196 protein-coding genes and 7 tRNA genes (2 of these 203 running past the window's edge) are annotated in these 230,686 nt (G+C 65.2%); 45 read left to right on the forward strand and 158 right to left on the reverse strand.

All coding sequences use genetic code 11. The features are described from left to right. Together uvrB and coaE are read right to left on the reverse strand one after the other, a co-directional pair. Positions 1 to 725: the 5' end (the start) of an excinuclease ABC subunit UvrB gene (gene uvrB, locus ACTODO_RS06235; RefSeq protein WP_034512201.1), read on the reverse strand. 1,360 nt of this gene lie to the left of the window's left edge; the window shows 725 of its 2,085 coding nt (coding positions 1–725); its start codon is at positions 723 to 725; its stop codon lies beyond the left edge, outside the window. An 81-nt stretch (positions 726 to 806) separates the two neighbouring features. Then, positions 807 to 1,448 (reverse strand): dephospho-CoA kinase, encoded by a 642-nt coding sequence (gene coaE, locus ACTODO_RS06240; RefSeq protein ID WP_050749184.1) that lies wholly within the window; start codon positions 1,446 to 1,448, stop codon positions 807 to 809. Positions 1,449 to 1,590: 142 nt separating this feature from the next. On the opposite strand from coaE, the gene brnQ reads away from it, so the two are divergent. Continuing rightward, complete coding sequence (brnQ, locus tag ACTODO_RS06245) at positions 1,591 to 2,943, forward strand: branched-chain amino acid transport system II carrier protein (protein ID WP_081445778.1); 1,353 nt, start codon at positions 1,591 to 1,593, stop codon at positions 2,941 to 2,943. Between the two features lie 366 nt (positions 2,944 to 3,309). On the opposite strand, the gene rpsA is transcribed toward brnQ, so the two are convergent. Further along, on the reverse strand, positions 3,310 to 4,746 hold the full coding sequence (gene rpsA, locus ACTODO_RS06250; RefSeq protein ID WP_003792472.1) for a 30S ribosomal protein S1: 1,437 nt from the start codon (positions 4,744 to 4,746) through the stop codon (positions 3,310 to 3,312). A gap of 171 nt (positions 4,747 to 4,917) precedes the next feature. Then, positions 4,918 to 7,644, reverse strand: a complete 2,727-nt coding sequence (polA, locus tag ACTODO_RS06255; RefSeq protein ID WP_208853692.1) for a DNA polymerase I — start codon at positions 7,642 to 7,644, stop codon at positions 4,918 to 4,920. On the opposite strand from polA, the gene ACTODO_RS06260 reads away from it, so the two are divergent. Then, positions 7,643 to 8,119: a PaaI family thioesterase gene (locus ACTODO_RS06260; RefSeq protein WP_034512206.1), complete on the forward strand. Its 477-nt coding sequence runs from the start codon at positions 7,643 to 7,645 to the stop codon at positions 8,117 to 8,119. The genes polA and ACTODO_RS06260 overlap by 2 nt on opposite strands. Positions 8,120 to 8,179: 60 nt before the next feature. Here ACTODO_RS06260 and ACTODO_RS06265 read toward each other — a convergent pair whose 3' ends face one another. After that, a complete protein-coding gene (locus tag ACTODO_RS06265) occupies positions 8,180 to 8,770 on the reverse strand; it encodes an ANTAR domain-containing response regulator (RefSeq protein WP_007588074.1) in 591 nt (196 codons plus the stop codon). A gap of 63 nt (positions 8,771 to 8,833) precedes the next feature. Between ACTODO_RS06265 and ACTODO_RS06270 the strand changes: the two genes are divergently transcribed. Continuing rightward, positions 8,834 to 8,907: transfer RNA gene (locus ACTODO_RS06270), tRNA-Leu, on the forward strand. 136 nt (positions 8,908 to 9,043) lie between these two features. Here the strand turns inward: ACTODO_RS06270 and ACTODO_RS06275 are convergent. The 23 genes from ACTODO_RS06275 to aspS all read right to left on the reverse strand — a co-directional run bounded on the left by ACTODO_RS06275 (position 9,044) and on the right by aspS (position 35,691). Next, on the reverse strand, positions 9,044 to 9,259 hold the full coding sequence (locus tag ACTODO_RS06275; RefSeq protein ID WP_003792476.1) for a hypothetical protein: 216 nt from the start codon (positions 9,257 to 9,259) through the stop codon (positions 9,044 to 9,046). Positions 9,260 to 9,493: 234 nt separating this feature from the next. Beyond that, a complete protein-coding gene (gene pyk, locus ACTODO_RS06280) occupies positions 9,494 to 10,939 on the reverse strand; it encodes a pyruvate kinase (RefSeq protein ID WP_003792477.1) in 1,446 nt (481 codons plus the stop codon). Between the two features lie 131 nt (positions 10,940 to 11,070). Next, positions 11,071 to 12,024 (reverse strand): prolipoprotein diacylglyceryl transferase, encoded by a 954-nt coding sequence (gene lgt, locus ACTODO_RS06285; RefSeq protein ID WP_003792479.1) that lies wholly within the window; start codon positions 12,022 to 12,024, stop codon positions 11,071 to 11,073. Beyond that, positions 12,021 to 12,830 (reverse strand): tryptophan synthase subunit alpha, encoded by an 810-nt coding sequence (gene trpA, locus ACTODO_RS06290; RefSeq protein WP_003792480.1) that lies wholly within the window; start codon positions 12,828 to 12,830, stop codon positions 12,021 to 12,023. Before trpA ends, lgt begins: the two co-directional genes overlap by 4 nt. A 1-nt stretch (position 12,831) precedes the next feature. Then, a complete protein-coding gene (gene trpB / locus ACTODO_RS06295; RefSeq protein WP_003792482.1) occupies positions 12,832 to 14,127 on the reverse strand; it encodes a tryptophan synthase subunit beta in 1,296 nt (431 codons plus the stop codon). Further along, the gene (trpC, locus tag ACTODO_RS06300; RefSeq protein ID WP_003792484.1) at positions 14,127 to 14,975 is read right to left on the reverse strand and encodes an indole-3-glycerol phosphate synthase TrpC; all 849 of its coding nucleotides are present in this window, start codon (positions 14,973 to 14,975) and stop codon (positions 14,127 to 14,129) included. Before trpC ends, trpB begins: the two co-directional genes overlap by 1 nt. Positions 14,976 to 15,063: 88 nt before the next feature. Further along, positions 15,064 to 16,593, reverse strand: coding sequence for a chorismate-binding protein (locus ACTODO_RS06305; protein WP_003792485.1), 1,530 nt, complete (start codon positions 16,591 to 16,593; stop codon positions 15,064 to 15,066). 103 nt (positions 16,594 to 16,696) lie between these two features. Continuing rightward, the gene (locus ACTODO_RS06310) at positions 16,697 to 17,389 is read right to left on the reverse strand and encodes a prepilin peptidase (protein WP_003792486.1); all 693 of its coding nucleotides are present in this window, start codon (positions 17,387 to 17,389) and stop codon (positions 16,697 to 16,699) included. Further along, positions 17,386 to 18,255: a shikimate dehydrogenase gene (locus tag ACTODO_RS06315; RefSeq protein WP_003792487.1), complete on the reverse strand. Its 870-nt coding sequence runs from the start codon at positions 18,253 to 18,255 to the stop codon at positions 17,386 to 17,388. The genes ACTODO_RS06310 and ACTODO_RS06315 overlap by 4 nt, the downstream gene beginning before the upstream one ends. Continuing rightward, positions 18,252 to 19,688, reverse strand: a complete 1,437-nt coding sequence (mltG, locus tag ACTODO_RS06320) for an endolytic transglycosylase MltG (protein ID WP_244262530.1) — start codon at positions 19,686 to 19,688, stop codon at positions 18,252 to 18,254. The genes ACTODO_RS06315 and mltG overlap by 4 nt, the downstream gene beginning before the upstream one ends. Beyond that, positions 19,685 to 20,173 (reverse strand): Holliday junction resolvase RuvX, encoded by a 489-nt coding sequence (ruvX, locus tag ACTODO_RS06325; RefSeq protein ID WP_003792489.1) that lies wholly within the window; start codon positions 20,171 to 20,173, stop codon positions 19,685 to 19,687. Before ruvX ends, mltG begins: the two co-directional genes overlap by 4 nt. Further along, a complete protein-coding gene (gene alaS, locus ACTODO_RS06330; RefSeq protein WP_003792490.1) occupies positions 20,170 to 22,878 on the reverse strand; it encodes an alanine--tRNA ligase in 2,709 nt (902 codons plus the stop codon). Before alaS ends, ruvX begins: the two co-directional genes overlap by 4 nt. A 121-nt stretch (positions 22,879 to 22,999) precedes the next feature. Beyond that, entirely contained in the window at positions 23,000 to 23,623 is a 624-nt protein-coding gene (gene rpsD / locus ACTODO_RS06335) for a 30S ribosomal protein S4 (protein WP_003792491.1), read from the reverse strand. A 119-nt stretch (positions 23,624 to 23,742) separates the two neighbouring features. Continuing rightward, positions 23,743 to 25,086 carry a replication-associated recombination protein A gene (locus ACTODO_RS06340; protein WP_003792492.1) on the reverse strand — a complete coding sequence of 448 codons (1,344 nt, stop codon included), beginning with the start codon at positions 25,084 to 25,086 and terminating at the stop codon, positions 23,743 to 23,745. 10 nt (positions 25,087 to 25,096) lie between these two features. Beyond that, entirely contained in the window at positions 25,097 to 26,389 is a 1,293-nt protein-coding gene (locus ACTODO_RS06345; RefSeq protein ID WP_003792493.1) for a hypothetical protein, read from the reverse strand. Between the two features lie 205 nt (positions 26,390 to 26,594). Next, positions 26,595 to 27,680, reverse strand: coding sequence for a hypothetical protein (locus tag ACTODO_RS06350; RefSeq protein ID WP_244262531.1), 1,086 nt, complete (start codon positions 27,678 to 27,680; stop codon positions 26,595 to 26,597). A 330-nt stretch (positions 27,681 to 28,010) separates the two neighbouring features. After that, positions 28,011 to 28,805 carry an ABC transporter ATP-binding protein gene (locus ACTODO_RS06360; RefSeq protein ID WP_003792496.1) on the reverse strand — a complete coding sequence of 265 codons (795 nt, stop codon included), beginning with the start codon at positions 28,803 to 28,805 and terminating at the stop codon, positions 28,011 to 28,013. Then, the gene (locus ACTODO_RS06365; protein ID WP_034512215.1) at positions 28,802 to 29,851 is read right to left on the reverse strand and encodes a FecCD family ABC transporter permease; all 1,050 of its coding nucleotides are present in this window, start codon (positions 29,849 to 29,851) and stop codon (positions 28,802 to 28,804) included. Before ACTODO_RS06365 ends, ACTODO_RS06360 begins: the two co-directional genes overlap by 4 nt. Further along, positions 29,848 to 30,843 carry a FecCD family ABC transporter permease gene (locus ACTODO_RS06370; protein ID WP_003792498.1) on the reverse strand — a complete coding sequence of 332 codons (996 nt, stop codon included), beginning with the start codon at positions 30,841 to 30,843 and terminating at the stop codon, positions 29,848 to 29,850. The genes ACTODO_RS06365 and ACTODO_RS06370 overlap by 4 nt, the downstream gene beginning before the upstream one ends. 36 nt (positions 30,844 to 30,879) lie before the next feature. Beyond that, positions 30,880 to 31,917, reverse strand: a complete 1,038-nt coding sequence (locus ACTODO_RS06375; RefSeq protein ID WP_003792500.1) for an ABC transporter substrate-binding protein — start codon at positions 31,915 to 31,917, stop codon at positions 30,880 to 30,882. Between the two features lie 87 nt (positions 31,918 to 32,004). Then, positions 32,005 to 33,189 (reverse strand): enterochelin esterase domain-containing protein, encoded by a 1,185-nt coding sequence (locus ACTODO_RS06380; RefSeq protein ID WP_003792501.1) that lies wholly within the window; start codon positions 33,187 to 33,189, stop codon positions 32,005 to 32,007. Positions 33,190 to 33,193: 4 nt separating this feature from the next. Further along, on the reverse strand, positions 33,194 to 33,811 hold the full coding sequence (locus ACTODO_RS06385) for an L-threonylcarbamoyladenylate synthase (protein WP_003792502.1): 618 nt from the start codon (positions 33,809 to 33,811) through the stop codon (positions 33,194 to 33,196). 74 nt (positions 33,812 to 33,885) lie between these two features. Next, positions 33,886 to 35,691: an aspartate--tRNA ligase gene (aspS, locus tag ACTODO_RS06390; protein WP_196773338.1), complete on the reverse strand. Its 1,806-nt coding sequence runs from the start codon at positions 35,689 to 35,691 to the stop codon at positions 33,886 to 33,888. Between the two features lie 102 nt (positions 35,692 to 35,793). On the opposite strand from aspS, the gene ACTODO_RS06395 reads away from it, so the two are divergent. Further along, complete coding sequence (locus ACTODO_RS06395) at positions 35,794 to 37,206, forward strand: MFS transporter (RefSeq protein ID WP_208853693.1); 1,413 nt, start codon at positions 35,794 to 35,796, stop codon at positions 37,204 to 37,206. Here the strand turns inward: ACTODO_RS06395 and ACTODO_RS06400 are convergent. The 18 genes from ACTODO_RS06400 to ACTODO_RS06485 form a co-directional block, all read right to left on the reverse strand. Then, positions 37,194 to 39,362: a DEAD/DEAH box helicase gene (locus ACTODO_RS06400; RefSeq protein WP_003792506.1), complete on the reverse strand. Its 2,169-nt coding sequence runs from the start codon at positions 39,360 to 39,362 to the stop codon at positions 37,194 to 37,196. The genes ACTODO_RS06395 and ACTODO_RS06400 overlap by 13 nt on opposite strands. 230 nt (positions 39,363 to 39,592) lie before the next feature. Then, positions 39,593 to 41,182 carry a P-loop NTPase family protein gene (locus ACTODO_RS06405; protein ID WP_244262532.1) on the reverse strand — a complete coding sequence of 530 codons (1,590 nt, stop codon included), beginning with the start codon at positions 41,180 to 41,182 and terminating at the stop codon, positions 39,593 to 39,595. Continuing rightward, positions 41,179 to 42,831 (reverse strand): dynamin family protein, encoded by a 1,653-nt coding sequence (locus ACTODO_RS06410; RefSeq protein ID WP_003792508.1) that lies wholly within the window; start codon positions 42,829 to 42,831, stop codon positions 41,179 to 41,181. The genes ACTODO_RS06405 and ACTODO_RS06410 overlap by 4 nt, the downstream gene beginning before the upstream one ends. Next, the gene (hisS, locus tag ACTODO_RS06415; RefSeq protein WP_003792509.1) at positions 42,832 to 44,184 is read right to left on the reverse strand and encodes a histidine--tRNA ligase; all 1,353 of its coding nucleotides are present in this window, start codon (positions 44,182 to 44,184) and stop codon (positions 42,832 to 42,834) included. Between the two features lie 27 nt (positions 44,185 to 44,211). After that, positions 44,212 to 44,931: an MBL fold metallo-hydrolase gene (locus ACTODO_RS06420; protein WP_003792511.1), complete on the reverse strand. Its 720-nt coding sequence runs from the start codon at positions 44,929 to 44,931 to the stop codon at positions 44,212 to 44,214. Between the two features lies 1 nt (position 44,932). After that, positions 44,933 to 46,267, reverse strand: coding sequence for a DUF349 domain-containing protein (locus ACTODO_RS06425; protein ID WP_003792512.1), 1,335 nt, complete (start codon positions 46,265 to 46,267; stop codon positions 44,933 to 44,935). 165 nt (positions 46,268 to 46,432) lie between these two features. Further along, entirely contained in the window at positions 46,433 to 48,733 is a 2,301-nt protein-coding gene (locus tag ACTODO_RS06430; protein ID WP_208853694.1) for a RelA/SpoT family protein, read from the reverse strand. A 78-nt stretch (positions 48,734 to 48,811) separates the two neighbouring features. After that, entirely contained in the window at positions 48,812 to 49,351 is a 540-nt protein-coding gene (locus ACTODO_RS06435) for an adenine phosphoribosyltransferase (RefSeq protein WP_003792514.1), read from the reverse strand. Beyond that, the gene (gene secF, locus ACTODO_RS06440; protein ID WP_003792515.1) at positions 49,348 to 50,436 is read right to left on the reverse strand and encodes a protein translocase subunit SecF; all 1,089 of its coding nucleotides are present in this window, start codon (positions 50,434 to 50,436) and stop codon (positions 49,348 to 49,350) included. Before secF ends, ACTODO_RS06435 begins: the two co-directional genes overlap by 4 nt. Position 50,437: 1 nt before the next feature. Continuing rightward, positions 50,438 to 52,417, reverse strand: a complete 1,980-nt coding sequence (gene secD, locus ACTODO_RS06445) for a protein translocase subunit SecD (RefSeq protein WP_034512219.1) — start codon at positions 52,415 to 52,417, stop codon at positions 50,438 to 50,440. 26 nt (positions 52,418 to 52,443) lie between these two features. Beyond that, on the reverse strand, positions 52,444 to 52,851 hold the full coding sequence (locus ACTODO_RS06450) for a preprotein translocase subunit YajC (protein ID WP_003792518.1): 408 nt from the start codon (positions 52,849 to 52,851) through the stop codon (positions 52,444 to 52,446). A 179-nt stretch (positions 52,852 to 53,030) separates the two neighbouring features. Next, a complete protein-coding gene (ruvB, locus tag ACTODO_RS06455) occupies positions 53,031 to 54,071 on the reverse strand; it encodes a Holliday junction branch migration DNA helicase RuvB (RefSeq protein ID WP_003796528.1) in 1,041 nt (346 codons plus the stop codon). Positions 54,072 to 54,075: 4 nt separating this feature from the next. After that, positions 54,076 to 54,681, reverse strand: coding sequence for a Holliday junction branch migration protein RuvA (gene ruvA / locus ACTODO_RS06460; RefSeq protein WP_034512225.1), 606 nt, complete (start codon positions 54,679 to 54,681; stop codon positions 54,076 to 54,078). A gap of 55 nt (positions 54,682 to 54,736) precedes the next feature. Further along, a complete protein-coding gene (gene ruvC / locus ACTODO_RS06465; RefSeq protein WP_003792522.1) occupies positions 54,737 to 55,366 on the reverse strand; it encodes a crossover junction endodeoxyribonuclease RuvC in 630 nt (209 codons plus the stop codon). Next, entirely contained in the window at positions 55,366 to 55,959 is a 594-nt protein-coding gene (gene pdxT, locus ACTODO_RS06470; RefSeq protein WP_003792523.1) for a pyridoxal 5'-phosphate synthase glutaminase subunit PdxT, read from the reverse strand. Before pdxT ends, ruvC begins: the two co-directional genes overlap by 1 nt. Continuing rightward, on the reverse strand, positions 55,953 to 56,855 hold the full coding sequence (pdxS, locus tag ACTODO_RS06475; RefSeq protein WP_003792524.1) for a pyridoxal 5'-phosphate synthase lyase subunit PdxS: 903 nt from the start codon (positions 56,853 to 56,855) through the stop codon (positions 55,953 to 55,955). The genes pdxT and pdxS overlap by 7 nt, the downstream gene beginning before the upstream one ends. A 2-nt stretch (positions 56,856 to 56,857) precedes the next feature. Beyond that, entirely contained in the window at positions 56,858 to 57,619 is a 762-nt protein-coding gene (locus tag ACTODO_RS06480) for a YebC/PmpR family DNA-binding transcriptional regulator (RefSeq protein ID WP_003792525.1), read from the reverse strand. Between the two features lie 148 nt (positions 57,620 to 57,767). Continuing rightward, positions 57,768 to 58,250, reverse strand: a complete 483-nt coding sequence (locus ACTODO_RS06485) for a SixA phosphatase family protein (RefSeq protein ID WP_034512227.1) — start codon at positions 58,248 to 58,250, stop codon at positions 57,768 to 57,770. A gap of 32 nt (positions 58,251 to 58,282) precedes the next feature. On the opposite strand from ACTODO_RS06485, the gene ACTODO_RS06490 reads away from it, so the two are divergent. Continuing rightward, a complete protein-coding gene (locus ACTODO_RS06490) occupies positions 58,283 to 58,516 on the forward strand; it encodes a hypothetical protein (protein ID WP_003792528.1) in 234 nt (77 codons plus the stop codon). Here the strand turns inward: ACTODO_RS06490 and ACTODO_RS06495 are convergent. From ACTODO_RS06495 to glgA, 7 genes are all read right to left on the reverse strand, one after another. Beyond that, positions 58,504 to 59,175, reverse strand: coding sequence for a histidine phosphatase family protein (locus ACTODO_RS06495; protein ID WP_003792529.1), 672 nt, complete (start codon positions 59,173 to 59,175; stop codon positions 58,504 to 58,506). The two genes, ACTODO_RS06490 and ACTODO_RS06495, sit on opposite strands and share 13 nt — an antisense overlap. After that, positions 59,172 to 62,108, reverse strand: a complete 2,937-nt coding sequence (locus ACTODO_RS06500) for a bifunctional [glutamine synthetase] adenylyltransferase/[glutamine synthetase]-adenylyl-L-tyrosine phosphorylase (RefSeq protein WP_003792530.1) — start codon at positions 62,106 to 62,108, stop codon at positions 59,172 to 59,174. Before ACTODO_RS06500 ends, ACTODO_RS06495 begins: the two co-directional genes overlap by 4 nt. Then, a complete protein-coding gene (locus ACTODO_RS06505; RefSeq protein WP_003792532.1) occupies positions 62,105 to 63,445 on the reverse strand; it encodes a glutamine synthetase family protein in 1,341 nt (446 codons plus the stop codon). Before ACTODO_RS06505 ends, ACTODO_RS06500 begins: the two co-directional genes overlap by 4 nt. A 69-nt stretch (positions 63,446 to 63,514) precedes the next feature. Continuing rightward, positions 63,515 to 64,474 carry an SPFH domain-containing protein gene (locus tag ACTODO_RS06510; RefSeq protein WP_003792533.1) on the reverse strand — a complete coding sequence of 320 codons (960 nt, stop codon included), beginning with the start codon at positions 64,472 to 64,474 and terminating at the stop codon, positions 63,515 to 63,517. 46 nt (positions 64,475 to 64,520) lie between these two features. After that, entirely contained in the window at positions 64,521 to 64,988 is a 468-nt protein-coding gene (locus ACTODO_RS06515) for an NfeD family protein (RefSeq protein WP_003792534.1), read from the reverse strand. A gap of 19 nt (positions 64,989 to 65,007) precedes the next feature. Further along, positions 65,008 to 65,796, reverse strand: a complete 789-nt coding sequence (locus ACTODO_RS06520; protein WP_003792535.1) for an ABC transporter ATP-binding protein — start codon at positions 65,794 to 65,796, stop codon at positions 65,008 to 65,010. Positions 65,797 to 65,832: 36 nt separating this feature from the next. Beyond that, a complete protein-coding gene (gene glgA, locus ACTODO_RS06525) occupies positions 65,833 to 67,056 on the reverse strand; it encodes a glycogen synthase (protein WP_003792536.1) in 1,224 nt (407 codons plus the stop codon). A gap of 171 nt (positions 67,057 to 67,227) precedes the next feature. On the opposite strand from glgA, the gene ACTODO_RS06530 reads away from it, so the two are divergent. Both ACTODO_RS06530 and serB read left to right on the forward strand, forming a co-directional pair. Further along, entirely contained in the window at positions 67,228 to 68,463 is a 1,236-nt protein-coding gene (locus ACTODO_RS06530) for a glucose-1-phosphate adenylyltransferase (protein ID WP_003792538.1), read from the forward strand. 2 nt (positions 68,464 to 68,465) lie between these two features. Beyond that, a complete protein-coding gene (serB, locus tag ACTODO_RS06535; RefSeq protein ID WP_003792539.1) occupies positions 68,466 to 69,149 on the forward strand; it encodes a phosphoserine phosphatase SerB in 684 nt (227 codons plus the stop codon). A gap of 9 nt (positions 69,150 to 69,158) precedes the next feature. On the opposite strand, the gene ACTODO_RS06540 is transcribed toward serB, so the two are convergent. From ACTODO_RS06540 to ACTODO_RS06590, 11 genes are all read right to left on the reverse strand, one after another. After that, positions 69,159 to 69,686, reverse strand: a complete 528-nt coding sequence (locus ACTODO_RS06540; RefSeq protein ID WP_003792540.1) for an NUDIX hydrolase — start codon at positions 69,684 to 69,686, stop codon at positions 69,159 to 69,161. Continuing rightward, a complete protein-coding gene (locus tag ACTODO_RS06545; protein WP_034512231.1) occupies positions 69,683 to 70,531 on the reverse strand; it encodes a PrsW family intramembrane metalloprotease in 849 nt (282 codons plus the stop codon). The genes ACTODO_RS06540 and ACTODO_RS06545 overlap by 4 nt, the downstream gene beginning before the upstream one ends. 179 nt (positions 70,532 to 70,710) lie before the next feature. Further along, positions 70,711 to 72,045: a PrsW family intramembrane metalloprotease gene (locus ACTODO_RS06550; protein ID WP_003792542.1), complete on the reverse strand. Its 1,335-nt coding sequence runs from the start codon at positions 72,043 to 72,045 to the stop codon at positions 70,711 to 70,713. Then, a complete protein-coding gene (locus tag ACTODO_RS06555; RefSeq protein WP_003792543.1) occupies positions 72,014 to 72,628 on the reverse strand; it encodes a hypothetical protein in 615 nt (204 codons plus the stop codon). Before ACTODO_RS06555 ends, ACTODO_RS06550 begins: the two co-directional genes overlap by 32 nt. Further along, positions 72,625 to 73,806 (reverse strand): glycosyltransferase family 4 protein, encoded by a 1,182-nt coding sequence (locus ACTODO_RS06560; RefSeq protein WP_003792544.1) that lies wholly within the window; start codon positions 73,804 to 73,806, stop codon positions 72,625 to 72,627. The genes ACTODO_RS06555 and ACTODO_RS06560 overlap by 4 nt, the downstream gene beginning before the upstream one ends. Continuing rightward, positions 73,803 to 74,729, reverse strand: coding sequence for a phosphatidylinositol mannoside acyltransferase (locus ACTODO_RS06565; protein ID WP_003792545.1), 927 nt, complete (start codon positions 74,727 to 74,729; stop codon positions 73,803 to 73,805). Before ACTODO_RS06565 ends, ACTODO_RS06560 begins: the two co-directional genes overlap by 4 nt. After that, complete coding sequence (gene pgsA / locus ACTODO_RS06570; RefSeq protein ID WP_003792547.1) at positions 74,726 to 75,352, reverse strand: phosphatidylinositol phosphate synthase; 627 nt, start codon at positions 75,350 to 75,352, stop codon at positions 74,726 to 74,728. Before pgsA ends, ACTODO_RS06565 begins: the two co-directional genes overlap by 4 nt. Next, a complete protein-coding gene (locus tag ACTODO_RS06575) occupies positions 75,352 to 75,945 on the reverse strand; it encodes an HIT family protein (protein ID WP_003792548.1) in 594 nt (197 codons plus the stop codon). The genes pgsA and ACTODO_RS06575 overlap by 1 nt, the downstream gene beginning before the upstream one ends. A gap of 5 nt (positions 75,946 to 75,950) precedes the next feature. Then, positions 75,951 to 77,984, reverse strand: coding sequence for a threonine--tRNA ligase (thrS, locus tag ACTODO_RS06580; protein ID WP_003792549.1), 2,034 nt, complete (start codon positions 77,982 to 77,984; stop codon positions 75,951 to 75,953). Between the two features lie 72 nt (positions 77,985 to 78,056). After that, the gene (locus ACTODO_RS06585; protein WP_003792550.1) at positions 78,057 to 79,082 is read right to left on the reverse strand and encodes a lipid II:glycine glycyltransferase FemX; all 1,026 of its coding nucleotides are present in this window, start codon (positions 79,080 to 79,082) and stop codon (positions 78,057 to 78,059) included. Positions 79,083 to 79,181: 99 nt separating this feature from the next. Then, a complete protein-coding gene (locus tag ACTODO_RS06590; protein WP_003792551.1) occupies positions 79,182 to 80,459 on the reverse strand; it encodes a carboxylate--amine ligase in 1,278 nt (425 codons plus the stop codon). 71 nt (positions 80,460 to 80,530) lie between these two features. Between ACTODO_RS06590 and ACTODO_RS06595 the strand changes: the two genes are divergently transcribed. The 4 genes from ACTODO_RS06595 to ACTODO_RS06610 all read left to right on the forward strand — a co-directional run bounded on the left by ACTODO_RS06595 (position 80,531) and on the right by ACTODO_RS06610 (position 84,740). Beyond that, the gene (locus ACTODO_RS06595; RefSeq protein WP_003792552.1) at positions 80,531 to 81,346 is read left to right on the forward strand and encodes a hypothetical protein; all 816 of its coding nucleotides are present in this window, start codon (positions 80,531 to 80,533) and stop codon (positions 81,344 to 81,346) included. Between the two features lie 50 nt (positions 81,347 to 81,396). After that, a complete protein-coding gene (locus tag ACTODO_RS06600; RefSeq protein WP_003792553.1) occupies positions 81,397 to 82,134 on the forward strand; it encodes a hypothetical protein in 738 nt (245 codons plus the stop codon). An 83-nt stretch (positions 82,135 to 82,217) separates the two neighbouring features. Beyond that, positions 82,218 to 82,952: a flagellar basal body-associated FliL family protein gene (locus ACTODO_RS06605; RefSeq protein WP_003792555.1), complete on the forward strand. Its 735-nt coding sequence runs from the start codon at positions 82,218 to 82,220 to the stop codon at positions 82,950 to 82,952. 21 nt (positions 82,953 to 82,973) lie between these two features. Continuing rightward, entirely contained in the window at positions 82,974 to 84,740 is a 1,767-nt protein-coding gene (locus ACTODO_RS06610; RefSeq protein ID WP_003792556.1) for an alpha-glucosidase, read from the forward strand. A 138-nt stretch (positions 84,741 to 84,878) separates the two neighbouring features. Here ACTODO_RS06610 and ACTODO_RS06615 read toward each other — a convergent pair whose 3' ends face one another. The 9 genes from ACTODO_RS06615 to ACTODO_RS06650 all read right to left on the reverse strand — a co-directional run bounded on the left by ACTODO_RS06615 (position 84,879) and on the right by ACTODO_RS06650 (position 90,210). After that, complete coding sequence (locus tag ACTODO_RS06615; RefSeq protein WP_003792557.1) at positions 84,879 to 85,571, reverse strand: DUF5979 domain-containing protein; 693 nt, start codon at positions 85,569 to 85,571, stop codon at positions 84,879 to 84,881. Positions 85,572 to 85,589: 18 nt separating this feature from the next. Beyond that, positions 85,590 to 85,745: a hypothetical protein gene (locus ACTODO_RS10880; protein WP_003792558.1), complete on the reverse strand. Its 156-nt coding sequence runs from the start codon at positions 85,743 to 85,745 to the stop codon at positions 85,590 to 85,592. A gap of 3 nt (positions 85,746 to 85,748) precedes the next feature. Further along, on the reverse strand, positions 85,749 to 86,117 hold the full coding sequence (locus ACTODO_RS06620; RefSeq protein WP_131332787.1) for a hypothetical protein: 369 nt from the start codon (positions 86,115 to 86,117) through the stop codon (positions 85,749 to 85,751). Positions 86,118 to 86,792: 675 nt separating this feature from the next. After that, positions 86,793 to 88,421, reverse strand: a complete 1,629-nt coding sequence (locus tag ACTODO_RS06625; protein WP_003792561.1) for a DUF5979 domain-containing protein — start codon at positions 88,419 to 88,421, stop codon at positions 86,793 to 86,795. Positions 88,422 to 89,754: 1,333 nt separating this feature from the next. After that, positions 89,755 to 89,829: transfer RNA gene (locus ACTODO_RS06630), tRNA-Val, on the reverse strand. A 1-nt stretch (position 89,830) separates the two neighbouring features. Beyond that, a tRNA-Cys gene (locus ACTODO_RS06635) sits at positions 89,831 to 89,901 on the reverse strand. Between the two features lie 34 nt (positions 89,902 to 89,935). Beyond that, positions 89,936 to 90,008: transfer RNA gene (locus ACTODO_RS06640), tRNA-Gly, on the reverse strand. A gap of 56 nt (positions 90,009 to 90,064) precedes the next feature. Next, positions 90,065 to 90,136, reverse strand: a tRNA-Val gene (locus tag ACTODO_RS06645). A gap of 1 nt (position 90,137) precedes the next feature. Next, positions 90,138 to 90,210 (reverse strand) — tRNA-Gly (locus ACTODO_RS06650). 153 nt (positions 90,211 to 90,363) lie between these two features. Here ACTODO_RS06650 and glgX point away from each other — a divergent pair. The 3 genes from glgX to ACTODO_RS06665 all read left to right on the forward strand — a co-directional run bounded on the left by glgX (position 90,364) and on the right by ACTODO_RS06665 (position 94,387). After that, positions 90,364 to 92,499, forward strand: coding sequence for a glycogen debranching protein GlgX (glgX, locus tag ACTODO_RS06655; RefSeq protein ID WP_003792563.1), 2,136 nt, complete (start codon positions 90,364 to 90,366; stop codon positions 92,497 to 92,499). Between the two features lie 118 nt (positions 92,500 to 92,617). Further along, on the forward strand, positions 92,618 to 93,142 hold the full coding sequence (locus tag ACTODO_RS06660) for a DUF3000 family protein (protein WP_003792565.1): 525 nt from the start codon (positions 92,618 to 92,620) through the stop codon (positions 93,140 to 93,142). Then, positions 93,143 to 94,387: an HRDC domain-containing protein gene (locus ACTODO_RS06665; protein ID WP_003792566.1), complete on the forward strand. Its 1,245-nt coding sequence runs from the start codon at positions 93,143 to 93,145 to the stop codon at positions 94,385 to 94,387. A 10-nt stretch (positions 94,388 to 94,397) separates the two neighbouring features. On the opposite strand, the gene dxs is transcribed toward ACTODO_RS06665, so the two are convergent. Further along, the gene (dxs, locus tag ACTODO_RS06670) at positions 94,398 to 96,299 is read right to left on the reverse strand and encodes a 1-deoxy-D-xylulose-5-phosphate synthase (protein WP_003792567.1); all 1,902 of its coding nucleotides are present in this window, start codon (positions 96,297 to 96,299) and stop codon (positions 94,398 to 94,400) included. Positions 96,300 to 96,433: 134 nt separating this feature from the next. On the opposite strand from dxs, the gene ACTODO_RS06675 reads away from it, so the two are divergent. Both ACTODO_RS06675 and ACTODO_RS06680 read left to right on the forward strand, forming a co-directional pair. Further along, entirely contained in the window at positions 96,434 to 98,434 is a 2,001-nt protein-coding gene (locus ACTODO_RS06675; protein WP_003792568.1) for an alpha/beta hydrolase family protein, read from the forward strand. 50 nt (positions 98,435 to 98,484) lie between these two features. Next, positions 98,485 to 100,272: a chloride channel protein gene (locus tag ACTODO_RS06680; RefSeq protein ID WP_003792569.1), complete on the forward strand. Its 1,788-nt coding sequence runs from the start codon at positions 98,485 to 98,487 to the stop codon at positions 100,270 to 100,272. Here ACTODO_RS06680 and ACTODO_RS06685 read toward each other — a convergent pair. Further along, positions 100,269 to 101,618 carry a class I SAM-dependent RNA methyltransferase gene (locus ACTODO_RS06685; protein ID WP_034512239.1) on the reverse strand — a complete coding sequence of 450 codons (1,350 nt, stop codon included), beginning with the start codon at positions 101,616 to 101,618 and terminating at the stop codon, positions 100,269 to 100,271. The two genes, ACTODO_RS06680 and ACTODO_RS06685, sit on opposite strands and share 4 nt — an antisense overlap. After that, positions 101,615 to 103,690 (reverse strand): APC family permease, encoded by a 2,076-nt coding sequence (locus ACTODO_RS06690; protein WP_003792571.1) that lies wholly within the window; start codon positions 103,688 to 103,690, stop codon positions 101,615 to 101,617. Before ACTODO_RS06690 ends, ACTODO_RS06685 begins: the two co-directional genes overlap by 4 nt. 108 nt (positions 103,691 to 103,798) lie before the next feature. On the opposite strand from ACTODO_RS06690, the gene ACTODO_RS06695 reads away from it, so the two are divergent. Beyond that, positions 103,799 to 104,449: a potassium channel family protein gene (locus ACTODO_RS06695; RefSeq protein WP_131332847.1), complete on the forward strand. Its 651-nt coding sequence runs from the start codon at positions 103,799 to 103,801 to the stop codon at positions 104,447 to 104,449. A 2-nt stretch (positions 104,450 to 104,451) separates the two neighbouring features. Further along, positions 104,452 to 105,156: a potassium channel family protein gene (locus tag ACTODO_RS06700; protein WP_003792573.1), complete on the forward strand. Its 705-nt coding sequence runs from the start codon at positions 104,452 to 104,454 to the stop codon at positions 105,154 to 105,156. Here the strand turns inward: ACTODO_RS06700 and ACTODO_RS06705 are convergent. From ACTODO_RS06705 to ACTODO_RS06720, 4 genes are read right to left on the reverse strand one after another with little or no spacing between them, the layout of a single operon-like run. Further along, entirely contained in the window at positions 105,099 to 105,773 is a 675-nt protein-coding gene (locus tag ACTODO_RS06705; protein ID WP_034512244.1) for a DUF3159 domain-containing protein, read from the reverse strand. The genes ACTODO_RS06700 and ACTODO_RS06705 overlap by 58 nt on opposite strands. Then, positions 105,773 to 106,153, reverse strand: coding sequence for an OB-fold nucleic acid binding domain-containing protein (locus tag ACTODO_RS06710; protein WP_003792575.1), 381 nt, complete (start codon positions 106,151 to 106,153; stop codon positions 105,773 to 105,775). The genes ACTODO_RS06705 and ACTODO_RS06710 overlap by 1 nt, the downstream gene beginning before the upstream one ends. Position 106,154: 1 nt before the next feature. Then, on the reverse strand, positions 106,155 to 106,787 hold the full coding sequence (locus ACTODO_RS06715) for a DUF3710 domain-containing protein (protein WP_003792576.1): 633 nt from the start codon (positions 106,785 to 106,787) through the stop codon (positions 106,155 to 106,157). Between the two features lie 9 nt (positions 106,788 to 106,796). Then, positions 106,797 to 107,099 (reverse strand): DUF4193 domain-containing protein, encoded by a 303-nt coding sequence (locus ACTODO_RS06720; RefSeq protein ID WP_003792577.1) that lies wholly within the window; start codon positions 107,097 to 107,099, stop codon positions 106,797 to 106,799. 166 nt (positions 107,100 to 107,265) lie between these two features. Here ACTODO_RS06720 and sepH point away from each other — a divergent pair, with 166 nt between their 5' ends. Then, positions 107,266 to 108,516 (forward strand): septation protein SepH, encoded by a 1,251-nt coding sequence (gene sepH / locus ACTODO_RS06725; RefSeq protein WP_003792578.1) that lies wholly within the window; start codon positions 107,266 to 107,268, stop codon positions 108,514 to 108,516. Positions 108,517 to 108,581: 65 nt separating this feature from the next. Here sepH and ACTODO_RS06730 read toward each other — a convergent pair whose 3' ends face one another. Continuing rightward, entirely contained in the window at positions 108,582 to 109,730 is a 1,149-nt protein-coding gene (locus ACTODO_RS06730) for an alkaline phosphatase family protein (RefSeq protein WP_003792579.1), read from the reverse strand. Then, positions 109,723 to 110,259, reverse strand: coding sequence for a DUF5998 family protein (locus ACTODO_RS06735; RefSeq protein WP_003792581.1), 537 nt, complete (start codon positions 110,257 to 110,259; stop codon positions 109,723 to 109,725). Before ACTODO_RS06735 ends, ACTODO_RS06730 begins: the two co-directional genes overlap by 8 nt. Positions 110,260 to 110,326: 67 nt before the next feature. Here ACTODO_RS06735 and ACTODO_RS06740 point away from each other — a divergent pair, with 67 nt between their 5' ends. Beyond that, positions 110,327 to 112,798: a DNA gyrase/topoisomerase IV subunit A gene (locus ACTODO_RS06740; protein WP_003792582.1), complete on the forward strand. Its 2,472-nt coding sequence runs from the start codon at positions 110,327 to 110,329 to the stop codon at positions 112,796 to 112,798. A gap of 80 nt (positions 112,799 to 112,878) precedes the next feature. Here ACTODO_RS06740 and ACTODO_RS06745 read toward each other — a convergent pair whose 3' ends face one another. From ACTODO_RS06745 to ACTODO_RS06770, 6 genes are all read right to left on the reverse strand, one after another. After that, positions 112,879 to 114,096 carry a S8 family peptidase gene (locus ACTODO_RS06745; RefSeq protein ID WP_034512247.1) on the reverse strand — a complete coding sequence of 406 codons (1,218 nt, stop codon included), beginning with the start codon at positions 114,094 to 114,096 and terminating at the stop codon, positions 112,879 to 112,881. Positions 114,097 to 114,366: 270 nt separating this feature from the next. Continuing rightward, positions 114,367 to 115,317, reverse strand: a complete 951-nt coding sequence (locus tag ACTODO_RS06750; protein ID WP_003792584.1) for a PfkB family carbohydrate kinase — start codon at positions 115,315 to 115,317, stop codon at positions 114,367 to 114,369. Beyond that, the gene (locus tag ACTODO_RS06755) at positions 115,310 to 116,776 is read right to left on the reverse strand and encodes a sugar porter family MFS transporter (protein WP_003792585.1); all 1,467 of its coding nucleotides are present in this window, start codon (positions 116,774 to 116,776) and stop codon (positions 115,310 to 115,312) included. The genes ACTODO_RS06750 and ACTODO_RS06755 overlap by 8 nt, the downstream gene beginning before the upstream one ends. Positions 116,777 to 116,995: 219 nt before the next feature. Beyond that, positions 116,996 to 118,018, reverse strand: a complete 1,023-nt coding sequence (locus tag ACTODO_RS06760) for an N-acetyltransferase (RefSeq protein WP_003792586.1) — start codon at positions 118,016 to 118,018, stop codon at positions 116,996 to 116,998. 18 nt (positions 118,019 to 118,036) lie between these two features. Beyond that, positions 118,037 to 118,975: a GNAT family N-acetyltransferase gene (locus ACTODO_RS06765; protein ID WP_003792587.1), complete on the reverse strand. Its 939-nt coding sequence runs from the start codon at positions 118,973 to 118,975 to the stop codon at positions 118,037 to 118,039. A gap of 185 nt (positions 118,976 to 119,160) precedes the next feature. Then, entirely contained in the window at positions 119,161 to 121,281 is a 2,121-nt protein-coding gene (locus ACTODO_RS06770; RefSeq protein ID WP_003792589.1) for a DNA gyrase/topoisomerase IV subunit B, read from the reverse strand. Positions 121,282 to 121,518: 237 nt separating this feature from the next. On the opposite strand from ACTODO_RS06770, the gene ACTODO_RS06775 reads away from it, so the two are divergent. From ACTODO_RS06775 to ACTODO_RS06785, 3 genes are all read left to right on the forward strand, one after another. Continuing rightward, positions 121,519 to 121,734 (forward strand): DUF7455 domain-containing protein, encoded by a 216-nt coding sequence (locus ACTODO_RS06775; RefSeq protein WP_003796397.1) that lies wholly within the window; start codon positions 121,519 to 121,521, stop codon positions 121,732 to 121,734. Positions 121,735 to 121,989: 255 nt separating this feature from the next. Further along, positions 121,990 to 123,090 (forward strand): ABC transporter permease, encoded by a 1,101-nt coding sequence (locus ACTODO_RS06780; protein WP_003792591.1) that lies wholly within the window; start codon positions 121,990 to 121,992, stop codon positions 123,088 to 123,090. Position 123,091: 1 nt separating this feature from the next. Beyond that, positions 123,092 to 123,775, forward strand: coding sequence for an ABC transporter ATP-binding protein (locus ACTODO_RS06785; protein ID WP_003792592.1), 684 nt, complete (start codon positions 123,092 to 123,094; stop codon positions 123,773 to 123,775). 94 nt (positions 123,776 to 123,869) lie between these two features. Here the strand turns inward: ACTODO_RS06785 and ACTODO_RS11065 are convergent, their stop codons facing one another. The 8 genes from ACTODO_RS11065 to ACTODO_RS06815 all read right to left on the reverse strand — a co-directional run bounded on the left by ACTODO_RS11065 (position 123,870) and on the right by ACTODO_RS06815 (position 132,529). Continuing rightward, complete coding sequence (locus tag ACTODO_RS11065) at positions 123,870 to 123,983, reverse strand: ribbon-helix-helix protein, CopG family (protein WP_279625075.1); 114 nt, start codon at positions 123,981 to 123,983, stop codon at positions 123,870 to 123,872. 18 nt (positions 123,984 to 124,001) lie between these two features. Then, positions 124,002 to 124,157 carry a hypothetical protein gene (locus tag ACTODO_RS10990; RefSeq protein ID WP_003792593.1) on the reverse strand — a complete coding sequence of 52 codons (156 nt, stop codon included), beginning with the start codon at positions 124,155 to 124,157 and terminating at the stop codon, positions 124,002 to 124,004. 101 nt (positions 124,158 to 124,258) lie between these two features. Beyond that, positions 124,259 to 127,834, reverse strand: a complete 3,576-nt coding sequence (smc, locus tag ACTODO_RS06790; protein ID WP_003792594.1) for a chromosome segregation protein SMC — start codon at positions 127,832 to 127,834, stop codon at positions 124,259 to 124,261. 20 nt (positions 127,835 to 127,854) lie between these two features. Further along, positions 127,855 to 128,325 carry a nucleoside-diphosphate kinase gene (gene ndk, locus ACTODO_RS06795; RefSeq protein WP_003792595.1) on the reverse strand — a complete coding sequence of 157 codons (471 nt, stop codon included), beginning with the start codon at positions 128,323 to 128,325 and terminating at the stop codon, positions 127,855 to 127,857. Beyond that, the gene (gene dhaM, locus ACTODO_RS06800) at positions 128,322 to 129,080 is read right to left on the reverse strand and encodes a dihydroxyacetone kinase phosphoryl donor subunit DhaM (protein ID WP_003792596.1); all 759 of its coding nucleotides are present in this window, start codon (positions 129,078 to 129,080) and stop codon (positions 128,322 to 128,324) included. Before dhaM ends, ndk begins: the two co-directional genes overlap by 4 nt. Then, positions 129,077 to 129,718: a dihydroxyacetone kinase subunit DhaL gene (dhaL, locus tag ACTODO_RS06805; RefSeq protein WP_003792597.1), complete on the reverse strand. Its 642-nt coding sequence runs from the start codon at positions 129,716 to 129,718 to the stop codon at positions 129,077 to 129,079. The genes dhaM and dhaL overlap by 4 nt, the downstream gene beginning before the upstream one ends. Positions 129,719 to 129,746: 28 nt before the next feature. Continuing rightward, complete coding sequence (gene dhaK, locus ACTODO_RS06810) at positions 129,747 to 130,739, reverse strand: dihydroxyacetone kinase subunit DhaK (protein ID WP_003792598.1); 993 nt, start codon at positions 130,737 to 130,739, stop codon at positions 129,747 to 129,749. Between the two features lie 119 nt (positions 130,740 to 130,858). After that, positions 130,859 to 132,529, reverse strand: a complete 1,671-nt coding sequence (locus ACTODO_RS06815) for a bifunctional folylpolyglutamate synthase/dihydrofolate synthase (protein WP_003792599.1) — start codon at positions 132,527 to 132,529, stop codon at positions 130,859 to 130,861. Between the two features lie 232 nt (positions 132,530 to 132,761). On the opposite strand from ACTODO_RS06815, the gene ACTODO_RS06820 reads away from it, so the two are divergent. The 5 genes from ACTODO_RS06820 to ACTODO_RS06840 all read left to right on the forward strand — a co-directional run bounded on the left by ACTODO_RS06820 (position 132,762) and on the right by ACTODO_RS06840 (position 135,525). After that, positions 132,762 to 133,118, forward strand: coding sequence for a 50S ribosomal protein L7/L12 (locus ACTODO_RS06820; protein WP_432263822.1), 357 nt, complete (start codon positions 132,762 to 132,764; stop codon positions 133,116 to 133,118). Positions 133,119 to 133,201: 83 nt separating this feature from the next. Next, positions 133,202 to 133,612: a hypothetical protein gene (locus tag ACTODO_RS06825; protein WP_003792602.1), complete on the forward strand. Its 411-nt coding sequence runs from the start codon at positions 133,202 to 133,204 to the stop codon at positions 133,610 to 133,612. Between the two features lie 38 nt (positions 133,613 to 133,650). Continuing rightward, positions 133,651 to 134,292, forward strand: coding sequence for a hypothetical protein (locus tag ACTODO_RS06830; RefSeq protein WP_003792603.1), 642 nt, complete (start codon positions 133,651 to 133,653; stop codon positions 134,290 to 134,292). Positions 134,293 to 134,450: 158 nt separating this feature from the next. Beyond that, positions 134,451 to 134,993, forward strand: a complete 543-nt coding sequence (locus tag ACTODO_RS06835; RefSeq protein WP_244262534.1) for a hypothetical protein — start codon at positions 134,451 to 134,453, stop codon at positions 134,991 to 134,993. Beyond that, a complete protein-coding gene (locus ACTODO_RS06840) occupies positions 134,935 to 135,525 on the forward strand; it encodes a hypothetical protein (protein WP_244262535.1) in 591 nt (196 codons plus the stop codon). Before ACTODO_RS06835 ends, ACTODO_RS06840 begins: the two co-directional genes overlap by 59 nt. Before the next feature lie 82 nt (positions 135,526 to 135,607). Here the strand turns inward: ACTODO_RS06840 and ileS are convergent, their stop codons facing one another. After that, on the reverse strand, positions 135,608 to 138,883 hold the full coding sequence (ileS, locus tag ACTODO_RS06845; RefSeq protein WP_003792606.1) for an isoleucine--tRNA ligase: 3,276 nt from the start codon (positions 138,881 to 138,883) through the stop codon (positions 135,608 to 135,610). 403 nt (positions 138,884 to 139,286) lie between these two features. Between ileS and ACTODO_RS06850 the strand changes: the two genes are divergently transcribed. The 7 genes from ACTODO_RS06850 (at position 139,287) to ACTODO_RS06880 (ending at position 147,726) form a co-directional block, all read left to right on the forward strand. Beyond that, entirely contained in the window at positions 139,287 to 140,288 is a 1,002-nt protein-coding gene (locus ACTODO_RS06850; protein WP_003792608.1) for a permease, read from the forward strand. Next, entirely contained in the window at positions 140,285 to 141,148 is an 864-nt protein-coding gene (locus ACTODO_RS06855; protein ID WP_003792609.1) for a TIGR03943 family putative permease subunit, read from the forward strand. The genes ACTODO_RS06850 and ACTODO_RS06855 overlap by 4 nt, the downstream gene beginning before the upstream one ends. A gap of 134 nt (positions 141,149 to 141,282) precedes the next feature. After that, positions 141,283 to 142,731, forward strand: coding sequence for a sugar porter family MFS transporter (locus ACTODO_RS06860; protein WP_208853695.1), 1,449 nt, complete (start codon positions 141,283 to 141,285; stop codon positions 142,729 to 142,731). A gap of 40 nt (positions 142,732 to 142,771) precedes the next feature. After that, positions 142,772 to 144,292 carry a sulfatase family protein gene (locus ACTODO_RS06865; RefSeq protein ID WP_003792613.1) on the forward strand — a complete coding sequence of 507 codons (1,521 nt, stop codon included), beginning with the start codon at positions 142,772 to 142,774 and terminating at the stop codon, positions 144,290 to 144,292. 156 nt (positions 144,293 to 144,448) lie between these two features. Further along, on the forward strand, positions 144,449 to 145,666 hold the full coding sequence (locus tag ACTODO_RS06870; protein ID WP_003792614.1) for an ROK family transcriptional regulator: 1,218 nt from the start codon (positions 144,449 to 144,451) through the stop codon (positions 145,664 to 145,666). Beyond that, complete coding sequence (locus ACTODO_RS06875) at positions 145,663 to 146,922, forward strand: anaerobic sulfatase maturase (protein ID WP_081445780.1); 1,260 nt, start codon at positions 145,663 to 145,665, stop codon at positions 146,920 to 146,922. The genes ACTODO_RS06870 and ACTODO_RS06875 overlap by 4 nt, the downstream gene beginning before the upstream one ends. 3 nt (positions 146,923 to 146,925) lie before the next feature. Continuing rightward, complete coding sequence (locus ACTODO_RS06880; protein ID WP_003792616.1) at positions 146,926 to 147,726, forward strand: sulfite exporter TauE/SafE family protein; 801 nt, start codon at positions 146,926 to 146,928, stop codon at positions 147,724 to 147,726. Positions 147,727 to 147,767: 41 nt separating this feature from the next. On the opposite strand, the gene ACTODO_RS06885 is transcribed toward ACTODO_RS06880, so the two are convergent. After that, entirely contained in the window at positions 147,768 to 148,445 is a 678-nt protein-coding gene (locus ACTODO_RS06885; protein ID WP_165478146.1) for a hypothetical protein, read from the reverse strand. A 199-nt stretch (positions 148,446 to 148,644) separates the two neighbouring features. Between ACTODO_RS06885 and ACTODO_RS06890 the strand changes: the two genes are divergently transcribed. Beyond that, on the forward strand, positions 148,645 to 149,130 hold the full coding sequence (locus ACTODO_RS06890) for a hypothetical protein (protein WP_003792618.1): 486 nt from the start codon (positions 148,645 to 148,647) through the stop codon (positions 149,128 to 149,130). Positions 149,131 to 149,211: 81 nt separating this feature from the next. Here the strand turns inward: ACTODO_RS06890 and ACTODO_RS06895 are convergent, their stop codons facing one another. The 4 genes from ACTODO_RS06895 to glpA form a co-directional block, all read right to left on the reverse strand. Continuing rightward, the gene (locus tag ACTODO_RS06895) at positions 149,212 to 149,967 is read right to left on the reverse strand and encodes an SDR family oxidoreductase (RefSeq protein WP_003792619.1); all 756 of its coding nucleotides are present in this window, start codon (positions 149,965 to 149,967) and stop codon (positions 149,212 to 149,214) included. A 63-nt stretch (positions 149,968 to 150,030) separates the two neighbouring features. Beyond that, the gene (locus ACTODO_RS06900) at positions 150,031 to 151,314 is read right to left on the reverse strand and encodes an anaerobic glycerol-3-phosphate dehydrogenase subunit C (protein WP_003792620.1); all 1,284 of its coding nucleotides are present in this window, start codon (positions 151,312 to 151,314) and stop codon (positions 150,031 to 150,033) included. Next, positions 151,311 to 152,561, reverse strand: coding sequence for a glycerol-3-phosphate dehydrogenase subunit GlpB (gene glpB, locus ACTODO_RS06905; RefSeq protein ID WP_003792621.1), 1,251 nt, complete (start codon positions 152,559 to 152,561; stop codon positions 151,311 to 151,313). Before glpB ends, ACTODO_RS06900 begins: the two co-directional genes overlap by 4 nt. Next, complete coding sequence (gene glpA / locus ACTODO_RS06910; protein WP_034512259.1) at positions 152,558 to 154,144, reverse strand: anaerobic glycerol-3-phosphate dehydrogenase subunit GlpA; 1,587 nt, start codon at positions 154,142 to 154,144, stop codon at positions 152,558 to 152,560. Before glpA ends, glpB begins: the two co-directional genes overlap by 4 nt. A gap of 266 nt (positions 154,145 to 154,410) precedes the next feature. Here glpA and ACTODO_RS06915 point away from each other — a divergent pair, with 266 nt between their 5' ends. Together ACTODO_RS06915 and pepN are read left to right on the forward strand one after the other, a co-directional pair. Continuing rightward, entirely contained in the window at positions 154,411 to 156,432 is a 2,022-nt protein-coding gene (locus ACTODO_RS06915) for a M13 family metallopeptidase (protein ID WP_003792624.1), read from the forward strand. A 115-nt stretch (positions 156,433 to 156,547) separates the two neighbouring features. Then, positions 156,548 to 159,115 (forward strand): aminopeptidase N, encoded by a 2,568-nt coding sequence (gene pepN / locus ACTODO_RS06920; protein WP_003792625.1) that lies wholly within the window; start codon positions 156,548 to 156,550, stop codon positions 159,113 to 159,115. A gap of 193 nt (positions 159,116 to 159,308) precedes the next feature. On the opposite strand, the gene ACTODO_RS06925 is transcribed toward pepN, so the two are convergent. From ACTODO_RS06925 to ACTODO_RS06985, 13 genes are all read right to left on the reverse strand, one after another. Then, the gene (locus tag ACTODO_RS06925; RefSeq protein ID WP_244262536.1) at positions 159,309 to 160,070 is read right to left on the reverse strand and encodes a cell wall-binding repeat-containing protein; all 762 of its coding nucleotides are present in this window, start codon (positions 160,068 to 160,070) and stop codon (positions 159,309 to 159,311) included. Between the two features lie 644 nt (positions 160,071 to 160,714). Beyond that, complete coding sequence (locus ACTODO_RS06930; RefSeq protein WP_034512261.1) at positions 160,715 to 161,902, reverse strand: cell wall-binding repeat-containing protein; 1,188 nt, start codon at positions 161,900 to 161,902, stop codon at positions 160,715 to 160,717. Between the two features lie 238 nt (positions 161,903 to 162,140). Then, positions 162,141 to 164,108: a CAP domain-containing protein gene (locus ACTODO_RS06935; RefSeq protein WP_003792629.1), complete on the reverse strand. Its 1,968-nt coding sequence runs from the start codon at positions 164,106 to 164,108 to the stop codon at positions 162,141 to 162,143. Positions 164,109 to 164,375: 267 nt separating this feature from the next. Beyond that, a tRNA-Ala gene (locus ACTODO_RS06940) sits at positions 164,376 to 164,448 on the reverse strand. A gap of 136 nt (positions 164,449 to 164,584) precedes the next feature. Further along, positions 164,585 to 165,319, reverse strand: a complete 735-nt coding sequence (locus tag ACTODO_RS06945; RefSeq protein ID WP_003792630.1) for a histidine phosphatase family protein — start codon at positions 165,317 to 165,319, stop codon at positions 164,585 to 164,587. Further along, positions 165,316 to 165,741: a ribosome silencing factor gene (gene rsfS / locus ACTODO_RS06950; protein WP_003792631.1), complete on the reverse strand. Its 426-nt coding sequence runs from the start codon at positions 165,739 to 165,741 to the stop codon at positions 165,316 to 165,318. The genes ACTODO_RS06945 and rsfS overlap by 4 nt, the downstream gene beginning before the upstream one ends. Positions 165,742 to 165,754: 13 nt before the next feature. Continuing rightward, complete coding sequence (gene nadD, locus ACTODO_RS06955) at positions 165,755 to 166,465, reverse strand: nicotinate-nucleotide adenylyltransferase (protein WP_003792632.1); 711 nt, start codon at positions 166,463 to 166,465, stop codon at positions 165,755 to 165,757. Then, positions 166,462 to 167,742 carry a glutamate-5-semialdehyde dehydrogenase gene (locus ACTODO_RS06960; protein WP_034512265.1) on the reverse strand — a complete coding sequence of 427 codons (1,281 nt, stop codon included), beginning with the start codon at positions 167,740 to 167,742 and terminating at the stop codon, positions 166,462 to 166,464. Before ACTODO_RS06960 ends, nadD begins: the two co-directional genes overlap by 4 nt. A gap of 37 nt (positions 167,743 to 167,779) precedes the next feature. Beyond that, positions 167,780 to 168,907, reverse strand: coding sequence for a glutamate 5-kinase (proB, locus tag ACTODO_RS06965; RefSeq protein WP_003792634.1), 1,128 nt, complete (start codon positions 168,905 to 168,907; stop codon positions 167,780 to 167,782). Then, positions 168,904 to 170,427 (reverse strand): GTPase ObgE, encoded by a 1,524-nt coding sequence (gene obgE / locus ACTODO_RS06970; protein WP_034512268.1) that lies wholly within the window; start codon positions 170,425 to 170,427, stop codon positions 168,904 to 168,906. Before obgE ends, proB begins: the two co-directional genes overlap by 4 nt. 75 nt (positions 170,428 to 170,502) lie before the next feature. After that, entirely contained in the window at positions 170,503 to 170,760 is a 258-nt protein-coding gene (rpmA, locus tag ACTODO_RS06975; protein ID WP_003792637.1) for a 50S ribosomal protein L27, read from the reverse strand. Between the two features lie 34 nt (positions 170,761 to 170,794). Further along, positions 170,795 to 171,115, reverse strand: coding sequence for a 50S ribosomal protein L21 (rplU, locus tag ACTODO_RS06980; RefSeq protein ID WP_003796298.1), 321 nt, complete (start codon positions 171,113 to 171,115; stop codon positions 170,795 to 170,797). A gap of 219 nt (positions 171,116 to 171,334) precedes the next feature. Beyond that, positions 171,335 to 174,145, reverse strand: coding sequence for an Rne/Rng family ribonuclease (locus ACTODO_RS06985; RefSeq protein ID WP_003792639.1), 2,811 nt, complete (start codon positions 174,143 to 174,145; stop codon positions 171,335 to 171,337). A gap of 362 nt (positions 174,146 to 174,507) precedes the next feature. Between ACTODO_RS06985 and ACTODO_RS06990 the strand changes: the two genes are divergently transcribed. From ACTODO_RS06990 to ACTODO_RS07010, 5 genes are all read left to right on the forward strand, one after another. Next, entirely contained in the window at positions 174,508 to 176,055 is a 1,548-nt protein-coding gene (locus ACTODO_RS06990; protein WP_003792640.1) for a cytochrome ubiquinol oxidase subunit I, read from the forward strand. Between the two features lie 14 nt (positions 176,056 to 176,069). Continuing rightward, positions 176,070 to 177,191, forward strand: a complete 1,122-nt coding sequence (gene cydB / locus ACTODO_RS06995) for a cytochrome d ubiquinol oxidase subunit II (protein ID WP_003792641.1) — start codon at positions 176,070 to 176,072, stop codon at positions 177,189 to 177,191. 117 nt (positions 177,192 to 177,308) lie between these two features. Beyond that, complete coding sequence (gene cydD / locus ACTODO_RS07000; RefSeq protein WP_034512271.1) at positions 177,309 to 178,985, forward strand: thiol reductant ABC exporter subunit CydD; 1,677 nt, start codon at positions 177,309 to 177,311, stop codon at positions 178,983 to 178,985. After that, entirely contained in the window at positions 178,982 to 180,736 is a 1,755-nt protein-coding gene (gene cydC / locus ACTODO_RS07005) for a thiol reductant ABC exporter subunit CydC (RefSeq protein ID WP_003792644.1), read from the forward strand. The genes cydD and cydC overlap by 4 nt, the downstream gene beginning before the upstream one ends. After that, positions 180,733 to 182,379, forward strand: coding sequence for a sensor histidine kinase (locus ACTODO_RS07010; RefSeq protein WP_003792645.1), 1,647 nt, complete (start codon positions 180,733 to 180,735; stop codon positions 182,377 to 182,379). The genes cydC and ACTODO_RS07010 overlap by 4 nt, the downstream gene beginning before the upstream one ends. A 105-nt stretch (positions 182,380 to 182,484) precedes the next feature. Here ACTODO_RS07010 and ACTODO_RS07015 read toward each other — a convergent pair whose 3' ends face one another. The 9 genes from ACTODO_RS07015 to ACTODO_RS07055 all read right to left on the reverse strand — a co-directional run bounded on the left by ACTODO_RS07015 (position 182,485) and on the right by ACTODO_RS07055 (position 193,851). Then, positions 182,485 to 186,003, reverse strand: a complete 3,519-nt coding sequence (locus ACTODO_RS07015) for an alpha-L-fucosidase (RefSeq protein WP_034512274.1) — start codon at positions 186,001 to 186,003, stop codon at positions 182,485 to 182,487. 255 nt (positions 186,004 to 186,258) lie between these two features. Continuing rightward, a complete protein-coding gene (locus tag ACTODO_RS07020) occupies positions 186,259 to 186,873 on the reverse strand; it encodes a response regulator (RefSeq protein WP_003792647.1) in 615 nt (204 codons plus the stop codon). A 78-nt stretch (positions 186,874 to 186,951) separates the two neighbouring features. Beyond that, complete coding sequence (gene rnc, locus ACTODO_RS07025) at positions 186,952 to 187,674, reverse strand: ribonuclease III (RefSeq protein ID WP_003792648.1); 723 nt, start codon at positions 187,672 to 187,674, stop codon at positions 186,952 to 186,954. Beyond that, positions 187,674 to 188,240: a YceD family protein gene (locus ACTODO_RS07030; RefSeq protein WP_003792649.1), complete on the reverse strand. Its 567-nt coding sequence runs from the start codon at positions 188,238 to 188,240 to the stop codon at positions 187,674 to 187,676. The genes rnc and ACTODO_RS07030 overlap by 1 nt, the downstream gene beginning before the upstream one ends. Then, positions 188,233 to 188,943 (reverse strand): F0F1 ATP synthase subunit B family protein, encoded by a 711-nt coding sequence (locus ACTODO_RS07035; protein WP_034512278.1) that lies wholly within the window; start codon positions 188,941 to 188,943, stop codon positions 188,233 to 188,235. Before ACTODO_RS07035 ends, ACTODO_RS07030 begins: the two co-directional genes overlap by 8 nt. A 30-nt stretch (positions 188,944 to 188,973) precedes the next feature. Beyond that, complete coding sequence (coaD, locus tag ACTODO_RS07040) at positions 188,974 to 189,444, reverse strand: pantetheine-phosphate adenylyltransferase (protein ID WP_003792651.1); 471 nt, start codon at positions 189,442 to 189,444, stop codon at positions 188,974 to 188,976. After that, entirely contained in the window at positions 189,441 to 190,079 is a 639-nt protein-coding gene (locus tag ACTODO_RS07045; protein ID WP_003792652.1) for an RsmD family RNA methyltransferase, read from the reverse strand. Before ACTODO_RS07045 ends, coaD begins: the two co-directional genes overlap by 4 nt. 23 nt (positions 190,080 to 190,102) lie before the next feature. Next, positions 190,103 to 192,250, reverse strand: coding sequence for an ATP-dependent DNA helicase RecG (locus ACTODO_RS07050; RefSeq protein ID WP_003792654.1), 2,148 nt, complete (start codon positions 192,248 to 192,250; stop codon positions 190,103 to 190,105). Then, positions 192,238 to 193,851 carry a DAK2 domain-containing protein gene (locus tag ACTODO_RS07055; protein WP_003792655.1) on the reverse strand — a complete coding sequence of 538 codons (1,614 nt, stop codon included), beginning with the start codon at positions 193,849 to 193,851 and terminating at the stop codon, positions 192,238 to 192,240. Before ACTODO_RS07055 ends, ACTODO_RS07050 begins: the two co-directional genes overlap by 13 nt. Before the next feature lie 201 nt (positions 193,852 to 194,052). On the opposite strand from ACTODO_RS07055, the gene rpmB reads away from it, so the two are divergent. Then, complete coding sequence (gene rpmB / locus ACTODO_RS07060; RefSeq protein ID WP_003792657.1) at positions 194,053 to 194,244, forward strand: 50S ribosomal protein L28; 192 nt, start codon at positions 194,053 to 194,055, stop codon at positions 194,242 to 194,244. A 183-nt stretch (positions 194,245 to 194,427) separates the two neighbouring features. Here the strand turns inward: rpmB and ACTODO_RS07065 are convergent, their stop codons facing one another. From ACTODO_RS07065 to ACTODO_RS07125, 13 genes are all read right to left on the reverse strand, one after another. After that, entirely contained in the window at positions 194,428 to 197,991 is a 3,564-nt protein-coding gene (locus ACTODO_RS07065) for a bifunctional proline dehydrogenase/L-glutamate gamma-semialdehyde dehydrogenase (protein ID WP_003792658.1), read from the reverse strand. A gap of 268 nt (positions 197,992 to 198,259) precedes the next feature. After that, positions 198,260 to 198,907 (reverse strand): TetR/AcrR family transcriptional regulator, encoded by a 648-nt coding sequence (locus ACTODO_RS07070; protein WP_003792659.1) that lies wholly within the window; start codon positions 198,905 to 198,907, stop codon positions 198,260 to 198,262. A gap of 136 nt (positions 198,908 to 199,043) precedes the next feature. Further along, positions 199,044 to 200,201, reverse strand: coding sequence for a hypothetical protein (locus ACTODO_RS07075; protein WP_244262537.1), 1,158 nt, complete (start codon positions 200,199 to 200,201; stop codon positions 199,044 to 199,046). A 169-nt stretch (positions 200,202 to 200,370) separates the two neighbouring features. Continuing rightward, positions 200,371 to 201,024, reverse strand: a complete 654-nt coding sequence (locus tag ACTODO_RS07080) for a hypothetical protein (protein ID WP_003792661.1) — start codon at positions 201,022 to 201,024, stop codon at positions 200,371 to 200,373. A 102-nt stretch (positions 201,025 to 201,126) separates the two neighbouring features. Next, positions 201,127 to 201,318: a hypothetical protein gene (locus ACTODO_RS07085; RefSeq protein WP_196773367.1), complete on the reverse strand. Its 192-nt coding sequence runs from the start codon at positions 201,316 to 201,318 to the stop codon at positions 201,127 to 201,129. Between the two features lie 80 nt (positions 201,319 to 201,398). Next, the gene (gene thiL / locus ACTODO_RS07090; RefSeq protein ID WP_003792663.1) at positions 201,399 to 202,394 is read right to left on the reverse strand and encodes a thiamine-phosphate kinase; all 996 of its coding nucleotides are present in this window, start codon (positions 202,392 to 202,394) and stop codon (positions 201,399 to 201,401) included. Positions 202,395 to 202,440: 46 nt separating this feature from the next. Continuing rightward, positions 202,441 to 203,289, reverse strand: a complete 849-nt coding sequence (locus tag ACTODO_RS07095; protein WP_034512281.1) for a TrmH family RNA methyltransferase — start codon at positions 203,287 to 203,289, stop codon at positions 202,441 to 202,443. Between the two features lie 3 nt (positions 203,290 to 203,292). Further along, positions 203,293 to 203,673, reverse strand: a complete 381-nt coding sequence (gene rplT / locus ACTODO_RS07100; protein ID WP_003792666.1) for a 50S ribosomal protein L20 — start codon at positions 203,671 to 203,673, stop codon at positions 203,293 to 203,295. Positions 203,674 to 203,700: 27 nt separating this feature from the next. Further along, positions 203,701 to 203,895: a 50S ribosomal protein L35 gene (gene rpmI / locus ACTODO_RS07105; RefSeq protein WP_003792667.1), complete on the reverse strand. Its 195-nt coding sequence runs from the start codon at positions 203,893 to 203,895 to the stop codon at positions 203,701 to 203,703. A 36-nt stretch (positions 203,896 to 203,931) separates the two neighbouring features. Continuing rightward, positions 203,932 to 204,597, reverse strand: coding sequence for a translation initiation factor IF-3 (infC, locus tag ACTODO_RS07110; RefSeq protein ID WP_081445781.1), 666 nt, complete (start codon positions 204,595 to 204,597; stop codon positions 203,932 to 203,934). Between the two features lie 273 nt (positions 204,598 to 204,870). Further along, positions 204,871 to 205,638 carry an SseB family protein gene (locus tag ACTODO_RS07115; RefSeq protein ID WP_003792669.1) on the reverse strand — a complete coding sequence of 256 codons (768 nt, stop codon included), beginning with the start codon at positions 205,636 to 205,638 and terminating at the stop codon, positions 204,871 to 204,873. Continuing rightward, a complete protein-coding gene (locus tag ACTODO_RS07120; RefSeq protein WP_003792670.1) occupies positions 205,635 to 206,360 on the reverse strand; it encodes a HisA/HisF-related TIM barrel protein in 726 nt (241 codons plus the stop codon). Before ACTODO_RS07120 ends, ACTODO_RS07115 begins: the two co-directional genes overlap by 4 nt. Beyond that, a complete protein-coding gene (locus ACTODO_RS07125) occupies positions 206,357 to 207,004 on the reverse strand; it encodes a hypothetical protein (protein ID WP_003792672.1) in 648 nt (215 codons plus the stop codon). The genes ACTODO_RS07120 and ACTODO_RS07125 overlap by 4 nt, the downstream gene beginning before the upstream one ends. 92 nt (positions 207,005 to 207,096) lie before the next feature. Here ACTODO_RS07125 and ACTODO_RS07130 point away from each other — a divergent pair, with 92 nt between their 5' ends. Then, positions 207,097 to 207,327: an RNA-binding S4 domain-containing protein gene (locus ACTODO_RS07130; protein ID WP_003792673.1), complete on the forward strand. Its 231-nt coding sequence runs from the start codon at positions 207,097 to 207,099 to the stop codon at positions 207,325 to 207,327. A gap of 54 nt (positions 207,328 to 207,381) precedes the next feature. On the opposite strand, the gene dnaE is transcribed toward ACTODO_RS07130, so the two are convergent. The 21 genes from dnaE to dinB all read right to left on the reverse strand — a co-directional run. Beyond that, entirely contained in the window at positions 207,382 to 210,924 is a 3,543-nt protein-coding gene (dnaE, locus tag ACTODO_RS07135; protein ID WP_003792674.1) for a DNA polymerase III subunit alpha, read from the reverse strand. A gap of 129 nt (positions 210,925 to 211,053) precedes the next feature. Continuing rightward, the gene (locus ACTODO_RS07140; RefSeq protein ID WP_003792676.1) at positions 211,054 to 211,959 is read right to left on the reverse strand and encodes an RluA family pseudouridine synthase; all 906 of its coding nucleotides are present in this window, start codon (positions 211,957 to 211,959) and stop codon (positions 211,054 to 211,056) included. 8 nt (positions 211,960 to 211,967) lie between these two features. Continuing rightward, entirely contained in the window at positions 211,968 to 212,471 is a 504-nt protein-coding gene (gene lspA / locus ACTODO_RS07145) for a signal peptidase II (RefSeq protein ID WP_034512285.1), read from the reverse strand. A gap of 70 nt (positions 212,472 to 212,541) precedes the next feature. Further along, on the reverse strand, positions 212,542 to 213,123 hold the full coding sequence (locus tag ACTODO_RS07150) for a DivIVA domain-containing protein (RefSeq protein WP_003792678.1): 582 nt from the start codon (positions 213,121 to 213,123) through the stop codon (positions 212,542 to 212,544). 172 nt (positions 213,124 to 213,295) lie between these two features. Next, on the reverse strand, positions 213,296 to 213,607 hold the full coding sequence (locus ACTODO_RS07155) for a YggT family protein (protein ID WP_003792680.1): 312 nt from the start codon (positions 213,605 to 213,607) through the stop codon (positions 213,296 to 213,298). 8 nt (positions 213,608 to 213,615) lie between these two features. Next, positions 213,616 to 214,068 carry a cell division protein SepF gene (locus ACTODO_RS07160; protein ID WP_003792681.1) on the reverse strand — a complete coding sequence of 151 codons (453 nt, stop codon included), beginning with the start codon at positions 214,066 to 214,068 and terminating at the stop codon, positions 213,616 to 213,618. A 180-nt stretch (positions 214,069 to 214,248) separates the two neighbouring features. Continuing rightward, positions 214,249 to 215,007, reverse strand: a complete 759-nt coding sequence (locus ACTODO_RS07170) for a purine nucleoside phosphorylase YfiH/LACC1 family protein (RefSeq protein ID WP_003792684.1) — start codon at positions 215,005 to 215,007, stop codon at positions 214,249 to 214,251. After that, the gene (gene ftsZ, locus ACTODO_RS07175; RefSeq protein ID WP_003792685.1) at positions 215,007 to 216,254 is read right to left on the reverse strand and encodes a cell division protein FtsZ; all 1,248 of its coding nucleotides are present in this window, start codon (positions 216,252 to 216,254) and stop codon (positions 215,007 to 215,009) included. The genes ACTODO_RS07170 and ftsZ overlap by 1 nt, the downstream gene beginning before the upstream one ends. Positions 216,255 to 216,381: 127 nt before the next feature. Continuing rightward, entirely contained in the window at positions 216,382 to 217,269 is an 888-nt protein-coding gene (locus tag ACTODO_RS07180; protein WP_003792686.1) for a cell division protein FtsQ/DivIB, read from the reverse strand. Positions 217,270 to 217,328: 59 nt separating this feature from the next. Next, entirely contained in the window at positions 217,329 to 218,720 is a 1,392-nt protein-coding gene (gene murC, locus ACTODO_RS07185) for a UDP-N-acetylmuramate--L-alanine ligase (RefSeq protein ID WP_003792687.1), read from the reverse strand. Then, the gene (gene murG, locus ACTODO_RS07190; protein ID WP_003792688.1) at positions 218,713 to 219,837 is read right to left on the reverse strand and encodes an undecaprenyldiphospho-muramoylpentapeptide beta-N-acetylglucosaminyltransferase; all 1,125 of its coding nucleotides are present in this window, start codon (positions 219,835 to 219,837) and stop codon (positions 218,713 to 218,715) included. The genes murC and murG overlap by 8 nt, the downstream gene beginning before the upstream one ends. 72 nt (positions 219,838 to 219,909) lie before the next feature. Beyond that, positions 219,910 to 221,205: an FtsW/RodA/SpoVE family cell cycle protein gene (locus ACTODO_RS07195; RefSeq protein ID WP_003792689.1), complete on the reverse strand. Its 1,296-nt coding sequence runs from the start codon at positions 221,203 to 221,205 to the stop codon at positions 219,910 to 219,912. Next, complete coding sequence (murD, locus tag ACTODO_RS07200; protein ID WP_003792690.1) at positions 221,153 to 222,598, reverse strand: UDP-N-acetylmuramoyl-L-alanine--D-glutamate ligase; 1,446 nt, start codon at positions 222,596 to 222,598, stop codon at positions 221,153 to 221,155. Before murD ends, ACTODO_RS07195 begins: the two co-directional genes overlap by 53 nt. Beyond that, positions 222,595 to 223,680 carry a phospho-N-acetylmuramoyl-pentapeptide-transferase gene (mraY, locus tag ACTODO_RS07205; protein WP_003792691.1) on the reverse strand — a complete coding sequence of 362 codons (1,086 nt, stop codon included), beginning with the start codon at positions 223,678 to 223,680 and terminating at the stop codon, positions 222,595 to 222,597. The genes murD and mraY overlap by 4 nt, the downstream gene beginning before the upstream one ends. Continuing rightward, positions 223,677 to 225,074 (reverse strand): UDP-N-acetylmuramoyl-tripeptide--D-alanyl-D-alanine ligase, encoded by a 1,398-nt coding sequence (locus ACTODO_RS07210; protein ID WP_003792692.1) that lies wholly within the window; start codon positions 225,072 to 225,074, stop codon positions 223,677 to 223,679. The genes mraY and ACTODO_RS07210 overlap by 4 nt, the downstream gene beginning before the upstream one ends. 17 nt (positions 225,075 to 225,091) lie before the next feature. Then, positions 225,092 to 226,825, reverse strand: a complete 1,734-nt coding sequence (locus tag ACTODO_RS07215) for a peptidoglycan D,D-transpeptidase FtsI family protein (RefSeq protein WP_003792693.1) — start codon at positions 226,823 to 226,825, stop codon at positions 225,092 to 225,094. 17 nt (positions 226,826 to 226,842) lie between these two features. Then, positions 226,843 to 227,235 carry a cell division protein FtsL gene (gene ftsL / locus ACTODO_RS07220; protein ID WP_003792694.1) on the reverse strand — a complete coding sequence of 131 codons (393 nt, stop codon included), beginning with the start codon at positions 227,233 to 227,235 and terminating at the stop codon, positions 226,843 to 226,845. Next, the gene (rsmH, locus tag ACTODO_RS07225) at positions 227,232 to 228,239 is read right to left on the reverse strand and encodes a 16S rRNA (cytosine(1402)-N(4))-methyltransferase RsmH (protein ID WP_003792695.1); all 1,008 of its coding nucleotides are present in this window, start codon (positions 228,237 to 228,239) and stop codon (positions 227,232 to 227,234) included. Before rsmH ends, ftsL begins: the two co-directional genes overlap by 4 nt. Positions 228,240 to 228,350: 111 nt before the next feature. Beyond that, on the reverse strand, positions 228,351 to 228,782 hold the full coding sequence (mraZ, locus tag ACTODO_RS07230; RefSeq protein WP_003792696.1) for a division/cell wall cluster transcriptional repressor MraZ: 432 nt from the start codon (positions 228,780 to 228,782) through the stop codon (positions 228,351 to 228,353). A gap of 416 nt (positions 228,783 to 229,198) precedes the next feature. Next, positions 229,199 to 229,615 (reverse strand): DUF3040 domain-containing protein, encoded by a 417-nt coding sequence (locus ACTODO_RS07235; protein ID WP_003792697.1) that lies wholly within the window; start codon positions 229,613 to 229,615, stop codon positions 229,199 to 229,201. A 67-nt stretch (positions 229,616 to 229,682) separates the two neighbouring features. Continuing rightward, a protein-coding gene (dinB, locus tag ACTODO_RS07240; protein WP_003792698.1) for a DNA polymerase IV crosses the window boundary here: on the reverse strand, positions 229,683 to 230,686 show its 3' portion. The gene runs 340 nt beyond the window's last position; only the last 1,004 of its 1,344 coding nucleotides appear in the window; its start codon lies off the right edge, out of view — the gene reads right to left on this strand; it ends in the stop codon at positions 229,683 to 229,685.

A 230,686-nucleotide genomic window follows, 5' to 3' on the forward strand; every position in this document is an offset into this window, starting at 1 on the left:
ATGACGTCGCCGGTGAGCGGATGGAGAACGGCAAGAGACTCGATCTCGTCGCCGAACATCTCGATGCGGATCGCAAGCTCCTCATACACGGGAATGATCTCGATCGTATCGCCGCGCACGCGGAACGTGCCGCGTGTAAAAGCCAAGTCGTTGCGCACGTACTGCATGGCGACGAAGCGCCGCAGGAGAGAGTCGCGGTCGATGATCATACCCCGCTCGAGCTCAATCATGCGGGCTACGTATTCCTCGGGAGTACCGAGGCCGTAGATGCAAGACACCGAGGAGACGACGACCGTGTCGCGCCTCGTGAGCAGCGAGTTCGTAGCGCTGTGGCGCAGCCGCTCGACCTCGTCGTTGATCGAGGAGTCCTTCTCGATGAAGGTATCCGTCTGGGGAACGTAGGCCTCGGGTTGGTAGTAATCGTAGTAGGAGACAAAGTACTCGACGGCGTTGTTCGGAAGCAGCTCGCGGAACTCGGCCGCGAGCTGGGCTGCAAGCGTCTTGTTCGGCTCAAGTACCAGAGCGGGACGCTGCAGCTCCTCAATCAGCCAGGCCGTGGTCGCGCTCTTACCCGTGCCCGTCGCGCCCATGAGAACGACGTCCTGTTCACCGTCTCGAATGCGCGCAGCCAGCTCCCGGATCGCCTTGGGCTGGTCGCCCGACGGCGTATAGGGAGAGATGACCTCGAAAGGCTTGTTCTGGCGGGTCACGACATTATTGCTCACGCTCCTACGCTACCGCCCAGGCAAGTCTCCTGCGCGCACAAAGCGCACGGGTTCGCGACGAGCGTGGTCGCCCCGGCCTCGTCACACGGTGACGGGAGCGTCCGGGGTCAGCCAACGCTCATAGACGAGGCGCGCGACTTCCTCGAGGTCGTCGGAGCTGCCCTCGTTGTCAATCCAGATCGTTGCGATCGCGCGGCGCTCCTGCGACGAGGCCTGGGCGCGGATACGTGCACGCGCATCCTTGGGCGCAACTCCCCTGCCCTCCAGGCGCTTAACGCGTTCCTCGATGGGTGCGGCCACGATGACGACCGCATCGAAGCGATCCACATGGTCCCCTTCGATGAGAAGCGGAATATCGTAGACCGCGAGGCTCCCCTCCGGGGCTCCACGCAGGATCGACCACGCGCGCGCCTCAATGAGGGGGTGGGTGATGGCATTGAGCCGAGCGACGCGTTCGTCAGCTCCTTCACCTCCGAAGACCCGGGAGGCCAAGAGCGCGCGGTCCAAGCTCCCATCCTGCCTCAGCAGGTCGCCTCCAAAAGCACGTGCGACCTCGCTCAGCGCCGGCTCGCCCGGTTCGAGGATCTCCCGCGCAATCGCGTCGGCGTCCGCCGTCACCGCACCCCGAGTTGCGAAGACGCGCGTCACCGAGGACTTACCTGAACCGATGCCTCCGCTGACCGCAACAATGCGGCGCGGTCCCTGCGGGTGAGGCGCACCCATCGGACGAATGAGGGTCGCCGTGCAAGCCCCGCAACTCAGAGTCGTGTTCACACCCACAGGGTAGCCCGCCAATTGTTGCTTTATGTGGTCGTCATGCAAGAATTGGGGCTGTTATAGAACCCACACCATCAAGTGAGTAGCAGTGACGCAGACAGTCAATGACGATTCCGCTGGACGCTCAAGCAGCACCGCTGTCCTCATCGCGACCTCTCTGACGCTTTTCTCTATGTTTTTCGGCGCAGGTAACCTGATTTTTCCGCCGATCATGGGTGCATCGGCGGGCACCAATTTCGCGCCTGCGATGATCGGCTTCCTGATCGGCGGCGTGGCGCTGCCCGTCATCTCCATCATCACGATCGCGCTGTCGGGCACAGACATGCGCGACCTCGTGAGCCGCGCCGGCAAGTCTTTCGGGATCGTCTTTTCGATCATGGTGTACCTGTCGATCGGTGCCTTCTACGCGCTCCCACGTACAGGCGCAGTGTCTTTCTCGACGGCCGTCGCACCTCTCATCGGCACGAAGTCGCTGACCGCGTCGGTCATCTTCAGCTTCGTTTTCTTCGGCATCGCGTTCTACTTGTGTTGGAATCCCGGCACAATCATCGACAACCTCGGAAAGATCCTCACCCCAATCCTGCTCGGGCTTCTCGTCCTCCTCGTCTTCCTGTGCCTGGCGTCGCTGCCCGCTTCGCATGATGCTCCAACCGGCGAGTACGCTGCCACTCCCCTGGCGGCGGGCCTACTCGAGGGTTACATGACGATGGACTCTATCGCCGCTCTGTCTTTCGGCATCATCGTTGTCACGTCGCTTGGACACACCGGCGGTGGCATCGGGGCGAAGGTCGTGCGCCGTACGTCGACGGCGGCCATTATCGCGGGTTCACTGCTTGCCGTCGTCTACGTGGGCCTGGGACTCATCGGTCACGTGATCCCGAATGCTCAGAGCTACAGTGACGGCGCGTCGCTGCTCGCGGACGCCGCCCAGATGACGATGGGTTGGCCCGGACAAATCGTTTTCGGCCTCATCGTGCTGACGGCCTGCATGACAACGGCGGTCGGCCTGATCGCAGCGACCTCTGAGTTTTTCCACCGCCTGGTCCCGGCCATTTCGTACCGCGCGTGGATGATCGTCTTCACAATCATCTCCTTCGTGCTGGCTTCTGCGGGACTAAGCTCGGTGCTTGCCATCGCGGTACCGATCATCACGTTCCTCTACCCCATCGCGATCACCATCGTGTTCCTGACGATCGCGACCCACCCGCTGCGCCTGGCCACCCCGGCGCTGTGGGCGTTCCGCCTGGGCACCTGGATGGCGGCAGCGTGGTCGGCAGCGACAACGCTGGCTCATGTGGGGGTCAAGCCTGACGTGATTAACTCGTTCCTCATGTGGAGCCCGCTCCAGGCGAACCAGCTTGGCTGGATTCTCCCCACGGTCATCGCAGCGGTGATCGGCGCGAGCATCGACGTGGCAGTGATGAAGCGTTCAGCCACCTGATCACCGTCAACACCAGACCCCGCACAGCATCGTTGTTGAGCGGGGTCTCGTTGTCAATGCGACGAGGCCACGACGTCAGTCAGAACAAAAGTCTCACATAGTTTCCAGAGGTCAGTTTTCGAGACCCTATCAAAACGTTACAATTCCAACGATACGTCTTCAGTATGTGAAACAGATCCAACGGAATTACGTGCGACATTGCTGAGCAACTAGGCCGCCCGATTGGAGGCCGCCGCGAGGCGGCCGGAAATCTGGCGGCGCAGCAACCACACAATAAAGTGGTGGCCCCCAGGAAAACCTGGGGACCACCACTCATGCGTTCACTGTCGTGAACTGACGAGTCGAAGCTCAGTCAGAAAGACTGGTTCAGTTGTTCGTCAGCTTCTCACGCAGCGCGGCCAGGGCCTCGTCGGAAGCAAGGGTGCCCTCGTTGTCGACCGGGGTCGAATAGGAGGCCTGCTCCTCGATGGAGGGAGCCGCTTCGGCGTCCTCTTCGAGGGCCTTGCGGACCTGAGCCTTGTGGGCCTCCCAGCGGGCCTGAGCCTCGGCGTACTGGGCTTCCCAAGCCTCGCGCTGAGCGTCGAAGCCTTCCATCCACTCCTGGGTCTCCGGATCGAAGCCCTCGGGGTACTTGTAGTTGCCGTTCTCGTCGTACTCGGCGGCCATGCCGTAGAGCGAAGGATCGAACTCTTCGGAGGTCGGATCCACGCCCTCGTTGGCCTGCTTGAGGGACAGGGAGATGCGGCGACGCTCGAGGTCGATGTCGATGACCTTGACGAAGACCTCTTCGCCAACCTTGACGACCTGGTCCGGCAGCTCGACGTGACGCTGAGCCAGCTCGGAGATGTGGACGAGGCCCTCGATGCCGTCCTCGACGCGGACGAACGCGCCGAAGGGGACCAGCTTGGTGACCTTGCCGGGCACAACCTGGCCGATGGCGTGGGTGCGGGCGAATGCCTGCCACGGATCTTCCTGGGTGGCCTTGAGCGACAGGGAGACGCGCTCGCGATCCATGTCGACGTCGAGAACCTCGACGGTGACTTCCTGGCCAACCTCGACGACCTCGGACGGGTGGTCGATGTGCTTCCAGGACAGCTCGGAGACGTGAACCAGGCCGTCGACACCACCGAGATCGACGAACGCGCCGAAGTTGACGATGGAGGAAACGACGCCGGAGCGCACCTGGCCCTTCTGCAGGGTGTGCAGGAAGTTCGTGCGGACCTCGGACTGGGTCTGCTCGAGCCATGCGCGGCGGGACAGGACCACGTTGTTGCGGTTCTTGTCGAGCTCGATGATCTTCGCTTCGATCTCGCGACCGATGTAGGGGGCGAGGTCGCGAACGCGACGCATCTCGACGAGGGAGGCGGGCAGGAAGCCACGCAGGCCGATGTCGAGGATCAGGCCGCCCTTGACGACCTCGATGACGGTACCGGTAACGACGCCGTCCTCTTCCTTGACCTTCTCGATCTGGCCCCACGCGCGCTCGTACTGCGCACGCTTCTTCGACAGGAGGAGGCGGCCTTCCTTGTCTTCCTTCTGGAGGACGAGCGCCTCGATCTGGTCGCCCACGGCGACAACGTCGTCGGGGTTCACGTCGTGCTTGATGGACAGCTCGCGAGAGAGGATGACACCCTCGGTCTTGTAGCCGATGTCAAGGAGGACCTCGTCGTGGTCGACCTTGACGACAGTGCCCTCGACGATGTCACCATCGTTGAAGTACTTGATGGTCTCGTCGATGGCTGCGATCAGGTCTGCTTCCGAACCAATGTCGTTGATAGCGACCTGCGGCGTGTTGGTGGTCATGTAGTAGTTTCTCCGAAACGGACTGGATAGTAGATGGACAGTTCCGGCGTCCCGAGACGAATGCGGATGCACTTATCCCCAGACACCGTGAACTAGTTTAGCAGCCTTTAACTGGCAAATGTGACGAATTTGGCGACACTTTCCGTGGTGTGCGTCGCGTCGCCACGCCGGTCAGTGAGCCGCAAGCTGCCACGACCGCCCGACTCCGACAGCAACATCGAGCGGAACGGAGAGCTCCACGGGCGTCGCCATCTTGTCGCGGACGATCGCTTCGACGGCGGCCGCCTCGCCCGGCGCGACCTCGACGAGCAATTCGTCGTGGATCTGCACGAGGAGGCGCGACTTCAGGCCGGCCTCGGACAGGGCGTCGACGACATTGATCATGGCGATCTTGACGATGTCTGCGGCGCTGCCTTGGATGGGCGCGTTGAGTGCGGCGCGCTCGGCCATCTCGCGCCGCTGACGGTTCGACGAGCGCAGGTCGGGCAGGTAGCGGCGGCGCCCGAACATCGTCTGGGTGTACCCGTCTGCTCGCGCCTGGGCGACCAGGCCCTCAAGGTAGTCGCGCACCTTCCCGAAGCGTTCGAAGTAGCGGTCGCGCAGGGCGGCGGCCTCGGGCACGGGAATGCCGAGCTGGGCGGCGAGTCCGTAGGAGGACAGGCCGTACGCGAGGCCGTAGGACGTTGCCTTGATGCGCGAGCGCTCCTCGGCGCTGACCTCGGCGACCGGCGTTCCGAACACCATCGATGCCATCGTGCGGTGCAGGTCCTCGCCGGAGTTGAACGCTTCGATGAGTGCCTCGTCCCCCGACAGGTGCGCCATGAGGCGCATCTCGATCTGCGAGTAGTCGGCGCTCATGAGCGACTCGAATCCCTCACCTGCGACGAAGGCCCCGCGGATACGCATACCATCGGCGCTGCGCGCGGGAATGTTCTGCAGGTTCGGATCGGAGGACGCGAGGCGCCCCGTGGCTGCGGCGACCTGGGAGAAGGTCGTGTGGATGCGCCCGTCAGAGGCGACGGTCGCGGACAGGGAGTCGACCATCTGCTTGAGCTTGATGCGGTCGCGGTGGGTGAGCAGGAACCCGAGGAAGTCGTGCCCCGCTCCCCCCTCGTCGGAGGTCTTCGCGTGCAGGTCCGCCAGGGCCTCGGCGTTCGTCGTGTACCCGGTCTTCGTCTTCTTCGTCTTAGGCAGGCCGAAGTGGTCGAAGAGGAGCTCCTGGAGCTGCTTGGGGCTCGACAGGTTGACCTCGCGGCCGGCGGCAGCCCACGCGCCCTCGCGCGCGGCGTCGACGGCCTTGCCGAGTTCGTCGGATAGACCGTCCAGCACGGACGTGTCCGCGGCGATGCCGATGTCTTCCATCTGACCGAGCAGGACCGACAGCGGCATCTCCATGTCGGTGAGCAGCGCGGCCTCGGAGCTTTCCTCCAGGCGCGAGCGCAGAGTCGAGGCGAGCGGGTGAAGGTGGGCGGCCAACTTCCCGGCGCGCACCTGGGCGGCGCTCGGGCCAGCTCCCATGTCACCGAGATCAAAGAGAGCCTCAGAGTCACCCTCCTCTTCCTCGATCACGACGCCAAGCACACGCGAGAGCACATCCTCCAGCTTGTGGGAGCGCTGATCGGGATGCGCAAGGTACGCCGCCAGCATCGTGTCGAACTCGACGCCGCCCAGAGTCCAGCCGCGCGAGGAGAGAGCATGACGCGCACCCTTCGCGTCGTGCACGATGAGGGACAAGGCCGTGGCGAGCACCTCGCCGAGTGCTTCCTCCTGCTGGGGGCTCAGTTCGACGGGGTCGATCACAAGTGCCTCGTTGTCAGAGGCGAGGACAAGGCGGGTGACATCGCCGCGAGTCGGCCGCAGGTCGCCTTCAACGAGCACGGCGAGCGTCGAGTGAGCGCGAGCCCACTGGGCAATGTCGCAGGAAGCATCCGCGAGGGCCACCGAGATCTCCACCTCGGTCACAGCCTCGGGAGCCTCATCGGCGTGCCCCTCCCCCATGCCGATGCCAGCGACCTCGCGCACCTTCTGGCGCAGACGACCAAATTCGAGAGAATCAAAGAGCCGATCGATGGCGGCGACATCCGTGGGGCGGCGCGCCAGATCACTGGGCGACACCTCAAGGTCCATGTCGGTGAGCAAGCGATTGAGGCGGCGGTTGCGCACGACGTCGTCCATGTGTTCACGCAGGGCCGCTCCGCGCTTTCCACCGATCTCGTCGGCCCGCGCCAAAAGGTTGTCCAGGCCGTCGTACTTGTTAATCCACTGCGCGGCAGTCTTCGGGCCGACACCCGGAACGCCGGGCAGGTTATCCGAGGTCTCACCCACGATTGCGGCAATCTCGGGATAGCGGTGCGGCGGCACCCCGTACTTCTCCTCCACCGCCTGCGGAGTCATGCGGCGCAGATCGCCGGGACCCGTGCCCGGGTACAGCACCGTGACGTTGTCAGTCACCGTCTGGAAGGAGTCGCGGTCGCCGGATACGACAAGGACCGTCGCACCATCGTTGCCGGCGCGGTACGCGAGCGTCGCGAGAATGTCGTCCGCTTCGAAGCCCTCGCGTGAGAGCGACACGATGCCCATCGCATCGAGCACCTCGCGAATGAGCTCGACCTGGCCCTTGAACTCCTCGGGCGTGGCGTCGCGCGTCCCCTTGTACTCCGGGTACTCCTCGGTACGGAATGAGTGTCTGGACACATCGAAAGCGACAGCAACGTGTGTCGGCTGCTCGGTTTCCAACAGCCTCGTCAGCATTGAAACGAAGCCGTAAACCGCATTCGTGTGCTGGCCGGTAGCCGTCACGAAGCTATCCGGCGGCAGGGCATAAAACGCGCGAAAAGCCATCGAATGGCCGTCAATAATCAGCACAGTGTCACTCACACATGCCACCCTAGATGCCATGACACACGATCACCAGACGAAACACACGCATTCTTGCTCACCCGATCCGCTCGCACGGGGCGGCTGGGTCGGCGCCCACTGGCCCGGCACCCTCATGGAAGCGACCGGCATGGAAGTGCTGGAGCACAGCGCGTCACGCACCGTGATCTCCATGCCCATCGACGGAAACCGCCAGAGCGCCGGAATCCTCCACGGTGGCGCATCCGCTGCCCTCGCGGAGACTGCGGCGTCGTTTGCAGCACAAATTCATGCGCGTGAAGCTAACCCAGGCAAGCAGGCCTACGCCGTCGGGACTGAACTCAACGCCTCCCATATCAGTGCAGGACGCGAGGGAATTATCACTGCGACCGCGACCGCCGTTCACCTCGGCCGCAGCTCGACCGTCCACACCGTGGAGATTCGCGACGAGGCCGACCGATTGATCTCCATCGCCCGCGTGGCGAACCGCATCCTGGTGCGTTCGAGCCACGACTGAGTTGCTAGAACACAGCAATGGGGAGGGGCAATTGCCCCTCCCCATTCGCTCGTCTATGACTCAGTCGTCGACCTGGTTGATCACCGCGTCAGCAACCTCACGCATGGACAGACGACGATCCATCGATGTCTTCTGAATCCAGCGGAAGGCCTCAGGCTCGCTCATGCCCATATTCTTCATGAGCAGACCCTTCGCGCGGTCAACGCGCTTTCGGGTCTCGAAGCGATCCGACAGATCGGCGATCTGATCCTCGAGCGACTCGATCTCAGCGTGACGCGACAGAGCGATCTCAACGGCAGGGATCAGGTCAGCAGGGCTGAAGGGCTTCACGACGTATGCCATCGCGCCGGCGTCACGCGCACGCTCAACGAGCTCCGTCTGGGAGAAAGCCGTCAACATGACAACAGCGCAGGACAGTTCCTGCAGGATCTTCTCTGCTGCGGTGATGCCGTCCATCTTCGGCATCTTGACATCCATCACGCACAGATCGGGTTCGAGCTCGAGTGCAAGCTCGACAGCTTCCTCACCGTCGGCAGCCTCGCCAACGACCTCGAACCCCGCCTGCGTCAGCGTCTCTACGATATCGAGACGAATCAACCCCTCGTCTTCTGCGACGAGGACGCGACGCGGTTCAGCCTGCTCTTCACTCATTGTCATATTCCTCAGTTTGATCGGTTTGCTCAGCTGCTCTATTGTGGGACACGCACACGCGAAGCCCCGATAGCCCAACTGGCAGAGGCGGTCGGCTCAAACCCGGCTTGTTGTGGGTTCGAATCCCACTCGGGGTACCGCCAGTGGAGTACGTGCTCCTAATGGTACCGGCAATTCAGCACGTATGCGACGTGCGTAGCACAAATTGATACAGCAAAATCGCAGACGAACAAGGGGCCGACAAGCAAAGCTTGTCGGCCCCTTTGTCACGGCTCAGGCCACGACGCTCAGTTCGAGACCGAGGTACTCGGCAGCCGCGCCCCGGCGGGCCGGCTCGTCAAGGTCGGCGATTGCCTGCTTGACCTTCGAGTCATGGAAGTCAGCGAACCACGGCTCAACGGCGCGTGACAGTTGGCCGACCTCCAGGTTGTTGGCCACGCGGCCAAACAGGGTGTCGTGGACCGACACGGTACGGATCTTCGTATTCATTTCTCTTTCTCCTCTTCAATTCGGGCGCGCCAGAAAACGTGCTTTGTTCGCACAGGCATTCCTGATCACGCCGGGCAGCGATCTGCTGCACTGCCGCGCCGTCGTTGGTGCGGCGTCCACGTGTCTCAACGTGTATCCGAGTACTTTATTCCAGGGATTCAATTTTGTCCACGTGAACAGACAAAAAGTGCGGGGGCGCCGGCCTGGTGCCGGCGCCCCCGCTACTCACGCATCTCACGAGTGGCGGGCTCCGCCAATCGCGTAGTCGGCCTCATCTCCGACTTCATGGATACGCAGCATGTTCGAGGAGCCGGCGATGCCCGGGGGCATACCAGCAACGATGACCAGCTGATCGCCGATGTCCGCCAGGTGCGCAGACTGAACCACCTGATCGAGCTGCCACACCATGTCGTCCGTGTGCTGCACCTCGGGCACTCGATAGGCCTGGATACCCCACGACAGGGCGAGGCGGCGACGCGTCGATTCGAGCGGCGTGAAGGCCAGCATCGGGATCGGGCGGCGCATGCGCGACAGCAGACGAGCGGAGGTACCGGACTGGCTGAAGGTCACGAGGTAGCGGGCATCCATGTGCTCGGCGATACGCGCCGCGGCCTCACAGATGACGCCCGCGCGGTCGGCGTAGAAGCCGGGGATCGAGGCGATACGCTCGCCGCCATTCTCTTCCGTCGACTCGATGATCGCGGCCATCGTTCGCACCGTCTCGATGGGGAACGCGCCGACCGAGGTCTCGCCGGAGAGCATGACCGCATCGGCACCGTCGAGAATCGCGTTGGCACAGTCGGAGGCCTCGGCTCGCGTCGGGCGCGGGTTCTTGATCATGGAATCCATGACCTGTGTCGCGACAATGACGGGCTTGGCGGCAATGCGGGCGAGTTCGATGGCGCGCTTCTGCACCAGCGGGACGGCCTCAAGGGGCATCTCGACACCGAGGTCACCGCGGGCGACCATGATGCCGTCGAAGGCCTCGATGATGTCTTCCAGCGCCTCGACAGCCTGCGGCTTCTCGATCTTGGCGATAACCGGGATGCGCTTGCCCATCTCGTCCATGATCTCGTGGACATCGTTGATGTCCTCGGCGGAACGCACGAAGGACAGGGCAATGAAGTCGGCATCCTGCTCGATGGCCCAGCGCAGATCCTCCTTGTCCTTCTCGGACAGGGCAGGAACGGAGACGGCGACGCCTGGCAAGTTAAGGCCCTTGTGGTCCGACACCATGCCGGGAACCTCGACGCGGGTAACGACGTCGGTCTCGGTGACCTCGACGACGCGGACCGCGACGTTACCGTCGTCGATCAGCAGGCGGTCGCCAGGAGCGCAGTCACCGGGCAGGCCCTTAAAAGTCGTACCGACGAGTTCCTTGGTGCCGGGAACGTCGCGGGTCGTGATGGTGAAGGTGTCACCGATCTTCAGTTCCTGGGGGCCATCCTGGAACGTCTCAAGACGGATCTTGGGGCCCTGGAGGTCGACGAGAACCGCGATCGCGCGGCCGGACGTCGCAGACGCCTTCCTCACGCGCGAAATGACGGCCGCGTGTTCCTCAGGCTTTCCATGCGACCGGTTGATACGCGCGACATCCATGCCGGCGTCCACCAGTGCCTGGAGCTGCTCAGGGGTTTCAGTGGCAGGTCCAATAGTGCAGACAATCTTAGCTCGACGCATAGGTATGAGTTTACCGTCCAATCACGGTTGAAACGAGGAGGATGCACACCGGGTTAACGTGATCATTCCCATGAATCCGCATGTGGTGGGAGCGCTGGCACACGGATTGCCCGCACAGAGGAAGACGAAAACTACTCGAGAGTGCTCTCTTCAGCAGTTTCATCCTCACTCACGCTGGTCCCCGAAACATCGTCAGCATCGGATTCACCGGCGTCAGTCTGCAGGTCTTGGGCTTCTTCGTCCGCGTGTTCCGCAGTCGTCTCAGCGACAACGCGCGTCGGGCGCCCAAGCCGGCCGGCGACGACGAACACGAGTACGCCCAGTGCGAACACGAGCAGGGACGTCCATACATTGAGGCGCAGGCCCAAGACTCTGTGCGCATCGTCGATGCGCAGCATCTCAATCCAGCACCGGCCGGCGGTGTAGGCCATCAGGTACAGACCGAACACCTGTCCCCCGGCGAAGCGGTGACGCCGGTCGAGCCACACGATGAGCGCGGCGGCGGCAAGGTTCCACAGGCACTCGTAGAGGAACGTCGGATGGAACAGCGTCCCCGCGGGGTAGCCGGCGGGCATGTGGGCCGTGTCGATCTGGAGGCCCCACGGCATGGTCGTCGGAGCGCCGAAGAGCTCCTGGTTGAACCAGTTTCCCCAACGGCCGATCGCTTGGGCGATCAGCAGAGCCGGGGCCAGGGAGTCGGCGATTGGGCCGAGGCGGACACCCGCACGTTTGACCGCGATATACACGCCGAGCGCGCCGAAGGCGACGCCGCCCCAAATGCCGAGGCCTCCACGCCAAATCTGGAAAGCGAGCATCGGGTCACCACCCGGACCGAAGTAAGCATCCGGGGACGTGATGACATGGTAGATACGCGCGCCGACGACGCCAAGCGGGATCGCCCAGAGTGCGGCGTCGTACAGCGTGTCCGGGTTTCCACCGCGGTCGCGGTAACGGCGTGCCGTCCACCAGACGCCGATGATCATGCCTGCGGCGATGATGATGCCGTAGGCCCGCAGCGGAATCGGCCCTAGGTACCAGACGCCCTGCGAGGGCGACGGGATACCGGCCGCGATGAGGGCGCTCACGAGCGCACCCCGGTGACGCCGAACTTCAGCTCGGTGGCGAGCTCGCCCAGGGCCTTCAGGCCACGGTCGATGTTCTCGTCGAACAGAGTCTTGACGAGCGCGGATCCGACGATGACACCGTCCGCGTAGGCGCCGATCTCGCGGGCCTGAGCGCCGTTGGAGACGCCGAGGCCCACGCACACGCGCTCGGCTCCGGCGACACGGGTACGCTCCACGACGTCGGCGACGTGAGCGCCGACCGCTGCGCGCGCACCCGTCACACCCATCGACGAGGCCGCGTAGACCCAGCCGCGCGAGTGCTCGGCGATGAGCTTGAGGCGATGCTCGGGGGATGAAGGAGCGCTCAGATAAATTCGTTCGAGGTCGTACTTGTCCGACGCCGCCTCCCACTGCGCGCCCTCCTCGGGCGGCAGGTCCGGCGTGATGAGGCCGGAGCCGCCGACGGCGGCGAAGTCCTTGGCGAAGCGCTCGACGCCCCACCACTCGACGGGATTCCAGTAGGTCATCGAGCAGGTCGAAATACCGTACGAGGTTAGCTCGTCCACCGCGTGGAAGAGATCCTCGAGGTGCGTGCCTCGATCGAGAGCTGCGACGGTCGCACGCTGGATGGTCGGGCCGTCCATGCCCGGATCCGAGTACGGGAAGCCGAGCTCGATAACGTCGACGCCGCAGTCCGCCAGGACCTTACCCGCGCGGATCGAATCCTCGACCGACGGGAATCCCACGGGCAGGTATGCGATGAGCGCAGCGTCGCCGCGCTGGAGGGCGGCGTCAATCGCGATAGCTGAATGGGGTGCACGCGTCATGTCACTTCTCCTCGTTCTCGTCCAGGACGGCAACGCCCGACGGGCCGGCGCTGGGGTCGATGACCTGCAGCTTCGCCTGTCCGTAGCCGAACCACCGCGAAGCCGTATCCACGTCCTTGTCGCCACGACCCGACACGGTCACGATCACGATGGGCTCCTCACCGGGTGCGAACGGGCCCTCGGCCTCTGACTTCGCGCGGGCCCAGGCGCGCACGCCGGCGAGGGCGTGCGAGGACTCGATCGCGGGAATGATGCCCTCCGTACGCGACAGATGTAGGAAAGCATCCATGGCCTCGGCGTCAGAAACGGGGATGTACGAGGCTCGGCCGGAGCGCGCCAACCACGCGTGCTGCGGGCCGACACCCGGGTAATCAAGGCCGGCGGAAATCGAGTGGGAGGCCTTCGTCTGGCCGTCGCGTTCCTGCAGCACGAACGTGCGTGCACCGTGCAGCACACCCACCTCGTCGGCGGCAATAGAGGCTGCGTGTCGCCCGGTGTCGAAGCCATCGCCGGCTGCCTCGCAACCGAGCAGCTCGACACTGGGATCATCGATGAACGCGGTGAAGGATCCGATGGCGTTGGAACCGCCACCCACGCAGGCCACGACGAGGTCGGGCAGGCGTCCCTCGGCGGCGAGCAGCTGTGCGCGCGCCTCGTCGCCGATAACACGCTGAAGGTCGCGCACCAGCTCCGGGAACGGGTGCGGGCCGGCGGCCGTACCAAAGATGTAGTTGGTCGTCTCCACGTTGGTCACCCAGTCGCGGAAGGCCTCGTTGATCGCGTCCTTGAGGGTCGCCGATCCAGCCGTCACGGCGATAACCTCGGCGCCGAGCATCTGCATACGCGCGACGTTCAGCGCCTGTCGCTCGGTGTCCTCACGTCCCATGTAGATCGTGCAGTCGAGGCCGAGGAGAGCAGCGGCGGTCGCGGTGGCCACGCCGTGCTGGCCGGCGCCGGTCTCGGCGATGACACGCGTCTTGCCCAGCTCCTTGGTGAGCAAGGCCTGACCGAGCACGTTGTTGATCTTGTGCGAGCCCGTGTGGTTCAGGTCCTCGCGCTTCAGGAACACGCGCACACCGCCCAGGTCGGCTGCGAAACGCGGTGCCTCAGTCAGCAGCGAGGGACGTCCGGCGTAGTTCAGGAACAGATCGCGCAGGCGGCGCTGGAACGACTTATCGCGCCACAGGTGCTGCCACGCGGCCTCAACCTCTTCGAGGGGGCCCATGAGGGACTCGGCGACGAAGCGTCCACCGAAATCACCGAAGTACGGTCCTTGCGCAAAGTTCTCGGCAACCATCACTGTCCTTCCTGACGCGCCGCGGCGACGCGAGCCTTACGATCCGTTCGCAGAGCGGGATGCTGCCCAGCACTCACCATGTCCTGGATGCTCGCGCGGGGGTCGCCCGACGTCACGAGCGCTTCGCCGACGAGAACAGCGTCCGCGCCCCACTTGGCGTATTCAAAAACATCATGAGCATTCGCGACGCCGGACTCGGCGACGGCGACAACATCCTGGGGAATCACGTCGATGACCTGCTCAACTGTCGAGCGGTCCACTTCCAACGTCTTCAGATTGCGAGCGTTGACGCCAATGATCGAGGCACCAGCCTCCATCGCGCGCAGGGCTTCGAGTCGCGAGTGCGTCTCCACCAATGCCTCCATGCCGAGCGAACGAGTGCGTTCCAGCAGGGACACCAGCACATTCTGCTCGAGCGCGGCGACGATCAGCAGCACGAGATCAGCGCCGTGAGCACGCGCCTCGTGGATCTGATACGGAGTGACGATAAAATCCTTGCGCAGAGTCGGAATGTCGACGGCCGCGCGCACAGCGTCAAGATCCGCGAGCGAACCATTGAAGCGACGCTGCTCGGTGAGCACCGAGATGACCGACGCTCCCCCGGCCTCGTACGTCGACGCGAGAGCTGCCGGATCCGGGATCGCTGCGAGCGCACCCTTAGACGGCGAGGATCGCTTGACCTCGGAGATGATCTTGACGGCACCGTCGCGGTTACGCAGAGCACCGAGAGCATCCTTCGCCTCCGGGACCTGGGTCTCCATCTCCTTGATCCGAGCCAGAGGGACGCGGTCTTCACGCTCTTTCAGGTCCTGACGGACCCCAGCGATAATGTCATCGAGAACGCTCACGACGCTCCCCTTTCAGGCAGAAATGATCAATCCTCACCTAGGCTAGCGAAAAATAGCCGCCAACGAGTCAGCCATCCCGCACTACGGGTCAGGACAAGGGGATGAGAGTCGACGCTCGCACGACGGACTCAACCGCCGCGGCGGCCTTATTACGCGACTCCTCGTATTCCAGGGCAGGAACCGAGTCCGCAACGAGACCCGCACCCGCCTGCACCGAGGCTACGCCGTCCTTCAAGGAAGCAGTGCGAATAGCGATCGCTAGATCCGCGTCCCCCGACAGGTCGAAGTAGCCGACCACACCGCCGTACACGCCGCGCGCTGCGGGCTCGAAATCATCGATCAGCTGGATGGAACGAGGCTTGGGCGCCCCCGACAGGGTTCCTGCGGGGAACGTCGCAACCAGGGCATCGAGCGCGTCAGCGTCCTCGCGCAGCACCCCCGTCACCGTGGAGGAGATGTGCTGAATGTGAGAGAAACGCTTGAGCTCCATGAGCGTGGAGACCTCGACCGACGCAGGATCGCAGACCTTCGACAGGTCGTTACGAGCCAGGTCCACGAGCATCACGTGCTCCGACAGCTCCTTCGGGTCCTCGAGAAGCTCGGCAGCGAGACGATGGTCCTCGGCAGAATCCGCTCCGCGCGGGCGCGAGCCCGCGATCGGGTACGTCCAGACGCGGCGTCGTTCAGTCTTCACGAGGGTCTCGGGAGACGAGCCGACGATCACGAAGTGACCGCCCCGCTCATCGGGCAGATCCAGAAAGTACATGTAGGGCGAGGGGTTGACCGTGCGCAGCACCCGGTAGACGTCGATGCCGCTGGCCGACGTCGACACGTCAAGGCGCTGGGAAACGACAATCTGGAAGGCGTCGCCGTCTTCAATCGCCCGCTTGGCCGCGTTGACGGAAGACTCAAAATCTGCTCGTGCCGTGCGCTCGCGCACCTCCGGCGGCGTGGCAGCGCTGGCGCCCAAAACCGCGGGCGCGATCGGGGTCGCAAGCTGCGTGGTCATCGCGTCGAGACGCTCAATCGCTCGGTCGTACGCCCCATCCGCACCGACAGCCGAGCCGTTCAGGTTCCAGGCGATAGCCATGAGGTAAACCGAACCAGTCGCATGGTCGAGCGCGGCGACCTCGGTGGCGAGCACGAGCGTCGCATCCGGGATGTCGGATTCCTTCGGCGCGGTCGCTGCGAGCGTCGGCTCCCACTCGGGGATGATGCCCCAGCCCAGAGAACCGACGAGAGCACCCGTCAGTGGGGGCATTCCTTCAATCGCAGGTGCGGCGAGCTCCTCCAGTGCAGAGTGCACGACCTCGAGGAAGGTTCCCTCCGCCAGGGCACCCTCAGGATGCGAACCGATCCACTGCGCGCGTCCGTCACGCGCGACGATCGCACCGGCGCTCGATGCTCCGACGAACGACCAGCGTCCCCACGAACCACCATGCTCAGCGGATTCCAGAATAAAGCTGCCATAGTTGCCGTGCGCAAGCTGCCGGTAGACACCCACCGCGCTCAGCTCGTCGGCAAGCACGCGGCGCACCACGGGGATCACGCGGCGCTTCGCAGCGAGATCAACAAAGACATCGCGCGGGGGCCACGTCTGGCCCCATTCAAGGCTCACAGACTCAGACTGATACGAAGGCGTCGAAATACTCACCGCTCTATTGTCCCATCCGGACGCGCACTCGTCCCGGCGTGGTCCACGATAAGACCTGCGCTTATCCCTACAGCCAGTCGGGGACAACGCCCCATGCGATGGTGCCAACGAGCGCTGCCCCGATCATCCAGGGACCCATCGGAACGCGTGTTTTCGTGCCAGCGGATCCGACGACGATCTTCCACAGTGCCGCGACGCCCGCAGACACGAAGGAGAGCGCGAGGGCAAAAAACGCAGCGTGCAGTCCCACGGAACCGACCAATGCTCCCAACACCGGAGCCAGCTTGACGTCACCACCGCCCATCCCGCCGGGCAAGCGATTCAACAATGCAATCGGCACGAACCAAATAAGCGCACCGATGAGCGCGCCGAGGAGGCGTTCCTGCCACAGCGGTGAAATCACGCCGCCGACGATCACACCGAGGACGACACCGATGCCCATTGCGACCGTGTACGCGTTGGGCAACCGATGGGTACGAGCATCGACGTAAGCGCTCAGCGCGCCGATCATCGCAACCGTCATCACACCGGGCATACCGGGACGCATCTGCGCCGCGACAAAGAAGACTGCTCCGACGATACCCGCGCTCCACACGATCGCATTGCGTGTGAGGGGCTTTTGCGTCGCTTCGATGAAGTAGCGGCGCTGAATCTTCCATCCCGACCGCCACAGCCAGGAAAGAACGACGATCCAGGTGAGAAAACCTGAGATCAAAGACAGATCGGTGCTCAGCCACGACGGCAGCCACGTCACGATCACGAGGCAGCTCCTCCCCCACTCGGCCGCGCACGCCGAGTAAGTTCCGCCTCCAGAGCGCCACGCATGACATCGGTCTTCGGGCTGCGCCCCGTCATGAGCTGTACCTGCGCTGCCGCCTGGAAGATGAGCATGTCGGTACCTTCGGCAACGATGCCGCCGTTCCTTTCGAAGGCGCTGCGCAGCGCCGTCTCGCGGGGAGAGTAGACAACGTCGAGGAGAACCTGGCCCTCGCGAACTGTCATCTCCTCGGCAAGCGAGTCAGCAACGCCAGCGGGCAGCGTCGAAATCACGAGGTCAGCACCGCTGACGGCACGAAGAACCGCACCGCGATCCGACCAGAGCACCTGTTCGATACTGATGCCCAGTCGAGAGGATGCAGCGACGACGGAACCGGGTCCCCCGAAACGGCGCGCGGCGACGGTGGAGGTCACGATGTCAAGCTCACCGAGGGCGGCGAGCGCAGACGAGGCCGTGGCTCGCGCCCCGAGCACGACGGCACTTGTGGGGAGCGCTCGTTCCGCCTGCGAGCACGCGCGCCGAATCGCCGACGCGATCCCCGTGACATCCGTGTTGAAGCCGGCAAGCACGCCGGAGGAAGGAACCACCGTGTTGACGGCACCAACTGCAGTGGCAAGCGGATCGATCGCGTCCAGGAGCGGAATGATCGCCTGCTTGCAGGGCATCGTGACCGACAGACCGCGGAAGGACTCGTCCAACCCTGAGATGAACTCGGGCACGCTCGCCTCATCGTGCTCGATGCGGCGGTACTCCCATCCCACAATCCCGAGGTCTTCCCATGCCGCCCGGTGGATCACCGGGGACAGGGAGTGCTCAATCGGGGAACCGATGACACCGGCCCACATCATGACGCGGTGCAGACCTTCGGGTTTGCGGTGCAGTACGCCTTGAGCTGTTCGCGGTTCTTCTCCTGTTCCTCGAGAGTCGAGGCAAACAGGGTCTCACCCGTATCCAGGTTGACGGTCACAAAGTACAGCCAGTTGCCCTCAGCAGGGTTCAGGACTGCCTTGATCGCCTTCTCGCTCGGCTGTCCAATCGGGGTCGGAGGCAGACCTGCGTGCAGGCGCGTGTTGTAGGGATTGTCGTTGTCCAGGTCCGCCTGGTCCGGAACGCCGCTGGTCTTTCCGACGCCGTACAGGACGGTCGAGTCCATGCCGAGGTACCCCTTCGTCTCACCGTTCGTGTCGGCGAGGCGATTCTCGATGACGCGAGCGACCATCGGCATGTACTTGTCGATGTTCATTTCACCATCCACGATCGACGCCTTAATCAGGACGGTCTGCCGATCCGCGGGGGCAACGCCGAGACGATCAAGCTCATCGACGGTTCCCTTCACCATCCGCGCGATGACGGTCGTCGGGGTGTCATCCTCGGAGACCTCGTAGGAACCGGGCAGCAGCCATCCTTCGGCGTTTCCGCCAGCCTCAGACGGCAGGCCGATCGCTTCCGTGTCGGCGAAAGCAGCGTCCACCTGTTCCTCGGTGACGCCCATGATGTCGACGATCCGCTTCTTGACCTCGGACATCTTCTGACCCGACGTGATCGTAATCGTCGAATCGACGCGGTTCGTCTCGTCCAGCAGGCCTGCGAGCGCACCGGCGGCGCTCATCTGTTGCTTCAGGCGGTACGTACCGGGACGAATCGACATCGATGCCGGCGTCTTCTCGAACTGACGCACGAAAGCTCCGACGGACTTTACGACGCCGGCATCCACGAGCGTCTGGCCGATATCACGACCGGAGGAATTCTCTGCAATCGTCACCTCGACCGAGCCGGTGCCCGGCCCGGGGAAGTCATCCGATGCAGTCGTCGACGAGTTGAAGAGCTGATCGTAGGCGACGTAGCTGGCACCGACCAGCAGGCCGAGCACCAGAACGATGATGAAGAAGGAACGCACCCGACGGCGGCGCTTGCGCTTGCGCGCCGCTCGTCGTTCACTGGCGAGGCGGCGAGAACGCATGCCCGTGGTCTCAGAAGGCGATTCTGCTCGCAGCGCTGCACTGCGCTGACGCAGCGCCGCACCGGACACGCGAGGCGTCACGCCCGTATCCGTCACCTCGTCGAAAGAGGGAAGTGTGCGCTCACCCCGCGCCGTTGCCGCAACGGGCGCCACGGCCTCGTCACGAGAGGAACCTCCACGCAAGTCGGTTCCCTGAGCGGGCGTCGCGGTCGCGTCCTGCCATGCATGCTGCTCGTGTAGCTCGGCATCCGAATAGACCTTTCGCTCGCCGGAATGAATCTCTCGACGAGAACGGAAGGGGTAAGGGGGAGGCGTACTCATGCGTGCGCTCCTTCACTTGGTTCGAGGATGATTTCCTCACCGGGAGCTCGACCGCCCATGCGCTCGAGCTCAAGTGCCTGTTCCAAAATAATCTGCGCCGCGACCTGGTCGATGACGCTGCGATGCTCGATCTCAGGAATCCCGGATGCGCGAAGACGCGCGTGCGCCTGGTTGGACGTCATACGTTCGTCGACCATCGCCACACGAACATCGGGAACAAGCTTCTTAAGGCGGCGCGCATACTTACGCGCCCCCTTCGCTGAGATCCCCTCTCCCCCACGCAAGTGCCGAGGAAGTCCAACGATCACTTCGATCGCGTCGTAGCTACGTACAATGTCGGCAAGGCGATCAAGATCGGACAGATCGGGAGCCCTGTGAAGGGTTTCGACGGGCATCGTGAGAATGCCGTCGGGGTCGCACCGGCTGACGCCGACACGCACGGTGCCGACGTCCACGCCGATACGAATCCCCCGACGAATGCTCACAGAGCCTCGATTTCCTTGCGGATCGCGTCAATCGCATCGGCAATACCCTCAGGCTTGGTGCCGCCGCCCTGGGCGATGTCGTCACGGCCACCACCGCCACCGCCCATGTGCTTGCCGACGGCGCGAACCAGCGCACCGGCTTTCGCCGATGCCTCGCGCGCTGCCTCGTTTGTCGCGACGACCAGCGACGGCTTGCCGCCGATGACGCCACCGAGGGCAACGACAGTCCCGCGATCATTGCCGAGGCGGTCGCGCACGTCGAGCGCGAGGGTACGCAGAGCGTCCGCGGACGGCATCTCACCAACTGCGGAGGCGACGACGGTCACGGGACCGATAGCCTTCGCGGAAGCTGCCAGATCGGCGCCCTGGCTCAGAGCCTGTGCCGTACGGATCTTCTCGAGCTCCTTCTCGGACTCGCGCAGCTTGGCCAGCAGTGACTCAATGCGCTCGGGCAGTTCATCTGCGCGGCCGCCCACGAGCTGGGAGAGCTGGTTGACGAGCGCATGTTCCTTGGCCTGGAACTCGTATGCGCCGTCGCCCACCAGGGCGTCGATACGACGCACGCCCGAGCCGACGGATCCCTCGGAGAGCACCGTGATGCGGCCGATGTGACCGGTCGCGGGCACGTGGGTGCCACCGCACAGCTCACGGTCGAACCCATCACCGATGGTGACGACGCGAACCTCGGAACCGTACTTCTCACCAAACAGTGCGATCGCGCCGGCTTCACGCGCGGCATCGATACTCATGACCTCGGTGGTCACGGCCAGATCCTCGGCGAGCTTCTCGTTGACGAGAGCCTCAATGTCGCTCAGCTGCGAGCCCTCAAGAGCGGACCCATGGCGGAAGTCGAAACGCAGACGCGACGGCGAGTTCTCCGAACCCGCCTGGGTGAGGTCCTCCGACACGACGTTACGCAGGCCCGCGTACACCATGTGGGTCGCGGTGTGAGCACGCGCAATGGCGAGACGACGCTCGCCGTCGATCTCGGCGTACGCCTTCTCGCCCACCGTCATGCCGCCCTCGGTGAGGGTGCCACGGTGTACGCTCAGGCCACGAATCGGTGCCTGAACGTCGTGGACCTCGACAACACCGCCACCTGCAAGGCGAATGGTGCCGTGGTCGGCGAGCTGGCCACCCATCTCAGCATAGAACGGAGTGCGATCGAGGATAACCTCAACTTCGGCGGGAGCACTGGCAGCCGGAGCCGCCACACCATCGACAAGCAAAGCCTCAACGGTGGCCTCAGCAGCCTGCTCCGTGTAGCCCAGGAACGTCGAGCCGCCGCCCATCGCCTTCTCAATGTCATGGAATACGCGAACGTCGGTGTGCCCGGTCTTCTTCGAGCGAGCGTCGGCGCGTGCACGCTCCTTCTGCTCGGCCATCAGAGTGCGGAAGCCCTCCTCGTCGACCGACACGCCCTGTTCGGCGGCCATCTCGAGGGTCAGATCGATCGGGAAACCGTAGGTGTCGTGCAGCGAGAATGCCGACGCACCAGAAATCACGGGGGCGCCCTTCGATTCCTTCGCCGTTGCAACCGCCGCATCCAGGATCGTCGTGCCGGCGCTGAGGGTGCGACGGAACGCATCTTCCTCCGCGTAAGCGACTTCGGAGATCGTCTTCCAGTTGATCTCCAGCTCGGGATACGACGCCTTCATCGCGTCCTTCGACGCCGTCAGCAGCGTCGGCATGGTTGCCTCGTCGACGCCGAGCAGACGCATCGAGCGAACGGCGCGGCGGATCAGGCGGCGCAGCACGTAGCCGCGGCCATCGTTGCCGGGACGCACTCCGTCGCCAATCAGCATGAGAGAGGACCGCACGTGGTCAGCGACGACACGCATGCGCACGTCGTCGTCATAGGCGGCGCCGGCCTCAGGGCCCGCGGCGCCCAGACCGTAGCGCTTACCGCTCATCTGCATGGCGGCCTCGATGACGGGGAAGACCTCGTCGATCTCGTACATGTTGGGCTTGTCCTGCATGACGAAAGCCAGACGCTCCAGGCCGGCGCCCGTATCGATCGCCTTCTTGTCCAGCTCACCCAGCAGCGGGTAGTCCTTGCCGGAACCCTCACCGCGCATGTACTGGTCGAAGACCAGGTTCCACACCTCGAGGTAGCGGTCACCACCCGGGTCGACGGTACCGCCCACGGCCTCGGGGCCGTATTCGGGACCGCGGTCGTAGTGCCACTCGGCACACGGACCCGCGGGGCCGGGCTGGCCCGTGTCCCAGAAGTTCTCCTCGCGCGGCAGGCGCACGATGTGCTTTGGATCCATGCCGATCTGCTTCGTCAGCACACCGAAAGCCTCGTCGTCCTGATCCCACAGGGTCACCCAGAAGCGATCACCATCGAGGCCGTATTTGCCCTCGTCGCGCGAGCCGGTCAGCAGCTCCCACGCGTAGTTAATCGCACCTTCCTTAAAGTAATCGCCGAAGGAGAAGTTGCCGTTCATCTGGAAGAACGTGCCGTGACGGGTCGTCTTACCGACGTTGTCGATGTCGTTCGTGCGAATGCACTTCTGCACCGACGCAGCTCGCGGCCACGGCGCGGGCTCAACGCCCGTAATGTAGGGGATGAACGGAACCATGCCCGCGATCGTGAACAGAATCGAAGGCTCCGGAGAGACGAGAGAAACGGAAGGACGAATCTCATGACCCTGCTTCTCGAAGTAGTCGAGCCAGCGGGTGCGGATTTCAGACGTACGCATAGTGCCCCATGTTAGTCGGTATACACCCGTTGCGGCACATCGGCACGCGAAAGCGGACAGTGGGATACATGAAATAACTGCGCCCCCAAGCCGAAGCTCGGGGGCGCAGGAAAGACGAGCGTCAGCGCGAGTAGTGCTCGACGACCATCTGGACGTCGACGGTCACGGGGACCTCAGCGCGCTTGGGGCGACGCACCAGGGTCGCCTTGAGACGGGACAGCTCGACATCCAGGTACTCGGGGACGGCGGGCAGCACGTCCCGGTGAATACCCTCAGCGGCGATCTCGAAGGGAACCGTAGTCTGCGACTTCGGCTTGACCTGCAGGGTCTGGCCGGGCTTCACGCGGAACGAGGGGCGGTCGACGATCTTGCCGTCAACGAGGATGTGACGGTGCACGACGAACTGGCGGGCCTGCTGGATGGTGCGGGCGAAGCCAGCGCGCAGGACGAGGGAGTCGAGGCGCATCTCGAGCAGCTCGACCAGGTTCTCACCGGTCAGGCCGGCGGTGCGACGGGCCTCTTCGAAGGCGCGGCGCAGCTGCGACTCACGGATACCGTACTGCGCGCGCAGACGCTGCTTTTCCTTCAGACGAACGGCGTAGTCGGAGTCCTGGCGGCGACGGGTGCGGCCGTGCTCACCGGGACCGTAGGGGCGCTTCTCGAAGTAGCGGACGGCCTTGGGGGTCAGAGCCAGACCGAGGGCGCGGGACTCGCGCACCTGCTTGCGGGAACGATTCGTTGCCATGTTTCTTCTTCCTGTTTCTCATGTCATGCCGGGATTCCCGGCATGGGGCCAACTCCAGGATCACGTCGGTCCGTCGGCTAAGGCCCCAGGTGCCCGCTGGTGCGGACAACTGTTCTATCCTAGCGTCTTTTCAGCAGATTGCGAATCACACCGAGCCGCTTCGTGAGCATCGCCTCATGTCCGTTTTCGGTTGGCTCATAGTAAAGGGTGCCTTCCAGGTCGTCGGGCAGGTACTGCTGCGCGGCGACATGGTGCGGCTGATCGTGCGCGTAGAGGTATCCGTCGCCATGGCCCAGAGTTTTCGCACCGGCATAGTGCGCGTCGCGCAACTGTTCGGGCACCGCTCCCCCACGTCCGGCGCGCACGTCAGCGATCGCGCGATCAATCGCCAGGTACGTCGCATTCGACTTCGGGGCTGTCGCCACGGCGACAACCGCCTGGGCGAGCAGGAGACGCGCCTCGGGCATACCGATGAGCGCGACGCCCTGCGCGACACTCACACACGTCGTGAGAACCTCGGGAGACGCCATCCCAATTTCCTCAGATGCCGCGATCATGATGCGCCGCGCGATAAAGCGCGGATCCTCCCCGGCCTCGATCATGCGGGCGAGATAGTGCAGTGAGGCGTCCACGTCGGACCCGCGCATCGACTTAATGAACGCGCTCGCGACATCGTAGTGTTGGTCCTTGCTCCATCGAACGAGCGCCTGATTCGCCGCAGCCTCGACGCTCGCGACAGTGATCTCGCCAGAGCCGTCATCACTGGCAACGCCTGCCGCCGCCTCGAGGAGAGTCAACGACTTGCGTGCATCCGAACCCGCCAGGCGCACGAGGCCGGCCACGGCCTCGTCCGTGATGGAGAAACGCCCCGCGAGACCCCGTTCATCGGCCAGCGCACGGCGGATCAGCCCCTCGATTGCATCAGAATCCAGGGGGCGCAACGTCAAGAGGAGGGAGCGCGAGAGCAGCGGCGAAATAACCGAGAAGGACGGATTCTCCGTCGTTGCCGCGACGAGCACAACCCAGCGATTCTCAACCGCCGGAAGTAGCGAATCCTGCTGTGACTTAGAAAAGCGATGCACCTCGTCGACGAACAGAATCGTCTCTTCTCCCCCGCTCGCGAGGGTTCGGCGCGCATCATCCACCACGCGCCGGACGTCGCTCACCCCGGAGGAAACTGCGGACAGCTCAACGAAACGTCGCCCAGACGCGCGCGCAATCAGATAAGCGAGGGTCGTCTTACCCGTGCCCGGCGGGCCCCACAGCACCACTGAGGAAACGGCGACGCCGTCACTCGAACCAGGCGACAGGAGGCGGCGCAGCGGCGCCCCCTCGCCGAGCAAGTGAGACTGTCCAACAACCTCGTCGAGGGTCGTCGGGCGCATACGAACGGCGAGGGGCGCGCCCGCGTTGAAAGCAGGCACGCCCGACTCGTCGACAGATTCAGAATCAAACAGATCCATGAAACCTAGCTTAGGACAGAGTGACTCCACTCGAGGAAGAGCCGATCTTAGGACCGGAGAGAACCTGGACGACCACGAGGCCGCCGAGGATCAGCATGCAGGCACCGGCACCGAGCAGGTATCCGTTGAGTCCCTCGGACTCATCTCCAGCGAGCGAGGAGGACAACATCTCCGCGTGAAGCTTCACGGCGCCCGATGCGTCAACCGACGAACCGTTCGCTGCTGCACCGACAGCGGAAGCAACCTTAAACTCGGCCCATCCAACGAGCTCGTGCGAGCGGTTTGCAACAACGACCTTGTACTCACCGGTCGGCAGACCCGTGAGATCCATGGTGACCTTGTTGGAATCCTCGACCTGCAGCCAGCGTGCCTCGCCGGTCTGCATGATGTTGGCGCTCACCCAGTCGCCGACGGCAGCCTTCTCCGACGGCACGTTGATCGTCAGCAGGCCGGCCGTGAAGGCTGCGCTGACACCACCCTTATTCGAGTCGTTGAGCTGGGACACGTCGCTAATCGGCGAGACGGGGGTCTCAGACGGCTGCGAATCGGTCGCAGAAGCGGACGGGGTGGGCGTGGGGGACGCGCTCTCGGAGGGAGTCGGGCTCGGGCGCACGGCCGGCAGCTGCGGATCGTCGGGCAGCGGAGCGGGAGCGACGGAAGGCTCCGTCGTGGGTTCAATGACCGGGTCCGGTGCGGGCGCCGGAGCAGGATCAGCGCTCGGCTCGCTCGTCGGAGCGGGCTCGGGGTCCGTCGTGGGGGCAGGCTCGGCCGTCGGTTCGTCCGTGCGGGCGGGCGAAGCCGCCGGATCTACGGTGGGAGCGGGTGTCGGATGGTCGATGTTATCCGTGTACGGCGTGTAGATGCTCACTGTGCCGTAGATAGGGTTGGGCTCGACGCCCGAAGAATCACTGCGGTAGAACACGACGGTAATCGTGTGGGTCTCCCCGGGCAGCCACTTCACGCCCTCAACGTTGTTCGTGCCGTCTGGCACAGGCGCATGGATATACGAATCCTTCAACGACTGAGCGGCCCACAGATCAGGGGCCGAAGGCGTCGCCGTCTCGCCGTCCCGCTTGAAAGTCGGACGAGTGAGTGGAGTGACACCCCCATGATCGAGGATGAGTCCCCAGTACCCGGTTTCGGCGAACTTCGCCGCGAAATCAGCATTGTTCGCGATATTGACCTTGATATCATCCCCCGCCCGAAGGGCGTAGTGCGGTACTGCGTCATCCGCACGCGCAGCAAAACCGGGGATCGCGAGACCGATGCCCGCAAACAGGAATAGTGCCATGAGCAGGCTCATGATTCGACTGCGACCGACGAAGCTCCGAGCGGCTATGGCAGACGATGCTCGTCCGTGCTGCATACCGTTCTCCTTAGTGACTTAATCCGCAGAAACTATTGTATCGGATCAAGAGTAACAGGCGTAACGCGCAAATGTTAAATCCCAACACACACCATGTGGTTAATGCACATACTCCCAGTGCGTCGCCGCAGGTGTGGGAGCTTTAGCGCACCAGTCCGTGCGAGCGGCGGACAATGCTGACCGTCACGATCGCTCCGAGAAGGGCAAGGAGACCGCCACCAGCGAGGATCCAGCCATTCAGGCGAGACTCCTGTTCGCGAACAGCCTGGTTCATGGCCTGCTGCTCCGAATGAGCCTTGGGGCCGATCTGCGAAGCAGACACGCTCTCCTGCTCCGTGGACGGGGAGGGGGATGGGGCGTCAGCGTTCGAACCAGCGCCACCGCTACCACTCGAAGAAGATCCGTTGCCGCCGGAGGAAAGCGCAGACGAGGCCGAGGCGGAGGGGGTCGGCGTCACCGACGAGCGCGAGGTATCCGATGCATCTGCTGAGGGGGTTGTGCGAGGGGACGGCGACGCAGCCATAGTCGAGGGGACACTGACTGCCGCATCGCTTGCCACATCTGCAGAAGCATCATCGGTCAGATCAAAATCGGGCTTGGCAGCATTATCAGCCGCGTTGTCCGCGGGAGACTCCGTCGGCCCATCGGTAACCACGTCAGAAGTCACACGGGCATCAGGATCTGTCGACGGCTCATCCGCAGGTTCACGAGAAGGCTCGCCCGTCGGCGTCAGAGAGCACACATGCGCCTGCACGTTGGCCTCTACGACGGTCACAGACACCTGCACGTAGGTGCCGGTCACGCCATCGCCAATCATGATCGAGTGCTCAGAACCAACCGCCCACGTCGCCGGCAGCTCAAAATCAGCGCTAAATTCGCCGGCAGTCGACACTTCGGCAACGCTCCACGCAGTTCTATTACGAACAACAGACGCGGGAACCCAGGCGGGAAGAGTGACACCGTCAGGGCGAACTTCCTGCCCATCGTCGAGCGTGACGATGACAAAGCCGCGTGACGTCTCAGAACTAGCGCCCCAGCCAGACCCCTCCACATGAAGCGGAGATCCGACTGGGACGACCGACGAAACGACGATGGATGCACCCTCATCAACAGCGGTGAGACACTGTCCGCCCACGCCGACAACTCCGTCAACACTGTATGCGGGCTGCGCAGCGACAAACACTCCACCAACGATGGAAGCAGACGCGGTCAGAGCCAGTAGAGGCATGCGCAGCCCCCTACCGTGCGATCGCATCTGTGTTGTCATCTGTGTCCTTCTCCATCTCGACGGGATGTCGTGCGCTCATTGGCTTCACCAGGCCCAGAATCAATATGTCAGTGTCCGAGTAACCACTAGCTATGAACACCATCCTATTGCCTGACACCTATTCTACAATTGCGAACAACAAGCAAATTACCGGAACATGCAGTCAAAACACGTTTTTATCGGGAAATATCAGCCTTCTACCAACTTGTTGTGACTTATATTATCCAACAATCATAGGACTGCATGACCCACCGGTCAACATTTGAGATATTGGGGATCACAACACACGGGTCATCGAGTCGGAATCACCAGCGGTGATCCAGTCTCAGGGTCGTCGATGATCCTGCACGGCACACTGAAAACGCGTTCGACAAGGTCTGCCGTCACAACGTCGTGCGGCGCCCCCTGAGCCACGATCTCACCGTTCTTCATGAACACGAGGTGCGTCGCGTAGCGGAATGCCAGATGCAGGTCGTGCAACACGGCGACGACCGTCGTGCCTGCACGCTGCAGGCGCTCCACCAGGCGCAACACCTCGAGTTGATGATTCAGATCCAGGTAGGTCGTTGGCTCATCCAACAGCAGAATCTCAGTAGACTGAGCCAGCGCCATCGCTATCCATACGCGCTGGCGCTGCCCACCAGAAAGCTCCCCAACGCGACGCCCCGCCAAAGGCGCGACCCCTGCGTCTTCCATCGCTCGCGCCACGGCCTCGTCATCCTCACGACTCCACTGACGCAGGAGTGACTGGTAGGGGTACCGCCCACGTGCTACTAAGTCCTCAACGAGCATGTCGCCCGGAGCGACGGACGACTGGGCGAGTAGGCCAAGTCGGCGCGCAAGCGCCTTCTGGTTGATGTTCGCGACGCTACGCCCATCGAGTTCCACCACACCAGAGCGCACATCAAGGACACGCGCCAGCGAACGCAGAAGCGTCGATTTCCCGCACGCATTGGGGCCGACAATGACCGTGAGCTCCCCAGCGAGCACGTCCAGGGATAATCCTTCCAGAATCGGATCGTTTTTCCCATAGCCAACGACGATGTCCCGAGCACTAAGCCCCTGCCTCGTAACGATCTCAGTCACGATCTCACCTCACGAATCAACAACCACAGAAGGTACAGGCCTCCGACGACGCCGGTCACGACGCCGACAGGGAGCTCAGCGGGAGCCACAAGCCTTTGAGCGCAGATATCAGAGACCAGCACGAGCACAGCGCCAACGAGGGCGGAGGAGGCAAATCCGACTCCCCCAGCCGCGCACAGCCGATGCGCGACGTGCGGAGCCGCCAGAGCAACGAAGGCGACTGGCCCAGCGACCGCAGTCGCGGACGCAACAAGCAAAATGGCGACGACAATGAGGAGCATGCGGGTCTGACGCACTCTGACGCCAAGCCCTGTCGCGATGTCATCGCCCATCGCGAGGAGGCCGAGGGGAACCGCACAGACGGCACACACCGCAACGACACCGGCGATCACGATCAGCAGAGGCGTCAGACGCGCGATGGTGACGCCCGAGAATGAGCCAGCGCTCCACAGCTGCGCACGCTGGGCCGCCTCCAGAGGCGCCTTGACGATGAGCAGCGAGTTGACCGCCCGCAAGGCCGCCGAACATCCGATTCCCACGAGGACGACGCGGATTCCCGTCACTCGCATACCACCCGCGCACGCGAGGATGAACGCGCCCGAGGCGAGTCCACCGAGCAAGGCGCCGATTCCTGTGACGGCGGGGCTCGAGCCCATAATAATGATGGCAATCAGAGCGCCGGTCGCGCACCCCGTGGACAGGCCGACGATGTCGGGGCTACCGAGCGGATTGCCCGAGATCGTCTGGAAGATACGCCCGGCGATTCCAAGCGCTGCACCAACAGCCACCGCCGCGAGCATACGCGGCAGGCGCACCGACTGGACGAAGTAGACGCCCAAAAAGTCATCCCGAGGCCCACCGTCTCCGAGGAGACGACGGAATGAATCGGCGGCGCTGAGCCCGTAGTCACCGAGAGTGAGCGAATAGACCGCCAATGCACACAGAAGAGCGAATCCGATGAGCACGACGGCGGCGCTGCGCCGGTGCACGCGCACCGACACGCAACGCAGCGAGACAATTGTGTAGCGCGACGGAGCTGGCCTCATGACATGCCCTTTCCGCGCGACCCTATGATAAAGAACGGCGCACCGATCAAAGCGACGATGACACCCACGGGGACCTCGGCCGGGGCGAGCACGAGGCGTGAGGTGACATCGGCAGCGCACACCCACGCGGCACCGACGATCAGCGACCACAGCGCAATCGCCCCCTGCCGAGCACCCACAACGCGTCGCACCAAGAGCGGAACCGCGAGACCCACAAAGGTTAGCGGCCCACCAAGCGCCGTCGCCCCGCCAGCCAGAGCCGTGACGGCCACGACGCCGAGACTGCGAATGAGGCGCACACGCACACCGAGGCTCACCGCGGTGTCCTCACCGATAGCGAGGACCCCAAGAGCCGAGGAGATCAGGGCAGCAACCACGCCGCCGCATGCGATGACTGCCCCGGCGGCAGCCACGGAGCCCATATCAACGCCTTCCAATGATCCCGATGCCCAGTATCGGAATTCATTGAAGGCGTACTGGTTCGCAGCGAGAGCAGCCTGAGTGAGTGAGGCGAGAGCGGCCGAGACGGCAATGCCCGCCAGGGCAAGGCGTGATCGAGAGCCTCCCCCGCTCCCCGACATAGCGAAGACGAGACCTGCCGCGACCCCCGCACCGATGAGAGAAGCGCCCAGCGTCGACGTGCGAGTGGCGACGCCACTCGCGGCCGTCACCGTCACAACAAGGAAGGCGGCACCAGCGTTGATGCCGAGGACGCCAGGATCGGCAAGAGGATTTCGTGTCATCGCCTGCATGATGGAACCTGCAAGCCCCAGCGCTCCGCCAATGACGAGCGCGGCGACGGTGCGCGGAACACGCAGTTGCGTGACCACCTGGGCGTCCTGGCTAGCTCCGCCGTTCACGAGCGCATCCCACACGACGTCGGGAGCAATCTGGCGCGAACCCAGGGCGAGGGACGCGAGGGTGACGGCGGCAAGCACCAGCGTCGCCACTGCGCAGGCAATGGCGACGCTGGTGATGCGACGAGTAGTCATGTCAGGTCATCGACCCGGTGTGTTCGGCCATCGACCTCAGGAGGCCGGAACGAACTGGGCCTCAATGCTCGAGATGATGCCGTCCATGAGGAGGTAACCACCGGTGGAGGTCCACAGGGAGCCGTCGACGGGAATGACGTGGTTCGCCTGGACGGCGCCGAGGGAGTCGAAGCCGACGGTGGTCTTCGCCTCTTCGAGGGCTGCAGCCGATGCCTCGACGCCTGTGTTACCACCGGCGGAGGGGTTGTTCACCGAGGCCTTGCCCAGTGTACCGAAGAAGATCCAGTCGGCGTCAATCTGATCGATGTTTTCCAGCGAGACGGGTTCGGAGTGGCCCTCGCCGTTACGGTCCTGGTTTGCGGGACGCTTCATGCCGAGCGCGGTGAGAGCCTGGCCGGCGGGCAGCTCCTTGAGGATGAGGCCAGCGCTATCGCCCTGCCAACGCACGACCGAGTAGGTCTGATCGAGGTAGCCGGCATCCTTCAGGCGGGCGCTGACGGAGGCAACGTGCTGGTCGAATTCCGCGAGCTTGGCCTCAGCCTGGTCGGCAACGCCGAGCGCGTCGGCCGTCAGGGTGAAGGTCTCGCGCCAGTCGCCGCCCTTTTGCGTGGTGAAGAAGACGGGGGCGATCTGACTCAGTGCATTGAGCGTCTCGGTGTCATTGTTCTTCACAGAGGTGCCATCAACAAGGATAAGGTCCGGGTGCGCCGCACCGATAGCTTCGAGGTTGGGGGTGCCGATCGAACCCAGGATCGGGATGTCGCCCGCGCGATCGACGAGGTAGTTAGCAACGGTCTGCTGGCCGCGGCCCGAGACGACACCGATTGGAGTCACGCCCAGGGCGAGCGCATTGTCGGTCGTCGGCTCAGAAAGCGTGACAACACGGCTGGGGTGCGACGGCAGGGTAACCTCCTGGCCGGACGCGTCGGTGACGGTGCGCGTCGCGGAGGTCTCGGACGTCGTGGAAGCCTCGGGGGACGAGGCCGGGGCGGGCTGGTTGGACGAGCATGCTCCCAGAGCGAGAACGGTCAGAGCGACGCCGACAATGGCGCGAACTCGGGTCGACAGATGCACAGGTGTCTCAATTCAGTCGATCTTGTTAGGTACATAGGTAAGCCTAACCTATAGATGAGCTAGTGACTCACTCTGTCTCGCTGCTGGTCAGCATGTGAGAGCATCCCATTCATCAAGGGCGCGGACAAGGCCTTCGCGCCACCATGCCACGTCATGCCCACTGCAATAATGGTCGAGCTCCACGGCTGCGCCCTGGCTCCGCAGGAGCTCGACACAGTCGTCCACAACCGGACGCATCGTCTCTTCCAGCGTGCCCACCTGAAGTCGCAGCCGCATATCCCGGCGCGGCCTCACCGACCCTGCACGCAGGTCACCCATCAGTGTTCCTTCACCAATGCCTCGTCGCGCGCCTCCCCACCACAGTGACGGGGATTGAGCGACAATCACGTCGACAGGCACATCCAATCGCAGAGCGACCTCAAGTGCCGCAAGGCCACCGTAGGATTGGCCGGCAACCATTACGGGCGCCGCACCCGCCTCATCACACACTGCCTGCAGCAGAGCACCGACGCGATCCGCATCGGTCAACTCCGCCTCGCGCTCGTCCAGATCTCCCGCGTCGATTGTCACGACGCGCAGGCCGGGATAGCGCCGAGGCAACCAGCCAACGCCGTTACCCCGCCAGATCTCGCCATCGAAGAGGATCAGCGTGCACGTCGGATCCGCCTCGCCGTCATACATCACGATCCGGCGCTGCCGTGTTTGCCCCAGCCGGGCATCGATACGCGCGCCAATCTCATGTTCTCGCGGCGCACGCATCCAAGGCGCTGACAGGTCCTCCGACGGCCACACCACCCGCGCATCGGGGCCAACGAAGAGTGAAGCAGGGGCGCCTCGCCCATTCACGACTCTCCGGGGATTCGATTCATCAGGACGTGCCTCCTCAAGGAAGCGAATCCACTCCCCCATGTCCGTACGCACCCCGGGTTCAAGACCCCATGGCCCGACGATCCCCATTTGATAGCTGAGAATCACATCGGCGGGAAGCGCGCACACGAGCGCCCGCGCGTCCGAGTGTCCCGGCCCTATCGACATGCAAAAGTCGTCGAGGTGCTCGCGCGCCCGATCCGTAATCGTGTTGAGGATGACGTAGCAATCAGCCGCAGCCTGGGCGCCCCACTGGAAGGTCACGCGAACGGCGTCGACCCCATTGACGACAAGCCGAGGCCCGACGATTGGAAGCCCGTCGGCGTAACGATAGACGCCGTCCGACGCCTCCCAGCGCAGCCGGCAAAAACCGGTGCGCGAAAAAGCCGTCTGCTCGAATGCCACGCGATCAGTCGAAGAGCGAAATATCGCCCGCACCGACGCGGGCGACGACAGCGTCCCCACCAGCAAAGTCAATGACCGTGGTCGGCTCGGCGACGCCCACGGGCCCCACAACCACCAGATCAACCTGGTGACCGATGCGATCATCCACGTCAAAACCGTCGGTCAGCGGCTCTTCCTCGCCCGGCATGATGAGCGTCGAACAGGCCAGGGGCTCACCCAGCGCCTCGACGATCGCCTGCGTAATGACATGATCGGGGATGCGCACACCCACCGTGTGCTTCTTCTTGTTCAGCATGATGCGCGGGACCTCCTTGGTCCCCCGCAGGATGAACGTGTAGGGTCCGGGGGTGAGCGCCTTCATGGTGCGGAACTCGTGATTATCGATGATCACGAGCTCGCCCAGCTGCGCAAACGAGTGACACAGCAACGAGAAGTTGTGCTTGTCATCGAGCTTACGGATGGCACGGATTGTGTCCATACCCGCCTTGTTGCCCGCCCTCGTGGCGACCGCGTAGCCGGAGTCGGTAGGCAGCGCGATCGTGCCGCCGCGTTCCAGCAGGTCAACGACCGTATTGACCAAACGTGCCTGCGGATTCTCAGGGTGCATCTCGACGTACGACATGTACCCATTGTGCACGAAACCCCCACCGGTCGGTAACCGATGGGGGTTCCGTGGACAAAGTCACGGACGGGAGATCACTTGTCCGATTCTTCGGATGCTTCCTCGCCGCGCTTCTTCGGCTTCGCGTCGACGCCGGCTTCCTTACGCTGCGCAGGCGTAATCGGGGCCGGGGCCTCGGTCAGCGGGTCGAAACCGCCGCCGGACTTCGGGAAGGCGATGACGTCGCGGATCGAGTCGGACTTCGTCAGCAGGGAGACGATGCGGTCCCAACCGAAAGCGACACCACCGTGCGGCGGGGCGCCGTACTTGAAGGCGTCGAGCAGGAAGCCGAACTGCGTCTGGGCTTCCTCCTCGCCAATGCCCATCACGTTGAACACGCGGTTCTGGATGTCGCGGCGGTGGATACGGATGGAGCCGCCGCCGATCTCGTTGCCGTTACAGACGATGTCGTAGGCGTAGGCCAGAGCGTTGCCCGGGTCCTTGTCGAAGGAGTCAACCCACTCGGGCTTGGGCGAGGTGAACGCGTGGTGGACGGCGGTCCAGGCGCTGTGGCCCAGCGCGACGTCACCCTCGGCCTCGGCGTCGCCGGTGGGCTTGAAGAGCGGAGCATCGACGACCCAGGTGAAGGCCCAGGCGTCGGGGTCGATGAGGTCGCAGCGCTTGCCGATCTCGAGGCGAGCCGCGCCGAGCAGCTCACGCGACGGCGTCGGCTTGCCGGCGGCGAAGAAGATGCAGTCACCAGGGTTGGCGCCGGTGGCGGCAGCCAAGCCCTCACGCTCGGCCTCGGTAATGTTCTTCGCGACGGGGCCGCCCAGCGTGCCGTCCTCGGCGATCGTGACGTAAGCAAGGCCCTTGGCACCGCGCGCCTTGGCCCACTCCTGCCACTTGTCGAAGGTACGACGCGGCTGCGACCCGCCACCGGGCATGACAACGGCGCCCACGTAGGGGGCCTGGAACACGCGGAAGGTCGTGTCCTTGAAGTACTCGGTGAGCTCGGTGAGCTCGAGGCCGAAGCGCAGGTCGGGCTTATCCGAGCCGTAGCGCTCCATCGCGTCCTTGTAGGTCATGCGCGGGATCGGCGTGGACAGGTCGTAGCCGATGAGCGCCCACACGTTCTTCAGGACGTCCTCAGCGACCTCAATGACGTCGTCCTGGTCCACGAAGCTCATCTCGATGTCGAGCTGGGTGAACTCGGGCTGACGGTCAGCGCGGAAGTCCTCGTCGCGGTAGCATCGCGCAATCTGGAAGTAGCGCTCCATGCCGGCCACCATGAGCAGCTGCTTGAAGAGCTGGGGCGACTGAGGCAGGGCGTACCAGGAACCGGGCGATAGACGCGCGGGGACGATGAAGTCGCGGGCGCCCTCGGGGGTCGACCGGGTCAAAGTCGGGGTCTCGATCTCGACGAAGTCGCGGGCGTAGAGCGCCTCGCGGGCAGCGCGGGAGACCTTCGAGCGCAGGCGGATCGCGTACTGCTCGGGCTCGCGACGCAGGTCGAGGTAGCGGTACTTCAGGCGGGTTTCCTCGCCCACGTTGCCGGAATCTTCAGCATTGGAGGACACCTGGAACGGCAGAGGCGCGCTGGTGTTCAGAATTTCGATGTCGTCACCCATCACCTCAATGGCGCCGGTGGCCAGGTGCGGATTTTCGTTGCCCTCGGGGCGAGCGCAGACCTCGCCGGTGACCTTCAGGACGAACTCGGAGCGCAGCTCGTGGGCGACACGCTCGTCGCGGACGACAACCTGGGCGATGCCGGACGCGTCGCGCAGGTCGATGAACGCCACGCCACCGTGGTCACGACGACGATCCACCCAACCGGTGAGCGTCACGGTCTGGCCGACCAGATCGGTGCCGAGGGTTCCAATGTTGTGAGTGCGAAGCACTGTGATTCCTTTCGTAGTTACCATCCGCGAGACAGGCGGCGGCAGTGTCATTGTACGCCTGCCTTCCGAAGAGTCGCGCGTGCCGCAAGTACGATAGTGAACATGCCAACCGCCGATTCCTCCTCCCCCGCCCGATCGTCCTGGACACCGTCCGAAATTGGCTTGGCCATCGGCTCGGTTCTCCTCATTACCCTCGTGGCCTTCGAGGAGCTCGCCGCCACGACAATCATGCCTGCGGTCGTCGAATCTTTCGATGCAGCCGCGTGGTATCCGATCGCCTCGGGCGCGGCGTTGGCGACGCAGCTGAGCGCCACCGTGGTCGCGGGCGCGCTGGCGGATTGGAAGGGCCCCCGTTTTGTCCTACTCGCGGGATTGGTTCTTTTCGCCATTGGTTTGGTGGTGTGCGCCGCAGGCACAAACGTGGTCGTGTTCGTTATCGGCCGCGCGCTTCAGGGGCTCAGCGGAGGCCTCCTCATTGTCCCGCTCTACGTCCTCGTCGGAGCAGTTGCTTCCCCCCGTCACCGTCCCTCGTTCTTTGCGTCTTTCTCGTTGGCGTGGGTTCTCCCCTCGCTGGTCGGCCCCGCGATCGCAGGCCACGTGACCCAGGAGTGGGGCTGGCGCTACGTCTTCGGCGTCGTTCCGCTCTTCGTTGCGGTCGCGGCGCTCCCCATCGCCTACGTCCTGCGCTCGATCCCGACTGCACACGGCCAGCGCTCCCCCGTGCTCGCGTCCCTCTCGCGAGACGCCGGGCTTGTCGGAATTGGCGTCATGCTGCTCCAGCTTGCGGGCGCCCTGTCCTCACCCTTCGCGCAGTTCTCGGTCTTCGCCCTCGGCGCGTGCATCACTGCCTGGGCGCTGCCCCGACTCCTGCCGAGCGGAACGTTCATGTCCCGCCGCGGCATGCCCTCGGCGATCCTTGCGAGGTTGAGCGCACTGGCCTCACAGGTCGGTCTCGCCGTCATGATCCCGCTCATCCTCCAGCGCGTGCACGGCTGGTCCGAGGCATCCTCCGCCTGGTGGGTCACCCTCGGGTCGATCACATGGTCGATTGGCGCGGTCGGCCAGGCACGCGTTCACCATGCACACCTGCGCCGCCGGCTCCCGGTCATCGGCGGAACACTCATGGCGATCGGAGCGATCCCCGTCGGAGCGATCCTGTTCCCCTCGATCCCCGTGTGGGTGGCCCTCATCGGCTGGCTGCTCGTCGGCCTCGGAGTCGGTCTCGTTCACGCTCCCCTGTCCGTCATGGCACTCGAGGTCACCCCCGAGGCCAAGCACGGGCGCGTGGCCTCTTGGCTGCAGGTCGCCGATTCGGCGGGCCCTGCCCTCGAACTCGCCCTCGTGTCCGTCGCCATGAGCGCGTGGGCCGCCACCGCCACGGTGGGCGGGGCGGCCTACGCTCCCTATTGGGTGATTGCTGCTGTGCTTGCGATCCTCACCGTGGTCGCGGTGACGCGGCTGCGTCCCTCATCGGAACGCGCCACGGGTGAGGCAGCTAGCGCTCAGTCGTCGTAACGGCGCTTGCCGAAGTGGCGGCGTCCGCCGTCGCGGCTTCCGTCGCGGTCCCAACCGCCATCGCGGCCGCCCTCGCGTTCGCGGCGGGCGCGCTTGATGTCCTTCTCCCAGCGCTCGGTGCGAACGCTGCGGCGCGGACGCGATCCGTCGACCTTTTCGAAGCGGTGCGGACGCTTCTCATCACGGTCCCCGAAGCGGTCCTCGCGATCACCGTAGCCACCGCGTCCTCGGTTATTTCGGTCGAAGTCGCGGCGCTCACGGCGCTCGAAACCGTCGCGGTCGCCGTGAGAGCGGCCGCCGGGGCCCTCGTCTACGCGGATGCGCAGCTGACGGCCCGACACGTATCCCTTGGAGATACGGGACAGCTGCTCGCTGGACAGGTCCGCGGTGATGTCGACCAGTGAGAAGGTTGGGTAGATCTCGATGTTGCCGATGTCGCGGCCGTCGATGCCGCCCTCGCCAGCAATGGCGCCAACGATAGAGCCGGGCTTGACGCGGTCCTTCTTGCCCACCTCAATGCGGTAGCGGGTACCGGAGCCGGGTGCCGGGCGGCCGCCCGCGCGACGACGAGCACCGTTCGCGCCGCCCTTGAGCGGGCGGTCCTTATCACGCCCAGCCTCGAAAGTGGCGCCGACGAACTCGCCGGACTCGTCCAGCTGTTCCTCGCGGCGGATTTTGCCGTTGCCACGGCGGTCTTTCTCGACGCGCGGGGCCGGGCCTTCGTCGCCGACGGCCGTCGCCATGAGGGCGGCGGCGATGTCCTCGACGGAGATCTCATCGCCGAGGTCGGCGAGCAGACGCTTGTACATGTCGAGACGGCCACGCTCGATACGAGCGGACAGGCCCTCGAGCAGGCGGCTCGCGCGGAATTCGGAGACGGCTGCAGGCGAGGGAATCTCGACCTCTTCCATCTCGGTGCCCGTCAGCTTCTCGATGCGGCGCAGACGGCCGTGCTCACGCGGGGTGAAGAACGTCAGCGCGCGGCCCTCACGGCCCGCACGGCCGGTGCGACCGATGCGGTGGACGTAGGCCTCGGGCTCACGCGGAACGTCGAAGTTAACGACGAGGGAGATGCGTTCGACGTCGAGGCCTCGGGCGGCCACGTCGGTCGCGACCAGCACGTCGAGCGAGCCGTTCTTTAGGCGCTCGACCATGCGCTCGCGCTCGGTCTGAGCGACGTCGCCGGAAATGCCGGCTGCACGGAATCCACGGCTCGAGAGCTCCAACGACACCTCTTCGACATCGGCGCGCGTGCGCACGAAGACGATCGCGGCGTCAGCCTCTTCCTGGCCTTCCTTGATGTGCTGGGCGCGGGTAGCCAGTACGCGCGAAAGCGCACCGATCTTGTGTTTGTAGGGCACCACCGCGTAGGTCTGGTGGATGGTGTCGACCGTCGAGGACTCGGTGGAAACCGCGACCTTCACCGGATCCTTCAGGTGCTCGCGGGCAACCTTCTCAATGGCCGCGGGCATCGTCGCGCTGAACAGCGCGGTCAGTCGATCATCCGGGGCGCTCGACGCAATCGTCTCGACGTCCTCAGCGAAGCCCATACGCAGCATTTCGTCGGCCTCGTCGAGGACCAGCATGCGCACGTGCGACAGATCGAGGGCGCCCTTCTCAATGAGGTCAATGACGCGACCCGGGGTACCGACGACGACCTGTGCTCCTCGCTTGAGCGCGCCGATCTGCGGGCCGTAGGGCGAGCCACCATAGACGGGGACGACGTCGAGGCGGGCCGTACGTGCGGCGAAATCCTCGATCGCTTGGGCACTCTGCATCGCGAGCTCGCGGGTGGGGGCCAGAACGAGAGCCTGCACGTTGCGCTCGTCCGCGTCAACAATCGCTAGGAGCGGCAGACCGAATGCAGCGGTCTTTCCGGTACCCGTCTGGGCGATGCCGACGACGTCGCGCAACTCCAGCAGCGGAGGGATGGCGGCGGCCTGAATCGGGGTGGGGACGCGGAATCCCATATCGGTGACAGCCGCGAGGATCTCCTCGGGCAGGCCGAGGCTCGCGAACGTCACGGTGTCCGTGTCCTCCTCGTCCGCGTGGTCATCACCGAACTCACGAGCGTCGTCGAGGTCGTCAATATCGTCGGCAATCGCCGTCATCTCGCGCTCGTCGTCAGCGCGTTCCATGAAATCGTCAGAGGGCATAATTCATCCTTGCGTGGTGCAATCGGTGTCAGCAAAACCATCGGGGCGGGCCTACTCGGCTCCTCGGCGCGGCCTCACCCATAACAACAAATCCCGCATCCCGCGGGCACCATAACAAGGGGCAGCGCCTCATCGCTACAACCAGCATACCCTCGCAAACAGCTGACAGAGGCGCGTGGTCGGCGAACTCACTGTCAGCGAATCGTCCGCCCATTGCGGCGGGACGACACTCAGACGGGCAGGCGAGCGAGGAACGAGGCGATCGTCACCTGCCGATTGTCCTCGGAACGCAGGGGAGCAACGACGAGTCGATCGACCGCATCGCGGCACAATCCCCGCAGGTCACGCATCACGACACGTCGACGGCGCGATGCAGCCCACCGGGCGAGTGCTCGGCTCGCACACGCGCAGAGCACCGTGATCAACAGGCACAGCGCGACCAGGGCCGTCGGAAGCGGAATCGGCCCGATCGCGGGGACCCGAACATCGATGAGGACAGCCCTGCCCAGGTGCACGAGGACGATCCACGCGACACCCACGACAACGCCGAGCCACGCGAGCAGCTGCGCACCACCCAGCGCACGACACAGCGCCGGGGCTCCGGTCGAGACGCGAATGTGCTCCGCAACCTTACGGTGCGCTGCGTCAGGGACCTCTCGCGCCCCGCAGAGCGCACGCTCGACCAGCGCCGCACGCCAACGGGCGGGACGCGCCTGCGCGCGCTCCCCAATCGCCCCCCGAACGGCGTTGACGAAAGCAGCTTCATCGGAGGCGGACCGAGTCGGCAACGTCGGAGTCGTCGCCCCCTCGGCACGCGACTCATCATCCAGATGCAGGCGGCGCAGCGGGTCCACACCCGTACGCGCCAGCCAGCGCAACGGTAGCCAGCCGCCCGCCCGGCGTCCGGCTCGCAGCGTCGAGTCAGCCACGGCCTCGGCGATAATCGGAGCACCCGCGAGGTCGGCGGCCGTGCCAGCCAATTCGGCGGCCAGGCCATCGGTCTCGAGGCCTCGGACCGTTCCGGTCAGCTCCAAGGACTCGCGCAGTATCCGGGAGGCCTCACGCAGCGCAGCACGCGCGCGTGACGCCTGGCGTGAGACCCGCTCGGCCTCGCGCGTCAGGTGCTTGATGAGCGTGCGCATTCCTTCACCCGTCGTCGCCGATACCGCGAAGACCTCGGCATCAGCCATGCCACGATCACTCAGCAGACGATGCAGATCCTGCTCGATCGCATCACGCTCGGGCAAGGAAATGGTATCGATGTGCGTCAGGACGACCGTCACCGAGGCATGCGACGAGCGCAGGCGCACCAGCCACTCGTCGTGCAGACGCGCGTCCGCGTACTTCTGCGGGTTGACGACAACGACGAGCGCGTCGACGCGCGACGCCAGACGATCGGCGATGTCCGCATGACGGGCATCAACCGAATCAATGTCCGGCAAATCAACGACGACAGTGTCGCCAGGCAGCGCTTGCGGCGCCTCCACCCGACGACCGATATCCAGCCACCCCAGCAATTCCTGCGGTTCTCGGCCTCGCGGCAGCACGGCGCATGCCTCGTTCGTCGTGGGGCGCCGAACACCCGCAGTGACGACCTCTCCACCGCTCAGCACGTTGACGAGGGAGGACTTGCCGGCACCCGTACCTCCCAGCATGCCGATAACGCACCAGGACGGGTCGACCTCACTGCGTTCGGCGGTCACATCAATGAGATCGCGAATGTGCGCCAGAGTCTGCTGATCGAGGTCCGGTGCTGCCAGGGTGCATATCTCGTCAAGCTGCTGGGCAGCCGATGCCACGGGGTTCGTTGCTCGCCTCACGCCAGCACCTCCCGAGCTCTCTCCTCAGCCACCGCCAGCTTGTCGATGAGAACCCTGTCGGAAGCCCGATCGAGGCTCGCGCTCACCGGGGCAACGACAGCCGACAGAGACTCTCCGGCGAGGCGTTCGAGCGCCGCACGGGCTTGCTCGGCCAGCGAACGAACTGTGCGTTCACCGAAATAGGCTTCCAGGATTGTCTGGGACAGGGCTGCCGATGCCCCGGCGATACCGACTTCAACACCGGTGAGACCACCGGTCATCGTAAACGCGGCCACCATCAGCGAGACCGTCACGACGTTGATGCCGCCCGCGAGCATGCGCCCGCTGACCCGCGAGGACTCGGCCTGGCCACGAATGATCTGCGTGACCTCACGCGTCCACTCCTGCGCCACTGTGCGTGCGCGCTGCTCTGCCGCATCGACGTCGAGCAGCTCATCGAACGTAGACGTGTCCACGACCGTGCGCGCCCTGCGCAGGGATTCACCCCACGCCCGGTGGTATTGGTCTGCCAAATGCTGCGCAAGGCCTCCGGTCAGATCGCGCTGCACCTGAACGTCCGGGGCTGCCTGTCCACGAAATGCACCCATCACGCGCGAACTCAGACCAGAAAACACACGCGAGACGGTCTTGGACATATCCCACGAGCCCAGTACCTCGGCGATGCGTGCGCTTACTTCGCCGCGCAGTACGTCATCACTCGACGTGGAGGACACTTCCCGGGCATAGGAAGCAACGAGCTGCTCGATATCGCCGGCGGCCGCCTCGAACTCACGGTTGCGTTGCCTCGCAGCCTCCAGTGCGCGCGTCGTCTCCTCCAACGACGAGGCGACGGCACCGGACAGCGATCGACGTACGATAGCGGCACGTTCCTCGGCATCGCGTCCGATTCCCTCCAGGTAGGACCCGATCGGCGCGATTGCTTCGGCGGACAGGCGCCCATCGCTGAGGGGCTGTTCCTCGACCGTATAAATCGCGACCTCACCCAGGCCACGCCGGCGAGCCAACGAGGCCAGATCCTCGCGAATTTCCTGCACCGCCCCAGGGGGGACGCGGTTGAGTACGATGGCGACACGCAATCCGCGGCTCGCGGCTTCCTCCAGGTGTTTCCACGCCACCGCATCCGCGTAGCGGGCCGCGGTCGTGACAAACACCCACAGATCTGCGCCGTCGAGCAGCTCTGCAGCCAGGCGACGGTTTCCGTCCTCGACGGAATCGATGTCTGGCGCGTCCACAATGCCCACGGCAGGCCACAGCGTCTTCTCGACAGCGATCGTGATCGCGTCGAGGCTATCCCCACCCGAGCCCTCGCTCTTCGCCAGTCTCGGCAGCACTCGGTCCGACATGAACCACTCGCGTGCCTTGGGCGCGCAGACCAACACGGGGCGCCGAGTCGTCGGACGCACCGCGCCCGCCCGACTCACGTTTCGGCCAAGCAACGAATTGACGAGCGTCGACTTACCAGACCCCGTCGAGCCACCGACGACCACCAGCACGGGTGCATCCGCATCCTCGAGGCGCGGCAACACGACGTCCTGCAGGCGTCGCAGCGCGCGCTCCGCGTCGCCACGACTCCCTTCCGGAATGGCATGGAGCGTTTCCTCAAGGGCATGCGCCAGCGAGCGAGCTGCTTCAACCGCCGTGAGGGACACTCAGTCGGTCACCTTCTCGATAGTAGGGACCGCGTCGGCCTCGGGCAGGACCCACGTGTGCGGATCGGCGTCCACCTGCTCGCCACTGCGAATGTCCTTCACCGTGTCAGCGCTACCCTCCTCGCCCGGGAACCAGACGAAGGGGATGCCGCGCTTATCGGCGAACTTGATCTGCTTGCCGAACTTTGCGGCGCTGGGAGCAACGTCCGTTGAGATGCCGCGCGAACGCAGCACAGCGGCAATCGCCTCCGAGCGCTCACGTTGCTCCTCCGCGATGACCGCGACGACGACCGCCGTGGGCACCTTGCGAGAGGCCCTCACCATCGGCGCGGAAATCATGCGCGACACGAGGCGCGAGACGCCGATAGACAGGCCGACGCCCGGGTAGGTGCGCTTGCCGTCCTTCGCCAGGGAGTCGTAGCGTCCGCCCGAGCAGATCGAGCCGAGAGCCTCATGACCTTCGATCTCCGACTCGTACACGCTGCCCGTGTAGTAATCGAGACCGCGAGCGATCTTGAGGTCCGCGACGACCGCACCCGGCATCCGCTTGTTCGCGGTATCGAGGAGTTCGGTCAGCTCCTTCAGGCCCTCGTCCAGCAGTTCGCCGCCCACACCGAGGTCGGCCAGACGCGCGCGCACCTCTGAAGACTCGGACGTGCGGATCTGCGCCATCTGGAGCAGAACGGATGCCTGCTCGCCATCAATGCCGGACTGAGCCAGCTCGGCGGCCACACCCTCCGGGCCGATCTTGTCGATCTTGTCGAGGCCGCGCAGGGCAGCCTCAACGTCCGTGACCCCGAGGGACTCACACACGCCCTGAACGACCTTGCGGTTATTCACAAGCACGCGCACGTGCGGGATCGGCAGGTTATTCAGAGCCTCGGCCATCACCAGCGGCAGGTCCACCTCGAAGTGGAACGGGAGTTCACCGTTACCCACGACGTCGATGTCCGCCTGCGTGAATTCACGGAAGCGACCGTCCTGGGGACGCTCACCGCGCCACACCTTCTGGATCTGGTAGCGCTTGAACGGGAAATCCAGCTCGTTCGCGTTCTCGACCACGTAGCGGGCGAAGGGAACCGTGAGGTCGAAGTGCAGACCCATGCCCTTGTCCTTGGGAGCGCGTGCACCGGCCGCCGCGGCCTTCAGGGCCTGCAGGCGTTCAAGCACGTAGATCTCCTTGGAGGTCTCCCCCTTTGCTTCCAACTGCTCGAGGGTCTCGACCGCACGGGTTTCGATGCCCGCGAAGCCGTGCAATTCAAACACGCGACGCAGCTCGTCGAGGACGTGCATCTCAATGATGCGGCCCTCCGGGAGCCATTCGGGGAAACCTGACAGGGACGTGCGAGCCATTAAGCGTTCTTTCTATGACGAAGGTGGTTAGCCGATGCGACGAGCGCGAATCAGATACTGGTTTGAGCGTATCTCATCTGCGAGCGTGGTCGCCGGGCCGTGTCCGGGAACAAGGACGGTGCGAGGATCGAGAGCGTTGGAAATCGTGCGCAAAGAATGTCGCATCTGAGTTTCGTCGCCCCCGGGCAGGTCGGTGCGCCCGACGCTGTCCTTAAACAGCACGTCTGCGCTCATCGCCCACGGAACCGCCTCATCGGAACAGTAGAAGGACTGGTTGTTGACCCGGATATCGAGCGGGCTCTCCCCCAGGAAGACAGCCGATCCCTCGGTATGACCGGGTGCGGGAACCATGCGCAGCCACACGCTGGGGCACACCTCAAACGAATCTGAGGGCACCTCACGCAGGTCGGCTGGCTTGACCCACTCCCCCACAAAGTCGGGCAGCGGCATCGGCAGGAACGAGGCCGGGGCATCCATGCGGTACATGTCAGGTCCCGGCACGTACACGGGAACGGTGCCTCCGTCCACTCCCCAAGTGGACACCGCGGCCGCGTCCCAGACGTGGTCGGGGTGTCCGTGTGTCAGAAGCACCGCGCCCACGCTGACACCCTCAAGCTCGAGGACCTCGCGGATCAGGTGTTGAATTCCCGCTGAAGGGTCGACGACAAGGGCAGTGCCCGCCCCGGAAGGGACGAGCACGAGCCCATTCGCCGCGTAGAAAGGCGATGGAATAACGTGAAGGCGCATGTCACTCCATGGAGGAGGAGATCTGCGCGAGCCAGGCGCGCTTGGTCTCAAGAGCCTCGCGCACGTTCCTGGCGGCCTTCTCGTCGCCCTTGGCCTCGGCCTCGGACAGAGAACGCTCGAGCTGAGCGATCTGCTCCTCAAGCTGACCCACCATGCCGGCCGCGCGTGCGCGCGTCTCGGGGTTGGTGCGGCGCCATTCCTTCTCTTCGGCCTCGCGGACGGCGGCCTCAACGGCACGCAGACGACCCTCGATGCGGTGCAGGTCGGCGGACGGCACGCGGCCCACCTCTTCCCAGCGGTCCTGGATCTGACGCAGCTGAGCCTTCGCGCGATCAATGTCGGTCACTGGCAGGATGGCCTCAGCATCAACGAGGATCGCTTCCTTCGCGACGAGGTTGTCGCGGTACTCCGCGTCGGTGGCCTCGTCCTTGGCGCGGCGAGCGTCGAAGAACACCTGCTGGGCGGCGCGGAAACGTGCCCACAGCGCGTCGTCTTCCTTACGCGACGCGCGAGGGGCGGCCTTCCAGCGGTTCATGAGCTCACGGTAGGCACCGGAGGTACGCGACCAGTCCACGGACGAGGACAGAGCCTCGGCCTCAGCGATCAGGGCTTCCTTCACTCGCTTAGCCTCGGACTGGGCCTGATCGAGCTGCGAGAAGAACTGGCGGCGGTGACGGTCGAACTGGGTGCGCGCGGAGGAGAAACGCTTCCACAGCTCATCCTCGATGGCCTTCTCCAGGCGCGGGCCGCGGCGCTGCAGGTTCTTCCACTCATCAAGGAGGTCGCGCAGGGTCTGACCCGACTGCTTCCAATGGGTCTTGGCGGGATCCTGGGCGACAATAGCCTCGGCGCGCTCAACGACAGAAGTGCGCTCGGCGAGAGCAGCAGCCTTGGCGGCCTTACGCTCCTCACGGGCGATTTCCTTACGCTCCTCGGCGGCCTTCTCAACCGCCGCAACGCGCTCGCGCAGCGCCGGGATGTCGCCGATGACATTCGGGGAGGCGACCTGCTCGCGCAGCGTTGCGAGAGTCTGGTCGATGTCGCGCGGGCTCAGCGTGCCCAGGCGATCCTCAAAAAGCTTGATGGTGGCTTCGAGGTCTGCGTAGCGACGCTCGTACAGAGCGTAGGGAGAAGCAGGAATGCCCTCGGGGAAGCCGCCGATAACGCGCTCCTCGTCTCCATCCTTGACGTAGACAGTGCCGTCCTCGCCGATACGGGCGAAGGGGTGCTCGGGCACCTCGGAAGCAGCAATCGTCGTCGAGACCGCGGCCTCCTCAATCGTCGACGGGGCAGCTTCGGGAGCGGTTTCGTTATTCGGAATCGGCGTCGTGGTCACGATATTCCTTCTGAGACGAGGGCTTACGCCCGGCGCGGGTGCGTGCCGATGTGACACACACATCTAGTGTGTCACATCTAACGAGCAGGGGAAAGCTCATCACCCAAAAGGGGACGGATGTAACACCCTTTTCACGCGAATCGACGCAGGCCGCCCGCGCCTCGTCTATGAATCGGCGCCGATGCGCACCGCCTCGAAGACCCCATCGACCCGACGAAGGGCGGACAGGACCGCGTTCAGGTGCCCGAGGTCGGCCAGTTCGAATGAGAAGTTACCCGAGGCGACCTGATCTCCGTCGGTCTTCAGCGCGGCGGCGAGAATGTTGACGCGATAGTCAGACAGCACGCGCGTCAGATCCGAGAGCAGTCCGCCACGATCGAGAGCACGCACCTCAATCTGCACCCGGAACGGAGCACCCAGCCCCTCCTCGTTCCAGGACACGTCGACGAAGCGTTCGGGCTGCAGCTGTTCTAGACGGACAGCGTTCGCGCACGTACTGCGATGCACCGAGATACCCTGGCCTCGGGTAATAAAGCCGACGATGTCATCTCCGGGCACCGGCGTACAGCACTTGGCGAGCTTGACCCAGATCTCGTTCGGACTCAGACCGGCGACGGTGATCGCCGCATCGCCCGAGGCTTCGGAGCGTGGCTTCTGAGAACCCGGGGTCACGGCCTCGGACAGCGTCTCCTCCGTGCCGTCTCCCCCACCCAGGTTGTCGACCAGCTTGGAGACGACGTTCTGTGCGGAGATATGGCCCTCGCCGACAGCTGCGTACAGGCCGGACACGTCGGGATAGCCGAAGGACGTCGCGACCGACAGGATCGACTCGTGGCTCATGAGGCGCTGGAGCGGCAGGTTCTGCTTGCGCATCGCGCGGGCAAGCGCCTCTTTTCCGGCCTCCACAGCTTCCTCGCGGCGCTCCTTGGAGAACCACGCCTTGATCTTGGAGCGCGCACGCGGAGAGGCGACAAAAGCCAGCCAGTCGCGCGAAGGTCCGGACTTATCTGACTTAGAAGTCACGACCTCGACCGTCTCGCCCGACTCGAGGCGTGTATCCAGGGAGACAAGGCGGCCGTTGACCTTCGCGCCCACCGTGCGGTGGCCGACCTCCGTGTGCACCGCATACGCTAAGTCGACGGGCGTCGAACGCGCCGGCAACACGATGACCTGGCCCTTCGGCGTAAACACGTAGACCTCATCGCCGGCGATCTCGAAGCGCAGCGAATCGAGGAACTCCTCAGGATCGCCCGTCTCGCGCTCCATCTCGACCAAAGCACGCAACCAGTTCGCCTGCTCGTCAGAGCTCATGCGATCCGCGTCGCCACTCGAAGCGTTTGGGTTCTGCTTGTACTTCCAGTGCGCGGCGACGCCATGCTCGGCGCGCTCATGCATGTCGAAGGTACGGATCTGGATCTCCACCGGCTTGCCACCGGGTCCGATAACCGTCGTATGCAGCGACTGGTAGAGATTAAACTTCGGCATCGCGATGTAGTCTTTGAAACGGCCGGGAATCGGGTTCCAGCGCCCGTGCAGCGCCCCCAGCACGCCGTAGCAATCCTTGATCGACTCCACCAGTACACGCACAGCCACCAGATCGTAGACCTCATCGAAGGCCTTGCCGCGCACGATCATCTTCTGGTAGATCGAGTAGTGGCTCTTCGGACGGCCACTCACCGTCCCCTTCGTGCCCGAACGACGCAAATCCTCTTCGATCTGGTCGATGACATCTCGCAGATATTCTTCGCGCTGGGGTGCCCTCTCCGTGACGAGGCGGTCGATCTCCTCGTAGATATCCGGGTACAGCGTCTTGAACGACAGCTCCTCAAGCTCCCACTTCACCATGTTCATGCCGAGGCGATGAGCCAGGGGTGCATAGATCTCCAGCGTCTCCTTCGCCTTCTTTGCCGCCGACTTGGCGGGCACGAACCGCCACGTGCGGGCATTATGCAGTCGGTCGCCGAGCTTGATGAGCAGCACACGGATATCGCGGCTCATCGCGACGAGCATCTTGCGCAGCGTCTCAGACTGGGCAGCGGCGCCGTAGTGCACCTTGTCGAGCTTGGTGACGCCGTCAACGAGGTTGGCAATCGCCTCGCCATATTCGGCAGCGAGCTGCTCAAGCGTGTAGTCCGTGTCCTCGACCGTGTCATGCAGCAGCGCTGCGACAAGCGTCGGGGTCTTCATGCCCATCTCCGCGAGGATGGTCGCAACGGCGACCGGATGGGTGATATACGGTTCACCGGACTTGCGCACTTGACCGCGGTGATGTTCCTCGGCTGTACGGTAGGCCCGCTCGACGACGCTGATGTCCGCCTTCGGATGGTTCGCCCGCAGGGCGCGCACAAGCGGCTCAATCTCGGGGATTGTGGCACGTCCGCGTGAGCCAAACCAAACGAGGCCAGAGCGCACTCGGGAACCGGCCGCGGGAAGTGCGGATCCTGAAGTCATGTCGTCGCTGCTCATGGCCCCATGATAGCGACGAACGAGCGGGTCCGGGGATCGTGACGATCCCCGGACCCGCTCGCTGTCAAGAAACGACGCTTAGAGGTGTAGCGCGCTCTCCACCGTCACATCCGTCAGCACCGAGCGACCGCCGAGCGCATCGAGTTCCAGGAGAACGGCCACGGCCTCGACGGACGCGCCGCACTGGCGCAGCAGCTTCACCGCCGCGTTCGCTGTGCCGCCCGTCGCGAGCACGTCGTCGATGATGAGGACGCGCTGGCCCTCGTGGACCGACTCGGGGTGCATTTCCATGCGCGCCGTGCCGTACTCAAGTTCGTAGTCGACGCCGATCACGTGGCCGGGCAGCTTGCCAGCCTTGCGGATCGTCAGCATTCCGAGGCCAAGCTCGGCGGCCACGGGAGCGCCGAGGATGAAGCCACGCGACTCAAGACCCGCGACTGCGTCGATGCGACCCGCGTAGCGAGCGCCGATCAGCTCAACCAGTTCCTTGAATGCAGGGCCGTTCGCAAACAGCTCAGTGATATCACGAAACAGAACGCCGGGTTCCGGAAAATCCGGGATTTCCAGCATGTTGCTTCGCACCAGAGTGGCGATGCGCTCGCCGAGCTCACCGATCATCGATGATTCTTCTTCCTGTGGGGCTGATTCTCGTTGCCCAGGCGCTTGCCGGGCTTGATAGGAGCCACCTTCACCGATGCGGAGGCGCCCGGCGTGTCAGCGGCGTGGCGGCCCTGACGTGCCCGGTCGACGGCCGCGTTGTGCTCGCGGGTCTTGGCCGACAGCTCCTGGAAGGTGACCAGAAGCGGCGACGCGATGAAGATCGACGAGTAGGTACCGGCGATCATACCGACAAACAGGGCCAGCGAGATATCCACCAGGGTACCCGGGCCAAGGGCCACGGAACCGATGATCAGAATCGCGCCGACGGGGAGAAGCGCCACAACCGAGGTGTTGATCGAACGAACCATCGTCTGGTTGACTGCGAGGTTCACGTACTCGGCGAAGGTGTAGTGCTTCTGCTCGTAGACGTCCGAGGTCAGCTCACGCACCTTGTCGAAGACGACGACGGTGTCATAGAGCGAGTAACCCAGAATCGTCAGGAAGCCGATCACGGTTGCAGGCGAGACCTCGACCTGCAGGATCGCGAACACACCGATGGTCACGGCGATGTCGTGCACCAGCGCGAGCAGCGCAGACGCAGCCATGCGCCACGAGCGGAAGTACACCGTCATCAGCAGGGCGATGAGCGCCATGAAGATGACGAGCGACTGAGCGGCCTTAGTGGTGACCGAGGAACCCCAGGAGGGGCCGATCGAGGAGGACTGTACCTCGGTCGCATCCACTCCGTACGCGCTGGCCAGCGCGTCACGCATCTGAGCGGTCTGCGCGGAATCCAGGGACGACGTCTGGATTCGGACCGAGTCCGCGCCCACGCGAGTCACCTTCGGGGTGCCCTCAACGAGGCCGGTGGAGGTGACTGCACGCGAGGCGAAAGACTCGCTCTGATCGCTCACGTGAGCGACATCGAACTGCGAGCCTCCGGTGAACTCAATCGAGCGGTTCAGGCCAAGGATCGCGACGAGCGCGAAACCGAGAACGAGCACCGCGGCGGCGAGGCCGACGAAGACCTTGCGCTTGGGAACGACGGCATAGGACTTCTCGCCCGAGTACAGGGCGTTACCCCACTGAGCAAAACTCATCATGTCAGTTCTCCTCTTCCTCGGTCACGCCTGCAGCGCTATCCGTTGTCTCGACGGAAGCGTCATCAACGGTCTCTTCGTCCTCGGCCTTCGCCGCGGCGAGGCGGGCGGCACGGCGTCGCTCGGCAATCGACAGACCGTCGCCGGCCTCGTCGCTCTTGTCCTTTGTCGTCGCGGATTCACCACGCACGACCACGCGTCCGCGACCCGCGTACACGAGCGAGTTCTTCGCACCCAGGTGCTCGGGGTCCAGACCCGAGAGCTTGTGGCCTTCGCCGAAGAAGCGAGTGCGGATCAGCAGCTCCATCATCGGGTGGGTGAACAGGAAGATCACCGCGATGTCAATAATTGTCGTGATGCCGAGGGTGAAGGCGAAGCCCTGAACGCCACCAACGGCGAGCAGGTAGAGAACCGCGGCCGCAACCAGGTTGACCGCGTCGGAGACCAGGATGGTGCGCTTGGCGCGATCCCAGCCCTCTTCGACGGCGGCGCGCAGCGGTCGTCCGTCTCGGACCTCGTCTCGAACACGTTCGAAGTAGACGATGAACGAGTCCGTGGTGACGCCAATTGCCATGATCAGACCGGCGACGCCTGCCAGCGAGAGGCGGTAGCCCATCGCCCACGACAGCAGCGTGATCACCAGGTAGGTGATGATCGCGGCAACGACCAACGAACCGGCAGAAATAATCGCGAGGCCGCGGTACTGCCAAATCAGGTAGAGGATCACCAGCAGGAAGCCGATGAGGGCCGCCCACAGACCAACGGTCAGGTGATCCGTGCCGATCGTCGCAGAAATCTGCTGCTCGGACTCGACCTCGAAGTTCAGCGGGAGCGAGCCGAACTGCAGCTGGTTAGCCAGCGCTCTCGCAGACTGCGCGGTGAAGTTGCCGCTGATCTGCGCCTCACCGTTCGTAATGATGGCCTGCATCGACGGAGCGGTAATCACGGTTCCATCGAGAACGACCGCGAACGAGTTACGGTCCGGGCTGCCACGATAGGACGACCCCTGGGGGTCCGAATCGTGGTAGCCGTACAGGATTGTCGAGGTCTCCTTGAACTTCTCGGCGCCCTCGTGGTTGAACCGCAGCGAGACAATCCACTGACCGGTCGACTGTCCGGTGCCGTTCGTTGCGATGGCCGCGCTCGCAGCCTCCAGATCCGAACCGGGAACGGCCACGGGGCCCAGGATGTACTTGACCTGGCCGGACTCGTCGCAGGCGGCGTAGGGCTTGTCAGCGGCGCCCTCGACGCGCTTCACATCGGCGGATGCCGAGCAATCGAGCGTCAGGAAGTCGTACATGACCTGCTCGGTCACCCAGGCGAGATCCGACGCATTCTCGGGAGTCGTCGCAGGAGTGTCGGACAGAACGCCGTCGCCATCCGCGTCGGCAGCGCCGCGAGCGGTCGCCTCATCCAGGGCAGTGGACTGAACGCCGGACTGAGCCTTATCAGCCGCGCCAGCGCCGCTCTGCTCGCCCGACTGGCCACCGGACTGCGCACCGCTCTGTTCGCCCGACTGGGCACCGGACTGCGCACCCGACTGAGGGGTATCCACCTGCGGCTGCTGCTGGTTCTGGAGAATGCCCTGCGCAGGCCCAACACGCAGCACCGGGCGGAAGTTCATCTGCGAGGACGAACGGATCAGATCCAGCTGCTCCTGGGACGGGGTGCCGGGGATCGACACCATGATATTAGAGCTACCCATCGAGGAGATCTCAGACTCGGACACGCCGGACGCGTCAATACGATTACGAATAATCGCGATCGCCTGCGTGATATCTTCCTCGGTGATCGCACGCTGTCCCTCCGACGTCGGGGTCGGTGTCAGGATCAGCTGGGTACCACCCTTAAGGTCAAGGGCCAGGTCGGGATACGGGGACACGCCCTTCACGAAGTGCCCGATCGCAAGTGCCGCGCACGCCGCCACGATGGCGACGGTCAGGGTCACGAGCGCGCGCACGGGGCGTCGCTTATGTGATGACACGGTTCTACTTTCCGTTCAGCCTTGAGTTACTTCTGCTGCTCGTCGGTGTCGCGCACGTCGAAAGACTGGGCGTCTTCCTGATCGAGGCCGAGGACAGATGCGTCCTCCTCGACGGTCTCCACCTCGTCGGCGTCCGCCCCAGCCTGCTCCGCGTCAGCGAGCGGCGGCTGGCCACCGATCTCGGCGATGAATTCACGTTCCCAGTACATCTCGTGTCCGTTAGAGGTCTCCAGGACAACAATGTCGCCGTCGAGGTCAACAAAACGACCCCAGAAGCCCACGCGGGTACGCACCCATTCTCCGGGGGTGACGGCTGCGAGCTGGTCACGCTTTTCCTGTTCCAGCTTCTGCATCTGCTGCCTGCGGGAGCGCGAGCTCCACATCATGAAGACGATGAGGAAAGCTGCCATGATCAGGAGCATGTAGTTGTTCATAAAGGCTGATTCACTTTCGATGACGGTCTAGCGCTTCGAGCGCACTTTGCCAGTCTAATGCCCGAGCAGGGTTTTAGCCTAAGTGATCAACGTGTGGCGCGGCGCGAGACGCCTCCGGAGCCGTTTTGACACTCCACACGTGCCCGCGGCCTGCACGGATAGGGACGAGGCTCACTCCCCTAGTCGAAGAGGCCACCGTCCGGCGCGGGCGGAGTGAGGCCGAGGTGGGCCCATGCCTTGGCGGTTGCCATGCGTCCGCGGTTGGTGCGCACGAGGAACCCTTCGCGCACGAGGTAGGGTTCCGCGACCGTTTCGACCGTTTCTGCTTCCTCGCCGATCGTCACCGACAGGGTCGTGAGGCCAACGGGACCACCGGCGAAACGACGGCAGATGGCCTCGAGGACCGCGCGGTCGAGGCGGTCGAGGCCGGAGGGGTCAACTTCAAACAGCTCGAGGGCACCGCGCGCGGCCTCGAGGGTCAGCTGCCCGTCGCCATGCACCTGGGCGTAGTCGACGACGCGACGCAGGAGGCGGTTCGCGATACGAGGCGTTCCACGCGAACGCGAGGCGATCTCGTGGGCGGCCTGCGCGTCAATGGGCGAACCCAGCAGCGAGGCGGAACGGGTGACCACCGACTGGAGCTCATCGGTCTCGTAGAACTCGAGATGGGCCGTGAAGCCGAAGCGGTCGCGCAGCGGAGCCGGCAGCAGGCCCGATCGCGTCGTGGCGCCGACGACGGTGAAAGGCGGCAGAGTCAGCGGGATCGATGTCGCGCCGGGCCCCTTGCCCACGACGACGTCGACACGAAAGTCCTCCATGGCGAGGTAGAGCATTTCCTCGGCGGTTCGCGCGAGGCGGTGGATCTCGTCGATGAAGAGGACGTCGCCCTCTTGGAGGCCGGAAAGAATCGCGGCAAGGTCACCAGCGTGCTGGATCGCGGGGCCGGAGGTCAGTCGCAGGGACGTTCCCATCTCCGCGGCGATGATCATTGCCAGCGTCGTCTTGCCGAGTCCCGGAGGGCCTGCAAGCAGGACGTGGTCGGGGCTGGCCGAACGCATCCGCGCGGCGTCGAGGACGAGCTGCAACTGGCCTCGAACGACGCGCTGACCCACGAACTCAGAGAGCTTCTTGGGGCGTAGCGCGGCCTCGGCTGCCCGCTCGAGTTCGCCGGCGTCGGGGGCGACGATGCGCATCGCATCGACGTCGAAACCGGAATCCATCTGATCAGCCACGGCCACCTCCCAGCGTCACGAGGGCGGCGCGCAGCATGTCGGATGCGCCAAGACCACTGCCCGCGAGTTTCTCGATGGCCTTGGCAGCCTGTGCCTCGGACCATCCCAGGCCGACCAAGGCAGCGCTGACCTCGGAGGCGACGGCGTCCTCGGTGGGCGCGGGGGCGGCTGCTGTTTGCGCGCCCGGCAGTGCTGCCGGGGTGCCCAGCTTGTCGCCGATTTCCAGGGCCATGCGCTGGGCTGACTTCTTGCCCACGCCTGGGATCCGCTGAAGAGTGCTCAGGTCCTGGTCGCGCACCGCGCGGCGCAGGTCGTCGGGGCGCAAGACTGCAAGTGCGGCGAGCGCGATCTTCGGGCCGATGCCCGACACCGACAGCATCTTCGTGAACACGTCCCGCTCATCGGCGGACTCGAAACCGTACAGCGTCATCGAGTCTTCGCGCACGATCATTGACGTGAACACGGTCATCTCCTGATCGCGCGAGGCGCCCTGGGCAAAGGCGGGCGTCACGTGCACGCGAAAGCCGATGCCTCCCACCACGATATCGATGTGGTCGAGGCCGACGCTCGCAACTGTGCCGCGCAGAATGGAGATCACTGCGTTCCTTTCGTTCATGGGTCGCCCGCGTACGCGGGCGAACATATGTACGATTCTAGCCGCGCCTACGCCTCGGATCGACGGCACCCGTTCGGCGTTGCGCGGCCTGGGCCTCAGCCCACGCCTTTTGGGCGGGCGTCATGGATCCGCGGGCGGTCAGGCGACCCGAGATCGAGACGGCGACCGACGAGTCCTCGGGGGCGCCGAGCAAGCCTGTCCCCCGCCACGCGTGCGTAATCGCAATGGCAAGAGCGTCCGCAGCGTCCGCGGGCTTAGGAGCCTTGGCGAGGCCAAGGATGCGTGCGACCATCGCCTGCACCTGCGCCTTGTCCGCGTTTCCGTTACCAGAAACGGCGGACTTCACCTCGGAGGGCGTGTGGACTGCCATCGGCAGTCCGGCGCGACCCACGCACGTCATCGCCGCGCCCATGACCTGCATCGTCGTGGTCACCGACTGGAGGTTGTCCTGCGCGAAGACGCGTTCGATGGCGGCGACCTCCGGCTCGTAGCGTTCGATGACGCTATCGATCGCGTCCGCGATCGTCCGCAGCCGGAAGTGCGTCGCCAGGTCCTTATCGGTACGGGCGACACCGACGTACACGAGCGAGGCACGCCGCGACGCATCGACGTCAACGACGCCGAGGCCGCAGCGCGTCAGGCCGGGGTCGATGCCCATGACGCGCATCAGGCGCACGCCACCATATCGACAAACATCGCGTGAATCCGATCGTCTCCGCCCACCTCGGGATGGAACGACGTCGCCATGACGTTGTCGCGGCGCACGCCGACGATCGGGCCGTCAGTGCTGTTACCGGCGCGCGCAATGACCTCGACGCCCTCGCCCACCGACTCGACCCACGGGGCGCGAATGAACACGGCGTGGAAGGGACCACCCTCGAGACCCTCGACGTCCAGGTCCTCCTCGTAGGAGTCGACCTGACGACCGAAGGCGTTACGGCGCACGACCATGTCGAGCGCGGCGAAAGAACGCTGGTCCTCACGTCCGTCCAGGATCGACGACGCGAGCATGATCATGCCCGCGCACGTGCCGTAGACCGGCAGGCCGGAGGCGATCCGGTCGTTGAGCGTGTCAAACAGACCAAAGGAGAGCAGGAGGTTCGACATGGTCGTCGACTCGCCGCCTGGGATGACCAGGCCGTCGACCTGGTCGAGCTCAGAAACCCTGCGCACAAGCAGCGCGCGGGCGCCGGAGTTTTCCAGCGCCCGCGCGTGCTCTGCGACGTCGCCCTGCAGGGCGAGGACGCCGATGGTCACCATCCGCGCTCCGCGAGGCGGTGATCGACCGGCAGGTCGTCGACGTTAATGCCGACCATGGCCTCGCCCAGGCCACGGGAGACCTCGGCGATGACGGACGGATCGTCGTAGAAGGTCGTAGCCTTGACGATGGCGGCCGCGCGCTTGGCGGGATCGCCGGACTTGAAGATGCCCGAGCCGACGAAGACGCCCTCGGCGCCCAGCTGCATCATCATGGCAGCGTCGGCGGGGGTGGCAATGCCACCGGCCGTGAAGAGCACGACGGGGAGGCGACCCTCGCGGGCGACCTCGGCGACGAGCTCGTAGGGGGCCTGCAGTTCCTTGGCCGCAACGTACAGCTCGTCCTCGGGCAGGGAGGTCAGGTGGCGGATCTCGTCGCGGATCTTACGCATGTGCGTCGTCGCGTTGGAAACGTCGCCGGTGCCGGCCTCACCCTTGGAGCGGATCATGGCCGCGCCCTCGTTGATGCGGCGCAGCGCCTCACCGAGGTTGGTCGCACCGCAGACGAAGGGAACGGTGAAGTTCCACTTGTCGATGTGGTGGGTGTAGTCGGCGGGGGTCAGGACCTCGGACTCGTCGATGTAGTCGACGCCGAGGGACTGCAGAACCTGCGCCTCAACGAAGTGGCCAATGCGGGCCTTGGCCATCACGGGGATGGACACGGCCTCGATGATGCCTTCGATCAGATCGGGGTCGGACATGCGGGCCACGCCACCCTGGGCGCGGATGTCGGCGGGCACGCGCTCGAGGGCCATGACGGCCACGGCGCCCGCGTCCTCGGCGATCTTCGCCTGCTCGGGGGTAACGACGTCCATGATGACGCCACCCTTGAGCATCTGGGCCATACCGCGCTTGACCTGCGGGGTGCCGACCTCGCGCTTAGCGGTCGAATCGCTCATGTTCACTCCTGCTCTTCCAGCTGGGCACGAACCTCGTCCGACAGGGACATGTTCGTGTAGATGTTCTGCACGTCATCGGAGTCCTCGAGGGCGTCGATGAGCTTGTTAACCTTGAGGGCGCCCTCGAGATCAAGCTCGACCTCGGTGGAGGCGACGAACTGGACTTCGGCGGAGTCGTAGTCGATGCCGGCGTCCTGCAGGGCGGTACGCACGGCAACGACGTCCTTGGGGTCGGACTCGACGATGAAGATCTCGCCGGCTTCCTCAACCTCTTCGGCGCCCGCGTCCAGGACAGCCATCATGATGGATTCCTCGTCCACACCGTCGGCGGCGGGAACCTCAACGATGCCGCGACGCGAGAACAGGTAGGACACCGAACCGGGGTCGGCGAGCGAGCCGCCGTGGCGGGTGAATCCCAGGCGAACGTCGGAGGCGGCGCGGTTGCGGTTGTCGGTCAGACACTCCACCAGGAAGGCGACGCCGCCCGGGCCGTAGCCCTCGTACATGATGGTCTCGTAGTTGGCACCACCGGCCTCGGCACCGGAGCCGCGCTTGACGGCGCGGTCGATGTTGTCGGCGGGAACGGAGTTCTTCTTCGCCTTCTGGATGGCGTCGTACAGGGTCGGGTTGCCAGCGGGGTCGCCACCGCCCGTGCGAGCTGCAACCTCAATGTTCTTGATGAGGCGCGCGAAGAGCTTGCCGCGCTTGGCGTCAATAGCGGCCTTCTTGTGCTTGGTGGTCGCCCACTTAGAGTGTCCCGACATCACTTCTCCCTGTTGGGTGGATAGATACCGCCATATTCTAACGCGCTTGCGGCCCCCATCCGCATCCGGGCGGGCGTCACGTGGACAAACGTAAACACACTCACAGGAACGATGGACGAGGCGGGGCCCTCATCCGCGGGCTCGTGACCTACCGGGTGGGCGGGGTCAGCACCGCGCGCAGGGTGCAACTGGAGGGGGTCAGATTCTCCCAGGTTCCATCGAAGGTGAGGATGAGCGCCGTCGCGGTCGGTACACCTCGGGCTACCTCTCCCCGATCATTCTCGCGCGCCAGCACATAACCGGCGCCGGAGATAGTGGGCTCGTGACCGACGATGAGTGCATTGCAGCCCTCGAAAGTACGCGCCAGGGTCAGGATGTCCTCCTCGTCGGCGTTGTAGACGCCGCGGTCGAACCAGCTCTCACGGATCGACACGCGCTGACTGACCTGAGCGAAGGTCTGCTGGGCGCGCGTCGCGTCCGAGCACACCGCGACATCGAATGCGCCGATCTCGCGAGATAAGACACCGCCGAGACGCGCGGCCTGATCGACGCCCACGCGTGTGAGGGGTCGAGAGTGATCGGGGTATGAATATGCGGCCTGCGCGTGGCGAACGAGAACGAGGGTTGGCATACTTCCAAGCGTAACCGCACTGGGAGGACACCATGGCACTGGGAGTCGAAGCCGCATCGGGCATCTGCTCGGCGCGTGAATGCACGAACGCCGCGATCTACCGCATCGACTGGCGTAACCCTGCGATCCACCACGCCCGCACGAAGACGTGGCTCGCGTGCGAAGACCACCTGTCGTACTTGCGCAACTACTTCACGTACCGCTCGTTCCCTTTCGAGGTGTCAGCCTTCGTTGCACCCGATCAGGAGGAGCCTCAAGACCACTGATCGAGGGGACGGTCGTTCCAGATCAGGGCGCGGAGCCCCTTCGCCAGCTCGTCCGCGGAGGACGGGGTGAAGTCGGGCGCCCACTCGAAGGTGGACGTGCCCGTGTTGGACATGAAGTGCTTGGAGACGAGGTCCTCGTCGATGTCGGTGGACAGCCACGTGGCCAGCAGGCGCGTGAGGGCACCGTGGATGACGAACACCGCGACGGCCTCGTCCCCCGCTTGCTCGCGTGCGGCCAGGCCCACCCGACGCACGGTCTCCAGCGAGCGGGCCAGGGCCTCGCGCCCGCTTTCGCCGCCGGGCATGCGATTATCCAAATCCCCGGCGCACCACGACAGGGTCGTGCGCACGTAGAGGGACTGCGATGCCGGGTCGGCCGCCATTTCGAGGTCGCCGGAGCGTAGCTCGCGGATGCCGGGGTGTACCTGCGGAGTCAGCCCGTAGGCGCTCGCCAGCGGGGCCGCGGTCAGGCGCGTACGGTGCAGCCCGGACAGTGCGATGACGGTGGGAGGCGGCGCAACCTCGGACTCCCATCGATCCGCGAGGCGCTGGGCCTGGAGGAGTCCTTCGGGAGTCAGCCCGAGGCCAGGGCGCACCGTGTCGAGCGCACCGAGGCGATTCGCGGGGGTCTGTCCGTGCCGTACCAGCACAATCTTCACTGCTGCTCCCAGAAAAGTCGTTCCATGACGGCGCGCGCTTTGCGTCCAGCGCGCAGCCAGTCGTCTTCGAGGGCGTTCAGCCCGCCGCTACCGTACCCGAGGATCGCTGCGAGGGCACGCAGCTCCGCGCTGTCACGAGGCAAGACGTCGAGCTTCACACCGCTCATGCGGCCACTTGCCAGCGTGTTGGCCGCGCGAATACGGGTTGCCATGTCCCACGCATCGAGAAGAGTCTGCGCGTCTTGAGCACTGATCAGCTCGTGCTCCCGAGCGCTCAGGATCGCCTGCGTCGTCGAGGGTGTACTCAGTGCGGGGTTGTTCATTCCAGCACGCATTTGAATGAGCTGGATCGTCCACTCCACGTCCGTGAGGCCGCCGGGGCCGAGCTTCACGTGGCGAGCGGGCTCGATGCCGCGCGGCAAACGCTCGTTCTCCATGCGGGCTTTGAGCAAGCGAATGTCTCGCACCTCCGACTCACTCACTCCCCGATAGGCGAGCTCATCGAACAGTGCCCGTGCAGAATCGGCGAGGCTCCCCTCACCGATCGGGCGCGCACGCACCGCCGCCTGGCGCTCCCAGGTTGACGCCCACCGCTGCGCATACTCACGATGCGACTCAATCGTACGGCTCATCGGGCCATTCTTGCCCTCGGGACGCAGGTCAAGGTCGACGACAATGCCCAGCTGGTTTGTCGCCGAGCCGAGAAGATTCTTCACGCGGTTGACGATCACCGTTGCGCTGGCCGCCGCCTCCGCCTCGGTGGCACCCCCGACGGCCTCATGCAGGGCAACCACGTCGGCATCCGAGGCGTACGAGCACTCGCGTCCGCCGTAGCGCCCCATCGCGACAAAGACAACGTTTGCCCGCTCCTCACCCCAGCGCTCAGTTTCCTCCCGCTGGGCGATGGCGAGGGCTCCGAGTATTGCCGCATCCGTGGCGTCGGCGATCGCATTCCCGCGCGGATCGACGCCGCCCAGCAGGTCGCTCATCGCGCAACGCGTGAGCTCACGCGTGCGCACGGCTCGGACTCGAGCGGCCGCCTCGGCCGCGTCCTCGTGACGGTCAATGAGGGCCGCAACTTCCCGAGCTAGCCGATGCGGCTCGCGCGGCGCCAGCTCACCATCATCGTCGAGCCAGGCCACGGCCTCGGGACGCTTGGCGAGCGCCTCTGCAATCCAGCGGGAGTTCGGGAGCATGGTCGTGAGCCTATGGGCGGCGACGCCCGAGTCACGCAGAAGCGCGAGGTACCAGTGCGAATCCCCAATGTCTTCGGACAGGATGCGGAAGTTCAACAGACCCATGTCGGGGTCGGCGCCTCCGGCGAGCCACGAGATGAATACCGGAAGCAGGTGACGCTGGATCGCCGCGCGCCTGCTCGTCCCCTGCGTGAGGGCTCCAATGTGAGTGAGCGCTCCCGCCGGATCCCGGTAGCCGATCGCGGCCAGTCGGTCGCGCGCGCCATCTGCGTGCAGGAATACCTCGTCCTCGCTCAGCGATGCAGTCGCGGCGATGATCGGGCGATAGAAGACGTCCTCGTGCAAAGCGCGCACGCGAGTGCGCACCTCGTCGATAGCGGCACTGATCGACTCAGCATCCGCGAAGCGAGCGGTCCCCATCGCACGCCCAAGGACACGCAGCTCCCGTTCCTTGTCCGGAATCAGGTGCGTGCGACGCATGCGGGGCAGCTGAGTACGGTGTTCGACAGCGCGCAGGAATCGGTAGCACGAGGCGAGCTGTTGCGCGTCGCTACGCGCGATGTAGCCACCCTCGCGCAACGCTTCAATCGCCTCTAGCGTCGACCTCACACGCAGAAAGGCGTCGGTGCGACCGTGAACAAGCTGGAGCAGCTGAACCGTGAACTCGACGTCACGCAAGCCGCCGCGCCCGAGCTTGAGCTCACGCGACGCATGCGAACGCAAGATGTTGTCCTCGACGCGACGGCGCATCGCACGCGCCGCCTCGACGAATCCTTCGCGCGTCGCGGCGCTCCACACGTAGGGCTGTGCGGCTTCCTCAAAGGCACGCCCGACGGCCTCGTTCCCCGCACAGGCACGCGCCTTGAGCAGCGCCTGGAACTCCCAGGTCTGCGCCCACTTATCCCAGTACTGGCGGTAGGACTCGACGGTGCGTACGAGCGCTCCGTTGCGCCCCTCGGGCCGCAGATTCGCGTCCACCGTCCACAGTGGAGCTTCGGTTCCGGGCCCCGAGCAGGCGGATGCCGTCGCCGCAGCGAGACGTGTCGCGATCTCGAGGGCCACGCGTTCGTCCCCGTCTGCCCCGGCCTCGGCGACGTAGACGACGTCGACGTCGGAGATGTAGTTGAGTTCGCGTGCTCCCGTCTTACCCATCGCGATGATGGCGAAGGGGATACGCCCCTGCGGGTCGATATCCCGCCTCGCCAGGGCAAGGCCGGCCTCAAGGGTCGCGTCGACCAGGTCGGCGATGCGCCGACCGACCTGGGGCATGAAGCCTTCAGGATCATCGCTCGTCAGGTCATCGGCGGCCAGGTACAGCAGCACCTGGCGATACGCGCCACGCAGATCGTCCACCCGGGCGTCCTCAGAGGCGACGAAAGCGCCGCGCTCCCCTCGCGTCGCCCCCACAGACGCGAGCATCACGCGCGCGGCGTCGCCGGGATCCTCCCACGTCGATCGAGCACGGCCGGGCTCGACAACAACGTAATCGCCCAGCCACTGGCTGCCGCCCAGGACGGCGCACAGGCGAGCGCGCGCACGCGAATCATCGACGAGTCCCTGCACGAGGCCGGAGTCCGCCTCGTTCAGACGGATCGCCGCCAGCAACCCCTGATCGGGGTCGGCACTGGCTCCCAGGTCCGCCGCCCATACCTCGGCTCCACCCGGAAGCTCCTCGAAATAGTCGAGTGCTCGGCGAGGGTCCAGGAATCCGGCAATCCGAAGTTCGTCAGGTGTCACCGGGGAACGACCTTCAGGAATTGCTCAAGCTCCTGGCGAGTAATCTGCTGGCGGTATTCCGTCCATTCCTTGCGCTTGTTGCGGATGACGTAGTCGAACACCTGCTCACCGAGCGTAGAGGCCACCAGGTCGGAACTCTTCATGGCACGCACGGCGTCCGCCAACGATGCGGGCAGGGCGTGAATGCCCATGACCTGACGTTCACGATCCGACAGGTCCCACACGTTGTCCTCGGCCTCGGGCATGAGCTCCATCTTCTTCTCGATACCGTCGAGCCCAGCCGAGATGAGGACGGCGAACGCCAGGTAGGGGTTCGCGCTCGGGTCGGGGGCGCGGTACTCGATGCGTGCCGCCGCGGCCTTCTTCGGCTTGTAAAGGGGAACGCGCACGAGAGCCGAGCGATTCAAGTGGCCCCAACACACGTAGGAGGGAGCTTCTCCCCCGCCCCACAGGCGTTTGTAGGAGTTGACATGCTGGTTGGTGATGGCCGCGATCTCCTCGGCGTGAGCAAGAAGGCCAGCGATGAACTGGCGCCCCGTCGTGGACAGGCGATACTGCCCCGCAGGAGAGAAGAACGCATTTTCTTCGCCCTCAAACAGCGACAAGTGCGTGTGCATGCCCGAGCCGGGGTGCTCAATGAAAGGCTTGGGCATGAACGTCGCAACGAGCTCCTCGCGTAGCGCGACCTCCTCAATAAGGGTGCGCGCAGTCATGATGTTATCCGCTGCGCGCACGGGGTCAACGGCTCGCAGGTCAATCTCGTTCTGTCCCGGCCCGCCCTCGTGGTGCGAGAACTCGACCGGAATCGCCATGTCCTCGAGCATGCGCACGGCGCGGCGACGGAAGTCGTTCGAATCGCCACGTGCCACGTGGTCAAAGTAGCCAGCCTGATCGACGGGGATCATGCGATCGGGCGTCACCGGCTGACGCAGGAGGTAAAACTCGATCTCCGGGTGAATCATGACCCGGAACCCGGCGTCGGCGGCACGCTGCACCGCGCGCTCGAGAACCCCTCGAGGATCTGAGGGAGCCGGGCGCCCGTCAGGCATGAGGACGTCGCAGAACATGCGGGCCACCGGGTCTTCGTTGGAACGCCATGGGAGCAACTGGAACGTCGAGGCATCGGGCTTCAGCAGCATGTCCGACTCGTAGACACGTGTCATGCCTTCGACGGCCGACCCGTCGAAGCCAATCCCCTCACTGAACGCCTCCTCGAGCTCTCCGGGATCGATCGAGATCGACTTCAAGACGCCCGCAACATCCGTGAACCACAAACGGATAAAGCGAATATTCTTCTGCGCGACCTCGCGCAGCACGTACTCCTGATGCGAATCCACCGGTATCCTCCCGTTGAGAAAAGAACGGGCCGACCGCAGGGACTGCGGTCGGCCCGGCGTGGCTTCAGTCTACTTGCCCAGGTTGAAACCCTTCGAGATGGATTCCAGTGCGCCGGTGAGATCCGAGGGCAGCATCCACAGCTTGGACGCCTGGCCGTCTGCGATCTTCGGCAGCATTTCGAGGTACTTGTAGGACAGGAGCTCGGGCGTGGCCTTTCCGGCGTTGATGGCCGCGAAGACCGTCTGAATGGCTTCAGACTCACCCTGTGCGCGCAGGATCTGCGCCTGGCGGGCACCCTCGGCCTGGAGGATAAGGGCTTCCTTCTGGCCCTTCGCCTGAAGAACCTGTGCTTCCTGCTGGGCGGAGGCAGCCAGAACGGCGGCCTGCTTGGCACCCTCAGCCTTCTTGATCTGGGCCTCACGCTCGGCCTCGGCCGTGAGAATCGTGGCACGCTTGGTGCGCTCGGCGGTGATCTGCTGCTCCATGGCGGCCAGGACTCGCGGCGGCGGCTCGATGGACTTGAGCTCCACGCGGGTCACGCGAATGCCCCACGGACCCGTGGCCTCGTCAAGAACTCCGCGCAGCTGCTTGTTGATCGACTCACGCGAGGTCTGCGTCTGTTCCAGGTCGAGGGAGCCGATCAGGTTACGCAGCGTCGTGGCAGTCAGCTGCTCGATCGCCTGCAGGAAGTTAGCGACCTCGTAGGTCGCGCTGCGCGGATCCGTGATCTGGAAATAGATGACGGAGTCGATCGAGACCATCGCCTGGTCGGCGGTGATGACGGGCTGCGGCGGGAAGTTCGCGACCTGCTCACGCAGATCGATACGCGCGGCGACGCGATCCACGAAGGGGACCAGCAGGTGGAATCCACCCTGCATGACCGCCTGGAACCGACCGAGGCGCTCCACGACGTACGCCTGCGACTGCGGAACGATCCGCACTGCGCGGGCGAGCGAGACCACGACGAAAACGACGAGAGCAAGCACCACGATGAACGCGATGTTACCGATGATGTTTCCTGAACTCACAGCGTCTTTCCTTTCTTACGTCAATGAAAATACAAGATGTACGGGATCAGGAGATCGAGTCTCCATAGGGATGTGTCGGGGCCGCAGAGGCCGGATCGAGGGCGCTCACAACGGCGGTTGCGCCGTCGATGCGGTCAACACGAACCTCGGTGCCAACGGGCAGCGTGGGCCCCTCAGTGCGCGCGCTCCACTCTCCACCGGAAAACTGGATACGCCCGTGCCGCTCTCCCACGGCCTCGGTCACGTAACCGGTCTTGCCAATCAGACCGTCAGTGTTGCTCGGAACGTAACCGCTGGACCGGTCGATACGCCCTTTCAGGAAGGGACGCAGGATGACCAGGAGGGCAATCGACACGACAATGAAAACGATGACCTGAATCGTCAGATTCGCGCCGACAGCGCCCGCGATACCGGCGGCCAGCGCACCGATCGCAAACATGAGGAACACGAAGCTCACGCTCATGACCTCGATGATTCCGCAGAGGAGGGCGCCGAGAATCCACAGCCACCACATACCGCTCACACTCCTATTCTCACGCGCTCACACCGCGCGCCCACCAGCGCCCGTCAGTGTAGCCGGCGAGCAGAGGCATGCCGTACACCTCGGACAGGTTGACACCCGTCAGGACGTCTTCAATCGGCCCCTGGTGCGTGATCACACCGTTGGACATGATCGCGCAGTGGGTGACTCCCGCGGGGATCTCTTCGATCTGATGCGTCACCAGGATGACCTGCGGGGACTTCGAACCCTGCATGATCTCCGACAGAGCGGCGATCAGCAACTCACGAGCACCCAGGTCGAGGCCCGAGGTCGGCTCGTCGAGGATGAGCACCTCAGGGTCGGTCATGAGGGCGCGCGCCAGCAGCACGCGCTGGGCCTCGCCCTCGGACAGCGTCGAAAACTCGCGCTGGGCCAGGTGCGAGACACCGAAGATATCCATGAGCGCGTGGGCACGCTCGTCGTCGAGCGCCTCATATTCCTCGTCGTGGGCGACGGCAAGGCCCCAGGCGGCGCTGCGCACCGTGTCGAGGACCGACTGAGTCGGCACGATCTTGGCCCCCACCGCGGCTGAGGAGAGCCCCACGCGCGTGGCGATCTCTGAGGGGTCTGCGTGCGACAAATCGGTCTCCGACACCGTCACCTCTCCGCTATCGGGAGCGATACGGCCCGAGGCCACGCGCGCCAGCGTGGTCTTGCCAGCGCCATTCGGGCCGACGATGACCCAGTGCTGACGCGGGCGCGTCGACCACGAGACGTCGGACAGGACCTGCGTGTCCCCGCGTTGGAGGGACACGTGAGAAAGATTCAGGACGTAAGTCATGTATCCAGCCTAGTCGTCTGTCGGGTGACGTGCGCCCTAAACGAGCGAACGGTACAGCTCGGCGGTCTTCACGCCGATCGCTTCCCAAGAGAAGTGATCGCGGGCGCGTACGAGGCCGGCCTCGCCCATACGACGGCCCAGCTCAGGATCGTCGAGGACACGCACCAGGCGATCAGCCATCGCTTCCTCAAAGGCGCGAGGATCGAGCGGGGTTCCCGTGCCATCCTGCTTCTGTTCGATTGGCACGAGGTAGCCGGTCTCTCCATCGACAATGACGTCGGGGATGCCGCCGGTCGCGGTGCCGACGACGGGCAGGCCGAGGGCCATCGCCTCGAGGTTGACGATGCCGAGGGGCTCGTACACCGACGGCGTGATGAAGACCTGCGCCGAGGACAGGATCGCCGCCACCTCGGGTTGAGGGAGCATCTCGGAGATAAGAACGACGCCGGAGCGGCGAGCGCGCAACTCGGCGACGAGGCCCTCGACTTCTGCGGCGATCTCGGGGGTGTCGGGAGCGCCGGCGCACAGCACAAGCTGAACGTCATCGGGCAGGAGCTGGGCGGCGCGCAGGAAGTACGGGAGGCCCTTCTGGCGCGTGATGCGGCCGACGAACACGACCGTGCGACGAGACGGGTCAATACCGTGCTCGGCGAGAACGCGGGCGCGCAGTTCCTCGCCCGCCTCACCCTCGGGGGCGTGCCACTTGTTCAGGTCGATGCCGTTGTGGATGACGTGCACGCGCTCAGGATCAACGCCGGGGTAGCAGCGCAGAATGTCGTCACGCATGCCGTTAGAGACGGCGACGATCGCGCTCGCAGCCTCGTAGGCGGTCTTCTCCACGTAGGAGGACAGGCGGTAGCCGCCGCCGAGCTGCTCAGCCTTCCACGGACGCAGCGGCTCAAGCGAGTGCGCTGAGATCACGTGCGGGATATCGCCGAGAAGCGACGCAACGTGTCCGGCAAAATTCGCGTACCAGGTGTGGGAGTGAACCAGGTCAGAACCTTCGCACGCGGCGGCGATCTCGAGGTCGACACCAAGCGTGCGCAGCGCGGCGTTCGCTCCGGCCAGCTGAGGCAAATCGGCATGTCCGGTCACGCCCGGGTCGGCTCCATCGGTACCCGGTTCGCGCGGACCGTCAAACGCCTGGACACGCAGGTCATCGACGAGGCCGCGCAGGACCTTGGCCAGTTCGAGCACATGGACACCGGCTCCTCCGTAGACGTGAGGCGGGTATTCACGGGTAAGGAGATCAACGCGCATGGTGGGGTCCTTCCGACGGGAGCGACGTGTGAGACACATCGTATCCGATCTCACGTCACCGCTGGTCGAAAACGAGACAGTGTAGCAATCGATAGACATTTGTAATACAGTGTGACCACTCCCACGGATCCGCGCCGATGCGGGTCCACTCGACCAACGAAGAGGTGCCACATGGCAAAGAACCACGTTCTGGCAATCGTTCTCGCGGGCGGTGAGGGTAAGCGACTGATGCCCCTGACGGATGACCGTGCAAAGCCGGCAGTTCCGTTCGGTGGTCACTTCCGTCTCATCGATTTCGCACTGTCGAACATCGTGAATTCCGGATACCTCAAGATTGTTGTCTTGACGCAGTACAAGTCCCATTCGCTCGACCGCCACGTCACAAAGACCTGGTACACGTCTCCCCTACTCGGCAACTTCATTGCTCCTGTGCCGGCTCAGCAGCGTCGCGGCCCGCACTGGTACCTGGGTAGCGCGGACGCCATCTACCAGTCGCTGAACATCGTCGACGACGAGCAGCCGGAGTACATCGTCATCATTGGTGCGGACAACATCTACCGCATGGACTTCTCGCAGATGGTCCAGCACCACATCGATTCGGGCCTGCCCGCCACGGTCGCCGGCATCCGTCAGCCGATCGAGCTGGCGTCGGCGCTCGGCGTCATCGACGGCGAGAACGGGGTCGTCAAGAACTTCCTCGAGAAGCCGAAGAACGCCGTGGGCCTGCCCGACGATCCGACCAATGTCCTCGCCTCCATGGGCAACTACGTGTTCACCACGAAGGATCTGGTCAACGCTCTGCGGGAGGATGCGGCCGACCCCGATTCGAAGCACGACATGGGTGGCAACATCATTCCGTGGTTCGTCGAGCGCGGCGAGTGCGGTGTGTACGACTTCCAGGATAACGACGTGCCGGGGTCGACCGACCGCGACCGCGACTACTGGCGTGACGTCGGTACGCTGGACGCCTACTACGAGGCGAACATGGACCTGATCTCGGTGCACCCGGTGTTCAACCTGTACAACCGCGACTGGCCGACCATGACGATGATTGACGGCTCGCTGCCTCCGGCCAAGTTCGTGTACGGCGATGCGGATCGTCTGGGTCACGCGATCGACTCGTTCGTCTCCCCCGGTGTCATCGTCTCCGGCGGCGAGATCGTGCGCTCGGTCATTTCCCCGAACACCTACGTCCATTCGTGGGCGAAGATCGAGGATTCCGTTGTTATGCACGGCTGTCGCATCGGTCGCTCGTCCCGTGTCGTGAAGACGATTCTGGATAAGAATGTCGTCGTTGAGGAAGGCGCCGTCGTCGGTGTCGATCTTGACCACGATCGCGAGCGCGGCTTCACCGTCACGGAGTCCGGCATTACGGTCGTTCCCAAGGGCGCGGTCGTCCGCAAGTGAGCATGACTCACCGTCTCGACGAGCCGGGTGCTCCGCTGCTGTGTGCCAGCGGGGCACCCGGCCTCGTCGTCACCGACGTCGATTCGACACTGATTCGCCAGGAAGTCATTGAGGAGCTCGCCGAAGCTGCGGGCACGCGGGCGCGCGTCGCCGAGGTTACGTCTCGTGCGATGAATGGAGAGCTTGATTTCGCGGAGTCTTTGCGCGAGCGCGTTGCAACCCTCGCGGGGGTCCCCGAATCCGTCTTCGGCGATGTTCTGTCCGCCATCACCCCCACAAAGGGTGCTCGCGAGCTGATCGACGCAGTCCACCGGGCCGGCGGAAAGTTCGGCATCGTCTCGGGCGGATTCGAGGAAGTGGTCGCTCCCCTGGCGGCCTCCCTCGGCATCGATTTCTACGCGGCGAACCGCCTCGAGGTCGCCGGCGGCGTGTTGACGGGCCGCGTGCTGGGGCGCATCGTGACCTCCCAGGTGAAGGTCGAGTGCTTGCGTTCGTGGGCCTCGTCCCTCGGTGTCCCCCTCGAGCGCACGGTTGCGATCGGCGACGGGGCGAACGATATCCCGATGATGCACGAGGCCGGGGTCGGTATCGCGTTCTGCGCGAAGCCCGCCGTGCGCGAGCAGGTGTCGGTCCAACTGAACACGCCGGATCTGTCTCTGGCGATCGCTCCCCTCGGCCTCGCCTAGTACGAAACGCTAGGGTTCGCGCGTGTCTGTCAGGCGGATCATGTGCCCATCCCACCCGTCGCGCCAGGCGCGCGCGTACTCGAGGATCTGCGTGGGGTAGATTTCTCCATCGATCTGGGCGGCGGCCTCGTCAATATCCCACCAGGCCTGCGTGTCGATGACGGAGCGTTCCAGCTCGGTCCATCCATCCCGGCTCAGGGCGGTCGAGGGGGCCTGCGCGATAAAAAACCACTCGTCCTGGCGGGCGGTGACCGCCAGGAAGTCGAACTCGGCGGTCCGGTAGAGGACGGGACCGACCAGGTCGTCAGGGCTCAGCTCGATGCCGGTTTCTTCGAAGACCTCACGCACGGCTGCGCCGCGCGGGTCTTCCCCTTCTTCGATGCCGCCACCGATCGTGAACCACCAGAACCTCTCCGGTTGGTCTTCGTCGTGCCCCTTGGCCAACAGGACCCGTCCACTGTCGTCAAAGAGAAGGACGCGGGCGGCCTCCCGGTGGGGATAGCCGTCCGCGTCCAATGGCCAGTCGAGTGCGCTCATGCCTCCAGGGTAGACCGGTGGCGGCGCAGGCCCCACACGAGGAGGGCGACACTCACGACGAGAACGGGGATCTCGATCGCGCCGTAGGTCAGGTTCCACGAGTCTTCGGGAGCCAGGAATCCAATGCCGTTAGCCTGGGCGTGCAGAGCGAGAGCTGCGACGAATCCGCCGGCCGCGGCGAGGAGGCCCACAAGCACATTCTGTGCGCGCAGCACCGCCCACGCCAGGGCGTAACCGAACACACCCGTGAAAATCGCGTGACCGTAGGCGCCGAGCAGCGCACGTGCCAGGAAGGATTCCCACAGTCCGCTCATCCCGTCTTCGAGGGCACTCACGTAGTAGCCCACGTCCTCACCCCAGGCAAAACCGAGGCCAACGAGCGCGCCGAGCACGCCACCCTGCGCGGGACGATCGAGCACCTTACGCGCAGCGAGGACCAGTGCCAGAACACCAATTCCCTTGCCTGTTTCTTCGACGAGGGGACCCGTGACGACGGACGTCACGACATCGACCGCATCGTCGCTCAGGTTGCTCGCGGCTACGGCCGAGTCGATGACTGTGTTGCCGTATCCCGCAAAGATCAGCGCGCCACCGGTTCCCCAGCCGAACGCGGCCAACCAGGACAGCACTGTGGGCTTGAGGCGAGCGGCCCATGCGAGGAACACCAGGCCAACAACTGCGCTCAGGATCGAGGCGCCAACAGCAAGCCAGGCATCAGACGACGAGACCCCCTCAAGAGCTTCCGTCAATTCATAGATAGCCGCCCAAACGCTCAATGCAATGAGGATGAGCGAGCACACGACGAGCGCCCACGAACGTGGGCGAATAGACACAGCATGAGTCACGTTATTTCCTTTCTGTCGTCCCCATCATGCCAGCTGTTCCTATGCGTCACCTATGAGGGGGCGATGGAACAGCCGTGAGAATGCGCTCATGCAACAAACCCCGTAGCGGGAGCCGCTGAGCAACCTGATCTCGCCTCACTGCCTCGACTACGACCTGTTTCCCTGTTCAATGCGACGCGTCAGGCGACCTGCGCACGACCTGCGACGGCGTTTGTGACGTCCTTTTGCTGCTCCGCGATAGAGGTCAGTCGCAGGAATTCACGACGCTTTCCAACGGCATCGGCTAGCATCTGACGATCGTTTTCAATGCGCGAGCGATCGGCGCCGTGGCGAGCCATGAGGCGCTGGTCGAGGCCGAGGGAGGCCAGGTCGGACAAGAAGGCTCGCATGGCACGCTTCGCATCCCGTCCGCCCTGGGCAGCCCACTTGAAGGCGGCTTTACGCGCGCGACGATCGGTCGCCATCAACACTTCGCCGGGAAGGATCCATCCGGTGCGTACGTAGGGGACGAGGCCGTCGCGAATGTGGAGAGCCTCCCGTCGGGCAGCTCGAAGCAGGAGAATCGACCAGAGGACAAACCCGGGAATACCCACCACGAGGTACATCACGATGAACCCTGTTCCGGATGCGGGCAACGCGATGCTCCCGTTCCATGCGAAGTGAATGAGCATGGCAGCAAACCAGAACAGGACAACGATGGCGGTCTTCGACCATCCGCGTCGGAACTTGATGAGGGCGAGCGCCAATCCGATGCCCGTCATCGACGTGGCCATCACGTGCAGAAAGGGCCCTGCCAGGGCACGAAGAACGAACACCAACACGAGAGTCTTTGTTCCTTGGCCCTCGGTGCGCAGGAAGTACAAAATGTCTTCGAAGAAAAGGAATCCCGCCGCCGAGAATCCCGCGTACACGACACCATCGAGTACCGAGTTGATGCTGTTGCGCCGAACAACGACGATGATGAGGACACCGATCCCCTTGAATGTCTCCTCCACGAGTGGCGCAATGAATGACATGGCAAGCGCCTCGGCGCGCCGCAGGTCTCCGATCGTGAAGGCAATGTCTGTGTGGAGCGCCGTGTTCGTAATCATCGACGTCAGGGTCGCCACACCCCCGCCCCACAGAAACATCGCGAGCTTCGTCGTCCACGGTTCTGGCTCCCAGCGATCGATCCGCTGGAGGAAGCCGACGACGATCACGAGGGCAACCAGGGACAGCAGCGTCGTCTTCACAAAGGCGGTCACGCTTGAAGACTCGGGTGCCAAACCGTAGATGATGATGCCGATGGTCCCCAGCACGCCGATCGTCGTCATGACGACCTCGAACCAGGGGAAGGAGTGCGCGGCCTTGGGAGGCTGCCAGACGGGAGCGGCATCGTCGGGGGCCGGTGCCGAGACGCCATCAGTGGAGTCGATGGTGGCACTGCTGATCTTGCTGAGGCGATAGTCCTCGCCGGGCCCTCCCCAGTGGGTCGCGTGCATGTCAGTAACCTCGTCCACCCGTTCGCGTGTCATCGTCAAAGTCAATGGGCTCGGGAATCGGAGCATGCCCGGCCAGTCGCAACAATTTTACCATTCGTGCGGAACGCAGGGCGCGAACTCCCGCGACATCCACGTTATGCACGTTGCGCGTGAGCTCGATGCGATAGCACGTCGCATCCAACGCTTCCAGGCGTGCGCTGGCCTGAGGATCCGATGCAATGCGCGCCCGTTCGTCGGGGATGAGAGTCTCACGGATTGCGCGAGACAAGGCGGACGCACGCTCCAAACGCGTCGCTACCTCGACACGATCGCCCTGGCGTTGCGCCGCAGTTCGGCGGTCGAGGCCATCGGTGGTGAGCTGGTCTCCCCCATCCTGAATATAGGCGCGCGCAGCGTCGGCGAGGCCGGAGCTTTCCAGCCCAACGCTGCGGGTCAGCAGGTCTGCCTCGGAGGCCCGGCGCAGCAGGAGGCGCGAGAGAGAGTCTCGCGAAGCAAGGATGCGCTGATGGAGCCGATCCAGACGGCGCGCACGCGTGATCGCAAATCCTGCGACGACGCCGAGCGCGATAACGGCGAATACGATAGCGACAAGCAGCCACGGGGACAGCGAGATCATGCGAGCTCCTCCCCTTCTTCTCCACGACCTCGGATCAGGTCACGTGCCCGGCGCGTTCCCGATTCGGCGGGACTGCCCATGTCAATCGCCAGCTTGTAGACCTCGAAGACCTTATCGGCAACAACCTCCCAGTCGTACTGCGCCGATGAGCGCGCTCCGGCAGCGGACAGCTCCTCGAGGCGGTCGCGGTCGGTCAGCAGGTCGATGAGCGTACGTGCGAGCGAGTCGCTGTTGCCCCTCTCGAAGAGCGCGCCAGCTCGCCCGTCCTCAAGCACCGCACGGAAGGCCGGGATATCCGAGGCAACGACAGCCGTATGGGCCGCCATCGCCTCGACGAGGACAATGCCGAATGACTCTCCGCCCGTCTGCGGAGCGACGTAGATGGTGGCGCCGGCGAGCAAGGATTCCTTCTCCTCATCACTGATTCCACCGAGGAAGGACACGGAATCGCCAAAACGCTCGACGGCCTGGCGAATCTCCGGGGCATCTCCTCGGCCGGCAATCAGGAAACGCGCACCCGGGAAACGCTCAAGGACACCAGCAATGGCACCGGCGAAAATGCTCAGGCCCTTGCGGGGCTCATCGAGGCGTCCGAGGAACACGATGACCGGACGTTCGTCCGTCGCCACCCACTGTTCAAGGGGCTGCGCGGTGCGGAACGAGGCCGTTTCGACCCCGTTCGGAATGATGACGGCATCGCCGCCGTGGTGCTCGATCAGCGTTCGGCGCGCCTCCTCGGACACCGCGATGCGCACTCCGATGCGTTCCATGTACAGGCGCATGGGCGCCGAGGCAATCGCGCGCGAGACCGACCGACCGAGGGCCGCGTGGAATGTCCCCACGAGGGGGGCAGTCGAAAGCATCGCAGCTGCCATCGACACCGAGGGAACGACAGGCTCGTGGACGTGCACGACGTCAAAATCGTTCACTGCCAGCCAACGGCGAGTACGCGCGAGCGCCTTCGGCTTCACGGAAATATTGGCCACCGATCCGTTGAAGGGGATCGACACGGACGAACCGGCGGACGTGATCCACTCGGGCAGGTCCTCCGAGGTCGACGGCGTCAGCACCTGAACGTCGTGTCCGCGGGACCGCAGCTTCAACGCGAGGTCGCGGATATGGAAGCCCACTCCCCCGGGCACGTCCCAGGAGTAGGGATTCACGATTCCGATCTTCATCGATTCTTCCTCTCGTGCTCGGCCCTCGCGCGCGCCAGGCGCTCGGGGTCAAGATCTTCCACATACACGCGCTGCATCATGTGCCAGTCCTGCGCCTTGGTCGCCATCATGGCGGCAAATTCGTCCACCCACGCCTGTGTGAGAGCTTCGACGCGGTTGAGGTCGGGGTGCTCCTGGCCATCTGCATTGATCGGTCCGACGCAACGCACGCGTACATCGGCCCCAGTCGGAGTCTCGTTCTCGTAGGTGATGCAGGCAGCGAAAAGCGGACGCTCCAGCTTGGTCGCGAGCGCAGCGGGACCCGCGGCGACGAGTGCGCGCCGCGTCCCCAGGTCGACCTCAATGCCCGAACCCGAAATATCCCGGTCTGCAAGAAGCGGGACGATGACGCGACGGCCGCGCACGCGCTCGATGAGGGTGGAAAAGACAGACTCACCCTTCACGACGCCAATGATCTCCATGCCGAGGCCTTCGCGCAGCGACACGAAACGTTCAAACAGCGCGGGAGGCTCCACCTTCTCCGCGACAGTCACGATGCCCCGGCCGTGTGCACACACCCAGGCGCCGGCACGATCCCAGCTGCCGGAGTGTCCGAGAGCGAGGACGACCGGTCCATCTTCGCTGGCCGTGGCCAGGGCCTCGAAGCCCTCGAAGGAGACTCCCTTGAGCAACGGCTCGCCGCGACGCGATCCGAGCATCAACTGCTCAGCATAGTTGCGGATGTGCGACCGGACCGCGTCACGCACCTCGTGGGCGGATGGCTCGTTTCCAGTCAAACGCGCCATGTTGGCGCGCAGCCGGTCGATCATGGCTCCCCCACGCCTGGCCGCAATCGATGCACCAGTGTCCGCCATGCGCATGACGAGGCGCAGCGGCAAGCGGGGGGCGATCGAAAAGGCGAGCGACAGGGGCGAAAAACTCACGGCGTTCCCTCGTCGATGTTGTGGGCAGTGAACCAAATGCGCTGGCAGACGGTGACGAAGGATGCAAACGCCACCCAGGTTAGGCCGGCCGCAAATACCCACTCGGGCAGACCAAGACTCATGAGGATCGCCGTACCCATGCCAATGATGAGCCGGTCGGTGCGCTCAGCGATGCCCAGCTTGGCGACGACGCCGACAGATTCCGCGCGGGCGCGCGCGTAGGGAACGGCGGCCGCACCAACGATCGAGCAGATGCCGGAGATGATTGCCCATGTGCGCACGAACGAGTCGTCCATCTGGAAGACCGCGTAGGCGGTGAGGGAGCCAAAGACGGCTCCGTCGCCCAGACGGTCGAGCGTCGAATCGAGGAAAGCACCAAAACGCGTGCCGCCCGTCGTCATGCGCGCAAGCGTGCCATCCACGGAGTCGCCGAACATCACGACGGCCAGGACGATGCCGCCCTGCCAAATCCATCCCTGAGGAATGCAAATGACCGCGATCGCGACCGTCGCAACAGTGCCCGCGACCGTCACCATATTCGGGGTGACGCCCACGCGTGCGAGAACCCGAGCGAGAGGCGTAAAGATTGCCTTCGTGATGGAACGTCCGTGGTTTCCGAGCATTAGTCCTCCTTCGGCCAGGCGGCGGCCAGCCGCGCGCGAGCGTCCTCCAGGAGCTCAGGCACGGCCTTCGTCTGCGCAATGATCGGCAGGAAGTTCGCGTCCCCCAACCAGCGCGGAACGACGTGCTGGTGCAGGTGAGCGGCGATACCGGCACCGGCCACCTCGCCCTGGTTCATACCCAGGTTGAAACCCGCCGGAGACGCGACCTCACGGGTGACGCGCATGGCGTTCGCCGTCAGGTTGCCCAGCTCCACGCGTTCCTCGTCCGTGAGCTCCGTGTAGTCAGAGACGTGACGATACGGGCACACGAGCAGGTGCCCGGAATTGTAGGGGAACAGGTTCATGAGCACGAAGCAGGTGTCGCCGCGGTAGACGATCAGTCCAGCCTGGTCGTCCTTACCGGGCGCCGTGCAGAACGGGCACCCGACGTCCGAGGCGTCGGCGGGCTTGCCTTCGCCGCGTATATAGGCCATCCGGTAGGGGGTCCAGAAACGACCGAAGCCGTCCGGGACGCCCGCCAACGAGCGGGCGTCCTCGGTCGGCAACGGGCCGTTCGGGGAACCGATCGAGTCCGAACCGGCGTCGCGGCTCATGACTCTCACGCCTCGTCGAGGCCGTCGATCTGATCGGCGTTGTTGCGCTGCTCGATGTGCGAGACGATCAGCTCGACCGCGCGATCGACGGCGACGCCGTTGTGCTGCGAGCCGTCACGCAGACGGAAGGACACGGCCCCAGCCTCGACGTCCTCGCCGCCGGCGATGAGCGTGAACGGGATCTTGTCCTTGGAGGCGTTGCGAATCTTCTTGCCGAAGCGGTCGTCCGACAGGTCGGTCTCGACGCGCACGCCGCGCTCGCGCAGCTTCGCGGCAACGTCCTTGACGTAGCCGTCGAAGGCCTCGGCGACGGGGATGAGGCGAACCTGGACGGGCGAGAGCCACGCCGGGAATGCACCCGCGTAGTGCTCGGTGAGAACGCCAATGAAGCGCTCGACCGAACCCAGCTTGGCGGAGTGGATCATGACGGGGCGCTGACGGGAGCCGTCGGCTGCCGTGTACTCCAGGTCGAAGCGGTCGGGCTGGTTGAAGTCGTACTGGATCGTCGACATCTGCCAGGTGCGACCGATCGCGTCCTTAACCTGCACGGAGACCTTGGGGCCGTAGAAGGCGGCACCGCCCGGATCCGGAACCAGGTCGAGGCCGGTCGCCGCGCAGGCGTCCTCGAGGGCCTTCGTGGCAGCCGCCCAATCCTCATCCGAGCCGATGAACTTGTCCTTCTTCTTGCCGTCCTCGTCGCGCGTGGACAGCTCCAGGTAGAAGTCCTTGAGGCCGAAAGCCGAGAGAATCGACAGGAAGAACTCGATCTGCGTGCGGATCTCTTCTGAGGCCTGCTCAGGCGTGCAGTAGGTGTGCGAGTCGTCCTGCGTGAAGCCGCGCATGCGGGTCAGGCCGTGGACGACACCGCTCTTCTCGTAGCGGTAGTCGTGGCCCAGCTCGTAGAAGCGCAGAGGCAGCTCGCGGTAGGAGCGGCCACGCGAACGGAAGATCAGGTTGTGCATCGGGCAGTTCATGGCCTTGAGGTAGTACTCCTGGCCTGCCTTGGTGACGTTGCCATCCTCGTCGCGCTCTTCGTCGACGAGCATGGGCGGGAACATCGTGTCCGCGTAGTAGGGCAGGTGACCCGACGTGTGGAAGAGACCGCCCTTGGAGATCTCGGGCGTGTGCACGAAGTCGAAGCCGGCCGCCTTGTGACGGTCGGTCACGTAGGACTCGATCTCGTGGCGCAGGATTCCGCCCTTGGGATGGAATACGACGAGGCCGGGGCCGATCTCCTCGGGGAAGGAGTACAGGTCCAGCTCGGCGCCGAGGCGACGGTGGTCGCGGCGCTCGGCTTCCTTGATGCGCTCCTGGTAGGCGACGAGGTCATCCTTGGAGGCCCAGGCGGTTCCGTAGATGCGCTGGAGCTGATCGCCCGCCTGGTCGCCCTTCCAGTAGGCGGCCGAGGCCTTGGTCAGCGCGAAGCCGTTACCGATGAGCTTGGTGGAGGGCAGGTGCGGACCGCGGCACAGGTCCTTCCACGCGACCGAGCCGTCGCGGCGGACGTTGTCGTACATGGTGAGCGTGCCGCCGCCGACCTCGACGGAAGCGCCCTCGGCGCCCTTACCCTTCGTAGTGACGAGCTCGAGCTTGTAGGGCTGCTCGGCCAGCTCGACGACGGCCTCCTCCTCGGAGATCTCGCGACGCACAAAGCGCTGACCTTCCTTGACGATGCGCTTCATGCGCTTCTCGAGGTCGCGCAGCAGCTCGGGGGTCACCGCATCGATATTGCCGAAGTCGTAGTAGAAGCCGTCGGTAATGAAGGGCCCGATGCCCAGGTTCACGTCGGGGAACACATCCTGGACGGCCTGCGCGAGCAGGTGCGTGGCGCTGTGGCGCAGGATGTTCAGGCCGTCCTCGCTGGCCAAGGTGATGGCCTCGACGGTCGTTCCTGCTTCAAAAGGCGTCTCGAGGTCACGCGGCGTACCGTCAACCTTGATGGCGACGACGTCGCGCGACTTCTCGAACCACGTTGTGCCCGTGGTCCCCGCCGGTACGGTCTGTTCGTGTCCGTCAATGACGAGCGAGATATCGGGCACTGTGTCTCCTAGTTTCGTTAGATACGCGAGATTGTGTTGCGAATTGAATTCTAGCCCCGTGGCGCGAACGCTTCAGGAGCGGGCGCGCCAGTCCTTCACAGCCTTCGCGGCGATCAGGGCACGGTAGGTGGACTTCTTGATGGGCATGTCCCAGCCACCGGGCACGTCTGTGAAGTGCGTGGCGAAGGCGCTCTTGTACTTTCCGACGCTATAGAGATCGGGGCAGCGCGGCGAATGCGCGCCCATCAGGTCGAACTCACGCACGCCGTCGCGGGCGAGGAATTCGGCCGCCAGGAAGTCCAGGACCGGAGGCTGACGCAGACGACGACCGGCCTCGGTGGAGGCGCCGTACTCGGCCTGCGCGCGGATTCCCTCAACAAGGCAGAAGTCCCAGCACAGGATACTTCCGTCGGCATCGCGCATCGAGAAGATGCGCGCGTGCTTCGGGCCCAGCGTCTGAAGCAGGCTGAGGTAGTACTCCTTGGGGTGGGGACGGAAGCCGTCGCGCTTGGCGGTCTCCTCCATGACGGCGTAGTACTCGTCGATGACGGCCTCGGCATTGGCAGTGTCCTCGTGGAAGGTCACGCCCTCGGCCTTGCCCTTCTTCAGGCCAGAGCGAATCGAACGCTTACCCGCCTTGGGCATGGCGGCGAGGATCGCTTCTTCGGTCTTGCCAGAGGTGTCGATGACGACGGTGCGGTCGTAGGAGATCGTCTGCAGTGGCATGCACAGGTCGGGGTGCTGGTAGATGGCGTGCAGGCGCACGAAGGCGACGGTCTTATCCTTTGCCTTAATCTCGCGCAGGAGGTCGGCGCGCAGGGCGGCTTCGCGTTCGGGCGTCGCTTCCTTGACCCACGCGGGTCCCCACTTCGCCCACAGGTAGTGGACGCCGCGCACCGAATACTTGTAGAGGGTGATGAACGCAACCTTGGAATCATCCTCGCACCAGGCGTAGCGTCCCCACACTCCGTGGCCTTGGGATTCCTCAAAAGCCTCCCACACGCACGTCTGTTCGATAGGCAGGGAGCGGTCCTGGAAGCCAGAGACCGCGGCGATCTTGTCTTCCTGAGAAATGGGCACGAGTGCGGTTGTCGTCATGGTGTCCTCGTTAGTCGGAACTATCGGTCGCGTAGGGGGTCAGTCTATCAGGGCCTCCTCCCCCACCGACGAGGCCGGGGCGGGCCGGGGCGGTGGGAGTCAATACGACGTCTCCGTCGGCTCCGGGTAGTATCGGGCGAACTTACGTCGGTGGTTTTGCTTTTGGAGCCAGACGATGAGGTTACGTCGCAGATCCTTCTCCGTCGGATTGAGGAGCAGATCGAATCGCCGGCCCTCACGGATGATGCGCTTGACGCGCGCGCGCAGATCCTCATCGGTGATGTAGTGCAGCAGAAGGGAGTCCGGGACGAGGGTGTAGAGAATCTCGTCAGTTGCCCGGGTCTGCTCGCAGGCCTTGCCGTCGATAAGGTCCTCGACCATCGGGATCATCGGGTTCGCGCCGGCGGCGGCCATGTACCAGTTGTTGCGGCCGATGCGCGGGTTCACCTCAAAGAAGAGCGCTCGCCCGTCCCGGGGGTCGATCTTCACGTCGAAGTTTGCGAAACCGCGGTAGCCGTTCTCGGTCAGCAGGGCACAGGCGTCGCGCCACAACGCCGGAAAGTCCTCAGTGATCATGGCGACGGGGTTGCCGATCATCGTGGGCGCGTGGTCTTCGAGGAGGACGCGCGCCGACCCGATCAGGGTCACCTCTCCGCGCGAGTCCACGTACGCCGTGATCGAGCGCATCGCGGTGTTATCGCCGGGAATCAACTCCTGCACCAGGAAGGTATCGCGGAAGCCCGCGGCCTTCAGGGTCTCCCACAGCTGAGTGAGCTCCTCGGCCGTGTCGATGAACCAGATCTTGCGCTTGCCCTCGAACTCGAGCACGTCGTAGGGCTCGCCCTTCGCAGACTTAGCAACAACCGGGAAGCTGAAGGGAATCTCAGGAGCAGCCCAGGCCTCGTCCTCCATGCCAGAGAAATCGACCTCGACAGTACCCGGCGTAGCAATGCCTGCCCGCTCGCACTCACGAGCAAACTCCGCCTTGTCGGTGAGTCGTTCCATGACTTCCTCGGTGGGGAACGGCAGCGCGTAGTGGCGCGAGAGCGTCTCCATGTTCCGAGCAACGAACGCCGAGAAGATGTCGTGGTTGGCCATCAGGATCAGCTTCTTATCCGGATGCTCGCCCGCAATGGTCATGAGGATGTCCAGGAGCTGTGCGTCACTCGCATGGGCACTCACGTGGCGGACATCAAAAAAGTGCGAACGGGTGATCGACTCGGTCGGCTGCGATCCCACGCAGATGCACCGACAACCGAACGCTTCATTGAAACAACGCCCAATTCCGTATACGCCGAAGTCTCCTCCGATAATGACGGGCAGGATGTCTTCGCGGGGCATCAGCGGTCGCGTCTCAGTCAGATAGTCGATCGTCATGCCACAAGCCTAGCGCCTGGTAGGATACAGAACGTTCCCTGAGACCTCTCTCACCAACACGGAAGTACACTATGAGCACGCCCTATTCTCCCGAGAATCAGCAGCCCTTCCAGCCCCAGCAGGGTGGGTACCCCCAGCAGGGCGCATACCCACAAGGTGACTTTGGGCAGCAGCCCACCCAGCAGATGCCCGCCATGGGAGGCTATGGGCAGCAGCCCACCCAGCAGATGCCCGTAGCGGGCGGCTACGGGCAACAGCCCACCCAGCAGATGCCCCTAGCGGGCGGCTACGGCCAGTCTCAGGGATACGGTCAGCAGGCCCAGCAGGGCTACTACCAGCAGGGCCAGTTCCAGGGCGCCCCGGGCGGCGGGCAGCCGGCAAAGAAAAAGACGGGCCTCATCATCGGGATCGTCGCAGCCGTCGTGGTCGTGCTCATTGCCGCCGGTGTCGCCATCTGGTGGTTCGTGTCCGGCGACGACTCTTCCGACGCTGATGCTGCCCAGAGCGCCCCGAGCACCGCAGCCCCTTCCGCTGGCGCAAACCCCTCGCAGCCCCCGGTGGGCACCAACCCCTCGCAGCCGCCCGTGGGCACCAACCCCTCGCAGGGCGCAGCCCCCGGTGGCGGCTCTAACTCCGATCTGGAACAGCAGGCCATCGCCGAGTGCACCAAGGAAATCAACGACGAGTACACGAACGCGAGTGTCTCAGGCGCAAAGCTTGAGCTGCAGGATAGCTACGGCGACACCCAGTGGTGGGATTACACCGGCACGCTCACCGGCACGGACAAGATTACGAAAAAGAACGTCAACACTAGCTTCACCTGCTCTGTCTTCTACTTCGGCAGCTCGAAGAGTTTCACCGCAGTCGTTATCCCCGAAGATTACTGAGACACAGCGCTGACACACGCTGACAGCTTCCGATAGACGGAGGAGTCCCCATGTCGAACCCTTTCAACCCCAACCAGCAGCCGATGCCCGGCAGCGGCCAGTACCCGGCCGGGCAGCAGCTTGGCGGGGCCTACGTCCAGCAGCCCGGCCAGCAGATGCCTGGCGCGGGCGGCTACGGCCAGAATCAGGGATTTGGACAGCAGCCTCAGCAGGGCTACTACCAACAGGGGCAGTTTCCGGGCGCTCCCTACGGCGGAGCAACGGAGAAGAAAAAGACGGGCCTCATCATCGGCATCATCGCCGCCGTCCTGGTCGTTGCCATCATCGCCGGCATCGCGATCTGGGCACTGAGCAAGAACGACTCGGACTCCGACGCTGATTCACCCGCTATGCCGGGAGTTCCCTCTCAGGCCTCTGGCCCTGCGGCGGGTACCAACCCGATGCAGCCACCCGTGGGCACCAACCCCACACAGCCGCCAGTGGGCACCAACCCCACGCAGGGAGCAGCGCCCGGGAATGGGAACGGCGGACAGGGCGACATGAAGGAACGAGTTCTCGCCTCGTGCAAAGAACAAATCAATCGCAAGTGGTCGAACGCCAATGTTTCGAACGAGAACTACGCACAGCCCGAGGTACTCCCCAACGGAGAGAAGCACGTCTACACCGGCATCGTCACCGGAACGGATACGACGACCAACAAGACCGGGCGCTGGTCGTTCGAATGCAAGGGCTACTACGTGAAGAGCCTCGACTCGTTCGATACTCTTCTCACATACAAAAACGCCTAGACCGTCATGATCACGAGCTTGCTCTCACAACTCGTTGTCTGTAAGACCGGCTGATCCTCACTCACTCAATACCGGGAACACCTATGTCAAACCCCTACAATCCCAACCAGCAGCCTGCTGGCGGAAACGGCCAGTATCCGGCCGGGCAGCAGTACACCCAGCAGATGCCCGTGGCAGGCGGATATCAGCAGCAGGGTTACGCCCAGCAGCCTCAGCAGGGATACTACCCCCAGGGCCAGTTCCAGGGTGCCCCCTACGGTGGACAGCCGGAGCAGAAGTCGAAGACCGGGCTGATCATCGGCATCATCGCGGCCGTCGTGGTCATGATCCTGGTCGCTGGCGTTGCAATCTGGGCGCTCACCAAGGACGATTCCTCCAACGACGAGGCATCGGCCTCGCCGAGCGCCCCGACCAGCGCAGCGCCCACGTCCGTTCCTTCCGCGGCCCCAAGCCCGTCGGCCCCCGTGGCTCCCGCCCCTGCACCGACCCAGTCCGCGCCTCCCGTCGGCACGAAGCCCAGCCCTGCACCGACTCAGGGTACGGGTTCTTCCGGGGGCGTCAGCACCGACGAGGAATATGGCGTGAAGCTGGAGTGCAAGAACGCAATTTCCTCAACCGTCATGCAGGGCAAGATGGAGAACTGGATCGTCGAGCGCGACGGTGTGGATGCCTCTGGCAACCCCCAGTACATTTCGACGGGTCAGTTCAACGGCACACTTCTCACGGGCAAGAGCGGCACCTTCAACTTCACGTGCACTGCCGTCTACCACAAGGACAACGGCCTGTACGAGGCCTGGGCTGCCCTCGACGGCTACTAAACCGTACAACCGACACGCGCGATGATCATCCACCCCGAGTTGCTTCCTGGCAAGCTCTACGCAGTACAGCCCTGGTGGAAGAACGCCGTGCTCTACCAGGTCTATCCCCGTTCGTTCCAGGACACGAATGGGGATGGGCTCGGTGACCTTGAGGGGATTTTCCGCCGCCTGGACTATCTAGCTGATCTCGGGGTCGATATCGTGTGGATATCGCCGATCTATCGCTCCCCTCAGGCGGATAACGGCTACGACATCTCGGACTACCGCGATATCGATCCGTTATTCGGTGATCTCGGTGCTTTTGATGCCCTGGTCACGCGCGCCCACGCCCTGGGTATGCGCATCGTTATGGACCTCGTCGTCAACCACACGTCGATCGAGCACCCCTGGTTCGTTGAGTCGGCATCGAGCATGAACTCGGAGCGTCGAGACTGGTACTACTGGCGGGATCCACGCCCTGGCTTCGAGCCTGGCACTCCCGGAGCTGAGCCGACGAACTGGGAGTCATTTTTCGGGGGGCCGGCGTGGGAGTACGACGCGTCCACGGGCCAGTACTACCTCCACCTTTTCGCACGCGAGCAACCCGACTTAAACTGGGAGAATCCGCACGTTCGTGACGCCGTCTACGACATGATGAACTGGTGGCTCGACCGGGGCGTCGATGGCTTCCGGGTCGACGCAATTGACGTCATTTCGAAGCTGCCGGGCTTGCCCGATGGCGGCCCACCCCGCCCGCCGTTTGGCGTCGGCCACGAGTGCTTCGCGGACGGGCCTCGTCTCCACGAATTCCTGCAGGAGATGCACGAACGGACGTTCGCCCACCATCCGGGGTCATTTACGGTCGGCGAGGCCTCCAACGCGTCGCCCGAGACAGCACTGCTGTTTTGCGATCCCGAGCGCCGCGAGTTCAACATGCTCATCCAGTTCGAGCACGTCAACCTCGGCCTCGAAAACGGCAAGTTCTCGCCCCGCCAGCTGGCGCCCGGGGAGCTGGCGGATGTTCTCACTCGCTGGCAGGACACGCTCGGGACGAGCGGATGGAACGCCCTGTACCTGGAGAACCACGACCAGCCACGCTCGGTATCCCGTTTCGGTGATTCCTCGTGCTACTGGTACGAATCAGCAACAGCCCTGGCAACCGCCTATTTCCTCCAGCGCGGAACCCCCTTCATCTATCAGGGCCAAGAGATCGGCATGCTCGGCGGAGACTTCACGACCGCAGCCGATTTCCGCGACGTTGAATCCGTGTCGTACATGGAGCGCCTGGGCATCGATAAGGTCCCCGAGGGACTCGCGGCTATGTCGAGAGACAACGGCCGGACCCCGATGCAGTGGGACTCCTCCCCCGCTGCCGGCTTCTCTGAAGCAGTCCCCTGGATTGACGTACCCGCTTCCGCTGAGAACATCACCGTCGCAGCACAAGCAAATGATCCCCAATCCATTCTGACGTACTACCGCGCGCTCATCAGTGCTCGCCACGTCATTCCCGCTCTGACCGATGGCACGTTCTCACGGATAGACGCCTCAGCGCCCGCGCTCTTCGTCTATCGCCGCAGCACGCCAGGTTCGGACGTTCTCGTGATGGTCAATCTGTCCGGGCAACGCCACGCTCCCCTGTTCTCTCCAGAGGACGAGGCCATGGCTTCGTTACCGTGGCACCTCTACTTGGGCAACACGGAAGCGTCACAGACGAAGAGCGATGAGGCCGGCAACCACCTGGGTAGCGAACCCACTGTTACCACACCGATGAAGCCGTGGGAGGCTCGTGTGTATCTCCTCGTTGGTTAGAGCATCGAGGAGCTGGCCAAAGCAACGTCGGGCTCAATGCAAGCTGGCGCTGCGCTCTGTAAGCAGCACCCCGACCATCGGCGAATGACCGTCGTTCTTTTTGCACGCTTAGAGGTTTCCGGTCTCAGTACAACTGCTTCACGCACGTAGAACACGCGGGTGGGAAGACCATGTCTTCCCACCCGCGTGTTCCGCATTCGGCTTAGGAGTCGGCTTAGGAGTCGGCATCAGCTTGTTGTTCAGGTTGAGAGCAAAGAGGTGATCCTCGCTGAGCGTGAACGTGGCCTCACGGTTGTTAGCCTTGAGGGTGACGCCCTGAGCGGTATCGAACACGCAACTCTCGACCTCGTTCAAGGTGACGCCGTCGGCGGAGGGCAGGTCACCCTCGGAGACGGTGACCTCGGTGCCCAGAGGGAGGGCACCCGGGTAGCTGTCGCTCTTGCCCGCCTTGACAGTCGCCTGGTAGGTCTTGTTGACCGACGGATCGGAATCGTTCTTCAGCGTGATGGTCAGGGTGTACTCGAGGTCCTTCGCGTGTTCGGGGAGCTCGCCATCGACCTTCTTCGTCACAGAGAAGCTCTGGCGCGCGAAGGCATCCGCGGACGCACTGAAACACATCGCCATCGTGACGGGCGAAAACTTCTTGCCGGGCACATTGAACTTCACGGTGTTGGAGAACTTACCGACGACGCAAGCGGCACGCTTGGCCCCCTCAACGCGAGTCGGATTCTCGACGATCGCCGACTGGTTCGCGGGGATCTCAGGGAAGGTCACGGTCAGCTTCTGGGGCGTGCACTCGACCGTAGATCCAGCGCCGAAGGCATGATTCAAGGTGTCCTTGCTCAGGCGCTAACCCTCGGGCGTGGTCGGATCGACGACGACGAAGGTGTGCTTCTTAACGTAGTTGACCACCGTGTCGCAGTCGTAGCCCCAGTTAGAGCCGGCGGGAACCTCGTCGACGATCGACGCACCGGTCACTGCGGAATCGCCAGCGGGCAGGATCACTCGCTACATGATGGACTTGTTCTCATCGCCATCCTCGCTGTCGCTCAGGCCGATCCAGCCTTCCTTGACGGTGCGGGCTTCGCCGGTGGGGCGCAGGATCGGCTGGCCCTTGTTCACCTCGGCGACGGTCGCGTCGTAAGTGAAGAAGTCACCGGCCTTGACGGCGCCGTTGATCTTCCACGGCAGCTTAACGCCAGTATCCCACATGTTCGCGATTGTCGTCGCTTCCGCACCCTGGGGATTGACCAGCTGCAGGTTATCCCAGTCCAGGTCAACCTTGTCGTTGACGTTGGTCGTGGAGGCCGGGCACGCAAGCGCCGTGGCCAACGCCGTGCGGGTCGTCAACAGCTGCAAAGCATCAACGAAGCTCAATACCAGAGCGAAAGCTACAAGAAGTGCGCTACGCCGAGTGTTCTTCAACGCAACCATAAAATACTCCAGTCAATGGGCATGAGGCGATGTCGCCTCATGCCCATAGTTATCGCGTAGCTATGGGATAAGATCGACCATCAGAGGATTAGCAGAAAACTATTCAAATAAAACTTCGTTACCAAACCGCCTTAATCTGCACATATAAAGAAGACAGAACTAATCTGCAATCAATCCAATTTCGTTTCCTGCACAGCAGGTCAAACCTACTTGATCAGCAAAAATGCGGATTTTGCAGAATAATGCCCTCCATCACCTTTCTGTGCGAAACTGTCCATTTGCACCTCACGCGACCATGAGCCAACCGCTTTTGTTTCACGCGTGCCCCACCGCTGGGCATCAACACCAAACGGCTCCGACAAGCCACAATAAGCATCACGAGCAACCGCACACGATGAGCTACGACGACATAGTCGACCACTCCCCTGCACGGTATCGACAGCAGGTTGTTCACCCACTCATCTTTTGACAGGACTTTTGTCCGCACGCCGCTCGCCCTGCCCACCACACGAATCATCCGCTACAAGAAAGCACACGTAAAGAAGTGGGTGGGATGAGCACTGCTCATCCCACCCACTGTGCGCCCTCAGGCACTCATGCACCTCAGGGGTTTCGTCATCAGTGACTACGACGCTTGGCCGCCACGAGAGACAGGCCCGCGATCGCGACGATTCCAGCCAGGACACCCAGGCCTGCCGCATCGGTACCAGTCTTGGCCAGCTGCGGAGCGGGCGAAGGAGTTGCCGAGGGGGTCGGAGAGGGAGTCGAAGGCGTGGCCGACGGAGTCGGGGTCGGAGCCAGAACATTGGTGAGGGTCAGCGAGTAGACCTGATCATCGCTCAGTGTGAAGGTAGCCTCGCGGTTATCTGCCGAGAGGGTCACGCCGTCGGCGGCCTCGAAGACGCGGCTCTCGCCGTCGTTCCAGGTGATGCCCACACCGGCGGGCAGGTCCCCCTCCGACACCGTCACGACGGTACCCAGCGGCAGAGACGTGGGGTATGTGTAGGTCTCGCCAGCCTTAACGGAGGCCTCGAAGGTCTTATTCACCGAGGGATCGGCGTCATTCTTCAAGGTGATCGTCAGCGGGTACTCGAGGTCCTGTGCGGATTCGGGCAGGTCACCCTCGACCTTCTTGGTCACGGAGAAGGTCTGATGGGCGTACGCGTCGGCGGCCGCACCGTAGTGGAGGGTCTTCGTAATGGGCTCGACGACCTTGCCACCGAGAATGTTGAAGTAGACGGTGTTGGAGAAGACACCCACGACGTCACCGGCGCGCTTCGCACCGTCGATGTGGGCGGGGAGCAGGATGATGGCGGACTGGTTCGCAGGAATCTCGGCGAGCGTGACGGTCACCTTGGAGGAGGAGCACTCGACCTGCGCAGCAGCACCGAAGGCACCCTTCGAGGTGTCATTGTCCTGGCGGAGGCCCTCGTAGGTCGTCGGATCGGTCACCAGGTAGGTGTGGTTCTTCGTGTATTCATTAACGACGTCGCAGTTGAAGCTCCAGTTAGAGCCCGCGGGGACCTCGTCGACGATCGACGCGCCGGTCACGGCCTTGTCGCCAGCGGGGAAGACAACGCGCCACATGATGGCCTTGTTCTCGTCACCATCTTCGTTCTCACCGAGGGTCAGCCAGCCGTCCTTCTGGTAGCGGGGGACACCCGGGGTGCGGCGCAGCATGTCGATCTCACGCTCGACCTTCTTGCCGAGCTTGACCGTGTACTTCTCACCGCCGGGACCGGTGTAGTAGGTCAGGCCGTTGGTGGAGACATGGCCGTACCATTGCGCGGCGGACTCGACCTTCTCGTTGAATACGACGGTTACCATACCGTCAGCACCCCAGGTGCCGCAGCCGACGACGACGCCATTGTTGGAGATGACCTCGAACTTACGGGCAACGTTCGGACGGAGGACGCTCTCCCCCGTCGCAGTGTTGACGATCGAGGCGTCGTAGGTGAAGTAGTCACCGGCCTTCACGCGACCGTCGGTCTTCCACGGCAGCTTGATACCGAGGTCCCACCAGTCACCCACAGCCTTGGTCTCACGGCCAGTGTGGTCGACAAGCTGAGCATTGTCCCAATCCAAGGTGACCTTGTTGCTCACATTCGTAGTCGGCTCGGGGCAGCTCAGTGGAGCCGCGGACGCAGGAGCCTGAGCGCCAATAAACTGGGCCAGGCCAAAGAAACTCACAACCAATGCGAAAATTGCAAGAAGAACACCGAAGTGACGGCGCTTCAGGGTAACCATAGAAAACTCCTGTCAACGGGATGTGCGACAGCGTCGCCTCATACTTCACCATTTTATGCCAACCACCTGCACTTTGGTCAAGAATCAGAGCGATTAGTTCCGCAGGCACAACAACTAACACGAGCAACAAAAGCAAACATCACCACTTTGGCGGACTGATTTATAGACTGACAAAATTTGCTACTCGGGCGTGTCGTCCGATGAGCGAACAACTGACCCAAAACGCCGACAAACTCACCAGTCGTTCAGCAAATACGAAAACGGCAGAGGTCACCCACAAGACGCACCAGCCCGAGGCTCGCACTCAGAGGCCACCACCCCACAACACACGGGGTATAGGACACAACGCATTGGTCGCGATTCGGCGCCTGACAACGTCGAGAACCGTGTCGTTGGGCTAGCGAGCTCGCGCCGCTGCACCTCAGATAGGATCGACTCCATCGCGAAGATTCCACCTGATCGGGAGCATTCCACCCGATCAGAAGGGGTTGACTCTTCCCGATCACGTGTCACACCTCATCGGCCACAAGCGCCCTCGCGGAGGTTACAGCCCGTGACCTCCCCCGTCATCGCCGACGACGCCCCACCGGCATTTTTCGGTGCGCCGCCGGGCAACCCTGCACCAGTGAGGGGCCTTGCGCCAGTAAGAGAGCATGACACCAGGGGTAATGCTGGGGGTTTTGCATCATGAGGACCCTCCCTTCGGCGTGTTGCCACTGAGGCGGTCTACTTGTTGGGCACAACGGCACCCGGCCTGGTGTATACCTCGCGCGCGAACCACTGAATCTGTGCGTTAACCCCTTGATACGCACGTAAACCTCTAGATATGCGCGTGGGCGGCGCTGCCCACGCGCATGTCATCGGGTCCACGTGCGAATCAGCGAGCCCACCTGCATGTCATCGGGTTAACGCGCAAGGTGTCAGGCCCACGTGCGAATCAGCGGGCCCGCGTGCGCGGCGAGGAACGAAAGCCGCTAGCACGCCTCGGCAAACTGCACCCCTGAAGCTGAGTGCCCATACCTGGTCATCGTTCGCCCACACGCCGGGCATTTGGGGGTATTCATACCCCCACGATGAAACAACCAACTTCAATGTTGATTTTCCCGCACCAGCAAGCCGAAAAGTCGCTACAAAACCAACACGATTTGTCCATCCTCATAGTTGGCCCCAACCAACTAAAATACCGACTTTCCCGCACCAGAAAGCCGAAAAGTCGGGCTAGCAGCAACACGTAGTGTCCTATAACCCCGACAGAACACAAACAGAAAAGCTCCCGCCGACAATCGGCGAGAGCTACATAAACAAAAAAGCCGGATCATCAGATCCGACTTACTGGTGGGCGATACTGGGATCGAACCAGTGACCTCTTCCGTGTGAAGGAAGCGCGCTACCCCTGCGCCAATCGCCCGAGGTGGGTACGGGATTCGAACCCGTGTATACGGCTTTGCAGGCCGCTGCCTCGCCTCTCGGCCAACCCACCACACCCAATGGGATCGAGTGGATTCCCGATTGAGAGCGGATGACGGGACTCGAACCCGCGACCCTCACCTTGGCAAGGTGATGCTCTACCAACTGAGCCACATCCGCGTGAACCGCTTGTGCGGCCGGGCTATAGCCCGCCAATCCTGTTACCAGGATGACCGTGGGCGATACTGGGATCGAACCAGTGACCTCTTCCGTGTCAGGGAAGCGCGCTCCCGCTGCGCCAATCGCCCGAGCGGATGACGGGACTCGAACCCGCGACCCTCACCTTGGCAAGGTGATGCTCTACCAACTGAGCCACATCCGCGTTTCTCAGAACGTCAACCGTTCTTCGCAACGGGTAAAACCTTAACAGAAGATCTGGCCAGAACGCAAAACCAAATCCCCGTTATCCAAGTCACACGCTCATTTTCGGGCGGACTATCACCCATCAGTCCATATTCGTGCGAGGCTTGTCGGTATGGAAACGCGACCTGGCAAGGCCTACCCTCTGGGTGCCACCTTTGACGGAACCGGAACGAACTTCGCGATCTACTCCTCGGTTGCGACGTCTGTGACACTGTGCCTCTTGGATGACAACCTCAACGAAATGCGCATCCCCATGACGGAAGTCGATGCCTACGTGTGGCACGTCTACGTGCCACAGGTGCGCGCCGGCCAGTGCTACGGCTACCGCATCGACGGCCCCTGGGACCCCCAGAACGGTTTACGCTGTGACCCTTCGAAGCTCCTTCTCGACCCCTATGCTAAGGCGATCGAGGGACAGCTGAAGGATTCTCTTGACCTCCTCTCCTATCAGGCCGACGATCCCCTCATGCTCAAGGGCGGCGACTCCGCCGATGCAACCATGCACTCCGTCGTCGTCAATCCCTTCTTCGACTGGGAGGGGGACCGCAGCCCGGGACACGACTACTCCGAGTCGATCATCTACGAGGCCCACATCAAGGGCATGACGATGCGTCACCCGGACATCCCGGAGGAACTGCGCGGCACCTACGCGGGCATGGCGCACCCGGCGATTATCGAGCACCTGACGAAGCTCGGCATCACCACGGTCGAGCTCATGCCGATCCAGCAGTTCACGAACGATACGACGCTCCAGGCCAAGGGATTGTCGAACTATTGGGGCTACAACACGATCGGCTACTTCGCCCCACACAACGGTTACGCGGCTACGAAGGACCCTGGCGCACAGGTTTCTGAGTTCAAGGCAATGGTGAAGGCCCTGCACGCGGCTAACATTGAGGTCATCCTCGACGTCGTCTACAACCACACGGCAGAGGGCAACCACATGGGCCCAACCCTCTCTTTCCGCGGCATCGACAATCCTTCCTACTACCGCCTTGTCGACGGGGATCGTCAGCACTACTTCGACACGACGGGCACGGGCAACTCCCTCCTCATGAGCTCTCCGCAGGTCCTTCAGCTCATCATGGACTCGCTGCGCTACTGGGTGACGGAAATGCATGTGGACGGCTTCCGCTTCGATCTTGCCTCCACCCTGGCTCGCCAGTTCGCCGAGGTCGACCGACTGTCCGCTTTCTTCGATCTCATCCACCAGGACCCCGTGGTCTCGCAGGTCAAGCTCATCGCGGAGCCATGGGACGTGGGTGCGGACGGCTACCAGGTTGGCGGCTTCCCTCCCCTATGGTCCGAATGGAACGGCAGGTATCGCGACACCGTGCGCGACTTCTGGCGCGGCGAGTTCTCCTCGCTCCCTGACTTCGCCTCCCGCCTGGCCGGTTCCTCCGACCTCTACGGGACGACCGGCCGCAAGCCCATGGCGTCCATCAACTTCATCACCGCTCACGATGGATTCACACTGCGCGATCTTGTGTCCTACAACGAGAAGCACAACGAGGCGAACCTCGAGGGTGGGGCGGACGGCGCGAACGACAACCGTTCGTGGAACTGCGGCGCCGAAGGCGACACGGATGACGAGGAGATCATCGAGCTACGCTACCGTCAGCAGCGCAACTTCCTGACGACCCTCATGTTTTCCCAGGGCGTGCCGATGATCGCCCACGGCGACGAGCTTGGCCGCACCCAGCGGGGCAACAACAACGTGTACTGCCAGGACAATGAGCTCTCGTGGATCAACTGGGATTTGAATGAGCACGACTACAAGCTCCTGCGTTTCACCCGCCATCTCATCCACCTGCGACGCGATCACCCGGTGATGCGCCGCCGGCGTTTCCTGGAGGGTCCCGCGCAGCGCGGCGGTGAGTCCGAGCTCGGCGAGATCGAATGGTTCACCCCGGCGGGCACACACATGACGGAAGAGGAATGGAACCAGCCGTGGGCGCGCTCGACGATGGTCTTCTACAACGGCGATGCCATCCGTGAGCCCGACGCAAACGGTCGCCGCATCCTCGACGACGATTTCCTGCTGCTGCTCAACGCTGCTCCGGAACCCGTCGACTTCACGCTCCCTGACGCGAAGTATGGGCACATCTGGCACACCGTCGTCGACACGGCGGGCGACGATGATCGCTCCGAGTACCACTCCGGCGACATCGTACACGTCGGACCGCGTACCTCGTTCATCCTGCGCAACCCCCGCCGCTTGGAATCGCCGGAGCAACAACGACCGTGACGAGCCACGCGTACCCGCTACTTATCGACATGAAGGTTGGCGGCGCGTCTGGACCAAAAGGCGCATGGACACCCGTACGATTTGATTTGTGAATGAAAACGGGGCGCCCGAGGAGTTTATGCGGGCTCTGCTGTCCCTGCGACAGGCGGACCACCTGGCACACATACTCCTCGAGGAGGTGCCCCCACCTCGCCGTTTGGCCCCCTTTACGGCGGCGCTCGCGATGCGAACCACGGACGAGGACGAGGCCGGACAGCCCCTGTCGACTGGTCGTATGGTCATCCTGCACGACCCCGTGGAGCAGATCGGCTGGAACGGTACGTTCCGAGTCGTATGTCAGCTGCGCGCGCAAGTCGATGCCGAGATGATCGGCGACCCGATGTTGTCGGAGGGCGTGTGGGGCTGGATGCTCGATTGCCTGGAGACTGCGGGAGCTGGATTCCACGACATTACGGGCACGGTGACGCGCGAAATGAGCGAGGCCTTCGGCGGTCTTGAACTGCGAGGATCGGCTCTGTTCGTCGATGTGCGCGCCTCGTGGACGCCCAACAGTGAGTATCTTGGTGAGCATCTGTCCGGCTGGGCGGATGTCATGCGTCGGACGGCAGGGATTGTGCCTGCCCGTCATCTCGAAGGAGTCTGAGTGCTGGTCAACAATGGCGGCGGTTTGCCGCAGGGCGATACGGATAATCCGGAGCTCATTGCGCAGCCGCGTGGGGGGACCCCCGCCGTTATTGACACCCAGAAGGATCTTGAGGCTGCAGCTCGTGCACTGAGCACTGGTTCGGCCCCGATCGCCCTGGACGTCGAGCGCGCTCAGGGCTTCCGCTACGGCTCCGATCCTTACCTCGTGCAGATTCGCCGCGAGGACGTGGGCACGTTCCTCATCGACACGCACGCACTGCCGGACCTGTCCGTGCTGCAGCCGGGCGTGGAGGACGTGTGGCTGCTGCACGATTGTTTGCAGGATCTGCCGAATCTGCGCCAGGTTGGGCTGCGCCCCTCCACTCTCTTCGACACCGAAATCGCGGCGCGCCTCATCGGCCTGGAGCGTTTCGGGCTGGCGGCCGTCGTCGAGCAGGTGCTCGGCCTGGGCCTCGTCAAGGATCACCAGGCCTCGGACTGGTCGGTGCGTCCCCTGCCGAAGGAATGGCTACGCTACGCAGCCCTCGACGTTGAGCTGCTGACGGAGCTCTACTACCGCCTCTCGAAGCGGCTCGATGAGATGGGCCGTTGGGAGTGGGCGCAGCAGGAGTTCGGCTACGCCCTGTCGGTCACCCCTCCCGGTCCGAAGCCCGATCGCTGGCGTTCCATACCCGGCGCGGGCAAGATCCGTTCTCGCCGCGGCCTCGCGGTCCTCAAGGCCCTGTGGGAAACACGCGAGTCGATCGCTCGGCGCATCGACCTCAGCCCCGGCCGCCTCGTTCGTAACGCCGCCCTCGTACGCGCGGCCTCGAATCCTCCGCGCAACAAGCGCGCGCTCATGAGCATTAGCGAGTTCCGCTCCCCCGTCGCCCGCCAGTATGAGGACGAGTGGATGCGAGCCCTCGCCAGCGTGGCCGCCATGACGGAGGACGAGCTGCCTCCCAAGCGCAAGCCCATGCAGCCCGGGTCGATCCCGGAACCGCACCACTGGAATCGCATCGACGAGGCCTCGGCCGCGCGCCTGGGAACGGTGCGTAACGCGGTCGCTTCGGTCGCGTCGAGTCTCGGTCTAGCACCCGAGGTTGTACTCGCTCCCCAGGTGCAGCGCTATCTCGCGTGGGCTCCCCTGGATCCGGCACGCCCGTCGGGCGATGAGGTCGAGGAGCGTATGGTCAATCGCGGTGCGCGCGACTGGCAGATCGATCTGACGCTCGACCCGATCTGCGACGCGCTCGGCGTCTGATTCGAATGATCTAGCGCTCGCCGATTCGCTCGACGAGCTCGCGGGCCGCGCGTTCGATGCCGTCGGCGTCGAAGCCGAACTGCGCGATCATGGCCGCGCGTTCGCCGTGCTCGGGGAATTCTTGCGGCACGCCCAGGCAGCGCACGGGCACGCCGGTCTCCGCGACCGCGTCGCGCAGCGACCATCCGAAACCGCCCTGAACGATGCCGTCCTCGACGCTCACGACGCAGTCGTAGTCCCGCACCAACGTCGCCAGCTCCGGGCAGATGGGGATCATCCACTGTGGATCAGCGACCGTAACACTCACTCCGGCAGCAGCCAGGCGACGCGCAGCCTCGATCGCGTCGGGCGCGCAGGCGCCGGTGCCCACGATGAGCACCCGAGCGGGTGAATCAGCCACTGCCTCGTCGAAGAGAATGTCCACTCCCCCGACGCTGCGTAGCGCCGGCATGGGCTCGGGCAGCGATCCCTTGCGGTACCGGATGACGGTGGGAGCGTCATCGACGTCGAGAGCCTCACGAAGGCGCGCGCGCAGCGTCTGCTCGTCGCGGGGAGCCGCCAGACGCAGGCCCGGGATCATCGAGCACATCGCGATGTCCCAGACGCCGTTATGCGAGGCGCCGTCCGCGCCCGTCACACCCGCGCGGTCCAGCACGACAGTGACGCCCGCGCGGTGGAGGGCGACGTCCATGAGAAGCTGGTCGAAGCCGCGGTTCAGGAAGGTCGCGTAGAGCGCCACGACGGGGTGTGCGCCCTGGTAGGCCATGCCGGCGGCGGAGGCGACAGCCTCGGCCTCGGCGATGCCGACGTCGATCACGCGACCCGGGTAGGCCTCGTGCATGGGGCCAAGGCCCACGGGGCGCATCATCGCGGCCGTAATCCCAACGATGTCGTCGCGCGTGGCGGCCTGAGCGCAGATCTCGTCGGCGAAGACTCCCGTCCAACCGAAGCGCTCGGGGGCGACCGGGAGCCCGGTCTCCGGGTGAATCGGGCCGACCGCGTGGAAACGGTCAGCGATGTGCTCCTCGGCCGGCGTGTAGCCGCGGCCCTTTTCGGTGATCATGTGGACGAGGACCGGCTCGTCGAGGGAGCGACCGCGGCGCAGAGCGGTCTCGACCGCCGCGATGTCGTGGCCGTTCACGGGGCCGATGTACTTCAGGCCAAGGTCTTCGAACATGACCTGGGGCATCAGCGCGTCCTTGATGCCCGATTTCAGACCGTGCAGCGCGTCGTAGGCCGCGCGTCCCGGCGTACCGTGGCTCAGCAGGTGCTGTTTGCCCCACGCCAGGGCCTTCTCGTATCTGGCAGAGGTGCGCAGCGCGTCCAGGTGAGCCGCGAGACCGCCAATCGTCGGCGCATAGGAACGACCGTTGTCGTTGACGATGATCATGATGCGGCGGTTTTTCGCCGTCGCGATGTTGTTGAGTGCCTCCCAGGCGAGGCCTCCCGTCAGCGCGCCATCGCCGATGACACCCACGGTCCAGGTGCGATCCCCCTGGCGATGCTTCTCACGCGAGATGCCATCCACCCACGCGAGCGACGCCGACGCATGCGAGGACTCGACGACATCATGCTCAGACTCACCGCGCGACGGGTAGCCGGACAGGCCTCCCGGGCAACGCAAAGACGAAAAATCCTGACGTCCGGTGAGGAGCTTATGCACGTACGCCTGGTGGCCGGTGTCAAAAATGATCGTATCCTGCGGGGAGCGGAACACCCGGTGCAGGCCGATCGTCAGCTCGACGACGCCCAGGTTCGGGCCGAGATGCCCGCCCGTTCGCGACACGTTATCAATCAGGAACGCGCGAATTTCCGCCGCCAATTCGTCCAGCTGCTCGCGTTCCAGGCGACGCAGCTCCCGCGGTGCGCTACAGCGCGACAGCAGGTCGCGTGACTCTCGTGTTCCAGACATGAGAACCAGTGTAGTTGCCGAAGCGTCTCATCTACAGATCAAAGTGCATGTCAGGTACGTTCGGCCCGCGCAGGCGACAAGCGCGCGCACTAAGATAGGTGGTGTTGGCTCGCCGTACCGCTTAAGGAGGCACTATGTCCGTCACCGTCGCACCCCACGGCCTGTGGAAGTCCCCCATTTCGGGCGATTCTTTCACTGCCCGTTCGGTCACGCTCTCCCAGGTTCGCGTCGACGGACCCGACACCTACTGGGTGGAGGGACATCCGCTCCAGGGCGGACGTGGGACGCTGCTGCGCCGTCGCGGTACGGGGGAAACGGGCGAGGTCCTGCCTCTCATCGACGGTTCCCGCCTGCCCGATGTCGGCACGCGCGTGCACGAGTACGGCGGCAAGGCATACGCCGTTCACCACGGCGTCATCGTGTTCTCCGATCAGACAGACGGCCGCGTCTACGCCTTTGATACGGCCGATCCGCGCCGCGTCGTGCGTCCCCTGACGACCCTGTCGAAGGTCCGCTACGGCGACTTCTGGATCGCCGACGTGCGCGACCTCGTGTACGCGGTGGCCGAGGACCACTCTGCCCCGGGCGAGCCCGTCAACAAGATTGTCGCTATCCCTCTCGATGGCTCCGCCGCCCGCGACGACAGCGCGATCATCACGGTGTTCGAGGGCACCGACTTCGCTCAGGCTCCGACGGTCTCCCCCGACGGCACCAAGATCGCCTGGATCACGTGGAACCACCCGAACATGCCGTGGACCTACTCTCAGCTGCGCGTCGCATCCCTGACCTTCGAGGGCACCATCGATCAGGAGGTCGTCCTGGTGGATCGCCCGGGCGTGTGCATCTATGAGCCGCGCTGGACGCTCGACGGCGATCTCATCCACGTGGATGACTCCTCTGGCTGGGCAAACCTGTACCGCACCCAGGGCTTCGTGTGGAAGGAAGGCGAGGACCCGAACGCCTGGACCTCGCGTCTGCGCACTCGCGCGCTGCACCCGGGACCCCACGCGTTCTCGCACCCGCACTGGCAGCTCGGCCTGCACTCCTACGACAACTACGACAACGACTACCTCGTGTGCTCGTGGGCCGAGGACCAGGTCTGGCACATCGGAACCGTGCGCATCGACAACGGCATGGCCGAGGAGTGGGCGACCGGCTGGTGGCCCATCGGTAACGTCGCCGCAGCGGACGGCCGCGTCGTCTTCCTCGCGGACTCCGCGACGCACACTCCCGCGATCATCGAAGTGTCGCGCGGCAAGACCAAGGTTTTGCGTCCCTCGTCGGAGGCCGAGGTGCCCACCGCCCTCGTCTCTACGGCTGAGATGCTCACGTGGAAGACCTCGGACGGCGAGGAGGCGCACGGCTTCTACTACGCGCCCGTGAACCCCGAGTTCACCGCCCCCGAGGGCGAGCTGCCACCGCTTATCGTCAACGTGCACGGTGGACCGACTGAAGCAGCCCGCCCCGGCCTGCAGGTGCCCTTCCAGTACTGGACCAGCCGAGGCTTCGCAGTTCTGGACGTGAACTTCCGAGGGTCGACGTCCTTCGGCCGTCCCTACCGTGAGCGCATCAACGGCAACTGGGGCGTCATGGACGTTCAGGACTGCATCGACGGCGCCCAGTACCTCATCGATCTTGGCCGCGTCGATCCAAAGCGAATCGCGATCCGTGGTCGTTCCTCCGGTGGCTTCACGGTGCTCAACGCGCTTGTGTCCTCCGATGTGTTCACCGCCGGCGCGTCGTTCTCGGGTATCGCCGACCTGGTGAAGTTGAAGGAAACCAGCCATAAGTTCGAGTCGCACTACGACGCGATTCTGCTCGGCACCGATGACACCTCAGACCCGGTGTGGGCGCAGCGCTCGCCCATCAACCGTGTCGGTGACATTAAGGCACCCCTCATGCTTCTGCAGGGCACCGACGACCCGGTCGTTCCCGCCTCGCAGGCCCAGGAGATGTACGAGGCACTGCGTGCCAACGGCAACGCGGTCGCCCTCAAGCTCTACCAGGGAGAGGGACACCGCTTCCGCTCGGCCATCAACATCAAGGATGCGTGGCAGTCGGAGCTGGCCTTCTACAGGACCGTCTGGGGCATCGCCACCGACGCCCCCATTCACGTGGAGATCGCAAACCTGTGACACCCCTGAGTCAGTCCCCGCAGCCAGAGGAACCGGCTACGGGGACTCGCTTGCGCGTCGGCCATGCGGTCGCCGCGCATCGTTCCCTGCTCGGCGTGGCCGCCGCACTCGTTGGCGCAGTCGTCGGCGCGGCAGCCGTCGTCTTTAACCTCGCGATTCGCGCGTGGACGTGGGTGTCCACCGGCTTCGACGAATACACGACCCACGTCGGCCAGCCGCACGGCGTCTGGGGCTGGACGCCGTGGCTCTTCCTACTTCTCTCCCCCGCCATCGCCGGCCTGCTGTACGGGCCGCTCATCCAGCGTTTCGCGCCCTCGGCAAAGGGACACGGGATCCCCGAGGTGATGCTCGCGGTGCGCCGTAAGGGTGGGCGCATCCCTGGGCGCGTCGCCATCGTCAAGATCCTGGCCTCGGCCCTGACCATCGGCTCGGGCGGGTCCGCGGGACGCGAAGGCCCAATCGTGCAGGTGGGCGCGTCGCTGGGATCCACCATCGCTTCGTGGCTGCGTATGCCCGTCTCCCGCGTGGTCCTGTTGGCCTCGTGCGGGTCGGCGGCCGGCATTGCGGCCACGTTCCACGCGCCACTCGCGGGCGCGGTGTTCGCCCTCGAGGTGATCCTCGTCGAGTTCACGGCCGAGACCTTCGGCTTCGTCGTGCTGTCAGCCGTCACATCCTCGGTGGTCGCGCGCATCCTGCAGGGCGACGAGATGGTCATTCGTGTCGCCGACAACCTGACCTTCGCGTCGATGTCGGACATCTGGTGGGTGGCGTTCCTCGGCCTCGTCGCGGGGCTGTGCGGCCTCGGCTTCTCCAAGCTCCTGTACGCCTCAGAGGACGCGATCGACTGGCTGTGGGCTCGCACGCACCTGCCCGAGTGGGCGCGTCCGGGCGTGCTCGGCCTCGCCCTCGGCGCAGCTCTCGTTGCTTTCCCGTACATGTACGGTTCGGGTTATCCGCTCGAGGAGGACGCGATCGCGGGGAGTTACTCGATCGCGTTCCTGCTGGCCCTCATGCTGGGCCGCGCTGTGTTCACGTCGTTCACCATTGGTATGGGCGGTTCGGGCGGTGTCTTCGCGCCCACGCTGTTCATCGGCGCAATGGCCGGCGCCGCCTTCGGAGACGTCATTTCGCCTCTGTCGGATTCTCCCGTCGGTGTGTTTGCCGTGGTGGGCATGGGAGCCGCCTTCGCGGGTGCCGCGCGTGCCCCGATGACGGCGGTCCTCATCATCGTGGAGATGACCGGCCAGTTCTCGCTGATCCTGCCGATGATGCTCGCGGTTGTGATCGCGATGGGTGCCTCGCGGTTCCTGACGCGCGCGACAATCTACACGGAGAAGCTGCGCCGCCGCGGCGACGTCCTCGACGACCCGGTCGAGGGCACGCTGCTCGGCACGCGCGCGGCCTCCGAGTGGATGACGGAAGCTCCCGAGAAACTCCCGTGCGAGGCGAGCGCCGCGTCAGCGATTGCCGCCCTGCGCCGCACGAAGGAGACGGTACTGCCCGTCATGAACGACGACCGACGTTTCATCGGACTCGTGTCGTCGCTGCGCCTGGCCGAGCTCACGCAGGAGGACGGATCGCTCGACGCGCCCCTGTCGGATTTGCCTCTCATTGACGAGGCCGTGGCCGCCTCCGCTCCCCCGTCCGAGGTTCTCGGGGCGCTGCGGCGCACGGGCCTGCAGTCTTTGCCGGTCGTGGATGCGGATCGCCGAGTCGTCGGATGGGTGTCCGAGCGCGACCTGGTGGATCGCATGTACCGCGACCAGCGCCGCGCGATCGAGGCCCGCACGCAGACGTCGTGGGGCTCGCGCATGCAGGAGCGCAGAAGAAGCCGCTAGCGGCTCAGGACAGAGACCATCTCCACGTGGTGGGTGTGCGGGAAGAGGTCCCACGCCTGCAGCGATTCGAGCTGGTATCCGGCCTCGGTGAGGGTGCGCAGGTCGCGTGCGCCCGCCGCCGGGTCGCAGGACACCAGGACGACGCGAGGGGCACCCGTGGCGGCGATCGCCTCGCACACCTCGGCACCCGCACCGGCGCGCGGCGGATCCGCCACAACGACGTCCGGCACGGCACTCAGCTGGCCAGACAGGTCGACAACACCCTCGCGATCCACGTTTCCGGCGAACGCGTCCACCCAGTCGAAGGCCGCGAGGTTCTCGCCGGCGTCACGCACGGCGCCCTCGTCACCCTCGAGCGTCACGACGCGCCCCGACTCGCCGACGGCGCGCGCGAGCGGCACGGAGAACAGGCCAGCACCCGAGTACAGCTCCATGACCGCGCGACCAGCCCCGGCCTCGCCTGCGCCGAAAGCAGCAGCCAGCACGGCGTTCGCGAGCACCTCGGCGCCGCGCACGTGCGTCTGCCAGAAACCGGAGGGCCGCACGTAGTACGACTCGACGCCGGAGCCGACGGGCACGTTCCAGCGCAACACGTCGGCGTCGATGCGCAGGCCGTCGGTGGCGTACGTGTCCTCGCCGATCAGGACGACGGGATCGCCGCCGGAGGGGGCCACCGCGCGCACGCGGTCACCCGGCTTCCACAGGCGACGCCACGGCGTGTCCTCATCGAAAAGTCCGAGCTCGCGGATCGCGGGCACAGCCAGCGGCATGTCCTCGAGCGCGATGACGCGGCGGCCGCGGAACTCGTGCATGCCGGCGCGCCCATCCGCGTCGATAACGACGTCAATGCGAGAGCGGCGACCGGTCAGCGGATCGTTCGCATCCTCATCGCCCGGCGCGGGAGCGACATGCACTCCACCGAGGGCTTCCACGGCATCGGACAGGGGTTCTCCGCCCACGCGGCGCAGCTGCCCGGCAATCACGCGGGATTTCCAGTCGCGCTGTGCGGCGGGCGTCAAGTGCGCGAGCTCCCCGCCGCCGACGCCTCCCGGACCGGCCTGGGGCCAGACGGACTCAACGCGGTCGGCCGAGGCCTCGACGACCTCGATGGCATCCGCCCACGCGAGCTTCTTCTGGACGGCGGTCACCCGCGCGCGGACAATCTCACCAGGTGCCGCGTGGCGTACGAAGACAACACGCCCGCTCTCGTCGCGTGCGACGCACGCGCCTCCGTGTGCGGGCTCGCCGACGGTCAACTGGAGGATCTCGCCGATCCCCTCGCGGGGCTGCACGGCTGCGGTGCGACGGCGCGGAGAGGGACGACGGCGGGACGGGCGGGGGCTCATGCGTTCTCCTCGGTGGGGCTTTCGCTGCGAGTGGTGCCGGGCTGCTCGGTACGGGACTTCGAGTCACCGGAGGCCGGCGCTGCGACCCGCGAGAACGGGTCATTGACGCGCTGACGGCCTTCCACGACGTCATCCTCGCCGAGCTGCCACGGGACGACGGTAATCACCACGCCGGGAACACCGAGGAGCGCGGCTCGTAGGCGCAGGGCCGACTGGTTGTGCACGATGTTCTCCCACCAGTGGGTGACAAGGAACTGCGGCATGTAGACCACAAGCATTTCGGTGGGCATCGCGCGACGGCGCCCGCGCACATACTGCAGGATCACCGAGGCGATGTCTCGGTAGGGCGCGGATAGGAGCGTCAGCGGCACGGGAACGCCGGAGGCCTTCCACTGGCGCAGGATCTTGTTCTCTTCCTCGTCATCCTCGACGACGGAGACGAGCTCGATCGACGTCGGCGAGGACGCACGAGCCGCCGCGATCGCTCGCATGGCGGGGCGCGACAGGGAGGACACGAGGACGAGGGCACGCACGCGGGTCGGCAGGGCGCGGCGCGCATTCCAGTCGTCCACGCGCAGCTGCGAGCGGACCGTCTCGTAGTGGTGATGGATCGAGATCTGGATGCCAAACACGATCGCGATCATGAGCAGGGTGATCCACGCGCCGTGCGTGAACTTCGTGGCCAGGACGATGATGAGCACGAGGCCGGTCATCATGAAGCCGACGATGTTGACGGCGCGCGAGCGCAGGACCGCCATGCGCTCCTGGCCGGACTGGCGCGAGCGCAGCTGCCGGTTCCAGTGCTTGATCATGCCCAGCTGCGAGAGTGTGAAGGAGATGAAGACTCCGACGACGTAGAGCTGGATGAGGCGCGTCGTCTGTGCCTCAAAGCCGACGATCAGCGCGATCGCGGCGACGGTCAGGACGACGATACCGTTCGAGTACGACAGGCGGTCGCCGCGGCGCACCATCTGGTGGGGCAGGAAGGAATCGCGCGACAGGACGGATGCCAGCGTCGGGAAGCCGTTGAACGCCGTGTTTCCAGCGAGCACCAGGATGAAGCCTGTGACGACGGTGATGAGGATGAAGAGAATCGATCCCTGACCGAACACTGCGGAGGCGATCTGCGAGATCGCCGGTTCGATGGGCGTGTTCTCCGGGACGGGCACGCCCTGGTAGGTCAGCTGGGTCGCGGCGTCGTCGACGATCTTCACGCCGGTCGCACGCGCCAGCACGAGGATCGAGATCATCATCGAGGCGGCAATCAGACCGAGCATCGCCAGCGTGGTCGCCGCATTGCGGGACTTGGGGCGGCGGAACATGGGCACGCCGTTGGAGATGGCCTCGACGCCGGTGAGTGCAGCACAGCCCGAGGAGAACGCGCGCATGAGCAGGAAGGCACCAGCGAGTCCGGCAAGGCCGTCGGCGTGGCCGGGAGCGGCGACGAGGTCGTAGGCGGCGGTGGGCGACTCACCGAGGTGTCCTGTGGCCATCTTCGCGAATCCGACGACGACCATGAGGCCGATGGCCCCCATGTACAGATACGTGGGCACGGCGAACGCTCCGCCGGCCTCACGGGTGCCGCGCAGGTTCAGGGTCGCCAGAATGACGACAAGCGCAACGGCGATCGGCACCTCATAGCCGAGGAGGGCCGGGACGGCCGTCGTGATGTAGTTGGCTCCCGACGAAATCGAGACGGCTACCGTCAGGATGTAGTCGACCAGCAGCGCCGAGGCCACGACCAGGCCCCAGGAACGGCCCAGGTTCGTGGTAACGACCTCGTAATCGCCGCCGCCCGATGGGTAGGCGTGCACCGTCTGACGGTACGACGCGACCACGACCGCGAGCACGATCGCGACGGCGACACCCACCCACACGGACTGAAGCGCGGCCATCGAACCGGCGAGCGCAAGGGTGAGGAGGACTTCGTCCGGCGCGTAGGCGACGGACGACAGAGCGTCCGACGCGAAGATCGGCAGGGCGATTCGTTTGGGGAGAAGCTGGTGGCCCATCGCGTCCGATCGCATCGGGCGCCCGATGAGCACGCGCTTTGCGTAGGCCAACAAGTTCATCACGGATGTTAAGCGTAGTCCACCGAGCCTGACAGTGGCAGCGCCGAAGCGCACGCATGGCTATTTCGCGAGGACCGGAGTAGTTTGGTAGTCGTGCACTTTGTGATCATGGGTTGCGGGCGCGTCGGCGCTCGCCTGGCATCGACGTTGGACGCCGCGGGTCATTCCGTGGCGGTTATTGACCAGGATTCCAAGGCTTTCTCTCGCCTCTCCCCGGACTTTTCCGGTCGTCGCGTGACGGGCGTGGGCATGGACCGCGACTGCCTGCGTCAAGCGAACATTAAGGACGCGTACGCGTTTGCGGCCGTCTCATCAGGTGATAACTCGAACATTATCGCCGCGCGCGTCGCACGTGAGGTCTTCCACGTCGAGCACGTGGTCGCACGCATCTACGACCCCACGCGCGCCTATCTGTACGAACGCCTCGGGATTCCGACGGTCGCCTCGGTGCAGCGCACCACCGAGTCGGTGATGCGCCGCCTGCTCCCTCCGGACGCGTCGCTCATCTGGTCCCACCCGACCGGCGCGGTCAGCCTCGTCAATGCGACGCCCTCCCCCAGCTGGTACGGCCTGAGCTTCCAAGTTGTCGAGGACCTCACAGGCTGCCGCATCGTCTTCACGTCACGCTTGGGATCCATCCGCACCGCATCGCCGGATCTGGTGGTCCAGGAGCACGATCAGCTGTATTTCGCGATCAACGGGACCGAGACCGCGCAGCTGCGCGACCAGTTGGCTAACCCGCCCAAGACGGAGGTGTGAGCATGAAGATTGTGATTGCTGGAGCCGGATCGGTGGGTCGCAGCGTTGCCCTGGAGCTGCTCGCTCACGGTCACGACATCACCCTGATCGACAACATGCCCGAGAAGCTGCGCATCTCGTCCGTGGCAGACGCTGACTGGGTGCTCGCCGACGCGTGCTCGCCTGACGCGCTGCACGACGCGGGCGTGGCCGAGGCCGACGTCATGGTCGCCGCGACCGGCGACGACAAGGCGAACCTGGTCATCTCCCTGCTGGCAAAAACTGAGTTCGCGGTGCCCCGCGTGGTTACGCGCTTGAACAACCCGAAGAACGAGTGGCTGTTTGATCAGGCGTGGGGCGTGGATGTGTCCGTGTCGACGCCGCGCATCATGACGTCTCTCGTCGAAGAGGCGGTCTCGGTGGGCGTTCCGGTGCGTCTGTTTTCCTTCAACACGGCCGCTGTGTCGATGCACGCGCTCATCCTGCCGGAGGATTCCCCGGTTGTGGGCAAGCGCGTCCATTCCCTGCAGCTGCCGGCCCGTTCAGTCCTCGCTGCGCTTCTGCGCGACGGTCGTCCGATTACGCCGAGCGCCGACGACGTGTTCGAGGCCTCCGACGAGCTCCTGCTCCTCGTGCCCGATGCGGACACCGCTGAGTTGCAGGACCTGCGTCAGCTGGTCGCGTCCCCTGTCTCGGAGGAGTCCGAGGACGAGGACACCGAGGAGTAAACCTTCAGCTTCCACCAGGTGGCCCAGGCTCCCAACGCGAAGAGCGGGAGTCCGAGGGCCAACTTGGCGACGCCGAGAGCCGCAACCTGGCCCGTGAGCCACAGGGGTGCCTGCACGGCGACGCGCAGGGCAAAGATTCCCGCCCACATCCACGTGAGTAAGTTGCAGCTGCGGCGCAGGGACGCGTGGTCGGGGTCGGACTGCCAGCCCTTCACCAGGCCGGTCAGCGGACCGTAAAACTGGGCGACGAGGCTTCTCCCGCACAGGACGGACAGAGCGAAAGCAAGCGCCATGGCCACGTTCGTCGCAATGCCCCAGGCGAAATAGTTTTCTCCACGCCCGGTCGCCGCCGCGAAGATGACGCCAATGGCTACTCCGAAGAGGCCGGAGAGCGCCTGCCCCATCCCCTGGTGTTGGACGAGGCGGATCACGCAGGCGATCAACGCGACGGCCAAGGCCGCAATAAGCGTTGGCAGGAGGTCGCGCGTGGCCACAAAAACGATGACGAAAAGGATTCCGGGCGCGGTGGCTTCAATGACGCCGCGTGTGCCGCCCAGGGCTCGTGACCAGGAGAATTCCTCAGAGGTGGCCTGATCCATCCAGCGAGGAGTCGGCATCAGCCCTCCCCCGCGATCACTCGGTACAGCGGGTTAATGATGACGAGGCGTTCACCCACGCGTCCAACGGTGCCTTCGACCTCGAGCCGCTGGCCGACGCTCAGTCCGGGGATGGAGGATCGTCCGGGCCAGCGCAGCTCCAGCGTGTCGGTGCCGTCATAGAGGGTCGCGACGAGGACGCGCTGGGCGCCCTCCTCGGGCGGGTAGGTCATGCCCAGCAGCGTGCCAAACACGAGCACGTGAGAGCGGTCGGCCACGTCTCGAATCGGCGTGATACCACGGGCGGCGCGCGCCGAGTCCTCGTCAAGGGCGGCATCCAGGGAACGCGCGTCCTTGTCGAGTCCGAGCGCGGCACCGACCTTAGCGAACCACGAGGCCATGTCAGGCCTCCTGAGCGCCCGCGGGCAGGTGCACGGGCAGCAGCTCCAGGCGCGTGCGCGGGTGCTCGTCACGACGCACGATGATGCGGTCGATGACCTTTTCGATCTCGACGCCGGCTTCCTCGTTCGCGGCGGCGGGGCCGAGGATGTCGATGCGGGCGAACCAGCGGTCGCCTTCGCGGCCGATGATGCGCATGCGCGAGGTCGCGGAGCGTCCGTCAGGCATCTGCATCGGCATGTCGACGAGGAGCTCGTTGCCGTAACGCGTCGGGTAGTCGGCGACCTTGGCGCCCTGGTCTTCGAAGCCCTTGCGGATTTCTTCGCGCAGCTCCTCCCATACGCCACCGGAACGGGGCGCGGCGGCAACGCTCATCTGGATGCCGGAGCTACCGAGCACGACGAGGATCTGCAGGACGGTCGTACCGTCATCAGCGACCTGCGTGCGCAGCTGCATGCCCTGAACCGCGGGGAACAGGATGGATCCCATGTCGACGTAGCCGTCGCTGGTGTCGACCTCCCCGTAGTTACGCGGGCCGGGCTCGCTCCAAATCGCAGCGTCTTCGTCGCTCAGGCGAGGCAGGGCCTCGACCTCTTCGATCTCTTCTTCGACAGTCTTCTTCTTGCGTCCGAACATCGTCCTACCTCACATCGCGCACTCGGTGCACACGGGGGCGCCGTTGGCGTCCACGTGGTCGAGCTGCGACGCGTGGTGCACGAGGAAGCACTGCGAGCAGGTGAACTCGTCTTCCTGGCGGGGAACGACGTGGACCGTCAGTTCCTCCTTTGACAGGTCCGCACCGGGAAGCTCGAAATTCTCAGCCGCTTCGTTTTCGTCTTCTTCGATCTCGGCGGAGCCGGCGTCGTTGCGACGGGACTTCAGCTCTTCGATCGAGTCCTCTGCGACCTCGTCTTCGTTCTTGCGCGGCGCATCGTAATCGGTTGCCATGGTTCTCCCCTTTCGCCTCTCGAGCCGGTTTGCGCGAGTGGTCTATGCGCAGGGAGGATAACACTTGTGAGAGTAATGTGCCATCGTATGTGTGACACGCGCCCAGCTACGCGACATTCTGAGCATTATTTGAGACGATTCGACCTAGACGTTTGAGGAGGAAGTGATGATTGAGCTCGAATTGCTCGGGACCAGCGCCGATGGCGAGTCCCTGGTGCTCACGGATGCCCAGGGTGAACGCTATTCGGTGTTGATTTCCGATGAGCTCCGCGGCGCGACGCGTCGTGATCGTCCGCGAGTGGAGCTGGCGCCCGCTCGTCCGACCCTCGCTCCTCGCGATATTCAGGCTCTCCTGCGCGCCGGCGCGACCCCGGCAGAGATCGCGGAGCAGCACGGCATGGAAGTCAGTGCGGTCGAGCGTTTTGAGGCTCCCGTGCAGGCCGAGAAGGATTATGCGCTGACGCGCGCCCGCGCCGTTCGCATTGGCGACGGCGGCCCTACGATGGGCGACCTCGTTCTGGATCGACTGGCGGCGCGCGGCGTCGACCCGTCGTCTCTGGAGTGGACCGCGACGCGCGAGGCCGGGGAGCCCTGGCAGATCATCGTGAACTTCGTGCAGGGTGCGGCCGAGCACGCCGCCCACTGGCATCTGTCGAACTCCGGCTCGCTCGAGGCGATCGATCAGGAGGCTCAGTGGCTGACGGAGCAGGTGTCCACTTCCCCGACGGCCTCGATCTTCACTCCCCTGCCGCGCAACGCTCCGGCTCCCGTCGTCGACCCCGGTGCTGAGGACCTGCGCAACCGCGAGGCGATCATCGACCAGCTCAATGCCGTGCGTGGTAAGCGCCAGCAGATTGATTTGGACCTGGACGATGAGGTCGACGAGGAGGCCGAGTACCTGGCAGCTATCGCCGGCGAGGAGGAGGCTCCCACAGCGGAGCCCGACACGTCGACGGGCCCGATTTCCGCGCGCATCTATTCGCTCGCGTCCGCTCGCACGAAGGCGGAGGCACCATCCGATCCCGCCGAGGACACGCTGTTCCCCGCGACCGGTCAGATCCCGTCTGCCCGTCCGACACTGACGGGCGCTATCCCGGTGGCGTCCCGCTCCCCCAAGACCGAGGCCCCGGCCTCGTCGGGCGTGCTCCCGTGGCTCTCCGACACCCCCGCGTCCTCTGGTGAGGATAAGGGCGGCGAGGAGGCGAAGGCCGAGGAGCAGGCGACCCCCGCGATCCCCATGAAGGCCGTGCAGGCGTCCGATTCCACTGATCCCACTCCTGCCGAGGCCGAGGAGAGCGCGACCGGGTCCGTTCCCGCTCAGGGAGTGACGGGTTCGAGGATGGCGCGCACTTCCTCGAAGAAGACCCGCCGGTCGGTCCCCAGCTGGGACGAGATTCTCTTCGGCTCGAAGTCGTAATCCGAGCAAACGCCAAGCGGCCGCCCGTTAAGGAGCGGCCGCTTCGTGTATGTCCTGTAGTCGTCTTACGACAGGACGATGACGGGGATGCGCATCTCCGTCGAGGTGAGTGAGCCGTGAACGCCCGGCATCGCGATCGCCGAGGCACTCTGGGTTCGAGAATCCACAATGCCGCCGTTTCCGCGGGTGAGGACCAGCAGGTCGCCGATGATCGAGGCACCGTCTCCGGGGCCGATGAGCGCGCCCATCTGATCTCGAGAGAGGATCCACGCGCTCTCCCCCAGGACGTCGCGCCAGCGCGCCTCCACGTTGGCGGAGTGGCCCTCCTGCGCGTGCACGTGGACGGCTCGTGTCTCGCCGGCGACGATGCGCACGCCCTCGCGCAGAGCGGGCGTCGCGGCCACGTCCACGAGGGCGGAGTGCTCCACGTTGATCATGCCGTGGTCCGCGGTCATGACGGTCCGCACGCCCGCGGGCAGGCCGCGCAGCAGCGCGGACAACCCCGCGTCGAACTCTTCCAGGCAACCGATCCACGCATCCGATCCAACGCCGGAGCTGTGCCCGGCGTGGTCGATCTCGGACCAGTAGAGATAGACGACGGGCGTGCCCGCGCGCAGCTCGCGCAGAGCTGCACTCACGCGGTCACTGAGCGACTCGGCGGGCACGTGGCGCGCTCCCCGAAGCGCAGCTCCCGTCAGTCCGGAACCGGCAAAGCGCGCGGGCGAGATGACGGCGGAGGATACGCCCACCGCGGCCAGGCGCTCGAAGTACGTGGGCGTGGGCTGCCACTCGGTGGGCGCCGGCCCACCCTCCATGGCCAGCAGGTTCATGACGCCACCGCCGTAGGCAACGGAAAAGCCCACCATGTTGGTGGCGCCCGGGCGTGCACCAGTGCCGAAAGCCGTGATGGCCGCGGCCGTTGTCGAAGGGACGACCGTGTGAATCGAGCGACAATCGTCTCTCATGCGGCGCAGTGTCGGCGTGTGCCCCAGGTGATCCTGGATCAGCTCGTACCCGAGCCCATCCACGAGGATGAGAAGCACCTGATCAGCCCCGGCCTCGATCCCGAGGGTGCCACCCGCCTGTGCGGAGGCGCCGGGCAGGGCTGAATCGATCGACGAGAGGGCACCAGCGATGACGTCCGTGATGACCGGATCCCCCGCGGCGGGCAGGTCCGCACCGGGCAGGTCCAGCGTCAGTGCGCGCTCACTCACTGCGGGTCCCCATCAGGCGAGCGAGATGATCGACGAAGACCATGGCCTCGTCGAGAGCATCCTGACCGTCGGCGGCCGCGGAGATACGGAACGTCATGTCGTCGGGGAAGGACGTGCCCGTCAGGCCATGGTCGGCCATGCAATTGGGATCGTCGCAGCGGGCGGGTTCGAGCTCGAGGCGGCGTGCGCCCTTCAGGTCCAGGGCGATCGTCATCTCGGACAGGCCGCTCGCGTTCTCGGGGTCCGTGTAGACCTCCATCGTGGAGTATCCGGCGATGTCGCCCACGCGGTGCACGGCCGTCGCAATCGTCGCCGATCCGCCGTCCATTTCATCAACGTGCAGCTGAACGATGGCGCGGTCCGTCAGCGAGGCGACCGTGAGGTGCCGGAAGACCGATCCGCGGTCGAAACCCGTATCCACCTGGCACAGCGTCGCGAGCGGCTCCGCAGCGCCCAGAGCGCGGCGCAGCGCACGCTGCACGGCCTTGGGGTAGAAGCCCCCACGTTCGATACGGGTCCATGTGTCCATGCCCCAATTGTGCCCCGAAGCGGCGCGCCAGTCGAAATGAGCGCCAAGCCGCGCAATAATTGCGCGTATGGCTAAGAAGGACCAGGTCGTCGACATCCCTGAGAAGGACGAGAACATCACAGAGATCGACGTGTCCGATGAGATGCGTGGGTCCTTCCTGGAGTATGCCGTCTCGGTGATCTACGCTCGCGCGCTCCCCGACGCGCGCGATGGCCTCAAGCCCGTGCAGCGCCGCATCCTGTTCCAGATGGATCAGATGGGGCTGCGCCCCGACAAGGGACACGTGAAGTCCCAGCGCGTCGTCGGCGAGGTCATGGGTAAGCTCCACCCGCACGGCGATTCCGCGATTTACGAGGCCCTGGTGCGCCTCGCGCAGCCCTTTAACCTGCGTGTTCCGTTGGTCGATGGACACGGTAACTTCGGCTCTCTGGACGACGGCCCTGCCGCCGCGCGTTACACCGAGGCGCGCATGGCGCCCGCCGCGCTGGACCTGGTGACGGGCCTGGATGAGGACACGGTCGATTTCGTCCCCAACTACGACAACCAGTTCATGCAGCCGGACGTCCTGCCGGCGGCCTTCCCCCAGCTGCTGGTCAACGGCGCCTCGGGCATCGCCGTGGGCATGGCGACGAATGTCGCCCCACACAACCTGTCGGAGACGATCGCTGGCGCTATCCACCTGCTGGATAACCCGTCTGCGTCGGTCGCAGACCTCATGCGCTACATCCCCGGCCCTGACCTGCCCGAGGGCGGCGTCATCGTCGGCCTCGAGGGCATCAAGGAGGCCTACGAGACGGGCCGAGGCGCGTTCAAGACCCGCGCGAAGGTCCAGATCGAGCGCGTGACCGCCCGCAAGATGGGCATCATCGTCACGCAGCTGCCCTACATGGTGGGCCCGGAAAAGGTCATCGAAAAGATCAAGGAAAACGCGAACGCAGGACGCCTCAAGGGCATTTCCTCGGTTCAGAACCTCACCGACCGTATCCACGGCCTGCGTTTGGTCATCGAAGTAAAGAACGGTTTCAATCCCGAGGCCGTGCTTCAGCAGCTCTACCAGCGCACGCCTCTGGAGGATTCCTTCTCGATCAACGCGGTGGCGCTCGTGGGCGGCCAGCCGCGCACGCTGGGCCTCAAGGAGATGCTACAGGTCTTCCTGGATCACCGCCTGGATGTCACGACGCGTCGCAGCCGCTTCCGCCTGAAGAAGTGCGAGGATCGCCTGCACCTGGTCGAGGGCCTGCTCATCGCGATCCTGGACATCGACGACGTTATCGCGATTATTCGCTCCTCTGATGACGCGGAGATCGCGCGCGAGCGCCTCATGACGGCGTTCGACCTGTCCGAGGCCCAGGCCAACTACATCCTCGAGCTGCGCCTGCGTCGCCTCACGAAGTTCTCGCGCATCGAGCTGGAGGCCGAGCGCGATGAGCTGCTGGCGAAGATCGCGTCGCTGCGCGAGATCCTGGAGGATCCAGAGCTGCTGCGCGCGCTCGTGAAGAAGGAGCTGCGCGAGGTCTCGGATCGCCTGGGTACGCCGCGTCGCACGCTGCTGCTGGCCTCGACGGGCACGCCCGTGGGTGCGGCAGCCGCCGACGATGCCGCGCTGGCGGCCCTGCCGTCGGTGTCGCGTTCCGGTAAGGGCCTGGACCTGCAGATCCCGGACGACCCGTGCGTCGTGGTCCTGTCCTCCACGGGCGCTCTCGCCCGCGTCGAGGGCGGGGATCCCCTGGAACCCGGTCCGCGCGCGGCGTCGGACGGCTGGCGCGTACAACTGCCGTCGACGGCTCGCTCACAGGTGGCTGTGGTGACGGAGGACGGCATCGCGCACCGCATCGACGTCGTCGACCTGCCTGCACTCCCCCGCTTTGAGACGGGCCTGTCCCTTGCTGGGGCGATGCCCGCGTCGCTCCTCCTGCACACGGACGTTCCTGCAGTGGGTCTGCTCGATCCCGAGGGCACCGACGTGGTCGCGATGGGCACGACTCGCGGCACGGTCAAGCGCCTGCGACCGGACGTGCTGCAGCGCGACGAGTGGGAGGTCATCGCCCTGGAGGACGGCGACCGTCTGGTGGGCTTCGATCGGTGCTCGGACGAGGCGGACCTGGTGTTTATTTCGTCGGACGCGCAGCTGCTGCGCACCCCCGCCGCGAAGGTGCGCCCGCAGGGTCGCACGGCCGGCGGCATGGCTGGCATGAAGCTGAACGCCGGGGCCGAGGCCCTGGGCTTCTGGGTGGTCGAGGCTCCCATCGACGCCGTCGTGGTAACGGTAGCCGCGGCGCTAGGTGCGCTGCCGGGAACGGGCCAGACGACGGTGAAGGTGACGCCTTTCGAGTGCTACCCCACGAAGGGTCGAGGCGGCCAGGGCGTGCGCTGCCAGCGCTTCCTGCGCGGCGAGGATCGCCTGGATATCGCGTGGGTCGGTACAAAGCCGGCACGGGCCGCGTCCGCGGACGGTTCGCCTGTGGAGCTGCCCGCCGAGGACGAGCGCCGCGATGGCTCGGGCGTTCCGATCACCTTCGCGATTGCGTCGATCGGCTGACGCACTCTTCTAGTCGTGACGGTGGGGTGGCCGGGATTGCTCCCGGCCACCCCACCGCTTTATCAGCTTCTATTTCGCGCCTATTTTGCGTGATAGCGGGGGCTGGTTCCCAGGTGCGTGGGAACCGTGACCAACGGATCGGTGATCAAGGATTCGTCAAAGCCCCTGTAGGAATACGAGTTGTCGTTGACTATCTGCGCAGGGTTCACGACACCATCCGCATACTGCTGCACTTCGTCGGGTGTCGGGCTCGATCCATTCCCCTTGTCGGCGAGCGGGTTCACATCGGGCAGCGTCGTGGGATCCGCATTGAGCATTGCCCCTGGATCGATGCCGCCGTAGCCGGTGTACTGATTCCAGGTGTGGTCTGGGTTCAGGCCCGTCTTGACGAGGAGCTGGAGCAGCTGATTGGACGAGGCATTCGGCCACTTCTGGCGGGCGAGCGCGAGGACACCGGCGACGATGGGAGACGAGAATGATGTACCGGATGTCTCAACGATCTGATTCGTCGCAAAGTCATGCGTTTTGACCGGACCGCCAACGGCTGTCGTTGTCACGCCTTGTCCCCACGACGAATAGTCCTGACGGTTACCATCGACGCCAATCGCACTGACGCCAACGACTCCGGACCACTGGGACAGCGACGATGAGTTTTCATCCGTTGCTTCATTTCCAGCGGCAGCTGTTATGATCACGCCCTTGGTCAATGCCCTCGCGACAGTCCATTTCAGTTCGTCACCCTGAAGCGAGCTGGAAGCAGAGAAATTCACGATTTGCGCACCGTCGTTCATTGCTTGATTGAGCAGCCACGGGACACTGACTTTAGATAGGCCATTCTGAGTTTCAGTACACGAAGGAGATGCAGAATCTCCCCTGCTAGGGGCGGGTATCTGATAAGTCAGAAGAGAACTCTCGGGAGCCACTCCATAGACAGATGACACCAAGATCGAAGCAACAGCTGTGCCATGGGTCTTGGAAGATGCGGATGAGGTCACTTCACACGTTGATTTGTTGTGAATATCCGAATCCCTCAGCTCGGGTGTAGTAGTATCTACTTCCCCATCGACGATGGCAACGGTTACCCCTTTGCCGGTATACCCCTTTGCCCTAGCCTGATCCAGGTGGTAGTATGAGAAGTACGCCTGGTCCGCCGCGGTGATCGCGTTGTCCGCCTGGGCTGGAGTGGTTGGGAGCGTGGTGACGCTAGCGGCGATGACGAGAGCGGCAGCCGAAGCTCCCCACATGCGTCTACTTTTTCGAGGCGCTCGTCTCGGCTTTACCATTGGCGCGGATCCCATCCATCGTCCTTTCGCGGAGCGGGGCTCAAGTCCTTAACGGAGCCGTTATCGGAGTCAAAGCCAACGTCAGCCACGCGTCACCTCCACGAATACCAAGACCGAAAATGACATGTTCCACGGAACACTATGAGACCTCTGCAAGCATATGACTACTTGTTCACAGTGACAAGCGCGTCCGAGAATCGCGCAGTGACCACAGACCAGCGGATATGGGTGTGGGCCCAGCCGCTCGGCCGGGCCCACACCCATCAGTTGAGAGGTACTCCCCCGTCAGCCTCGCAGCGTCGGGTCGGCGGCCAGGACGTCGGCAACCTCCTCGCGCGTGGGCGAGTAGGCGCCTTGGTGCAGGATGGTGATGCCGGAGGTGATGATGCCGCGGTGGATGGCGGGCAGGATCTGGTCCCACGAGGCCTCACGCAGGCGCTGCTTTGCCTCGCCGGAACCCAGGAGTCCCGCGTCCACGAGGCCGGAGATCAGGCCGGCCATGAGCGAGTCGCCCGCGCCCACGGTGTCCACCAGCTCGACGTCCAGCGGGTCGACGACGAGCATGTCACGCTCGGCGGCAGCCTTGATGTAGACTCCCCAGGGACCGCGCGTGCACAGGATCAGCGACGGGCCGGACTGCGACCACTCGCGGATGACGTCCTCGACGGGGCGGCCCGGGTAGAGCCACTCGAGGTCCTCGTCCGACGCCTTGACGACATCCGCGAGGGCCACGATCGCCTCGATGTGGGGGCGGGCCTCGTCGGGCGTACCCAGCAGAGCGGGGCGGATGTTCGGGTCGTAGGACACAGTGCCGCGGATGGCCTGGCGCTTGACGGCGGCCAGGACCTTATCAGCGCCGGGCTCGACGACGACCACGTAGGAGCCGGTGTGGACGTGCCCAACGGTGTCCGGGTCCTCGACGGAGGGCACATCCCAGGACAGATCAAACTCGTAGGTGGCATGGCCTCGTTCGTCGACGGCGGCGTGAGCCACCGTGGTAAATTCGGCGCCGTCGCTGCCGGGCGTCAGGGTGACGCCGGCGGCCTCGGCGTGAGCGCGCACCTTATCGCCGCGAGCGTCGCGGGCGAACCATGTCGCCAGCTCGGATTCGTGGCCGAGCCGGGTCAGGCCGGCGGCAACGTTGAGCATCGATCCCCCGACAACTTCGACGGGTTCACTGTTTGGGCGGGTGATCTCGTCGATGAGAGCTTCCCCGATGTTCACGATCCTAGTCATTCGTCAACCCCAGCTTCTCTTCCATTTCTTCCAGAGGAATGCCCTTCGTTTCGGGCATAACCTTCAGGACCCAGAATAGCTGACCGATCATGGCCAGGAAGAAGATTCCGAAGGCGAAACCCCCGCCCAGCTTATCCGCGAGCACGGGGAACGCGTAGGTAATGACGAAGGCGAACACCCAGTGCGTGAGCGACCCCAGAGACTGGCCGCGGGCGCGCACGCGGTTGGGGAAGATCTCCGAGATGAACACCCAGATGACCGAGCCCTGACCGAAGGCGTGCGAGGCGATGAAGGCGAGCAGGCCGACAAGAATCAGCCAGACCGGAACGGCGCTGCCTTCTTCGAAGACACCCCCCTTGTAGGCGAACATGATTGCCGACAGGAAGCCAAGCGAGATGAGGTAGCCGATGGAGCCGACGATCATGAGCTGGCGCCGACCCAGCTTGTCGATGACGGTGAGGGCAGCCATCGTGGCGATCAGGTTCATGAGGCCGACGATGACGGAGGCGACGTAGGGGAATGCCGCGCCGAGCACCTCCTCGCCGCCGGCGAGCTTCATAACCTTGGGAGCGTAGTAGAGGATCGCGTTGATGCCGGAGAGCTGGTTGAACATCGCAATGCAGAAGGCCATGAGGATGACCTTGCGGTAGCGGCGCGTGAAGAAGGCAACCTTGCCGCCGGAAGCATCCTCGGCGATCTGCGCCTTTATCTCGGCGATCTGCTCGTCGAACTCTGCCCGAGAGGTGGTGAGGCGTTCAGAAATCTTCACGGCCCGCTCCTTGCGACCGTTGGCCAGGAGCCAGCGAGGCGTCTCGGGGACGGTCGCCAGGAAGATGAGGAAGAAGACGGCCGGGACGGCCATGACGCCGAGCATCCAACGCCAGGCGATGTCCTCGTGTGCGATCTCGCGGATGATCGCGTTGGAGGCGTAGGCAAGGAGGATACCGAAAACGATGTTGAACTGGACCAAGCCGACCAGGCGCCCGCGCACGCGAGCGGGGGCGATCTCGGCGGTGTAGATGGGCGCGACCACGGAGGACAGTCCGACGCCGATGCCGCCGAGGAAGCGGAACAGCATGAAGAAAGTGATCGGGAACGCGGACGAGGCCGACACCGATCCGTCCGCAGCGGTGACCAGGGTGGGTAGCGGCGCAAGAGCGGTTGCGAGGGCGCCCACGCCGAACAGGATGCCGATCCAGAAGAGGACGGGCTTACGGCCGAAGCGATCAGCCAGGTTACCGGCGATGATCGCGCCGAGAATCGTACCGATCGTCGCGATCGCGACGATCATGCCTTCGCCCGTGGAGGACAGAGCGTAGAGCTCGGTGAGTTTTTCTTCCGCACCGGAGATGACGGCGGTATCAAAACCGAAGAGCAGGCCGCCGAGAGAGGCGACGATGGCACTTCGAATGACCAGGGGCGGAATGGATCGAGATGGTGCTGACGACTGAGATGTCATGCTAGCTCCGCACTGTGGGGAGGGGACGCGCATGGCGCCGAGGCCGTTCCTGCCTCTGTCGCGAGCCTAAGAATTCAATTGGTCGGACAATTAGGACCTAGGGAGCAGTTATGTGAAAACTGAAAGGAAAACGGGAGGAAAAACGCCCACCGACAAAGAAAAAGTAACGACGGTAACACAAGGGGATGCGCGGAAACATCCACCATGCGAAACGCATGATCAAATTTCGATCGCGTAGAGCCTCGTCTGGCCGACCGTACGGAAGCCGAGGTAGTCGTAGATGGCGAGAGCGCCCGTGTGGTTCGCGGACCCCACGCCCGTGCCCGCGCGATCCATGCCGTCGCGCTTCTGTGCCCACATCGACGCCAGGATCAGCGCGTCCGCGACGCGGCTCTCGCGCCACTGGGACAAGACACCCAGCTGGTCGATGTACCCCTCACGCCAGCCCAGAGCCGCCCAATCCTGCTCGTAACACGATGCCAGCAGGAAACCGGCAACGCGGGGACGATCGCCCGTGCGGTCGACGGCGACGAACGACCATTCGGGAGCGAAGGCCGTGCGCCCCTGCATCCACTGCTCCTGGGTGAGCGGGGGCCGACCCCACTCGGACTCGTTGAGGCGGTTCGCCGCGCGCAGGGCGGGTTCCTCCCACTGGGGGCCCCAGGCCTCGACGCTCATGTACGAACCCAGGTCAGGAACCGGCGGAAGACTATCCAGGGAGGCGCGCAGCTCGTAGTAGGTGCGCGTCCAGCGGAAGCCATGCACCTTCAGCTGCGCCTCGAGATCGTCCTGGCCGGTCTCGACGTGACAGGTGATCTGGGCGGGAGCGTCACCCTCGACCTCGGCCAGCATCTGTCGGGCAGTGCCCTCCTGCCAGTCGACGATCGCATTGCCGAGGCCGATGCGCCGAAAGTCGGGGTCCACTCCCCCGACGCAAACGCACTCCACACGCCCCGGGAAACGCAGGACCACCTGCGCGAAGGCGACGATTCGACCCGCTGCAATACCCCTGCGGGCGATCCCGACGAGGCCTCGCCACTGGGAAGCACCCGAGAGCATCTCCTCGACCTCGTCCGGGCTGGTGCGATACGGCGGGTTATCGCGGGCCTCCATGCGGGCGAAAAGCGCGGACAGGCCGTCGTGATGGGCGGCCGTCAGCGACTCCCATTCGATCCCGTGATGTTCGCCCGGGAAGGGGACGAACTCGGGGGCATTTGCTCGCTGCGCGAGAGGAATGCTCATGCTCGCCTCCTTCCGTCCCTACTGGTCGATCGTGTAGTAAACCTCGGCGGCTTCATCCACGAAGCCCAGGTGTTCGTAAATCTTATGCGCTCCGTCCGGGCTCGACATGTCAACGTCGAGGCCAATGCGCGACGCTCCAGACGCGGACGCTGCGGCGACGGCGTGCCCGACGAGGGCGCTCGCAATGGAGCGTCCGCGGTGCGCCTCAGCAACGCCGAGCAGGTAGATGTAAGCCTCCGGACGGCCCGTAGCCACCCAGCGCTGCGCGGGACGTCCAGTGATCGCGTAGCCAACGACATCACCCTGAGCATCCACGGCCACGAACGACCAACGCGTGTCGAAGTGGTTCATCGCATCGTCCCACCACAGGGCGCGCAGGGGCGAACGGAACGACTGCTGGAAAGCCTCCATGTGGATGGCGCGGATCTGGTCCTGCGGAACCTTGTTCCACGGAAGGACGCGATATCCGTGGCGCGCGGGCACGGGCACCTCGCCACCGGCCAGGTCACGGTACATGACCTGGTACGTGCGCTTAGCAAAGAAGCCGGCCGCAATGTAGAGGCGGCGACGATCGGTCATGTGCGCGTCGACGAGGTTCGAAATCGAGGCAGGAACCTCAGAATCGGCTCCAAATTCCTCGACGAGCATCTGTCGGGCGCGCCCGTCCTGCCAGTAGAGCAGAGCCCGGCCCACGCCTCGGCCACGCCAGTGCGGGTGAATGAAGGCACTGACGACGGCGGTGGCGGCCTCGTGAATGCCGCGCAGCACGCGCACGGACGCCACGGCGCAGATGTTTCGCTTCGCGTCCAGGCCGACGATCGTGTCCACCCAGTCGCGCCCGTTCTCGCCCTCCATCATGTCCGCGATGTCGTCGACGGAGGTGCGCCGAATGGCATTGTCGTCGTCTTCGATCAGGGAGATGAGTGCGTACACGGCGGGGGCATCGCGGCCGATCATGGGCCGCCAGCGCAACCCGAGGTGATTGCCCGGGTACGGGACGGACCCGGGCGGCGTGAGTCGCTGCGCAAGTCCTGTCATGGCAGATATCCTACCGGCTATTCGGGCCTTTAGTCACACTGGCGCTTGACATTTGGTCAACGCGCGTGAACGGTTGTGCAGCGCGCGGGGATTTTTGCCCGTGATTACGCGTCGATGCGCGTACGATCCAGCCCCGCGGATTCCTCGACAATGAACTCCTTGCGCGGACCCACGGTCGAGCCCATGAGCAGCTCAAACACGTCCTCCGCCTGGCGCAGGGCTTCCTCGTCGGCCAGCGTGATGCGACGCAGCGAGCGGTGCGCCCGATCCATCGTTGTCTCGGCGAGCTGGTCTGCGTCCATCTCGCCCAGGCCCTTGTATCGCTGGATGGGTTCCTTCCACGTGCGGCCCGAGCGACGCAGGGCGGCGAGCTTACGATGCAGCTCGTCCTCGGAGTAGGTGTAGATGTACTCGCGCTTCTTGCGTCCCTTGCCCGCGACCTCGATGCGATGCAGGGGCGGGACGGCGGCGTAGATGCGGCCGGCCTCGACCATGGGGCGCATGTAGCGGAAGAACAGGGTCAGCAGCAGGGTGCGGATGTGCGCGCCGTCGACGTCGGCGTCCGTCATGAGGATGACCTTGCCGTAGCGAGCCTGGGACAGGTCGAAGGTACGGCCCGAGCCCGCGCCGATCACCTGGATGATGTTGGCGCACTCGGCGTTGGCCAGCATGTCCGCGGTCGAGGCCTTCTGCACGTTGAGGATCTTTCCTCGAATCGGGAACAGGGCCTGGTAGTGGGAGTTGCGCGCGGCCTTGGCCGTACCCAGGGCGGAGTCGCCCTCGACGATGAACAGCTCGGTCTCCTCGACGTCCTCGAGGCGGCAGTCCGCGAGCTTGGCGGGCAGCGAGGAGGTTTCCAGCGCGTTCTTCTTACGCGAGATCTCCTTGTGCAGGCGTGCGGAGACGCGGGCCTTCATCTCGCCGACGACCTTCTCCATGAGGAGGGAGGTCTGCTGCTTGTCGTCACGCTTGGAGGAGGCGAACTTGGCCTTCAGCCAGTCGGAGACCACGCGGTTGACGACGGTGCGAATCTGGGGAGTGCCCAGCGTTTCCTTTGTCTGTCCCTCGAACTGAGGCTCGGGGAAGCGCACGGTGATGACGGCGGTCATGCCGGCCTGCACGTCGTCCTTTTCGGGGCGGCCATCCTTCGCGCCGACCTTGAGTTTGCGGGCGTTCTTGTCGATCGCGGCGCGCAGGGTCTTGAGGACCGCCTGCTCGAAGCCGGTGACGTGGGTGCCGCCCTTGGGGGTGGCGATGATGTTGACGAACGACTGGACGCTCGTGTCGTAGCCAATGCCCCAGCGCAGCGCGATGTCGACCTCGCACGTGCGCTCGACCTCGGTGGCGCGCAGGTGCCCGGTCTCGGAGTCCAGGGCCTGCACGGTCTCGTTGTAGGTGCCCTCGCCCGTGATGTGCCACGTGTCGGTGACGGGGCCGTCGGTGGCGAGCCAGTTCGCGAAGTCGACGACGCCGCCGTCGAAGCGGAAGCTCTCGTGGAGTTCCTCTTCGCCGCGCTCGTCGTAGCAGTTGATGGTCAGGCCGGGCACGAGGAACGCGGTCTGGCGGGCGCGCGCCAGCAGGTTCTCCCAGGAGAAGCCCTCGGTCGACGGGAAGATCTGGAAGTCCGCCCAGAAGCGCACGCGCGTGCCGGTCTGGGATTTCTTCACCTTGCCGACCGTCTTGAGGGTCGAGCCGTCCACGAACGGCTTGAAGGGCGAGTTGGGGGTGCGCTGCTTCGAGTCGTCGAATTCGCCGGGTTCGCCGCGGCGGAAGCACATCTCGTGGGTCTTGCCACCGCGATCGACCTGTACGTCGAGGCGGGCCGAGAGTGCGTTAACGACGGAGGCGCCGACGCCGTGGAGGCCGCCCGAGGCCGCGTAGGAGCCGCCGCCGAACTTACCGCCGGCGTGGAGCTTGGTGTAGACGACCTCGACGCCCGTCAGGCCCTGTCCGGGGACGATGTCGACGGGGATTCCTCGGCCGTTGTCGGCGACGGAGGCGGAGTGGTCGGGGTGCAGGCGCACGTCGATCGTGTCGCAGTGGCCTTCCAGGGCCTCGTCGACCGCGTTGTCGATGATCTCCCAGAGGCAGTGCATGAGGCCCCGGTGGTCGGTGGAGCCGATGTACATGCCGGGGCGCTTGCGCACGGCTTCGAGCCCCTCGAGGACCGAGAGGTGCCGTGCGTTGTAGTCGGATGCATCGGTAGGAGTCACGATGTGCATCATATGTGGGTCAACGCTCGTTTGTGGCCAACGGTGCGCGTGGCGCGGGTTCTGGGACGCTTTCCACGATTGACGAGGCCGGGGCCAGATCCCGCTGGGGGGGTGCCGTTTCGGGGGCTGTTGGGGCATATTGAAGGAGGGTTTGCGCTCCCCCGTTTCATTGTGTCGGCGTGCGGGCAGTCGATTGCGCCCCGGGTGAACAGGGGTGCGAGGCGCGGGGTGATGGTGTGTGATGGAAGCATGAACGCACAGACTCTTGAACGCCCCGTACTGGACGAGCCGCAGCTCAGCGCGGCTAATCGTTGCGACGCCTGCGGCGCTCGCGCCTGGGTTCGTGCGACGATGCCTTCGGGTGGCCAGCTCTACTTCTGCGGCCACCACGCAAACGAGCACCTGCCCTCACTGGTGGGTGGCGGCGCACAGATCCTGGACGAGCGTCATTTCATGAACGACTGAGAGCGAGCCTCCCGCAGCGGCGGGACGCACGGCTTGCAGGCGCGGGCGGGGACCAACGGGTCCCCGCCCGCGTTTTTCTTGCGCACATCGTTGTTGCGCCTATTTGCGATGCCTGCGTCACGAAACCGCTCTTGATCCGTACTTTTGCTCCTCTCCCCCGCGCGCCTGTCAAAAACCACGTGATACAGTTACGAGCCGCTTTCGGGCACAAAAAGTGGCGAACTGACACACTTTCGCCCACATTGGAGCAAAGCCATGAAAATAGCGTGGAACGAAATAAAATACCAACCAAAGAAGTTCATTCTCATCGAGTTCCTGATCGCCACGCTCATGTTCATGGTCGTGTTCCTCTCGGGTCTCACCAACGGCCTCGCCTCCTCCGTATCCGCGCAGATCCAGAACTACGGGGCCGCGACGTACATCTTGTCGACGGACTCCGAGGGCGTCATCCCCTATTCCTCCGTGACCGAAGAGGACATCGAGGAGCTGGAAGCTCGCGGCTTGTCGGACTACGCCGGCCTGGTCATCCAGCGAGCCGCCATCACGCGCGGCGATGACTCCAACACCCTGGACATCACCTACTTCGCGACAGACCATAACGAGGATGGCACTCTCGAGCCCGCGGTCATCGACTCCGACGTGAGCGCGTCCGGACTCAAGGAGAACGAGGTCATCCTGGATCGCGCGTTTGAGGACGAGGGGATCCGCGTGGGAGACCAGGTGATCGACAAGATGTCCGAGCAGGCGCTGACGGTCGTTGCTTTCGCGAAGAACGCCAACTATGGCTACAGCGACATCGGCTTCGTGTCCTCGCAGACCTATGCGGCGATGCGCGCGAAGACCGACCCTAACTACCAGTGGCACGCTCAGACGATCGTCACCTCGAAGGAGATTGCGGCCGACGATCTGCCCAGCGACCTGATGGTGGCCGACCGCCAGCAGGTTATCGACAAGATTCCGGGATACAAGGCTCAGAACCTCACCTTGAAGATGATGACCTGGGTGCTCCTCGTGGCCTCGTCGTCCGTCCTCGGCGTGTTCTTCTACATCCTGACTCTTCAGAAGCTTCGGCAATTCGGAGTGTTGAAGGCGATCGGCATGCGGATGCGGACCATCACCTACATCCAGATCTCCCAGCTGACGATCATTTCGTTGATCGGTGTGACGATCGGGCTGGGCCTGGCGGCTCTTGTTGCCCCCTTCTTGCCAAGTACCGTCCCGTCCATCATGACGCTCTCGGACACCGTGACAGTCGCGGTGAGTTTCGTCGTGACCTCGATCCTGTGCGGCGCGCTGTCGCTACTCAAGATCAAGAAGGTGGACCCCATCGACGTCATCGGCGGAAACGGAGAATAAAATGGCGATCATCGAACTGGACAACATCGGAAAGTCCTACGCCGACGGCGACGAGATCCACCACGTGCTCAGCGGGCTGAACCTGAGCGTCGACAACGGCGAATTCGTGGCGATCCTCGGGCCTTCCGGTTCCGGAAAGTCGACGCTCCTGTCTATCGCTGGCCTGCTGTTGTCGGCCGACGAGGGACGCATCTCCATCGCCGGCGAGGACCTCACACAGCTGAGCCAGAAGCAGTGGACACGCAAGCGCCTGGAGCTGCTGGGCTTCATCTTCCAGGACCACCAGCTCCTGCCCTACATGCGTATTGGCGATCAGCTCGAGTTGGTCGCCAAGCTCAAGGGTCAGAAGGACAAGGCTGCACGCCAGGCAGAGGTCCGCTCCCTCATGGAGGACCTGGGGATCGAGGCCTCCTACGCGAAGTATCCGCGCCAGATGTCGGGCGGTCAGAAGCAGAGGGCGGCGATCGCTCGCGCCTTCGTTGGCAACCCGCAGCTGATCCTGGCAGACGAGCCGACCGCGAGCCTGGACCCGGACCGCGGCCAGGAGATCGCGCAGCTGATCAGCAAGGAAGTCAAGTCCACCCACAAGTGTGCCATCATGGTGACCCACGATCGCTCGATCCTGCCCTACGTGGACACGATCTACGAGCTCACGCACGGCACGCTGACAAGGCTCGCGGCCTGAGCCGGCTGCTGGCTTCGCGCGCGCTCCACTCACATTGCAGCGGCGGTGACGGTGCGGATCTCCTGGGCTCTGCTTTCAGGAGATCCGCACAGCTTCAGGCCTTCAGCGCCAGCAGGCCCTCCGAGATAAAACGACGCACAAGCTCACTACGGGTTTGTCCGAGTTCCCCGGTAGCCTCGTCGAGCTCCCGAACCAAGGATTCAGGCAGGCGCGTGCCGACCGGCTATTAGTCCTCACCTAAGAGCTGCGGACGCCCTGGCAGCACCTTCCAGGCTCCGTCACATTCGCCCGCTTCGAAGCGCTGAGCATCCGCTTCAAGGTCGGCGTCGGTAACGGTGATCCCTCCCGCGAGATGGTAGGTCCCCTCTTGCTTCTTGCTCATTACCCTCTCCTCCCGGGTCCAAATATTTCTGTCATCATTTTCTTTGAAGGCGGTGTCATCGCGAGTAGAAGCAACGGCTTTTCCACACGAGGAGCACTCCCCTAGTCCGCGAGGCGCTGGGAGACCACCGTGGTGACGCCATCGCGCATTGTGACGCCGTAGAGGGCGTCCGCGATCTCCATCGTGCGCTTCTGGTGCGTGATGACAATCAGCTGCGAGGTCTCCTGCAGCTCCTTGAAGATGGCGAGCAGGCGTGTCAGGTTCATGTCGTCCAGGGCGGCCTCGACCTCGTCCATGACGTAGAAGGGAGAGGGCCGCGCCTTGAAGATCGCGACCAGGAACGCGATCGCGGCCAGGGAACGCTCGCCGCCCGACAGCAGCGACAGGCGCTTCACCTTCTTGCCCGCGGGCCGAACCTCGATCTCGATGCCGGTCGTCAGCATGTCGTCCGGGTCGGTGAGCACGAGTTCGCCCTGTCCGCCCGGGAACAGCACGCCGAACACGTGCTCGAACTGCTCGCGCGTCTCGGCGAACGCCGACGCGAAGGCCTCCTCCACCAGGCGATCCACGTCCTGCACGATGCGCAGCAGGTCCGCCTTCGAAGCTTTGAGGTCCTGCACCTGATCCACCAGGAACTTGTGCCGCGATGCCAGTGCCTCGTGCTCCTCGAGCGCCAGGGGGTTCACGCGCCCCAGCTTCTCCAGGTCCTTCTGCGCCTTGGCGAGCGCTCGCTCCTGCTCGGCGCGCACGTAGGCGCTCGGCTCGGCGGCCGCGGCCTTCTCAACCTGGTCGGGGTCGAGCGGCAGCATCGGCACCAGCGTCTGGGGGCCAAACTCGGCGAGCAGCTGCTCGGGTTCGAGGGACAGCTCCTCCAGGGCGCGCCGCTGCAGGTCCTCGACGCGCAGGCGCGTCTGTTCGGCGGCGATCTGCCCCTGGTGGGCCGAGGCCGTGGCCTCCGACAGCTCCGCGCTCAGCCGGTCCAGGGCGCGGCGGGCGTCCGAGACCTCCTGGGAGACCTGGGAGCGCCGCTCACTCAGGCGGTCGCGCTCGGCGACGGCCTGAGCGAGGGCACGCTCGGCTGCCTCGAGGGCCACGCGGGCTGCGGCCTCCACGTCCGAGGCCGTGGCCAGCTCCGTCTTGCGCGCGGCCTCGCGCCGGGCGTAACGGGCGCGCTCCTCGCGCTCGGCGGCGGCTGCTTGGCGCAGGGAGCGGGCGCGGGAGGCGGCGCGCCGCGATTGTTCTTCGAGGGCTCGCAGTGATAGGCGTGCCTCGTTTTCGGCCTCGCGGGCCTCGCGTGCGGCGCGGGAGGCTGCGTCCGCGCGGGCCTGGGCGTCTTCGAGGGACTCGGGTGGGCCGACGGTGTCGGCGCCATCGAGGCGTGCGCGTGCGCCAACGTCCTGCTCGCGGGCCCACGTGACCTGCTCGTCGGCGCGGCGGGCCACGTCGTGGGCGCGCTCGGCCTCAGCTCGGGCGGCCTGCGCGGCCGACTGGGCGCGGGCCAGCTCCTGGGCTTCCTTGGCGCGCTGCGCGTCCTCCTCGCGCAGGGCCTTCAGGGCGTCGTTTGCCTCGCGGATGCAGCGGTCCAGGTTCGCGTTTGCCTCGCTGAGCTGCTCAGACACATCGGCCATGCGGGCTTGGACGGCCTCGGCCTGCGCGCACGCCTCCTCGTAGTCGGCGCGCACGGAGAGCACAGAGGAGGCCTGGCGGCCGCCCTCCACCGACCAAGAGCGCAGCACGTCGCCACCTGACGTGACAACTACGCGCACACCGGGCATGTCCAGCACGTCAGCGGCGGCCACAAGGGAGCACGAAACGACCCCGTCCAGCAGGGATACCAGCGGCGCGGCGGCCCCCTCGCAGGCAACGACGTCGGCAAGCCACGTCGCACCCTCGGGCAGATCGGCGCGGGCTGCACCGATCCCGTCATCGGAATCGTGAGAAAGATCATCAGAAGAACCCGACGCTACAACAAGCCGCAGCGAGCGCCCTGCCGCGCGGGCAGCGTCCAGCTCGTCCAGGCCTCGGGCCAGGGAGTCGACGACGACGGCGTCAGCGAAGGGGGCGAGCGCGGCGGCGACGGCGTCCTCAAAACCAGGCGTGACGTGCAGGAGGGGCGCGACCTGGCCGAGCACGCCGGGACGTCCCAGTAGCTCTGCGGTGCCGTCCTCGGGGGTCAGCAGCTGCTCGAGCGCGTCGCGGCGCGCCTCCCAGCGCGCGCGGTCGGCTCGGGCCTCGCGCTCGACGCCGAGCAGCTCGTCCACGCGGGCGCGTGCGGCGTCGCGCCGGGCTGAGGCCTCGGCGTGTGCGCGGGCCGCTCCCCCGCTGGCTTCTTCCTCGGACGAGGCCCCCTCAGCAACACCAACAGAGCCCACAGACGACACGGGCACGGCCTTCTCTGCGGCCTCAGCGCGCTCCTGGGCCGCGCGGTAGGCGCCCCACGCGCGGTCGGCCTCGGCGATCGCAGCCTCCAGGCGAGACGCGGCCGTGGAGGCGTCGCCCGTCAGGCGCGCGACCTTCTCGCGGTGGTCGGCGATGACGCGGTTGACGCGGGCCAGCTCGCGGGACGCGGAATCGTCGGCGTCCTCGGCGGCCTCACGCGCACGAGTCGCGGACATCAGCGCGGAGCGCGCGGCCTCGACCTGACCGGCCAGGGTCGCGTCCTCGGCGCCGGCGACGCGGGCGCGCTCGTCGAGCACGTCGGGGTCCTCGCCGCCCGGTGGCAGCTCGGGGGTCGCCCTCAACGCAACCTTCTGGGTCGCGGCCATGAGCGTGCCGCGCAGGCGCTCGGTGATCGTGGTCAGCGACTGCCAGTCGGAGGATGCCTGCTCGAGCGCCGGCGAGGACGCGCGCTCAGCGTCCTCCAGGCGCGCAAGCTCAGCGCGCGCGGCCGCAATCTGCTCCTCGAGCGAGGCCCGGCGGGCGGCGGCCGACTCGTCCGATGCCTCGAGCACCGATAGCTTCGACAGCGCAGAGGCCAAGTCATCCGCGAGCAGGCGGGCCTTCGCGTCGCGCACGCGCGCCTGAATGAGGGACGCGCGACGAGCAACCCGCGCCTGGCGAGCCAGGGGCCCCAGCTGGCGGTGAATCTCGTTGGTCAGGTCCAGGACGCGCACGAGGTTCGCGTCCATGTCGGCCAGCTTCTTGAGCGCACGTTCCTTGCGCCGGCGATGCTTCAGGACACCTGCGGGCTCTTCGATGAACCCGCGACGCTCCTCGGGCGTAGAGGACAGAATCGCGTCGAGCTGTCCCTGGCCGACGATGACGTGCATCTGACGGCCCATGCCCGTGTCGGAGAGGAGCTCCTGCACGTCCAGCAGCCTCGCCGGAGTGCCGTTAATGGAGTATTCGGAGCCTCCCCCGCGGAACAGGGTGCGGCTGATCGTCACCTCGGAATACTCGATGTCGAGCAGCCCGTCGGTGTTGTCAATCGTCAGGTCCACCTGGGCGCGCCCCAACGCCGCGCGCCCAGATGTCCCCGCGAAAATCACGTCCGCCATTTGCCCGCCGCGCAGCGCGCGGGCACCCTGCTCGCCCATGACCCAGGCGAGAGCGTCGACGACGTTGGATTTACCCGACCCGTTGGGGCCGACGACGCACGTAATGCCCGGTTCGAGGGCGAGCGTGGTCGCACTGGCGAAGGACTTAAAGCCCCGCAGTGTCAGGTTTTTGAGGTACACCCTTGCAGGTTAGCCGTGTCTCAGTAAATCTCCGGGAACCACAGGGAGATTTCGCGCGTTGCGTTGTCCACAGAGTCCGAGCCGTGGATCAGGTTCTCCATGTGGGGGCTGTTCCACGCGCGACCAAGGTCTCCGCGGATCGTGCCCGCGGGGGCCGTCGTCGGATCGGTCGAGCCCATGAGGACGCGCATGCCCTCGACGACGCGCTGGCCTTCGACGATGATGGCGACGACCGGGCCGGAGCTCATGAACTCCAGGAGGCCCTCGAAGAAGGGCTTGTCCTTGTGGTCGGCGTAGTGCTCGGCGAGCAGCTCGCGGGAGGCGATCATGAGCTTGAGGCCCTTGATCGTGTAGCCCTTGGCCTCGATGCGGCGCAGGATCTCACCGGTCAGGCCGCGGGCGTAGCCGTCGGGCTTCACGACGATGAGGGTGTGCTCCAGGGTGGGGTCGAGAAGGTGCTGGGGCTCCAGCAGAACACTCTTAGCGCTCACATTGTCTCCTTTGATGATGAGGGTTGCTCAGTTGCGCTTTCCAGCATATCTGTCAGGGCCGCAACCGCCGCTGTGGCGTCTGCCCCATTGGCCTCGATGTGGACGCTCTGACCTTGGGTGATGCCCAGGGCCATGAGCTCCAGGACCGACCCGCCGTCCGCCCCGTTGACGGTGACCTCGGCGTCGAAGGTGCCCGCCAGGCGCACGAAGGCGGCGGCGGGTCGCGCGTGCAGGCCGACGGGGTCCGCGACGACCGCGTCCGCCTGCGCCCACGTCGACGAGGCCGGGGTCCCTCCCCCTGCCCCACTGGGCTTCGCGGGAGCGGGGCTGGCCGCCTCCTGGGCGGGCACGTCGTCCACGCGGGGGGCCAGGGCGGCTGCGACGTCGGCGACCTGGTCGAGGTCTTCGCCGAGCTGGGCCCGCACTGAGGATGCGACGGCCCCTTCGACGAGGCAGGTGTCGACGAAACGCACGCGCTCGGGTTCGTCGCTCATGTCGATGACAGATTCGACGGTCATCGTGGCCGAGCCGAGGTCGGTCAGGACGATGACGCCGCTTCCCTCCCCGTCCACGGCAGCAAGGGCGGCCTCGAGGGCCGTCTCCACGAGGTCGTAGGAGGTGCCGATGCGGCCGTCGTCCGTGCCCCCGGCGGCCTCGAAGTGCACGTCGGGGGCCATCTGGGCGGCCAGCTCGCAGACTCCGTTGGCCAGGGAGGCCGAGTGGGAGACGATGACGAAGGAGACGCGCACGCTCATGCTGCGCCGGCCTCGCCCGCTGCTCGCACGGCGGCGCGCAGGATGAGGGAGGTGGACACGGCACCCGGGTCGAGGTGTCCGATGGAGCGTTCTCCCAGGTAGGAGGCGCGTCCCTTCGTGGCCCGCATGGGTTCCGTGGCGGCAGCTCCGACCTCTGCGGCGGTGGCGGCGGCCTCGAGGACGGCCACGGGATCGCTACCGGACTCGGCGGCCGCGCGGGCGGCCTCGAGGGCGGGCGTCCACGCGTCCACCATGGTCTTTTCGCCCGTGGTGCCCTTGCCTCGGGCCTGGATTCCGTCGAGCGCGCCCGCGATTACCGCTGCCACGCCCGCGCTGTCGAGCTCGCCGTCACCGGCGGCCTTCGATGCGCGCAGGAACGCGGTCCCGTAGAGGGGCCCGGCGGCGCCGCCGACCGTGGACATGAGGGTCTTGGCGACCGTCTTGAGGACCTCGGCGACGCTGCCCGGCTGGGCCTGGCCCAGGGCCTCGACGGCGGCCTTGAAGCCGCGGTCCATGTTCTCGCCGTGGTCGCCATCTCCGATGGCTCGGTCCAGGTCCACCAGGTAGTCGCGCTGCTCAGCGACCTGCGCCGCGGCCAGCTCGATCCACCGCAGTGCCCACGCTGCATCTAGGCTCATCGTGTTTCTCCTTGTCCTGCCTCGTTGCTTACTTCCAGGCGACCGTGTTCACGGGCGCGTCGAAGAGCTCGAGGAGCTCGTCGTCGGCGCGCATGAGGGTCACGGAGACGCCGGGCATCTCCAGGCTGGTGACGTAGTTGCCGACCATCTGGCGGGCAATCTTGATGCCGTCCTTCTTCAGCAGGGCGGCGAGGGCGCGGAAGCAGATGTAGAGCTCGGAGACGGGGGTGCCGCCCATGCCGTTGACGAGAGCCACGACGCGCTCACCTTCGGCGAGGCCCAGGTCTTCGCGCACGCGCTCGTAGAGTTCGGCGACGAGGCTGTCTGCGGTCTCCATGGAGCCGCGGCGGTATCCGGGTTCGCCGTGGATGCCGATGCCCAGCTCAATCTCGTCCTCGCCCAGGTCGAAGGAGGGCTTGCCGGCGTGGGGCACCGTGCAGGGGCCCAGGGCCAGGCCCATGGAGCGGGTCTGGTCGTTGACCTTGGTGGCAATGCGGGTAACTTCCTCCAGGGAGTCGCCGCGCTCGGCGGCAGCACCAGCGATCTTCTCCACGAAGATCGTTCCGGCGACGCCGCGACGCCCCGCCGTGTAGAGGGAGTCCTCGACGGCCACGTCATCATTCACGACGACCGACGAAACCTTGATATCCTCCATGTCGGCCAGCTCGGCGGCGGTCTCGAAATTGAGGACGTCGCCCGTGTAGTTCTTGACGATGTGCAGCACGCCCGCGCCGTGGTCGGCGGCCTTCGTGGCCTCCAGGATCGGGTCGGGGGTGGGCGAGGTAAAGACCGCGCCGGGCACGGCCGCATCCAGCATGCCTTCACCGACGAAGCCCGCGTGCAGGGGCTCGTGCCCGGATCCGCCACCGGAGACGAGGCCGACCTTGCCCTCAGCCTTGGGGGCGTGACGGGTCACGAAGTCGGGCGAGTAATGGACATCGACGAGGTCGGGGTGGGCCAGGGCGAAACCTTCGAGTGTTTCGCGGACGACGGCGTGGACGTCATTGACGAGCTTCTTCATGTTGCCTCCTTGCACATTGCTCATCTGTACTTGTATACGTGATCAATCGTGCCACCTTTGAGCACGAAATCCTAACCGTGGCGGCCGCCACGATGCGGCCGCCCTGGTTGGGTTCCATCCTAGCGGGGGCTGTGACCGGCGAGGGCCAGCATTTCCCCGGCCAGCATGACCGAGCCAAACACAAGAACTCCGCTGCGATCCGCGGGCTCGGCCCCGGCCTCGGCGATCTCTGCTGCACGATCGACCGCGTCGGCCAACGACTCGCGCACGTCTACCCGGTCAGGACCGAAGACCTCCTCGGCGATCTCGGCCAGGCGCGCGATGTCAGCCGCGCGCTCGCCCGGCATCTGCGTGACGACAAGGTGATCGATGAAGGGTTCGACCTCGGACAGGACGCCCTCGACGTCCTTGTCCCCCATCGCCGCATACACGCCCGCGATGCGCGCGAACCCAAAGGAGGATTCCACGGCCTCGCGCAGGGTGGCCGCACCCGCGGGGTTATGCGCGGCGTCCACGATGATCGTGGGCGAATGACGCACAACCTGCATGCGTCCCGGGCTGGAGGCGTTCATGAGGCCCTGCTCGACGATGCGACCGTCCAGGCCACGCCCGCCCATGAAGGCCTCGACGGCGACGAGGGCCGCCGCCGCGTTGTGGGCCTGATACTGCCCGAACAGCGGGACGAACACGTCCTCGTAGACCGCGGAGGGCGTGCGGATCGTAACCATCTGGCCGCCGACGCCCATCTGACGATCCACGACCTCGAAGTCTCGGCCCTCGACGCGGGCGATCGCGTCGACAGAGCGCGCCTGCTCGAGGAGGATGTCGAGGACTTCCTCCTCCTGAGCCATGATGACGACAACCTGGCCGGGCTTGATGATGCCAGCTTTTTCGCGCGCGATTTCCTCGATCGTGGAGCCGAGCCACTTCGTGTGGTCCAGGGCGATCGGGGTGATAACGGAGACGCCCGCGTCGATGACGTTCGTGGCGTCCCAGCGCCCGCCCATGCCGACCTCGACGACAGCGGCGTCGACCGGATAGTCGGCGAAGGCCGCATACGCCATGATCGTGAACACCTCGAAGAAGGACAGACGGGGGCCGTCCTCCTGCGCGCTGCGCTCGTCCACCATGCCGACGTAGGGCTCAATGTCCTCCCATGCGCGCACGAAGCCCTCGCGCGTGATCGGGTGGCCCTCCAGGGAGATGCGTTCGCGCACGTCGAGCAGGTGCGGGCTCGTAAAGCGGCCCGTCTTCATGCCGAAAGCAGTAAGGAGCGAGTCGATCATGCGCGACGTGGAGGTCTTGCCGTTCGTACCCGTGATGTGGATCGACGGGTAGGAGTTCTGCGGGTCGCCCAGGATGTCCAAGGCGAGCTTCACGCGATCGAGCGTGGGATCGATGTCGTGCTCGGGTGCGCGCGCGACGATGGACTGGTAGATCTCCTGCACGCGGGCGTCCAGCGCGACGTCCTCCTCAGCCTTCGCGAGTGCGGCCTCGTGGGAGGCGCGCTCGTCGCGTGCCTCGGCGGCATCGTCGGCGAAGTCCTCATCCACCTCGCCCTCGATCTCGGCGAGGACTGAGGGGTCGGGGCCCAGCAGCAGCGAGTGCTCGACGAGGGCGCGCAGCGCAGCCTCGCGTTCGCTCTCCTCAGCCTGAGGGTCGCTGCCCTCCCCCGCCTCGGTGTCCTCGACCTCGTCGGCCGCTTCCAGGTACGGAATCAGGTCGGCCGGGATGCCGCCCTGCTGATCCTCGTGGGTGGGGTCTTGCCCGAAGAACGATTCGCCTGCCATGTTTCCTCCGCTGCTCGCAGTGTCTTCGCTATTTTACCGGGCCAGGCACGGCGGGCGGCTTGTTCCGCCGGTCACGGCGCGTTGTCGCGCACAGTCCGCGCGTCGTCATTGACGAGGCCGGGGCGGGGTACCCCCGAACCTACACATTCTCCGCGGGGAGCTCGTCGTCAGCGCGCCGACGAAGACAGGTAGGATGAAAGCCTTCACGATGATCTATTTCAGGAGGCGACACGTGGGTAAGTGGTTTAGTCAGGCATCCGAAATCGAGGAGTTGCGCGCCGAGAACCAGCGACTCAAGGAACAGGTTGCGACCCTCGAGGCGCGACTGCGCACCGCTTACGCGGACGCCGGAGTCGCGGCCCTCGCCGGATCATCCTTCCCCTCTCCCGAGGCGGCAGTACCGCAGGCCTCAGTTCCTGCCTTCCCAGCCGGTGCACCCAACCCGACCACGGCCTCCTTCCCGGAGCTGAGCGCCGCCGAACTCCAGATGATCGCCGAGGGCAGGGTCCTCAACGCCATCAAGGCCTACCGGGACCGCACCGGCGTCGACCTGAAGACAGCGAAGGCGGCAATCGACGCCGCGCGCTGAGCGATTCCCTCATGCTGGGCGAGCCAACCGCTCTGATAGGATGCCGACCACACAGACATCCTCAATGACGCGAAGGATTCCCCATGCTGCTGGCAGGTCTCACCGAAGAACCGGGCTGGATCCGATCCAGCTTCAACCTCACGTACCGCGTGCCGTGGGAGAAACTGACCCAGGGCGTGCGTGGGGTCTACCCCTACATCCAGGACGCCGAGGTGCAGGTCGACGGCGAGCCCCTCCGTTTGTCCGCACCCGAGGATCTGCTGGCTATTCCCGAGGCTTCCAGCGTCATGATCCGAGGCATGTCCCCCATCCTCAAGGCGCCGATCATGCTGACGTTCTTCAACCAAAAGCCGTTCGTCAACGTCGCGATCGGCCGGGTCAACGAGGAATTCCAGACCACCGACTACGAGAAGTTCAACAAGTCGATGTGCCAGTTCATGGACTCCATCGAGATCATGATGCACGTCCCGCCGGCCACGCTGCCGAAGGGCTGAGCACCGAACGCACCCCCGGAAGCGAGAGGAACACAGGCATGCACCTGGAAGGGCATCACGAGGACGGCGGCTGGCTCCTGTCCACCTTTACCCTCACGAACCGAGTCTCGTGGGAGATGATGCTCCAGGCGGTCTACGCCGCCTTCGAGTATTTTGCGGACATCACGATCTTCGTGGACGATCAGTCCGTCGAGCTTGAGTCGCGCGCCGACGTGCTCTCCATCCCCGAGGCTCGAAGCATCGGGATCGCCGGCGAGTCCGTGGTGGTCAAAGAACCGATGATCATCATCTTCTACAACCAGGTGCACTTCATCAACCTGCGTATTCGGTGCGGCAACGACGACCTGCACGACCTCGACTACGAGGGCTTCAACAAGATCGTGTGCCCGATCGTCGACGCCATCGAGCTGGCGATGTACCAGGAGCCCGTGCCCACGCCCGTCAAGGACGACGCTACTGAAGAAACCGAAGACGCCGAGGAGGAGAAGGCGTCCGAGGCCTCGTCCGCCGAACCCCCGATCCCCCCACCGCCAGCCACAGAACCACAGGACAGCGCGACTCCCGCCAACGCCCCTGCACCGGGCGCCGAACCGCCGATTCCCCTCCCGCCGGCCGAGGCCTCGGCGCCACCGATTCCCGCGCCTGCACCGAGAAAGAGGAGTGAGTTCCGATGCAACTAGAGACTCCTTCGCCCGACGACAAGCGACGCACTGTCCATCAGACACACATTTTTCCCACGCGCGCGCCCGGCCCAGGCGACGTGCTGCCCAACGCGGCGCAGGGCCTCGGAGAGCGCTACCGGTGCGGAGCTGACGTAACCGGCGCCATGGAACTGCAAATGGCCGAAGGCACCGACCCGTACATTCACTCGACGGCCGACTGGATGCGCTCGCGCTTCTCGCAGCCCGGCACAATCTGTCCGGAATGGCGCGACGACCGCGACCACGGCGAAATCCCGGGAACCAACCGCTATTTCCGCGACAAAGACGAGTTCATCGAAGCCCTCGACATCGATGGCCTGGACCACATCGGACACGTCGGAGCGCGCAACCTGACGCCCATCATCAAGTGCTTGATCTTTCCCTCGGAGTTCCGCTCGGGGCCACCCGCCAACTACAACGAGCTTTACCGCCAGTTCCGCTTCACCGATAACCCGTTGCCCGAGGACGTCGCCATCGAGATCTGCCTGCTCGACGAGGACATGGGTTCCCACGGGCAGGTCCCACAGGTGCGAATCATCGAAAAAGTCATGATCGGCGGCTGGGCGCCCATGACGATCGACGAGCTCATCACGCAGAACATCATCGAAGGAGTCTCCGAGCATGTTGGGGAAATTGGAAGAATTGATTGGAAAGATCTGTTCGGATACTTCCGTCGCTAAAGCCGACTTCCAGCAGGGATACGGGTACGGGTATTCGTTCTCGAACTACAACACCGATTTCTTCACCGTCTGGGAGATGTCGGGCTACTACCGTTTCAGCTGGTCCGAACGTCACCCAAGCTGGCGGTTCACCATGGACACGCGCAACGAGACGCTGGCCAGCTACGTGCTGGTCACCCAGGTCGGTGCGCTGCGTCGCGCACAGCTGCGCCAACGCCCCATCGTGATCCCGGGTGAGCCTCCCTCAGCGCAGCAGTGGAAGATCGCGGACACGCGGTGGCCGCGGGTCAAGCGATACACGAGCGCCACCGACCCGACGATGGTCGTCGAGTCGGTGAACAGCCTCGAGCTGCGTCAGACGCTCTTTGCCACGCAGTTCCCACTAGAGGACTACGTCGAGTCCTTCATGGACCCAGAGGCGAATCCCGTTCTCGCCCCGTATCTCTCCTCGGTCGAGCCGCACCTGGAACGCCTGCGCCACGCGGGCGTGAAGCTGCCGTCTGACGGCGATTACCTGGAAGGCACTCGCTAACCAGGGAATCTTCCCCGACACGATGCTCACAGAAACGGGCGGGCCGCGCTTTCGCGCAGCCCGCCCGTCTCAGTAACAGCACTCAGTGCTTGGCGACGCTCACTGCAAGCTTGTCGCCGGCCTCAACCGTCAGCGACAGAGCAAGGGTCTCGGCGGCGATCATGTCGCGCCAGGTCTCCACGTCGGCCACGTGCTCGGAGGGCACCGTCAGCGACAGGTTGATGCGGTCCGCGATGTGCAGGCCAGCGTTCTTACGCTCGTCCTGAACGGCGCGCACAACGTCGCGGGCGTAGCCCTCGGCCTCGAGCTCGGGGGTCAGCTCCGTATCGAGCACAACGAAGGTGCCCGACGCCAGAACGTCCGCGACCTGGCCCTCGGCGGCGTCCACGGAGGTGGACACGGAGAACATGTCGCCCGTGAGCACCAGCGGCGCCCCATCCAGCTCGACGGAGGCGAAACGGCACTCGCCGTCCACGACCTCCCACTCACCGGACTTCTGAGCCTTGAACAGCTGGCTCGTCAGCTTACGGACAGCCGGATCGAAGGCGCGCGGGTTCAGTGCGAGCTCGGTGCGAACGCTCAGGCCCGAGTCCTGCGGTGCGGAAAAGACCACGGACTTCACGTTCACCTCAGAGGCGATCAGGTCCGCGAAGGGCTCCAGCGCAGCGAAGTTCTCCGACACGACCAGCAGCGAGGCCAGCGGCTGGCGCACGCGCAGCTGATGCGTCTTACGCAGCGCGTGGGCAGCCGACACGATCGAACGAACCTCATCCATCGCGGCGACCAGCTCGGGGGCAGCCACGGCCTCATCAAGGACGGGGAAGTCAACGAGGTGCACGGACTCCCCGCCCGTCAGGCCGCGCCAAATCTCCTCGCTCAGCAGCGGCAGCAGGGGCGCCGCCAGCTCCATAAGCGTCACGAGAGCCGTGTACAGCGTGTCAAACGCGGCGCCATCCTCGTCCCAGAAGCGCTGACGCTGGGTACGCACGTACCAGTTCGTCAGGACGTCCAGGTAATCGCGGATCGCCTCGCACGCGCCGGCCACGTCGTAGCCGTCAAGCGCGCCGCGCACGTCCTCGGCGAGGGTGCGGGTGTGGGCCAGCAGGTAGCGATCCATCTGCGCCAGCGCGGCCACGGCCTCGGGCGACGACAGATCGATGCGCGAGGCCTCGTAGCCCTCGCCCTTGTTGCAGGCACCCGCGTACAGCGTGAAGAAGTAGTAGGTGTTCCAGATGGGCAGCAGCACCTGACGGACGGTGTCGCGGATCGACTCCTCCTTGACGATCAGGTTGCCGCCGCGCACGACCGGGCTCGACATGAGGAACCAACGCATGGCGTCGGAACCGTACTTGTTGAACACCTCGGCCACGTCCGGGTAGTTTCGCAGCGACTTACTCATCTTCAGGCCGTCGTCGCCCAGGACGATGCCGTGGGAGACGCAGGAGCGGAACGCCGGGCGATCGAAGAGCGCGGTCGCCAGGACGTGCAGCGTGTAGAACCAGCCGCGCGTCTGACCGATGTACTCGACGATGAAGTCGCCCGGGTAGTGGTTCTCGAACCACTCCTGGTTCTCAAAGGGGTAGTGCACCTGCGCGAAGGGCATCGAACCGGACTCGAACCAGCAATCGAACACGTCGGAGATGCGACGCATCGTCGACTTGCCCGTCGGGTCGTCCGGGTTCGGGCGCGTCAGGGAGTCGATGAAGGGACGGTGGAAGTCCGTGACCTTCACACCGAAGTCGGCCTCGAGCTCCGCGATGGAGCCGTAGACGTCGGTGCGCGGGTACGCCGGATCGTCCGAGACCCACACGGGGATCGGCGCGCCCCAGAAGCGGTTACGCGAGATCGACCAGTCGCGGGCGCCCTCCAGCCACTTGCCGAAGATGCCGTCCTTGGTGTGCGAGGGGGTCCAGGTGATCTCCTGGTTGAGCTCCACCATGCGATCGCGGATCTCGGTCACGCGGACGAACCAGGAGGACACGGCCTTGTACATGAGGGGCTTGCGGCAGCGCCAGCAGTGCGGGTAGGAGTGCACGTAGGACTTCTCGCGCACCAGCACGGCGCGGATCTCGGGGGCGCGGCGCGCGATCGGGCCACCCTGCTCGCGCAGGTCGGCGACCACGTAGCGGTTCGCGTCGAAGATCTGCATGCCCTCGTAGTCGCTTACCTCGGAGGTGAAGACGCCGCCCTCGTCGACGGGCAGAACGACGCCGATGCCGTACTCCATGCACGTCCACATGTCATCCTCACCGAAGGCGGGGGCCTGGTGGACGAGGCCGGTGCCGTCCGTGGTCGTCACGTAGTCGGCGGCGATGATGGACCAGCCGTTGGGGCCGGGAGCGCCAGCCTCAGCGCGGCGCTCGGGGGTGTCGAAGTAGTCGTAGATCGGGTGGTAGTGGGTGCCCACCAGCTCCGAGCCCTTGTAGGTGGCCACGACGGTGGGTTCCTCGCCCAGCTCCTTGGCGTAGGCGTGGATCAGGTCGGTGGCGATGAGGACGCGCTCGCCCGCGAAGACACCCTCGTGGTCGGCAGCCACCTCAACGAGGGAGTATTCGATCTCCGGGCCCACGGCGACGGCCGAGTTCGAGGGCAGGGTCCAGGGCGTGGTCGTCCAGATGAGGGCCAGCTCGGGGCGCGCCGAGTCCTCGCGCAGCTTCGTCTCGAGACGCAGGCCCACGGTCACCGTGTTGTCGGTGCGGTCCTGGTACACGTCATCGTCCATCTTGAGCTCATGGTTGCTCAGAGGCGTGCGGTCGTTCCAGCAGTAGGGCAGGACGCGGTGGCCCTGGTAGGCCAGGCCCTTGTCGTAGAGCTGTTTGAACGCCCAGATCACGGACTCGGTGTAGGGCATGTCGAGCGTCTTGTAGTCGTGCTCGAAGTCCACCCAGCGGGCCTGGCGGGTGACGTACTCTTCCCATTCCTTCGTGTAGCGCAGGACGGAGGAGCGGCAGGCTGCGTTGAACGCCTCGATACCGATGCCACCTTCGCGGGTGATCTCGGTGACGTCCTCGATGCCGAGCTGGCGCTGGGCCTCGAGCTCGGCGGGCAGGCCGTGCGTGTCCCAGCCGAAGCGGCGCTCGACGCGGTGGCCCTTCATGGTCTGGTAGCGGCCCACGACGTCCTTGACATAGCCGGTCAGGAGGTGACCGTAGTGGGGCAGGCCGTTGGCGAAAGGCGGGCCATCGTAGAACACGAACTCGTTGGAGCCATTCTCGCCGGCGTCGCGCATCTCAATGGATTTGCGGAAGGTGTCGTTGCTGGCCCAGAACGCCAGGGTGCCCTCTTCCATCGCGGGGAAGGAAGGGCTGGGGTCCACCTCGTCTTGCCGGTGGCGGGGGTAGAAGCCGTGCTTCGTCATGAGTGTCCTCGTCTCGCGCCTATACAGGGACGAGGACCGGCGTCGCCGGCACGCGCGGTACCACCCCGCTTGCCGCTCCCTCGCCGGGCGCGGCCGCTTCGTTGGGGCTATGTCGGGCCCTCCCGTCCGGTTCTACTGGAGGGGACGAGGCCGTGGCCGGCTGTCGCTGCCCTCTTTCTTCCGGATGCTCCCCGGTGATACCCCGCTGGAGCGGGCCGGATCGTAGCGAAAAACCAGTGTAGCGAAGAAACTCCGGAGCGCCCACTGGGCGGAGCGTCTGTCTGCACACAGCGCTCCTGCGAGCGCTCGTTGTCGCGTGCGTAGACGACGGCCTAGTGGGCCGTGGTCGGCGAGTGTTCGGAGGGGTGTGGGGCTCCTGTCCTAGAGTTGTGGGGTGAGTGTAGTGGAGACGAAAAGCCCCGCGCGCCCCTGGGGTGCGCTTATCGGCGCGCTTGTGCTGGTGGCGCTGATTGCCGTGTGGGCCACGCAGGGAACCCTGGCCGGATCGGGCCTGCCCATTGGTCGCGCGGCGACGATCGCCGTGGGCATGACCCTGCAGGCGATTCCCTTCCTGCTTCTGGGCGTGTTCGTCGCAGAACTCATCGAGGCCTTCGTCTCCCCCGCCCTGATCGCGCGCGTGTTTCCGACGAACCCTGTGGCGTCCGTGTTGACCGCTCTCGTCGCTGCTTTCCTTCTTCCCGTCTGCGATTGCTCGGCGGTGCCGATCTTTCGTTCACTGCTGCGCAAGGGCGTTCCCCTGTCGGCGGCGACCACTCTCATGCTGGCTTCCCCCGCGATCAATCCCCTGGTGATTGCATCAACGTATTACGCGTTCGGCTCGTGGGCGATTGTGGGTGCACGTATTGGGCTGAGCATCATCGTCGCGTTGTCGGTAGGCCTGTCGATGCTGGCTTCTCCTCCGAGCGCCCTGCGCGAGGAAGCCCACGTCCACGACGGGGACTCGTGCGGATGCGACGGCGGCTGCGAGACGCCGGACCGCTCGTTCTCTGGCATCCTTGGCGCGACTGGCCATTCCTTCGGGCGAATCCTGCCCTATCTGCTGGGCGGTGTGGCCGCCTCGACTGCGGCGCAGGTGTTCTGGCCGGTGTCTTCCCTGCTCGCGGGCCTGCCCGCTCCCGGCGCCCTGGCGCTCATGATGGGGGCGGGCTTCGCCCTGTCGCTGTGTTCCTCTTCGGACGCGGTGATCGCGCGTTCGCTGGCCTCCCTCGCGCCGCAGGGAGCACTCATGGGGTTCATGGTCTACGGCCCGATGATGGACGTGAAGAACGTGGCGCTGCTGTCCTCGCAGTTCCGCGGCGCGTTCGTGCTTCGCCTGTTTGCGACCGTCACGTGCATCGCCGCCGCCGTCATTGGTGGCGCCTGGTGGATGGGGGTCCTCTCGTGAAGCTCATCGACCGCATCGCCCCCGTCCTCGAGTCGCTCTCTCTCGCGTCCCTCGGCGGCGTGCTGCTGTGGCTCGCCATGTCTGGCCGCTACGCGTCCTTCGTGCCCCCGTCGGCACGCTTGGGCATCATCGCGTCCAGCATCGGCCTGTTCGCCTGCGCGCTCGCACTCTCCGCGCGCATCGACGCCGGCGAACACAAGAGCGCGGACACGGCCACCTCCTACCGGGCCACGACGCGCAGCCTCGTCGCCCTCCTGGCTGCCGCCCTGCTCATCCTCCCCTTCCGCGTCTCCCCCTCCGAGCTGGCCGCGGGCGCGATTGGCGCACGCCCCACCTCTGGCGGATCCACCATCGACGCGGACACCGACGATTCGACCGAGGACACCCCCGGGGATTCCGACAACTCAGCGAACGGGGGTGCAAACCCTACCACCGGCAGTGGCAGCCAGAACGCGGGCGCGGGGCAGGCCTCGTCGAGCGGGAAGCTGGAGCTCACGACCGACAACTTCTACTCCCAGGTGGAGGAGATGATCGCCAACGGCCGCGCGCACGATGGTCAGCGCGTCGAATTGACGGGTTTCGTGCTCAGTGCCGAGGCCGCGAGCGCCCAGGCGTCGATTCCGCGCGTGACCGATGAGGAGAGTTTTGCGGTGGCGCGTATGGCGATTTGGTGTTGTGCGGCGGATGCGTATCCGGTTGGTTTTGCGGTGCGGTGGGCTGGGCCTGCTCCTGAGGCGGATAGCTGGGTGCATGTGAGCGGTACGCTGCGTGTGCGCGGCGGGAAGGCGCTGGTCATTGAGGCTGATTCGGTGACGCCGGCACAGACGCCGAATCCGGAGTTTGTGGTTCAGACGCGTTAACCGCACGCATTTTAGTGACGCAGTTCACTACCTCTGTTTATGTCCGTTACTTCGGACACAAAATTGTGCGCGTACGGTGAATGAAGCGCACACGGCAGGCGCGGGCGCATCACCACACCTTCAAGGATGAAGACATGTCATCGACAACCACACTCACACCCCGCGACAAGCAAGCGAGGCGCTACGCAACGACTCTCGCTCTGATCGCCACCCTCGGCCCCTTCTTCTACGGATTCGAGGGCATGGTCCTCAACGCCGCCATCAAGGCCGTGGGATCCACCTTTGAGCTCGGCCCGATCCTGCAGGGCGTTGCGGGCGCGGCAGGTGTCATCGGTGGGCTGATCGGTGCCCTCGCCGCGGGGCGCATCTCCGACAAGATCGGCCGTAAGACGACGCTCATGTGGGTCGGTCCCTTCCTGCTTGTTGAGGCCCTCCTCGGCCCCATCTCTCCCCTACTCGGTAGCCTCGGCTATCCCTTCCTGCTCCTGACCCGCATCATTGGCGGCATCGGCTTCGGAGCGGCGACCACGGTTGCCCCCGGCTACGTCGCTGAGATCGCGCCCGCAGACATCCGCGGGCGTCTCATCGGATTCCGCCAGCTCGCGATCATCCTGGGCCTCTTCTTCGCCGGCCTCATCAACACGGCGGTCGTCTCGATCACGGGCGGCGCTGCCAAGCCTGCGTTCGGCGGGCTCATGACCTGGCAGGTCCTCTTCGCGTGCCTCATCATCCCGGCCCTGCTCTTCGTCGTCTTTACGGCGAAGATTCCCGAGTCTCCCCGTTACCTCGTCTCCGTGGGCCGCACCAAGGAGGCCGAGGAGATCCTGGCCAAGCTGTCCGGCGAGGAAGACCCCGCGGCCCGCGTCGAGGCCATCGCCCAGTCCCTGACGATCACGGGCGGCGCGAAGCTCTCGATCGGACAGATCCTGTCCTCGCAGTGGCGAGGCCTCGTGTTTGTCGGCATGGCGATCGCAGCCTTCCAGCAGCTCACCGGCATCAACGGCGTCTTCTTCTACTCCAACTCCCTGTTCGCCGCCGTCGGCTTCACCGAGTCGATGGCCCTGGCCCAGACCCTGCTCATCACCGCATTCAAGATCGTCGGCGTCCTGTCGGGCATCATGCTGGTGGACCGCGTGGGCCGCAAGCGCATGCTGATCTACGGCGGCACCCTCATCTTCGTCTCGCTCGGCATCGTGGCGACGGTCTTCACGGTCGCCCCCACCATCGACGGCAAGCCGGATGTCGCGGACTCCCCCGTCCTGGCATTCCTGGCGGTCGCGGCCCTGTGCATGTTCCTGCTCGGATTCACCTCCTCGTGGGGCCCCATCTTCTCCATCGTCATGGGCGAGATGTTCCCCAACTCGATCCGCGGCGGCGCCATGTCGCTCGCGTCGGGTGCCGACTTCCTCGTCAACTTCCTGGTCGTCCTCCTCTTCCCCTTCCTCATCGCCTGGTCGCCGGCCGGCACCTACTGGATCTACTGCGCCTTCGGTGTCCTCGCGGTCATCTTCACAGCGAAGTTCCTCACCGAGACCAGCGGCGCCGAGCTTGAAGACATGGACAAGGTAGTCGCCCAGAAGTGAGCGCTCTCCCCTTCGATTTCAACGACAAAAAGGCACTGCAATGACTAATACGACTCGGGACATTCCCAACAACGTGCGCAACGTCCTGGTCATCATGACCGACCAGCACCGCACCGACACGATCGGTTGCCTGGGCAACCCCCACGCGCAAACTCCCGTCATCGACGCGATGGGCGAATCGGGCTTCGCCTTCACCCATTGCTTCACCCCCACGGCTATCTGCACGCCGGCTCGCGCCTCCCTGCTGACCGGCAAGCGCCCGGGCAAGCACCAGGTGCTGGCCAACCCCGAATGGAATATCGCTTACCAGGTCTCGATCCCCGAGGGCACGTGGACGTACACGCAGGAACTGCGCGACGCCGGCTACAACGTCGGCATCGTCGGCAAGTACCACTGCGGCTACAACCTGCCTGACAAGTTCGGCGCGGACGACGACACATACTGGGGCGCCGAAAACCCGGTCGCCAACGAGAAGTATGTCGCCTGGCTCGAGGCCAACAACCTCCCACCGGTGCGCGCGCACGACCTGTGGCGCGGCAAGCTGCCCGGCGGACGCGACGGGCACATCATCGCCGCACGCCTCGACCAGCCCGAGGAAGCCACCTTCGAGCGCTTCCTGGCGGACCGCGCGATCGAGAAGCTTCGCGAGTACGCCGCCGACTGGAAGGACTCGAAGCAGCCCTTCTGCCTCGACGTGCACTTCTTCGGCCCCCACCTGCCCTACTTCCTGCCCGACGAGTGGTTCGACCTCATCGATCCAAACGACGTCGAGCTGCCGGAAAACTTCGGCGACTCCCTCATCGGCAAGCCCCCGATCCAGGAGAACTACGCGACCTACTGGTCCACGTCCTCGTTCACGAACGAGCAGTGGAAGAAGCTCATCGCGGTCTACTGGGGCTACACGGCCATGATCGACTTCGAGATAGGGCGCATCATGGACGTGGCGCGCGAGCTGGGCATCCTGGACGACACGGCGGTCTTCTTCTGCGCGGACCACGGTGAATTCACGGGTTCACACCGCCTCAACGACAAGGGCCCGATGATGTACGACGACATCTACAACGTCCCCTTCATAGCCCACATCCCCGGCGTCTCAACCGTGGGACGCTCCGACGCATTCGTCTCCCTCATCGATCTGCCGGCCACGGTCCTCGACATCGCGGGCCTGGACACCTCGCTCGTGGAGGACGGCCGCTCGATCGTGGATCTGACGCGCGGCGGACAGGTCGAAGGCTGGCGCGAGGACATCGTGTGCGAGTTCCACGGCCACCACTTCCCCCTCCAGCAGCGCATGCTGCGCACGCGGGACTTCAAGCTCGTCATCAACCCCGAGTCGATCAACGAGCTCTACGACCTGCGACTCGATCCGGCGGAGATGAACAACGTGTACACCGTGCCCGTCTACGACGAGATCCGCAGGGAGCTGGCCACGAACCTGTACCTGCAGCTGCGTGAGCGCGGGGATCACTCCTTCGCCAAGTGGATGGCGGCGATGACGGACTTCGACATCCCGCTGGTGAACACGGCTCGCTCCGACCTCGACGAGGTCACGAGCGACTAAGCCCCTGCCTCGGCGGCGGGAGGACACGCATGATCCCGCCGCCGAGGCCAACGCGCGCCCTGCACACCCCACACAGTGACGCGTATCATAGAAGCTGTCAACGAGGCCGAAGCGCCCCGAGCGGACACCAACGACGAAGCGCCGGGAAGGAGAGGCATGCACTACCCCACACGCAGACCACTGCCCACCCTCGAAGACCGCATCGTCGCCCACCTGGCCAAAGCCCCCGCAACGCGCTCCCAGCTGTGCGAGGCCCTCGACACCTCACGCACGAACCTGGGGCGCGCGCTCACCACCCTCCTCGACGAGGGATCGGTGACGCCCGTGCGCACGAACGCCCCCGGACGAGGCCGGCCCACCCAGCTCCTCACCCTCAACTCATCGGCGGCACACTGCGTCGGCCTGAACGTCACGCGCACGTCGTGCGCGGGCGTCATGCTCTCGCGCGCCGGCACCGTCCTGGCCGCCGTTCATATCATCTCCCCCGCCTCTCCCTCCCTCCAGCTCTCTCTCGAGCAAACCTGCGAGGCTCTGGCCGCGAGCGCGGCCCGTCAAGGAATCGACACTTCGACGGTGCGCGCGGTGGGCGTGGGGGTTCCCATTCCGATGGGGCGTAACGCCAGGCTCTCCTCGGACGCGTACCCGACCATGGAGGAGCTCAGCGAGCTCACGCGTCGTTGGTGGGCTCCTCTCCCGATCGTCGACAACACCGTGCGCATGGCGGCGCTCGCGGAGGCCCTGTGGGGCGCGGGCGCGGACATGTCTTCGTTCATCTACTTGCGTCTATCTGGGGGCGTGGGCGGCTGCGTCGTCTCCGATTTTCGCCTCGTTGGCGGGGCAGGAGGGCTGGCCGGGGAACTCGGGCACATGACGGTGGGCGCCAATGACTCACCCTGCGCCTGTGGCAAGCGCGGTTGCCTCGAAACACTGGCATCCGTCCCGGCGCTGTGCGAGCGCGCGGGCGTCGCCGATATTGCTCAGCTGCGGGCCGCCGTATTGTCCGGCGACACGCGTGCGCGCGAGGCCCTGGAGCGGGCTACCCAGGCTGTCGGCTATGTCTTGGGTTCGGCCGCGCTCCTCATTAACCCTCGGGCCATCATCGTGGCCGGCGAAATCGTCGACGCGTTTCCCTCCCTGCGATCCGACATCGCGGCCGCCATGCATAGGGAGCTGATTCCCGTCATGGAGTGGGACATCGACGTCGTGGGGGCATCACTCGGGCCTTTGGGTGCTGCTCAGGCAAGCGCGTACATCGCCGCCCGTCCCTTTGAGGAGGACACCGCAGCCGCTCGCCTCCCCGAGGAAGGCTCACCCCTGGAGGTGGGGCCGGCCTCGTCGATGGAGGTGCGCACCGATCACGGGGGTAGGCCGTGATGCGCTCGATCCCCTTCTCCGTCGTCACCAAACCGACGGGGGCAGCCTGCAACCTGGATTGCCAGTACTGCTTCTTCCTGTCCAAGGAGCTGCTCTACGACGCAGCGGCGCAGACTATGTCCGAGCAGACCTTGGAACGTTACGTCGAGGCGTTCCTCGAATCGAGCCCCGACGGCGAGGTCACGATGCTGTGGCAGGGCGGGGAGCCGACCCTGCGTGGCCTGCCTTTTTTTGAGCGCCTCATTCAGTTGTGTGAGCGCTACCGTCGCCCCACCCAGCGTGTGCGTCACGCACTGCAGACCAATGGCACGCTGGTGACCGACGACTGGGCCAGCTTTTTCGCGGACCATGACTTCCTCGTGGGCGTGTCCATCGACGGGCCTGCTCCCCTGCACGACGCCTACCGGGTCAACCGTGGCGGGCGGGGCACACACGCGATGGTTGTGCGCGGCTGGGAGGCACTCGCTCGCGCAGGCGTGGAGACGAACATTCTGTGCACGGTCAACGCCGCCAACGAGGAGCACGGGGAGGAGGTGTACCGCTACTTCCGCGACGATCTGGGGGCCCGCTACCTGCAGTTCATCCCCATCGTCGAGCGCGTGCGCGCCGCCGACCTGGCCCAGGCCGAGCGCGGCTGGCGCTCCGGGACCTCGGCGCTCCTGTACCGCCAGGACGGGGACTGCGTCACCAGCCGTTCCACATCCCCTGCTTCCTACGGGCGTTTCCTGTGCGAGGTGTTCGACCAGTGGCTGTCCGCCGACGTCGGCGAGGTCTTCATTCAGGACGTGGATTCGACCCTGTCGGCCATGTTTGGCTCGGCCACGGTGTGCGTGCATGCGCCCCAGTGCGGGGCGAACATGGCGATGGAGTTCAACGGCGACGTGTACGCCTGCGATCACTGGGTGGAGCCGGATTGGTTGGTCGGCTCAATCAACTCCTCGTCCTTCACGCAGCTGGCGGCCTCGGAGAAGATGCGTGACTTCGCTCGCCTCAAGCCCAGCCTGGATGACGAATGCCGCGCGTGCCCGCACCTGCGGCTGTGCTGGGGAGGATGCCCGAAAGACCGTTTCGTGCGACGCGGCGAGTCCTCACATAACTACCTGTGCGAGGGGTACCGGGCGTTTTATGAACACGCCACCCCTGCCCTGCGCGCGATGGGCATGCTGATCGCGGCGGGCAGGCCGGCCTCGGACATCATGGACCCCGCGGTTTCATCCTCCCTTGGACTATCTCTCACCACATCTATTCGGAAATGACCAATGATTGTTGAAGCGCTCCTCATCGGCGCATTCGTCGGCATCGTCGTCGGCTCGCTCGGCGCGGGAGGCGGCATCTTGTCGGTGCCGATCCTCGTCTACATTCTTGGGCAGGATCCCCACCAGGCAACGGGCTTGTCCCTCATCATCGTGGGGCTGACGGCCGCTATCTCGCTGGCGACGCGCGCTCGCAGCGGGAACGTCGCATGGCGCGAGGGCGCTCTCTTCGCCCTGGCTGGCCTCGTGGGCACGTGGGCAGGCTCGGCGCTCGGCCCGCTCATTTCGGCGCGTGCCCTCATGCTCTCCTTCTGCGCTCTCCTGGGAGCGGTCGCGGTCTTCATGGTGCACTCCCAGATGCGCCCATCTGCCTCGTCCTCTTCTGACGAGGCCGGGGATACCAAGGTCGACAAGGGCACCTGGACGCTCACGACCGTGTTCCGCGTCGTCGCCCTGGCGACGCTGACGGGTTTCCTCACGGGATTCTTCGGCGTCGGCGGCGGGTTCGCGATCGTGCCCGCGCTGCACCTGGCGCTACGGTACCCGATGAAGCGGGCCTCCGCGACGTCCCTGCTGGTCATGGTCATCACCGCCGCCTTCGGGCTGGCCTCGCGCACTCTCGCGGGCACGCTGACGATCACCGCCGAGGCCGGGGTCATGGTCGCGCTGTTCACCGCGGCGTCGATGGGAGGCGGCATCGTGGGAGCCAAGCTCACCAAGAGAGTCTCGAATCGGGTGCTCGGCCTGGTCTTTGCGGCGCTCCTCGTGTGCGTGACAGTCTCGACCCTGGCGGCCACACTCGCATGAAGGGCGCGCGAGACCGATTGTGTCTCGCGCGCCCTCATCGCTCAGCTGGCGGTCGTTCCTTCGCCCTGGGTGGAGGAGTCCTCACTGCCCTGGCTTCCATTCTTGCTGCCGGGGCCTCGGCCTCCCTCCGGGGGAGGTCCCGGGCGGGTGCTGCCGGTATCGCCCTGCTCACCGCCCGGCCCCTGCTGCTGGCCGCTACCCCATCCCTGCTGGCCGCCAGGGCCACGCTGCTGGCCGTTACCCGAACCCTGTTGACCATTGCCGGGGCCGAATTCCTCGTCCTCGTCGCCGTAGCCCTGGTCGCTGACACCGTCCTCGTAGCCCTGCTCATAGAAGTCCTGACCATCGCCCATGACGGCTGCATGCGTGATGATGCCCGCACCGAAGCCGACGGATAGCACCGCAGCTGCGGCGCCGGCGATAGCTGCACGCTTGCTCCACGAGGTCCTCTTCGATGCAGGCTCGAGCGTCGCGACGCTAGCCGCCACGGCCTCGTCACCGGCATGGTCATCGACAGAAGCCCCCGCGACCGACTCCAGGGGCGTGCCAGCAAACGCTTTGCTGGTTTCCTCCTGGGCGACGGGAGGCATCTGCACCGTTTCCGCCTGCGCCACGTGCGCGGGCAGGACCTCGGTCTGCTCCGTGGCCTGCGCCTCCGACTGAGGCAGGATCGAGGTGCGCTCGGTGTCACCTGCCAGGTTCTTGTTGTCGTCCGCCAAGGGGACGCTCCTTTCTGCTGATCTGTTCATCATTGCTTCGCAGATTAGGGACGACACATAAGCGGACGTTATGGTGAAACTGTGAAAACACTATGAATATATAAGTGTCGTACATCACTTTTTGGAGGTGAATCAATTTGTCAGCTCACAACTATCCTGCAACGTTCAACACCCGCCGATCACGCTCAAGAGGTGCCACATGTCCATCAAAGCGCGCCCCACGATCCTGTTTGCCACGGCAACCGCACTCGCCCTCAGCACCTGCGGAGCCACCTCCTCTCCCTCCACGCCCGCCGCGAGCGCCGGTTCCTCGTCCGCGGCCGCGTCGACCGACGGTTCCTTTACCCTCCTCAACGGTCTGATCCCTGTTCCGACGTGGTCGCGCTCGTACTCCAAGAAGGGAGACCTGCTCTCGCAGACGACGGAGTCCGACAAGTCCCTGCACATCGAGGAGTGGACGAAGGTGAGCCTGCCGAACCTCGACGGCACTCACGAGATCGTCAAGACCCTGCGACTGAGCCCCGACGGCACGCGCATGGCGCTCTTGGCTCCATTCAAAAAGCTCGAAGACGACATAAGTTACCAGCTCTACTCAACGCCTGTTGGCGGAGGCGAGGCCACGCAGCTGACAAAGGCCACGGGCATCGCCGGTGGCAAACACGTCATCCTCGCCTGGAGCGTGTAAGAGACCCGAGGCCGGGACCGCAACGCGTACCCCATCACGCGTCCGACCCCGGCCTCGTTCCATGCTGTGAGCGCAAGCGCCCTACTCTACGGCGGTATTCCTGACCACGAGGGTATTCGTCGCCTGAGCCACCGGGCGCACGATCATCGAGTCGATGTTGACGTGGGAGGGACGCTCTAGGGTCCACACGATCGCCTCGGCGACGTCCTCGGCGACGAGAGGGGCGGCAACGCCCTCGTAGACGCGGTCGGCGGCCTCCTGGGAGCCGAGGCGGTTGAGGGAAAACTCCTCGGTGCGCACCATGCCCGGCGCGATCTCGATGATGCGCACGGGCTCGCCCACCAGCTCCTGGCGTAGCGTGTTCGCAATAATGCGCTCGGCGTGCTTGGCGGCCACGTAGCCGCCGCCTCCCGGGTAGGTGTCGTGGGCGGCGGTCGAGGTCAGGAATACGAGATCTCCCCCGCGCTCGCGCATCCCCGGCAGGAAGGCGCGCGAGCAGTGCAGGGCGGTGAGCACGTTGCGCTCAAACATTGCGCTCCACCTGGCCGGATCTCCCTCCGCGACCCGGTCCACGCCGATGGCTCCTCCAGCGTTGTTGACGACCGCATCCACGGGGCCACCCTCCAGGATGTGTGCGGCCATCTCCTCCACCTGCGCTTCGTCGGTGAGGTCAGCCGCCCAGTATTCGCAGCCAATGTCAGCGGCGAGGGCCTCCAGGCGCTCGCGGCGCCGGGCCACGGCGACAACCCTCCACCCCCTCTGCGCCAACAGGCGGGCGGTGGCCTGCCCGATTCCGGTGGAGGCTCCAGTGACGACGACGCGGCGAGAAGTGTTCATTCCTCAACAGTAATGTCCCCGGGTACGCACCGTCGTGCGCGCCCGGGGATAGTCGCTGATGTCTCAGCCGTTGGGCAGGCCGTATGCCTTGTGGATCAGCCAGATCGGGTGGACGACGTTCGCGCCGGTGGCTGTGCGCAGCTGCCAGCGGCACGTCTCCGTGTCACAGGCGGCCAGCTCGGCGTTGACCTGCTTGATGAAGTCGAAGACGGGGGCGCCCACGGCCTGGGCGATCGCGTACTTCTCCTTCTTCATGCCGTACGTGCCCGCGATACCGCAGCAGGGCTGCTCGGAATCCTTGACGGTGACGCCGGGGATCAGGCTCATGAGCTCGATCGCAGGCTTGCCCAGACCCTGGGACTTCACCTGACACGGAGCGTGGTACGGGATGGTGACGTCGATGCGCTGGAAGTTCGTGTCCAGTTCGCCCTTGTCGTACAGGTACAGCAAGAACTCGCTGATATCCCACGTGCGGGAACCCACATCCCTCAGCTCCGGGGTGTCCATCTCGAGGATCTCATGGGCCTCGTGGCGCAGCATGCCGCCGCACGAGCCCGACGCGGAGATGATCGGGGCATCGCGGTTGACGCTGCGCAGGTCGTTGGTCAGCTTAGAGACGTACTTGCGCGCATCGTCGTACAGGCCGTTGGACTGCAGGGCCAGGCCGCAGCAGCCGTGCTTGGGAACCAGGACCTCGTAACCCAGGTGCTCGAGCACCATGACCGAGTGAATCGAAGTCTCGACCTCGAAGTACTGGCCGGCGCATCCGTGGAAGAAGATCACCTGGCCGCGCGTGCCGGAGTTCGCCAGCGGCTTGTGCTTCTTGAACCAGGACTCGAAGGTGCGACCATACGCGCGCGGCATGGGGGCCGAGCGGTGCACGCCGATGACGGCCTCCATGGCCAGGCGAATCGGCTTGACGTCGAGCGCCCAGTTCGCGATGGGGGCAACCGGGGTCATCATGGTGCCGATCAGGGAGGTACGGCCGATGAGGCGGTCGCGCAGCGGAATGCCGTGCGCTTCCTTCATGGCGGTACGGCGGTGGTGGATGATCTCGGTGACCTTCACGCCCTGGGGGCACACGAGCGAGCAGGTGCCGCACGAGGAACAGTAGTCGATGGACTTGTCCACCATCTGCCCGTCCTTGCGGAAGCGCTCGGCCTGCGGGCCGGAGTACTTGGGGCCGGCGAACAGGTCGGTGACGCGCATAACCGGGCACTGGGTCTCGCAGATCGTGCACTTGACGCACGAGTCGAGGCTGGCGCGCAGCGCAGCGTCACCGGTGAGGGCGAAGACGTCTTCTTCCTCCACGCCCGGTCCCATCAGCGTTGACATTTCCAGGGTCATTTCAGGTCCTCCACGATCGAGTCGACGGCCGCGAGCGCGCTGGCCAGCGCGATTCCTTCGCCGCTCTTTTCGCGCCAGCGGGTGGCGCCGGCCAGGTTGCCTCCGGCCGCGTACAGGTTCGGGCACACGGGCGCACCTTCCTCGTTCAGGACGCGCATGTTGTCGTCGACGGCGAGGCCGGCCAGGAAGAGGGGCTGGTCCTCGCCCCAGAAGTCGGCGTGCAGGAGCTGTCCGGAGGCGCCCATGACGGGCAGCCCGCAGATGGTCTCTCGCACGGTGCCGTAGGAGTCCATGTCGAGGGCGCCGGATTCGAAGCCGCCAGCGGCCAAGATGAGGGATCGGGTTTCCACGATCGTGGAGCGTCCCGCGCTGGCGTATTCGACGGCGCTTACGCGTCCATCTGCCGTGTGCACGGCCTTGATTGGGGATCCGAGGATGACGCGGCACTTGTCGGAGGCGATGCGGGTCAGCAGGGCGTTCAGGCGCATGCCGGGCACCGACGGGGGCTGGATCGGGATCTCGAAAACGGGGTGGCCGAGCTTGTCTGCGAGGTCGCGCCAGGCATTCGGGTCGTCGAGGCCGAGGACGGCGGGCAGGCCGACGATCTCGCCATCCTGGAGGAGGGGGCGGATCTGGTCTGCCAGGCGCGCACGGTTCTCCTCGTGGTCGAGGCTGCGCGCGTGGTTGGTGCCGGTCGAGTCGACCTCACCCTCGCGCACGACGTAGTCAACACTGAGGGCACGGGCATTGATGGGGGCGCCGTCGGGGCCGTTCTGGCGTGTCAGGTTCTCGGCAACGAGGCCGGGGTAGAAGTCCTTGAAGCGCGTCAGTCCAACGATGGCGTAGCGGGCGCCCGCCTGGGGAATGCCGGCCTCCATCGAGGGCGGGATCAGGCAGGTCGGGCGCAGCGCGCCAACGCCGGTGGGGATGCGCGCGTTGCGGGTCTCATCGCCGATGAGGGCGTCCGCGCCGACGAGGTCACGCAGCCATGCGACGGATGCGCCGACGAAGTCGGGGGTGACGTGGCTGTAGGGGTGGGTCGGGCGGGAGGCTACGTGGCCTTCCAGAGCCTCCAGGGGTGCCTCGACCGGCTCGGGGCGGTAGCCGAGGATGTCGACCGTGCCCGTGCCGAGCTGGATGCCACCCACGCCCTTAGTTACGAGGGTGACGCTCAGTCCCGCGTCGGCTGCTTTGATTGCTGCGGCCAGGCCTGCCAGGCCAGCGCCGATAACGACGACGTCCCTCATCGAACAACCTCCTCGCTGGGTGCGGGCAGGTGCTCGACGTCGAGCGTGCCCTCGTGAATCCAGGCGTCCAGTGCGGCCTGCCTGGCTTGCTTGCCGAACATGATGGGCCACAGGCCGATCCAGCGGTTCTTCAGGAAGAGACGCAGGAGGGAGTTGGCGCGCATCGAATCGATATCTCCGCGCTCGTGGGCGATGCCAGCGGCGCGCTGGGAGCAGAATCCGCCCTGGCAGGGGCCCATCCCCAGGCGCATCTGGCGACGCACGTCATCGAGCTGCCCCTTGGGCAGGGTGTCCATGACGTTTTCGAGCATGGCGCGCGTGGCCATCTCGCACTCGCAGATGATCTGCTCGTGGGAGGGGGATTCGTTGCGCGATTCGACGTTGTCGAGGCGGTGGCCGATCGTGTACAGGCGCTCTTCCTTGGCGGGAGGAACGGCCTCGTCGGCGGTCTTACAGGCGCGCTTCTCGCCCATCTCCTCGCACATGATGTCCACGATGCGTTCGGCCATGAGGCGGTAGGTAGTGAGCTTGCCGCCCGCGATGGTGAGCATGCCGTAGACGCCGTCGCGCGTGTTGTGGTCGATAATGCTCATGCCGCGCGCCATGTGGCGGGTATCGGTCGCCGACACACGCGAGTCCTTGATGAGGGGGCGCGCACCGGCCCAGGCGTGCACGGCACGGGACTTGCGGAAGCCGGGGACCATGGCCTCGCCGGAGTCCAGCATCTGCTGGACCTGGTCGGCGGGGATGGAGAGGCGATCCGGGTCGTCAGCCTTGAGGTCGGTCGTACCGATGATGCACACGGTGTGGTCGGGCACGAGGATGTCGCCGTCGGCGGGCCACACGCAGCGGTTGATGACCGATTGGCTCAACCGGTGGTTCATGGCGATCATGATGCCGGCGCCGGGGACGACGTCGACTCCGTGGCAGTCGGCCATGGCGGCAATCTGTCCGGCCCAGGGGCCGCCGCAGTTGAGGACGAAGCCACACTCGATGCGCACGTCCTCACCCCCGCGCTCGTCATGGACGATGACGGCGCTGATGCGCTCACCTTCGCGCTCGATGGATGTGACGCGGTGGTAGGTCAGGACCTGCGCCCCGTACGCCTGCGCGGAGCGAATCGCTCCCCAGGTCATCTGCCAGCCATCGACCGTGCCGTCCTGGACCTCGAAGGCGCGCTTGATGCGCGGGTCCAGGCGGGGTTCGCGACGCAGCGCCTCGGCGATGGAGATTTCTGCGGCGGGCACCTTTGCAGCCGCTGCGCGGGCCAGGAACTGATCCGCGTATTCCTCATCGTCGTGGGCGGTCACGACGAAGAGGCCTCCGGTGGCCTCGACAGCGTTGGCGTTGATGCGCTTGACGATCTCGTTTTCTTCGGCGCACTCGGTGGCCGACTCAGGATCGGACGCAATGTAGCGGCCGCCCGAGTGGAGCAGACCGTGGAAGCGACCGGAGGTTCCCTGAGCGATGTCCGCCCGGTCGACGAGGACGGCTGAGAAGCCGCGCATGGCGACGTCGCGGACGACGCCGGCACCGGTGGATCCTCCACCAATGACACACACGTCAGTGCGAAGTGTCTTCACCGTTAAAAATCCCTTCACCTCTTGATGAGGAAGTGCCTCATTGCTCTCTCCATCATGCCCCTAGACACCCCTTTTGCACGAATGTACACACCGCTGTGCACATATGTGCACGACGGGGGTGCATCAAACTGACATCCGCACTCCCCCGCACAATTCCGCGAGAAAATGACGAATTACGTCCCATGCTCATCACGAAAATACGGGCGATGCCTGTCCCATGGACGCTCATCCCACGCGACCCCCACCTCTCCCCCTAGAGTTAAGGCATGACGAACACACTGCTCGCCCGAGTCCTCGACACCGCGAACATCGATTCGACGGTGCGCCCGCAGGACGATTTCTATCGCCACGTCAACGGCACGTGGCTGGGGACCCACACGATCCCCGCGGACCGCCCCATGGACGGGGCGTTCCACACGCTGCGCGACGCATCCGAGAAGTACGCGCGCGCAATCGCCCAGGACGCAGCCGATGGCACACTGGACGATCCGGATGCGCACCGCATCGCCACATTGTGGACTCAATTCCTCAACGAGGACACCATCGAAGAAGCCGGTGCCGCTCCCCTACGCCCCGACCTCGACGCAATCAACGCCTGCACCACCCACGAGGAGCTCGCCCGCGAGATGGGCCGCCTCATGCGCGAGGGCATCGGAGGCCTCATCGGCGCATACGTGGGCACTGACCCGCACGACTCTTCGCGCTACATGGTCTCCCTCGTCCAGTCCGGCATCGGCCTGCCCGACGAGGCCTACTACCGCGAGGACGACTACGCGCCGATCCGCGAGGCCTACGTCGCGCACACCGCCCGCCTCCTTAGCCTCGCCGGTATGGCAGACCCGGAGGGTGCGGCCGCGCGCATCATGGACCTGGAAACCGCGATCGCCTCCCACCACCGCGATTCCGTAAGCAACCGCGACCCGCTGCTCTCCGACAACCCGACCCCCTGGGAGGAGATTGCCACCCTGGCTCCAGGCTTCGACTGGGACGCGTGGGCGGAGGGCGCGCGCATGCCCGTCGCCGGCCTCGTCATGAACGTCGACCAGCCCGACTTCCTGTCGGCTGCCGCCGCCCTGTGGGCCGACACCGACCTGTCCGTGCTCAAGGAATGGCTGAGTGCCTCGGTGATCGACTGCCACGCGTCGCTCCTGTCGAGCGATTTCGTCAACGAGAACTTCGACTTCCACGGCCGTACCCTGTCCGGCACGGAGGAGCTTCGTCCGCGCTGGAAGCGCGCCCTCGGACTTATCGAGGCCTACCTGGGCGAGGCCATGGGCCGCGCGTGGGTCGCCCGCCACTTCCCGCCCGACGCCAAGGAAGCGATGGACGCCCTGGTGCGCCGCCTCCTCGACGCCTACGGCGAGTCGATCCGAGGCCTCGACTGGATGAGCGAGGACACCAAGGTGAAAGCGCTGGACAAGCTCGCGACCTTCAATCCCAAGATCGGCTACCCCGTCAAGTGGCGCGACTACTCGACGCTGCACCTGGACCCGGAGGCGACGATCGTCGAGAACGTGCGCGCCGCTAACGCTCACGCCACCGACCGCGAATGGGCCAAGCTTGGCCGCCCGGTGGACCGCGACGAGTGGTACATGACCCCCCAGACCGTCAACGCCTACTACAACCCCACGCAGAACGAGATCGTCTTCCCAGCCGCGATCCTTCAGCCTCCGTTCTTCGACACCGAAGCCGACGACGCGGTGAACTTCGGCGCGATTGGCGCGGTCATCGGCCACGAGATCGGACACGGCTTCGACGACCAGGGCTCGCGCTACGACGGGGCGGGCAACCTGTCGAACTGGTGGACGGATGAGGACCGCGCCGCCTTCGAAGAGCGCACGCACGCCCTCATTGAGCAGTATGACGCGCTCACACCGGCCATCCTCCTCGAGCAGGGCGAGGAATCGGAGGAAGGCGACGAACGCACGCTCCCCCACGTCAACGGCGCGCTCACGATCGGCGAAAACATCGGCGACCTCGGCGGACTGACCATCGCGTGGAAGGCATGGGCGGCCTCGCTCGCCGAGCAGGGGCTGACCCCGCAGTCCGCTCCCGTCATCGACGGCATCACCGGACCGCAGCGCTTCTTCTACTCGTGGGCACGCGCCTGGCGCACGGCCACGCGTCCCCAGTTCGCGCGCCAGATGCTGGCGATCGACCCCCACTCGCCCGCTGAGTTCCGCTGCAACCAGGTACTGCGCAACCTTGACACTTTCGTCGAGGCCTTCAACGTGACGCCCGGCGACGCGATGTGGCTGGAACCCTCCCAGCGCGTCACCATCTGGTAAAAGCGTGTCCCAGCCGACAAAATACGGCGCGCCCCGCGCAATCACACCCAACACATGACAACATAGGAATGTTGAGCGCAACAGCGCTCCCATTCCATCGACGGAAAGGCAACCCATGCCAGGCCTGAACCTGACTCGCGAGGAAGCGACCGAGCGCGCCTCGGTCATTTCCTCTGTGACCCGCTATGAGATCTCCCTGGACCTCACGCGCGGAGACACCGACTTCGGTTCATTCACCCGCATCGAGTTCGACGCGCGCGAAGGCGCCTCCACGTTCGCCGACCTCGTGTCCAACAACGTCCACTCGATCACGCTGAACGGCGATACCCTGGACCCCTTCTCGGTGCACCAGGACAACCGCATCGCGCTGGAGAACCTTGCCGAACACAACGTCCTCGAGGTTGAGGCATCCTGCCAGTACATGCACACAGGAGAGGGCCTGCACCGCTTCGTTGACCCCGCCGACGGACAGGCCTACACCTACTCCCAGTTCGAGGTCCCGGACGCCCGCCGTGTCTACACGACCTTTGAGCAGCCTGACCTGAAGTCCACCTTCACCCTGACGGTCAAGGCCCCTAAGGGTTGGAAGGTCTTCTCTAACGCGCCGACCCCCACCCCCGAGGAAGAGGGCGAGGCCTGGATCTACCACTTCGCAACCACCGAGGTCATGTCGACCTACATCACCGCGATCGTCGCCGGCCCCTACGAGGGCACGACGGCCACGCTGACCTCCTCCGACGGCCGCACAATCGACCTGGGCGTCTACGCCCGCGCCTCGATCGTTGAGCACCTGGATGCCGACGAGATCATCGAGATCACCCGCCAGGGCTTCGAGTTCTTCGAGGGCGCCTACGGCATCGCCTACCCCTTCACCAAGTACGACCAGATCTTCGTGCCCGAGTACAACGCGGGCGCTATGGAGAACGCCGGCTGCGTGACCTTCCGCGACGCCTACGTGTTCCGCACCCGTCCCACCGAGGCTCAGATGGAGGCTCGCGCCAACACGATCCTGCACGAGCTCGCGCACATGTGGTTCGGCGACCTGGTCACCATGAAGTGGTGGAACGACCTGTGGCTCAACGAGTCCTTCGCCGAGTTCATGAGCCACCTGGCTCTGGCCGAGGCCACCAAGTACACCGAAGGATGGACGGGCTTCATGGTCCGCAAGGACTGGGGCCTCAAGCAGGATCAGCTGCCCACGACCCACCCGATTACAGCCGAGATCCGCGACCTCGCCGACGTCGAGGTCAATTTCGACGGCATCACCTACGCCAAGGGTGCCTCCGTGCTGCGCCAGCTCGTCTCCTACGTGGGACGCGATGCCTTCTTCGCGGGTCTGCACGAGTACCTGACGAAGCACTCCTACGCCAACGCCACGCTGGACGACCTGCTCTCCGAGCTGGCCGCTGCCTCGGGCCGCGACCTGGCGTCGTGGTCGAAGGTGTGGCTGGAGGAAGCCGGCGTCACCCTCCTGCGTCCGGTCGTCACGACCTCTGAGGACGGCACGATCGAGCGCCTCGAGATCACGCAGGAAGCCTTCTCCGAGGGCGCCTCGCTGCGCCCGCACCGCATGGGTGTGGCCGGCTACTCGCTGACCGAAGAGGGGACGCTGGCCCAGGTCTTCCGCGAGGAGCTCGACATTGACGGCGCGTCCACGGTGATCGAGGCTGCTGCGGGCATCGCTCGCCCGGATTTCATCCTCGTCAACGACGGAGACCTCGGCTACGCCAAGGTCCGCCTTGACGAGGAGTCCCTGGCCTTCGCGATCACCAACATCACCAAGTTCACGGATTCGCTGACCCGCGGCGTCGTCATGGCCTCCGCGTGGGATATGACGCGCGACGGCGAGATGCCGGCACGCGACTACCTGAACCTGGCCCTGCGTGCCGTTCCCGTCGAGGACAACATGAGCCTCCTGACGCTCACCCTGCGTCACATCGACGAGGCCGTGCGCACCTTCGTGGCACCGAATTACCGCGCCGAGGCCGCCGAGGACACGGGCCGTCGCCTGCTCCTCCTGGCTCGCACGGCCGCCTCCGGCTCCGACGCGCAGCGGATGCTCGTCGCCGCTGCGGCCCGCAACGCGACCAGCCCCGAGCAGTTCGAGGCCATCCGCGCCCTCTACGACGGTACCCAGACCCTGGACGGCCTGGACCTTGACGTCGACCTCAAGTGGGACCTGCTGATCGCCCTGGTGCGCGGCAATGCCGCTACCGAGGAGGACATCGCAGCCCTGGAGGCCACCGACGACACGATGACCGGCCACCAGAACGCGGCCGCTGCTCGTGCGGCTCGCGAGGGCGAGTGGATCAAGGCCGACGTGTGGGACAAGGTCCTCACCGACACCTCGATCCCCAACGACACCCGCTGGGCGATGATCTCGGGCTTCTGGGCGCAGGCGCGCACCAACCCGTCGGCATACGCCAGCTACGTGGGCGACTACTTCGAGGCCCTGGCGGGCATCTGGGAGACCTTCACCTTCCACACCGCCGAGGACCTCACGACGCTGCTCTTCCCGAACGCGCTGGCGGGCTACGCCCCCGAGGTCGACGTGGTTGCCTCCGGCAAGGCCTGGATCGAGGCTCACGCGGACGCATCCGCCGGCACGATCCGCATCATCCGTGAGCTCATCGACGTGTGTGAACGTCAGATCGCCAACCAGGCGGTGGACGCCGCGGGCTGATCAGCCTCACAACGACGCCAGGGGGCGTGGCCACGTGGCCACGCCCCCTTCGTCTGACGTCCCAACTCCCTCAGGGAACACTAGCGTCGCATAAGCAACCCCGGCCTCGTTACCGTGAATGGACGAGGCCGGGGCATTGCGTGCATGATTGCGTCCGAGTGAGCGTCGCTCACTCACAGCTCATGCGCGCCGATCACTTCCAAGCGCCCCACCAGGTGCCGTTGTGGAAGAACCAGTGACGCTCGCCGTCGATCCACTGCGTACCGGTGACCATCGCGCCCGAGGCGTTCAGGTAGTACCAGGAACCCTCAACCTCGACCCAGCCGATGAGCATAACGCCCGAGGCGTTCAGGTAGTACCAGGTGCCGCCGACCAGGGTCCAGCCGGTGGCCATCGCACCGGAGCCGGTCAGGTAGTACCACTCGTTGTTGTAGTGGACCCAACCCATGGCCATGTCGCCCGAGGCGTTCAGGTAGTACCAGGAGTCGTCAACATTGATCCAGCCGGTCTGCATGAAGCCAGTCTCGGGATCCAGGAAGTACCAGGAGCCGTCGATAACGTTCCAACCGAAGGCCTGGGCACCTGAGGAAGCAAAGTACTCCCACTCGCCCTCCTGGTTGTGCCAGCCGGTGATCATGTAGCCGTTCTCATCAAAGCGGTAGACGACGTCATCAATCTCGATGAGTTCGTTCTTGGCGTAGGTTCCATCTCCGAGGTCGAACCACCAGCCTTTACCGTCCTGCTTCCAGGAGGCAGCACCATCGTCGGCGGCCGCGCCGTCGTCAGCGGGCTGCTCCTCGGTGGCACCGTCGGTGGCGGGCTGCTCCTCGGCGGCGACCTCGGTGGGAGCGCCGGGATCGGTCAGCTCGGCCGCGTTGGCGGGAACGACAGTTCCGGCGAGAACGGCAGCGCTCACGGCGGCGATCATAAGAGTGCGAACATTAATGGGGCGCATGGGCTTTCCTTTCGTGAGGCGCACATCCTGCGTAGGCTTCGTTGGAACGAACGTGAATGGCGCCAGCTCAGTCACTAGGGTTTTGTAGTAACGCATTGCCGAGTATACATAACGGTTTCTTGATAATCAAGTGCTCGTGTCAAAGCACCTCGATAACCATAGGACAAACGGAGACGGCCAGCCCTATCCCTCACGGTTAAGCCGGGATCCTTTCCCAGCTCGACGGGGTGTTCACAACGCGCATTCACAGCCTCGCCCACACTGTCTAACCTCGCCGCCTCACTCCCCTCCAGGAGCGTGAGGGACAGAATCAGGGACTCTTGCCGTTCGTGATACACGCCATATTTCTGCACCTCACCCGATCCAGGTATGCCGCAGCGCTAAGAGCCGACACGTCGTTAATGCAACGGAGCCAAGACATCGAAACGCTCGTCACCGCACACCCCAATTCACAGGTAGGGCCGCGTCCGAGACACAGGCATCCACCGGCGAGGACGAACAACCTCGGCGAGCTCCGAAGTTTCGCAGACTCGGAAACTCGGAGACAATCGCAGTGCCTCGACGCCAAGAAAAGGTCTCGTCGGCAAGCATTCTTGCCGACGAGACCACCGATGACGCATCACCGCACACGAGCACTCAGAAGGTCACCAACCATACCCAAGCTTGTATGCAATTCCTCCGTGCCCGGCACACATACCCCGATAGTCAGAAGCCCCCGGAGACGAGAAGCTCTCAGACCCATCGTGACAGATTGCCTTGTAGCGATTGCCGGTTGCGACATCCGCCCCTCCCGATCCATTGCCTGCCGAGGCGACCGGGTACAGGCCCCACCATGCGCCCGAGTCGTAGAACCAGTGGCGCTCGCCGCCGATCCACTGAGTACCTGTCACCATGACGCCGGACGCGTTCAGGTAGTACCAGGAGCCTCCCTGGCTGAGCCAGCCGGTGACCATCGCGCCAGACTCATTGAAGTAGTACCAGGAATCACCGATCGCGTTCCAACCACTCACCATGACGCCCGAGCCGTTCAGGTAGAACCAGGTACCGCCCTGGCTGAGCCAGCCGGTCTTCATGACGCCGGAGGAGTTCAGGAAGTACCAGGAGCCTCCCTGGCTGAGCCAACCGGTGACCATCGCGCCGGACTCATTGAAGTAGTACCAGGAACCACCGATCGCACTCCATCCGCGCACCATCGCGCCCGAAGCACCGAAGTAATACCAGGTACCGCCCTGGTTCAGCCAGCCAGTCGCCATCGCACCAGAGGCACCCAGGTAGTACCAAGTGCCATCGACCGTGATCCAGCCAGTACGCATCACTCCGCTCTGCGGGTCCAGGAAGTACCAGGTTCCCGACACGTTGGCCCATCCACGCACCTGAGCACCCGAGGGCGCAAAGTACTCCCACGCTCCCCCAAGGTTGTACCATCCGGTCACCATGTATCCGCTACCGTTGAATCGGTATGTTGCCCCATCAATGTCACGCTTTTCATCACGTGCGTACGACCCATTGTCCAGGTCGTACCACCAGCCCACCGAATCCATCTTCCACGAGGGCTTCGGCGCGGGGGCCGGTTCCGGGGTGGGGGCTGGATCCGGGGTGGGGGCCGGTTCCGGGGTGGGGGCCGGATCCGGGGTGGGGGCTGGATCCGGGGTAGGTTCAGCGGTGGGATCCGCCGTCGGCTCCCCCATCGGGACCTCGGCGGCGACGCCCACAGGCTCACCGCCTTGGCTCGAGACGGCTGGGAAGGCATAAGCGGGAGCCAACGGACCAACAACAAGGGCGGCAGCACCAAGGGCCGCCATCACGCTCCTGTGCAGATTGATGGGTCGCATATCTTATTCCTCTCTGAATAGAAGACGGTGAGCGCGCACATCCCTTCAGCGGGACAGGGACGCTCTGTCGACGAATGCACATTAGTTTCGCAGCATTCCTTTACTGACTATACACAAGGTAATATGACGCACCAAATAAGACGCCATCCGCGTTTCCAGTCGCAGCGAAAAGGCATCAATGCGCACGAAAAAGCCCCGCCGATGAACGAACTCACCGGCAGGGCTTCAGAGTGTTGCGTCAGCGTTTGGCTCGACGCGATGCGACAACCGCACCGGCTCCAGCGACCAGAACCGCGACGGCTCCCACGCCCACCCACACGGAGGATGCACCGGTCGCTGCGAGGGCATCAGCGCGCGCCTGCGTCGGGGTGGAAGCATCCTGGGCTGCGGGGACGGATGCCTGCGTCGGATCAGCACTCAGGGTAATGTCGAGGCGAGCGGTCACCGCGCCCTGATCGTCGGCGGGAGTGCTCGTCTCAGGTGCAGCCGGGGTGGCATCACCGTTCGCGGGGGCGGAAGGCGTGACAGACGGGTTGCCATCACCGTTCGCGGGGGCGGAAGGCGTGACAGACGGGTTGCCATCACCGTTGGCGGGAGCTGAGGGCTCCGAAGCCGGGTCGCCACCACCGTTTGCGGGAGCGGAGGGGGCAGCAGACGAAACGGAAGGAGCGGGCGTCTGACCGGGCTCCTGGCCCACGGAGGGGTTCTCATCGCCGTTCGCGAGCGCGGGTGTCTCATCCGACGGGGCCTGCTGATCCGGCGTCGAATCTACCCCGTCACCCACGGAGAGGTTGTTGCCATCCTGCTCGACAGAGAGGGTCGTGCAACGCGTGAGGGCATCGCGATACTCGGTGGCGGTCAAGTAGCGGCCAGCGTTCTCGCCACCCTGCAGCGTGACGCCACCATCCTTTTCGGGGCGCACGGCGGTCTGGGATGCAATGGACTCCGCGACACGATCAAGCTCAGCGTCGATATCCGCGAGAGAGGTGACGGGCTTCCTTTCCTCAGCCGAGGCCAGATACTCGTCCAGAGCAGCCTGAGCGGCGTTGACAGATGCCTGCGTGTCGATCACGGCCTGCTGACGCTCAGCAGAGGGTGCGGTGTCAGCGGGTGCGGGCATCGAGGTCGCGGGCGCAGCAGATCCAGCGTTTGCGGGGAGGCTCGACACGTCAACGGGGAGGGCGACACCGGGAAGGGAACCCACCTTGTTCTGCCAGGAGTTGGCGCGCTGCGCGTCGCCGCCACCCGCGAGGCCGGAGACGTAGTTGGTGCTGTCGGCGTTGAAAGCGGCTCCGTCGAAGCCGTACGCGGACGCAGTATCGCCAGTCGTGTGGAAGCGCGACACGTTGGGCGAGCCGCCGGTGACGGCGTAGAACTTCTGAGTGCCGTAGATACGCGTAAAGTTACCGTGCTTCGCGATATGCACGCCGACGCCAACAACGTTGTTCTGGGCCAGCATGTTCTTGTCGTGGCCAGAGTAGTTCTTCCACTGATCGAAGAGCGCGTCCGCCGCCTGCATCGGATTCTTGGAGGTGCCATAGGCGCCCCACTTGTCGCCGAAGTTCTCTCGATGGTTGTAGGCGATGTTCTCACCGGCGTAGGTCGTGTCACCGCCGTCGAGCTTGCCCGAGCCGAAGTACTTGTAGTCCGGGTCGTGGTTGAAGTCATCATGGTCCGACATGTGCTTGCTCCACGCGCGAGCGTCGGTGGTCACCGTATCGGAGACAACCAGCTCGGGCAGGCCAGCGTTGGCTCGGTAGGCGTTCATCTTCTGAATGACGAGAGCCTCGATGATGCGCGCCTGGGTGGCGTCGTCGACCTGGGACCAGTCGACCCAGTCGAGGCCACGGCTCGCAGTATCCGCTGCAGACGCAGCCTCACCGGCGGACGTTGCGGGCTCAAGGGCACTCTGCTTCGCAGCCTCGAGTGCAGCCTGCGCATCGGCGAGGGCAGCTCGCAGCTCGGACTCATGGGCGGGGTCCAGGGCGGGAGTCGCAGAGTTACCCGCGGCTGCGGCGGCGTAGCTCGCCAGAAGCGGATTGTATTCAGCGGCGATACGACCTTCCACCCCCGACAGGGCGTTGCAGAACGCGTCGCTGGTCGTCGCGTTTCCCTCAGCGAGAGTGGGGATGACGACGAGGGCAGCTGCGATCGTGGTTGCAGCGAGGACCACGGACATGTGCGTACGAGTGAGCTGGAACGACATTGACTACCGGCCTCACACAATGGAACAAGAACAGGTCAATCTTTCCACGCGGTACAGTACTTTTCAAGGTTTTATCAGTAAGTCGTTACAGATGAATCCACCTATTTTCAATGCTTTCTCAGTTTGACAGGTTTTGAGCATCCCGCATGCCGATACCGAAACGTTATATTTCGGACAAAACAACTGACCAGGCTGCAACCACAAGCACAACCACTGCTCAAGCAATAAAAAAAATCGACACCCGAAACCGGATGTCGAAGTTTTCTGTGGAGCTAGGGGGATTCGAACCCCCGACCTCTTCCATGCCATGGAAGCGCGCTACCAACTGCGCCATAGCCCCGTTATTTAGTTCGTCGCCCTGGCGACCTGATAAATAATAGCGAACCTTTCGAGAATGACGCAAATCCAATCGAGTGCCCCTCGTCACAACGCTCAGTAACCATGATATTCGGCGGTCACGAGGGGCCGGAGAGCCATCACGCCCCCAAAATGTCCTCACGAGAGCCGATGTTGTGCGACGCCAAGCGCCACCCGCTGATCGCCGCGCTCTTAGAGGTCGACATCCCGACAGGCACGAGCTCCGACCAGTGGCAGTTATCGACGCCGCGCAGCCCATTGAAGACCGCCGGATCCAGGCCCAGCAGCGACACGATGCCACGTGCGATCGCGGAGCCATGCGAAACGACAATCAGAGACTGGTCCCCGCGGCACGCCCGTGCCGCTTCCAAGACGGCATCGCGAACGCGCTCACCCACAACCTCGGAGCGTTCCACCTCAGCGAGGTCACACTCCCCCTGAGCGCGATACTGCGCGTAGGCCTCGGCCTGCTCGGCGGCGATCTCCTCGTAGGTCTTACCCTCAAAGCTCCCGTAGAAGCGCTCCGTGAGCCGCTCATCGAGTGCCGGCCCCTCGCAGGGATATCCAGCGATGTCGAAGACGCGTGCGATGATCCTCGCGGTATCCACCGCGCGTCCCAGGGGCGAGCTCACGATACGCACTCCCCCGTCGTCGTAGCTGCGCCCATCTTCGGCGGCAATCATACCAACCTCGGCGCTCGGCTCGCACAGGCGGCTCACCAGCACGCCGGCGGCACCCGCAGCCTGGGACCGTCCGGCCTCGTTCAAGGGTTGATCGATACGCCCCTGAAAGCGCCGCGCCAGGTTGAAATCCGTTTGGCCGTGGCGCAGCAGAACGATCCGCGAGGCGCTCACTGCGCACTCTCCACACCGTGCGCGGCAGCACGCTCGGCGGCAGCGGCGCGGGCCTCGTCGATGTCGACGTCGATCGGCACGGCCGGGCAGTCACCCCACAGGCGCTCGAGAGCGTAGTACTCGCGCTCTTCCTCGGACAGGACGTGAACGAGCAGATCCGAGTAGTCCAGGAGCACCCACGTGCCCTCCGCACGCCCCTCGATGTGGGCGGGGCGGCGCTGCTGCTCGGCCCAGATACGATCCATGATGTCCTCGGCGATGGCGCGCACCTGACGGTCCGTCGGCGCCGAAACAACCACGAATGCGTCAGCCAGGGCGAGCTTGCTGGTCACGTCAACAAGCACCGGGTTGATGCCGCCGCGGTCGTGCGCGGTGCGAGCAACCAGGCTCGCCAGTTCTGCGGTAGCGTCGGGAAGGCTCACGTTTCTCCTTGGGTTATGACCGGTACAGGCCGTATTTGTTGATGTATTGGACGACGCCGTCGGGCACCAGATACCACACCGGCTTCCCCTCTTCGACGCGCGTACGGCAGTCCGTCGAGGAGATCGCCATGGCGGGGACCTCCAGCAGCGACACGGACTCGTGCGGCAATCCAGGATCCGACAGGTTGTGCCCGGGGCGCGTCACGCCGATAAAGTGCGCCTGCTCAAAGAGCTTATCGGCGTCCTTCCACTGCGCGATCTGTGCCAGCGCGTCGGCACCCGTGATGAAGTAGAAATCCGAGTCCGGGTATTCGCGCGATAGGTCCGCCAGCGTATCGATCGTGTAGGTCGTCCCACCGCGGTCAATATCCACGCGAGACACGGCAAAACGAGGGTTCGAGGCGGTTGCGACGACCGTCATCAGGTAGCGGTGCTCCGCCGAGGTCACGCGTCGATCCGCCTTGAAGGGCTGCATGGCCGCGGGGACGAAGACGACCTGGTCGAGGCCGTAGACGTCCATGACCTCCGAGGCCGCGACGAGGTGGCCGTGGTGGATCGGATCGAATGTGCCGCCCATGATGCCGATCGCGCGGCGCCGACGCAGCGCGCGCGGGGGATGCTGGGGCGAGGCCGGGGCCGCGGTCGCCCCCGCCGTGGCCTCGGTGGTCTTTTCGATCGCGGACTCGTCGGAGGCCTGCAGCGCGTGGTTATCCTGCGTGCTCACGGGCGGATCGTTCCTTCTCCCTCGTAGATCCACGTGGTCGTCGTCAGTTCCGCGAGGCCCATCGGGCCGCGCGCGTGCAGCTTCTGCGTCGAGATACCCACTTCGGCACCCAGGCCCAGCTGACCACCGTCCGTGAAACGCGTCGAAGCATTCACGGCAATAGCAGCGGCATCGATGCCCGATCGGAACGCGCGCACGACGGCCACATCGGATGCCACGATACCCTCCGTATGCCCCGAGGAATAGCGGCGAATATGCTCAATCGCCTCGTCAACGTCGGCGACGACGCGCACAGCCAGGTCCATCGAGAGGTACTCGGTCTCCCAGTCGGCCTCGGTCGCGTCGACGATCATCTCAGCATCGATCGAAGGCTGGCCATCGACGACGGTCCGTGTAGCCTCGTCCGCGTGGATCGTCACGCCCGCCGTCGTCAGACGGGTGACGGCGGCGACGAGGAAACGCTCGGCGACATCGGCGTGCACGAGCAGAGTCTCCGCCGCGTTGCAGACGCCCACGCGCTGCGTCTTCGCGTTCATGATGATGGCCTCAGCGGCCTCCAGGTCGGCAGAGGCATCCACGTACACGTGACAGTTGCCCGTGCCCGTCTCAATAACCGGAACCCGCGACTCTTCGACGACGGCATTGATCAGCCCCGCTCCCCCTCGCGGAATGAGCGCATCGATCGCTCCACGCGCGCGCATCATTGCTCGGGCACCCGCGCGGCCCCACGGATCCACCGTGGTGATCGCATCGGCGGGCAGGCCCACGGAGGTCAGCGCATCGCGGCACACCTCGATGAGGACGCGATTCGAGGACTGCGCGGCGCTTCCACCGCGCAGTACGACCGCGTTGCCGGCCTTCAGAGCAAGCGAGGCAGCGTCGATCGTCACGTTGGGGCGGGCCTCGTAGATGATGCCGATAACGCCCAGGGGGACGCGCTCCTGCGTCACTCGCAGGCCAATATCGGTGCGCATTCCACGCACGACCTGACCGATCGGGTCAGGCAGACCCGCGATCTCGCGGACGGCCTCGGCGATTCCACGAATACGATCGGGGGTCAGAGCGAGGCGATCCAGCAGGCCCTCGCTCATCTGCTCCGCACGTCCGCGGGCGACATCTTCAGCATTAGCGGCCAGGATCTGGTCACTGCGATCAATGAGCGCAGCCGCAATCGCCTCGAGACCGCGGTTTTTTACCTGGGTCGTCGCGTTCGCGAGCACTCGCGCCGCAGCGCGAGCAGCATCCGTCACCTGGGAAATATCTGCAGCAGTATCCACCGGGCCATCATGGCACACGAGAGCCTGTCAAGCCGCGTCAGTCAGCGCTCAGCGCAGAAAATGCGTCGCCCAACACCGCCAGGTCATCGCGGTGGATGGCCGGCCTGGGGTGCTCATGACCCGCGGCTTGCAGTTCCGCGGTGCCCGATCCGGCGATCTCGGCCAGCGTGTCGGAGTCGTATCCCGACACACCGCGGGCGACCAGTCCCGTCGGGGAAGCCACGTCGACGACGTCACCGGCCTCGAAGTGGCCGAGCACGGAACGTACGCCTGCGACCAGCAGAGACTTCTTGCCGACCGTGATCGCCTGGGCTGCGCCCTCGTCGACGATGATTTCGCCGCGCGACGGGGCCACATGGGCGATCCACAGGCGCCGCGAGGCCGGACGCTCCCGCGACGGCTCGAACCACGTACCAACGTTCTTGCCCGCAAGCACCGACTCCAGAGCATCCGCGGATGCCAGCTGCACGCCAATGCCGCTGGTGGTCGCCAGCATGGCGGCCTGCACCTTCGTCGCCATGCCGCCCGTGCCCACGCGAGAGCCAGCGCCGGTCACGAGCACGCTCATGAGGTCGTCCGCGCTCTCGACCCGTTCGATCAGCTTCGAGCCCGGGTGGTCCGGAGGAGCGGTGTAGAGGCCGTCCACGTCAGTCAGCAGCACGAGGGCGTCGGCCTTGATCATCTGGGCGATGAGCGCGGCAAGGCGATCATTGTCGCCGAAACGCAGCTCGCGGGTGGTCACCGCGTCGTTCTCGTTGAGAATCGGGACAACGCCGAGGCCGAGGAGTCGCGTCAGCGAGGCGCGCACGTTCGTATAGTGATCGCGGCGCATAACGTCGTCCGTGGTCAGCAGCACCTGGGCGGCATCGAGGTGATGCGCCTGGAAGGCGGCCGTCCACCGCGCCATCAGAAGCCCCTGGCCCATCGCGGCAGCGGCCTGCACGCTCGGCAGGTCCTTCGGTTTCGAGGTGAAGCCAAGCGGATCAAGGCCCGCCGCGACCGCGCCCGACGACACGATGACGACCTCGCGGTCCGCCCCGCGCCAGCGCGCCACAAGGCGCGCGACCGAGTCAATACGATTCAGATCCAGGCCGCCGTCCTCGCGAGAGAGCGACGACGAGCCGATCTTGACGACGATGCGAGAAGCTGCGGACACTCCGCTCATGACTGATCCGACGCATCGGTCCAGTGTCCGGCCTGGCGCTCCGTCCACAGCTCGTCGCGGGCAGCGGTCTTGGCATCCATGACCTGGTGATACACCTCGCGACGTTCCTTACGGCTCGGACGCGCGTTCTGATCCAGGCGCAGGTCGGTACCTCGCGAACCCAGCAGCTCCGGTCCGGTCGTCAGGGTCGGCTCCCAGTCGAAGACGACGCCTCCGTCCAGGTCGCCGATCACGACGGTGTCGCCGGCGACCGCGCCAGCCTTCATCAGCTCGTCCTCAACACCCGCGGCGTTCAGGCGATCCGCCAGGTAGCCCACGGCCTCGTCGTTAGCGAAGTCGGTCTGACGCACCCAGCGCTCCGGCTTGTCGCCGCGCACCTGGAAGACTTCCTCGCCGTCCTTACGGGTCTTGCGCACCGTGATCTCCACGCTGCGCCCGACCGCCTTCGGACGGATAACGGGACGGGCGGCCTCGAGGGCGGGACGCTTCACGCGCTCCGCCTCGACGATGCCGGCCAGAGCAAAAGACAGCTCCTTGAGGCCCTCGTGGGACACGGCGGACACCTCAAGGACGGGCCAGCCGAAAGACTCCAGGTCCGGGCGCGTGATCTCGGCAAGATCACGACCGTCCGGGATGTCGATCTTGTTCAAAACGATGACGCGGGGACGCTCCATAATCGGCACGTAGCCCTCGACCTGCGTCAGGTCGCCCTGGTAGGCCTCCAGCTCCGCCTCGATGATGCGCAGGTCCTCAACCGGCTCGCGATCGGTCTCGAAGGCGGCGGTGTCAAGCACGTGCACGATAACCGCGCAACGCTCGATGTGGCGCAGGAAGTCGAGGCCGAGGCCTCGTCCCTGGGAGGCACCGGGGATCAGGCCGGGAACGTCGGCCACCGTGTAGCGCGTATCGCCAGCCGACACGACGCCCAGGTTCGGGACCAGCGTCGTAAAGGGGTAATCGGCGATCTTCGGGCGCGCCGAGCTCAGGGCCGCAATCAGCGAGGACTTACCCGCCGACGGGAAGCCAACGAGAGCCACGTCCGCGACGGACTTCAACTCAAGGATGACGTCGCGCTCCTCGCCGGGCTCGCCCAGCAGGGCGAAGCCGGGGGCCTTACGGGCCTTCGACGCCAGCGCAGCGTTGCCCAGGCCACCGCGACCACCTTCGGCGACCACGTAACGGGCGCCCGCACCCGTTAGGTCAGCGAGCAGCTCACCCGACATCGACTTGACGACAGTTCCCTCGGGAACCGGCAGGATGATGTCCGCGCCGGTCTTACCCTGACGGAAGTCACCCATGCCGGGCGTGCCATTATCCGCACGACGATGCGGGCTGCGGTGGTAGTTCAGAAGCGTGGTCTCCTGCTCACTCACCTCCAGGATGACCGAGCCGCCATTGCCTCCGTCTCCGCCGTCAGGGCCGGCCAGCGGCTTGAACTTTTCACGCTTAATCGAGGCAACGCCGTTACCGCCGTTACCACCCATCGCATGCAGAGTCACGCGATCCACGAAGTCTGCCACTGTTGCTCCTGACGACTGAAAATGAATGTTCAAAAGGGCGCCCGGCAACGCCGGACGCCCTTTATGCGCGCGGTCTCAGGCAGAGACCGGCGAAACGCTGACAACCTTGCGATCGCGCTTGCGGCCGAACTCAACCGCACCGGCGCGCAGGGCGAACAGGGTGTCATCCTTGCCACGGCCAACGCCGTCGCCCGGGTGGAAGTGGGTGCCGCGCTGACGAACGAGGATCTCACCAGCGTTGACCAGCTGGCCGCCGTAGCGCTTCACGCCGAGGCGCTGCGCGTTCGAGTCGCGACCGTTACGGGAGGAACCAAGGCCCTTCTTATGTGCCATCAGTTGCTACTTTCTGCTCGTGGGAACGTCGGGTTCAGGCGATCTCAGTGATCTTGACGACCGACATCTTCTGACGGTGTCCCTGGCGCTTGCGGTAGCCCGACTTGTTCTTGTACTTAATGATGGAAATCTTGGGGCCCTTGGCCGAGTCAACAACCTCAGCCTTGACGGAAACCTTGCCCAGCTTGGCTGCGTCAACGGTGATGGCGTCGCCATCCACCAGCATCAGCGGCTGGAGCTCAATGCTCGAACCGATTTCTTCTGCCAGCTTGTCGACGACGACGACGTCACCGACGGACACCTTTTCCTGCCGGCCGCCAGCCTTGACGATCGCGTAGACCACGTTGGAGCTCATCTCTTCTCGTATTCGTAACCGGAATCGCGCCTCGAAACTGCCGAGGACTTGTCTCATTGTCATGATTCCGTTGGCGCTTGTTGCGCCGACGATCAAATTTAGCCGATTCGCACGCCGGATTGCAAGCCGGCACGGTCACGGGCAGGTGTGAAGTGCTGTGCGATTCCACACCCTACGCTCGGGGGAGGGATGATCGCCCCTCCCCCGGCGCCTGGACCATTACCCGGCGTCAACGATGCCGGTCGATGCGGCGCGACGACGGCGCTTGACGCGCGGCTGATCGCTCGCCTCGGGAAGCGCAATGTCATCGGTCGACTTGGTCGGCACCGCCGGGACGCTCACCTCGGCACGCGCGGGCAGGTCGATGACGACGGGGGTGGGAGCCGCGTCGGGCTCGACAATGCCGGTCGAGACGGCGACGCGACGCCTACGAGTCTTGCGCGGCGCGGCGGCCTCCTGGAAGGAAGTTTCCTCCGCGACCGACGCGCTCACCGGCGCGGTGGCTGGAGTCTCGTCCGTCTGCACCTCGGGAACAGCCGTCTGCGCGGTGACGCGGCGACGGGTCTTCTTCGGCGCGGGCGCCTCGGCCGGTTCTTCGGACGAGGCCGTGGCAGCCTTGCGGGATGCGCGGCGGCGGGTGGCCGGAGCCTTCTCGCGATGCTCGGGCAGCTGAATCTCGGAGGCATCCTTGGTGGGGGCCGCAGGCTCGTCCGAGTGATCGACCGGCTCGGGCAGGTCGATGCGCACGGGCAGTTCGGGCAGCGGAGCGGACTCGGCGACGCGGCGGCGACGACGAGGACGCTTGGTCGCGCTTTCCTCGGCCTTCTCGGCGGCGGGCTTGGACGCGGATTCCTCAGCGGGAGCCTCGGGCGCTGCAACCTGCTCGAGGGAAGAAGCCTCGGGTTCCTTGACCTCGGTCGAAACGGCGCGCGTGCGGCGCTTCTTGGTGGGCGCCGGCTCCGCGGCCGCGCTTTCCTCTTCCTTACGGGTCGAGGCAGCGGCGATCGCGCTCAGAGCCTCCTTGGCGCGCTCATGATCGGCATTGTCCTCGATACGGCGAGGCTCAGCCTTCTTCTGTTGCTTCTTCGAACCCTTCGAGCCCTTCGAAGGCTGTTCGGCCCCGGAGGTTTCCACAGGGTGCTGGTGAACGATGAAGCCGCGGCCCTCGCAGGCCTCGCACGAGGAGGAGAAAGCCTCGACGAGGCCCTCACCCACGCGCTTACGGGTCATCTGCACGAGGCCCAGGGACGTAATCTCGGTGACCTGGTGGCGCGTACGGTCGCGTCCCAGGCACTCCACCAGGCGACGCAGCACGAGGTCACGGTTGGATTCGAGGACCATGTCCACGAAGTCGATGATGACGATGCCACCGATGTCGCGCAGGCGCAGCTGGCGCACGATCTCTTCGGCGGCCTCGAGGTTGTTACGGGTCACCGTCTCCTCGAGCGTGCCGCCGGCACCGATGAACTTGCCGGTGTTGACGTCAATGACGGTCATCGCCTCGGTGCGGTCGATGATCAGGGTGCCGCCCGAGGGCAGCCACACCTTACGGTCCATGCCCTTCGCGAGCTGTTCGTCGATGCGATGCGCGCGGAAGACGTCCTCCGTGCCCACCCACTGCTCGACGCGATCGGAGAGCTCAGGGCTGAGCTCGTCGACGTATTCCTTGACGGTCGCATAGGTGTCACGGCCCTCGATCACGAGCTTCGAGAAGTCCTCATTGAAGATGTCGCGCACGACGCGCACGGCCAGCTCAGGCTCCCCGCGCAGCAGCGTCGGGGCGCTCTTCGTGTTGGTGCGCTTCTTCTCGATATCCTCCCACTGACGGGTCAGGCGAGCGACATCGTCGCGAATCTGCTCCTCCGTCGCGCCTTCCGCGGCGGTACGCACGATGACGCCCGAGCCGGAGGGCACGACAGCCTTGAGGATCTTCTTCAGGCGAGCGCGTTCCTTGTCCGGCAGCTTACGGGAGATGCCCATCATGGACCCGCCGGGGATGAGGACCAGGTAGCGGCCGGCCAGCGTGATCTGGGAGGTCAGGCGGGCACCCTTATGGCCGATCGGGTCCTTCGTCACCTGAACGAGGACCGGATCGCCAGACTTCAGCGCCGCCTCGATACGACGGGGCTTGCCCTCCATGCCGACGGCGTCCCAATTGACCTCGCCGGCGTACAGGACGGCGTTGCGTCCGCGGCCGACGTCGACGAATGCCGCTTCCATCGAGGGAAGCACGTTCTGGACGCGGCCCAGGTAGATGTTGCCGACCATCGAGGACTGCGTGCGACGCGCGACGTAGTGCTCGACGAGCAGGCCGTCTTCGAGAATGGCGATCTGATCGAGGCCGTCTTGGTCGCGGATGACCATCGTGCGCTCGACCGACTCACGGCGCGCGAGGAACTCGGATTCGGAGATGGAGTGGCGACGGCGGCCTTCGCGGCGGCCTTCGCGGCGACGCATCTTCTTCGCCTCCAGGCGCGTGGACCCCTTGAGGGCCTGGACCTGGTCCGCGGGATCGCCACCTTCCTCGGAGGAGGCGGAGCTGCGCGCGCGGCGGCGACGACGGCGACGACCGGAGGTTTCCTCCTCGTCCGAGGAGTCGGAGTCCTGCGCGGGTGCGTCGGCCTTGTCGGCGTCTTCCTGGGCGGGGGCCGAGGCCTCGTCCGCCTTCTTGGAGCGACGGCGCCGACGGGTCTTCGGCTCGGCGGACGCCTCCTCAGACTCAGACTCGGAGGCGGGAGCCTCGGGGGCTTCGACGGCATCGGCTTCATCAGCTGATTTCTTCGAGCGACGGCGGCTCTTCGGGGCGACCTCTTCGCGAGGAGCAGACTCCTCGTCGGCGACAGCGGACTTGCGGCGACGCTTAGGCTCCGGCTCCTCGACAATCGCGGGAGGAGCGACCTCGGGGGCAGCCTGGAACACGGGCGCCTGGAACAGCAACGACGCGGCGGGTGCCACGGGCGTGGTGGATTCGGTTGTCACGATTCTCCAATGGCGGGTGCGCGCCCCGTGCCTGGACGCACCCTTTTTCATCGCCCGCGTGGGGCGGAAACCTAGTGGAGCGCTGATGCGCAGCGGCCGGCGGCATATGAATACGTCATCGCTCGGCTCTCGTCGCGGGGGCACTCCCGCGACATCCATTCACGTCTATTGTCGCACAACAGAGCCTCGTACCGACGATGTGGTGATCAGGACAACGCAACACGGAGCGATATCTCACGGAAGAACCCGTAAAAATTATTCGGACGCGTATGTCACAAAACGGCCTCTGAACCAGCATTTCAACCAATCCAACCGACGATTTTGGGCTACATTAATGACAACCCGTGACATAGGTCCCATGGATCTCGGACACGGGATAGTCGACCCCAATCCCAACACGAGAAGGTCCCATCATGACCCTCGCGCAGACAGCGCTTGACGCGGTCACCGTCGGACGATGGCAGTTCGGTGTTACCACCGTCTACCACTTCGTCCTCGTGCCGCTGACGATCGGCCTGTCCCTGCTGGTTGCCATCATGCAGACCGCGTGGCACCGCACCGGCAAGGAATACTGGCTGCAAGCAACTCGCTTCTTTGGCAAGCTCCTCCTCATCAACTTCGCGCTCGGTGTCGCCACCGGTATCGTGCAGGAGTTCCAGTTCGGCATGAACTGGTCCGAATACTCCCGCTTCGTCGGCGACATCTTCGGCGCTCCCCTGGCCGTCGAGGCCCTCCTCGCCTTCTTCCTCGAGTCCACTTTCCTGGGCCTGTGGATCTTCGGCTGGGGCCGCCTCTCCAAGGGCATGCACCTGCTGACGATCTGGTGCGTCGCCCTGGGCACCATGTTCTCGGCGGCCTGGATTCTCGCGGCGAACGCGTGGATGCAGCACCCCGTGGGCGCCCGCTTCAACCCCGAGACCGGCCGCGCCGAGCTCGACGGCGTGAGCGGCTTCATGGAGCTCATCACCTCCGGCGTCTACCTGAGCGAATACGCACACGTCATCACCTCCGCCTGGCTGGTCGCCGGCTCCTTTGTTGCCGGCATCTCCATCTGGTGGATGGTGCGCACCGCCCGCGAGGGCTCCGACGAGGCCATGGCTCAGTCGCGTGACGTCTGGCGCCCGATCGCCCGCTTCGGCCTGACCGCCGTCCTCATCGGCGGCCTCGGCACCGCTGCCTCCGGCCACATCCAGGGCCAGGAGATGGTTGAGGTCCAGCCCATGAAGATGGCTGCCGCCGAAGGTATCTGTGTGGACACCGACGGCGCGGCATTCACGATCGCCCAGTTCGGCTCCTGCCCCCTCGGCGATAACGGCGCGCAGCCGACCCAGTTCATCAAGGTCCCCGGCGTCGCGTCCTTCATGTCGCACAACTCCTTCACCGCCACCTCCGAGGGCGTCGCCGACGTCCAGGAGCGCATGGTGGAGCTGCTCAACTCCGATGCGAACTTCACCGCCAAGTACGGTGACGCCTCGCAGTACGACTTCCGTCCTCCGCAGATGGTCGCCTTCTGGTCGTTCCGCTTCATGATCGGTCTGGGCATGCTGGCCTTCCTGCTGGCGGCATGGGGCCTGTGGGCCACCCGCGGCGGACGCACCTCGTCCAACAAGTGGCTGAGCGTCCTCGCCCTGGTCAACCTCCCCCTGCCGTTCGCAGCCGCTTCCTTCGGCTGGATCTTCACCGAGATGGGGCGTCAGCCGTGGGTTGTCGTCCCGAACCTGCAGGCGCTGTCTGCGGGCTCCGACCTGGGTTCCGTCAACATGATGACCGACATGGGTATCTCCCCCAACGTTCCGGCTGGCCAGATGCTCACCTCGCTCATCCTGTTCACCCTGCTATACGGCGTCCTCGGCGTCATGTGGTACATCCTCATGAAGCGCTACGCCGTCGAGGGCATCCACTCGTCGAAGGCCGACAAGGTTGAAGACGATGCTCCCGCCGACCTGTCCTTCGGATACTGAGAGGAACACCGATCATGACTCTGTCTATCCTGTGGTTCGTTCTCATCGCCGTTCTGTGGACGGTCTACCTGATCCTCGAGGGCTTCGACTTCGGCGTCGGCATGCTCCTCCCCTTCGTCGCCAAGGGCGACCGTGAGCGCACCCAGACCGTGCGCACGATCGGCCCCCACTGGGACGGCAACGAGGTGTGGCTGCTCACCGCTGGTGGCGCAACCTTCGCCGCGTTCCCCGAGTGGTACGCGACCATGTTCTCGGGCATGTACCTCGCCCTGTTCCTGATCCTCGTCTGCCTGATCATCCGCGTCATGGCTCTCGAGTGGCGCTCCAAGGTCGCCACCGAGAAGTGGCGTCACGCCTGGGACTGGGCGCACACGATCAGCGCGTGGCTCGTCCCGATCCTGCTGGGCGTCGCTTTCGCGAACTTCGTCCAGGGTATGCGCATCGAGGTTGTTGACGTGGCCACCGGCACCATCATCGACCCGACGCTGGTCAACCAGTCGCTGGCAACCGCGACGCACCAGCTAACCGGCGGTTTCTTCTCGCTGCTCACGCCCTACACCATCCTGGGCGGTCTGGCCGTTATGGCCGTGTGCCTGGCTCATGGCGCGCAGTTCCTGGCGCTGAAGACGACGGGCGAGGTCCGCGACCGCGCCAACGCGATTGCCGCCCCCGCGACGATCGCCGCGACCGTCCTGGCCGCCGCCTGGCTGGTCTGGGGTCAGTTCGCCTACACGACGAACGTTCTGGCGTGGATCCCGCTCGTGGTTGCTGCGCTCGCGATCATCGCATCGACGGCTCTGTCGCAGGCGTCGCTGCGTCGTGAGGGCTGGTCCTTCGTGGCCTCCTCGGTCGCCATCGCCGGCGCTGTCGCGTGGGTGTTCGCTTCGATGGCTCCGGCCGTCCAGAAGTCCTCGATCAACCCGGCGTACTCGCTGACGATTGATCAGGCTTCCTCGACCCCGTCGACGCTGACTGTCATGACCATCGTGACCGTCTGCCTGCTGCCGATCGTCCTGGTTTACGTCTTCTGGTCCTACTGGATGTTCCGCGCTCGCGTGGGCGCCGAGGACGTAGAGACGCAGACGGGTCTGCTGCTCAAGAAGATCCGCGTGGGCGAGAACTTCTTCGCCAACTGATCCTCGCATCACGACGCGCCCGGCCCCCCCCTTGCAGGGGCCGGGCGCGTTTGTTGTCACGCCACGAGGATGAGGACCTTTGACCCATGACGAGGCTTTTTCAGGCACAATAGATACGTGCGTCCCTTTGATCCTCGCTTGTTGCGTTATGCCCGCTCGGCGCGCGGCCCCATCGCTGTGACGGCCCTCTTAGGGACGCTGACTGCGCTGTTGGTTCTCGCCCAGGCGCTTCTCATTTCCGCAGCACTCTCCCCCGTCGTCTCGGGCACCGCGTCCCTCACCGACGTCTGGCCCTTCATTGTGGGAATCGCGGCCGTGTTTGCCTGCCGCGCGCTGATCGTCGCCGCCCGTGAGGCGGTGAGCACTCGCGCGGCCGCCGCCGCGGTGAGGGAGCTGCGCGGACGCGTCGTGGATGCGAGCGTCACGCTGGGATCTCGTTGGAGGGCGACCAAGGGCGCGGAGACGACGACCCTACTGTCGACGGGGCTCGAGGATCTGCGTCCCTACTTCGTCTCCTTCCTGCCCCAGCTTGTCCTCGTGTGCACGGTGACCCCGGCGGCGCTCGGCGTCATTCTTCTGCTCGACTTCTGGTCCGCGCTCATCGCTCTCCTCGTCATCCCTCTGATCCCGATCTTCATGATTCTCATCGGGCGTTTTACGCAGGCAGCCTCGGAGGACAAGCTCGCGTCGATGAAGCGCCTGACCGCCCAGCTCCTCGACCTCATGTCGGGCCTGCCCACGCTCCGCGGCCTCGGCCGCGAAAAGGCACCGCGCACGCACCTGCACGCTCTGGGTGCCGCGAATACAAAGGCTACGATGGCCACGCTTCGCGTCGCGTTCCTCTCGGGCGGCGTGCTCGAGTTCCTGACGACCCTGTCGGTGGCCCTCGTCGCCGTCGAGGTCGGCATGCGCCTCGTTTTCGGCAACATTTCACTGTTCCACGGCCTCGCTGTCATCATGCTCGCGCCCGAGGTTTTCGAGCCCCTGCGCCAGGTCGGCGCACAGTTCCACGCGTCGGCGAACGGCGTGACGGCGTCGAAGGCAGCGTTCGACATCATCGAAGAGGCCGAGGCCGTGGACTCCCCCGGAACCGACGAGTGCCCCGACATGGCACGCACCGACATCGTTCTCGATAGCCTCGGCGTGCGTGCGCGCGGCGCGTGGGCTCCGGCTCCGACGAGCGGCGTCATCGCGCCTGGCATCGTGACGGCGCTGTGCGGTCCCTCCGGCACGGGAAAGTCGACGATTGTCCTGTGTTTGCTGGCCGACATGACACCGGATGCAGGTCGTGTCCTGCTGCGGCCGTCGGCGTCGTCCTCCGAAAGCGGTGAGTCCGTCCTGTCGGATATCGATCCCGCCGCGTGGCGTCGCCAGATCTCGTGGGTGCCCCAATCCCCCACGCTGGTTCCCGGTACGATCCTGGACAACATGGGCGATCTGCCTCTCGACGACCTGAACGATGCGGCAGCGGCAACCGGCTTCGATGAAGTCTTGGCCAGCGCCCCGGACGGGTGGAATACCGTCATCGGCTCCGGCGGCGTCGGCCTGTCCGTTGGACAGCGCCAGCGCCTCGCCCTCACGCGAGCCCTCGCCGCACACTCCCAGGTCGTTATCCTCGACGAGCCCACAGCACACCTTGATGCCGTCAGCGAAGAGACCGTCGTGCGGGCTATCGACGCGATGCGGGACGCGGGACGCACCGTCATCGTCATCGCGCACCGCGCAGCCATGATGGAGGCAGCTGATGCTGTCATCGACGTTCGCTCGGCCGCTGACGAGGAGGCACGCGCATGAAGTTCTTTCTCACCCGCGCTGAATCCGCTGCGTTGCGCCGATGCATCTCCATGCTCGACGTCTCGCGCTCGGGTTTCGCTCTGTCGTTGCTTCTCGGCGTCACCGCCCTCAGCGCCGCAATCGCTCTCGGCGGCACCGCCGCCTGGCTCATCGCACGCGCGTCCCAGCATCCCCCGGTGCTCTACCTGACGGTCGCTGCGACCTCGGTTCGCCTCTTTGGTGTCTCGCGTGCCCTCGCACGCTACCTGTCACGCCTCGCTTCCCACAAGGTGGCGCTGACGGGCATGGATAGCCTGCGCAACAACCTCTACGACGTGTTGGCTGCGGCCCCCGGAACGAAGCTTTCCACGCTGCGCCGAGGCGATCTCATGACCCGTGCGGGAGCCGACGTTGATGAGGTCGGCAACGTTGTCGTCAAGACTCTCCTGCCAGCTTTTGTCGCGGCGATCGTCGGCGTGGGTACGGTCGGTGTCATCACGATCATCTCTCCGGCGGCCGGCATCATCCTCGCGATCAGCCTCGTCGTTTCGGGCGTCATTGCCCCGGTCCTCATCGCCCGCTCGGTGCGCCTGGCTGAGAGCCAGGGAGCCGATGCGCGCACCGACATCGCGGCGACCTCGCTCGCGATCCTCGAGGGTGCCACCGAGCTGTTCATGGCGGGCACGTTGGAGCGCGCGCGCCGCTCTCTCAGCGAGTCCGAGGCTGCCCTGAGCGCCGCTCTGGCCCGCTCGGCGCGCCTGTCCGCGTTCGCGCGCGGCCTCGACGTATGCGCGATGGGCGTTGCGGTGATCGGCGCCCTCCTGATCGGGATCCCACAGACGACCTCGGGGGTCCTCGTACAGGTCCTCCTGGCCGTCATTGTCCTCGTCCCGCTATCCGCCTTCGAGGGAGTCGCCGAGCTGACGCCCGCCGCCGCCCAGCTCGTGCGCAGCGCCCAGGCCGCGACGCGCATCTGTTCGCTCCTGGATGAGGAGACACCGGCGCAGCCCCACGACATTCCGGAGGGAGCCACCGTCATCGAGGCACGCGATCTCGCCATCGGTTGGCCGGGCGGGCCAACGCTCGCAACGGGTATTTCGCTGACGCTACGCCCGGGATCGTCCCTCGCGATCGTCGGGCCCTCGGGCATCGGTAAGACGACGCTGCTAGCGACCCTCACGGGCATCATCCCACCTAAGTCGGGCAGTGCTCTGATCAACGGCGTTCCCGCATGGGGAGCCGATCGCGACCAACTCACCTCACGCATCACGATGACGGCGGAGGACGCACACGTCTTCGCCACCACCATCTACGAAAACCTGCGGGTCGCGCGCGCATCCCTTACCCGCGACGAGGCCTCGGAACTGCTGTCCCGAGCCGGCCTCGCGCAGTGGGTTCAGTCCCTGCCCGACGGCCTCGACACCGTGATCGGCTCCGGAGGCACAACCGTGTCCGGCGGAGAGCGCCGCCGCCTGCTCATGGCCAGGGCTCTCGCCGCGCCCGCTCCGATCATGGCTCTCGACGAGGCCTCCGAGCACCTTGATGCGGCGACGGCCGACCGCCTCATGGAAACGCTCCTGACGCGCTCACCCGAGCGGGCTACCCTGGTGGTCACCCACCGCTTGAGCGCCCTGGACCAGGCCGACCACGTCATCGTCTTGGCTGCGCCCGAGCCCGGCCAGTGCGCGACGATCGCCGCGCGCGGCACACACGACGAGGTCCTGCAGGCCCTCCCCGCCTACCGCTGGGCCCTCGACCAGGAGGAACAATGAGCACCGACTCCACTGACTTCACGCTGCTGCAAGCTGCCCTGGACCTCACCAGTTCCCTGGACTTGAAGGCGGGCCTGCAGAACTTCGTGGACCAGGCCTGCGCCTTGACGTCCTCTCCGCACGCTACGCTCTCAGTCCTGGACACGTGGGGGGCCACCACCCTGCAACTCGAGTTCCACGAGGACGGTCCAGTCCCCGAGGTCCCCGAGTCTCTCATGACGGCGATCCCTGCGAGTGTGCCTCTCCTCGTCAACTCGCCGTCGGATGCACCCGACCTCGATCTGCCCGCTTCCACTCCCCCGTTCCTGGGTGTCTCGATCCTCGTACACGAGCAGGTCTACGGACGCCTGTACCTGTGCGGGAAGGCGGGCGGGTATTCGTCCGCCGATGCCGCTGTCCTCAGCGCGCTCGCACCCGCCGCTGGCATCGCCGTTGAAAACGCGCACCTGTACGCGGACTCCAAGCGCACCGAGCGGTGGATCAGCGCCTCTCAGTCGCTGACAACCACCATGCTGGAGGGCGCCGATGAGGAGGAGGCGCTCGAGCTCATTGCCAAGACCGTGCGCGAAGTGTCCCACGCGGACACCGCCATCATCGTCCTGCAGTCCGTGGGCGACAAGTGGGCTGCCGAAATCGTCGACGGCAAGAACGCCTCCAGCCTGCTGGGTTTGACTTTCCCGCCCGAAGGCCGCGCGATGAGCGTGTTGCACGAGGGTACCGGCATGATCGTGGACTCGATGTCGCGCGCGCAGACGATGCGTGTCCCCCAGCTGGCTGCCTTCGGATCGGCCCTGTACGCGCCACTGCGTTCGCGTGGCGTGTCGTCCGGTGTCCTCATTCTGCTCCGTCAGATCGGCGCACCCGAGTTCGACAGCTCCGAGCTTTCGCTCGCGGAATCCCTCGCTTCCCAGGCCACGCTTGCCCTTGAGCTTGCATCGGCTCGCCACGCTCAGGACGTGGCCGCACTGCTGGACGAGCGCGACCGCATCGGGCGCGACCTCCACGACTTTGCCATCCAGCAGCTGTTTGCGACCGGCATGGCCCTGGATGCAGCCAAGCAGAAGGTCGCTGCAGGCCAGACGGACCCGGCTGCCCTCGAGTCCCTCATCGATTCTTCGCTCGCTTCCATCGACGAGGCCGTGCGTCAGATCCGCACGATCGTGCACAACCTACGCGAGCGCGACAAGGCCGTCGGCCTGGTGGAGAGAATCCGCCGCGAATCGTCGCTGACGCGTTCAGCCCTCGGTTTTGCGCCCTCGCTGCTCATCACGCTTGACGGCAACGCCATCAACTCGGACCTGGATAACGAGCTCGTCGTCATCGACGAGTTCGACGGGCGCGTCGACCCAGACCTGTCCGACGACGTCGTCGCCATCGTTCGCGAGGGCCTGTCGAACATCGCCCGCCACGCACACGCGACCGCCGCCACCGTGTGCGTCGACGTATCCGGGCGGGGCAAGTCCGGGCGGGTGCGCATCACGATCACCGACGACGGGCGCGGCATCGATCCCGCGCGCACGCGCAACTCCGGCCTGGCCAACATGGCGGAGCGGGCTCGCCGACACCACGGCACCTTCGATACCGTTTCGGGCGGTGAGGGAGGCGGAACCAGGCTAAGGTGGATTGCTCCGTTGGAGGGCTAGGGCGCCAACAATTGTCCCAAAGGAATCGGCTGGCGGGGGGGTGACGCATTCGCGTCACCCCCCCCGCCCTATCTGCGAGCGCGCGGGCGCGCTCTCATCGCCGGGTCACACGATCCACTTGCCCGATGGGTCGAAGTAGTACGTGCGTCCATCGATCTGGCGGCTGCCCGTGTACATGTTCCCGGCGGGCCCGAAGTAGTACCAGTCGCCGTCGATGTGTCGCCATCCCTGCGCCATGGCCCCCGAGGGGTCAAAGAAGTACCAGGTGCCGCCCGCCTGCTTCCATCCCGTCACCATCGCGCCGTTGCCGGCGAGCAGGTACCACGAGCCTCCGTGCCTGAGCCAACCGGCGTGCATCGCACCGGAGGGTTCCATGTAGTACCAGACGCCATCGTACTTGTGCCAGCCAGTGGTCATTACTCCGTTGGCGGCGAAGAGGTACCAATGTCCGTTGATCACCCGCCATCCGGTCGTCATGACGCACGTGCCCGGCTCAAGATAGTACCAGTTGCCGTCCGTCTTGATCCAGCCGCTCACCTGAGCTCCCGAATCATCGTGGTAGTACCAGACGCCCTCCCAGTAGACCCAGCCGGTCAGCATGTATCCCCTGTGGTCGAAGCGATACACGCTAGAGCCCAGAGTGAGCACCTCGTTCTTGGCGTATCCGCCCTGGCTGATCTTCCACCACCAGCCGACGCCGTCGTGCATCCACGTTCCGACCGTGTGATCCACCTCCGGTGCGGGGTCGGGTGCGGGGTCGGGTGCGGGGTCGGGTGCCGGGTCGGGCGCCTCAGCCAGGGCGAGGGTCACGAGACCCGATTCGGCAACCCCGGCCTCGTTGATCGCCATCACGCGGAACACCGATCCTTTGGTCTCGCCGTCAACAGTGACGGTGAGCTCGGGCCCGTTCTCCTCTTCCAGGATCGCCCACGAGTCAGAGCCTTCACGCTTAACCTGCCAGAACAGGGTAGGCGTCGGCTTTCCGGTCGCCTCGGCCTTGATGGTGACCTGCGTGCCTTCCTTGGCCGTCACGGTGCGGAAGGCTCCGTCGCCGGAGATCTGCGCGTCCTCCGCCGGGTCGGCGGTCACGGCCAGCGGCTTGATGACCGGGGGCTCCTGCTCCTGAGGATCCGGTGCTGGCGCGGCGGCCGCGAACGCCTCGACTTCCGCGAGCGCGAACTCACCGAGCTCGGTGGGCTGCATGACGCGGATGTAGCGGGCCTCGAATCCCTCGAAGTCGACGGCACTGGGGCGTGCTCCCACCCCGTCGACCTTGATCACGTGGACGCCGTCGACGGCACCGGCCGTCTCGGGGTTGAACGCGGAGGAGAGTCGCTCGGTCGAGGCGATGACCCAGTAGTCGTGGAGGCGCTGATCGCAGGGGGTTCCCTGGCAGTTGTCAGAGGAGGAGCGGTTCCAGACATTGACGACCCCGAGCGGGTGGGTCTGGCCGAGGTCGACCTCCCACCAGGGGTTCGCCTGCCTGCCGGTGTGGGCGACGGACCCGTTGTCCCACACGCCGTCGGTGTTCCCGTCAACGGCGCGCGAGGCGACACCTCCCCAACCCATCGACGACATGGACGCCGTCTTGTTGAGGGCGAGGTTGTCGGATCCCTTGGCGACGGTGAGCGTCGCACGCTCCGAGGTCGTGGACCCGTTAGCGTTCGTGGCGACGGCGTAGAACTGAGAGCCATCGTCCGCGAGCGTCGTCGTCAGCGTGTACATGGCGCTCGTCGCACCATCGATCGCCGTTCCCTCGGTCGCGCCCTTGGGAATGCGGTACCACTGGATGGTTGGGGCCGGGCGGCCCGAGGCGACGACGGTGAAGGTCGCGCTCTCCCCCTCCTTCACCGACACCGAGGATGGGTCCGTGGCGATGACGGGGGGCTTGGTGGCCGCGTCCTCTCCGTAGACGTGCACGGTCGCGCTGACGGAGCTCATGCCGATCGGATCGGCGTAGTACGAGGGGTGGGCGAGCTCGAGGCGCAGCGGCGTAACCTTGCCGGGTTCGAGGGTGAGTCCCTCGCCGACCTCGCCCGCTTCGATCTGAGCACCGGTGGCTTCGATGGACTTCTCGCCGAGGGTGATCTTGTAGGTGGTGTCGGCAGAGAAGTTGCCGGAGAACTTCAGGGTCAGGTCGGTGATGGCCTTCTCGCCCTTGTTCACCAGGTACGCGTCGAACGCCTGGGGGCCGGAGTAGCGCATGGCGGAGGCGCGTGCGAAGAACTGCTCGGCGGAGATGGTCGCGCCGTCAACGGCGGTCACCGCCTGGGTGGGAACGTAGGTAGGCGGGGCGTCGAAGCTGACCTTGATGACGGGGCGCAGGTTCGGCTCAGGGTTGTCGCCGGACATGGTGACCGTCAGGGTGGCGCCGTCCTGCGTGTACTCCAGGGAACGGTCCGTGCCGTCGACGCTCACGCCGGTGACGTGTCCGCCGACGCTGGGAAGGGTGAGGGTCTTACCGGGCGACCACAGCTCGGGGAAGAAGTAGAGGTCGTTGCCCTTGGTCATGACCTTGCCCCAGGAGGGCGCGGGGTACCAGGTCGGGCGCGCCCCCGTGATGGCGTCGGGGTGACGGCGCATCCACTGTCCCACCTCGGTGACGACGCCGGCGTCGAACGCGTCGATGGTGCCGTCTCCCTTGGGACCGATGTTGTAGGCGAACTGTCCGCCCGAGGCCACCGTGCCGATGAGGTTGTTGACGAGCTCGCGTTCCTTGTAGCTCTTCGCACTGTCGTTACGGTTCGCCCACGAGCAGTATCCCCAGCAGGCGGGGAAGATCGAGCGGATCGACTCCCAGGGACCCATGTGGAAGTCCGTGGTCACGGAGTTGTCACCGCCGACCTCGAAGTCACCGGCCTTGTTCCACACGCGGGAGTTGACCATCGTGGCGGGCTGGAGCTCGTGGACCCACTGGGCCATGCGCTGCGATTGCTCGGCGGTGGGACCGCCCATGTCGAACCAGAGCTCGGCGATCGGCCCATAGTTGGTGAGAAGCTCGGTCAGCTGAGGCTTGATCGTCCCCGTCATGAGGTCCTCGTCGATGGGGTTGACGTTGCCGTAGGGCTCCGGGGTCTGTTTCGTCCAGTCGATGATGGAGAAGTAGAAGGCCATCTTCACGCCGAGTTTGTTGCACTCGGTGGACAGCTCCTTCATCGGGTCCTTGCCGTAGTTGGACGCCTTGACGATGTTGTAGTCCGTCGTCTTCGTGTCCCACATGGCGAAGCCGTCATGGTGCTTGGAGGTGATCATCAGGTAGGTCATGCCGGCGTCGTGGGCCGTCTGACAGATGGCCGCGGCGTCGAAGTTGGCCGCGAGGTCCTTGGCCTTGGCGAGGTAATCGTCGGTGGGAATCTTCTCCCAGGCCTTGATCTGCTCGGGGTATCCCATGCCCTGACGGTGGCCGTTGTAGTAGCCGCCGTAGACGGAATAGACGCCGAAGTGCATGAACATGCCGTACTGGAGTTTCTGCCAGTTGGCGATCTTTGCGCTGTTGCTGAGGGGGACCGCTGCGGGGACGCCGGTGGGCGCTTCTGGCGCGTCGGCAAAGGTTGGGGCACTCATGGGTGCGAGTACCAGTGCCGCGGCAGCCGCGCAACCGGCAAGCGTTCGCTTGAGGTTCACGGGGTGTCCTTTCAGGGGGTGGTGGTGGACGACAGTGTCCGTCCTCTACGGTGAGGATGAGGGGAACGTTACCCCATAGGGCTTTTTCATAAACCAGTTTGATAGTAGCTTTCTCATAAATCGAGGATTCCCCTGATTAATGGACAACTTAACCCGCAGGATAAATACGACGACGGGCGCACATACAAGCCGAGCGGGCCGGATAATTCCGACCCGCTCGTGTTCGTCTCGCCCCTTCCGGAACGAGGCAGTGGCTCAGTTACGCCAGGACGCCGCCCTCTGCCCGGCCACCCACGCGGCCACCTGCGTGCGGCGCTGCAGGCCCATCTTCGACAGGAGAGAGGTGATGTGGTTCTTCACGGTCTTCTCCGCGACACCCAGCTTCTCGCCGATCTCACGGTTCGACAGGCCATCGCCAATCAGGTCTAGGACCTTGCGCTCCGACGGCGTCAGGTCGGCGGTCGGATCCTCGTGATCGACGCGGCGACGCGTCAGAGTACGCTCGTCGAGCAGCACGCGACCGTCGGCGACCGCCTTGATCACGTCGGTGATTTCCGCCCCACGCACGGTCTTGAGGATGTACGCGCGTGCACCCGCTTCGAGGGACTCAGCCAGGGCCTCATCGTCATCGAAGGAGGTGAGCACGACGGGGAGGATCTGCGGGTGGGAGGAACGCAGTCGATTCATGATGTCGATGCCGGTGCCGTCGGGCAGCTGCAGGTCCACCAGGATCACGTCGGGACGCACCAGGTCGGCGCGACGCACGGCATCAGCAACGGATCCGACCTCGGCGACAACCTCGAGGGCGTCGTCGCGGTCGACGATCTCGGCAATGCCACGTCGAACGATCTCGTGGTCGTCAATGATCATGACGCGCGTACGCGCGGACGTATTTTCACTCACGTGTTGATTCTAACCGTCGGGAGGGCAAACGCCCTCGTGTACTTACTACTTCTCGGGAGACAGGCGGCTCATCGCATCCTGCGCGGCCGCGTTCTCCGCGTGCTTCTTCGACGAGGCCTGCCCCGAGCCGATCGGATCGGGGCGCTCGGAGACGAAAGCGCGGGCCGTGAACACGCGCTGGTGGTCCGGCCCCTCCCCCTCGACCTCATAGGAGACCTCGCCCAGGCCATGAGCCTGCGAGTATTCGATAAGGATCGTCTTCCAATCCTGGTGCTGGCCGCGCGAGGGGGCGTCCACGAGGAGGAAGCTCAGGCGCTCAAGGATGACCCGGCGCGCCTCTTCCAGGCCGCTGGTCAGATAGGTCGCGCCGATGAGAGCCTCGAAGGTGTCGGATAGGATCGAATCCTTGTCGCGTCCCCCGTGCATCGACTCGCCCTTGCCCAGGAACACGAAGTCACCCAGGCCGATCCGGCGGGCGGCGGCAGCCAGGGGCTGCTGGGAAACGGTCGCGGCACGCATGCGCGACAGGTCCGACTCGGCCACGTCCGGGTACTGCTCGTAGAGCTTCTGCGCGATCACGATCGACAGGACCGAGTCACCCAGAAACTCGAGGCGCTCGTTATTCGCGATGCCCCCGGCCTCGTTCGCGTAGGAGCGGTGCACGAGCGCCAACTGCAGGAGCGGGGCGTCGATGCGGGTCCCCCACGCCTCCACCAGCGCCTCCGTGTCGGTACGCGGAGGAACGGGCAGGTGCTTGGCACGACTCATCAGGATCGCCCCGGCTCGGCGTCGTTGCCCAGCAGGGAGGCCAGGGAGGCCAAGCGCGGGTCGACGACAAAGTGCTCATGGTCGGAAGGCAGATCAGCCCACTTCTCGCCGCAGACGTCACACAGGCCCGCGCAGTCCTCACTGCACAGCGGGCGCGGATCCACGAGGGGAACGATCGCATCGCGCAGCTGCGTCTCGATGTCGACGGTGTCGCGCTCGCCGATGACGAACAGGTCCTCGACCTCCTCATCGTCCTCGGAGGGGGTCAGGGCGGGCGCGTCAGCCTCGAAGTAGACCTCCGCGCTGGAGACGTCGTGATGGTCGCGCACCTCGTCGAGGCAGCGCACGCACTCCCCGATGAGATCCACGGAGGTGGCAAGCTGGACGAGCACGCCGTCCTCAACGCTGGTGAAGTCCACGGACACGTCCAGGGGGACGCCGGGGACGGCCGACATGGAGGGGGTGCCCAGGTCGTCGGGGGTCACCCACACGAGGTCCTGGTGCAGCGTCGATCCCAGGGCGCGCGGCAGGCGCGCCAGGGACAGGGTCAGGGAATTGTCACTCATTGGTCAGATCCACATCGGTGACGTCGACGCCGCGGCGCTCCGCGATCGTGCGACGTCCAGCGTCGGTGCGACGCGCGAGGTCGGAGATGAGGTGGGCAAGCTCGTCCAACGAGGAGGCCACGTAGTCGTCGGCGCCTTCACGCAGGGAGGCTGCCGAGCGCTTGGCCTCGGAGACGATCTCGCGGGCGCGATCCTCGGCCATGCGCACGATGTTCTCGGTGGAGATGATGCGGGCGGCCTGGGCGTTCGCGTCGGCGATCGTGGCCTCGGCATCCGAGCGGGCCTGCGAGACGAGCGCGGTGGCCTCGTCGTTTGCGCGCGAGCGGGTGCGCTCGGCTTCTTCCTCGGCGTCGGCGAGGATCTGAGCCGCGCGCTCGTTGGCCTGATCAAGGATCGAGGAGGCGCGCGAGTTTGCCTCGGCGATGCGGGTCTCGGCGGCTGAATCGGCGCGTCCCAGGACGGCGTCCGCGTCGGCGACAACGGCATCGGCGGCCACGAGGTCCTCCGGCAGAGCCTCGCGGGCTTGGTCAAGCAGGTCGAGGATCTCGGCCTTGTTGACCATGATCGAGGCCGACAGGGGCACCGCGCGCGAGGACTCGACGAGGTCCTCAATCTGGTCGAGGGCGGCGATCACGGTGGAGGGACCGTAGACGGTTTCCTCGTTCCACTCGTCCTGAGTCTGGTTGTCGGTCGTGTCAGCCATGGCTGCCTCCTGCGTCCCACCGGGCATTATTCAGCTTCTATTGTCGGTCAAAAATCGCTCAATCGCTGGAGGAACATACCGAGAAATATCCTTTTTCAGACCCACGAGTTCGCGCACGGCGCTTGAGGAGACGTGTGCGAGGGTCGGACGGGTCGGAATCCACCAGGTGTCAACGCCCCCGATCTCACGGTTGAAGACCGCCTGGGGGGCCTCGTAGTCCACGTCGATTGAGGAGCGCACGCCCTTGACGATAAGCGTGGCTCCCAGGCGCGAGGCCTCGTCCATGGTCGCGCCCTGCAGGAGGACGACCTCAACGCCGCCGAGGTGGCCGGTGGCTTCCCGGATGAGCCTGACGCGCTCTTCGGGGGCGATCAGGCCGCGCTTGGCGGGGTTCACTCCGACGCCGATGACGAGTCGGTCGGCGATGGCGCAGACACGCTCGGCGACGTCGAGGTGCCCGTTCGTGAAGGGATCAAAAGAACCGGGGAACAGCGCGATCATCGGTCTTCCTCCTCCTCGCTCGACGAGGCCTGGGCGTCCTCGAGGGACTGCGCACCGTCGGCGGTTTCATCCTTAGGCAGGGGCGGACCGGCGAAGTAGGCGACGGTTTCGCCCCAGGTGCGCTGGTCCTCGAGGACGAGGAAATCCGGCCACGTGGGAGCAGGCGCGCGCGTAGAGCGTTCGACGACGACGAGGGCATCGGGAACAATCCAGGGGCCAAGGGAGGCCAGCACCGTCGTCATGTCCTCTTCAGCGATGTCGTAGGGCGGGTCGATAAAGACCAGGTCGATGTCTCCCGCGAGCGCTTCCCCGTTGCGCGCTCCCAGGTAGGTGCGCGCGTCGGCGGTGACGACGCGGGCCGGCAGCCCCGTCGAGCGAACGTTCGCAGAGGCGACGCGGGCGGCGGCCGAGGCCTTTTCGACGAGGGTGGCGTGGGCGCCTCCGCGCGACATAGCTTCGAGTCCGAGGGCGCCCGTTCCGGCGTAGAGGTCGAGGACGGTCGCGCCGTCCAGCACGTTCATGTGGTCCAGGCGCGAAAAGAGGGCCTCGCGAACCCGCTCGGAGGTGGGACGGGTGCCGGACTTGGGCACGGCGAGGGTACGCCCCTTGGCGCTGCCTGCGACGATTCTGGTCATACCCCTACCCTACCGGGCGCACCTCAGGAGCGTTGCATCCACTCGATCTGTCCGTCCGATGCGGCGCGCAGCGCCCGGGCGAGATCCGGGTGGCGCGCCAGCATCGGGTCCTGTTCCAGGAGGGTTTCGGCTTCGCCTTTCGCACGGCGGATGAGCGCCTCGTCGCGGCGCACCGACAGGAAACGCAGGTGGGTGGCCGTGCCCGACTGGCCGGCTCCAAGCACGTCGCCTTCCTTGCGCAGGCGCAGGTCGGCCTCGGCGAGCTCGAAACCGTCGGTCGTGTCCGCGAAGGCCTGCAGGCGTGCTCTGCCCGAGTCCGTGAGTTCGTGTCGATGCATGGCGATGCACAGCGAGGGCAGGGAGGAGCGTCCGACGCGGCCTCGCAGCTGATGGAGCTGGGCGAGGCCGAATTGTTGGGCGTCGAGGATAACCATGAGGGTCGCCTCCGACACGTCGACGCCGACCTCGATGACGGTTGTGGCGACGAGGAGGGGGGCGCGCCCGGTGGAGAAATCCTCCATGATCTGCGCCTTCACCGGCGAGGGAGTGCGTCCCGTCAGCTCGTGGATGGCGATGCCGGACAGGGCCGGGTGGGAGCGAAGGTACGCGGCGACCTCCTCGACCGATGCCAACGGTCGTGCGCCTTCTTCCTCGGCGTCGGCAACGTCGTCGGAGGCGTCGATGCGCGGGCACACGACGTAGACGCGACGCCCCTGGGCGATCTCCTCTGCGGCCCGCGCCCACGTGCGCTCCACCCACGCCGCGTTCGCACTGTCGGCGAGGTAGGTGGCCACGGGGGTGCGCCCCGAGGGCATGCCGCTCATACGCGTGTCGTCGAGATCTCCGAAGACCGTCATGGCGATCGTTCGCGGAATCGGAGTCGCGGTCATAACGAGCTCGTGAACCGCGCGCCCATCCTCACGCGCCCCGCGCAGCGCGGCTCGCTGCTCGACACCGAAGCGATGCTGCTCGTCGACGACGACGAGAGCCAGGTCCGCGAAACGCACGCTCTCCTGGAAGAGAGCGTGGGTTCCCGCGACGATGAGCGGCTCTGCCGCGTTCATCGCGCTTTGAATCTCGCGGCGGGCGGCTGGCGTCGTCGAGCCCGTCAGCAGGCGAACGTCCGGGTCGTCCGCCCCCAGGGGCTCCAGGAGCGCCCGCAGGGAGGCGGCGTGCTGCTCCGCCAGGACCTCGGTCGGAGCGACGAACGCCCCCTGGTGACCGGCGGCAACCACCTGGAGCAGCGCGCTCAGCGCGACAACGGTCTTCCCCGATCCCACGTCTCCCTGTAGGAGCCGCTGCATCGGCACCTCGCCGGCCAGGTCGGCCCCGATCTGGGCAACGGCCTCGCGCTGTGAGTCCGTGAGTTCAAAGGGCAAGGACGAGCGGAAACGCTCGCACAGCGGCGCGTCGATCGGCGAGGCCAGCGCCGCCGCGGCCCGAGCCCCCCGGCGCTGCGCGGCCAGCCCCACCTGGAGGACGAACGCCTCGGCGAAGGCCAGGGCCTTACGCGCCTGCTGATAGTCCTCGTCCGTCTCCGGCTGATGCAGGGCGCGCAGGCACTCGGCGTGGGAGGCGAAGCCAGCGCGCTCGCGGACGTCAGCGGGAACCGGGTCGGGCACATGAGCGTCGTCCAGGTGGTCCAGCACCATGCCAATTGCTCGGGCGATCGCCCACGAGGCCAGCGATCCGGTCGCCGGGTAGATCGGGATGGGGCGCGACGCGATACGCTCGATGTCCTCCCCGCCCACGCCCTCAAAGGAGGGATGGGTGAGTTGCAGCTTGCCGCGGTAGGCCCCGACCTTGCCGGCGAAGAGGAACGACTGCCCCGGCGTCAGGAGACGTTCAATGGGGGCGAGCTTGTACTGGTTCTTCGCGAAGAAGGTCGCTGACAGGAACTGAACGCCGTCGGTGAGGGCAACTTCCAAGCGCACGCCCGAGCTGGATCGGTTGGCGACCAGGTGTGCGCCTGCGACCTCAGCGAGGATCGTCACGTCCTCGCCTTCGCGCAGGGAAGACAGCGGCGTGAGGCGACCCCAGTGGTAGTAGCGCCGCGGCGCAACCAGTAGCAGGTCGCCAACCGTCGCCACACCCGCCCCCTCAAGAGCCTTCGCCGTCTTTTTCGGCAAGCGCAGGGACAGGGGGACGTCGAGTGCGCTCACGAGGCGCACCCCGCGACCAGGCTTGGCCCGCTCTGCCCGCCGTCCCAGGTCTCCAGGTCGATCGTCGACGACGCGTCGCGCGTGGAGAGCAGCTGGCGAACGGTGGCCACGGTGTAGGGGCCGTCGTCGTCGCGCGAAATAAGGAGGCGCCAGGAATCACCGCCACTGCGTGAGGCTTCGGCCAGGGCCTCGGCGATGCCCTCCGGGTCGCCGCCAGGAGGCAGCGGGGCGCTCGCGCACGAGGCGAGAGCGTCGTGTGCGCCGTCGCGCAGCATGCGTGCCAGCGTCGGAGCGGCCTCAACACCACCCGGCTGGGGCACGAACAGCGGGGCGCAGGCTCGCGCGACCGCGAGGACGTCGAGGTCATCGCGACTACCCGCACGCAAGATCGCCGGAACACCCGGGGCAGGCGAGGGCAGCACCGAGGCCACGGTACCGACCAGGGAGGCACTGGCCTCGTCGCACGTGGCCACGAGAGTCACGCCCGTGCGCGAGGTCGCCGCCGACACGATGCCCGCGGCATCCCCAGAGCACAGGTCCAAGAACACCACCGCTCCTGCGCGTGCGAGATCTTCGACAAGGCCGGGGGCACTGGTGCAAGCAATGACGCGGGCACGCTCAACGCGGCGCATAGGTCGGCGCTGCAGCAGGCGCACACCGCGGTGGCTCAGGCCCTCATCGGCCAGCTCATCGATACCGATCTGCGCGTCCGGGCGTGCGTCGCAGACCTGGAAGCGAATAACCTGCCCCGAGGTGGGATGCGCGGCCAGCGGCGCGGAGGTGTCGACGTGCAGCCTCCACTCCCCCATGCCAAAGAGATCAACCCTGCCCACGTAGGACAGTCGCGCCCCCAGGCCACCAAGGCGAGCGAGCAGCGCGTCCAGGTCCTCCTGCGTACCCTCCAAGATGATGTCGACCGTAAAGTCGCGGCCGGGCGGAGGGGGGGCAGCCTCGGGCGCACGCGAATGGCGCTCCGCGAGGTCGGCCAGCATCGCAGTAAACGACTGAAGGATTCCGGCGTCACCCCGCATCGAAGCGTCGATACAGGCCAAGACCAGGGCGACGAAGGCGCCACCGGGGTCGATACGCCCCGTCGCCTCGTTCGTCGCCTCAACGAGGCCGATCTGCGCCTGGGAAGAGAAACGAGAGAAAACGTCTTCGACCTCCGGGAGCGTCGCCCCCAGGTCCTGAATTTCGCGCACCGCCCCGCCGAGCATTTCCGCGAGGGCATCGGACCACTCGATGGAGGAGGCCACGGGGCTCAGGGATGCGGCGATCATGCGGCGCAGCACGACAGGCGTGACATGATGCTCGTCCCCGAGAGCACCGGCCCACGCCTCGAAAAGAGCTCCGAGGGCCATGCCGCTGTGCCCAAGGCCGCGGCGGATAATCGTCTCCACGGCCGCTTCGAGCGCGTCGCGCAGGTGAGCACGCGGGTCCAGGGAGTCCATAGCGGCCTCGAGCGCAGCCATCGTCGCTGCACCATTCGACCCCGTGTCACAGTCCGCCCCATCCCATCCGTCCAGGTCATCAAGGAAAGGCGCGAGCCTGGCGGCCTCCTCAGCCCCGGCGCGACACGCCTCGATAATGACAGATGCATTCAGATCCATGACTCCCCTTTCAGCCCCTCCCATTGTCCCTGCGCGGCTCGGTGTGTGCGACCTGACACGACCCAGATCGGCTGCGACTTGTTGAAAGCGTGGTTCGTCCGCTATTCTGTCATGGTTGCCTTCGGTTCAAGCACCGAAGGATGCGTTCTCCGCAAGCGCGGAGACAAAGACTGAACTGGAAGACATACCGAGGAGAACATCGTGGCTGCCGTTTGTGACGTGTGCGGTAAGGGACCCGGCTTCGGCAAGAGCGTGTCGCACTCGCACGTTCGCACCAACCGCCGGTGGAATCCGAACATTCAGCGCGTTCGCGCCCTTGTCAATGGGACGCCCAAGCGCCTGAACGTCTGCACCAAGTGCCTGAAGTCCGACAAGGTCGCCCGCGCGATCTGAGTCGACACTGACGTAACGCCGGAGGGGCAAGCCAAAAGGCTCGCCCCTCCGGCGTTTATCTCATCTACTCCCCCATTACTTGCGCCCCGCGCATGTACGGGTCAGCGCCTGCGACTTCTCGTCGCGGGCGCTGACCCGTACCTTGTGTGTCTGGATTCCCCATCCGCTCTCAGGAGGCGAAGCTCAGAGCAGATCCGCGGCCAGGTCGAGCGGGGTTCCAAAACGGTGGTTCGTAATCGAGACCGCCTGTTCGCGCAGGAATGGCAGCAGCTCCGAGTGCGGCCAGGCCGTGACGGCACCCGTGTACAGGGCAACATCAGGGCTGCCACTGCTCGCGCGGGTTGCGTCCGCCCAGCGCTGCTGCGAGCTTTCATCGCGCGGCCCCAGGACACGCACTCGCATGCCCAGGCCGCCGGAGTTCGCCACCATCGCCAGGCGAGAATCCCACGAGTGCGCGTCTTCGACCGTCACCTCGATATCCCAGCCCTCCAGCAGCTCCCGGATGGTAGCCGGAAGCTCATCGGCAACGGATAGCCCGATGGGGCCACCAGCGAGGATGCCCGCTGCCAGCACACGCACGGTGTCGGCGAGGGCAGTCCCGCTCCCGGCGCGCACGAGGACCGGCGTGGAACGGTAGCGCAGGACATTGCGTTCGCAGGCCATGCCGGTAACGTCGCGGTTGGCTCCGTAGTCGGATGCCCAGGCAGCGCCATCGGCGGCGACGGCACGGCTCAGTTCGGCCGCATCATCCGCGCTCAGGTGAGGACCGGCCGCACGACACAGGGCGAGCACACTCGGATCGAGCGTCTCCACGGAATGACTGGACTCCCCCGCCATCGCATCGCGGTCGGGCTCGACCTCGCCCAGACCCAGCAGGTAGGAGGGACCGCCAGCCTTCGTCGTTGACCCGATCGCGGAGCGCTTCCAGCCGCCGAAAGGCTGACGGCGAACGATCGCGCCGGTAATCCCACGGTTCACGTAGAGATTGCCGGCCTCGATGCCCTCCAGCCAGGTCGCCAACTCACCCGTGTCGAGAGTATGGAGGCCGGAGGTTAGTCCGTAGTCGACCTCGTTGACGGCCTCGATCGCCTCCTCGAGGGTGTCGACGCGCATGACGCCGAGGACGGGCGCGAAGTACTCGGTCAGGTGGAACTCGCTGCCGGGCTCCACACCCGCGCGGATGCCCGGGGTCCACAGCCCATCACCCAGGTACCGGGGCTTGAGCACCCAGTGCTCACCCTCTCCCAGGGTGGTCAGGCCTCGCACGGCCTTCTCGTCGTCGGGGACGACAACCGGGCCAACCTGCGAGTCCAGGTTTGCCGGCAGGCCCACGCGCAGCGAGGCGGTCGCATCCACGAGCTGGCGAGCGATGCGGCTCGAGCGCCCCGCAGATCCGACGAGGATCAGCAGGGAGGACGCCGAGCACTTTTGTCCCGCGTGCGCGAAGGCTGAATGAACGATGTCGCGCACCGCCAGATCAGGGTCAGCGGACGGCGTGACGATGATGGCGTTCTTGCCGCTCGTCTCGCCCAGCAGGTGCATGTCGGGCTTCCACGAACGGAAGAGGCGAGCCGTGTCGTACGAGCCCGTCAGGACAACGCGATCAACACCCTCATGCGTCACCAGGTAGCGCGATACGTCGCCGTCCTCAAGCGGGGCGAGTGCGACCAGCTCGCGGGGGATCCCGGCCTCGTGGAAAGCCGCAACGAGTTCCGCGGCACAACGCTTGGCCGGCGGGGCCGGCTTGAGGATCACCGCGCTGCCCACCGCCAGAGCAGCGGCGACGCCACCCACGGGAATGGCCACGGGGAAGTTCCAGGGCGAGGCAACGACGGTGACGTTCACGGGCACGAATCGGGCACCCGCCATATAGGTCTCATCGGAGAGCTGCAACGAGGCCTCCGCGTAGTGATGACAGAAGTCAATCGCTTCGCTCACCTCGGGATCGGCCTGATCAATGGTCTTGCCTGCCTCAGATCCGGCGACCTCGATGAGCTCGCCCCGGCGCGCGGCGAGGACATCGCCGACGCGATGCAGTGCGGCTGCGCGCTCCTCGGGGTCCAGGGCCTGCCAGGCGTGCGCCGCCTTGGTGCTTGCCTCGACGAGGGCGTCGACCGCCTCGTGTGTATCCAGAGCCTGCGCGCCGGCACGCACGGCCTCCACACCTCGCGTCGAGGCAGGGATGGCCGCAGCAATCTCACGGGCCCACTGGCGGTTGGCCGCCAGGGCGGGATCTGAATCCGGTTCGGAGACAAAGGGACGACGCGCGCGCTCGGCGAGGCTCCCCTGCTCAGCCGGAACCCCGGCCTTACGCTCGGCCAGACGATCCTGGACGCGGTTGGGAACCGGCAAGGGGGCGTCCGGATCAACGTCGGACAAAGCCGCGAGGAAACGGTCGCGTTCCCGGGCGAAGATGTCCTCATTCGTGGCGATGTCGAAGACCCCGGACATGAAGTTCTCAGGTGCGGCGTTCTCCTCAAGGCGGCGCACCAGGTAGGAAATGGCGACATCAAACTCTCGGGGGTTGACGACCGGGACGTACAGGAGCAGGGAGCCGACATCGCGACGCACGACCTCTTGAATGCCTGTGGCCATGCCGGAAAGCATCTCGAACTCGACGCTGTCCTCGACGCCGCGCGCTGCCCGCAGCTCGTAGGCGAACGCAATATCGAAGACGTTCTGTCCGGCCACTCCCAAGCGAATCGCCCGGGTCCGCTCCGGCGTCATCGCCCAGTTCAGCATGCGCTTGTAGTTGGTGTCGGTGGCCTGCTTGGACGGCCAGGTCGTCAGCTCCCAGCCGTGAATCTCGGCGTCCACCTTCTCCATGGACAGGTTCGCACCCTTCACGATGCGAACCTTGATGCGCGAGCCACCCGCGTCCACGCGTGCGCGCGCCCACTCCTGGAGACGCTGGAGCGCACCGAGCGAATCGGGCAGGTAGGCCTGGAGGACGATGCCGGCCTCATAGCCACGCATATCCGGCTGGTCGAGGATGGCGGTGAACACCGCGATCGTCAGGTCGAGGTCCTTGTAGTCCTCCATGTCGAGGTTGAGGAAGGTCCCGTTGTCGCGAGCGAGGCGGTAGAGGGGTAGGAGCGCGTGAACGCCATGGTCGACAACCTCCTCGAAGCCCCACGGGTTGTGGGGGCCTGTCACCGCAGAGACCTTGATGGACACGTAGTCGACATCCTCGCGGGTCACGAGGCGCGAGACCTCGGCCAGGCGATGAGACGCTTCCTTCTCACCGAGGACAGCCTCGCCGAGGAGGTTCACGTTCAAGCGGTGGCCGCCCTGACGCAGGCGGGCGAGCGCGGGCCCCAGGCCCTTGTCGGTTGCATCGACGACGAGGTCGCCGACGATCTCGCGGAATACACGACGGGCCACCGCCGTCACCGTGCGCGGGGCGAGGAGCGATGCTGTCGAGCCGAGGCCCATCGCCGCAGCCAAGGCCGGGGGCAGGAAGTTCTTGCGGCCAGCCGACAGGCGCTTCATGGCTGCGCTGGCTACGTCCAGGTCCGCGGGGCGCACGACGTCATCGACGAATCGGGTCGTGAAGGTGAGTCCCTCCGGATCGGCAAGGATACGGGACAGGAGTTTGGCCGATTGGGGGGTAGGCTCATGGGCCGACTCGTCGGCCCAGCGGCGGGCCCGAATAATCGCCCGCTCCCCCAAGGCCCATAGGTCATCGGGGCAGCGTCGAGCGCTGGCATCGTGGTGGGACGGGGTGGGAACAGCGGCGTTCGCCATGCGTAGACCTCCAGACGTGGATGAGCGACGGATTCTCAGCCTCGCGCGGAGCGTCAACGCTGGACACGCTCGGCAAAACTCCCGACGTTGTGAAGCATGATATTTTGTCCATCGTAACGCGTATAAGGCTCACCTGTGCGGGCATCCCATGACGACGCGACAATCAAGCAAGGGACCTAAGCCACAAATCTCGCGAAACACTCACGATGCCAGATCGCAAGTGTTGCTTCTCACATAAGGCCCGTTGCTTACGCGGCGACACCCCGCCTCACTCGGGGTGAACGAGCCACCGCTCCTTCATGTCAACGGCGACGCCAGCCATGACCTCGTGCATGTTGAGCGTACGACCGCCGTCCGCGCGCGAGCAGAGCCACTGGACCTGAAGCCCGTCCGATATCGCAACGAGGCGGCGCGCGATCTGCTCACTCGGAGCGTCCTCACGTACCTCGCCCGTGGTCTTGCCATGCTCGAAAGCCTCAACGAGGTACGAAATAGCACCGATCAGGTGCTCGCGGAACCACGGGTGCGCCTGATGCTTCGAGTCGATGACGGCCGCCGACATCGCCGTGTAGAGCGCCACGCCGTCGGGATGGCGCTGGTTGTGTGCCACCATGTTCACCCAAGCATCCAGCGCGGCCTCGGCCCCCTCTTCGAGGCGCGGGAGTCGGCTGACGATGCGACGATCACGCTCGTCCAGGACGGCCGCGAGCAGCTGATCCTTCGACGAGTAGTGATGCAGGAGCCCCGCCTTCGAAATATCGGAGGCACGCGCGATGTCTGCAAGCGAGGTTGCCACGTAGCCCTGTGTCGAGAAAAGGGTAAGTGCCTCCGACAGGATGCGCGCCTTCTTATCCTCACTACCGGCTTTCGGACGGCCGGGCCGACGGGTGCTCGTTGCCTTAGCATCGTTGCTCATGCTGGCTGCTCCATGTTCGGTGTGACAGAGTTACCAACAACCCATCATAGCGTGCAACCGCTTAGACGCCACCGGGTATGTGAACTTCTTTCGTCGAGTCCGTATACCCGGTGCATCAATGGTGTGATTCGAGTCCTTAGTAGGCGAATCGAACCTCGAACTGCGGCTCGCCCGAAGCATCCAACTCGAGCTTGCCATCCTTGTCGGTCTTCACGGTCGCCGTCACCCGGGACGTCACGTCACGCTGTTTCTCCCAGCTCTCCATGCCCTGGATCGTGAACGTTGCCTCGCCGGTATAGACACCGCCTTCATCCGTCGTCGCCTTCATGGCCGTGGGCATCGTCTTGACCTGCAGCAGGGCCAGGGTCCGGGACTGAACCGCGCTCGGGCATCCCGTGTCGATGTTGCCCGGGACGGTCGCGCACGAGTTCGTGAGCGCAGCCGCAGCCTCGAGCGCGGCGGCAGCCATCTTGTCGTTGTAAGTGCCCTTCAGCTCGACCGTTCCACCGTAGTAGGAGCTGTCGTAACCCGTTGCCGCCTTGACCGAAATGGTCTTGGGGGCAGCGTCGATGTACTCACCCGTCTCCTCCGGGGTGAATGTGTAGACGCCCGGGTAGAGCACGATGGAGCTACTCGGGGCTTCCTTCAACGTCGCGACCGACATCTTCTCGCCGCCGATCGAGAAGTGCGTGACATTGTCTGCCTGCACATCCACACGAGAGACCATCGCATCCTGGATCTTCCAGTTCTTCAGCAGACCAAAGGTCTTCTTCGCTTCACTGACGCGGAACGAACGGGTGAAGCGTTCGCCGTCGAGGCGCATCGTCGCCGTCACCACCCGTTCCTTCGAGTGCTCCGCATCGTCCACGGTCACGTCCTCAACCTCGATGCGGGCGCTCGACGAGGCCATGACCTCGTCGGAGAGGAAACCGCGCTGATCGTTGGGCAGCCCCGGATCAACCATCGCCGTCGCAGCGCTGGCCTTGCCGTCCGCGAGCAGATCAAGATACTGGCGAACCTGCGCCTCGGGGGTGCGCGTCCAGTTGGCGATCGCCAAGGCGACGGTTGCGACAACCCCGAGCACAACAAGGGCCACAACACCGACGACGATGCGCTTGATGCGACGGCGGCTCTTCTCCGACATCGGCGTAAAGGTCACGCCCGCCTGCGGGACTGCGACAGCCGGAGCAACCACATTCTGGGGGCTCGGAGGGGGCGGAGGCGTCGGGCTCTGGGAAGGGGCCGGGGGCGGGGGCACCACACCCTGATTCGCATCGTAGTGCTGCTCAGACATCTCTCAATCCTCACTGTTGTGCGCGCCGATGGGCAGGCGCTGCGGTGCCGCTGACGAGGTTGGCCACACCGAAACCGCTAAATTTTCTCACACGGTATTTTCTTCATCAAATAAACAATTGCGGCTGCCATATGCTGGACGCTCGCGCCGCACAGGCTATCGGAGAGCACTAGAAGCGAACCGTCGTGTTCTCGGTGGCAGCTGTACCGCTTCCGTCGACAACGACGACCGTCTGAGAATCCACAGTGCCTCCGTCGCTCCGGCCCTCAGGCGTCAGGGTATAAACGCCGGGGAAAAAGTAGTACTCCTGCCAGCTCTTCGACAGTGGCTCGACGCCGGCGGAATCGCCACGTACGGAAAAACCGGGAACCCCGTTGCCCGTCACCGCCACGCGCACCAAGAGGCCATCGCGCAGGTACCATTCCACGGGATTGTCCTTCGTCGGTTTCCTGTGATAGACGCGGAATTCGTGCGTCACGCGTTCGCCATTCACGCTCATCGGTGCCTCGACCCTCGCGAATTTTTCGACGCGCCACCTGCTGGTCTTACCCTCCACCGATTCGAGGACGATACGGGAGTCGGACGCGGACAGCACGTCGTTCGTCAGGAAGCGCTTCTCGCGGTCCGATAGCGTCATCGTCTGCATCCCGAGCACCGACTCGGCGTCGCCGTCGGCAAGGTACGTCAGGTATGGGCGCACAGCATCCTCGGGATTCGTCCGAGGCATATCCACCAGGTGAACGATGCCGAACACGATCACGCCGATGATGATGGCGGCAATTACTCGAACCTTGGCATCAGCCTTGCGTTGCTGTTGCGTCATCACGAACGGCGGGCCGACGACCACCCTCCGACGGGCGTCCCTTCGACTCCCACGCGACGTGCACACATACTGACTCCCAGTGAGGCAAGACGCTGACCGACGTCAGGCGTCAACGTCAGTCTGCGCATCGACGACGGGCAGGGCCTTCGTCGGCGGAACGCAGGCGTCACCCTGCAGCGCGGGCAACGACAGTCCGGCGGTCGCCGGAATCTCCTCCGACGACTCCGCGAGCTTGCGCGCCACGCGCGACATCGGTCGAGACGAGGCCGGGGTGCCCTCAGTCAACGCGGTCATCCTGATGTACTCCAATCGTTGGTCGTCACGCCGCTTCACTTCCCCGTCTATCAACAAAGAGTCCAGCGGCCCACATCACACTAGTCTACGGAATCTGCCGAGAAATGATCCCACGCCCCGCGCAGGACCGCCCCATCCATCATCGCCTGCGGTTCCTCATCGGGCCGGCACGCTCGCACCCCGCCGACAATGCGGAAGCCGTCGGGAAGCAGTGCATCCGGCGGAAAAACGGCGATCATTCCGTGTTCCTCTCCCCCTTGCAGGACCCACCGCACGGGATCGACCGCGCAGACGCGGGCGGCGGGAGCCAGCTGGCTCGCCTCCGCCTCGATGGCATCTCGATTGAACTCGACGACAACGCCCGAGGCCTGAGCGATGCGCCCTGCATCCGTCGCTGGCCCATCCGACAGGTCCATCATGGCGCGAGCGCCCGCAGCCGCAGCGGCCACGCCGGAGCCCAGCGGAGGCCTCGGCGCACGGTAGGTCTCAATGAAGGGCGCCAGATCGCCCAGCTGCTCAACTCCTCGCGAGGAGGGATCGACGTACCCACCTTCCAGGAGATCGAGGCCGGCGTAGGAGTAGCCGAGGGTGCCGCTGACCGCGACGACATCTCCGGGGCGTGCGCCGTCACGGCGCACCACCGGGCCCGGGCAATAGCCGAAAGCCGTGATCGAAATGACGAGCTTCTCCCCCGCACTCAGATCTCCGCCGACCACACCGGCTCCAACCTCGCGCGCGCGGTCCCCCAGGCCTCGGACAACATCCAGGAAAACGTCCGCGTCCATGTCGCGCGGCGCCACCACCGAGGCAACGAGCGCCGAGGGACGTCCTCCCATCGCATCGATATCCGCGAGGTTTTGAGCGGCAACGCGGGCACCGACCTCGTAACCGGTCGACCACGACAGGTGGAAATGCTGGTCCTCCACCATGACGTCCGTCGTCACGATGAACGATCCTTCGGGAGCCGCGACCTGGGCACAGTCGTCGCCAATGCCGATCATCGTGCGCTCGCCGCGCGGGAAAGACTCGCGGAAATGAGACACCAACTGTGCCTCGGACAGCTCAGCTAACTTCATAGGAACCAGACTAGTCGCGGGCGCAGCACCGCGCCGCGAAGGCACCTCAGTGTTCGACGCCTCGCACGGTCTGGGAGGCAAAGAGGCAGGTCGCGGCCGCGCTGGCCACGTTCAGGGATTCAGCATCACCCGTCATCGGGATAGACACGAGCCCATCGCACAGGCGCATCTCGTCGCCCGACAGGCCGCGTGCCTCGTTGCCGAACACCCACGCGTGCGACTGGGACAGGCGCGAGCGGGCCGACACTACCTGCACGAGGAGATCGGAGAGACTGATCGAAGCGGCGCCGCCGCTGGTACCCAGCAGGGCCGCACTGCGGCCGTGAATCAGTGCGCGGGCGTCAGCAAAGGAAGGGACCACGCACACGGGGATGTGGAAGACGGAGCCAGCGCTCGAGCGCACGACCTTCGGGCTCGCGGCATCTACCGTGCCCGCGACGGCCACGACACCGACCGCACCGAATGCGTCGGCCGTGCGAATGATCGTGCCAACGTTGCCGGGGTCGCGCCCCTGAGCGAGCACGACGATCGTTTCGCCAACACTCGGCTCCGGTAGTTCACGCGACAGCGCATCCAGGGAGGCGACTGCGCAGATTCCCTGCGAGTCCCCCGACAGGGCCGCAGACACCTCGGCGGTCACCGGGTGCACCCAGCGCGTCGCGCGCCGGGCCACGTCCACGACGTCCGCGTGTGTCTCCCACGCGTCCTCCCTCACGTACACGTCGCGCACCGCAAACGGTCGGTGCGCGGTAAGTTCGCGTACGGCCTGAGGTCCCTCGACGAGCATGAGGCCCGAACGCGAACGCGCCGAGCGCCCGACCAGACCCGACACCCTGCGCACGCGATCGGCGCGGGGATTATCGAGAACGGTCAGGCGCTCGGCGGAAAAGCTCACCTATCAGGCCTTGGGCGCGTTGATGTCGGCGGGCAGCGCGTCCTTGGCGACCTTCACCAGGGCGTTGAACGCGTTGATGTCGCCCACGGCCAGCTCGGCCAGCATGCGACGGTCGACCTCGACGCCAGCCAGGTTCAGGCCCTGGATGAGGCGGTTGTAGGTCAGGCCCTGGGCGCGGGACGCAGCATTGATGCGCTGGATCCACAGACGACGGAAGTCGCCCTTCTTGGCCTTGCGGTCGCGGTAGGAGTAGACGAAGGAGTGAGTGACCTGCTCCTTGGCCTTGCGGTACATGCGCGAGCGCTGGCCACGGTAGCCGGAGGCCTGCTCGAGTACGGTACGACGCTTCTTCTTGGCGTTGACAGAACGCTTAACACGTGCCATTTTCTACTGTTCTCCTCTTACTCGAGCTCAGATGCCCAGCATGCGCTTGACGCGCTTGACGTCAGCGGTCTCCAGGACCTGGTCGGTCGCCAGACGGCGGGTCTTACGGCTGGACTTGTGCTCCAGCAGGTGGCGGGCGCCGGCCTGCTCGCGCATGATCTTGCCCGAGCCGGTCGTGCGGAAGCGCTTCTTAGCACCGGAATGAGTCTTGTTCTTCGGCATTTCTATTCCTTCGTTGTGAGGCGATGGGTATCGCCGTCAGTCCTGTTCGTCAGCCTTGTCGGCTGCCACTCGGGCCTGGTCCTTGCTGGCGCGCTCCGCGCGCTTGCCCCGGCGCTCAGCGCGCTCGGCCTCGCGGCGTTTGCGCTGCTCAGTCAGGGCGTCAGCCTTGCGCTTGGTGGGGGCCAGCACCATCGTCATGTTGCGCCCGTCCTGACGGGGCATCGACTCGACGGTGGCAAGGTCACCAATCTCCTCGGCGAGGCGCTGCAGGAGGCGAACGCCAGCCTCGGGGCGAGACTGCTCTCGACCGCGGAACATGATCATGACCTTGACCTTGTCGCCGGCGGACAGGAAGCGCTCAACGTGGCCCTTCTTGACGCCGAAGTCATGATCGTCGATCTTCAGTCGGAAGCGGATTTCCTTCAGCTGCGTGTTCGCCTGGTTGCGGCGAGCATCGCGGGCCTTCTGGGCGGCTTCGTACTTGTACTTGCCGTAATCCATGAGCTTTGCGACGGGCGGCTTGGCGTTCGGCGCAACCTCAACCAGGTCGAGCCCGGCCTCTTCGGCCAGACGCAGCGCGTCCTCAACTCGGACGACGCCGACCTGTTCACCTCCGGGTCCCACGAGGCGAACCTCGGGGACTCGAATACGCTCATTGATGCGAGTCTCGCTGATGAGCGGCTCCTTCCACAGAATCCTTATGCGCGAAACGAAAAGCCTCCGTTACGCGACGCGCACGGAGGCTTCCATAGGTCAACACACACGGGTGTTGACCGTCGTACCCGATCCCCTGCGCGGCGCCCCTGATGGGCGGCATCCTCTCTGTCGAGAGGCGGGTATCCAGGTGGGATTTCTCCGCTTGCGTTCCGGGCTTTCGCCCAGACGGTCGTATCAACTGTACCAGAAATGAGGAGAGGTCGCCAGATCAGCAATCATTGCGCGCCTCACGCTTTACTGGGAGCGTTCGATGCCTGTTCAGCGCAGGACGGGCGCAATCTCGACCCGGTCGGCCGAGGTGATGAGGCGAGGGTTCGCTCCCAGGGCGTTGAGGGCGGCAGACAGGGTTTCTTTCATTGCCGAGGCATCGGCCCCCTGGGCGAAAGACGCGCGGTCCACGGACACGACGACGCGCGTGAGACCGTCGCCCGCGTAGGCAATCTCAACATCGACGATGGCCGGGCACGCTGCGATGGCCTCGGCGAGCAGGAGCTCGCGCAGAGCCTCGTCGCGCCAGGCGGGCAGCCACTCATCCCCCTGCGCGAGCGCGGCCACGGCGGGGCGCGGCAGCAGCACCGCATCGGTACCCGGGTTGACGACGATGCGCCCGCCCGTCTCCACGAGGGCGGTGAGCCCGATCGTGCGGAAGTCCAGGGCCATCGGGCGGTCACCGGGGCGGTGAGCGGACAGCGCCTGCGCCGAAGAATAGATGGCGAGCGCCTCTCCCGCAGGAGTCTGAGCGTGCACGAAGTCGATCGGGTTGTGTCCGTTTTCCCCGGCGTGAACGCCCGTCGCGCGCGGGTCGGGCTCAACGTCGATGGGAACGATCACGCGCTCGAAAACGAGAGCATCGACGAGGGCCTCAAGCCGGGCCGCTCCCCCGTCGCTCCCCTGCCCCAACGCGAGCGCCCGGGCGGTCCGAGGAAGCCCCTGTCCCACGTCTGCGCGGTCGTGGCTCATCATCGACAGGCGCTGCGCCAGTCGGTTCTTCTGTTCCTCGGTGAGAGAAAGTGGCGTGGGAGTCATGAGAGTTCCTCGTATCCGGCAACGTCCAGTGCATCGGCCAGAGTGAATGCGCCCTGGTACAGGGCCTTTCCGACGATCGCGCCCTCGATGCCGAGGGCACGCAGGGCTTCGATGTCGGCCAGGGAGTTCACCCCACCCGAAGCGATGATGCATGCGGGAGTCTGGTCAGCGACGCGGGCCAACAGTTCTCGATTGGAACCGTTCATCTGACCATCACGAGTCACGTCTGTGACGACGAGGCGGGCCACCCCCGCCTCGTCCAGGACGCGCAGAGCCTCCCAGACGTTGCCGCCCTCGCCGCTTCCGCCACGCGCGGCCAGGCGATCGCCGCGCACGTCCAGGCACACGGCGACGCGCTCACCGAAAGTATCAACGGCCTCGCACACGGCGTCGATGTCATCAAGGGCTTGCGTCGCAATGTTGACTCGCTCCGGGCCCATCGCGAGCCCAGCCTCGACGGCCGCTGGGCTCGTGATGCCTCCCGACAGCTCGACGCGCACGGGAACCTCGCGGATCACCCGGGCGAGGAGCTCAGAGTTCTCGCCGCGACCAAAAGCCAAGTCCAGGTCCACGAGGTGCACCCAGCGAGCCCCGGCCTCGTCAAACGAACGGGCCACATCGATCGGGCTGCCCCAGGATCCCTCGTCGATCACCCCCGAGGACAGGCGCACGGCCTGCCCGCCCGTCACGTCGATCGCAGGCAGCAGTTCGAGGATCGTCATGATTGCTTGCGTCGCAGCCAACCGAAGGGGCCGCCGCCCTGGCAGCTGCCGTCGGCGGCCACGGAATCCTTATAGTCGGCGGGCGTCGTACGTCCCAGCAGGAGGTCCTCCGTCGCCGCGGGCATCGCACCCAGCAGCAGACCCGCGGGAATCGTCTCCTCGGGCTCACCACCCACGTAGCGCTGGGCGGAGATACGACCCGAGACACCCGGCTCCACGCCGTCACCTTCCACAAGCCAGCTCATGAGGGCGACCGCCCCGTACTTCGACAGGTTCGAGACAGCCCGGGCGACACGATCCACCGCGTCAGGCATCGGACGCTGGCCGGTCAGCAGCGTGTCGAGTTCCTCCTCGTCGGTCGGCGTCGTCTCCACACGCAGCCACACAGCGGTCCACGGCTTGAGACGCACGATCGACTCGCGCACACCCGTCAGCGCAAGCAGCGAGTGCAGCGCCTCCGGGTAAGAAATCGGGGCGAGCACGAGGGCAACCGACAGGCGACCACCCTCCAGGTGCAGGGACTCGTCAACGGGAGTGTCGTCCGGATCGAGGGACGGCAGAGAATCGCCTGCGGCGGGCGTCGATCCCAGCGATGCAACCAGCGACTGGAACTCCGCGTCAATATCGTCGTTGTGAGCGCTCACCGCTCCTCCTTATACTGTGTGTCTCTACCCAAGGATACTGTTCATCCACGCCCTCGCGCGTGATGCGCTCTCCACCAGCGAAAGGATTCACCATGAGCACACCGACGATCCCCGTGCGCGGGGAGATCAAGCTCGGCCAATTCATCAAGCTCGCATCCCTCGCGGAAGACGGCGCGCAGGCCCGCGAACTCATCCAGGCCGGCGACGTGACCGTTAACGGCGAGGTGGAGACGCGCCGCGGCCATCACCTGAGTGCCGGCGACCTCGTCGAGGTCGACGCCCCCTGGGGCAAGGCCGCTGCGATTGTCGGATCCGCCTCCTGAGCACGCCCGTCGACGATGCGAGCCGAGTCCCACCGGGACCCGGCTCGCATCATGTTAGGACGACGTGACGACGCCGCCCGCGCCGACAACTGCCTTGATGTGACTGAAGAAGGCGCTCGTCTGTTCGACGCGCAGCTTCGGATCCAGCTCGACAACCGTGGTACGCCCCGGCTCCGTCAGGTGCAGGCGCACCGGGGAGCCACCCGGGTAGGACTCTAGGACGCCGCGCAGGTCGGTGAGCAGCTCGGGCGTACACCGGGCCGCCGGCAGGCGCAGGTCGAGGGGCAGGTCCGCCCCGCCCGACAGATCCAGGAGAGTCATCGACTGGCCGTAGACGGTCATGCCCTCCTCGCGCACGTTCACCTTGCCCTCAATCTGGACGATGATGTCCTGCGCGAGGTAGGTCTGAATCGACTCGTAGGAGCGCGGGAAGAAGAGCACATCCACCGAACCCGACAGGTCCTCGATTGTCGCGATCGCCCAGGCGTTGCCCTGCTTCGTCACCTTCGTCGTGACGCCCGAGATGAGGCCCGCAATCTTCACGATTCGATCCGCCATCGCCCCGTCCGAGCCGACGACCTGCGCGATCTCGTAGTCCTGGTGGCGAGCCAGCGCCGCCTCCACGCCGCGCAGCGGGTGGTCGGAGACGTATAGACCGAGCATCTCGCGCTCGGCCGCCAGCTTCGTCTTGCGGTCGAACTCGGGCAGGTCCGGGATATCGATCGTCAGCCCCGAGCCCGTGTCTTCGTCCTCCCCCAGCGCGCCGAACAGGTCGAACTGTCCGATCGCCTCGTTACGCTTAACGTCGATGATCGCGTCCACGGCCTCGTCGCAGCGCGCGAGGAGGGCGCGGCGCGTGTGACCCATCGAGTCGAAAGCGCCGGCGCGGATGAGGGACTGGATCGTGCGCTTGTTGCACACCACCTGAGGCACCTTGTCCAGGAAGTCCTGGAACGAGGCGAAACGCCCCTTCTCGGCGCGGGTTTCCACAATCGCGTCGACGACAGGGCCGCCCACGTTCTGGATGGCGTTCAAGCCGAAGCGGATCGCCTCACCGTCAGGCGCAAAGTTACCCATCGACGCGTTCACGTCCGGGGGAAGGACCGTGATGTCCATGTGGCGGCACTCCGCCAGGTACAGGGCTCGACGATCCTTGTTGTCCTTCGTCGAGGTCAGCAGGGCTGCCATGTACTCCGTCGGGAAGTTCGCCTTGAGGAAGGCCGTCCAGTAGGAGACGAGGCCGTATGCGGCCGAGTGGGCCTTGTTGAAGGCGTAGGCGGAGAAGGGAACGACGACGTCCCACAGGGCCTTAATCGACTCCTCGGAGTAGCCGTTAGCCACCATGCCCTGGCGGAAGCCCTTGAACTGCTGGTCCAGGACCTCCTTCTTCTTCTTACCCATGGCCTTACGCAGAATGTCTGCCTGGCCGAGCGAGTAGCCCGCCAGCTTCTGGGCGATCTGCATGACCTGCTCCTGGTACACGATCAGACCGAAGGTCGTTCCCAGGATGTCCTCGAGCGGCTCCGCCAGCTCCGGGTGGATAGGCGTGATCTCCTGACGCCCGTTCTTACGCAGCGCGTAGTTCGTGTGGGAGTTCGCACCCATCGGGCCGGGACGGTACAGGGCGCCGACGGCCGAGATGTCTTCGAAGTTGTCGGGCTTCATGAGCTTGAGGAGGTCGCGCATACCACCACCATCCAGCTGGAAGACGCCGAGGGTGTCGCCTCGTCCCAGCAGCTCATAGGTCTTCTTGTCGTCGAAGGTCAGGTGGTCGAGGTCCGGGTCCGGCTTACCGTTGAGCGCAATGTTCTCAAGCGCGTCGGACACAACGGTCAGGTTACGCAGCCCCAGGAAGTCCATCTTCAGCAGGCCCAGCGTCTCGCACGTCGGATAGTCGAACTGCGTGATGATCGCGCCGTCCTGCGGGCGCTTCATGATCGGGATGATGTCGGTGAGCGTGTGGGAGCTCATGATGACCGCACACGCATGCACACCCCACTGGCGCGTCAGGCCCTCCAGGCCGAGCGCGTACTGGACGACCTCGTGCGTATCGGGGTTCTCCTCGTAGAACTTACGGAACTCCGAGGCCTCGGCGTAGCGCTTGTCCTTCTCGTCGAAGATGCCGTGGACCGTGATGTCCTTGCCCATGATCGCCGGGGGCAGCGCCTTGGTGAGCTGCTCACCGACCTTGAAGTCCTTGCCGAGGATGCGCGCGGAGTCCTTCAGAGCCTGCTTGGTCTTAATCGTGCCGTACGTGACGACCTGGCTGATGCGGTCCTCGCCGTACTTGCGCTTGACGTAGGCGATGACCTCGTCGCGCCTACGTTCGTCGAAGTCGACGTCGAAGTCGGGCATCGAGATTCGCTCGGGGTTGAGGAATCGCTCGAAAATCAGGCCGTGCTCGAGGGGGTTGAGCTCGGTGATCTTCAGGGCGTAGGCAACCATCGAGCCCGCGCCCGAGCCACGGCCCGGTCCCACACGGATCCCCTGGGACTTCGCCCAGTTGATGTAGTCGGCGACCGTGAGGAAGTAGCCGGGGAAGCCCATCTTGATGATGACGTCTTCCTCGTACTGGGCCTGCTTGCGCACGTCGTCCGGAATGCCATTCGGGAAGCGATCGCGCAGGCCTCGCTCAACCTCCTTGATGAACCAGGAGGTCTTGTCTTCACCCTCGGGGACCGGGAAGTCGGGCATGTAGTTGGCGCCCTCCTTCGTGGTCGTGAAGTGCACGTCGCAGCGCTCGGCGATCTCGAGGGTTGAGTCGCAGGCGCCGGGCAGCTCGCTCCACAGCGCACGCATCTCGTCCGAGGAGCGGATGTAGTAGCCGTCGCCATCGAACTTGAATCGGTCGGGGTCGTTGATGCGCGAGCCCGAGTTGATGCACAGGAGTGCGTCCTGGATCTTGCGGTCCTCGCGCTTGACGTAGTGCGCGTCGTTGGTCGCCACGAGGGGCGCGTTCATGAGCTTAGCGATCTCGAGGACCTGTTGGTGGGTGCGCCGCTCGATGTCGATACCGTGGTCCATGACCTCGACGTAGAAGTTCTCCGCCCCGAAAATATCGCGCAGCTCCGCGGCCTCAGCCACGGCCTCGTCCCACTGCCCCAGGCGCAGACGCGTCTGCACGGCACCCGAGGGGCAGCCCGTGAACACGATGAGGCCCTCGTGGAACTGGCTGAGCAGCTCCTTGTCGGCACGCGGCCACTTGCCGAACTGGCCGTCCGTCGAGGCGTAGGACCCCAGACGGAAAAGGTTGTGCATGCCCGTCGTGTTGTAGGCGACGAGGGTCAGGTGGTTGTAGGAGCCACCGGCGCTCACGTCGTCGGCACGCTGCCACGGCTCGCCCCACAGGACCTTCTGGCGATCGAAGCGCGAGGTCCCCGGAGTCACGTACGCCTCAAGGCCGATGATCGGCTTGACGCCCGCGTTCTTGCAGTTCGTGTAGAAGTCGAAGGCGCCGAAGAGATAACCGTGATCCGTCAGGCCGATCGCGGGCTGCCCGAGACGGGCGGCCTCCTCCGCCATCGCTTTCGTCTTCGCCGCTCCGTCGAGCATCGAATACTCGGAGTGGTTGTGGAGGTGCACGAAGGAATCAGCCATGCGTCGATTCTACTGTCCGAGGCCCGCGCACCCACGCTGAACTCCCCGAGCGGTGCGGTCGTTCATCTCACGGCGTGACGGCCGCGACGAGACCGGGGCCGGGAAGCGCGGAAACCTCATCGACGGGGGTTAGTTGCGCGGGTGGCGCAGCTCCTCGAGAGCATCGGCGAGATCATCCGGATAGGGACTGGACACGCTCATCGGCATGCCCGTGCGGGGGTGGGCGAATCCGAGTCGAACGGCGTGCAGCCACTGGCGTGTGAGACCCAGGCGCTCCGCCTGGGTCGGGTCCGCGCCGTAGAACGTGTCACCCACGCAGGGGTGCCCGACGGCGGCCATGTGCACGCGGATCTGGTGGGTGCGTCCCGTCTCCAGGTGCACCTCGGTGAGCTGAGCACCCGCCATGAGTTCGAGCGTGTCGTAGTGGGTGACGGCGCGCTTTCCACCGTCGATGACGGCCATGCGCCACTCGCGCGAGGGATGTCGACCGATCGGAGCGTCGATCGTGCCCGAGGCCGGGTCGAGGTGACCGGCCACGACGGCGTGGTACACCTTTTCGATCGTGCGTTCTTTGAACGCGCGCTTCATGACGGTGTATGCGAGCTCGGACTTGGCGACCATCATCGCACCCGAGGTGCCCACGTCGAGCCGGTGCACGATGCCCTGGCGCTCGGGAGGGCCGTAGCTGGTGATGCGGTATCCCGCCGCCTCCAAGTTCCCCAGGACCGTGGGCCCCTCCCATCCTGGGCCCGTGTGGGCGGCGACGCCAACAGGCTTATCGACGACGACGATATCCTCGTCGTCGTAGAGGATCGCCATGTCGGTGACCGGCGTCGGCTTGCTCTCCGGTTCCGGAATGGTGACCTCGATGATGTCGAGGGCCCCGAGCCGATCGGATTTGCCGGCGGCAACACCGTTGACGAGAACGTGCCCCTCCCCCGCCAGCTCCGCGCAGCGCGAGCGCGACAGGCCGAGCATGCGGGCCAGAGCGGCGTCGACCCTCTCACCCACGAGGGCGTCGGGGACGGGAAGCATACGGGAACTCACTGAGCGTCCTCCTTCGATGGTTCACGAGAGAGCGCGAGGGCAAGCAAAGGCGCCCCGAGGACGATCCAAATGTCTGCAACATTGCCGACGAACCAATTGCCGTAGGCGATGAAGTCGGTGACATGACCGACGCCGAAGCCAGGCTCGGCAGTCAGTCGGTCGATCAGGTTTCCAACGGCACCCCCCGCCAGCAGCGCGATCGCCAGCAGGGTCGAGGCGCGGCGGACGCGACGCGCCATCACGACCAGCACGCCGATGATGACGACGGTGAAGATCGTCAGAATCCACGTCTTGCCGGCGGCGAAGGAAAACGCGGCACCCGAATTGTGCACGAGGGACAGCGACAGCCACTGCCCGATGAGCGGGCGCGGCCCCTGGCCACCTAGGACGGTCCGCGCCCACATCTTTGACACCTGATCGGTGGCAATAGCGGCAGCGAACACGAGGCCCGCGTACATCCACGTTGCGCGGGTATGGGTCGGGTGAGAGGAGTCAGCCATGGTTCCCTATCTTAAACGACCGGCGGCGGCGCACCACAAAGTGCACCGCCGCCGGTCAAAGCGATTGCGATCAGTTCTCGCCGTTGTCGACCTCTTTGAGGAGGGTCTCGAGGTGGTTGCGCAGATTCGAACGGTACTCGGCCTCGAAGGTACGCAGACCGTTGATCTTGTTCTCGAGCAGCTCGCGCTCCTGGTCGAGCTGGGAGAGCAGCGAGTCCTTCTGCTTCTGGGCATCGGCGATGATCGCGTCGCGCTGCGCGTTGGCCTCGGCGATGATCTTCGCGGACTGCTCTTCGCCGTCGCGCACGTACTCGTCGTGGACGCGCTGGGCGAGGGCCAGCATGGAGGTGGCGGACTCCGCATCCTGCGGGCCGGTGAGGGCCGGGGCGGCGGGGGCCGGGGTCTCGACGACCGGGGCTGCCACGGGGGCGGGGTTCTCGGCCGGCGTGTAGTCGGAGTTGGACAGCTCGGCAATGCGGCGCTCAGCGGCCTCGAGCTTTTCCTTCAGATCCTGGTTCTCCATCTGCAGGGAGTAGATGGTGGAGACAACCTCGTCGAGGAACTCATCAACCTCGTCCTGGTCGTATCCCTCGCGGAACTTAACGTACTGGAACTTCTTATTGAGGACATCCTCGGTGGTGAGCAGGGCCATTTCTTCGCCTCTCGGTCGTTTCGATTGGACGTGCGGAAGCCGCACGCCTGGACGACCGGGAAGGCCGCCCGCTATCACGTCACGAAAATAATAACTGAAATTGTCACACTAGCAACATCCATCACGAGGTGAGGGCCGTTTTTGTGGGACCTCTCATCCCCCATTTTGAGCGCTACAGGCTCAAAAAGTACAGGAAAGTAGCGAAGCGCTGTCCAACAATAAGCACCAGGAATAAGAGCATGAAACCGACATCGATTGCCATGCCTCCACCCAGGCGCAGGGGCGGAACGAAGCGCCCGATCCAACGAATCGGAGGATCAGTCAGCGCGTAGAGAACATTCGCGAGGACCAGCAGAATGCCACTCGGGCGCCATCCGCGCGCGAAAAACTGAACCCAGTCCAGAATGACGCGTGCGAACAGCACCATCATGTAGAGGTTGATGAGAACGCTCAGTCCCCACCCGATCCAGCCAAGAATGGCCACGAGCGACCTCAGCCCTGGTTGTAGAGGGAGCCGCGACGGCTGGAGGCGTTATCACCCGCAACCTCAACCGTGGCCGGCGACAGAAGGAAGACACGGTTGGTGACGCGCTCGATGACGCCGTGCAGGCCGAAGGACAGGCCGGCTGCGAAGTCAACCAGTCGACGCGCTTCTTCCTCACCCATGTCGGTGAGGTTGATGATGACGGGCGTACCGTCACGGAACGCCTCACCGATCGTGACGGCGTCAGAGTAGGCGGTGGGGTGGATCGTCACAATGCGAGTGAGATCCTCGGCCGGCTCGTCACGGCGAATGCTGGTCAGGGTCGGACGGGACACGGGAGTAATGTCGGCCACGGGAGCTACCTCTTCCATCTCGTCGAATTCATCGAACTCATCGATGGGCTCCTCCGGTGAGTACCAGCCCATGAACTTACGTGCGCGTGCACCGAACGACTCGCTCATTGTTCCTCCTTCAGCCGATGCATAGCCACAAGCTACAGTTACCGAGCGGCATCGCCGAGCAGGGCGCTCGGCGCGTCGCAAGGACCGCGCCGGCGAGCCTCGTCACGGGGCGTTTCCGCGTCGAAACCATGGCGCGGGAAAGCCGCCGACCCGCGGCCCATTCGGAGGTGTAGGCCCCAGTCAGGCGGGAACGATGATGAGCGCCTGGCGACCGCAGAACGAGTCGGCGCGATACGAGAAGAGGTCGGCATCCTCGAGGGTGCAGCGCTCGTCGATATCCACTCGCACGCCCCGCGCTCCCAGAGTCGAGGCTGCAGCGTGGGGAAGGTCAAGTGCGGGGGTGTCCCACGACGTGACAGAACGGATGCCGGGCATGAGTTCTTCGCTCTCATCGGCCATGTCTGCGGGCACCTCGTAGCAGCGCCCGCAGATCGCCGGGCCGATCAAGGCGTCGATGGGGCCGCCGTCGAGGTTACGGATGCAGTCAACGGTCTTGTCAAGGATCCCGCCGAGAAGACCGCGACGACCCGCGTGCACGGCTGCGACGATCTGACCGGAGGCGGCGGAGAACACGACGGGCAGGCAATCCGCGGTCTGCACGGCGAGGGCAGGAGCTCCCTGCCAGCCACGGGCGTCGACGATGATGCCGTCGGCGTCGACGGGCCCCCACTCCCCCGTCGCAGGCTTACCGAGCGCCTCTCGGGAAGCCGCCAGAGTGGGCGCGCTCTCGCATCGAACGATGAGTTCTACCCGGGTTGAATGAGTCTGATCCATCCAAACAATATCGCGTCCGAGCGTCGCCACCAGGGAACGTCTGCGCTCACGCACGAGCGATTCCTGGTCACCCACATGCAGGCCAACATTGCCGCATAGCGCTCCGGTGCCCGGGTCCACCTCGGTGAGGTGGACCCGAGCACCGGCCCAGAGCTTGTCACTCATCAGCGCAGGAAGGGAGGAATATCCAGCTCTTCCTTCTCGGGCGCCTCGGGGTAGACGCGAGGAACCTCGAAGGAGCGCTCGGACTCCTCGTACTCAGCGGCAGCGGGCGTCTCGACGGGGGCCGGAGCGGCCTCACGCACGGGAGCCGCAACATCAGCGCGGTGCTGCGGGCGACGCGTCGACAGCTGAGTGATGCGGGTGGTCTCGGCGGCCGGAGCCTTGGCCTCGGGAGCGGCAGGACGCTGCTGAGCCACCGGAGCGGACACGCGGGCAACGTTCGGGCGCGACAGGGCCGCATCCGTGGCCTCGTCGAAACCGGCGGCGATGACCGTCACGCGGATCTCGTCACCCAGGGCATCGTCGATGACGTTACCGAAGATGATGTTCGCCTCGGGGTGGGCTGCCTCGCGCACGAGCTGCGAAGAGCTGTAGACCTCTTGCAGGCTGAGGTCGGAGCCACCCTGGAAGAACATGAGCACGCCGTGGGCGCCGTCGATCGAGGCTTCCAGCAGCGGGGACGAGATGGCGCTCTCGACGGCGCGCAGCGCACGATCCTCACCGGTCGCCGCACCGATACCCATGAGGGCCGAACCGGCGTCCTTCATGACCGACTTGACGTCGTTGAAGTCCACGTTGATGAGGCCGGGGGTGGTGATCAGTTCGGTGATGCCCTGAACACCCGAGAGGAGCACCTGGTCGGCAGCACGGAAAGCGTCGAGCACGGAGATGTTCGCGTCGGAGATCTCCAGGAGACGGTCGTTCGGGATGACGATCAGGGTGTCGACCTCTTCGCGCAGGGTCGTCACGCCACCCTCAGCCTGAGCCGCACGACGGTTGCCCTCGAACGAGAAGGGACGGGTCACAACGCCGACCGTCAGAGCGCCAGCATCGCGGGCGATCTTCGCGACAACGGGGGCCGCACCGGTACCGGTACCACCGCCCTCACCGGCGGTCACGAACACCATGTCTGCACCCTCAAGTGCGGCGGTGATCTCGTCAATGTGATCCTCCGCAGCCTTACGGCCGACGGCCGGATCCGCGCCGGCGCCCAGGCCGTGCGTCAGTTCGCGGCCGATGTCGAGCTTGGTCTCGGCATCGGACATGAGCAGAGCCTGCGCGTCAGTGTTGACGGCAATGAACTCAACGCCCTTGAGGCCGACCTCGATCATTCGGTTCACGGCGTTAACTCCGCCGCCGCCGACGCCGACGACCTTGATCACTGCCAGGTGGTTTTGCGGTGTCGCCATGGATGTCTCCCTTGCATCAGACCCTCAACCTCTAGTTGAAGGTTGATGTTTAACGTGCTTCGTGTCGGAAAGAACCTAGGGGTCCGCGGGCAATCCTTCAAGCCAACACGCGGACAAAAGAAAAGGCTTAACTGGTCACAGGGTGATTCGGCGACGACACGTCGTAGGTGCTCGCCTGAACATTAGCCAGTAGAGTCGCCAACACCCGCGCCTTTTGCGGCGCATCTCCGCGGGTTCCCCACTTGACGGTCTGACCACCGCGCAGCGTGAAGTTCACCTGAGTTCCCGTCGACGTCACGGCCGACACCTGGGCGCGCGTCGCCTCGTCCAGCGCCCCCAGCACGGAGGCAATATCTGCCGCGCCAGTCGCCCGGTCCTCCGGGAGTGTCACGAGCGGGTAATCCCCCGCCGACGGCACCTGCTGGAAGGCGACGCCCTGATCGTCCACCAGCCAGTAGCCATCCGAGGCGGCCTCAACAGCCATGCCCGTCCGCATCGTCACCGACACGCGCAGGCTGGCAGGCCATCGACGCGACACACTCGCCGAGCGCACCGCCACGTTCGACTCCACCGCGCGTGCCACCGCCTGCGTATTCAGGCGCGTGAGCGGAACCCCCTCGAAGGAGGCAATTGACGAGCGCACGGAATCCGCCGTCACCAGCGTGCCGTCCTCGCCGGAAACGACGACCGCGGACGACGACAACGCGAAAACGGGCGAGAAGAACGCGCCCCACACGACTCCCACCGCGAGCGCGAGCGTCACAAATGTGAGCGCGATACGACGAGCGAGGAGAAAACGACGCGCGCGGGTGCGCTCACGCAGGCGATCCCCCAGATCCGTTGCCTCCTCGCCGCCCAGCAGGGATGCGGCATCGGCGACGGGCATGGGACGGTCCACGGTCGTGCGCGCGCGGCGGCGCTGCGTGAGCGAGGAGGAACGACGCTTCGGCTCCTGCGCGTCCTCATCCGCAGACGGGGACACGATCTCATCAAAAGACGAGGCGGCCTCCTCCACGCGCGACGACTCTTCCTCGGGGGAGCGAGCTCCTCCCGGGCGCCTCGGCGACGGTGGCCTCATGCCTCCATCCGCTTCCACTCATCGAGTACGTCGGACGCACAGCGAGTGATCGATCCAGCGCCCATCGTCAGGCACACGCCGCCCTCGGGGGTCAGCGAAGCGGCCAGGCGGGCGGCCTCGTGCATGTCCTCGACGTAGAACGCACCCTCAATGCGCGACGAAATGAGGGACGAGTCGACTCCCGGCTCGGGATCCTCCCGGGCGCCGTAGATGCCGGCGAGCACGACGTGGTCCGCGCCCGACAGCGCCTGGGCGAAACGCTCCGCGAAGATACGCGTGCGCGAGTAGAGGTGCGGCTGGAACACGACGGTCACATCACCCTCACCTGCCACGACATGCGCCTCGCGGATCGCGGCCTCCACCTCCGTCGGGTGGTGGGCGTAGTCATCGAACAGGCGACGCGAGCCGACCTGGCCGCGCGCCTCGAACCGACGTGCCGCGCCGGTAAACTCGCCCAGGCCATCCGCAATCGCCTGAGGCGACAAGCCGCATTCGATGCCTGCCACCCACGCGGCAGCCGCATTGAGCACGTTGTGCTCACCGGGGACGCTCAGCGCCAGCGACGCGCTGAGTTCGCCCCACGTCAGCGACGCGCCAGCCCCGTGCGCTTCCACGCGCACGTCAGCGATCACCACGTCGGGGGTGCACAGCGAACGCTCGCGGCGACCGTAGGTAACGACTCGCAGCCCTTCGGCGCGCGCCGATTGCGCCAGCCGAACAGCACCCTCGTCCTCGGCGCAGGTCACCAGCAGGCCCCCGGGGACCATGCGGCGCGCGAACTCGACGAAAATCCCCTCGAACTCCTCGCGGGAGTGGTACCGATCCAGGTGATCGGGCTCGACGTTGGTGACGATCTCGATCGCCGGGGTGTAGTTCAGGAACGATCCGTCCGACTCATCGGCCTCGGCGACGAACACGTCCCCACCGCCCAGGTGTGCGCCGGTACCCAGCTGGGGCAGCACTCCGCCCACGGCCACCGACGGGTCCAGCCCGCAGGCCGACAGGCCGATCGCGAGCATGCCCGACGTCGTCGTCTTCCCGTGCGCGCCGGCGACGCCGACAAAGCGCATGCCCGAGGCCGCGAGAGCAAGAGCCTGCGAGCGGTGAATGACGCGCTGGCCGCGCTCGTGCGCAATCGCCAGCTCCGGGTTGTCCTCGCGGATAGCAGTCGAGACCACGACCACGGAGCTCGGGTCCACGTGCGAGGCCTCGTGCCCGACGAAAGCGCGAACGCCCACCGAGCGCAGGTGCTCGAGAACGGCGGATTCCTCTCGGTCAGAGCCTTCGACCGTGGCGCCCCGAGAAGCCAGCAGCTCAGCGACGACACTCATGCCCGCGCCGCCGATACCAATCAGATGGAAACGATCCTGCAGCGTCGGCTCACTCATGGCAGGCCTCCTTCACCTGTTCCAAAGCCAGATCCGCCAGCGCACGGGCAGCCCCCGCGCGGCCCAGCGACTGGGATGCGGCCGCCATGTCCGCCAGGCGGGTCGAGCCCAGCAGAGGGAAGACGTTACGGCGCACGAAGTCGGCCGTGAAGTCCTTGTCGTCAACGAGCTGGGCTCCGCCGGCGGCCACGTGGTCCGCCGCGTTCAGACGCTGCTCACCGTTACCAATCGGCAGCGGCACGTAGATGCAGGGCAGGCCCAGGGCCTCCATCTCGGCCACTGTTCCCGCCCCCGACCGACACACGACGAGGTCCGCGACGGCCAGCGCGTCCTCCATCGTCGTCAAGTAATCAATGACGTGCCAACGATCCGACAGACCTGCTGCCTCAACGGCGGCGCGCACGGGCTCATCCTTGCCCCGGCCGGTCAGGTGCACAACCTGGGCATGCTCCGGAAGCGCATCGGCGGCAGCGGTCACCGACTCGTTGACATGCAGAGCACCCAGGGAGCCGCCCGTCACCAGCAGCGTCGGCGCATCCGCATTGATGCCGAGACGCTCGGCTGCCTCGCGGCGCGCCTGGGCAGCACCCTCAGCGTCTGCGCGGCGGTCCGCAAGCTCGGCGATCGCCGCACGCAGGGGTAGGCCGGTCACGACCGTGTGACCGTTGCGCGCCTTCAGCGGAGAGGAAGGGAACGTCAGAGCGACGACCGCTGCGTTGCGCGCGCCCACCTTGTTCGCCAGGCCGGGTCGCGCGTTCTGCTCGTGAACGACGATAGGCACGCCCACGCGCTTCGCCGCAATGTACGCGGGCGTCGACACGTAGCCACCAAAACCAACGAGCACATCAGCGCCTTGAAGCGCCTGAGCGCAGCGCTTCACGGCGTCCGCGAAACGACTGGGAAGAGTGAAGAACGCCAGGGAGGGACGCCTCGGCAATGGAACGCGGGGAATCTCTACGAGCGGGAATCCTGCGGCGGGAACCAGATCCGCCTCCAAACCAGCCTTCGTCCCCAGGACAACAACCTCAGCTCCACTCTCGCGCAGCTGCGCCGCCGTCGCCAGCAGAGGATTCACGTGACCGGCGGTGCCGCCGCCAGCCATCACAACCTTGACCATATGCGTCTCCTTTACGCGTGTGCGTGACACCAGTGTAGCGAGCCGCGCAGGCCAGCAGGTGCCTCGGGCACCTCAGCGCGCCGAGCGACGGCGAGGGGCGAGGCGCGGATCACGCCCAGCCGAGGCCTCGTCGGGGCGGCCGATCATCCAAATACCCGCGCGTGCTCGAGCAAACGAAGCAACGACGGCAATCGCGGTGATCGTAAACAGGAACGACGAACCGCCGTAGGACACGAGCGGCAGAGGCACGCCGATAACCGGTCCCAGTCCCGTCACGGACAGGACGTTGATGACCGTCTGGATGCCGATCCACGAAGCCACGCCCGAGGACACGATCGTCACGAACAGATCCGAAGATTCGCGCGCCACGCGGAACATGCCCCAGATCAGCAGGCCCAGGCACAAGAGCACGCCAAGGGTGCCGAGCAGGCCAAATTCCTCGCCGACGATCGCAAAAATGAAGTCCGTGTGCGCGGCCTGCAGGTAGTTCCACTTCTCGCGCGAGGCTCCCGGCCCGAGGCCGGTCAGGCCACCCGAGCCCAGCGCCCACAGAGAGTGGTCAATCTGTTCGGGAGCAGACTCATCCGGCCCCTTCGACGTGCCCGGGAGAATCGCCAGGATACGGCGGATACGCGTCGGGTTCGACAACACGAGCAGCACCATCGTCGGGACGGCGAGCACGACGAGGCCACCGAACCAGCGCTTGGGCAGACCAGCCACCCACATCGCTCCCAGCGCGCCGACAGCCACAACCATCGCCGTGCCCATATCTCGGCCCAGCATGACCGCGCCAAGCGCCGTCAGAATCGGCAGGCCGACGGCCAGACTCATCGCCTTCCAATCACCGCGCTTCGACGCCGACTTCGAGACCATAAAAGCCAGGAACACGATGAGCGCAAGCTTGAGGAACTCGGAGGGCTGGGCCATGATCGGACCCACCTTCACCCAGTTCGCATTACCACCCTCCGAGCGTCCCAGAGGGCTGAGAACCAGGGATTGGAAGCCCAGTGCGCCCACGAACATGACGGGGGCCAGGTGCATCAGCCACCGTTGAGGCACGAGGAGGACAATCGTCGCAATTACGAGCGACACGAGGATGATGATCAGCGGGCGAGCGTAGGCCGTGTAGGGGTTCTCCCCCTGCGCGATCGCCGTCACAGTCTGCGCCGAGAAGCCCATGATGAGACCGAACACCGACAGCAGCAGAGCCGGCACGATGACGAGGTAGTACGTCAACGCCGGATCATCCTTGCGTTCCTGCCCCGACCCGAATCGGATGCGAGGCAGCGTGATCGTCGGAATGTGCCAGCCGCGCTTATTCGTCGCCACCGGCACTCCCCCACTGGGCTGCCAGGCGCGACACAGCATCGGCAAACGCGTCGCCACGCTGACCGTAGTTATCGAACTGATCCCACGACGCGCAGGCCGGGGCGAGCACGACGGTGTCGCCCGGCATGGACAGTGCCACGGCCTCATTGACGACCGAGAACATCCAGTCCTCGTGGCCATCAACCTCGACGCGGGGAACGTCCGGCGCACCGGCCTGCAGCGCTTCCACGAGAGGCGCGCGGTCCTCACCGATAACGACGACACCGCGCAGCGTCGGCTCGACCTGGCGGATCAGTTCCGTGAAGTCCTGTCCCTTCGCGTCGCCACCGACGATCCAGATCGCGCTGCGCGGCGGCAGTCCCGCGAGAGAGGCGCGCGCCGCGTGCGCATTCGTCGCCTTCGAATCGTCCACCCATGTCAGGTCCGCGGCGTGGGCGATAATCGCGCGGCGGTGTCCGGCCGGCCGGAACGCGCGCAGACCCGCCTCGACTGCCTCGGGCTCAACACCGTAGGCGCGGGCAAGAGCCGCAGCAGCCAGGGCATCCGAGACGACCGCGGCGGACGGGTGGGGGCCGTACGCCCCCGCCAAGTCAGAAATGTGCGCGAGGGCGGCAGCGTGACGCGCGCGGTCCTCCACAAATGCGCGGTCAACCAGCAGGCCCTCGACGATGCCGAACTGAGAGACACTCGGCGAGCCGAGGGTCAGCCCGATCGCGCGAGCCCCCTCCACGACGTCGGCGTTCTCCACCATCTGCTCGACGCGTCGATCGGACGCGGGGTAGACACATGCGCGGATCGTGTTCTCGTAGACGCGCGCCTTATCGGCCGCATACGCCTCCACGCTGCCATGCCAGTCCAGGTGATCAGCATCCACGTTCAGGCAGATCGACGCCAGGGGCGAGACGGTGCGTACCGTGTGCAGCTGGAAGCTGGACAGCTCCACCGCGAAGACCTCGGCGTCAGAGTCAATCGCCCGCGTAATCGGCGTCCCGATATTGCCGACCTGTTCGGCCTTGGCGCCCGCGCACCGCAGGATCTCGCCGAGCATGCCGACAGTCGTCGTCTTTCCGTTCGTGCCGGTCACGACCAGCCACGGGCGACCCGCGTGCGGGCCTTCCTCCTGCAGACGCCAGGCGAGTTCCACCTCGCCCCACACCTCGATGCCGGCGGCCTCGCAGGCCGAGAATACCGGGTGGTGTGCGGGAATACCGGGGGAGACAACGACGAGGTCGAGGTTGGCCTCGACGATCGCGCGTGCGAGAGCCTCAGGATCATCGTCGACGTGAACATCAACGCCGGCGACGTCATCGAAGAACAGGGATTGTCCCCCACGCGCGTCGAAGGCACGCACCTGCCAGTCGCGCGCGAGCAGTGCGCCAGCGGCCCCCTGCCCGGACGTGCCCCAGCCGACGACAGCAGCGAAACGGCTCATCGAAGGGACACCCACTCCGCGTAGAACATGCCCGCGCCGGCCACCGCGATGATCGCAGCGATCAGCCAGAAGCGGATAACGATCGTCACTTCCTTCCACCCGAGCAGCTCGAAGTGGTGGTGCAGCGGCGCCATGCGGAAGACGCGCTTGCCGGTGGCCTTAAAAACACCGATCTGGATGACGTCGGAGAGGACGACAGCGACGAAGAGGCCACCGACGACGATGGCAAGCAGCTGCGTCTGGGTGAGGATCGACAGGCCCGCGACAGCTCCACCGAGAGCGAGGGCACCCGTGTCACCCATGAAGATCTGAGCCGGCGAAGCATTCCACCACAGGAAGCCCGCGAGAGCACCGATCAGTGCGGCGCAGAAGATCGCCAGGTCGAGCGGGTCGCGCGTCGAGTAGCAGTTCGCCTGGTTCGCACCAAGCTGCGTACACGCCTGGATGCGCTGGAAGTAGGTGATGAACGTGTACGCGCCGAAAACGAAGATCGAGACGCCCGCGGCCAAGCCGTCGAGGCCATCCGTCAGGTTCGTCGCGTTCGACCAGGCAGTGACGATGAGGTTGGTCCAGATGAGGTACAGGGCGATGCCCAGGCCGAGGCCTGCAAAGCCCAGGGTCATGGCCGTGGGACGCGCGAAAGAAATCGCGAGGGTGCCCGGGTATTCATCGAACTCGTTGGGTTTAATGAGCGTGCCCAGGGCAAAGAGCGAGGCCACGGCGACCTGTCCGATGATCTTGCCGGAGGGGTGCAGGCCGAGAGAACGCTGACGCATGATCTTGATGCCGTCGTCGAGGAGGCCGATCACGCCCAGGCCGACGAACAGGAAGATCAGCAGCAAGCCGGACCACGACGGCCCGGCACCCGCGACAAGAGAGCCGATCAACCACGCGACGACCGTTGCGAGGATGATGACGACGCCACCCATCGTGGGCGTGCCGCGCTTGGTGAGGTGCTGGGTCGGCCCATCCTGGCGGATGAACTGTCCATACTGGTGCATGACCAGGAAACGGATGAGGATTGGCGTGCCCGTCACGGACAGGGCCATCGCGATAATAAACGCGGCAATAAGTCCAATCACCGGGTCGTTCCCTTCTCCCGCAGGATGTCAGCCACCTGCCACGATTGTGAACCGAAAGAACCCTTGACGAGGACGACTGCGCCGTCCTCGGCGTGTTCCAAGGCGAGCCGCGCGGCATCCTGCGGATCCGCGGCAACCTCGCGATTGGGCACCTCGGGGGCTCCCTCTAGATAGTAGTGGGCATCTGCGCCAAGACCAATGAGTGTGTCGACTCCCGCATCGGCAATCAACGCGCCCACCTGCTGGTGGAGCGACTGGGAGTCCTCGCCCAGCTCGAGCATCTCACCGAGAACGGCGATGCGCTGGCTGTCGCGACCAATTGAAGCGAGGGCAGCGATGCCCGCGCGCATCGAATCCAAGTTCGCGTTGTACGAGTCATCAATCAGCGTCAGGTCCGTCCCGTCAACGCGCAGCTCGTGGACGTCCATGCGGTGCGGGCTCAGCGCACGAGCGCGTGAGAGGACACTCGCCACGGTCTCAAGACCAACCCCGAGGGTGAGCGCACCGGCGGCGGCTGCGAGCGCGTTCGCGACGTGGTGGCGACCCACGATCTTCAGCTCGACGGGGGCCTCTCCTTCGGGGGTCACCAGGGTGAAAGATGCGCGGTCGGCGCGGTCGAGGCGCACGTCGCGCGCGACGACGTCGGCACGCTCGTTGCCCGAGGCCGAGAAACGGATCACGCGTCCGGTTGCCAAAGGAGCCATGGCCTCGACGTTCGGGTCGTCCGTATTGAGGATGACCGGACCGCCCGGGCGGGTTCCCTTGATGAGTTCGGCCTTCGCGGCCGCAACGCCCTCAAAACCACCGAAGCCGCCCACGTGGGCGTGGCCCACGCACAGCTCGATGGCCACGTCGGGGGCGACAATGTCCGTCAGGTAGGTGATGTGGCCGGGCCCTGAAGCGCCCATCTCAAGGACGAGGTGACGCGTCGTCTCGTCGGCCAGCAGCACCGTCAGGGGCAGGCCGACCTCGTTATTGAAAGACAGCTTGGGGGCGACCGTAGGCCCGTCCTCGCTCATGATCTGGAGCAGCAGGTCCTTCGTGGTCGTCTTACCCACGGAGCCGGTCATCGCGATGACATCCAGGTCGCCGCCACTGCGCAGCTTCTCGACGTGCGCGCGGGCCAGCGATCCCAACGCCTCGGTCGAATCCTCGACGACGATCTGGGGCACGGCCTCGTCGACCTCGTGCTCGACGATGACGGCGACCGCGCCGCGCGTGGCCGCACCGGACACGAACGCATGACCGTCGGCGCTCTCACCGCGGCGCGCAACGTAGAGCGACCCTGCCTGAGCCTCGCGGGAATCCGTCACCACGGGCCCCGTCACGGGAACATCGTTCCCGACGAGGCGACCCGACACTGCCACAGCGATCCACTGGGCTGATGCCTGCATGCTTTACTCCTTCAGACTCACGGGGTCGTCGGATACAGGTTAGCTGACCCCGTAGACGCGGGGATACCCAGGTTCGCGACCGCTGTACGCGCAATGTCGCCAAAAAGCGGGGCTGACGAATCAGATGAGACCGACGCCACCTTCGGATTGTAGAGAACCACGGCGATCGCCAGGCGCGGCGCATCCGCAGGGATAATGCCCGCGGTGGTCGACACGAGGCCCGAAGCGCCGTCAATGACGGTCTCGGCGGTACCCGTCTTCACGCCGACCCGGTAGCCCGGTACCTTCGCGGCACCAGCGGTACCGCGGTCATCCTCAACAACGGATTCCATCATGGTCAGCAGCTGCGAGGCAGCCTGCGCATCCATGACCTGCACGGGCTGGCTGGTATCGGGAACCTCGACCGTTCCATCCGCGTTCGTCCACGACTTCACGATGTGCGGCGAAATGCGCACTCCCCCGTTCGCGATCGTCGCGAGAGCGGAAGCCTCCTGCATCGCCGTAATCGCGTAGGCCTGACCGAACATCGTCACGTAGCGATCGCGCCCCTGCCACTGGTCGGCATTGCGCAGCAGACCCGCAGATTCGCCAGGCAGCTCGATACCGGTCTCCTGACCAAAGCCAAAGGCGCGCATCATGGAGTAGCGCTGATCATCGCTCACCGTCTGACCGATGAGTACCGTTCCCGTGTTCGAGGACTCCGCCAACACACCCGTCGCCGTCAAAGTCTCACCATCGTGCTCGTGGAAGTCCGTGATCGGCCCACCGGCATCGGGCAGATCCAGCGCGTAGGGAACCTGGAAGACACTCGTCGGGGAGATCGTCCCCTGGTTGAGAGCCACTCCCACGGTCACGAGCTTGCCCACCGAGCCCGGCTCGAAGGCGTCCTGCACCGCGTGCACCTTCTGGGGCTTGGCGTTGTCGGGTTCCGTTGAGTTCGAATCTGCCATGACGAGGACATGCCCCGTCGCAACATCTTCGATGACGACCGCGCCCCAGTCGGCATGGTGCTTCGCGACGCGCGCGTCCAGGAGGTCCTGCACCTGGTGCTGAAGGTCAGCGTGCATCGTCAGCTCGACGTTACCACCGTTCTTGGGCTCCACCGTCGTCTTCTTGCCGCCGGGCATGACGGCGCCGTTAGGGGCGATCTCAAAGGCCTGCGCGCCCGGGGTACCCGTCAGAAAGGCGTCGAACTGTGCCTCAATGCCCGAGGAGCCCTGCCCATCGGCGTTCACCGTACCGATGACCGGGGTGGCCACGTTGCCGTTGGGGTATTCGCGTTCGAAGACGGACTCCCACTCGATCCCGTAGATGTCAAGCTTACGGATCTCACGGTAGGTCACCGCATCGACGTTTCGCTTGATGTATTCGTAGGTCGAGTCGCCCAGCATCATGCCGCCCAGCTCTGCCTCGTTCATGCCGAGGAGCGGGGCAAGCTGACGAGCGGCCTCAGCGGGGCCACGCCCGACCTCGTTGCCGTCATCGTCGCGGTGCACATAGGCGCGGATATTCAGCTGGTTGACGGCGATGTCGTAGGTCTGGATCGAGTTCGCCAGCACCACTCCGGTTGCGTCGGTGATCGTTCCGCGCGCGGCTGCGACTTCCGTCGAGGATGTGCGCACACGCTGCCCCTGGGCAGCCAGGGATGGGCCTTCAACGATCTGCAGCTGCACGAGCCGCACGGCGCAGATGCTCAGGGCAAAGATGAAGAATCCCAAGACCCAGCGCGAACGCGTGATGACGGTATCCATAGGCACTCGCCTCCGAGTTACTTCGCGGGGATTCCAGCCTCGACAGTGCCGGTCTCAAGCGTGATGAAACCCGACTTGCCGGCGGGCACCATGCCGTTCGCCTTGGCCGCCTTCTCCAGTTCCGTCGGCGAGGCTTGACGATCCAGCTCAGCGCGCATGGTCCACGACTGCGCCTCCAGTTCGTTGAGCGCGAGCTGCTGCTCGCGGATCTCAAAGGAGGTCTGCGCCATGCGGGTGTTGAGCACCATTGAGGTCACCACAGATGCCAGAGCGACGATGACGAGGAGGGCCACGACAGCCATCAGGGAACGGCGCGGGCGGGTGCCCTGGACGAGACGAAGCTCGTGGACCTCGTCGCGGCGCAGCTCGGGGCGTGCTGCGGGACGTGCCTTCGCGGTTGCTGCACTCATGCGAGGTCCTTCCATTCACGGATGAGCTCCGCGCCGCGCAGTCGCACGGAAGCGGATCGGGGATTGTGGTCTTGTTCGGCCTGGTCGGCCTTGTTTGCGCCCTTCGTCAACAGGCGCAGGCTGGGAGCCATCTCGTCGGGGATGACCGGCAGTCCGGGAGGCGCTGCGGACGTGGAGCCGCGGCGCAGCACATCTTTGACTATTCGGTCTTCAAGGCTTTGGTAGGACTCCACGACGAGGCGCCCGCCGACTCTCAGACTGGACAGCGCCCGCGGGAGCGCCCGCTCCAAGATGGTCAACTCGTCGTTGACCGCAACGCGCAGCGCCTGGAACGTGCGTTTCGCCGGGTTGCCGCCCGTGCGCCTCGCAGGTGCCGGGATTGCCTCGCGAATGATGCCCACGAGCTCTCCGGTGCGAGTGATGGGCGCGTCGTCTCGGCGGCGGATGATGAGCCTGGCGATCCGGGGCGCAAACTTCTCTTCGCCGTAAGTGCGCAGGATACGGATTAGTTCACCCTCCGAGGAGGTGGCCAGCAGGTCCGCCGCGCTCTGCCCGCTCGTCGCATCCATTCGCATGTCGAGCGGAGCATCCTTCGAGTAGGCGAAGCCGCGGTCGGCCTCGTCGAGCTGGAGGGACGACACTCCCAGGTCCATGAGAACGCCGTCCACGCGAGCGCCCGTACCGAGCTGCTCCTCAACGGCCACATCAATGTTGTCGTAGGTGGTGTGGACCGCGCGGAAACGTGTCCCGAAGCGCTCAAGGCGTGCCGAGGCCAGCTCGATGGCCTGGGGGTCACGGTCAATGCCGATGACGGTGAGTCCCTCAAAACGCTCGAGAGCTCCCTCGGTGTGACCGCCCATGCCGAGGGTTCCATCCACGAGGACAGCACCGGGGCGTTTGATCGCCGGGGCGAGCATGTCGAGGCACTCACGTAGCAGCACTGGGACGTGACGCTCGCTCGCGGGGCGCGACGAATCGCGCACCGGCTCCGATGCATCGCACATGTCGCGCCTCCTTTACGTTTATCGCCTCGATCCGTCCACCCAGGTCCCCCACCGTGCTCCGCCACCGGGGAAGTGATGTCGGAACAGCGGGCGGAGACCTGAACGTACGGGTCAGAACATCCCGGGAATAATCTCTTCTGCTGTATTGGAGAAGACCTCCTCCTGGACCGCGAGGTATTCGCGCCAGGCCGAGGCATCCCAGATTTCGGCTCGCGAGCCCGCGCCAATGACGGCGAGCTCACGACCCAGACCGGCGTATGCACGCAGGTCTGCAGGGACGCTAATGCGCCCCTGCTTGTCCGGGACCTCCTTATAGGCACCCGAGAGCATCACGCGGATCCAGTCACGCGCCTGCTTGGACGACAGGGGCGCGCGGCGCAGTTCCGCGGTCATGTTCTCGAACTCCGACGCAGGGAATGCGTAAATGCAGTGCTCTTGTCCGCGAGTGAGGACGATTCCGCCCTCCATGTCCTCGCGAAAGCGCGCGGGCAGGAACATGCGGCCCTTGTCGTCGAGCTTTGGCTCGTACGTACCGAGGAACATGTCACCGCCCTCCCCTGTTCGGAACTTTCCCCCACTTTAACCCACTAGACCCCATATTTACGCGGGAACTTACGGCGTGGCGCGAGATACATCGAGCCAAAATGGCGGAATTTCAGCGAAAAAATCAGGTGGAGAAAAGTGGGGAAATCTTGCACACACTCGGTGAGTCGCGCCGTCATGGATGACGGCTGCCAGAGGCGATAACGGGATGCAAAACAGGTGCAATTCGTTGTTATTACAGCATTTTCACGAGGCATGGGAGCGTTTAAAGGGCACCGGTGCCACTCTCGGGGAGGACAGTGGGGAGTGAGGTGGGGAATCCCGGGGAGCACAGTGGGGAGCACAGTGGGGAGCACAGTAAAGCGGGGCGAGCCGGCTAAACCGGCTCGCCCCGCTTCATCAGTCGTATGGAACTCCTAGTCGTTGTCTCGACGGTCGTCCCAGCGGCGCTCCTGGTCCTGGATGAAGGAACTCCATCCGCTGCTCTTGTCTGCGCCACGCGCGGACGATTCATCGGCCGACTCTGACGACGATGCTCCCGGGCGCGACAGGGCGTAGAGGACACCTGCGACCGTCAGCGCGAAACCGGCGACCCCCAGGAGGATCGAGAGGATCGAGTAGCCCAGCGACACAGCAGCGACCAGGACGACCATGCCCAGGACCGCTCCGGTCAGGCCCAGCGCGATGCGACGCGGCGCGCGCGGTCCGCGAGCCGACTCGGGGTCTTCTTCGACCGCGGGGGCGGACATCTGGGAGGCCAACGCCGGGTCTTCCTCGCGCAGGGACGCTTCCATCTGCTCGAGGATCTTTTTCTCGTACTCGGTGAGAGCCATTGGGTGCCCCTTTCGGACGGTGTTGTCCTCAGCTTAGCGCGTGTGACACGCCGGAGACGAACTGGCCTTACAGGAGCGTTCCCTGCGTGGGCTCTTCGTTGCCGGGGTCACTCCCCTGCCCGTGCGCCTGAGCGCTGGGGCCGGCGGGAGAAGCCCCGGCCTCGTCGCCATCCCCACCAAAGGAGCGCCTGCCCGGCACCTTCTTACCCAGGAGCGTGGCGGGGGCGAGCGCGCCCGCGCCGAACTTGTCACGGATCTGATCCATCGCACGCTCGGAGGCGGCGGGCCTCTCATCGCGGTCGAGTGTGACGGCGACGCCGCCCGAGCGCGCCTGCAGCCCCGCCACGCGTACGCCGAAGAGCCGCACTCCCCCGATCGGCATGTCCTCGCGGGCGAACAGGCCCTGTGCCGCCTGCGCAATATCTCGCCCCGTGTCGGTGGGGGCCACGAGGCTCACGCTGCGCGTGATCGTATGAAAATCAGTGCCGCGCATCTTGATGTCCACGGTCCACCCCACGACCCCTCCGGCGCGCAGCCTGCGGGCGCAGTCGTGCGAGGCCGCCAGGATGAACTCTTCAATGTCTGCCCGCGAGCGCACGTCCTCCTCGAAGGTTCTTTCCATGCCGACCGATTTCTCCGCGCGTGTGGGGGCGACGGGACGCGGGTCTATGCCCCACGACAGGTCGTGCAGGTGGTGGGCTGAAGCGACGCCAAGGAGCTTAGTGAGGCGCGTGAGTGGGGCGTTGGCGAGGTCCCCGATCGTGTCAATCCCCTCCCGATCGAGGATCGCCGCGGTCTTTCCCCCAACTCCCCACAGTGCTCCAACGGGCAGTCCGTGGAGGAAGTCGACCGTGGCAGCCTGCGGGATGAGGAGCAGGCCGTCGGGCTTGGCGTGCGAGGAGGCAATCTTGGCGACCGACTTGGTGGCGGCGATTCCGATGGATGCGGGTAGCCCGACGGCTTCGCGGATACGCGCACGGATGAGTCGAGCGATCTGGGTGGGCGATCCCAGCCTGCGGCGCGCCCCGGAGACGTCGAGGAAGGCTTCGTCGATGGAGACCTGCTCAAGGA

Source organism: Schaalia dentiphila ATCC 17982, from assembly GCF_000154225.1.
In the GTDB taxonomy this organism is placed as follows: domain Bacteria; phylum Actinomycetota; class Actinomycetes; order Actinomycetales; family Actinomycetaceae; genus Pauljensenia; species Pauljensenia dentiphila.

What these genes read in the sequence shown, in the direction of transcription:
- mltG (WP_244262530.1), bottom strand. Translation starts at nt 19,688, where the DNA reads ATGAGTACGCCTCCCCCTTACCCCTTCCGTTCTCGTCGAGAGATTCAT.
- trpB (WP_003792482.1), bottom strand. Translation starts at nt 14,127, where the DNA reads ATGGTTGCCGAGAACTTTGCGCAAGGACCGTACTTCGGTGATTTCGGT.
- ACTODO_RS07045 (WP_003792652.1), bottom strand. Translation starts at nt 190,079, where the DNA reads ATGACCAGAATCGTCGCAGGCAGCGCCAAGGGGCGTACCCTCGCCGTG.
- ACTODO_RS07055 (WP_003792655.1), bottom strand. Translation starts at nt 193,851, where the DNA reads ATGGATCTGAATGCATCTGTCATTATCGAGGCGTGTCGCGCCGGGGCT.
- secF (WP_003792515.1), bottom strand. Translation starts at nt 50,436, where the DNA reads ATGATGAGTTTTGCTCAGTGGGGTAACGCCCTGTACTCGGGCGAGAAG.
- ACTODO_RS06315 (WP_003792487.1), bottom strand. Translation starts at nt 18,255, where the DNA reads ATGATGTGGGCCGGTGTCATCGGTTCCCCGATTGAGCACTCCCTGTCC.
- serB (WP_003792539.1), top strand. Translation starts at nt 68,466, where the DNA reads ATGACTCACCGTCTCGACGAGCCGGGTGCTCCGCTGCTGTGTGCCAGC.
- murD (WP_003792690.1), bottom strand. Translation starts at nt 222,598, where the DNA reads ATGAGCCGTTTCGCTGCTGTCGTCGGCTGGGGCACGTCCGGGCAGGGG.
- ACTODO_RS06720 (WP_003792577.1), bottom strand. Translation starts at nt 107,099, where the DNA reads ATGGCAACCGATTACGATGCGCCGCGCAAGAACGAAGACGAGGTCGCA.
- ACTODO_RS06865 (WP_003792613.1), top strand. Translation starts at nt 142,772, where the DNA reads ATGACTAATACGACTCGGGACATTCCCAACAACGTGCGCAACGTCCTG.
- ACTODO_RS06420 (WP_003792511.1), bottom strand. Translation starts at nt 44,931, where the DNA reads ATGCGCCTTCACGTTATTCCATCGCCTTTCTACGCGGCGAATGGGCTC.
- ruvB (WP_003796528.1), bottom strand. Translation starts at nt 54,071, where the DNA reads ATGGATTCCGGTTTCGACGTCGATGCGATGCGCATCGTCGCCCCCGAC.
- rpmI (WP_003792667.1), bottom strand. Translation starts at nt 203,895, where the DNA reads ATGCCGAAGAACAAGACTCATTCCGGTGCTAAGAAGCGCTTCCGCACG.
- ACTODO_RS06990 (WP_003792640.1), top strand. Translation starts at nt 174,508, where the DNA reads ATGACCCTCGCGCAGACAGCGCTTGACGCGGTCACCGTCGGACGATGG.
- ACTODO_RS06350 (WP_244262531.1), bottom strand. Translation starts at nt 27,680, where the DNA reads ATGCCTCTACTGGCTCTGACCGCGTCTGCTTCCATCGTTGGTGGAGTG.
- ACTODO_RS06770 (WP_003792589.1), bottom strand. Translation starts at nt 121,281, where the DNA reads ATGATGCACATCGTGACTCCTACCGATGCATCCGACTACAACGCACGG.
- ACTODO_RS06675 (WP_003792568.1), top strand. Translation starts at nt 96,434, where the DNA reads ATGTCCGTCACCGTCGCACCCCACGGCCTGTGGAAGTCCCCCATTTCG.
- coaE (WP_050749184.1), bottom strand. Translation starts at nt 1,448, where the DNA reads ATGGGTGCGCCTCACCCGCAGGGACCGCGCCGCATTGTTGCGGTCAGC.
- ACTODO_RS06480 (WP_003792525.1), bottom strand. Translation starts at nt 57,619, where the DNA reads ATGTCGGGACACTCTAAGTGGGCGACCACCAAGCACAAGAAGGCCGCT.
- ACTODO_RS06695 (WP_131332847.1), top strand. Translation starts at nt 103,799, where the DNA reads ATGGGTTGCGGGCGCGTCGGCGCTCGCCTGGCATCGACGTTGGACGCC.
- trpA (WP_003792480.1), bottom strand. Translation starts at nt 12,830, where the DNA reads ATGACGCGTGCACCCCATTCAGCTATCGCGATTGACGCCGCCCTCCAG.
- murC (WP_003792687.1), bottom strand. Translation starts at nt 218,720, where the DNA reads ATGAGTGAGCCGACGCTGCAGGATCGTTTCCATCTGATTGGTATCGGC.
- ACTODO_RS06715 (WP_003792576.1), bottom strand. Translation starts at nt 106,787, where the DNA reads ATGTTCGGACGCAAGAAGAAGACTGTCGAAGAAGAGATCGAAGAGGTC.
- ACTODO_RS07065 (WP_003792658.1), bottom strand. Translation starts at nt 197,991, where the DNA reads ATGGCGAACGCCGCTGTTCCCACCCCGTCCCACCACGATGCCAGCGCT.
- ACTODO_RS06435 (WP_003792514.1), bottom strand. Translation starts at nt 49,351, where the DNA reads ATGATCGGTGAGCTCGGCGAGCGCATCGCCACTCTGGTGCGAAGCAAC.
- ACTODO_RS06555 (WP_003792543.1), bottom strand. Translation starts at nt 72,628, where the DNA reads ATGATCTCGCTGTCCCCGTGGCTGCTTGTCGCTATCGTATTCGCCGTT.
- rpsD (WP_003792491.1), bottom strand. Translation starts at nt 23,623, where the DNA reads ATGGCAACGAATCGTTCCCGCAAGCAGGTGCGCGAGTCCCGCGCCCTC.
- ACTODO_RS06575 (WP_003792548.1), bottom strand. Translation starts at nt 75,945, where the DNA reads ATGAGCCGCGACGCCGGTTCGGACTCGATCGGTTCCCCGAACGGCCCG.
- ftsZ (WP_003792685.1), bottom strand. Translation starts at nt 216,254, where the DNA reads ATGGCGACACCGCAAAACCACCTGGCAGTGATCAAGGTCGTCGGCGTC.
- rplT (WP_003792666.1), bottom strand. Translation starts at nt 203,673, where the DNA reads ATGGCACGTGTTAAGCGTTCTGTCAACGCCAAGAAGAAGCGTCGTACC.
- ACTODO_RS06765 (WP_003792587.1), bottom strand. Translation starts at nt 118,975, where the DNA reads ATGATCGGCCGCGATGCCCCCGCCGTGTACGCACTCATCTCCCTGATC.
- pdxT (WP_003792523.1), bottom strand. Translation starts at nt 55,959, where the DNA reads ATGGTGACCATCGGCGTCCTCGCCCTGCAGGGCGACGTCGCAGAGCAC.
- ACTODO_RS06595 (WP_003792552.1), top strand. Translation starts at nt 80,531, where the DNA reads ATGAGCACGCCCTATTCTCCCGAGAATCAGCAGCCCTTCCAGCCCCAG.
- pdxS (WP_003792524.1), bottom strand. Translation starts at nt 56,855, where the DNA reads ATGAGCGATTCGACCGCTAAGCGCGAGGTCGGCACCCCGCAGGTCAAG.
- ACTODO_RS06585 (WP_003792550.1), bottom strand. Translation starts at nt 79,082, where the DNA reads ATGACGACAACCGCACTCGTGCCCATTTCTCAGGAAGACAAGATCGCC.
- ACTODO_RS06550 (WP_003792542.1), bottom strand. Translation starts at nt 72,045, where the DNA reads ATGACACGCGAACGGGTGGACGAGGTTACTGACATGCACGCGACCCAC.
- ACTODO_RS06710 (WP_003792575.1), bottom strand. Translation starts at nt 106,153, where the DNA reads ATGGCCTCGTGGTTCGCTAAGGTCGGTGCCGCGCTCGGACTCGACAAG.
- ACTODO_RS07130 (WP_003792673.1), top strand. Translation starts at nt 207,097, where the DNA reads ATGAGCACACCGACGATCCCCGTGCGCGGGGAGATCAAGCTCGGCCAA.
- dhaL (WP_003792597.1), bottom strand. Translation starts at nt 129,718, where the DNA reads ATGAGCCTAGATGCAGCGTGGGCACTGCGGTGGATCGAGCTGGCCGCG.
- rplU (WP_003796298.1), bottom strand. Translation starts at nt 171,115, where the DNA reads ATGAGCTCCAACGTGGTCTACGCGATCGTCAAGGCTGGCGGCCGGCAG.
- glpB (WP_003792621.1), bottom strand. Translation starts at nt 152,561, where the DNA reads ATGAGGGACGTCGTCGTTATCGGCGCTGGCCTGGCAGGCCTGGCCGCA.
- rpsA (WP_003792472.1), bottom strand. Translation starts at nt 4,746, where the DNA reads ATGACCACCAACACGCCGCAGGTCGCTATCAACGACATTGGTTCGGAA.
- ACTODO_RS06755 (WP_003792585.1), bottom strand. Translation starts at nt 116,776, where the DNA reads ATGACATCTCAGTCGTCAGCACCATCTCGATCCATTCCGCCCCTGGTC.
- dxs (WP_003792567.1), bottom strand. Translation starts at nt 96,299, where the DNA reads ATGTCTGGAACACGAGAGTCACGCGACCTGCTGTCGCGCTGTAGCGCA.
- glgA (WP_003792536.1), bottom strand. Translation starts at nt 67,056, where the DNA reads ATGCGCGTTGATCTCCTTACCCGTGAATACCCGCCTCACGTCTACGGA.
- ACTODO_RS06835 (WP_244262534.1), top strand. Translation starts at nt 134,451, where the DNA reads ATGGCCGAAGGCACCGACCCGTACATTCACTCGACGGCCGACTGGATG.
- pepN (WP_003792625.1), top strand. Translation starts at nt 156,548, where the DNA reads ATGCCAGGCCTGAACCTGACTCGCGAGGAAGCGACCGAGCGCGCCTCG.
- ACTODO_RS06735 (WP_003792581.1), bottom strand. Translation starts at nt 110,259, where the DNA reads ATGGACACATGGACCCGTATCGAACGTGGGGGCTTCTACCCCAAGGCC.
- ACTODO_RS06395 (WP_208853693.1), top strand. Translation starts at nt 35,794, where the DNA reads ATGCCAACCGCCGATTCCTCCTCCCCCGCCCGATCGTCCTGGACACCG.
- ACTODO_RS06750 (WP_003792584.1), bottom strand. Translation starts at nt 115,317, where the DNA reads ATGACTAGGATCGTGAACATCGGGGAAGCTCTCATCGACGAGATCACC.
- ACTODO_RS06660 (WP_003792565.1), top strand. Translation starts at nt 92,618, where the DNA reads ATGCGGGCTCTGCTGTCCCTGCGACAGGCGGACCACCTGGCACACATA.
- ACTODO_RS06760 (WP_003792586.1), bottom strand. Translation starts at nt 118,018, where the DNA reads ATGAGCATTCCTCTCGCGCAGCGAGCAAATGCCCCCGAGTTCGTCCCC.
- ACTODO_RS07020 (WP_003792647.1), bottom strand. Translation starts at nt 186,873, where the DNA reads ATGATCATTGACGACCACGAGATCGTTCGACGTGGCATTGCCGAGATC.
- ACTODO_RS06610 (WP_003792556.1), top strand. Translation starts at nt 82,974, where the DNA reads ATGATCATCCACCCCGAGTTGCTTCCTGGCAAGCTCTACGCAGTACAG.
- ACTODO_RS06685 (WP_034512239.1), bottom strand. Translation starts at nt 101,618, where the DNA reads ATGAGCCCCCGCCCGTCCCGCCGTCGTCCCTCTCCGCGCCGTCGCACC.
- mraZ (WP_003792696.1), bottom strand. Translation starts at nt 228,782, where the DNA reads ATGTTCCTCGGTACGTACGAGCCAAAGCTCGACGACAAGGGCCGCATG.
- glgX (WP_003792563.1), top strand. Translation starts at nt 90,364, where the DNA reads ATGGAAACGCGACCTGGCAAGGCCTACCCTCTGGGTGCCACCTTTGAC.
- ACTODO_RS06430 (WP_208853694.1), bottom strand. Translation starts at nt 48,733, where the DNA reads ATGAGCAGCGACGACATGACTTCAGGATCCGCACTTCCCGCGGCCGGT.
- alaS (WP_003792490.1), bottom strand. Translation starts at nt 22,878, where the DNA reads ATGCGTACGTCTGAAATCCGCACCCGCTGGCTCGACTACTTCGAGAAG.
- ACTODO_RS06930 (WP_034512261.1), bottom strand. Translation starts at nt 161,902, where the DNA reads ATGCGACCCATCAATCTGCACAGGAGCGTGATGGCGGCCCTTGGTGCT.
- ACTODO_RS06560 (WP_003792544.1), bottom strand. Translation starts at nt 73,806, where the DNA reads ATGAAGATCGGAATCGTGAATCCCTACTCCTGGGACGTGCCCGGGGGA.
- dhaK (WP_003792598.1), bottom strand. Translation starts at nt 130,739, where the DNA reads ATGAAGAAGCTCGTCAATGACGTCCACGCCGTCGTCCGCGAAACACTC.
- ACTODO_RS06590 (WP_003792551.1), bottom strand. Translation starts at nt 80,459, where the DNA reads ATGACGATCGACTATCTGACTGAGACGCGACCGCTGATGCCCCGCGAA.
- ACTODO_RS06775 (WP_003796397.1), top strand. Translation starts at nt 121,519, where the DNA reads ATGAACGCACAGACTCTTGAACGCCCCGTACTGGACGAGCCGCAGCTC.
- ACTODO_RS07075 (WP_244262537.1), bottom strand. Translation starts at nt 200,201, where the DNA reads ATGTCTGAGCAGCACTACGATGCGAATCAGGGTGTGGTGCCCCCGCCC.
- pyk (WP_003792477.1), bottom strand. Translation starts at nt 10,939, where the DNA reads ATGCGTCGAGCTAAGATTGTCTGCACTATTGGACCTGCCACTGAAACC.
- ACTODO_RS06900 (WP_003792620.1), bottom strand. Translation starts at nt 151,314, where the DNA reads ATGACCCTGGAAATGTCAACGCTGATGGGACCGGGCGTGGAGGAAGAA.
- ACTODO_RS07035 (WP_034512278.1), bottom strand. Translation starts at nt 188,943, where the DNA reads ATGGCTGACACGACCGACAACCAGACTCAGGACGAGTGGAACGAGGAA.
- ACTODO_RS06385 (WP_003792502.1), bottom strand. Translation starts at nt 33,811, where the DNA reads ATGTCGTACGTCGAGATGCACCCTGAGAATCCGCAGGCACGTTTGGTC.
- ACTODO_RS07080 (WP_003792661.1), bottom strand. Translation starts at nt 201,024, where the DNA reads ATGACGCAACAGCAACGCAAGGCTGATGCCAAGGTTCGAGTAATTGCC.
- ACTODO_RS07170 (WP_003792684.1), bottom strand. Translation starts at nt 215,007, where the DNA reads ATGAGTGACAAGCTCTGGGCCGGTGCTCGGGTCCACCTCACCGAGGTG.
- ACTODO_RS07070 (WP_003792659.1), bottom strand. Translation starts at nt 198,907, where the DNA reads ATGAGCAACGATGCTAAGGCAACGAGCACCCGTCGGCCCGGCCGTCCG.
- ACTODO_RS06825 (WP_003792602.1), top strand. Translation starts at nt 133,202, where the DNA reads ATGCTGCTGGCAGGTCTCACCGAAGAACCGGGCTGGATCCGATCCAGC.
- ACTODO_RS07210 (WP_003792692.1), bottom strand. Translation starts at nt 225,074, where the DNA reads ATGCAGGCATCAGCCCAGTGGATCGCTGTGGCAGTGTCGGGTCGCCTC.
- ACTODO_RS06450 (WP_003792518.1), bottom strand. Translation starts at nt 52,851, where the DNA reads ATGAACAACTACATGCTCCTGATCATGGCAGCTTTCCTCATCGTCTTC.
- ACTODO_RS06860 (WP_208853695.1), top strand. Translation starts at nt 141,283, where the DNA reads ATGTCATCGACAACCACACTCACACCCCGCGACAAGCAAGCGAGGCGC.
- pgsA (WP_003792547.1), bottom strand. Translation starts at nt 75,352, where the DNA reads ATGCTCGGAAACCACGGACGTTCCATCACGAAGGCAATCTTTACGCCT.
- ACTODO_RS07160 (WP_003792681.1), bottom strand. Translation starts at nt 214,068, where the DNA reads ATGAGCGAGTCGTTCGGTGCACGCGCACGTAAGTTCATGGGCTGGTAC.
- ACTODO_RS06265 (WP_007588074.1), bottom strand. Translation starts at nt 8,770, where the DNA reads ATGAGTGAAGAGCAGGCTGAACCGCGTCGCGTCCTCGTCGCAGAAGAC.
- ACTODO_RS06785 (WP_003792592.1), top strand. Translation starts at nt 123,092, where the DNA reads ATGGCGATCATCGAACTGGACAACATCGGAAAGTCCTACGCCGACGGC.
- ACTODO_RS07010 (WP_003792645.1), top strand. Translation starts at nt 180,733, where the DNA reads ATGAGCACCGACTCCACTGACTTCACGCTGCTGCAAGCTGCCCTGGAC.
- dnaE (WP_003792674.1), bottom strand. Translation starts at nt 210,924, where the DNA reads ATGGCTGATTCCTTCGTGCACCTCCACAACCACTCCGAGTATTCGATG.
- ACTODO_RS06275 (WP_003792476.1), bottom strand. Translation starts at nt 9,259, where the DNA reads ATGAATACGAAGATCCGTACCGTGTCGGTCCACGACACCCTGTTTGGC.
- dhaM (WP_003792596.1), bottom strand. Translation starts at nt 129,080, where the DNA reads ATGAGCGTGCGCGTCTCCTTCGTCATCGTCTCCCACTCGGCCTCCCTG.
- ACTODO_RS06700 (WP_003792573.1), top strand. Translation starts at nt 104,452, where the DNA reads ATGAAGATTGTGATTGCTGGAGCCGGATCGGTGGGTCGCAGCGTTGCC.
- rpmA (WP_003792637.1), bottom strand. Translation starts at nt 170,760, where the DNA reads ATGGCACATAAGAAGGGCCTTGGTTCCTCCCGTAACGGTCGCGACTCG.
- ACTODO_RS06605 (WP_003792555.1), top strand. Translation starts at nt 82,218, where the DNA reads ATGTCAAACCCCTACAATCCCAACCAGCAGCCTGCTGGCGGAAACGGC.
- ACTODO_RS06870 (WP_003792614.1), top strand. Translation starts at nt 144,449, where the DNA reads ATGCACTACCCCACACGCAGACCACTGCCCACCCTCGAAGACCGCATC.
- ACTODO_RS06690 (WP_003792571.1), bottom strand. Translation starts at nt 103,690, where the DNA reads ATGAACTTGTTGGCCTACGCAAAGCGCGTGCTCATCGGGCGCCCGATG.
- sepH (WP_003792578.1), top strand. Translation starts at nt 107,266, where the DNA reads ATGATTGAGCTCGAATTGCTCGGGACCAGCGCCGATGGCGAGTCCCTG.
- murG (WP_003792688.1), bottom strand. Translation starts at nt 219,837, where the DNA reads ATGGTCAAGGTTGTGATGGCTGGCGGCGGCACCGCCGGTCACGTGAAT.
- ACTODO_RS06925 (WP_244262536.1), bottom strand. Translation starts at nt 160,070, where the DNA reads ATGCGCCCCATTAATGTTCGCACTCTTATGATCGCCGCCGTGAGCGCT.
- coaD (WP_003792651.1), bottom strand. Translation starts at nt 189,444, where the DNA reads ATGATCGCGCTGTTCCCCGGTTCTTTTGATCCCTTCACGAACGGGCAC.
- ACTODO_RS06985 (WP_003792639.1), bottom strand. Translation starts at nt 174,145, where the DNA reads ATGAAAAAGGGTGCGTCCAGGCACGGGGCGCGCACCCGCCATTGGAGA.
- proB (WP_003792634.1), bottom strand. Translation starts at nt 168,907, where the DNA reads ATGAGCGGAGTGTCCGCAGCTTCTCGCATCGTCGTCAAGATCGGCTCG.
- ACTODO_RS06745 (WP_034512247.1), bottom strand. Translation starts at nt 114,096, where the DNA reads ATGGGATCCGCGCCAATGGTAAAGCCGAGACGAGCGCCTCGAAAAAGT.
- ACTODO_RS06260 (WP_034512206.1), top strand. Translation starts at nt 7,643, where the DNA reads ATGACACACGATCACCAGACGAAACACACGCATTCTTGCTCACCCGAT.
- ACTODO_RS06345 (WP_003792493.1), bottom strand. Translation starts at nt 26,389, where the DNA reads ATGAGCCTGCTCATGGCACTATTCCTGTTTGCGGGCATCGGTCTCGCG.
- polA (WP_208853692.1), bottom strand. Translation starts at nt 7,644, where the DNA reads ATGGCATCTAGGGTGGCATGTGTGAGTGACACTGTGCTGATTATTGAC.
- ACTODO_RS07195 (WP_003792689.1), bottom strand. Translation starts at nt 221,205, where the DNA reads ATGCTGTGTCGCGCCTGGCAGCCCAGTGGGGGAGTGCCGGTGGCGACG.
- ACTODO_RS06365 (WP_034512215.1), bottom strand. Translation starts at nt 29,851, where the DNA reads ATGAGGCCAGCTCCGTCGCGCTACACAATTGTCTCGCTGCGTTGCGTG.
- ACTODO_RS06740 (WP_003792582.1), top strand. Translation starts at nt 110,327, where the DNA reads ATGGCTAAGAAGGACCAGGTCGTCGACATCCCTGAGAAGGACGAGAAC.
- ACTODO_RS06600 (WP_003792553.1), top strand. Translation starts at nt 81,397, where the DNA reads ATGTCGAACCCTTTCAACCCCAACCAGCAGCCGATGCCCGGCAGCGGC.
- ACTODO_RS06705 (WP_034512244.1), bottom strand. Translation starts at nt 105,773, where the DNA reads ATGCCGACTCCTCGCTGGATGGATCAGGCCACCTCTGAGGAATTCTCC.
- ACTODO_RS07215 (WP_003792693.1), bottom strand. Translation starts at nt 226,825, where the DNA reads ATGGATACCGTCATCACGCGTTCGCGCTGGGTCTTGGGATTCTTCATC.
- ACTODO_RS06515 (WP_003792534.1), bottom strand. Translation starts at nt 64,988, where the DNA reads ATGTGGTGGCTGTGGATTCTCGGCGCCCTCCTCTGCGGAATCATCGAG.
- ACTODO_RS06830 (WP_003792603.1), top strand. Translation starts at nt 133,651, where the DNA reads ATGCACCTGGAAGGGCATCACGAGGACGGCGGCTGGCTCCTGTCCACC.
- ACTODO_RS06895 (WP_003792619.1), bottom strand. Translation starts at nt 149,967, where the DNA reads ATGAACACTTCTCGCCGCGTCGTCGTCACTGGAGCCTCCACCGGAATC.
- ACTODO_RS10990 (WP_003792593.1), bottom strand. Translation starts at nt 124,157, where the DNA reads ATGAGCAAGAAGCAAGAGGGGACCTACCATCTCGCGGGAGGGATCACC.
- ACTODO_RS06780 (WP_003792591.1), top strand. Translation starts at nt 121,990, where the DNA reads ATGAAAATAGCGTGGAACGAAATAAAATACCAACCAAAGAAGTTCATT.
- ileS (WP_003792606.1), bottom strand. Translation starts at nt 138,883, where the DNA reads ATGACGAAGCACGGCTTCTACCCCCGCCACCGGCAAGACGAGGTGGAC.
- ftsL (WP_003792694.1), bottom strand. Translation starts at nt 227,235, where the DNA reads ATGAGTGCAGCAACCGCGAAGGCACGTCCCGCAGCACGCCCCGAGCTG.
- cydB (WP_003792641.1), top strand. Translation starts at nt 176,070, where the DNA reads ATGACTCTGTCTATCCTGTGGTTCGTTCTCATCGCCGTTCTGTGGACG.
- ruvC (WP_003792522.1), bottom strand. Translation starts at nt 55,366, where the DNA reads ATGCGCGTCATGGGCATCGACCCCGGCCTGACGCGCTGCGGCCTCGGC.
- ACTODO_RS06530 (WP_003792538.1), top strand. Translation starts at nt 67,228, where the DNA reads ATGGCAAAGAACCACGTTCTGGCAATCGTTCTCGCGGGCGGTGAGGGT.
- ACTODO_RS06485 (WP_034512227.1), bottom strand. Translation starts at nt 58,250, where the DNA reads ATGCCAACCCTCGTTCTCGTTCGCCACGCGCAGGCCGCATATTCATAC.
- rsmH (WP_003792695.1), bottom strand. Translation starts at nt 228,239, where the DNA reads ATGTGCGATGCATCGGAGCCGGTGCGCGATTCGTCGCGCCCCGCGAGC.
- ACTODO_RS06915 (WP_003792624.1), top strand. Translation starts at nt 154,411, where the DNA reads ATGACGAACACACTGCTCGCCCGAGTCCTCGACACCGCGAACATCGAT.
- ACTODO_RS07150 (WP_003792678.1), bottom strand. Translation starts at nt 213,123, where the DNA reads ATGGCCCTGCTCACCACCGAGGATGTCCTCAATAAGAAGTTCCAGTAC.
- ACTODO_RS06340 (WP_003792492.1), bottom strand. Translation starts at nt 25,086, where the DNA reads ATGGATCTGTTTGATTCTGAATCTGTCGACGAGTCGGGCGTGCCTGCT.
- ACTODO_RS06840 (WP_244262535.1), top strand. Translation starts at nt 134,935, where the DNA reads ATGTTGGGGAAATTGGAAGAATTGATTGGAAAGATCTGTTCGGATACT.
- ACTODO_RS07235 (WP_003792697.1), bottom strand. Translation starts at nt 229,615, where the DNA reads ATGGCTCTCACCGAGTACGAGAAAAAGATCCTCGAGCAGATGGAAGCG.
- ACTODO_RS07030 (WP_003792649.1), bottom strand. Translation starts at nt 188,240, where the DNA reads ATGAGTGACAATTCCCTGACCCTGTCCCTGGCGCGCCTGCCGCGCGCC.
- hisS (WP_003792509.1), bottom strand. Translation starts at nt 44,184, where the DNA reads ATGGCTCGCACGTCCCTGTCAGGTTTCCCCGAATGGCTCCCGGAGGGC.
- ACTODO_RS06935 (WP_003792629.1), bottom strand. Translation starts at nt 164,108, where the DNA reads ATGTCGTTCCAGCTCACTCGTACGCACATGTCCGTGGTCCTCGCTGCA.
- ACTODO_RS06490 (WP_003792528.1), top strand. Translation starts at nt 58,283, where the DNA reads ATGGCACTGGGAGTCGAAGCCGCATCGGGCATCTGCTCGGCGCGTGAA.
- ACTODO_RS06370 (WP_003792498.1), bottom strand. Translation starts at nt 30,843, where the DNA reads ATGACTACTCGTCGCATCACCAGCGTCGCCATTGCCTGCGCAGTGGCG.
- rnc (WP_003792648.1), bottom strand. Translation starts at nt 187,674, where the DNA reads ATGAGTCGTGCCAAGCACCTGCCCGTTCCTCCGCGTACCGACACGGAG.
- thiL (WP_003792663.1), bottom strand. Translation starts at nt 202,394, where the DNA reads ATGAAGTTAGCTGAGCTGTCCGAGGCACAGTTGGTGTCTCATTTCCGC.
- ACTODO_RS06540 (WP_003792540.1), bottom strand. Translation starts at nt 69,686, where the DNA reads ATGAGCGCACTCGACTGGCCATTGGACGCGGACGGCTATCCCCACCGG.
- ACTODO_RS06890 (WP_003792618.1), top strand. Translation starts at nt 148,645, where the DNA reads ATGTCCATCAAAGCGCGCCCCACGATCCTGTTTGCCACGGCAACCGCA.
- lspA (WP_034512285.1), bottom strand. Translation starts at nt 212,471, where the DNA reads ATGGCTGACTCCTCTCACCCGACCCATACCCGCGCAACGTGGATGTAC.
- ACTODO_RS07115 (WP_003792669.1), bottom strand. Translation starts at nt 205,638, where the DNA reads ATGACTCCCACGCCACTTTCTCTCACCGAGGAACAGAAGAACCGACTG.
- ACTODO_RS06815 (WP_003792599.1), bottom strand. Translation starts at nt 132,529, where the DNA reads ATGGCAGGCGAATCGTTCTTCGGGCAAGACCCCACCCACGAGGATCAG.
- ACTODO_RS07140 (WP_003792676.1), bottom strand. Translation starts at nt 211,959, where the DNA reads ATGCTTCCCGTCCCCGACGCCCTCGTGGGTGAGAGGGTCGACGCCGCT.
- cydC (WP_003792644.1), top strand. Translation starts at nt 178,982, where the DNA reads ATGAAGTTCTTTCTCACCCGCGCTGAATCCGCTGCGTTGCGCCGATGC.
- ACTODO_RS06400 (WP_003792506.1), bottom strand. Translation starts at nt 39,362, where the DNA reads ATGCCCTCTGACGATTTCATGGAACGCGCTGACGACGAGCGCGAGATG.
- ACTODO_RS06880 (WP_003792616.1), top strand. Translation starts at nt 146,926, where the DNA reads ATGATTGTTGAAGCGCTCCTCATCGGCGCATTCGTCGGCATCGTCGTC.
- ACTODO_RS07085 (WP_196773367.1), bottom strand. Translation starts at nt 201,318, where the DNA reads ATGACCGCGTTGACTGAGGGCACCCCGGCCTCGTCTCGACCGATGTCG.
- ACTODO_RS06625 (WP_003792561.1), bottom strand. Translation starts at nt 88,421, where the DNA reads ATGGTTACCCTGAAGCGCCGTCACTTCGGTGTTCTTCTTGCAATTTTC.
- ACTODO_RS06520 (WP_003792535.1), bottom strand. Translation starts at nt 65,796, where the DNA reads ATGACTTACGTCCTGAATCTTTCTCACGTGTCCCTCCAACGCGGGGAC.
- ACTODO_RS07120 (WP_003792670.1), bottom strand. Translation starts at nt 206,360, where the DNA reads ATGACGATCCTCGAACTGCTGCCTGCGATCGACGTGACGGGCGGGCAG.